Annotated in this window: 209 protein-coding genes, 3 rRNA genes and 4 pseudogenes (2 of these 216 cut by a window edge); 121 read left to right on the forward strand and 95 right to left on the reverse strand. The window is 66.8% G+C overall.

The features are described 5' to 3' along the window. The 20 genes from argS to ACYR7D_RS11090 all read left to right on the forward strand — a co-directional run. Window positions 1–132, forward strand: partial view of an arginine--tRNA ligase gene (argS, locus tag ACYR7D_RS10995; protein WP_459549504.1) — the 3' portion only. 1,527 nt of this gene lie to the left of the window's left edge; 132 of the gene's 1,659 nt are visible here — the last part of the coding sequence; the start codon falls outside the window, past its left edge; its stop codon occupies window positions 130–132. Window positions 133–190: 58 nt separating this feature from the next. Continuing rightward, window positions 191–1,606, forward strand: coding sequence for a diaminopimelate decarboxylase (lysA, locus tag ACYR7D_RS11000; protein ID WP_459549505.1), 1,416 nt, complete (start codon window positions 191–193; stop codon window positions 1,604–1,606). Between the two features lie 23 nt (window positions 1,607–1,629). Continuing rightward, window positions 1,630–2,991, forward strand: a complete 1,362-nt coding sequence (locus tag ACYR7D_RS11005) for a homoserine dehydrogenase (RefSeq protein WP_459550120.1) — start codon at window positions 1,630–1,632, stop codon at window positions 2,989–2,991. 83 nt (window positions 2,992–3,074) lie between these two features. Next, a complete protein-coding gene (gene thrC, locus ACYR7D_RS11010; RefSeq protein WP_459550121.1) occupies window positions 3,075–4,136 on the forward strand; it encodes a threonine synthase in 1,062 nt (353 codons plus the stop codon). Window positions 4,137–4,162: 26 nt separating this feature from the next. Next, window positions 4,163–5,113: a homoserine kinase gene (thrB, locus tag ACYR7D_RS11015; protein ID WP_459549506.1), complete on the forward strand. Its 951-nt coding sequence runs from the start codon at window positions 4,163–4,165 to the stop codon at window positions 5,111–5,113. A gap of 336 nt (window positions 5,114–5,449) precedes the next feature. After that, a complete protein-coding gene (gene rho, locus ACYR7D_RS11020) occupies window positions 5,450–7,462 on the forward strand; it encodes a transcription termination factor Rho (RefSeq protein WP_459549507.1) in 2,013 nt (670 codons plus the stop codon). A gap of 298 nt (window positions 7,463–7,760) precedes the next feature. Then, the gene (gene rpmE, locus ACYR7D_RS11025; RefSeq protein ID WP_077119611.1) at window positions 7,761–7,988 is read left to right on the forward strand and encodes a 50S ribosomal protein L31; all 228 of its coding nucleotides are present in this window, start codon (window positions 7,761–7,763) and stop codon (window positions 7,986–7,988) included. A gap of 97 nt (window positions 7,989–8,085) precedes the next feature. Next, window positions 8,086–9,165 carry a peptide chain release factor 1 gene (gene prfA, locus ACYR7D_RS11030; protein WP_459549508.1) on the forward strand — a complete coding sequence of 360 codons (1,080 nt, stop codon included), beginning with the start codon at window positions 8,086–8,088 and terminating at the stop codon, window positions 9,163–9,165. A 32-nt stretch (window positions 9,166–9,197) separates the two neighbouring features. Further along, window positions 9,198–10,088, forward strand: coding sequence for a peptide chain release factor N(5)-glutamine methyltransferase (gene prmC / locus ACYR7D_RS11035; protein ID WP_459549509.1), 891 nt, complete (start codon window positions 9,198–9,200; stop codon window positions 10,086–10,088). Between the two features lie 93 nt (window positions 10,089–10,181). Continuing rightward, on the forward strand, window positions 10,182–10,847 hold the full coding sequence (locus ACYR7D_RS11040) for an L-threonylcarbamoyladenylate synthase (RefSeq protein WP_459549510.1): 666 nt from the start codon (window positions 10,182–10,184) through the stop codon (window positions 10,845–10,847). 61 nt (window positions 10,848–10,908) lie between these two features. Then, complete coding sequence (locus tag ACYR7D_RS11045) at window positions 10,909–12,075, forward strand: glycosyltransferase family 4 protein (protein ID WP_459549511.1); 1,167 nt, start codon at window positions 10,909–10,911, stop codon at window positions 12,073–12,075. 10 nt (window positions 12,076–12,085) lie between these two features. After that, window positions 12,086–12,553 (forward strand): hypothetical protein, encoded by a 468-nt coding sequence (locus ACYR7D_RS11050; RefSeq protein WP_459549512.1) that lies wholly within the window; start codon window positions 12,086–12,088, stop codon window positions 12,551–12,553. Window positions 12,554–12,949: 396 nt separating this feature from the next. Further along, a complete protein-coding gene (gene atpB, locus ACYR7D_RS11055; RefSeq protein ID WP_459549513.1) occupies window positions 12,950–13,675 on the forward strand; it encodes a F0F1 ATP synthase subunit A in 726 nt (241 codons plus the stop codon). A 77-nt stretch (window positions 13,676–13,752) separates the two neighbouring features. Next, the gene (locus ACYR7D_RS11060) at window positions 13,753–14,001 is read left to right on the forward strand and encodes an ATP synthase F0 subunit C (RefSeq protein ID WP_459549514.1); all 249 of its coding nucleotides are present in this window, start codon (window positions 13,753–13,755) and stop codon (window positions 13,999–14,001) included. Window positions 14,002–14,006: 5 nt separating this feature from the next. Further along, window positions 14,007–14,567, forward strand: coding sequence for a F0F1 ATP synthase subunit B (locus tag ACYR7D_RS11065; RefSeq protein ID WP_459549515.1), 561 nt, complete (start codon window positions 14,007–14,009; stop codon window positions 14,565–14,567). Window positions 14,568–14,586: 19 nt separating this feature from the next. Next, a complete protein-coding gene (locus tag ACYR7D_RS11070) occupies window positions 14,587–15,396 on the forward strand; it encodes a F0F1 ATP synthase subunit delta (RefSeq protein WP_459549516.1) in 810 nt (269 codons plus the stop codon). Window positions 15,397–15,479: 83 nt separating this feature from the next. Continuing rightward, window positions 15,480–17,117, forward strand: coding sequence for a F0F1 ATP synthase subunit alpha (atpA, locus tag ACYR7D_RS11075; protein ID WP_459549517.1), 1,638 nt, complete (start codon window positions 15,480–15,482; stop codon window positions 17,115–17,117). A gap of 61 nt (window positions 17,118–17,178) precedes the next feature. Further along, window positions 17,179–18,150, forward strand: coding sequence for a F0F1 ATP synthase subunit gamma (locus tag ACYR7D_RS11080; protein WP_459549518.1), 972 nt, complete (start codon window positions 17,179–17,181; stop codon window positions 18,148–18,150). A 100-nt stretch (window positions 18,151–18,250) separates the two neighbouring features. Then, complete coding sequence (atpD, locus tag ACYR7D_RS11085; RefSeq protein ID WP_459549519.1) at window positions 18,251–19,699, forward strand: F0F1 ATP synthase subunit beta; 1,449 nt, start codon at window positions 18,251–18,253, stop codon at window positions 19,697–19,699. Window positions 19,700–19,703: 4 nt separating this feature from the next. After that, window positions 19,704–20,081: a F0F1 ATP synthase subunit epsilon gene (locus ACYR7D_RS11090; protein ID WP_459549520.1), complete on the forward strand. Its 378-nt coding sequence runs from the start codon at window positions 19,704–19,706 to the stop codon at window positions 20,079–20,081. A gap of 6 nt (window positions 20,082–20,087) precedes the next feature. Here the strand turns inward: ACYR7D_RS11090 and ACYR7D_RS11095 are convergent, their stop codons facing one another. Next, entirely contained in the window at window positions 20,088–20,303 is a 216-nt protein-coding gene (locus tag ACYR7D_RS11095; RefSeq protein ID WP_459549521.1) for a hypothetical protein, read from the reverse strand. Between the two features lie 39 nt (window positions 20,304–20,342). Between ACYR7D_RS11095 and ACYR7D_RS11100 the strand changes: the two genes are divergently transcribed. The 8 genes and pseudogenes from ACYR7D_RS11100 (at window position 20,343) to ACYR7D_RS11135 (ending at window position 29,797) form a co-directional block, all read left to right on the forward strand. Then, window positions 20,343–20,765, forward strand: a complete 423-nt coding sequence (locus tag ACYR7D_RS11100; protein WP_459549522.1) for a DUF2550 domain-containing protein — start codon at window positions 20,343–20,345, stop codon at window positions 20,763–20,765. A gap of 82 nt (window positions 20,766–20,847) precedes the next feature. After that, window positions 20,848–21,417, forward strand: a pseudogene (locus ACYR7D_RS11105) (cob(I)yrinic acid a,c-diamide adenosyltransferase); the annotation flags it as partial. Between the two features lie 209 nt (window positions 21,418–21,626). Next, on the forward strand, window positions 21,627–22,883 hold the full coding sequence (murA, locus tag ACYR7D_RS11110; protein WP_459549523.1) for a UDP-N-acetylglucosamine 1-carboxyvinyltransferase: 1,257 nt from the start codon (window positions 21,627–21,629) through the stop codon (window positions 22,881–22,883). Window positions 22,884–23,396: 513 nt separating this feature from the next. Then, window positions 23,397–24,915 (forward strand): 16S ribosomal RNA (locus ACYR7D_RS11115). A gap of 337 nt (window positions 24,916–25,252) precedes the next feature. Further along, window positions 25,253–28,381 (forward strand): 23S ribosomal RNA (locus ACYR7D_RS11120). Between the two features lie 118 nt (window positions 28,382–28,499). Further along, a 5S ribosomal RNA gene (gene rrf, locus ACYR7D_RS11125) occupies window positions 28,500–28,616 on the forward strand. The 16S, 23S and 5S rRNA genes sit together here, the layout of an rRNA operon. A gap of 179 nt (window positions 28,617–28,795) precedes the next feature. After that, a complete protein-coding gene (nucS, locus tag ACYR7D_RS11130; RefSeq protein WP_459549524.1) occupies window positions 28,796–29,482 on the forward strand; it encodes an endonuclease NucS in 687 nt (228 codons plus the stop codon). A gap of 9 nt (window positions 29,483–29,491) precedes the next feature. Next, a complete protein-coding gene (locus tag ACYR7D_RS11135; protein WP_459549525.1) occupies window positions 29,492–29,797 on the forward strand; it encodes an ATP/GTP-binding protein in 306 nt (101 codons plus the stop codon). Between the two features lie 99 nt (window positions 29,798–29,896). Here ACYR7D_RS11135 and ACYR7D_RS11140 read toward each other — a convergent pair whose 3' ends face one another. Together ACYR7D_RS11140 and mce are read right to left on the reverse strand one after the other, a co-directional pair. Then, window positions 29,897–30,910 (reverse strand): hypothetical protein, encoded by a 1,014-nt coding sequence (locus ACYR7D_RS11140; protein ID WP_459549526.1) that lies wholly within the window; start codon window positions 30,908–30,910, stop codon window positions 29,897–29,899. Between the two features lie 86 nt (window positions 30,911–30,996). Then, window positions 30,997–31,470, reverse strand: coding sequence for a methylmalonyl-CoA epimerase (gene mce, locus ACYR7D_RS11145; protein ID WP_459549527.1), 474 nt, complete (start codon window positions 31,468–31,470; stop codon window positions 30,997–30,999). A 604-nt stretch (window positions 31,471–32,074) separates the two neighbouring features. On the opposite strand from mce, the gene ACYR7D_RS11150 reads away from it, so the two are divergent. The 3 genes from ACYR7D_RS11150 to ACYR7D_RS11160 all read left to right on the forward strand — a co-directional run bounded on the left by ACYR7D_RS11150 (window position 32,075) and on the right by ACYR7D_RS11160 (window position 34,602). After that, window positions 32,075–33,253, forward strand: coding sequence for an acetyl-CoA C-acetyltransferase (locus ACYR7D_RS11150; RefSeq protein ID WP_459549528.1), 1,179 nt, complete (start codon window positions 32,075–32,077; stop codon window positions 33,251–33,253). 70 nt (window positions 33,254–33,323) lie between these two features. Then, window positions 33,324–33,692 carry a DUF3817 domain-containing protein gene (locus tag ACYR7D_RS11155; protein WP_459549529.1) on the forward strand — a complete coding sequence of 123 codons (369 nt, stop codon included), beginning with the start codon at window positions 33,324–33,326 and terminating at the stop codon, window positions 33,690–33,692. Between the two features lie 61 nt (window positions 33,693–33,753). Then, window positions 33,754–34,602 (forward strand): tetratricopeptide repeat protein, encoded by an 849-nt coding sequence (locus tag ACYR7D_RS11160; RefSeq protein ID WP_459550122.1) that lies wholly within the window; start codon window positions 33,754–33,756, stop codon window positions 34,600–34,602. Between the two features lie 35 nt (window positions 34,603–34,637). Here ACYR7D_RS11160 and glgB read toward each other — a convergent pair whose 3' ends face one another. Next, on the reverse strand, window positions 34,638–36,845 hold the full coding sequence (gene glgB, locus ACYR7D_RS11165) for a 1,4-alpha-glucan branching protein GlgB (RefSeq protein WP_459549530.1): 2,208 nt from the start codon (window positions 36,843–36,845) through the stop codon (window positions 34,638–34,640). After that, window positions 36,802–38,805: an alpha-1,4-glucan--maltose-1-phosphate maltosyltransferase gene (locus ACYR7D_RS11170; RefSeq protein ID WP_459549531.1), complete on the reverse strand. Its 2,004-nt coding sequence runs from the start codon at window positions 38,803–38,805 to the stop codon at window positions 36,802–36,804. Before ACYR7D_RS11170 ends, glgB begins: the two co-directional genes overlap by 44 nt. Before the next feature lie 129 nt (window positions 38,806–38,934). Here ACYR7D_RS11170 and glgP point away from each other — a divergent pair, with 129 nt between their 5' ends. The 3 genes from glgP to ACYR7D_RS11185 all read left to right on the forward strand — a co-directional run bounded on the left by glgP (window position 38,935) and on the right by ACYR7D_RS11185 (window position 43,765). Continuing rightward, window positions 38,935–41,472, forward strand: a complete 2,538-nt coding sequence (gene glgP / locus ACYR7D_RS11175; protein ID WP_459549532.1) for an alpha-glucan family phosphorylase — start codon at window positions 38,935–38,937, stop codon at window positions 41,470–41,472. A gap of 290 nt (window positions 41,473–41,762) precedes the next feature. Next, complete coding sequence (locus tag ACYR7D_RS11180; protein WP_459549533.1) at window positions 41,763–43,124, forward strand: NCS2 family permease; 1,362 nt, start codon at window positions 41,763–41,765, stop codon at window positions 43,122–43,124. Between the two features lie 98 nt (window positions 43,125–43,222). Continuing rightward, entirely contained in the window at window positions 43,223–43,765 is a 543-nt protein-coding gene (locus tag ACYR7D_RS11185; protein WP_459549534.1) for a DoxX family protein, read from the forward strand. Between the two features lie 85 nt (window positions 43,766–43,850). On the opposite strand, the gene ACYR7D_RS11190 is transcribed toward ACYR7D_RS11185, so the two are convergent. Continuing rightward, window positions 43,851–45,899, reverse strand: coding sequence for an ATP-dependent DNA helicase (locus tag ACYR7D_RS11190; protein ID WP_459549535.1), 2,049 nt, complete (start codon window positions 45,897–45,899; stop codon window positions 43,851–43,853). Between the two features lie 135 nt (window positions 45,900–46,034). On the opposite strand from ACYR7D_RS11190, the gene ACYR7D_RS11195 reads away from it, so the two are divergent. The 3 genes from ACYR7D_RS11195 (at window position 46,035) to ACYR7D_RS11205 (ending at window position 47,881) form a co-directional block, all read left to right on the forward strand. Beyond that, window positions 46,035–46,910, forward strand: coding sequence for an oxidoreductase (locus ACYR7D_RS11195; protein ID WP_459549536.1), 876 nt, complete (start codon window positions 46,035–46,037; stop codon window positions 46,908–46,910). A gap of 75 nt (window positions 46,911–46,985) precedes the next feature. Then, window positions 46,986–47,516, forward strand: a complete 531-nt coding sequence (locus ACYR7D_RS11200; protein WP_459549537.1) for a transcriptional regulator — start codon at window positions 46,986–46,988, stop codon at window positions 47,514–47,516. Then, entirely contained in the window at window positions 47,513–47,881 is a 369-nt protein-coding gene (locus tag ACYR7D_RS11205; RefSeq protein WP_459549538.1) for a DUF3817 domain-containing protein, read from the forward strand. The genes ACYR7D_RS11200 and ACYR7D_RS11205 overlap by 4 nt, the downstream gene beginning before the upstream one ends. Before the next feature lie 15 nt (window positions 47,882–47,896). On the opposite strand, the gene rdgB is transcribed toward ACYR7D_RS11205, so the two are convergent. From rdgB to clpS, 10 genes are all read right to left on the reverse strand, one after another. Beyond that, on the reverse strand, window positions 47,897–48,505 hold the full coding sequence (rdgB, locus tag ACYR7D_RS11210) for an RdgB/HAM1 family non-canonical purine NTP pyrophosphatase (RefSeq protein ID WP_459549539.1): 609 nt from the start codon (window positions 48,503–48,505) through the stop codon (window positions 47,897–47,899). Next, window positions 48,505–49,278, reverse strand: a complete 774-nt coding sequence (gene rph, locus ACYR7D_RS11215) for a ribonuclease PH (protein ID WP_459549540.1) — start codon at window positions 49,276–49,278, stop codon at window positions 48,505–48,507. Before rph ends, rdgB begins: the two co-directional genes overlap by 1 nt. 43 nt (window positions 49,279–49,321) lie before the next feature. After that, window positions 49,322–50,086: a cyclic nucleotide-degrading phosphodiesterase gene (locus ACYR7D_RS11220; protein WP_459549541.1), complete on the reverse strand. Its 765-nt coding sequence runs from the start codon at window positions 50,084–50,086 to the stop codon at window positions 49,322–49,324. Between the two features lie 69 nt (window positions 50,087–50,155). Beyond that, a complete protein-coding gene (locus tag ACYR7D_RS11225) occupies window positions 50,156–50,860 on the reverse strand; it encodes a rhomboid family intramembrane serine protease (RefSeq protein ID WP_459549542.1) in 705 nt (234 codons plus the stop codon). Between the two features lie 77 nt (window positions 50,861–50,937). After that, complete coding sequence (locus ACYR7D_RS11230) at window positions 50,938–51,900, reverse strand: PLP-dependent cysteine synthase family protein (protein WP_459549543.1); 963 nt, start codon at window positions 51,898–51,900, stop codon at window positions 50,938–50,940. 7 nt (window positions 51,901–51,907) lie between these two features. Next, window positions 51,908–52,183, reverse strand: a complete 276-nt coding sequence (locus ACYR7D_RS11235; RefSeq protein ID WP_459549544.1) for a MoaD/ThiS family protein — start codon at window positions 52,181–52,183, stop codon at window positions 51,908–51,910. A gap of 49 nt (window positions 52,184–52,232) precedes the next feature. Beyond that, window positions 52,233–52,655, reverse strand: coding sequence for a M67 family metallopeptidase (locus ACYR7D_RS11240; protein WP_459549545.1), 423 nt, complete (start codon window positions 52,653–52,655; stop codon window positions 52,233–52,235). A gap of 408 nt (window positions 52,656–53,063) precedes the next feature. Continuing rightward, the gene (locus tag ACYR7D_RS11245) at window positions 53,064–54,125 is read right to left on the reverse strand and encodes a P1 family peptidase (RefSeq protein WP_459549546.1); all 1,062 of its coding nucleotides are present in this window, start codon (window positions 54,123–54,125) and stop codon (window positions 53,064–53,066) included. After that, on the reverse strand, window positions 54,122–54,691 hold the full coding sequence (aosR, locus tag ACYR7D_RS11250) for an oxidative stress transcriptional regulator AosR (protein ID WP_459549547.1): 570 nt from the start codon (window positions 54,689–54,691) through the stop codon (window positions 54,122–54,124). Before aosR ends, ACYR7D_RS11245 begins: the two co-directional genes overlap by 4 nt. A gap of 21 nt (window positions 54,692–54,712) precedes the next feature. Beyond that, window positions 54,713–55,075, reverse strand: coding sequence for an ATP-dependent Clp protease adapter ClpS (clpS, locus tag ACYR7D_RS11255; RefSeq protein WP_459549548.1), 363 nt, complete (start codon window positions 55,073–55,075; stop codon window positions 54,713–54,715). A gap of 177 nt (window positions 55,076–55,252) precedes the next feature. On the opposite strand from clpS, the gene ACYR7D_RS11260 reads away from it, so the two are divergent. The 5 genes from ACYR7D_RS11260 to ACYR7D_RS11280 all read left to right on the forward strand — a co-directional run bounded on the left by ACYR7D_RS11260 (window position 55,253) and on the right by ACYR7D_RS11280 (window position 59,719). Beyond that, entirely contained in the window at window positions 55,253–56,563 is a 1,311-nt protein-coding gene (locus tag ACYR7D_RS11260; protein WP_459550123.1) for a nicotinate phosphoribosyltransferase, read from the forward strand. A gap of 27 nt (window positions 56,564–56,590) precedes the next feature. Further along, window positions 56,591–57,166 (forward strand): isochorismatase family protein, encoded by a 576-nt coding sequence (locus ACYR7D_RS11265; RefSeq protein WP_459549549.1) that lies wholly within the window; start codon window positions 56,591–56,593, stop codon window positions 57,164–57,166. Window positions 57,167–57,227: 61 nt separating this feature from the next. After that, complete coding sequence (locus tag ACYR7D_RS11270; RefSeq protein WP_459549550.1) at window positions 57,228–57,557, forward strand: MmcQ/YjbR family DNA-binding protein; 330 nt, start codon at window positions 57,228–57,230, stop codon at window positions 57,555–57,557. Between the two features lie 86 nt (window positions 57,558–57,643). Then, window positions 57,644–58,303 carry a PadR family transcriptional regulator gene (locus ACYR7D_RS11275; protein WP_459549551.1) on the forward strand — a complete coding sequence of 220 codons (660 nt, stop codon included), beginning with the start codon at window positions 57,644–57,646 and terminating at the stop codon, window positions 58,301–58,303. A gap of 207 nt (window positions 58,304–58,510) precedes the next feature. Further along, on the forward strand, window positions 58,511–59,719 hold the full coding sequence (locus ACYR7D_RS11280; protein WP_459549552.1) for an FAD-dependent oxidoreductase: 1,209 nt from the start codon (window positions 58,511–58,513) through the stop codon (window positions 59,717–59,719). A gap of 177 nt (window positions 59,720–59,896) precedes the next feature. Here ACYR7D_RS11280 and ACYR7D_RS11285 read toward each other — a convergent pair whose 3' ends face one another. The 3 genes from ACYR7D_RS11285 to ACYR7D_RS11295 form a co-directional block, all read right to left on the reverse strand. Then, entirely contained in the window at window positions 59,897–60,121 is a 225-nt protein-coding gene (locus tag ACYR7D_RS11285; RefSeq protein WP_459549553.1) for a hypothetical protein, read from the reverse strand. A gap of 35 nt (window positions 60,122–60,156) precedes the next feature. Beyond that, window positions 60,157–60,939: an HNH endonuclease family protein gene (locus ACYR7D_RS11290; protein ID WP_459549554.1), complete on the reverse strand. Its 783-nt coding sequence runs from the start codon at window positions 60,937–60,939 to the stop codon at window positions 60,157–60,159. 575 nt (window positions 60,940–61,514) lie between these two features. Then, on the reverse strand, window positions 61,515–62,189 hold the full coding sequence (locus ACYR7D_RS11295) for a phosphate signaling complex PhoU family protein (protein WP_459549555.1): 675 nt from the start codon (window positions 62,187–62,189) through the stop codon (window positions 61,515–61,517). Window positions 62,190–62,294: 105 nt separating this feature from the next. On the opposite strand from ACYR7D_RS11295, the gene ACYR7D_RS11300 reads away from it, so the two are divergent. The 9 genes from ACYR7D_RS11300 to ACYR7D_RS11340 all read left to right on the forward strand — a co-directional run bounded on the left by ACYR7D_RS11300 (window position 62,295) and on the right by ACYR7D_RS11340 (window position 70,870). Next, window positions 62,295–62,690, forward strand: coding sequence for a nitroreductase/quinone reductase family protein (locus ACYR7D_RS11300; protein ID WP_459549556.1), 396 nt, complete (start codon window positions 62,295–62,297; stop codon window positions 62,688–62,690). Between the two features lie 272 nt (window positions 62,691–62,962). Continuing rightward, window positions 62,963–63,832: an MlaE family ABC transporter permease gene (locus ACYR7D_RS11305; protein ID WP_459549557.1), complete on the forward strand. Its 870-nt coding sequence runs from the start codon at window positions 62,963–62,965 to the stop codon at window positions 63,830–63,832. After that, window positions 63,832–64,698 (forward strand): MlaE family ABC transporter permease, encoded by an 867-nt coding sequence (locus ACYR7D_RS11310; RefSeq protein ID WP_459549558.1) that lies wholly within the window; start codon window positions 63,832–63,834, stop codon window positions 64,696–64,698. The genes ACYR7D_RS11305 and ACYR7D_RS11310 overlap by 1 nt, the downstream gene beginning before the upstream one ends. A gap of 6 nt (window positions 64,699–64,704) precedes the next feature. Then, a complete protein-coding gene (locus ACYR7D_RS11315; RefSeq protein WP_459549559.1) occupies window positions 64,705–65,697 on the forward strand; it encodes an MlaD family protein in 993 nt (330 codons plus the stop codon). Then, the gene (locus ACYR7D_RS11320; protein WP_459549560.1) at window positions 65,694–66,698 is read left to right on the forward strand and encodes an MlaD family protein; all 1,005 of its coding nucleotides are present in this window, start codon (window positions 65,694–65,696) and stop codon (window positions 66,696–66,698) included. The genes ACYR7D_RS11315 and ACYR7D_RS11320 overlap by 4 nt, the downstream gene beginning before the upstream one ends. After that, on the forward strand, window positions 66,686–67,750 hold the full coding sequence (locus tag ACYR7D_RS11325; RefSeq protein ID WP_459549561.1) for an MCE family protein: 1,065 nt from the start codon (window positions 66,686–66,688) through the stop codon (window positions 67,748–67,750). The genes ACYR7D_RS11320 and ACYR7D_RS11325 overlap by 13 nt, the downstream gene beginning before the upstream one ends. Continuing rightward, window positions 67,750–68,850: an MlaD family protein gene (locus ACYR7D_RS11330; RefSeq protein WP_459549562.1), complete on the forward strand. Its 1,101-nt coding sequence runs from the start codon at window positions 67,750–67,752 to the stop codon at window positions 68,848–68,850. Before ACYR7D_RS11325 ends, ACYR7D_RS11330 begins: the two co-directional genes overlap by 1 nt. Further along, complete coding sequence (locus ACYR7D_RS11335) at window positions 68,847–69,917, forward strand: MlaD family protein (RefSeq protein ID WP_459549563.1); 1,071 nt, start codon at window positions 68,847–68,849, stop codon at window positions 69,915–69,917. Before ACYR7D_RS11330 ends, ACYR7D_RS11335 begins: the two co-directional genes overlap by 4 nt. After that, window positions 69,914–70,870: an MlaD family protein gene (locus ACYR7D_RS11340; RefSeq protein WP_459549564.1), complete on the forward strand. Its 957-nt coding sequence runs from the start codon at window positions 69,914–69,916 to the stop codon at window positions 70,868–70,870. The genes ACYR7D_RS11335 and ACYR7D_RS11340 overlap by 4 nt, the downstream gene beginning before the upstream one ends. Window positions 70,871–70,890: 20 nt before the next feature. On the opposite strand, the gene ACYR7D_RS11345 is transcribed toward ACYR7D_RS11340, so the two are convergent. Both ACYR7D_RS11345 and ACYR7D_RS11350 read right to left on the reverse strand, forming a co-directional pair. Next, window positions 70,891–71,700, reverse strand: a complete 810-nt coding sequence (locus ACYR7D_RS11345; protein WP_459549565.1) for a hypothetical protein — start codon at window positions 71,698–71,700, stop codon at window positions 70,891–70,893. 172 nt (window positions 71,701–71,872) lie between these two features. After that, a complete protein-coding gene (locus ACYR7D_RS11350; protein WP_459549566.1) occupies window positions 71,873–72,577 on the reverse strand; it encodes a metal-dependent hydrolase in 705 nt (234 codons plus the stop codon). A gap of 228 nt (window positions 72,578–72,805) precedes the next feature. Between ACYR7D_RS11350 and ACYR7D_RS11355 the strand changes: the two genes are divergently transcribed. Beyond that, entirely contained in the window at window positions 72,806–73,510 is a 705-nt protein-coding gene (locus ACYR7D_RS11355) for an Rv3235 family protein (RefSeq protein WP_459549567.1), read from the forward strand. A gap of 170 nt (window positions 73,511–73,680) precedes the next feature. Here the strand turns inward: ACYR7D_RS11355 and ACYR7D_RS11360 are convergent, their stop codons facing one another. Then, complete coding sequence (locus ACYR7D_RS11360) at window positions 73,681–74,655, reverse strand: helix-turn-helix transcriptional regulator (RefSeq protein ID WP_459549568.1); 975 nt, start codon at window positions 74,653–74,655, stop codon at window positions 73,681–73,683. Between the two features lie 130 nt (window positions 74,656–74,785). Here ACYR7D_RS11360 and ACYR7D_RS11365 point away from each other — a divergent pair, with 130 nt between their 5' ends. The 4 genes from ACYR7D_RS11365 to ACYR7D_RS11380 all read left to right on the forward strand — a co-directional run bounded on the left by ACYR7D_RS11365 (window position 74,786) and on the right by ACYR7D_RS11380 (window position 77,579). After that, window positions 74,786–75,181: a RidA family protein gene (locus ACYR7D_RS11365; RefSeq protein ID WP_459550124.1), complete on the forward strand. Its 396-nt coding sequence runs from the start codon at window positions 74,786–74,788 to the stop codon at window positions 75,179–75,181. 134 nt (window positions 75,182–75,315) lie between these two features. Further along, entirely contained in the window at window positions 75,316–76,173 is an 858-nt protein-coding gene (locus ACYR7D_RS11370) for a TetR/AcrR family transcriptional regulator (RefSeq protein WP_459549569.1), read from the forward strand. Between the two features lie 105 nt (window positions 76,174–76,278). Further along, window positions 76,279–76,971 (forward strand): hypothetical protein, encoded by a 693-nt coding sequence (locus ACYR7D_RS11375; protein ID WP_459549570.1) that lies wholly within the window; start codon window positions 76,279–76,281, stop codon window positions 76,969–76,971. Between the two features lie 8 nt (window positions 76,972–76,979). Continuing rightward, a complete protein-coding gene (locus ACYR7D_RS11380; RefSeq protein WP_459549571.1) occupies window positions 76,980–77,579 on the forward strand; it encodes a hypothetical protein in 600 nt (199 codons plus the stop codon). Window positions 77,580–77,625: 46 nt separating this feature from the next. Here the strand turns inward: ACYR7D_RS11380 and ACYR7D_RS11385 are convergent, their stop codons facing one another. The 6 genes from ACYR7D_RS11385 to ACYR7D_RS11410 form a co-directional block, all read right to left on the reverse strand. Next, window positions 77,626–78,423 (reverse strand): ESX secretion-associated protein EspG, encoded by a 798-nt coding sequence (locus ACYR7D_RS11385; RefSeq protein ID WP_459549572.1) that lies wholly within the window; start codon window positions 78,421–78,423, stop codon window positions 77,626–77,628. Then, window positions 78,420–79,721, reverse strand: a complete 1,302-nt coding sequence (locus ACYR7D_RS11390) for a hypothetical protein (protein ID WP_459549573.1) — start codon at window positions 79,719–79,721, stop codon at window positions 78,420–78,422. The genes ACYR7D_RS11385 and ACYR7D_RS11390 overlap by 4 nt, the downstream gene beginning before the upstream one ends. Before the next feature lie 2 nt (window positions 79,722–79,723). Further along, window positions 79,724–80,113 (reverse strand): hypothetical protein, encoded by a 390-nt coding sequence (locus tag ACYR7D_RS11395; protein WP_459549574.1) that lies wholly within the window; start codon window positions 80,111–80,113, stop codon window positions 79,724–79,726. Between the two features lie 61 nt (window positions 80,114–80,174). Next, window positions 80,175–80,756 (reverse strand): DUF3558 domain-containing protein, encoded by a 582-nt coding sequence (locus ACYR7D_RS11400; RefSeq protein ID WP_459549575.1) that lies wholly within the window; start codon window positions 80,754–80,756, stop codon window positions 80,175–80,177. A 97-nt stretch (window positions 80,757–80,853) separates the two neighbouring features. Continuing rightward, entirely contained in the window at window positions 80,854–81,063 is a 210-nt protein-coding gene (locus ACYR7D_RS11405; RefSeq protein WP_459549576.1) for a DUF397 domain-containing protein, read from the reverse strand. Next, entirely contained in the window at window positions 81,060–81,953 is an 894-nt protein-coding gene (locus tag ACYR7D_RS11410) for a helix-turn-helix domain-containing protein (RefSeq protein ID WP_459549577.1), read from the reverse strand. The genes ACYR7D_RS11405 and ACYR7D_RS11410 overlap by 4 nt, the downstream gene beginning before the upstream one ends. Window positions 81,954–82,508: 555 nt before the next feature. Between ACYR7D_RS11410 and ACYR7D_RS11415 the strand changes: the two genes are divergently transcribed. From ACYR7D_RS11415 to ACYR7D_RS11430, 4 genes are all read left to right on the forward strand, one after another. Continuing rightward, a complete protein-coding gene (locus ACYR7D_RS11415; RefSeq protein WP_459549578.1) occupies window positions 82,509–83,081 on the forward strand; it encodes a hypothetical protein in 573 nt (190 codons plus the stop codon). Between the two features lie 111 nt (window positions 83,082–83,192). Beyond that, window positions 83,193–83,996: an SDR family oxidoreductase gene (locus ACYR7D_RS11420; protein ID WP_459549579.1), complete on the forward strand. Its 804-nt coding sequence runs from the start codon at window positions 83,193–83,195 to the stop codon at window positions 83,994–83,996. Next, window positions 83,993–84,826: a DUF72 domain-containing protein gene (locus tag ACYR7D_RS11425; RefSeq protein WP_459549580.1), complete on the forward strand. Its 834-nt coding sequence runs from the start codon at window positions 83,993–83,995 to the stop codon at window positions 84,824–84,826. The genes ACYR7D_RS11420 and ACYR7D_RS11425 overlap by 4 nt, the downstream gene beginning before the upstream one ends. A gap of 333 nt (window positions 84,827–85,159) precedes the next feature. Further along, window positions 85,160–87,115 (forward strand): FAD-dependent oxidoreductase, encoded by a 1,956-nt coding sequence (locus tag ACYR7D_RS11430; RefSeq protein ID WP_459549581.1) that lies wholly within the window; start codon window positions 85,160–85,162, stop codon window positions 87,113–87,115. A gap of 14 nt (window positions 87,116–87,129) precedes the next feature. Here ACYR7D_RS11430 and ACYR7D_RS11435 read toward each other — a convergent pair whose 3' ends face one another. The 7 genes from ACYR7D_RS11435 to ACYR7D_RS11465 form a co-directional block, all read right to left on the reverse strand. Then, entirely contained in the window at window positions 87,130–87,504 is a 375-nt protein-coding gene (locus tag ACYR7D_RS11435) for a DUF742 domain-containing protein (RefSeq protein WP_459549582.1), read from the reverse strand. Further along, a complete protein-coding gene (locus tag ACYR7D_RS11440; protein WP_459549583.1) occupies window positions 87,501–87,917 on the reverse strand; it encodes a roadblock/LC7 domain-containing protein in 417 nt (138 codons plus the stop codon). Before ACYR7D_RS11440 ends, ACYR7D_RS11435 begins: the two co-directional genes overlap by 4 nt. Continuing rightward, window positions 87,895–90,531: a sensor histidine kinase gene (locus ACYR7D_RS11445; protein WP_459549584.1), complete on the reverse strand. Its 2,637-nt coding sequence runs from the start codon at window positions 90,529–90,531 to the stop codon at window positions 87,895–87,897. The genes ACYR7D_RS11440 and ACYR7D_RS11445 overlap by 23 nt, the downstream gene beginning before the upstream one ends. Window positions 90,532–90,836: 305 nt before the next feature. Beyond that, a complete protein-coding gene (locus ACYR7D_RS11450) occupies window positions 90,837–92,369 on the reverse strand; it encodes a hypothetical protein (protein WP_459549585.1) in 1,533 nt (510 codons plus the stop codon). Window positions 92,370–92,503: 134 nt separating this feature from the next. Next, a complete protein-coding gene (locus ACYR7D_RS11455) occupies window positions 92,504–92,875 on the reverse strand; it encodes a hypothetical protein (protein WP_459549586.1) in 372 nt (123 codons plus the stop codon). Between the two features lie 65 nt (window positions 92,876–92,940). After that, complete coding sequence (locus tag ACYR7D_RS11460; RefSeq protein ID WP_459549587.1) at window positions 92,941–94,473, reverse strand: acyl-CoA synthetase; 1,533 nt, start codon at window positions 94,471–94,473, stop codon at window positions 92,941–92,943. A 304-nt stretch (window positions 94,474–94,777) separates the two neighbouring features. After that, complete coding sequence (locus tag ACYR7D_RS11465) at window positions 94,778–95,011, reverse strand: hypothetical protein (RefSeq protein ID WP_459549588.1); 234 nt, start codon at window positions 95,009–95,011, stop codon at window positions 94,778–94,780. A gap of 221 nt (window positions 95,012–95,232) precedes the next feature. On the opposite strand from ACYR7D_RS11465, the gene ACYR7D_RS11470 reads away from it, so the two are divergent. The 4 genes from ACYR7D_RS11470 (at window position 95,233) to ACYR7D_RS11485 (ending at window position 98,450) form a co-directional block, all read left to right on the forward strand. Next, window positions 95,233–95,562, forward strand: coding sequence for a hypothetical protein (locus ACYR7D_RS11470; protein ID WP_459549589.1), 330 nt, complete (start codon window positions 95,233–95,235; stop codon window positions 95,560–95,562). Continuing rightward, window positions 95,543–96,064 carry a DUF6879 family protein gene (locus tag ACYR7D_RS11475; RefSeq protein WP_459549590.1) on the forward strand — a complete coding sequence of 174 codons (522 nt, stop codon included), beginning with the start codon at window positions 95,543–95,545 and terminating at the stop codon, window positions 96,062–96,064. Before ACYR7D_RS11470 ends, ACYR7D_RS11475 begins: the two co-directional genes overlap by 20 nt. Continuing rightward, the gene (locus tag ACYR7D_RS11480) at window positions 96,061–96,909 is read left to right on the forward strand and encodes a helix-turn-helix domain-containing protein (protein WP_459549591.1); all 849 of its coding nucleotides are present in this window, start codon (window positions 96,061–96,063) and stop codon (window positions 96,907–96,909) included. Before ACYR7D_RS11475 ends, ACYR7D_RS11480 begins: the two co-directional genes overlap by 4 nt. A 77-nt stretch (window positions 96,910–96,986) precedes the next feature. After that, on the forward strand, window positions 96,987–98,450 hold the full coding sequence (locus ACYR7D_RS11485; RefSeq protein ID WP_459549592.1) for an AAA family ATPase: 1,464 nt from the start codon (window positions 96,987–96,989) through the stop codon (window positions 98,448–98,450). A 116-nt stretch (window positions 98,451–98,566) separates the two neighbouring features. On the opposite strand, the gene ACYR7D_RS11490 is transcribed toward ACYR7D_RS11485, so the two are convergent. Together ACYR7D_RS11490 and ACYR7D_RS11495 are read right to left on the reverse strand one after the other, a co-directional pair. Then, on the reverse strand, window positions 98,567–100,105 hold the full coding sequence (locus ACYR7D_RS11490) for a UDP-N-acetylmuramoyl-L-alanyl-D-glutamate--2,6-diaminopimelate ligase (RefSeq protein WP_459549593.1): 1,539 nt from the start codon (window positions 100,103–100,105) through the stop codon (window positions 98,567–98,569). Window positions 100,106–100,243: 138 nt separating this feature from the next. Next, a complete protein-coding gene (locus ACYR7D_RS11495) occupies window positions 100,244–101,389 on the reverse strand; it encodes an LLM class flavin-dependent oxidoreductase (protein ID WP_459549594.1) in 1,146 nt (381 codons plus the stop codon). A 221-nt stretch (window positions 101,390–101,610) separates the two neighbouring features. On the opposite strand from ACYR7D_RS11495, the gene ACYR7D_RS11500 reads away from it, so the two are divergent. After that, window positions 101,611–102,831: an acyl-CoA dehydrogenase family protein gene (locus tag ACYR7D_RS11500; protein ID WP_459549595.1), complete on the forward strand. Its 1,221-nt coding sequence runs from the start codon at window positions 101,611–101,613 to the stop codon at window positions 102,829–102,831. After that, window positions 102,831–104,261, forward strand: coding sequence for an LLM class flavin-dependent oxidoreductase (locus ACYR7D_RS11505; protein ID WP_459549596.1), 1,431 nt, complete (start codon window positions 102,831–102,833; stop codon window positions 104,259–104,261). Before ACYR7D_RS11500 ends, ACYR7D_RS11505 begins: the two co-directional genes overlap by 1 nt. A gap of 7 nt (window positions 104,262–104,268) precedes the next feature. Here ACYR7D_RS11505 and ACYR7D_RS11510 read toward each other — a convergent pair whose 3' ends face one another. Further along, window positions 104,269–104,760: a GAF domain-containing protein gene (locus tag ACYR7D_RS11510; RefSeq protein ID WP_459549597.1), complete on the reverse strand. Its 492-nt coding sequence runs from the start codon at window positions 104,758–104,760 to the stop codon at window positions 104,269–104,271. Between the two features lie 147 nt (window positions 104,761–104,907). Here ACYR7D_RS11510 and ACYR7D_RS11515 point away from each other — a divergent pair, with 147 nt between their 5' ends. The 3 genes from ACYR7D_RS11515 to ACYR7D_RS11525 all read left to right on the forward strand — a co-directional run bounded on the left by ACYR7D_RS11515 (window position 104,908) and on the right by ACYR7D_RS11525 (window position 108,890). Next, window positions 104,908–106,284 carry a styrene monooxygenase/indole monooxygenase family protein gene (locus tag ACYR7D_RS11515; protein ID WP_459549598.1) on the forward strand — a complete coding sequence of 459 codons (1,377 nt, stop codon included), beginning with the start codon at window positions 104,908–104,910 and terminating at the stop codon, window positions 106,282–106,284. Window positions 106,285–106,560: 276 nt separating this feature from the next. Next, complete coding sequence (sfnG, locus tag ACYR7D_RS11520) at window positions 106,561–107,679, forward strand: dimethylsulfone monooxygenase SfnG (RefSeq protein WP_459549599.1); 1,119 nt, start codon at window positions 106,561–106,563, stop codon at window positions 107,677–107,679. After that, window positions 107,676–108,890: an SfnB family sulfur acquisition oxidoreductase gene (locus ACYR7D_RS11525; protein ID WP_459549600.1), complete on the forward strand. Its 1,215-nt coding sequence runs from the start codon at window positions 107,676–107,678 to the stop codon at window positions 108,888–108,890. Before sfnG ends, ACYR7D_RS11525 begins: the two co-directional genes overlap by 4 nt. Before the next feature lie 179 nt (window positions 108,891–109,069). Here the strand turns inward: ACYR7D_RS11525 and ACYR7D_RS11530 are convergent, their stop codons facing one another. Then, window positions 109,070–109,660 (reverse strand): type 1 glutamine amidotransferase domain-containing protein, encoded by a 591-nt coding sequence (locus tag ACYR7D_RS11530; protein ID WP_459549601.1) that lies wholly within the window; start codon window positions 109,658–109,660, stop codon window positions 109,070–109,072. A gap of 177 nt (window positions 109,661–109,837) precedes the next feature. Between ACYR7D_RS11530 and ACYR7D_RS11535 the strand changes: the two genes are divergently transcribed. Then, a complete protein-coding gene (locus ACYR7D_RS11535) occupies window positions 109,838–110,317 on the forward strand; it encodes a Dps family protein (RefSeq protein WP_459549602.1) in 480 nt (159 codons plus the stop codon). Window positions 110,318–110,426: 109 nt separating this feature from the next. Further along, a complete protein-coding gene (locus ACYR7D_RS11540; RefSeq protein WP_459549603.1) occupies window positions 110,427–111,254 on the forward strand; it encodes a Vgb family protein in 828 nt (275 codons plus the stop codon). A gap of 11 nt (window positions 111,255–111,265) precedes the next feature. On the opposite strand, the gene ACYR7D_RS11545 is transcribed toward ACYR7D_RS11540, so the two are convergent. The 3 genes from ACYR7D_RS11545 to nhaA form a co-directional block, all read right to left on the reverse strand. Continuing rightward, window positions 111,266–111,853 (reverse strand): TetR/AcrR family transcriptional regulator, encoded by a 588-nt coding sequence (locus ACYR7D_RS11545; protein ID WP_459549604.1) that lies wholly within the window; start codon window positions 111,851–111,853, stop codon window positions 111,266–111,268. A 43-nt stretch (window positions 111,854–111,896) separates the two neighbouring features. Next, window positions 111,897–113,363 (reverse strand): hypothetical protein, encoded by a 1,467-nt coding sequence (locus tag ACYR7D_RS11550; protein ID WP_459549605.1) that lies wholly within the window; start codon window positions 113,361–113,363, stop codon window positions 111,897–111,899. 474 nt (window positions 113,364–113,837) lie between these two features. After that, window positions 113,838–115,142, reverse strand: coding sequence for a Na+/H+ antiporter NhaA (gene nhaA, locus ACYR7D_RS11555; protein ID WP_459549606.1), 1,305 nt, complete (start codon window positions 115,140–115,142; stop codon window positions 113,838–113,840). A gap of 496 nt (window positions 115,143–115,638) precedes the next feature. Here nhaA and ACYR7D_RS11560 point away from each other — a divergent pair, with 496 nt between their 5' ends. After that, a complete protein-coding gene (locus ACYR7D_RS11560) occupies window positions 115,639–117,075 on the forward strand; it encodes a sodium/glutamate symporter (RefSeq protein WP_459549607.1) in 1,437 nt (478 codons plus the stop codon). Between the two features lie 140 nt (window positions 117,076–117,215). Here ACYR7D_RS11560 and ACYR7D_RS11565 read toward each other — a convergent pair whose 3' ends face one another. Next, complete coding sequence (locus ACYR7D_RS11565; RefSeq protein WP_459549608.1) at window positions 117,216–120,113, reverse strand: UPF0182 family protein; 2,898 nt, start codon at window positions 120,111–120,113, stop codon at window positions 117,216–117,218. Window positions 120,114–120,834: 721 nt separating this feature from the next. Here ACYR7D_RS11565 and ACYR7D_RS11570 point away from each other — a divergent pair. The 7 genes from ACYR7D_RS11570 to metG all read left to right on the forward strand — a co-directional run bounded on the left by ACYR7D_RS11570 (window position 120,835) and on the right by metG (window position 131,456). Next, the gene (locus ACYR7D_RS11570) at window positions 120,835–121,020 is read left to right on the forward strand and encodes a hypothetical protein (protein ID WP_459549609.1); all 186 of its coding nucleotides are present in this window, start codon (window positions 120,835–120,837) and stop codon (window positions 121,018–121,020) included. 137 nt (window positions 121,021–121,157) lie between these two features. Further along, window positions 121,158–122,708 (forward strand): nSTAND1 domain-containing NTPase, encoded by a 1,551-nt coding sequence (locus ACYR7D_RS11575; protein WP_459549610.1) that lies wholly within the window; start codon window positions 121,158–121,160, stop codon window positions 122,706–122,708. Window positions 122,709–122,900: 192 nt separating this feature from the next. Continuing rightward, window positions 122,901–123,053 carry a hypothetical protein gene (locus ACYR7D_RS11580; RefSeq protein ID WP_459549611.1) on the forward strand — a complete coding sequence of 51 codons (153 nt, stop codon included), beginning with the start codon at window positions 122,901–122,903 and terminating at the stop codon, window positions 123,051–123,053. A 683-nt stretch (window positions 123,054–123,736) separates the two neighbouring features. Then, entirely contained in the window at window positions 123,737–124,879 is a 1,143-nt protein-coding gene (locus ACYR7D_RS11585) for a hypothetical protein (RefSeq protein WP_459549612.1), read from the forward strand. A gap of 111 nt (window positions 124,880–124,990) precedes the next feature. Next, window positions 124,991–126,052, forward strand: coding sequence for an LLM class flavin-dependent oxidoreductase (locus ACYR7D_RS11590; protein WP_459549613.1), 1,062 nt, complete (start codon window positions 124,991–124,993; stop codon window positions 126,050–126,052). 6 nt (window positions 126,053–126,058) lie between these two features. Continuing rightward, window positions 126,059–129,685 carry an ABC transporter ATP-binding protein gene (locus tag ACYR7D_RS11595; protein ID WP_459549614.1) on the forward strand — a complete coding sequence of 1,209 codons (3,627 nt, stop codon included), beginning with the start codon at window positions 126,059–126,061 and terminating at the stop codon, window positions 129,683–129,685. Then, the gene (metG, locus tag ACYR7D_RS11600; RefSeq protein ID WP_459549615.1) at window positions 129,618–131,456 is read left to right on the forward strand and encodes a methionine--tRNA ligase; all 1,839 of its coding nucleotides are present in this window, start codon (window positions 129,618–129,620) and stop codon (window positions 131,454–131,456) included. The genes ACYR7D_RS11595 and metG overlap by 68 nt, the downstream gene beginning before the upstream one ends. Window positions 131,457–131,535: 79 nt before the next feature. Here the strand turns inward: metG and ACYR7D_RS11605 are convergent. After that, window positions 131,536–131,826 (reverse strand): annotated as a pseudogene (locus tag ACYR7D_RS11605) (transposase); the annotation flags it as partial. Window positions 131,827–131,979: 153 nt separating this feature from the next. On the opposite strand from ACYR7D_RS11605, the gene ACYR7D_RS11610 reads away from it, so the two are divergent. Next, window positions 131,980–132,663: a DUF6537 domain-containing protein gene (locus ACYR7D_RS11610; protein ID WP_459550125.1), complete on the forward strand. Its 684-nt coding sequence runs from the start codon at window positions 131,980–131,982 to the stop codon at window positions 132,661–132,663. A gap of 803 nt (window positions 132,664–133,466) precedes the next feature. Here the strand turns inward: ACYR7D_RS11610 and ACYR7D_RS11615 are convergent. After that, window positions 133,467–133,826, reverse strand: coding sequence for an Rv2640c family ArsR-like transcriptional regulator (locus ACYR7D_RS11615; RefSeq protein ID WP_040793607.1), 360 nt, complete (start codon window positions 133,824–133,826; stop codon window positions 133,467–133,469). 96 nt (window positions 133,827–133,922) lie between these two features. Here ACYR7D_RS11615 and ACYR7D_RS11620 point away from each other — a divergent pair, with 96 nt between their 5' ends. Genes ACYR7D_RS11620 through ACYR7D_RS11635 form a run of 4 tightly spaced genes read left to right on the forward strand, consistent with a single transcriptional unit; the run spans window position 133,923 to window position 137,568 of the window. Next, window positions 133,923–134,441, forward strand: coding sequence for an ArsI/CadI family heavy metal resistance metalloenzyme (locus tag ACYR7D_RS11620; RefSeq protein WP_040793606.1), 519 nt, complete (start codon window positions 133,923–133,925; stop codon window positions 134,439–134,441). A 15-nt stretch (window positions 134,442–134,456) separates the two neighbouring features. Continuing rightward, window positions 134,457–135,686, forward strand: coding sequence for an MFS transporter (locus tag ACYR7D_RS11625; protein ID WP_083874789.1), 1,230 nt, complete (start codon window positions 134,457–134,459; stop codon window positions 135,684–135,686). Continuing rightward, a complete protein-coding gene (locus ACYR7D_RS11630) occupies window positions 135,683–136,765 on the forward strand; it encodes a flavin-containing monooxygenase (protein WP_040793580.1) in 1,083 nt (360 codons plus the stop codon). The genes ACYR7D_RS11625 and ACYR7D_RS11630 overlap by 4 nt, the downstream gene beginning before the upstream one ends. Continuing rightward, window positions 136,762–137,568, forward strand: a complete 807-nt coding sequence (locus ACYR7D_RS11635) for an alpha/beta fold hydrolase (protein WP_245551288.1) — start codon at window positions 136,762–136,764, stop codon at window positions 137,566–137,568. Before ACYR7D_RS11630 ends, ACYR7D_RS11635 begins: the two co-directional genes overlap by 4 nt. Here the strand turns inward: ACYR7D_RS11635 and ACYR7D_RS11640 are convergent. From ACYR7D_RS11640 to ACYR7D_RS11700, 13 genes are all read right to left on the reverse strand, one after another. After that, on the reverse strand, window positions 137,565–138,272 hold the full coding sequence (locus tag ACYR7D_RS11640) for a hypothetical protein (protein WP_040793579.1): 708 nt from the start codon (window positions 138,270–138,272) through the stop codon (window positions 137,565–137,567). The genes ACYR7D_RS11635 and ACYR7D_RS11640 overlap by 4 nt on opposite strands. Window positions 138,273–138,307: 35 nt before the next feature. Beyond that, window positions 138,308–138,718: an arsenate reductase ArsC gene (locus ACYR7D_RS11645; RefSeq protein ID WP_040793578.1), complete on the reverse strand. Its 411-nt coding sequence runs from the start codon at window positions 138,716–138,718 to the stop codon at window positions 138,308–138,310. 12 nt (window positions 138,719–138,730) lie between these two features. Further along, the gene (locus tag ACYR7D_RS11650) at window positions 138,731–139,399 is read right to left on the reverse strand and encodes an arsenate reductase ArsC (protein WP_040793577.1); all 669 of its coding nucleotides are present in this window, start codon (window positions 139,397–139,399) and stop codon (window positions 138,731–138,733) included. Between the two features lie 31 nt (window positions 139,400–139,430). After that, window positions 139,431–139,847, reverse strand: a complete 417-nt coding sequence (locus tag ACYR7D_RS11655; protein ID WP_068043553.1) for an arsenate-mycothiol transferase ArsC — start codon at window positions 139,845–139,847, stop codon at window positions 139,431–139,433. Continuing rightward, window positions 139,844–140,929: an ACR3 family arsenite efflux transporter gene (gene arsB, locus ACYR7D_RS11660; RefSeq protein WP_068043551.1), complete on the reverse strand. Its 1,086-nt coding sequence runs from the start codon at window positions 140,927–140,929 to the stop codon at window positions 139,844–139,846. The genes ACYR7D_RS11655 and arsB overlap by 4 nt, the downstream gene beginning before the upstream one ends. Further along, entirely contained in the window at window positions 140,926–141,303 is a 378-nt protein-coding gene (locus ACYR7D_RS11665; RefSeq protein ID WP_051133682.1) for an ArsR/SmtB family transcription factor, read from the reverse strand. The genes arsB and ACYR7D_RS11665 overlap by 4 nt, the downstream gene beginning before the upstream one ends. 130 nt (window positions 141,304–141,433) lie before the next feature. Then, a complete protein-coding gene (locus tag ACYR7D_RS11670) occupies window positions 141,434–142,471 on the reverse strand; it encodes an alkylmercury lyase family protein (RefSeq protein ID WP_040793574.1) in 1,038 nt (345 codons plus the stop codon). Further along, entirely contained in the window at window positions 142,468–142,869 is a 402-nt protein-coding gene (locus ACYR7D_RS11675) for a MerR family transcriptional regulator (protein ID WP_040793573.1), read from the reverse strand. The genes ACYR7D_RS11670 and ACYR7D_RS11675 overlap by 4 nt, the downstream gene beginning before the upstream one ends. A 333-nt stretch (window positions 142,870–143,202) precedes the next feature. Beyond that, the gene (locus ACYR7D_RS11680; RefSeq protein WP_051133681.1) at window positions 143,203–144,048 is read right to left on the reverse strand and encodes a F510_1955 family glycosylhydrolase; all 846 of its coding nucleotides are present in this window, start codon (window positions 144,046–144,048) and stop codon (window positions 143,203–143,205) included. Window positions 144,049–144,081: 33 nt separating this feature from the next. Next, window positions 144,082–146,199 carry a copper-translocating P-type ATPase gene (locus tag ACYR7D_RS11685; protein ID WP_138448614.1) on the reverse strand — a complete coding sequence of 706 codons (2,118 nt, stop codon included), beginning with the start codon at window positions 146,197–146,199 and terminating at the stop codon, window positions 144,082–144,084. A 112-nt stretch (window positions 146,200–146,311) separates the two neighbouring features. Beyond that, a complete protein-coding gene (locus ACYR7D_RS11690; RefSeq protein WP_040793572.1) occupies window positions 146,312–146,953 on the reverse strand; it encodes a DUF305 domain-containing protein in 642 nt (213 codons plus the stop codon). A gap of 75 nt (window positions 146,954–147,028) precedes the next feature. Continuing rightward, window positions 147,029–148,543 carry a multicopper oxidase family protein gene (locus tag ACYR7D_RS11695; protein ID WP_040793571.1) on the reverse strand — a complete coding sequence of 505 codons (1,515 nt, stop codon included), beginning with the start codon at window positions 148,541–148,543 and terminating at the stop codon, window positions 147,029–147,031. Beyond that, window positions 148,536–148,823, reverse strand: a complete 288-nt coding sequence (locus ACYR7D_RS11700; RefSeq protein WP_085995269.1) for an SHOCT domain-containing protein — start codon at window positions 148,821–148,823, stop codon at window positions 148,536–148,538. The genes ACYR7D_RS11695 and ACYR7D_RS11700 overlap by 8 nt, the downstream gene beginning before the upstream one ends. Before the next feature lie 137 nt (window positions 148,824–148,960). On the opposite strand from ACYR7D_RS11700, the gene ACYR7D_RS11705 reads away from it, so the two are divergent. Together ACYR7D_RS11705 and ACYR7D_RS11710 are read left to right on the forward strand one after the other, a co-directional pair. After that, complete coding sequence (locus ACYR7D_RS11705) at window positions 148,961–149,731, forward strand: response regulator (protein ID WP_171048232.1); 771 nt, start codon at window positions 148,961–148,963, stop codon at window positions 149,729–149,731. Next, window positions 149,728–150,879: a sensor histidine kinase gene (locus tag ACYR7D_RS11710; protein ID WP_040793570.1), complete on the forward strand. Its 1,152-nt coding sequence runs from the start codon at window positions 149,728–149,730 to the stop codon at window positions 150,877–150,879. Before ACYR7D_RS11705 ends, ACYR7D_RS11710 begins: the two co-directional genes overlap by 4 nt. Window positions 150,880–151,122: 243 nt before the next feature. Here the strand turns inward: ACYR7D_RS11710 and ACYR7D_RS11715 are convergent, their stop codons facing one another. Further along, complete coding sequence (locus ACYR7D_RS11715) at window positions 151,123–151,740, reverse strand: methyltransferase family protein (protein ID WP_051133680.1); 618 nt, start codon at window positions 151,738–151,740, stop codon at window positions 151,123–151,125. A 127-nt stretch (window positions 151,741–151,867) separates the two neighbouring features. On the opposite strand from ACYR7D_RS11715, the gene ACYR7D_RS11720 reads away from it, so the two are divergent. The 5 genes from ACYR7D_RS11720 to ACYR7D_RS11740 are packed head-to-tail and all read left to right on the forward strand — an operon-like array spanning window position 151,868 to window position 156,352. After that, the gene (locus tag ACYR7D_RS11720; protein ID WP_040793569.1) at window positions 151,868–152,257 is read left to right on the forward strand and encodes an ArsR/SmtB family transcription factor; all 390 of its coding nucleotides are present in this window, start codon (window positions 151,868–151,870) and stop codon (window positions 152,255–152,257) included. Beyond that, complete coding sequence (locus ACYR7D_RS11725; protein WP_040793568.1) at window positions 152,254–154,221, forward strand: heavy metal translocating P-type ATPase; 1,968 nt, start codon at window positions 152,254–152,256, stop codon at window positions 154,219–154,221. Before ACYR7D_RS11720 ends, ACYR7D_RS11725 begins: the two co-directional genes overlap by 4 nt. Continuing rightward, window positions 154,218–154,997: a helix-turn-helix transcriptional regulator gene (locus ACYR7D_RS11730; RefSeq protein WP_051133679.1), complete on the forward strand. Its 780-nt coding sequence runs from the start codon at window positions 154,218–154,220 to the stop codon at window positions 154,995–154,997. Before ACYR7D_RS11725 ends, ACYR7D_RS11730 begins: the two co-directional genes overlap by 4 nt. Before the next feature lie 42 nt (window positions 154,998–155,039). Next, window positions 155,040–155,960 (forward strand): sterol desaturase family protein, encoded by a 921-nt coding sequence (locus ACYR7D_RS11735; protein WP_040793567.1) that lies wholly within the window; start codon window positions 155,040–155,042, stop codon window positions 155,958–155,960. A 44-nt stretch (window positions 155,961–156,004) separates the two neighbouring features. Continuing rightward, on the forward strand, window positions 156,005–156,352 hold the full coding sequence (locus ACYR7D_RS11740; protein WP_040793566.1) for a DUF3703 domain-containing protein: 348 nt from the start codon (window positions 156,005–156,007) through the stop codon (window positions 156,350–156,352). A gap of 293 nt (window positions 156,353–156,645) precedes the next feature. Here ACYR7D_RS11740 and ACYR7D_RS11745 read toward each other — a convergent pair whose 3' ends face one another. The 3 genes from ACYR7D_RS11745 to ACYR7D_RS11755 form a co-directional block, all read right to left on the reverse strand. After that, window positions 156,646–156,858 (reverse strand): heavy-metal-associated domain-containing protein, encoded by a 213-nt coding sequence (locus tag ACYR7D_RS11745; RefSeq protein WP_040793565.1) that lies wholly within the window; start codon window positions 156,856–156,858, stop codon window positions 156,646–156,648. Between the two features lie 10 nt (window positions 156,859–156,868). Beyond that, the gene (locus ACYR7D_RS11750; RefSeq protein WP_040793564.1) at window positions 156,869–157,900 is read right to left on the reverse strand and encodes an urease accessory protein UreH domain-containing protein; all 1,032 of its coding nucleotides are present in this window, start codon (window positions 157,898–157,900) and stop codon (window positions 156,869–156,871) included. Window positions 157,901–158,007: 107 nt separating this feature from the next. Continuing rightward, window positions 158,008–158,418 carry a hypothetical protein gene (locus ACYR7D_RS11755; RefSeq protein WP_194989650.1) on the reverse strand — a complete coding sequence of 137 codons (411 nt, stop codon included), beginning with the start codon at window positions 158,416–158,418 and terminating at the stop codon, window positions 158,008–158,010. Between the two features lie 395 nt (window positions 158,419–158,813). Here ACYR7D_RS11755 and ACYR7D_RS11760 point away from each other — a divergent pair, with 395 nt between their 5' ends. From ACYR7D_RS11760 to ACYR7D_RS11775, 4 genes are all read left to right on the forward strand, one after another. Beyond that, complete coding sequence (locus ACYR7D_RS11760) at window positions 158,814–160,964, forward strand: MMPL family transporter (RefSeq protein WP_040793562.1); 2,151 nt, start codon at window positions 158,814–158,816, stop codon at window positions 160,962–160,964. A 64-nt stretch (window positions 160,965–161,028) separates the two neighbouring features. Beyond that, window positions 161,029–161,295, forward strand: coding sequence for a metal-sensitive transcriptional regulator (locus tag ACYR7D_RS11765; RefSeq protein ID WP_040793561.1), 267 nt, complete (start codon window positions 161,029–161,031; stop codon window positions 161,293–161,295). 39 nt (window positions 161,296–161,334) lie between these two features. Next, window positions 161,335–161,577 (forward strand): YgaP family membrane protein, encoded by a 243-nt coding sequence (locus ACYR7D_RS11770; RefSeq protein ID WP_040793560.1) that lies wholly within the window; start codon window positions 161,335–161,337, stop codon window positions 161,575–161,577. Between the two features lie 30 nt (window positions 161,578–161,607). Then, window positions 161,608–162,012: a DUF302 domain-containing protein gene (locus ACYR7D_RS11775; protein ID WP_040793559.1), complete on the forward strand. Its 405-nt coding sequence runs from the start codon at window positions 161,608–161,610 to the stop codon at window positions 162,010–162,012. A gap of 98 nt (window positions 162,013–162,110) precedes the next feature. Here ACYR7D_RS11775 and ACYR7D_RS11780 read toward each other — a convergent pair whose 3' ends face one another. After that, window positions 162,111–162,500: a DUF6632 domain-containing protein gene (locus tag ACYR7D_RS11780; protein ID WP_040793558.1), complete on the reverse strand. Its 390-nt coding sequence runs from the start codon at window positions 162,498–162,500 to the stop codon at window positions 162,111–162,113. A 78-nt stretch (window positions 162,501–162,578) separates the two neighbouring features. Beyond that, a complete protein-coding gene (locus tag ACYR7D_RS11785) occupies window positions 162,579–163,487 on the reverse strand; it encodes a hypothetical protein (protein ID WP_171048231.1) in 909 nt (302 codons plus the stop codon). A gap of 143 nt (window positions 163,488–163,630) precedes the next feature. Between ACYR7D_RS11785 and ACYR7D_RS11790 the strand changes: the two genes are divergently transcribed. Next, a complete protein-coding gene (locus tag ACYR7D_RS11790; protein WP_138448544.1) occupies window positions 163,631–163,858 on the forward strand; it encodes a hypothetical protein in 228 nt (75 codons plus the stop codon). A gap of 64 nt (window positions 163,859–163,922) precedes the next feature. On the opposite strand, the gene ACYR7D_RS11795 is transcribed toward ACYR7D_RS11790, so the two are convergent. Then, window positions 163,923–164,480, reverse strand: a complete 558-nt coding sequence (locus ACYR7D_RS11795; RefSeq protein ID WP_040793557.1) for a CGNR zinc finger domain-containing protein — start codon at window positions 164,478–164,480, stop codon at window positions 163,923–163,925. 84 nt (window positions 164,481–164,564) lie between these two features. Here ACYR7D_RS11795 and ACYR7D_RS11800 point away from each other — a divergent pair, with 84 nt between their 5' ends. The 3 genes from ACYR7D_RS11800 (at window position 164,565) to ACYR7D_RS11810 (ending at window position 167,517) form a co-directional block, all read left to right on the forward strand. Beyond that, on the forward strand, window positions 164,565–166,019 hold the full coding sequence (locus ACYR7D_RS11800) for an MFS transporter (RefSeq protein ID WP_083874791.1): 1,455 nt from the start codon (window positions 164,565–164,567) through the stop codon (window positions 166,017–166,019). An 81-nt stretch (window positions 166,020–166,100) separates the two neighbouring features. Next, the gene (locus ACYR7D_RS11805) at window positions 166,101–166,430 is read left to right on the forward strand and encodes a carboxymuconolactone decarboxylase family protein (RefSeq protein WP_040793556.1); all 330 of its coding nucleotides are present in this window, start codon (window positions 166,101–166,103) and stop codon (window positions 166,428–166,430) included. 244 nt (window positions 166,431–166,674) lie between these two features. Further along, entirely contained in the window at window positions 166,675–167,517 is an 843-nt protein-coding gene (locus tag ACYR7D_RS11810) for an alpha/beta fold hydrolase (RefSeq protein ID WP_280498725.1), read from the forward strand. Between the two features lie 504 nt (window positions 167,518–168,021). Here the strand turns inward: ACYR7D_RS11810 and ACYR7D_RS11815 are convergent. From ACYR7D_RS11815 to ACYR7D_RS11830, 4 genes are all read right to left on the reverse strand, one after another. Continuing rightward, window positions 168,022–169,266: an MFS transporter gene (locus tag ACYR7D_RS11815; RefSeq protein ID WP_083874790.1), complete on the reverse strand. Its 1,245-nt coding sequence runs from the start codon at window positions 169,264–169,266 to the stop codon at window positions 168,022–168,024. A 47-nt stretch (window positions 169,267–169,313) separates the two neighbouring features. Continuing rightward, a complete protein-coding gene (locus ACYR7D_RS11820) occupies window positions 169,314–170,441 on the reverse strand; it encodes a PLP-dependent cysteine synthase family protein (RefSeq protein WP_040793555.1) in 1,128 nt (375 codons plus the stop codon). A 106-nt stretch (window positions 170,442–170,547) separates the two neighbouring features. Continuing rightward, on the reverse strand, window positions 170,548–170,964 hold the full coding sequence (gene lpqS / locus ACYR7D_RS11825) for a putative copper homeostasis (lipo)protein LpqS (protein WP_051133675.1): 417 nt from the start codon (window positions 170,962–170,964) through the stop codon (window positions 170,548–170,550). 389 nt (window positions 170,965–171,353) lie between these two features. Beyond that, window positions 171,354–171,560 carry a heavy-metal-associated domain-containing protein gene (locus ACYR7D_RS11830; protein WP_040793554.1) on the reverse strand — a complete coding sequence of 69 codons (207 nt, stop codon included), beginning with the start codon at window positions 171,558–171,560 and terminating at the stop codon, window positions 171,354–171,356. 267 nt (window positions 171,561–171,827) lie between these two features. On the opposite strand from ACYR7D_RS11830, the gene ACYR7D_RS11835 reads away from it, so the two are divergent. The 5 genes and pseudogenes from ACYR7D_RS11835 to ACYR7D_RS11855 form a co-directional block, all read left to right on the forward strand. Continuing rightward, window positions 171,828–172,040, forward strand: coding sequence for a heavy-metal-associated domain-containing protein (locus ACYR7D_RS11835; protein ID WP_040793553.1), 213 nt, complete (start codon window positions 171,828–171,830; stop codon window positions 172,038–172,040). A gap of 42 nt (window positions 172,041–172,082) precedes the next feature. After that, window positions 172,083–173,021: a hypothetical protein gene (locus ACYR7D_RS11840; RefSeq protein WP_040793552.1), complete on the forward strand. Its 939-nt coding sequence runs from the start codon at window positions 172,083–172,085 to the stop codon at window positions 173,019–173,021. Between the two features lie 115 nt (window positions 173,022–173,136). Beyond that, window positions 173,137–175,389 carry a heavy metal translocating P-type ATPase gene (locus ACYR7D_RS11845; RefSeq protein WP_040793551.1) on the forward strand — a complete coding sequence of 751 codons (2,253 nt, stop codon included), beginning with the start codon at window positions 173,137–173,139 and terminating at the stop codon, window positions 175,387–175,389. Window positions 175,390–175,619: 230 nt separating this feature from the next. Next, window positions 175,620–176,261, forward strand: a complete 642-nt coding sequence (locus tag ACYR7D_RS11850; protein WP_040793590.1) for a class I SAM-dependent methyltransferase — start codon at window positions 175,620–175,622, stop codon at window positions 176,259–176,261. Window positions 176,262–176,563: 302 nt separating this feature from the next. Continuing rightward, window positions 176,564–176,752: pseudogene (locus ACYR7D_RS11855) on the forward strand (four-helix bundle copper-binding protein); the annotation flags it as partial. A gap of 43 nt (window positions 176,753–176,795) precedes the next feature. Here the strand turns inward: ACYR7D_RS11855 and ACYR7D_RS11860 are convergent. Next, entirely contained in the window at window positions 176,796–178,241 is a 1,446-nt protein-coding gene (locus ACYR7D_RS11860; RefSeq protein ID WP_040793589.1) for an MFS transporter, read from the reverse strand. A 146-nt stretch (window positions 178,242–178,387) separates the two neighbouring features. Between ACYR7D_RS11860 and ACYR7D_RS11865 the strand changes: the two genes are divergently transcribed. Further along, the gene (locus tag ACYR7D_RS11865) at window positions 178,388–179,164 is read left to right on the forward strand and encodes an AraC family transcriptional regulator (RefSeq protein WP_040793550.1); all 777 of its coding nucleotides are present in this window, start codon (window positions 178,388–178,390) and stop codon (window positions 179,162–179,164) included. A 448-nt stretch (window positions 179,165–179,612) separates the two neighbouring features. Here the strand turns inward: ACYR7D_RS11865 and ACYR7D_RS11870 are convergent, their stop codons facing one another. Beyond that, complete coding sequence (locus ACYR7D_RS11870; protein ID WP_040793547.1) at window positions 179,613–180,986, reverse strand: MFS transporter; 1,374 nt, start codon at window positions 180,984–180,986, stop codon at window positions 179,613–179,615. A 47-nt stretch (window positions 180,987–181,033) separates the two neighbouring features. Between ACYR7D_RS11870 and ACYR7D_RS11875 the strand changes: the two genes are divergently transcribed. Both ACYR7D_RS11875 and ACYR7D_RS11880 read left to right on the forward strand, forming a co-directional pair. Beyond that, entirely contained in the window at window positions 181,034–181,432 is a 399-nt protein-coding gene (locus tag ACYR7D_RS11875; protein WP_083874787.1) for an ArsR/SmtB family transcription factor, read from the forward strand. Between the two features lie 195 nt (window positions 181,433–181,627). Continuing rightward, window positions 181,628–182,133: pseudogene (locus tag ACYR7D_RS11880) on the forward strand (DsbA family protein); the annotation flags it as partial. A gap of 87 nt (window positions 182,134–182,220) precedes the next feature. On the opposite strand, the gene ACYR7D_RS11885 reads toward ACYR7D_RS11880, so the two are convergent. Beyond that, window positions 182,221–183,693, reverse strand: coding sequence for a hypothetical protein (locus tag ACYR7D_RS11885; RefSeq protein ID WP_459549616.1), 1,473 nt, complete (start codon window positions 183,691–183,693; stop codon window positions 182,221–182,223). A gap of 421 nt (window positions 183,694–184,114) precedes the next feature. Here ACYR7D_RS11885 and ACYR7D_RS11890 point away from each other — a divergent pair, with 421 nt between their 5' ends. After that, window positions 184,115–185,395, forward strand: a complete 1,281-nt coding sequence (locus tag ACYR7D_RS11890; protein WP_051133674.1) for a hypothetical protein — start codon at window positions 184,115–184,117, stop codon at window positions 185,393–185,395. Window positions 185,396–185,596: 201 nt separating this feature from the next. Here the strand turns inward: ACYR7D_RS11890 and ACYR7D_RS11895 are convergent, their stop codons facing one another. Further along, window positions 185,597–186,406, reverse strand: coding sequence for a site-specific integrase (locus ACYR7D_RS11895; RefSeq protein WP_459549617.1), 810 nt, complete (start codon window positions 186,404–186,406; stop codon window positions 185,597–185,599). Between the two features lie 1,020 nt (window positions 186,407–187,426). Further along, window positions 187,427–188,032, reverse strand: coding sequence for a GNAT family N-acetyltransferase (locus tag ACYR7D_RS11900; RefSeq protein WP_245551287.1), 606 nt, complete (start codon window positions 188,030–188,032; stop codon window positions 187,427–187,429). A 175-nt stretch (window positions 188,033–188,207) separates the two neighbouring features. On the opposite strand from ACYR7D_RS11900, the gene ACYR7D_RS11905 reads away from it, so the two are divergent. The 3 genes from ACYR7D_RS11905 (at window position 188,208) to ACYR7D_RS11915 (ending at window position 190,919) form a co-directional block, all read left to right on the forward strand. Continuing rightward, window positions 188,208–189,311: a cytochrome P450 family protein gene (locus ACYR7D_RS11905; protein ID WP_157224366.1), complete on the forward strand. Its 1,104-nt coding sequence runs from the start codon at window positions 188,208–188,210 to the stop codon at window positions 189,309–189,311. A 4-nt stretch (window positions 189,312–189,315) separates the two neighbouring features. Continuing rightward, window positions 189,316–190,404, forward strand: a complete 1,089-nt coding sequence (locus tag ACYR7D_RS11910; protein WP_194990123.1) for a GAF domain-containing protein — start codon at window positions 189,316–189,318, stop codon at window positions 190,402–190,404. 149 nt (window positions 190,405–190,553) lie between these two features. Continuing rightward, entirely contained in the window at window positions 190,554–190,919 is a 366-nt protein-coding gene (locus ACYR7D_RS11915) for a hypothetical protein (protein WP_157112829.1), read from the forward strand. A 44-nt stretch (window positions 190,920–190,963) separates the two neighbouring features. Here the strand turns inward: ACYR7D_RS11915 and ACYR7D_RS11920 are convergent, their stop codons facing one another. Then, window positions 190,964–191,599 (reverse strand): hypothetical protein, encoded by a 636-nt coding sequence (locus tag ACYR7D_RS11920; protein WP_068043541.1) that lies wholly within the window; start codon window positions 191,597–191,599, stop codon window positions 190,964–190,966. 963 nt (window positions 191,600–192,562) lie between these two features. Here ACYR7D_RS11920 and ACYR7D_RS11925 point away from each other — a divergent pair. The 7 genes from ACYR7D_RS11925 to ACYR7D_RS11955 all read left to right on the forward strand — a co-directional run bounded on the left by ACYR7D_RS11925 (window position 192,563) and on the right by ACYR7D_RS11955 (window position 201,312). Further along, a complete protein-coding gene (locus ACYR7D_RS11925; RefSeq protein ID WP_459549618.1) occupies window positions 192,563–193,144 on the forward strand; it encodes a hypothetical protein in 582 nt (193 codons plus the stop codon). Between the two features lie 20 nt (window positions 193,145–193,164). After that, complete coding sequence (locus ACYR7D_RS11930; protein ID WP_068043537.1) at window positions 193,165–193,893, forward strand: hypothetical protein; 729 nt, start codon at window positions 193,165–193,167, stop codon at window positions 193,891–193,893. A gap of 78 nt (window positions 193,894–193,971) precedes the next feature. Then, window positions 193,972–195,747, forward strand: coding sequence for an AfsR/SARP family transcriptional regulator (locus ACYR7D_RS11935; RefSeq protein WP_168443468.1), 1,776 nt, complete (start codon window positions 193,972–193,974; stop codon window positions 195,745–195,747). Window positions 195,748–196,753: 1,006 nt separating this feature from the next. Next, window positions 196,754–197,935, forward strand: a complete 1,182-nt coding sequence (locus tag ACYR7D_RS11940) for an AAA family ATPase (RefSeq protein WP_068043533.1) — start codon at window positions 196,754–196,756, stop codon at window positions 197,933–197,935. A 42-nt stretch (window positions 197,936–197,977) separates the two neighbouring features. After that, the gene (locus ACYR7D_RS11945; protein WP_068043531.1) at window positions 197,978–199,678 is read left to right on the forward strand and encodes a VWA domain-containing protein; all 1,701 of its coding nucleotides are present in this window, start codon (window positions 197,978–197,980) and stop codon (window positions 199,676–199,678) included. Window positions 199,679–199,779: 101 nt separating this feature from the next. Next, on the forward strand, window positions 199,780–200,301 hold the full coding sequence (locus ACYR7D_RS11950) for a hypothetical protein (RefSeq protein ID WP_068043529.1): 522 nt from the start codon (window positions 199,780–199,782) through the stop codon (window positions 200,299–200,301). A gap of 93 nt (window positions 200,302–200,394) precedes the next feature. Beyond that, window positions 200,395–201,312: a hypothetical protein gene (locus tag ACYR7D_RS11955; RefSeq protein ID WP_068043527.1), complete on the forward strand. Its 918-nt coding sequence runs from the start codon at window positions 200,395–200,397 to the stop codon at window positions 201,310–201,312. A 132-nt stretch (window positions 201,313–201,444) separates the two neighbouring features. Here the strand turns inward: ACYR7D_RS11955 and ACYR7D_RS11960 are convergent, their stop codons facing one another. The 3 genes from ACYR7D_RS11960 to ACYR7D_RS11970 form a co-directional block, all read right to left on the reverse strand. After that, a complete protein-coding gene (locus ACYR7D_RS11960; protein WP_157112827.1) occupies window positions 201,445–201,597 on the reverse strand; it encodes a hypothetical protein in 153 nt (50 codons plus the stop codon). 403 nt (window positions 201,598–202,000) lie between these two features. Beyond that, on the reverse strand, window positions 202,001–203,446 hold the full coding sequence (locus tag ACYR7D_RS11965) for a cutinase family protein (RefSeq protein WP_068043524.1): 1,446 nt from the start codon (window positions 203,444–203,446) through the stop codon (window positions 202,001–202,003). A 282-nt stretch (window positions 203,447–203,728) separates the two neighbouring features. Further along, complete coding sequence (locus ACYR7D_RS11970; protein ID WP_068043522.1) at window positions 203,729–204,400, reverse strand: hypothetical protein; 672 nt, start codon at window positions 204,398–204,400, stop codon at window positions 203,729–203,731. Between the two features lie 508 nt (window positions 204,401–204,908). Here ACYR7D_RS11970 and ACYR7D_RS11975 point away from each other — a divergent pair. Continuing rightward, window positions 204,909–205,310, forward strand: a complete 402-nt coding sequence (locus tag ACYR7D_RS11975; RefSeq protein WP_459549619.1) for a hypothetical protein — start codon at window positions 204,909–204,911, stop codon at window positions 205,308–205,310. 318 nt (window positions 205,311–205,628) lie between these two features. On the opposite strand, the gene ACYR7D_RS11980 is transcribed toward ACYR7D_RS11975, so the two are convergent. From ACYR7D_RS11980 to ACYR7D_RS12040, 13 genes are all read right to left on the reverse strand, one after another. Next, window positions 205,629–206,264, reverse strand: a complete 636-nt coding sequence (locus ACYR7D_RS11980; RefSeq protein WP_084471187.1) for an HNH endonuclease — start codon at window positions 206,262–206,264, stop codon at window positions 205,629–205,631. Between the two features lie 103 nt (window positions 206,265–206,367). Then, on the reverse strand, window positions 206,368–206,598 hold the full coding sequence (locus tag ACYR7D_RS11985) for a hypothetical protein (protein WP_068043516.1): 231 nt from the start codon (window positions 206,596–206,598) through the stop codon (window positions 206,368–206,370). 127 nt (window positions 206,599–206,725) lie between these two features. After that, entirely contained in the window at window positions 206,726–209,776 is a 3,051-nt protein-coding gene (locus tag ACYR7D_RS11990) for a TniQ family protein (protein WP_459549620.1), read from the reverse strand. Next, window positions 209,773–210,825 (reverse strand): AAA family ATPase, encoded by a 1,053-nt coding sequence (locus ACYR7D_RS11995; protein WP_459549621.1) that lies wholly within the window; start codon window positions 210,823–210,825, stop codon window positions 209,773–209,775. The genes ACYR7D_RS11990 and ACYR7D_RS11995 overlap by 4 nt, the downstream gene beginning before the upstream one ends. Beyond that, window positions 210,822–212,585: a transposase gene (locus ACYR7D_RS12000; RefSeq protein ID WP_280494877.1), complete on the reverse strand. Its 1,764-nt coding sequence runs from the start codon at window positions 212,583–212,585 to the stop codon at window positions 210,822–210,824. The genes ACYR7D_RS11995 and ACYR7D_RS12000 overlap by 4 nt, the downstream gene beginning before the upstream one ends. Window positions 212,586–212,848: 263 nt before the next feature. Further along, complete coding sequence (locus ACYR7D_RS12005; protein ID WP_228794268.1) at window positions 212,849–213,622, reverse strand: TnsA-like heteromeric transposase endonuclease subunit; 774 nt, start codon at window positions 213,620–213,622, stop codon at window positions 212,849–212,851. Window positions 213,623–213,745: 123 nt separating this feature from the next. After that, window positions 213,746–214,717: a C40 family peptidase gene (locus ACYR7D_RS12010; protein ID WP_195007217.1), complete on the reverse strand. Its 972-nt coding sequence runs from the start codon at window positions 214,715–214,717 to the stop codon at window positions 213,746–213,748. Beyond that, complete coding sequence (locus ACYR7D_RS12015) at window positions 214,717–215,715, reverse strand: replication-relaxation family protein (RefSeq protein ID WP_068043512.1); 999 nt, start codon at window positions 215,713–215,715, stop codon at window positions 214,717–214,719. The genes ACYR7D_RS12010 and ACYR7D_RS12015 overlap by 1 nt, the downstream gene beginning before the upstream one ends. A gap of 73 nt (window positions 215,716–215,788) precedes the next feature. After that, window positions 215,789–218,308, reverse strand: coding sequence for a type IV secretory system conjugative DNA transfer family protein (locus ACYR7D_RS12020; protein WP_068043510.1), 2,520 nt, complete (start codon window positions 218,306–218,308; stop codon window positions 215,789–215,791). 3 nt (window positions 218,309–218,311) lie between these two features. After that, window positions 218,312–221,338: a PrgI family protein gene (locus tag ACYR7D_RS12025; RefSeq protein ID WP_068043509.1), complete on the reverse strand. Its 3,027-nt coding sequence runs from the start codon at window positions 221,336–221,338 to the stop codon at window positions 218,312–218,314. Beyond that, the gene (locus ACYR7D_RS12030; RefSeq protein ID WP_138448541.1) at window positions 221,335–223,368 is read right to left on the reverse strand and encodes a hypothetical protein; all 2,034 of its coding nucleotides are present in this window, start codon (window positions 223,366–223,368) and stop codon (window positions 221,335–221,337) included. Before ACYR7D_RS12030 ends, ACYR7D_RS12025 begins: the two co-directional genes overlap by 4 nt. Before the next feature lie 2 nt (window positions 223,369–223,370). Beyond that, a complete protein-coding gene (locus ACYR7D_RS12035; RefSeq protein ID WP_245669408.1) occupies window positions 223,371–223,775 on the reverse strand; it encodes a pilin in 405 nt (134 codons plus the stop codon). After that, window positions 223,766–224,893, reverse strand: a complete 1,128-nt coding sequence (locus tag ACYR7D_RS12040; protein WP_228821625.1) for a replication-relaxation family protein — start codon at window positions 224,891–224,893, stop codon at window positions 223,766–223,768. Before ACYR7D_RS12040 ends, ACYR7D_RS12035 begins: the two co-directional genes overlap by 10 nt. Window positions 224,894–225,498: 605 nt before the next feature. On the opposite strand from ACYR7D_RS12040, the gene ACYR7D_RS12045 reads away from it, so the two are divergent. Together ACYR7D_RS12045 and ACYR7D_RS12050 are read left to right on the forward strand one after the other, a co-directional pair. Further along, window positions 225,499–226,173, forward strand: coding sequence for a hypothetical protein (locus tag ACYR7D_RS12045; RefSeq protein ID WP_138448540.1), 675 nt, complete (start codon window positions 225,499–225,501; stop codon window positions 226,171–226,173). A gap of 92 nt (window positions 226,174–226,265) precedes the next feature. Continuing rightward, window positions 226,266–227,261, forward strand: coding sequence for a TRM11 family SAM-dependent methyltransferase (locus tag ACYR7D_RS12050; RefSeq protein ID WP_068043503.1), 996 nt, complete (start codon window positions 226,266–226,268; stop codon window positions 227,259–227,261). A 312-nt stretch (window positions 227,262–227,573) separates the two neighbouring features. On the opposite strand, the gene ACYR7D_RS12055 is transcribed toward ACYR7D_RS12050, so the two are convergent. The 4 genes from ACYR7D_RS12055 to ACYR7D_RS12070 all read right to left on the reverse strand — a co-directional run. Next, window positions 227,574–228,431 (reverse strand): nucleoside hydrolase, encoded by an 858-nt coding sequence (locus ACYR7D_RS12055; RefSeq protein ID WP_051132900.1) that lies wholly within the window; start codon window positions 228,429–228,431, stop codon window positions 227,574–227,576. A 108-nt stretch (window positions 228,432–228,539) separates the two neighbouring features. Continuing rightward, the gene (locus ACYR7D_RS12060; protein WP_083874090.1) at window positions 228,540–228,992 is read right to left on the reverse strand and encodes a DUF4254 domain-containing protein; all 453 of its coding nucleotides are present in this window, start codon (window positions 228,990–228,992) and stop codon (window positions 228,540–228,542) included. A gap of 4 nt (window positions 228,993–228,996) precedes the next feature. After that, window positions 228,997–229,344 (reverse strand): hypothetical protein, encoded by a 348-nt coding sequence (locus ACYR7D_RS12065; protein ID WP_157112826.1) that lies wholly within the window; start codon window positions 229,342–229,344, stop codon window positions 228,997–228,999. Between the two features lie 289 nt (window positions 229,345–229,633). Further along, window positions 229,634–229,947, reverse strand: partial view of a hypothetical protein gene (locus ACYR7D_RS12070; protein WP_040789264.1) — the 3' portion only. The gene runs 1 nt beyond the window's last position; the window shows 314 of its 315 coding nt (coding positions 2–315); only part of the start codon is in view: it crosses the right edge, with 2 bases visible at window positions 229,946–229,947; the stop codon is at window positions 229,634–229,636.

Consider the following 229,947-nt stretch of genomic DNA (forward strand, 5'->3'; position numbering starts at 1 on the left):
CGGGTGCTCCCGCAGGGCGACGAACCCGTGACGCCGGTCAACGCCGCCCGGCTCGTGCTGGTGAACGCGACCCGCCAGGTACTCGCCAACGGGCTGGGCCTGCTCGGGGTCACCGCACCGGAGCGTATGTGACCGCCACCCGCAATCGCACCGACCGACTGTTCCGGCAGTGGGTGAGGAAGGAAGACCGATGAGTGTCCATCCGGCCGGGCCTCGGCATGCCGAGATCCCGCACGCGCCCGGTCTGCCGGAACGCCCGGCGGACCCGCGGCAGCTGATCGATCTGCCCGCCCAGGTATGGCCGCGCAATGCCGCCCGCGGCGCCGACGACGTGGTGCGGCTGGCGGGGGTGCCGGTCACCGAACTCGCCGCGCAGTTCGGAACGCCGCTGTTCGTGGTGGACGAGGACGATTTCCGTTCCCGCTGCCGGGATATGGTCCGCGCTTTCGGGGCGGATTCGCGAGTCCACTACGCCTCCAAGGCTTTTCTGTGCGGTGAGGTGGCACGCTGGATCCGCGACGAGGGATTGTCACTGGATGTGTGTTCGGGCGGTGAGCTGGCCGTCGCGTTGCACGCGGGCTTTCCCGCCGAGCGCATCGCTCTGCACGGCAACAACAAATCCGTCGCCGAACTCGAGGCCGCGGTCGCCGCGGGGGTGGGCCATGTGGTGCTCGATTCGCTGATCGAGATCGAGCGGCTGGAGGCCGTCGCGGGGGCGGCCGGTGTGGTGCAGGATGTGCTGGTCCGTGTCACGGTGGGCGTCGAAGCGCACACCCACGAATACATTTCCACGGCACACGAGGATCAGAAATTCGGTTTCTCCATCGCCGGTGGGGATGCCATGGAGGCGCTGGCCCGGGTATTCGAGGCCGATAATCTACGGCTGGTCGGGTTGCACAGCCATATCGGTTCGCAGATATTCGAGATCGACGGTTTCGAAATAGCGGCCCACCGTATGCTGGGGCTGCTGCGCGAGGCCGTGGACAAATTCGGTGTCGAACGGACCGCACAGATCGCCCTGCTCGACCTGGGTGGTGGCCTGGGCATCTCGTATCTCCCGTCCGACGATCCGCCGCCGCTCGAGGAATTCGCCCGGAAGCTACGCGAGCTGGTGGCCCAGGAGGCCGAACGGGCCGGGCTGCCGGTGCCGCGGATCGCGGTGGAACCCGGCCGGGCCATCGCCGGCCCCGGCACGGTGACGGTCTACGAGGTGGGCACGATCAAGGATGTCTCCCTCGACGGCGGGTTGCGCCGCCGCTACGTCAGCGTGGACGGTGGGATGAGCGACAACATCCGCCCGGCGCTGTACCAGGCCGACTACCACTGTCAGCTGGTCTCGCGCGGATCCGAGGCCCCCCCGGTGATCGCCCGTGTGGTCGGAAAGCATTGTGAAAGCGGCGATATCATCATTCGTGACACCTGGCTCCCGGCCGATGCGGGCCCCGGCGATCTGATCGCGGTGGCCGGTACCGGGGCCTACTGCTACTCCATGTCGAGCCGGTACAACATGCTGACCCGGCCCGCGGTGGTCGCCGTGCGCGACGGCGCCGCCCGGCTGGTTCTGCGCCGGGAAACGGTCGACGATCTGCTCGGACTGGAGGTCTGATGGATGCGACGGAAGGGACGACCATGCCCGAGACAACCGGAAGGGTGGCGAGCCACTGGGCACCGGATCGGCCGATCGGCGTCGCGGTGCTGGGTATGGGCAATGTCGGCCGCGAGGTCGTGCGGATCCTGCGTGAGCACGCCGACGACCTCCGCGCCCGTGTCGGCGCGCCGCTGACCCTGCGCGGGATCGCCGTGCGCAGCCCGGACCGTGACCGGGGTGTGCCCGCGGAACTGCTGACCACCGACGCCGAAGCGTTGGTCACCCGCTCCGATGTCGATCTCGTGGTGGAGGTCATCGGCGGTATCGACCCGGCCCGTAGTTTGATCCTGGCCGCCCTCAACGCCGGGAAATCCGTGGTCACCGCGAACAAGGCGCTGCTCGCCGATTACACCGGCGAACTCGCCGCGGCGGCCGAGCGCAGCCGCGCCGATCTGTACTTCGAGGCCGCGGTGGCGGGCGCGATCCCGGTGGTGCGGCCGCTGATCCAGTCGCTGTCCGGCGACCGGGTCGATCGGGTGATGGGCATCGTCAACGGCACCACCAATTTCATCCTCTCGGCCATGGACGAGACCGGTGCGGATTACGGGGAAACCCTCGCCGAGGCCACTCGCCTCGGTTATGCGGAAGCCGACCCGACCGCCGATGTCGAGGGCTACGACGCCGCCGCGAAGGCCGCGATCCTGGCATCTCTGGCCTTCCACACCCGGGTGACCGCCGCCGATGTGTTCCGCGAGGGCATCTCCAAGATCACCGCGGAAGACCTGGAGACCGCCTCCGCGGTGAATTGCACCGTCAAATTGCTGGCGATCTGCGAGCGGGTGCCGGCCGGCCCGGACGAGCCGGGCCCCGCCGAAGGCGGTAAAGAGCGGGTCTCGGTGCGGGTCTATCCGGCGCTGATCCCGCGCAAGCATCCGCTGGCGACGGTGACCGGAGCGTTCAATGCCGTGGTCGTGGAGGCTCAGAACGCCGGTCGGCTCATGTTCTACGGGCAGGGCGCCGGAGGTGCCCCCACCGCCTCCGCCGTACTCGGTGATCTGGTGATGGCGGCGCGGAACAAATTCTTCGGCGGCCGGGCACCCGGCGAATCGGTCTATGCTGAGCTTCCGATCGCGCCGATGGGCGATACGCCCACCCGCTATCACGTGAACCTGCAGGTCGAGGACAGGCCCGGTGTACTGGCCGCGGTGGCGGGCGAATTCTCCAACCACGGCGTGAGTATTTCGACGGTCCGGCAGGAGGGCCACGACGATCGGGCTCGTTTGGTGGTCGTCACCCATATCGCCACGGAATCGGCGCTGGCGGAGACGGTCTCCGCCCTGGCGGATATGGAATCTGTCACATCTGTCACCAGCGTTCTGAGATTGGAAGGCACCGAAGAATGACGACAGCATCGCGCAGCGATTCGGTGAGGAGCGGGGACCGGGCGCCGGAAGGGCGTAGCACCGGTGTCGCCCCGCAGACCGGAGTGCACTCCCGCTGGCCCGGGCTGATCGCGGCCTACCGGGACCGGCTCGCGGGTGCGGCCGATTGGGAGCCGGTCACCCTGTTCGAGGGGGGTACCCCGCTGGTACCCGCGCCGTACCTCTCGGAGCTGACCGGTTGCGAGGTCTTCCTGAAGGTCGAAGGTGCCAACCCGACCGGTTCGTTCAAGGACCGCGGTATGACCATGGCGATGACCGATGCCAAGTACCGGGGCCAGCAGGCGGTGCTGTGCGCCTCCACCGGTAACACCTCGGCCTCGGCCGCCGCCTACGCGACCCGGGCGGGGATGACCTGCGCGGTTCTCATCCCGCAGGGCAAGATCGCCATGGGCAAACTCGCCCAGGCCGTGATGCTGGGCGCACGTGTCATCCAGGTCGAGGGCAATTTCGACGACTGCCTGGAACTGGCTCGTAAGGTCACTTCCGATTTCCCGGCCATCGGGCTGGTGAACTCGGTGAATCCCGCCCGGATCGAGGGTCAGAAAACCGCCTCCTTCGAGATCTGCGATGTGCTGGGGAAGGCGCCCGATGTGCACGCGCTCCCGGTGGGCAATGCCGGGAACATCACCGCCTACTGGCGCGGTTACCGCGAATACCACGCCGACGGTGTCACCGCGGGACTTCCGCGCATGCTCGGCGTCCAGGCGGCGGGCGCCGCTCCACTGGTGAACGGTGCCCCGGTCAAGGAACCGGAGACCATCGCCACGGCCATCCGGATCGGCGCTCCCGCCTCGTGGAACGGCGCGGTCGCGGCCAAGGAGGAATCCGGTGGCGCCTTCCGCGCGGCCACCGACGAGGAGATCCTGAACGCCTACCGGCTGGTAGCGGCCAAGGAGGGTGTTTTCGTGGAGCCCGCGTCGGCCGCGAGTGTGGCCGGTGTGCTGGCCGCGCGCGCCGAGGGATGGCTCGAACCCGGGCTCACCGTTGTCTGCACGGTCACCGGTAACGGCCTGAAAGACCCCGATACCGCCCTTCTCGGTATGCCCGAGGTACAGGCCATCCCGGTGGATCCGGTGGCCGTGGCCGCCCGACTCGAACTGGCCTGATCTTGGATACTCGCGAAAGCCGGCTCGTGGCCCCGACACTGCCCGCCGGCCTCTCCGTTTCGGTGCGCGTACCGGCCTCCAGCGCGAACCTCGGCCCCGGTTTCGATTCGCTGGGAATGGCGCTGGCGATCTACGACGAGATCGAGGTGCGCAGTACGGATTCCGGTCTCGATATCCGAGTGGAAGGCGAGGGCGCCGACGAGGTCCCCTGGGGGCCGCAGCATCTGGTGGTCCGGGCCATCGAACGCGGACTGGAATCGGCCGGGGTCTGGGCGGACGGGCTGGACGTGGTGTGCCGGAACGCGATTCCGCACTCGCGCGGCCTGGGTTCCTCCGCCGCGGCCGCGGTGGGGGGACTGGCGGCGGGATGTGCGCTGGCCGCGAAATTCGATCCGTCCCTGGCCGTCGGTACCGACCGGCTGGTGCAGCTCGCTTCCGAATTCGAAGGCCACCCGGACAACGCCGCGGCCAGTGTGCTCGGCGGAATAGTCGTGTCGTGGACCGAAACCGGGCCGGGTCCGGACAGCGGCGATATCACCGTCCCGCAACGTCTCTACCGGGCGGTTCGGCTCGAAGCGCACGACACATTGCATCCGATCGTGCTGATTCCCGAGGAGCGGTCCTCGACCGCGCAGACCCGCGGTCTGCTGCCCGAACTGGTCCCGCACCGCGATGCGGCCTTCAATGTGAGCCGGTCCGCACTCGCGGTCGTGGCGCTCACCCAGCGGCCCGATCTGCTGCTCCCGGCCACCGCGGACCGGCTGCACCAGTCCCAGCGCGCACCCGCGCTACCGCTGACCACCACCTGGATCGAACGGCTGCGCGCTGTCGGGATCGCGGCCACCGTCTCGGGCGCCGGGCCGACCATCCTCGCGCTCGGGACCAGCCCTTTTCCCGAGGAACTGCGGTCCCGGGCCTGCGTCGACGGTCTGCGGGTGCTCGAACCGGGCATCGCCGGAGGCGTCCGGGTCGACTGAGCCGGAGGTGCCCGGAGCGGCCCCCGGGCGCGTCCACCTTGCCGACCTTCGTACTTGCCCGCTATCCTGGGCAAGTCCGTACATCGCGCGCATCAGACGCCGGTGCTTCATCAGGGCAATCGCTCCAGCAGGCTCCAGGCTCGAGCCTCCATGCCATGGGGGTGCCGCGCAGCCACGCAACTGGAATGATCTCTTCCACCATTTTCCAGCGGTGGCGAAGCACCCGTCCCGGAGGGGCAGGCGATACGGCTACAAATCCGAGTCCGGCAGCGAGATCGGGCTACGGAACGAACCCTCGACACAGCACACGGCCATCGAGGGAAGGAAAGGATCTCCGTGACAGATACGGACCTGCTCGCGACACCCGGGGTGGAATCCGACTCCGAACCCTCGGGCAACCGCGAAAGTGACTCCGGACAGATTTCTTCGAAGATGAGCGAACACACCGACATCGGATCGGGGCTGACTGGAATGTTGTTGCCGCAGTTGCGCGCACTGGCGGGAGAACTCGGTATCCGAGGCACCTCCGGTATGCGCAAGGGTGATCTCATCGCCGCCATCAAGGAAAACCAGGCCGGCAGACCCGCCGCCGCGGAGCGCACCACCCGCGCGAAGGCTGCCAAGGAACGCAAATCCGCCGATCAGCCGGCCGAGGCCGCCGCGGCCACGCCGGCCGAAGCGCCCGCCGCCGACTCGACGGAGAAGAAGACCGGGCGCGCGCCCGGCACCGGCGCCGGTAAGGACGGCGCCGCCGACGACAACGCGGGGAAGGGCAACCAGACCGCGACCAACGGCACCGCGCCCGTCAACGGCGCCGCGGAGACCGCCACCGAAGCCGAGGGCAAGACCGAGACCCGGTCCGCCGACACCGACGATTCGGGGCGGGATTCCGGCCAGCGCGGCCGCGGCCGGCAGCGTCGTGGCCGCGACCAGCAGAGCAAGAACAACGAGACGGCCACCGACAACCGCTCCGACGACGCCAAACAAGAAGGCGGGAAACAGGACGGCAAGGACGGCGACCAGGGCGAACGCCGGCGCGACCGGAACCAGTCCGGCCAGGGCCAGGGCGAACAGCGTGGTTCCGGTGGGAACCGGGACGACGAGGAAGGCGGTCGCGGCCGCCGCGGGCGCCGGTTCCGCGAGCGTCGCCGGGGCCGTGACCGCGAGGGCGGCGAATCCCGCGAGCCCGAGATCCGCGAGGACGATGTGCTCCAGCCCGTCGCGGGCATCCTCGATGTGCTGGACAACTACGCGTTCGTGCGCACCTCCGGCTACCTGGCCGGGCCGAACGACGTCTACGTCTCGATGAATCTGGTCCGTAAGAACGGCCTGCGCCGCGGTGATGCGATCACCGGTGCGGTGCGCGCGCCGCGCGACGGCGAGCAGAGTAATCAGCGGCAGAAATTCGATCCGCTGGTACGCCTGGACACCGTCAACGGCGCCGAGGTCGATTCGGCGAAACGCCGGCCCGATTTCAACAAGCTCACCCCGCTGTACCCGAACCAGCGGCTCCGGCTGGAAACCCAGCAGAACAAGCTGACGACCCGCGTGATCGACCTCATCATGCCGATCGGTAAGGGTCAGCGCGCGCTGATCGTGTCGCCGCCGAAGGCCGGTAAGACGACGATCATGCAGGACATCGCCAACGCGATCGCGATCAACAACCCCGAGTGCTATCTCATGGTGGTACTGGTCGACGAACGTCCCGAAGAGGTCACCGATATGCAGCGTTCGGTGAAGGGCGAGGTCATCGCCTCGACCTTCGACCGTCCGCCGTCCGATCACACCTCGGTCGCCGAACTGGCCATCGAGCGGGCCAAGCGCCTGGTCGAAATGGGTAAGGACGTGGTCGTTCTGCTCGACTCGATCACCCGTCTGGGCCGGGCCTACAACAACTCCTCGCCCGCCTCGGGCCGCATCCTGTCCGGTGGTGTCGATTCCACCGCGCTGTATCCGCCCAAGCGGTTCCTCGGCGCGGCGCGCAATATCGAGAACGGCGGATCGCTCACCATCATCGCCACCGCCATGGTGGAGACCGGATCGACCGGTGACACGGTGATCTTCGAGGAGTTCAAGGGCACCGGTAACGCCGAGCTCAAACTGGACCGCAAGATCGCCGAGCGGCGCGTGTTCCCCGCGGTGGACGTGAACCCGTCCGGTACCCGTAAGGACGAGCTGCTGCTCAGCCCGGATGAGGCCGCGGTACTGCACAAACTGCGCCGGGTCCTGTCCGGCCTGGATTCGCACCAGGCGATCGATCTGCTCATCGACCGGTTGAAGAAGAGCAAGAACAATCTGGAATTCCTGATGCAGGTCTCCAAGACCGCACCGGGAGCACTGGACGAATGAGAAGAAGCGGGGCTCGCCACCAGGCGAGCCCCGCTTCTTTTCCGGAGAAAACCGAGCGATGAATCCCGAACGCGGAAAGCGTCCACCCGCCCAGCCCGGGGTTGTCCCCACAACCGGTGTTCCGCATCCGAATGCAGGAACAATCTCCTGGGCGGGGGCGTTTCAGCAGGGGCAGGTGGTTCTGGCATACTGAACCGCCGTGCGTCTGCGAATCGCGCAGACTCCCGCCTGAGTCGGTTCCGGTTCACGGTCGGTGGAATACCCGAGCGACCCGGCGACCAATATCGAGAGGACATCCATGAAGGCAGGAATCCACCCGACCTACGTCGATACCACGGTGGTCTGTGGTTGCGGTAACACCTTCCAGACCCGTTCCACCAAGGAATCCGGGCATATCACCGTCGAGGTCTGCTCGCAGTGCCACCCGTTCTACACCGGCAAGCAGAAGATCCTGGACACCGGTGGCCGCGTGGCCCGCTTCGAGGCCCGCTACGGCAAGCGCGCCAAGAAAGCCGACGCCAAGTAGTTTTCCCATCAGCGCCCGGTCCTGCTTCCGCAGGCCGGGCGTTGGTGTTTTTGTACCGTCCTTCCCGCGTCGCCTTTTCCGAGTAGGAGCCTCGCTCATGGCCGAGAAAACCGCACCGTCCGCGATCGACGATGTGCTGGCCGAATACGCCGGACTGGAAATCCAGCTGGCGGATCCGGCGCTGCACAACGACCCGGACGCCGCCCGGCGGGTGGGGAAGCGGTTCGCCGAACTCGCCCCGGTCATGACCACCTACAAAAAGCTCGCCACCGCCCGTGACGATCTGGAGGCGGCCCGGGAGCTGGCCGCCGACGATCCGGCGTTCGCGGCGGAGGTGCCCGGGCTCCAGGAACAGCTCGAGGAGTTGGAGAAACAGCTCGCGGACCTGCTGGCACCCCGTGACCCGCATGACGGTGACGATGTGGTGCTGGAGGTGAAATCCGGAGAGGGCGGTGAGGAATCGGCGCTTTTCGCCGCTGATCTGGCCCGGATGTACATCCGGTACGCGGAACGTCGCGGCTGGAAGGTCGAAGTGCTGGACGCGGCCGTTTCCGACCTCGGCGGCTACAAAGAGGCGACCCTGTCGATCAAGAGCCGCGACGCCGCCCGCGACGGTGTCTGGTCGCGTTTCAAATTCGAAGGGGGAGTGCACCGGGTCCAGCGGGTTCCGGTGACCGAATCCCAGGGCCGTGTCCACACCTCGGCGGCCGGGGTGCTGATCTATCCCGAGCCCGATGAAATCGAGGAAGTGGCGATCGACGAGAACGATCTGCGCATCGATGTGTACCGGTCCTCGGGTAAGGGCGGACAGGGCGTGAACACCACCGATTCCGCGGTCCGTATCACCCATCTGCCTTCCGGAATCGTGGTGACCTGCCAGAACGAGCGCTCGCAGCTTCAGAACAAGGCCCGCGCCATGCAGGTGCTGGCCGCCCGGTTGCAGGCCCTGGCCGAGGAGCAAGCCGAACAGGAAGCCGCGGAGGGGCGCGCGAGCCAGATCCGGACCGTCGACCGTTCCGAACGGATCCGCACCTACAACTTCCCGGAGAACCGCATCGCCGATCACCGCATCGGCTACAAGGCGCACAATCTGGACTCCGTGCTCAACGGTGATATGGACGCGTTGCTGGATGCCCTGGCCACGGCCGACCGGGCCGCCCGGATGGAAGCGGAGTAGGTGCGCCGGAGACGCGCCGAGAGGATCTGCCGGTGACCCGTGTCCCGCTCCGCCCCGTTCTCGCCGAGGCGATCGATGTTCTGCAGGCCGCCGGGGTGGGCAGTCCCCGGGCCGATGCGGAACACCTCGCCGCGTATGTGCTGGGCGTCGAGCGTTCCCGGCTCCTGCTCACGCCGTTGATCGACCCGGAACAACTCGAGACCTACCGGGCGCTGGTATCCCGCCGCGCCGCGCGGATACCGCTACAGCATCTGACCGGGCAGGCCGCCATGGGGCAGATCGATCTCGAGGTGGGGCCCGGTGTATTCGTGCCCCGTCCGGAGACCGAACTGCTCCTCGCGTGGGCGCTGGCCCGGCTGGAGACGGTCCGGCACGACCACACGCCGATCGTGGTGGATCTGTGCACGGGTTCGGGCGCGCTGGCACTCGCCCTGGCCCATGCGCGGCCCGATGCCGAGGTCCACGCCGTGGAACTGGATCCGGACGCGTTGCGCTGGGCCCGTCGTAATGCCGCGCGCCGGGTCGCCGCCGGCGATACGCCGATCACGCTGTACCACGCCGATGTCACCGCCCCCGCGCTGCTCACCGAACTGGACGGGCGGGTGGATATCGTCGTCGCCAATCCGCCCTATATCCCCGAGGGGACGGAATTGGCGCCCGAGGTCGCCGACCACGATCCGCACCGCGCGCTTTTCGGTGGCCCCGATGGGCTGGCGGTGATCCGTCCGCTGGTTCCGCTCCTCGGCCGTCTGCTGCGGCCGGGCGGCGGCGCTGCCGTCGAACACGACGACAGCAACGGTGGCGAACTCGCCCGTCTGCTCGAGCTGGACGGCCGTTTCACCGAAATCGTGGAGCACCCCGACTTGGCCGGGAAACCACGTTTCGTGGCCGTGTCGACGGCGGTGCCGGAAGCGCGCCGATAAATCGGCACACTGTCTCCGCGGCTTTCCGGGACGGGCCGCCGTAAACACCTCCCGAGATTACGAATGGGGACTTGCGGCCATAACATGGTCGACGTGAGTACCGTTTACGACTGCGCCGATACCGATTCGCGCGCCGCCGGCTTGGCCGCGGCCATCAGTGCTCTGAGAGCGGGTCGGTTGGTTGTCGTGCCCACCGATACGGTTTACGGTCTCGCCGCCGATGCTTTCGATTCCGCGGCTGTCGCCTCGCTGCTGGCGGCGAAGGGCCGTGGCCGGGATATGCCGGTGCCGGTGCTCGTGGGTTCGTGGAACACCATCGACGGCCTGGTGTTCTCGGTACGGCCGCAGGCCCGTGATCTGATCCGGGCATTCTGGCCGGGGGGATTGAGTATCGTTGTCCAGCAGGCTCCTTCGCTGGCCTGGGATCTCGGGGACGCGCGGGGCACGGTGATGTTGCGGATGCCGCTGCATCCGGTGGCGTTGGAGCTGCTGCAGGAGGTGGGTCCGCTGGCGGTCTCGAGCGCGAATATTTCCGGCCGCCCGGCCGCGGAGAACGTGGCGCAGGCCAGGGAGCAGCTCGGCTCTCTCGTGGGCGTGTACCTCGACGGAGGTCCGGCGCAGCACGCGACCGCTTCCACCATTGTCGATCTCACCGCCGATCAGCCGCGCATTCTGCGCGAGGGCGCGGTGACGACCGAGGCCGTGGCCGAAGTGCTGGGCACCACCCCCGATGCCCTGACCGGATCCGTCGCCCGGTGATCGAACTGATTTCGGTGCGGGTTCCAGCGGTATCTGTGGTGAGCGGGCGGTGGTCGGCGCGATGAGCGGTTCCGGTGCGGTCGTTCCCCTGCGCGAGCTCATTCTCGTCCTGCTGGTCTCGACGGTGGTCACCTTCCTGGCCACCGGTGGTATCCGGACGCTGGCCATCGGTTTCGGCGCGGTGGCCATTCCGCGTGACCGCGATGTGCATGTGAAGCCGATCCCCCGGATGGGCGGGGTCGGGATGTACATCGGGGTGGTGGCGGCGGTGCTGTTCGCTCATCAGCTGCCCGCGCTGCGCCGCGGTTTCGATTATCGGCCCGATATCGCCGCGGTGTTGGTGGCGGCCACGATCATCGTGGCGGTGGGTATCGTCGACGACCGGTGGGGGTTGGACGCGCTCACCAAATTCGCCGGTCAGGTCACCGCCGCCGGCGTGATGGCGGTGATGGGTCTCGGTTGGTACCTGATCTATGACCCGTTCAACAACAGCACCGTCGTGCTGGACGGCCTGCAGGGTGGTCTGGTGACCGTTGCCGTCGCGGTGACGCTGATCAATGCCATGAATTTCGTGGACGGTCTGGACGGTCTGGCGGCCGGGCTGGGTTTGATCGCCGCTTTCGCGGTTTTCGCCTTCGCTGTCGGGCTGCTCACCGAGCAGGGCGGATCGGTGGACAGTTATCCGCCGGCGCTGCTGGCCGCGGCCATGGCGGGGGCCTGTCTGGGTTTTCTGCCGCACAATTTCTCGCCCGCGCGAATCTTCATGGGTGATTCCGGGTCCATGCTGATCGGTTTGGTCCTGGCCGCCGTCTCCACCAGTGCGTCCGGCCGGATTCCGCTGCAGGGTTACGGCCCGCGCGATATCGTCGGTCTGCTCTCGCCGGTGCTCCTGGTGGGCGCGGTGATGTTCATTCCGGTGCTGGATCTGCTGCTGGCCATCGTGCGCCGGGTCCGGGCCGGTGTCAGTTTCTCGACCCCGGACAAGATGCATCTGCATCACCGGCTGCTGCAGATCGGGCATTCCCAACGCCGTGTCGTGCTGGTGATCTATTTGTGGGTCGGCATTCTCGCCTTCGGGGCGGTCGGCACCTCGCTGATGGATCGGCGGGTGGTGGTGTTGCTGATGGCGGCCGGGCTGTTGTTCGCCTTGGTCGTGACGGCCGTGCCGGGTTTGTGGCGTAGGCAGGCGCGCCGGGAGGCGGCGGGCTCTGTTTCGGAATCCGGGTAGAGTTCGGGCTGTGTCGACGAGTTCCGCGAGTTCCAGCACCCCCGATCACGCCGACGCCCCGTTGCGTGCGGCACTGCGTTACGGACTGATCGGTCTGGTTGTACTGACGGTTCTGGCGGTGGCGCTGGCGAGTGTGTTCGCGGGCCTGCCGGGGCTGTGGGGGGCGCTGCTCGGGGCGGCCATCGGCGGCGGTTTCATCCTGACCACGGCCGTGGTGGTATTGCTCGGGGCGAAGTTGCCACCCAGCACCGCGGGCCTGGTCATGTTGGTCAGCTGGGTGGGGAAATTGCTGGTGGCGCTGGTTGTCGTCGCGATTCTGCAGCGGTTCGATTTCTATGACCGGGTAGCGCTCTTCCTGACCGTCGTGGGGGCGCTGATCATCGTGCTGGGCGCGGAGACTTACGGTGTATTACGGCAGAAAGTTCCCTATGTAACCGTTCCTGACCAGGGGGAAGATGGGGATTCCGGTCGGGATTGACAAGCTCTACGACAATCTGTCGTAGATAACATCGCCCCCGCTACACGTTGTCGTAGATCTCTTGGTAAAGTCTTGGTAAGCAAGCGACTCGGCAAGGGGTGCCGATCAGGTTTCACGAGCTGTCGCTATGCTACTGCCGTACCGGGTTCGGTAACGAGTTCGGTTCTGCATGTCGACGATGTCGCCGACACACGTACAGATGCCAGCGCGGGTCCCCGCGACAGCTGCTGACGAACTTCGAGCCGACCTCAGTCGACCCACATTGATCGTCAATGTCCGATCGAACCGCGGGAGCGAGAACTTCCCGCGGACCGAACACGGGAGAGAACGCTGAGCGTCACCACCTTGGCCGCGGAGTTCCACGCGCCGTCGCTAACCGACTTCTTCCCTCCGGCGGTGCTGTTCGAGGGAACTCCCATCGAACTCGATCGGCTGATGCTGGTCCGGCTTCTGATGACCGCCGTGCTGGTCGTATTCCTGTTCCTGGCTTTCCGTTCCCCACGACTCGTGCCGAAGAAGCTGCAGAGCATCGGCGAAATGGGGATGCTTTTCGTCAAGGAGCAAATCTGTGACGAGATACTCGGCAAGGAAAACGGTCGCAGGTTCTTCCCGCTCATCGCGACGATCTTCTTCACGGTCCTGTTCCTGAACTTCTCCGGTGTGATCCCCGGTCTGAACATCTCGTCGAACGCGCGGATCGGTATGCCGCTGGTGCTGGCGGTGATCGCGTATATCGCATTCAACTACGTGGGCATCAAGAAGTACGGCTTCTTCACCTACATGCGCAGCAGCATCGTCGTCCCGAATGTGCCGCCGGTCATGCACGTGCTGCTCATTCCGATCGAGTTCATCTCGACCTTCGTGCTGCGCCCGTTCACGCTGACCGTCCGACTCATGGCGAATATGCTCGCCGGTCACATCATGCTCGTGCTGTTCTTCAGCGCGACCCAGTTCTTCCTCTTCGACGCGGACGCCTGGATGAAGGTGTTCTCGCCCTTCTCGCTGCTGGGCGGACTCGCATTCACCCTCTTCGAACTGCTGGTCATTTTCCTGCAGGCCTATGTGTTCGCGTTGCTGACCGCCGTGTACATCAGCCTCGCCCAGCACGCCGCCGACCACTGATCGACCGGAACAACCGATAAGGACCTGCTGCACCACGCCGTCCGGCGGGTGAGCAACAGAAAGGGAATGGAAGACTCATGAGCCTCTCGTACCTGGCCCAGGAAGCTGCCACCAACGAATCCACGCTGCGCGGCCTGGGCGCCGTCGGCTACGGCCTGGCCGCTATCGGCCCGGGCGTCGGCGTCGGTATCGTCGTCGGTAAGGCGATCGAGGGTCTTGCCCGTCAGCCCGAACTCGCCGGCCAGATCCGGACCAACATGTTCCTCGGCATCGCGTTCACCGAAGCCCTGGCGCTGATCGGTCTCGTCGCCGGCTTCATCTTCTGATTCCGATGATGGAGTTCACTCTGTTCGCGGCGGCAGAAGGAGAGGATGTGAACCCTCTTCTTCCCGCGACATACGACATCGTCTGGTCGGCGATCTGCGTAGCGATCATCGCTTTCGTGGTCTACAAGTACGTCGTTCCGCGCCTGACCAAGGTGTTGGACGAGCGCGCCGACAAGATCGAGGGTGGCATCGAACGGGCCGAATCGGCGCAGGCCGAGGCCCAGGAGACGCTGCAGCAGTACCAGAAGCAGCTGGCCGACGCTCGGCTGGAAGCGGCGAAGATCCGCGAAGACGCCCGTACCCAGGGCCAGCAGATCCTCGCCCAGATGAAGGCCGACGCCCAAGCCGAGAGCGACCGTATCGTCGCGGCCGGGCACACCCAGCTGGAAGCCCAGCGTCAGCAGATCCTGACCGAACTGCGTGCCGAGGTCGGCCGCACCGCCGTGGATCTGGCCGAGAAGATCATCGGGCAATCGGTATCGGACGAGGCCAAACAGGCCGCGACGATCGAGCGATTCCTCGACGAGATCGACCGGTCGGATGCCGGCATCGGGGTCGGAAGGTAACGACGGAGGCGTGAGAACCATGTACGCAGCAAGCCGTGAGGCCAGCTCCCGGTCCAAGGAGGCGCTTCGGGCCGCGCTGACCGGAAGCAACGGTGTCGCGGCCACGACGGGGTCCGAACTGTTCGCCGTTGTCGACGTACTGGACGACCAGCGTCCGCTGCGTGTGGCGCTCGCGGACGTGTCGGTACCGGGTTCGGCGCGTGCCGAACTGAGCGAGCGGGTTTTCGGGAGCCGGGTCAGTGCTGCCACCCAGGCGGTGCTGACCACCGCGGTGGCCCAGAACTGGTCCCGTGCCCGCGACCTGGTCGACACCCTGGTACTGCTCGGGCAGCTGGCGCTGCTGGAATCAGCGTCCGAACAGGGCCGGCTCACCGCGGTCGAGGACGAACTGTTCCGTCTGGGCCGGATCATCAACGAGAACCCGCAGTTGGAGCAGGCCCTGTCCGACCGCACCGGATCGGCCGAGGCCAAGCGGGAACTGCTCGAGCGGCTGCTGTCCGGGAAGACCGAGCCGATCACCCAGGCCCTGGCCGAACAAGTGGTGACCAGGCAGCGCGCCGGAATCGGTCCCGCCTTCGACGAACTGTCCGACCTGGCCGCGTCCCGGCGGGAGCAGATCGTCGCCCATGTGCGCGCGGCGATCGCGCTGACCGATTCCCAGCGGGAGCGGCTGGCGGGCTCACTGGCACGTATCTACGGCAAGGCGGTCACCGTGCACGTCGCCGTCGATCCCGGCCTGTTGAGCGGGCTCGTCGTGCGCATCGGTGACGATGTGATCGACGGCAGTGCGATCGGCCGACTGGAACGGCTGCGCCGCTCGCTGACCTAGCGGTACGCCAACCGGGTCCCCCCGGCGCACCGGCCGCATACACCCCCCGACATTCCAGACCAGAGACCGAGAGCAGGAAGAACATGGCGGAGCTGACGATCTCCTCCGACGAGATCCGTAGCGCGATCGAAAGCTACACCCAGAGCTACACCCCGGAAACCTCCATCGAGGAAGTCGGTGTGGTCACCGACACCAGCGACGGCATCGCGCACGTCAGCGGCCTCCCGTCGGCCATGGCCAACGAGCTGCTCGAATTCCCGGGTGGCGTGCTCGGCGTCGCGCTGAACCTCGAGGACCGTGAAATCGGTGCCGTCGTTCTCGGCGAGTTCGCCGAGATCGAAGAGGGCCAGCAGGTGCGCCGCACCGGCGATGTGCTCTCGGTCCCGGTCGGCGACAAGTTCCTCGGCCGCGTCGTGAACCCGCTCGGCCAGCCGATCGACGGTCTGGGCGAAATCGAAGCCGACGACCGCCGCGTCCTGGAACTGCAGGCCGCCACGGTGCTGGAGCGCCAGCCGGTGGAGGAGCCGCTGGCCACCGGTATCACCGCGATCGACGCGCTGACGGCCATCGGCCGCGGCCAGCGTCAGCTGGTCATCGGCGACCGCAAGACCGGTAAGACCGCGGTCTGCATCGACGCGATCCTGAACCAGAAGGCCAACTGGGAGTCGGGCGATCCGACCAAGCAGGTGCGCTGCATCTACGTGGCGATCGGTCAGAAGGGTTCCACCATCGCGGGCGTCAAATCCGCCCTCGAGGAGCACGGAGCGCTGGAGTACACCACCATCGTCGCGGCCCCGGCCTCCGATTCCGCCGGTTTCAAGTGGCTGGCCCCCTACACCGGCTCGGCCATCGGCCAGCACTGGATGTACCAGGGCAAGCATGTGCTGATCGTGTTCGACGATCTGACCAAGCAGGCCGAGGCCTACCGCGCCATCTCGCTGCTGCTGCGCCGCCCGCCGGGCCGCGAGGCCTACCCGGGTGACGTCTTCTACCTGCACTCGCGTCTGCTGGAGCGTTGCGCCAAGCTCTCCGACGAGATGGGCGGCGGTTCGATGACCGGTCTGCCGATCATCGAGACCAAGGCCAACGACATCTCGGCCTTCATCCCGACCAACGTCATCTCCATCACCGACGGTCAGGTCTTCCTGGAGTCCGACCTGTTCAACAAGGGCGTCCGCCCGGCGATCAACGTCGGTACCTCGGTGTCCCGTGTCGGTGGCGCCGCGCAGACCAAGGGCATGAAGAAGGTCGCCGGTTCGCTGCGTCTGGAAATGGCCCAGTACCGCGAGCTGGAGGCGTTCTCCGCCTTCGCCTCCGATCTGGACGCCGCTTCGCTGGCCCAGCTCGAGCGCGGTGCCCGCTGGGTGGAACTGCTCAAGCAGGACCAGTACTCGCCGGTCGCGGTCGAAGATCAGATCGTATCGATCTTCCTGGTCGACAACGGTTACTACGATTCGGTGCCCGTGGCCGATATCCGCCGCTTCAACACCGAGCTGCTCGAAGATCTGCACAGCAACGCCGCCGAGGCCTTCGCGAGCATCGCCGGCGGCAAGGTGCTCGAAGGTGAGGCCGCCGAGCAGATCAAGACGGCCACCGACAACTTCAAGCAGAGCTTCCTGGCCTCCGACGGCAGCCGCGTGGTGAACGAGGCCGAAGCCGGGGAACTGGAGAGCGAAGAGGTCGAGTCGCTGTCGGTCACCCGCAAGCACGTCGAGAAGTAGACCGGGCGAACCATGCGCTGTTTTCCTGTAACGCCGCGAACGAAGGGAGTGTGAACCGCCGATGGCCAACTTGCGCGAGCTGCGCTCCCGTATTCGTGGTATCAACTCGATCAAGAAGATCACCAAGGCCCAGGAGCTGATCGCGACCTCGCGCATCTCCAAGGCCCAGGCTCGGGTAGCGGCCGCGAAGCCGTACTCCGAGGAGATCACCAAGGTGGTCGCGGAGCTGGCGAGTGCGTCGAAGAACCTGTCGCACCCGCTGCTCACCGAACGCCCGGACCCCAAGCGTGCCGCCGTCCTGGTGATCACCAGCGATAGCGGTATGTGCGGTGGTTACAACTCCAATGTGCTCAAACGGGCCGAGGAGCTGATGGTCACCCTGCGCGACGAGGGCAAGGAACCGGTGCTCTACGTCATGGGCAACAAAGGCCTGACGTACTACACCTTCCGTAACCGCCGGCCGGTCGCCGCGTGGACCGGGTTCTCGCAGCAGCCGAAGTACCCCGATGCCTCGGCGGCCTGCAACCACCTGGTCGAGAGCTTCATGGCCGGGTCCGCGGGCGAGGTTCCGGCGCCGGACGGCACCGGTTCCATCGCCGGCGTGGACGAACTCCATATCGTCTACACCCGCTTCGTGAGCATGCTGACGCAGACGCCGGAGGTGCGCCGGATGGCGCCGATCCAGATCTCCTTCGTCGACGAGAACTTCGACCTGGGCAAGGACATGCTGTCCGATTCGCCCACGGCCGAGGTACGAGCACAGTACGAATTCGAGCCCGACGCCGATGTACTGCTGGCGGCGCTGCTGCCCAAGTACATCAATACGCGGATCTATGCGTCATTGCTCGAGGCAGCGGCATCCGAGTCGGCGGCTCGGCGCACCGCAATGAAGGCGGCCACCGATAACGCCAACGAGTTGGCGAGTTCCCTGTCCCGGCAGGCCAACTCGGTGCGTCAGGCCAACATCACGCAGGAAATCAGCGAAATCGTCGGTGGCGTGAACGCCCTGGCGGCCAGCTCGGAACGCGACTGATGGCGGTATGAGCGACGGGCCCGGAGGCGGCAGCGCAGTGTAACCACGAAGGGCCCGCGAATACCGCAAATCGACTTCAGCAGGAAGAGAACCAGACACAATGACCGCAGCTGTTACTCGAGAAGAGTCGAGCCGGACCGGTGCCGCCACGGGCCGCGTGGTCCGCGTCATCGGCCCCGTCGTGGACGTCGAATTCCCACGGGGCTCCATCCCAGACCTGTTCAACGCCCTCAACGCCGATATCACTCTGAAGGCGGTGGCCAAGACCCTGACCCTCGAGGTCGCCCAGCACCTCGGTGACAACATCGTGCGCACCATCTCGATGCAGCCCACCGACGGCCTGGTCCGCGGCGCCGAGGTCCGTGACTCCGGCAAGCCGATCTCGGTGCCCGTCGGTGATGTCGTCAAGGGCCACGTTTTCAATGCCCTCGGCGAATGCCTCGACACGCCCGGTCTCGGCCGGGACGGCGAGCAGTGGGGCATCCACCGCAAGCCGCCGAGCTTCGACCAGCTCGAGGGCAAGACCGAGATCCTCGAGACCGGTATCAAGGTCATCGACCTGCTGACCCCGTACGTCAAGGGCGGCAAGATCGGCCTGTTCGGTGGTGCCGGTGTCGGTAAGACCGTGCTGATCCAGGAGATGATCACCCGTATCGCGCGGGAGTTCTCCGGTACCTCGGTGTTCGCCGGTGTCGGTGAGCGTACCCGTGAGGGCACCGACCTGCGTCTCGAGATGGAGGAGATGGGCGTCCTCCAGGACACCGCCCTCGTCTTCGGCCAGATGGACGAGCCGCCGGGCACCCGTATGCGCGTCGCCCTGTCCGCGCTGACCATGGCGGAGTACTTCCGCGATGTGCAGCACCAGGACGTGCTGCTGTTCATCGACAACATCTTCCGGTTCACCCAGGCCGGTTCCGAGGTGTCGACCCTGCTGGGCCGGATGCCCTCGGCTGTCGGTTACCAGCCGACCCTGGCCGACGAGATGGGTGAACTGCAGGAGCGCATCACCTCGACCCGCGGCCGGTCCATCACCTCGCTGCAGGCCATCTACGTGCCCGCCGACGACTACACCGACCCGGCCCCGGCGACCACCTTCGCCCACCTGGACGCGACCACCGAGCTCTCCCGCCCGATTTCGCAGAAGGGTATCTACCCCGCCGTCGACCCGCTGACCTCGACCTCTCGTATCCTCGAGGCCTCGATCGTCGGCGACCGGCACTTCGCGGTGGCCAACGAGGTGAAGCGGATCCTGCAGAAGTACAAGGAACTGCAGGACATCATCGCCATCCTCGGTATGGATGAGCTCTCCGAAGAGGACAAGGTTCTCGTCGGTCGCGCCCGCCGGTTGGAGAAGTTCCTCGGCCAGAACTTCATCGTGGCCGAGAAGTTCACCGGTCAGCCGGGTTCGGTCGTGCCGCTGGAACAGACCATCGACGATTTCGACCGGGTCTGCAAGGGCGAATTCGACCACTTCCCGGAGCAGGCGTTCAACAGCTGCGGTGGTCTCGACGATGTCGAGGCGGCCGCGAAGAAGATCGCCGGAAAGTAGTCCGATGGCGGATATGTCAGTGGATCTCGTCGCGGTCGAGCGGCGACTGTGGTCGGGCCGGGCGAGTTTCGTCAGCGCCCAGACCACCGAGGGACAGATCGGTATCATGCCCGGTCACGAACCCCTGCTCGGCCAGCTGGTCGAGGGCGGCACGGTGACCATCGTGGACAGCGAGGGCCAGCGGATCGTGGCCGCGGTGCACGGCGGATTCTTCTCCGTCACCGCCGATACGGTGCGCGTGCTGGCCGAGAGCGCCGAGTTCTCCTCGGAGGTCGATATCGAGACGGCACGTAAGGTGCTGTCCGACGGTTCGGCATCGCCGGAAGCGCAGCTGGCCGCTCAGGGCCGGGTGCGTGCGGTGGAACAGTCGACCTCGTCCTGAACGCCCCTACGGGCAACCGAACGGAAACAGGCTCCGGCCGGCGACGAACTCTTCGTCGCCGGCCGGAGTTCGTTCATCCGGCGGGTCCGTGACGTGAATGTGGTCACCGTCCACCGGCAGGATCGATGACATCACGTCGGTCACGCCCTCCCTGTGCTGTTTGTAGACTGGTTCATGGTTGAATGTCGTCGGGTGTACCGGCCGGGCGTAGTCGGCGGTCACCGCGGATGAGCGAAGGGATGTGCGGCATTGCAGACCGGGATGGTGCTTTTGATCATTCTGGTGCTCGTGCTGGTCGCGTTGGCCCTGGTTTCCACCTATCGCCTGGTGATGTTGCGGCGCGGCGGTACGGCCGCCATTCTCCGCGTACTGCCCGCTCGGGGCGGGGAGCGCTGGCGCCACGGTGTCATCCGCTACGACGAGGATCATCTCGTCTTCTTCAAGCTCACCAGTCTCAAACTCGGCGCGGATTCGGTGATCCGTCGCCGCGGTATCGAAATCGGCGACCGCCGCAAGCCGCAGGGTGACGAATACGACATCATGACCGACGAGATCTCGGTTATCGGCGTGTCGGACCGCGGCGGCGACTACGAGCTGGCGCTGGATCGGGACGCCCTGACCGCTTTTCTGTCCTGGGTGGAGTCCCGGCCCTCCGAGCGGGCCCGTAGGTTGCGCGGCCACTGAATCGCCGGAAGCCGGCGGGGCGGTACGAAGACGTGCTCGCCGGGAGCCCGTCGTGGTACGGCCGAGCGTTTATGGTGGGTCTGTGAGCGTGCACCTGACGCGGATATACACCCGGACCGGCGACGACGGGACCACCGGGCTCAGTGATTTCTCCCGCGTGGCCAAAACCGATTCGCGGCTGGTCGCGTACGCGGACTGCGACGAGGCCAATGCCGCGCTGGGTGTGGCCATCGCCCTGGGTGCTCCGGGACCGGCGTTGACGGCAGTGCTGCGCGGGATACAGAACGACCTGTTCGACGCGGGGGCGGATCTGTCCACGCCGGTGGTGGAGAACCCGAAGTATCCACCGTTGCGGATCACCCCGGCCTATATCGAACGTCTGGAAGCCTGGTGCGACGAGTTCAACGCGGAGCTGGCTCCGCTGAACTCGTTCATCCTGCCGGGCGGTAGCCCGCTCGCCGCGCTGCTGCACACCGCCCGCACGGTTGTGCGTCGTGCCGAACGCTCGGCCTGGGCAGCGGTCGCGGCTCATCCCGACGATACGAGTGCGCTACCGGCGAAGTACCTCAACCGGTTGTCGGATCTGCTGTTCATCCTCAGCCGCTACACCAACCCGGAAGGCGATGTGCTCTGGCGGCCCGGGGGCGGCCGGGGCGACGATACGGAGACGCCGCGGCCCGAGCGGAGCGAACAAACCGGAGCGGAGTCCGGTTCGGGTAGCGCGCCCGGCGGCTGAGGCCGGCACCGGCGACGGACCGGACCGGAGGTGGCCGTCCGGTGTTCTTTCGGCCGACAGCGTGCAGCGATCGTCGGCGCTCTATCCTTGCACTCACTGGTGCGCCGAATACTCGGAGAGGCGGCATGGAACGGTTTTTGGTAACTGGCGGCAACCGGCTGGTCGGTGAGGTCTCGGTGGGGGGCGCCAAGAACAGCGTCTTGAAACTGATGGCCGCTGCCCTCCTCACCGAAGGCACCACCACCATTACGAACTGCCCGGATATCCTCGATGTCCCGTTGATGGCGGAGGTGCTGCGCGGTCTCGGCTGCGATGTCACCATCACCGGTGACGTGGTGACCATCGACACCCCGGCCGAGCCCAAATACCACGCCGACTTCCCGGCGGTGACCCAGTTCCGTGCCTCGGTCTGCGTCCTCGGTCCGCTGATGGCCCGTTGTAAACGGGCGGTGGTCGCGCTGCCGGGCGGGGACGCGATCGGTTCCCGGCCGCTGGATATGCACCAGGCAGGTCTGCGGTTGCTCGGTGCCACCAGCGAGATAGAGCACGGTTGCGTGGTGGCCCGGGCCGACGAGCTGCAGGGCGCCCGGATCCGGCTGGACTTCCCGTCGGTCGGTGCCACCGAGAACATCCTCATGGCCGCGGTGCTGGCCCAGGGGGAGACGGTGATCGACAATGCCGCCCGCGAACCCGACATCGTCGACCTGTGCACCATGCTCACCCAGATGGGCGCCCGGATCCGGGGTGCCGGTACCTCGGTGCTGACCATCCACGGCGTGAAGCGGCTCTCACCCACCACTCATCGAGTGATCGGCGACCGTATCGTCGCCGCGACCTGGGGTATAGCCGCCGCCATGACCATGGGTGATGTGCGGGTGACCGGCGTCAATCCCCAGCATCTCGCGCTGGTGCTGGACAAACTGCGCTCCGCCGGTGCGCGTATCTCGTTCGAACCGGACGGCTTCCGGGTGCTCCAGCCGGACCGCCCGCGAGCGGTGAACTTCTCGACGCTGCCCTTCCCCGGGTTCCCCACGGATCTGCAGCCGATGGCCATCGGCCTGGCGGCGATCGCGGACGGTACGTCGATGATCACCGAGAACGTCTTCGAGGCGCGGTTCCGTTTCGTGGAGGAGATGATCCGCCTCGGGGCCGATGCCCGCACCGACGGTCATCATGCGGTGGTCCGCGGAATCCCGCGGCTGTCCAGTGCGCCCGTCTGGTCCTCCGATATCCGGGCCGGCGCCGGTCTGGTGCTTGCCGGATTGGTCGCCGATGGGGTCACCGAGGTGCACGACGTATTCCATATCGACCGCGGTTATCCGAACTTCGTGGAGAAACTCCGGGCGCTCGGTGCGGATGTCGAACGGGTGGGTACCGCGTGATGACTATTCCGCGTCGGCAGGCGTTCTCGAGCGCATCGAAATATGCGCCGAGAACCACTGTTGACCAGGCGATTTGACATTGAATTGGATGCCGCGTAACTTTATCCAAGTCAGAGCGACACGGACACCGACCAGGGGCCCGGAGCGAGGCGGAAACGCCGAGCCGGAGGGACCAGGGAAACGAGGTAGGACGAGGAGCGCCTGACGATCACACTGGCTCGACCGGGACGCCGATTTGCAATCGGAAAAACGGATGAGCTAAGCTTAGGAAGTTGCCTCACTGATCGAGCGGCTCAAATGCCGCGAGACAGAGTGTGCGTGTGTTCTTTGAGAACTCAATAGTGTGTTGATGAATGTCAGTGCCAAATATTTAATTTGGTTTCGGTTCTTCATACCCCCGTGTGGAGGGCCGAACATTTAAGTCAGCTAAATTCCGGCTGGCGATTTGTTTTGCTGGGTTTTCGGACTCTAGTTTGTACTTTTGATTGCGCCTTCGGGTGTGATTGTGAGTCTTCAACGGAGAGTTTGATCCTGGCTCAGGACGAACGCTGGCGGCGTGCTTAACACATGCAAGTCGAGCGGTAAGGCCCTTCGGGGTACACGAGCGGCGAACGGGTGAGTAACACGTGGGTGATCTGCCTCGCACTCTGGGATAAGCCTGGGAAACTGGGTCTAATACCGGATACGACCGTCAACCGCATGGTTGGTGGTGGAAAGATTTATCGGTGCGAGATGAGCCCGCGGCCTATCAGCTTGTTGGTGGGGTAATGGCCCACCAAGGCGACGACGGGTAGCCGGCCTGAGAGGGCGACCGGCCACACTGGGACTGAGACACGGCCCAGACTCCTACGGGAGGCAGCAGTGGGGAATATTGCACAATGGGCGGAAGCCTGATGCAGCGACGCCGCGTGAGGGATGACGGCCTTCGGGTTGTAAACCTCTTTCGACTCCGACGAAGCGAAAGTGACGGTAGGAGTATAAGAAGCACCGGCCAACTACGTGCCAGCAGCCGCGGTAATACGTAGGGTGCGAGCGTTGTCCGGAATTACTGGGCGTAAAGAGCTTGTAGGCGGCTTGTCGCGTCGATCGTGAAAACTCGGGGCTCAACCCCGAGCTTGCGGTCGATACGGGCAGGCTTGAGTACTGCAGGGGAGACTGGAATTCCTGGTGTAGCGGTGAAATGCGCAGATATCAGGAGGAACACCGGTGGCGAAGGCGGGTCTCTGGGCAGTAACTGACGCTGAGAAGCGAAAGCGTGGGTAGCGAACAGGATTAGATACCCTGGTAGTCCACGCCGTAAACGGTGGGTACTAGGTGTGGGTTTCCTTCCACGGGATCCGTGCCGTAGCTAACGCATTAAGTACCCCGCCTGGGGAGTACGGCCGCAAGGCTAAAACTCAAAGGAATTGACGGGGGCCCGCACAAGCGGCGGAGCATGTGGATTAATTCGATGCAACGCGAAGAACCTTACCTGGGTTTGACATACACCGGAAACCTGCAGAGATGTAGGCCCCCTTGTGGTCGGTGTACAGGTGGTGCATGGCTGTCGTCAGCTCGTGTCGTGAGATGTTGGGTTAAGTCCCGCAACGAGCGCAACCCTTATCTTATGTTGCCAGCGCGTAATGGCGGGGACTCGTGAGAGACTGCCGGGGTCAACTCGGAGGAAGGTGGGGACGACGTCAAGTCATCATGCCCCTTATGTCCAGGGCTTCACACATGCTACAATGGCCGGTACAGAGGGCTGCGATACCGTGAGGTGGAGCGAATCCCTTAAAGCCGGTCTCAGTTCGGATCGGGGTCTGCAACTCGACCCCGTGAAGTTGGAGTCGCTAGTAATCGCAGATCAGCAACGCTGCGGTGAATACGTTCCCGGGCCTTGTACACACCGCCCGTCACGTCATGAAAGTCGGTAACACCCGAAGCCGGTGGCCTAACCCCTCGTGGGAGGGAGCCGTCGAAGGTGGGATCGGCGATTGGGACGAAGTCGTAACAAGGTAGCCGTACCGGAAGGTGCGGCTGGATCACCTCCTTTCTAAGGAGCATTCTCCACGCCGGCTCGAACAGTCGAGTCCCGGTCGTGGCAGAGACCATTCCGGAAGCGAATGTCTTCCGATGGTGCTCATGGGTGGAACGCTGACATGCGCCGGCCGTGTGCCCTTCCTCTCGCGAGGCGGGGTGGCCGGATTTCAAGTAGTCAACACACTGTTGGGTCCTGAAAGAACAGACGTTCTTTCCAGGCAAAAGATACGATCCGCTCGGATCTCCGTCATACCGCGAGGGCTTCTGCCGAAGTCGTCGGCTGGTGCGGGTGCAAGGTTCGGGTGGGTGTGTTGTTTGAGAACTGCACAGTGGACGCGAGCATCTTTGTTTTGTAAGTGTTTTAGAGCGTTCGGTGGATGCCTTGGCACCAGGAGCCGATGAAGGACGTAGGAGGCTGCGATAAGCCTCGGGGAGCTGCCAACCGAGCTGTGATCCGAGGGTGTCCGAATGGGGAAACCCAGCACGAGTGATGTCGTGTTACCCGCACCTGAATATATAGGGTGTGTGGAGGGAACGTGGGGAAGTGAAACATCTCAGTACCCACAGGAAGAGAAAACAACATGTGATTCCGTGAGTAGTGGCGAGCGAAAGCGGATGAGGCTAAACCAGGCACGTGTGATACCCGGCAGGGGTTGCGTGTGTGGGGTAGTGGGGTCATTCTTCCCGATTCTGCCGGATCGGGCGGGAGTAAGAAACCGTTGTGTTAGCTGAAGTGGTCTGGGACGGCCTGTCGTAGAGGGTGAGAATCCCGTAGGCGAAAACTCAACGGCTCCCGTGGATGATGCCCGAGTAGCAGCGGGCCCGTGAAATCTGCTGTGAATCTGCCGGGACCACCCGGTAAGCCTGAATACTCCCTGGTGACCGATAGCGGACTAGTACCGTGAGGGAAAGGTGAAAAGTACCCCGGGAGGGGAGTGAAATAGTACCTGAAACCGTGCGCTTACAATCCGTCAAAGCCTGCGCCACTTCGGTGGGTGGGTGATGGCGTGCCTTTTGAAGAATGAGCCTGCGAGTTAGCGGCATGTGGCGAGGTTAACCCGTGTGGGGTAGCCGTAGCGAAAGCGAGTCCGAACAGGGCGTTCCAGTCGCGTGTTCTAGACCCGAAGCGGAGTGATCTACCCATGGCCAGGGTGAAGCGACGGTAAGACGTCGTGGAGGCCCGAACCCACTTAGGTTGAAAACTGAGGGGATGAGCTGTGGGTAGGGGTGAAAGGCCAATCAAACTCCGTGATAGCTGGTTCTCCCCGAAATGCATTTAGGTGCAGCGTCACGTGTTTCACACCGGAGGTAGAGCTACTGGATGGCCTAGGGGGCCCACAAGCTTACCGAAGTCAGCCAAACTCCGAATGCCGGTGTGTGAGAGCGTGGCAGTGAGACTGCGGGGGATAAGCTTCGTAGTCGAGAGGGAAACAGCCCAGATCGCCGGCTAAGGCCCCTAAGCGTGTACTAAGTGGAAAAGGATGTGGGATTGCGCAGACAGCCAGGAGGTTGGCTTAGAAGCAGCCACCCTTGAAAGAGTGCGTAATAGCTCACTGGTCGAGTGATCCTGCGCCGACAATGTAGCGGGGCTCAAGTACACCGCCGAAGCCGCGGCAGTCGCACAAGACATCCACACATCCCTGCGGGGGTGTGTGCAGTGGTGCGGCTGGGTAGGGGAGCGTCGTGTAGCCAGGGAAGCAGCGGGGTGACCCAGTTGTGGAGGCTGCGCGAGTGAGAATGCAGGCATGAGTAGCGAAAGACGAGTGAGAAACTCGTCCGCCGAATGACCAAGGGTTCCTGGGCCAGGTTAATCCGCCCAGGGTGAGTCGGGACCTAAGGCGAGGCCGACAGGCGTAGTCGATGGACAACGGGTTGATATTCCCGTACCCGTGTATCCGCGCCCAATGGCGAATCATCTGTGCTAAGTGCCCAAAACCTGAGCGATCTCCTTCGGGAGACGTGAGGGGGCTGCGCACGACCCCGGGTGTAGTAGTCAAGCGATGGGGTGACGCAGGAAGGTAGCTGGGCCAGTCAGTGGTTGTACTGGTGTAAGCCTGTAGGGCGTTGTGTAGGCAAATCCGCACAACATCAGCCTGAGAGGTGATGCGTAGCCGATTGAGGCGAATTCAGTGATCCTATGCTGCCGAGAAAAGCCTCTAGTGAGTTGGTACACGGCCCGTACCCCAAACCGACACAGGTGGTCAGGTAGAGAATACTAAGGCGATCGAGAGAACTGTGGTCAAGGAACTCGGCAAAATGCCCCCGTAACTTCGGGAGAAGGGGGGCCCGAGCTGGTGACGGAATTCACTTCCCGAGCTGGTTTGGGCCGCAGAGACCAGAGAGAAGCGACTGTTTACTAAAAACACAGGTCCGTGCGAAGTCGTAAGACGATGTATACGGACTGACGCCTGCCCGGTGCCGGAAGGTTAAGAGGACCGGTTAGCGCTTCGGCGCGAAGCTGAGAATTTAAGCCCCGGTAAACGGCGGTGGTAACTATAACCATCCTAAGGTAGCGAAATTCCTTGTCGGGTAAGTTCCGACCTGCACGAATGGCGTAACGACTTCTCTGCTGTCTCGACCACAGACTCGGCGAAATTGCATTACGAGTAAAGATGCTCGTTACGCGCGGCAGGACGAAAAGACCCCGGGACCTTCACTATAGCTTGGTATTGGTGTTCGGTACGGTTTGTGTAGGATAGGTGGGAGACTATGAAACGGGCACGCCAGTGTCCGGTGAGTCGTCGTTGAAATACCACTCTGATCGTATTGGACCTCTAACCTCGGACCATGATCTGGTTCAGGGACAGTGCCTGGTGGGTAGTTTAACTGGGGCGGTTGCCTCCCAAAATGTAACGGAGGCGCCCAAAGGTTCCCTCAGCCTGGTTGGCAATCAGGTGTCGAGTGCAAGTGCACAAGGGAGCTTGACTGTGAGACAGACATGTCGAGCAGGGACGAAAGTCGGGACTAGTGATCCGGCACCGGCAAGTGGAAGCGGTGTCGCTCAACGGATAAAAGGTACCCCGGGGATAACAGGCTGATCTTCCCCAAGAGTCCATATCGACGGGATGGTTTGGCACCTCGATGTCGGCTCGTCGCATCCTGGGGCTGGAGTAGGTCCCAAGGGTTGGGCTGTTCGCCCATTAAAGCGGCACGCGAGCTGGGTTTAGAACGTCGTGAGACAGTTCGGTCTCTATCCGCCGCGCGCGTTGGAAACTTGAGGAAGGCTGTCCCTAGTACGAGAGGACCGGGACGGACGAACCTCTGGTGTGCCAGTTGTCCCGCCAGGGGCACGGCTGGTTGGCTACGTTCGGAAGGGATAACCGCTGAAAGCATCTAAGCGGGAAGCCTGTTCCAAGATGAGGTTTCCCACCACCCCGAGTGGTTAAGGCCCCCTACAGACCATGGGGTTGATAGGCCGGAACTGGAAGCACGGTAACGTGTGGAGGTGACCGGTACTAATAGGCCGAGGACTTACAAACAAAGGTTGCTACGCGTCCACTGTGCAGTATCTGAAACAACACACAGATACAGAAGACACCACACCACCCCCTCACCGGGCCCGTGTGACAATCTCTCTGTGTGACAGTTTCATAGAGTTACGGCGGTTATAGCGGCAGGGAAACGCCCGGTCCCATTCCGAACCCGGAAGCTAAGCCTGCCAGCGCCGATGGTACTGCACTCGACAGGGTGTGGGAGAGTAGGACACCGCCGGAACATATTTCCCTCGAGGGGGCCCGATATCGGGCCCCCTCGAGGCGTTTTCGGGGGTTTTCTCACTATCGGATCGACCGGCGGGGCCGGCGGTAGACCATCCGATGGTCAACAGTTCACGGCCGGTAGGGGTTCGGCGACCTGTGCGGGCGCCGCGATGCTCAGCGCCTAGACTCAGCCGGATGCGACTCGTGATTGCTCGTTGCCAGGTCGACTACGTGGGGCGGTTGACCGCTCATCTGCCGATGGCGCGCCGGCTGCTGGTGCTCAAAGCGGACGGGTCGGTACTGGTGCATTCCGACGGGGGTTCGTACAAGCCCCTGAACTGGATGAGTCCGCCGTGCCGGCTGGCCGAGCGACAGCCCGATCCGGCGGCGGAACAGTTGAAGGCGCTGTGGGTGGTGAGCAACAAGGCGGGGGAGGAGCTGCGGATCGGTATCGAGGAGATCGAGCACGATTCCAGCCACGACCTCGGCGTGGACCCGGGGTTGGTGAAGGACGGGGTGGAAGCGCATCTGCAGGAGCTGCTGGCCGAGCACGTGGAGACGCTCGGTACCGGGTACAGCCTCATCCGCCGCGAGTACATGACGGCGATCGGTCCGGTGGACCTGCTGTGCCGGGACGCGGACGGGCAGACGGTGGCGGTGGAGATCAAGCGGCGCGGTGAGATAGACGGGGTGGAGCAGCTCACCCGCTACCTGGAACTGTTGAACCGGGACCCGCTGTTGAAGCCGGTGGCGGGGGTGTTCGCGGCGCAGCAGATCAAACCACAGGCACGTACCTTGGCGGAGGATCGTGGGATCCGCTGCCTCACCCTGGATTACGACGCCCTACGTGGCACGGAGAGCAACGAATTCCGGCTCTTCTAAGCTGGAGGTATGCCACGGAGGAAACCGCGTAACGAGCGCCACACGGCGCCGTCGCGGCAATTGGGGACCGGGCTGGGGGATGTCTACCGCAGGACGGAGACCGGGCCGGACGGAGACGAGTACGTGGTACGCACCGTGCCCGGCTCGCGGGCGGTGAAGCGGTACCGCTGTCCCGGATGTGATCACGAGATCATGCCGGGGGTGGCGCATGTGGTGGCCTGGCCGATGGACGGTGGGGAAACCGATCGCCGGCACTGGCACCGGGGATGCTGGAGTGGACGACGTACCCGCGGGATCACCCGGCGCTGGTCCTGATCCCGGGTGGTGCGCCGGGGCGCGGATATGGGGAAGGCCGCCCCGGCGGGGCGGCCTTCGGTTGGTTCACGGTGTCGCCGTATGCGTCCGACAGCAGCTCTAGTTGCTGATGTCGGCGCTTTCTCGTTCTTCCTCGACGATATCGTCGGCCTCGTCTTCGGCGCTCAGCTCGGGGATCGCCTTCTGCCGCGATCCGCCGACCGACTTGTTCTGGCCGCCGCCGATGGACTTGCGCGGCTGTTCGGGCACACCGTCGAGCAGTTCGCTCTCCCGGTTGACCGCCGCGAGCATGGCGGGCACCGAATCGAGCTGGCCGCGGATACCGAGCAGCTGGGCAAGCACCCGGCCACGCAGTACGCGCATCTCCTCGGCCAGTTCCTTCGCGTGCGCGATCTTGCGCTCGGAGGTCTGGGTGGCCGAGGTGATGAGACGGTTGGCCTCGTCGGTGGCGTCCTTGATGCGCTGAGCGGCCTCGGCGCGGCTGGTGGCCTCCAGCTCCTCCATGGCGCGGGTCAGCTTGGTACGCCGCTCCGCCATGGTGACCTCGAAGTCCTGCTGGGCCGCCTTGCGCTTGGCCTCGGACTCCTTGGCCAGACGCTCGGATTCGGCCTGGGCGGCCTCGATGATCTTCGCGGATTCGGTACGAGCGTTGGCCAGCGTCTGCTCGTACTCGATCTCGAGAGCTTCGCGCTTCTCCTTGGTCTCGGCGAGCAGCGATTCGTACTTGCCGCGCATTTCCGCGGCCTGCTGCTCGGCGATGGATACCATCTCCGCGGCTTCGGCCTGCGCGAGAGCGCGAACTTCGGACGCCTCGTCGGAGGCCAATCGCAGCATGCGGGAGATGCGATCGCTCATCCCCTCCGCGGTGGTCGGCGGTACGGAGAGCCGGTCGACTTCCTTACGGAGCTCGTCGATTTCGTCTCGGGCGTCTTCCAGCTGACTGGCGAGATTCCGGGCCTGGGCGGCGGCGGCATCACGGTCGGTGGCGGTTACCCGCAACTCGGCATCGAAGCGGTCGAAATAGTTACGCACCTCGTCTTGCGCATAACCCTTGCGCACAACGGTGAAGGGCAGCGCAACGAAGCGATTGCGATCGGACTCGGGTGACGACATGGCCAACAAACTACAGCCTGAGACCCGCGCATGGTGACTCGACCGGAATTGTTATCGGAGGGACTCCTGAAAGCCCGATTTCGATACTAATGCGTAACATTCGGATCCGGCTCGAGTAGCTCGACCAGCACACCGCCAGCATCCTTCGGGTGGACGAAATTGATCCGGGAGTCGGCGGTGCCCCGGCGCGGCGACTCGTAGAGCAGGCGCAGGCCGCGATCACGCAGATATGCGGAAACGGCTTCGATATCGGTGACACGGAAGGCCAGCTGCTGCAGGCCCGGCCCGCTCCGGTCGATGAACTTCGCGATGGTGGAGGTCTCGTCCAGGGGGGCCAGCAACTGCAGAGCAGTCGATTCGTCCTCGGCGGCCGGCGCGGAAAGCATCGCTTCTTGAACGCCCTGTTCCTCGTTGACCTCTCGGTGGGTTTCGACCAGGCCCAGATTCTCGGCGTACCAAGCGACAGCCGCGTCGAGGTCGGGAACGGCGATACCGACGTGGTCCACGGCGACGATGTAGTCGGCGGGAATGAATTCTGATGACGGGGTAGCGGTGCTCACCCTTCGAAAGTAGCGCGTTCCGGTTCGGCCGTGGCGGGTGCGACCCCGATCGGCCGCAAATTGAGGGCGGGCGACCTCGGGTATCCGCGGGCGATCTGCGGATACCTCCGGAAAGGTCGGGAGCCGCCACAAGCTACCGTGGAGTAGACCGCCCGTGCGCGTCCCACCGGACGTGCGCGCCGAAGGCCGGTCCGGACCGGGTGGGGTCGCGGGATCCGTCGCAGACGGCCTCGATACCCCTCCGCCTGTAACAGGCGGGATACGCCCGGCCCCGAGCCGCCGGAGGGATCGCAGCGACCGGCCGACGGAAGTGGAGAACCGGGATCGACAGGGCCGACCGGCACCGCCGGACACGTCCCGGGTAACAAACCCGCCCGGTCCGAAGCGACCAGAGGAAGGGCACGGCGACCTACCGATGGGAGTGACGGCCCGGAGCCCGGCCCGCCACCGAGTGGTGCCACATTCGTGGTGGGGGCCCGCCCCGGGGCTGGAGCGGCCAGAGGATAGGGAGCGCAGCGACCGACCGGCGGGGTGAAGACCCGGGGTCCCGAGGGCCCCGACCGCGCGCCGCCGGAAGCGGCGCCATAGATACAGGAGGCTCGTCGTGACCAACTCCGTGATCGTCGCCGGGGCGCGTACCCCCGTCGGCCGGCTGCTGGGCGGCCTGAAGGATTTCAGCGGTTCGGATCTGGGCGGTTTCGCGATCGCCGCGGCGCTGGAGAAGGCCGGAGTGCGTGGCGACCAGGTCGACTACGTGATCATGGGGCAGGTGCTCACCGCGGGTGCGGGACAGATCCCGGCGCGGCAGGCCGCGGTCGCCGGTGGTATCCCGATGAATGTTCCGGCACTCACCCTCAACAAGGTGTGCCTGTCCGGGATCAATGCGATCGCGCTGGCGGATCAGCTGATCCGGGCCGGTGAGTACGAGATCGTGGTCGCCGGCGGCCAGGAGTCCATGAGCCGCGCGCCGCATATGCTCGAGAAGAGTCGCACGGGATTCAAGTACGGCGATGTGACGCTGCGGGACCATATGGCCTACGACGGTTTGCACGATATCTTCACCGATCAGGCGATGGGCGCGCTCACCGAACAGCGCAACGACAGCGAACCGGTCACGCGCGCCGATCAGGACGCGTTCGCCGCAGCCTCGCACCAGCGGGCGGCCGCCGCGTGGAAGAACGGGGTGTTCGACGACGAGGTCGTACCGGTCGAGGTGCCGCAGCGCAAGGGCGATCCGGTCGTGGTCCGGCAGGACGAGGGGATCCGGGCCGACACCACCGTGGAATCGCTGAGCAAGCTGCGCCCGTCGTTCCGTGCGGACGGCACCATCACGGCCGGGTCGGCCTCGCAGATCTCCGACGGTGCCGCCGCGGTGGTGGTGATGAGTAAGACCAAGGCGCAGGAGCTGGGGTTGAGCTGGATCGCCGAGATCGGCGCGGCCGGTGTGGTGGCCGGACCGGATTCGACCCTGCAGGACCAGCCCGCCGATGCGATCGCCAAGGCCTGCGCCAAGGAGGGGATCGCGCCCGCCGATCTGGACCTGGTGGAGATCAACGAGGCCTTCGCCGCGGTCGGGATCGCCTCGACCCGCAAACTCGGTATTGATCCGGAGAAGGTGAACGTCAACGGTGGTGCCATCGCCATCGGGCATCCGCTCGGTATGTCGGGCGCGCGGATCGTGCTGCATCTGGCGCTGGAATTGCGGCGGCGTGGCGGTGGGATCGGCGCGGCGGCCCTGTGCGGCGGTGGCGGTCAGGGTGATGCGCTGATCATCAAGGTTTAGAACATCCGGTATGCCCGGTGTGACCGATTCGGCTACGACGCTCTGTAGTGGCTAGGGCACAATGGTGCGCATGAACTTCCTTGGTCTGCGCACCACTGCCGGTCGGTTCCGATTCTTCGCGGTGCTCGAGGCGCTGTCCTGGCTGGGACTACTGATCGGGATGGCCTTCAAGTACCTCCCCGAAGAGGGCAACGAGATCGGGGTGAAGATCTTCGGCCCGGTACACGGCGGTGTCTTCGTCCTCTTCCTGCTGGTGGCTCTGCTGGCCTCTCGCGAGCTGGAGTGGAACTGGAAGACCACGGTGCTGGCCCTGCTGTCCAGCATCCCGCCCTTCTTCACCGTCCTCTTCGAGGTCTGGGCCGTGCGCACCGGCAAACTGGTCGAACCCGCCACGGATTCGACCGCCGAGTCCCCGAAGACTCTCGCCGCCTCCTCGTGACAAACTGGACCCTGTGACTCGACCAGCAGCTCGCCGTCCTTCACCCGCCGTAGCCGCCGCCATGTCCGGGGCGGTGGATCTGTCCGCTCTGAAACAGCCCCCCGCGGGCGCGGCCGCCGCGAGCGGTGACCATACGGTCACCGAGGCGGATTTCGAAGCCAAGGTGCTGCGCCGCTCCACACAGGTGCCGGTGGTGGTGGCGCTGTACTCCCAGCGCAGCCCCGGCAGTATCGAACTGGTGCAGTTGCTCGAGCGCCTGGTGACCGAGGCGAACGGCAGCTGGGATCTGGCGGCCGTCGAAGCCGAGAGCAATATGCGGATCGCGCAGGCGTTCGGGGTGCAGGGTATTCCCACGGTGATCGCCGTGGCGGCCGGGCAGCCGCTGGCCGATTTCCAGGGCGCTCAGCCCGAACCGCAGGTCCGGCAGTGGCTGGCCGCCGTGGTTCAGGCGGTGGAGGGCAAGCTCGAAGGTGATCCGGGAGTGGAACCGGAACAGCCCGCCGACCCACGTTTCGCCACGGCGGAGGCCCTGCTGGAACAGGGCGATTTCGCCGGCGCGGCATCGGCCTACGAGTCGATCCTCGCGCAGGAGCCCGGTAACGCCGAGGCCAGAGCGGCGCTGCGGCAGGTGAATTTCCTGGGGCGGGCCCAGGAGCTACCGGAATCGGCGATCGCCGCCGCCGATGCGGATCCGGGCAATGTCGCCGCCGCGCTGGACGCCGCCGATGTGGAATTGTTCCAGCAGCGTCCCGAGGCGGCGTTCGACCGGCTGATCGCGATGGTCGCGCGCACCTCGGGCGACGACCGCACCGCTGTGCGCACCCGGCTGCTCGAGCTCTTCGAACTGTTCGACCAGGCGGAACCGTTCGTGGTGGCGGCCCGCCGGAAACTGGCGACCGCGCTGTACTGAGCCGTATCCGCCGGGCCGGGCACCAGCCCGGCGGATCAGGGACGCGCGACCAGCCAGATGACGCTGAGCGGCCCGAGAGTGATCGCGGCCGAAGCCGGCCGATCGTGCCGGCCGATCGGTTCGGCGTACACCATCCCGAGGTTCCCGCAGCCTGTTCCCCCGTATTCGAGCGCGTCGGTGTTCAGGATCTCGATCCAGTCGCCGTCGGCCGGGAGGCCGATCCGGTAGCCGGTACGGGTGGCGCCGGAGAAGTTGCAGACACAGGCGACCGTGCTGCCGTCGGCCGCGTGCCGGAGGAAGGCCAGCACATTGCTCTCCCGGTCGTCGCAGGTGATCCACGAATGACCGCCGGGGGTGGTGTCCTGGCTCCACAGCGCCGGATGCGCCCGGTACACGCGGTTGAGGTCGCCGACCAGTACCTGGATACCGCGGTGCAGCGGGTTGTCGAGTTCGTGCCAGTCGAGCGGGTGATCGTGCCACCACTCGCGGTAGTGACCGAACTCCTGGCCCATGAACAACAGCTGTTTGCCGGGGTGGGCCCACATATAGGCGAGCAGGGCGCGGACCCCACCGGCCTTGGCGAACTCGTCACCGGGCATCCGGGTCCACAGCGTGCCCTTGCCGTGGACCACCTCGTCGTGGCTGAGCGGGAGCACGTAGTTCTCGCTCCACGCGTACATCACCGAGAAAGTGATCTCGTTGTGGTGCCAGGCCCGGTGCACGGGGTCGCGGCCGAGGTAGCCGAGAGTGTCGTGCATCCAGCCCATATTCCATTTCATGGTGAAACCGAGCCCACCGACCTCGGTGGCGCGGGTGACCCCGGGCCAGGTGGTGGACTCCTCGGCGATGGTGACCACGCCGGGGTAGGAGGTGTGCAGGCTCTCGTTCAGCTCGGTGAGGAAGGCGACGGCTTCCAGATTCTCCCGGCCGCCGTGGGCATTCGGTTCCCAACCATCCGTGGGCCGGGCGTAGTCGAGGTAGAGCATGGCGGCCACCGCGTCGACGCGCAGCCCGTCGATATGGAATTCCTCGATCCAGTACCGGGCGTTCGCCACGAGAAAATTGCGCACCTCGGGACGGCCGTAGTCGAAGACGTAGGTGCCCCATTCGGGCTGTTCGCCGCGCCGCGGGTCGGGGTGTTCGTAGAGGGCGGTGCCGTCGAACCGGGCCAGGGCCCAGGCGTCGCGCGGGAAATGCGCGGGCACCCAGTCCAGGATGACACCGATACCCTCGGCGTGCAGGTGGTTCACGAAGGCGCGGAATTCGTCGGGGGTGCCGAAGCGCGCGGTCGGGGCGTAGTACGAGGTGACCTGATAACCCCAGGATCCGCCGAACGGATGCTCGGCGACGGGCAGGATTTCGATATGGGTGAAGCCGAGGCGGCGTACGTACTCGCTGAGTTGTTCGGCCAGCTCCGGGTAGGTCAGCCCGGGCCGCCAGGACGCGAGGTGGACCTCGAAGATACTCAGCGGCGCTCGAGTGGGGTCGGTGCGGGCCCGGGCGGCGAGCCAGTGCTGATCGGTCCAGCGGTGCCGGGATTCGGTGACCACCGAGGCGGTGGCCGGGGGGATCTCGGTGGCGAAGGCGAGCGGGTCGGCGTGATCGGCCGTGCGGCCGTCGGCGGCGTGCACGCGGTACTTGTAGCGGTCGCCGGGGGTCGCGCCGGGTACGAAGACCTCCCACACACCGGAGTTCCCGAGCACCCGCATCGGCCAGGTACCGCCGTGCCAGTGGTCGAAATCGCCGAAAACCGTGACACCCCGCGCATTGGGTGCCCATACCGCGAACGAGACCCCGGTGACCTCGCCGTCCAGGCCGGGATAGCGGCGCGGATGGGCGCCGAGGACCTGCCACAGGCGCTGATGGCGGCCCTCGTTGACGAGGTGCAGGTCGAGGTCGCCGAGGGTCGGTAGATACCGGTAGCCGTCGGCGGTGACGGTGGTGGGGTGGTGCGGGTGGGTCGTGACGATCCGGTAGTCCAGTAGCTCCGGGTAGGGCAGGACGGCCGCGAAGACGCCGTGCTCCAGGGCCTCCAGCCGGTGTTCGGTGCCGCCGACCAGTACGGACACCGATTCCGCCGTCGGCCGCAGCACCCGGACGACGGTGCCGTCCGGGTGGGGATGGGCACCGAGGACGGTATGGGGGTCGGGGTGGCTACCGGCGGCGAGCAGCAGCAGATCGCGCCGGTTCACGGCGGCCTCATCGGAAGGTCCTGCGGTGGGCCAGCCCGGCTCGGGCCTCATGCGGTACGGACGGCAGGGCGATGATGTGGGCCACCGCGCGGGCGGGGTCCAGGCGGATGTAGTTGGTCTGCCCCCAGTGGTACTGCTCGCCACTGATCTCGTCGTACACCACCGGGTGGTCGTGCCATTCGCGGCCGATGGCGGGCAGATCCAGCGAGAGCATGCCCTGTTCGGCGCCGAAGGGGTTCAGATTCACCACCATCAGTACGGCGTCCCCGGTGGCCGGGTCGACCTTCGAGTACGCCAGCAATTCGTCGTTGTCGATGTGGTGGAAGTGCAGGCAGCGCAGCTGCTGAAGCGCGGGGTGCCGGCGGCGGATTTCGTTCAGGCGGGTGAGCAGGGGTTCCAGCGATTCACCGCGAGCCCGGGCCTCGGCGAACGGCCGGGGCCGTAGTTCGTACTTCTCCGAATCCAGGTATTCCTCACTGCCCGGGCGTACCGCTTGATGTTCGTAGAGTTCGTATCCGGAGTAGACACCCCAGCTCGGACCGAGGGTGGCGGCCAGTACGGCCCGGATCGCGAACATACCCGGGCCCCCGTGTTGCAGGCTCTCGTGCAGGATGTCCGGGGTGTTGACGAACAGGTTGGGTCGTGCCTCGTCGGCCTTGGCCGCGAGCTCCAGCCCGAACTCGGTGAGCTCGTGTTTGCGGGTCCGCCAGGTGAAATAGGTATAGGACTGGCTGAAACCGCGGCGGGCCAGACCGTAGAGACGGGCCGGGTAGGTGAAGGCCTCGGACAGGAAGATCACATCCGGATCGGTCCGGCGGATCGCCGCCAGCAGCCACTCCCAGAAATCGGCCGGTTTGGTGTGCGGATTGTCGACGCGGAAGATCTTCACTCCCAGTCCGATCCAGTACCGCACCACCCGCAGCACCTCGGCGTACAAGCCGTCGGGGTCGTTGTCGAAATCGAGCGGATAGATGTCCTGATACTTCTTGGGCGGATTCTCGGCGTAGGCGATGGTGCCGTCGGGCAGGGTGGTGAACCATTCGGGGTGCGCGCTCACCCACGGGTGGTCCGGGGCGCACTGCAGCGCGAGGTCCAGCGCCACCTCCAGGCCCAGTTCCGCCGCGGCGCGGACGAAGGCGGTGAAATCGGCTTCGGTGCCGAGCTGCGGATGGAAGGCATCGTGGCCGCCGGCGGCCGAGCCGATCGCCCACGGTGAGCCGATATCGTCGGGGCCCGCGACGAGCGCGTTGTTGCGGCCCTTGCGGTTCACCGAGCCGATGGGATGGATCGGCGGAAGGTAGACGACATCGAAACCCATGGCCGCGATCCGGGGCAGTTCGGCGGCCGCGGTCGCGAACGTGCCGTGGATCGGGGTTCCATCGGCGGCGCGGCCTCCGGTGGATCGCGGGAAGAATTCGTACCACGAGCCGGTACGGGCGCGGGGACGTTCCACCAGGACCGAGAACTGCGGGCCGCGGGTGAGCAGATCGCGCAGGGGATTGTCGCGCAGTATCGCGGCGACCTCGTCGGTGAATGCCGGAGCCACCCGGGCGGGCAGCGGTTCGGTACCGCGTAGCGCGGCCGCCACCGCGCGCAGCCGCTCGAATTCTTTTTTGGGCACCGTTCCGGCAGCCCGTTCGAACAGGCGGGCGCCGGTCTCCAGATCATTGGCGAGTTCGGCCGCGCCCTGCCCGACCGCCAGTTTCGCCTCCACCGCCGCGCGCCAGGTGGCCAGGGAATCGGCCCAGCCCTCGACCCGGTAGTGCCACAGCCCCGGCGTATCGGGGGTGAAGATGCCGTTGAAGACATCGGGCTCGTAGTCGGGGGTCATCGCGACCCGGGTGGAACGAGACGAACCCGGAGGCCGTACGGCGAGGGTCGCGCCCACTGTGCCGTGCCCGTCGCGCCACACCACGGCCCGCACCGGGAAAACCTCCCCGACCACGGCCTTCGCCGGATAGCCTCCGGGGAGGTGCGGGGCGGTGTCATCGATGGCGATGCGGCCGGTCATCCACACAACGTTATTGGCGGGTGGCCGTCCCGGCGTCGCGGCCCCCGGGTTCCCGCCGTGTCGGCCGCAGGTGCCGTCTCCGCCGGGGCCGCCGCGACCCCGTGCCGTCGTCGACATAAGCTCGTCCGGATGAAGGCACTGCGTCGGTTCACCGTCCGCGCCCATCTGCCGGAGCGTCTGGCCGCGCTGGGCGAATTGTCGACGAATCTGCGCTGGTCGTGGCATGGCCCCACCCAGGATGTATTCGCCGCGCTGGACCCGGTGCGATGGCAGGAGATCGGGCACGATCCGGTGCGGATGCTGGGGGAGGTACCGCGGGAGCGGCTGGCGGAGCTCGCGGCCGACGCGCGCTACTGCGCGCGGCTGGATGCGGTGGCGGCGGACCTGCGGGCCTACCTGGAGCAGCCGGTCGCCGATACCGGGGTGCGCGGTATCGCGTATTTCTCGATGGAGTTCGGGGTCACGGAGGTACTGCCCATCTATTCGGGCGGTCTCGGCATCCTGGCCGGCGACCATTTGAAAGCCGCGTCGGATCTGGGCCTGCCGCTGATCGGGGTGGGGTTGCTGTACCGGTCCGGATACTTCCGGCAGTCGCTCACCTCCGACGGGTGGCAGGCCGAGCACTATCCCGCGCCGGATCCGCACGGATTACCGCTGCGGCTGCTGACCGCGGATTCCTCGCCGGTGCTCGTGCATGTGGCGATGCCGGACCGGCGGGTGCTTTCGGCGCGGGTGTGGATCGCCCAGGTGGGCCGGGTGCCGCTGCTGCTGCTGGACTCCGATATCGCGGCCAACGATCCGGATCTGCGGGCGGTGACCGACCGTCTCTACGGCGGGGACCAGGATCATCGGATCGCCCAGGAGATCCTCGCCGGTATCGGCGGGGTACGGGCGGTGCGGGCCTTCACCGCGGCGACCGGCCTCCCGGACCCCGAGGTCTTCCATATGAACGAAGGCCACGCGGGTTTCCTCGGCCTGGAACGGATCCGCGAGTACCTGGCCGCCGGGCACGATTTCGACACCGCGCTGGCGGCGGTGCGGGCCGCGACGGTGTTCACCACCCACACGCCGGTACCGGCCGGGATCGACCGGTTCCCGGTCTCGCTGGTGCACCGGTACTTCGGTGGTTCGTCCGGGGAACCGGAATCGCCGCTGCTGCCGGGGGTCGGGGTGGACCGGATCATCGCGCTGGGCCGGGAGGCCGATCCGTCGGTGTTCAATATGGCGCATATGGGGTTGCGGCTGGCGCAGCGCGCGAACGGTGTATCGCGACTGCACGGGGAGGTGAGCCGGAGCATGTTCGATTCGCTGTGGCCCGGGTTCGACACCGCCGAGGTGCCGATCGGTTCGGTGACCAACGGTGTGCACGCCCCGACCTGGGCGGCTCGGGAATGGGGCGAACTCGCCGAGGCCGCCGACTACCCGGAAGCCTGGGAGTGGATGCGCGATACCGCACCGGAGCGGCTCTGGGTGATCCGTAATACGCTGCGTGCCACCCTGGTCCGGGAGGTGCGTCGCCGGTTGCGCGAGTCGTGGCGGCAGCGCGGCGCCGCCGATGCCGAACTGGGCTGGGTGGATTCGGTTTTCGATCCCGAAGTGCTGACGGTGGGCTTCGCGCGCCGGGTGCCGACCTACAAGCGGCTGACGCTCATGCTGCGGGATCCGCACCGGCTGCGGGATCTGCTGACCGACCCCGAACGTCCGGTGCAGCTGGTGGTCGCCGGTAAGAGCCATCCGGCCGACGAGGGCGGGAAGGCGCTGATCCAGCAGGTCGTGCGTTTCGCCGATGATCCGGCGGTCCGGCACCGCATCGTCTTCCTGCCCGACTACGACATGTCCATGGCCCGCTACCTGTACTGGGGTTGTGATGTGTGGTTGAACAACCCGCTGCGCCCCCTGGAGGCGTGCGGTACCTCGGGGATGAAATCGGCGCTCAACGGCGGGTTGAATCTCTCCATCCGGGACGGTTGGTGGGACGAGATGTTCGACGGGGAGAACGGCTGGGCGATCCCGACGGCCGACGGTGTCGCCGCCGACCGGCGCGACGATCTGGAGGCCGCGGCTCTCTACGAGTTGATGGAGCGGACGGTCGCGCCGCGGTTCTACGACCGGGACGCGCACGGGATACCGGTGCGCTGGGTGGAGATGGTGCGCCATACGCTGCTCACGCTCGGTCCGCGGGTGCCCGCGGACCGGATGGTGCGTGAGTACGCCGAACGGTATTACGCTCCGGCCGCCGCCGCGGCCCGGCGGGTCACCGCGGACGATCTGCGCGGCGCGCGGGAGCTGGCGCGATACCGCGGGCGGGTGGAGGAGGCCTGGTCGCGGGTGCGGGTCGGCCGGGTGGATGCCGCCGGGCTCCCGGATATCCCGGTGGTCGGCGCGCCGCTGGCGCTGACGGCGCGCGTGGACCTGGGCGGGCTGCACCCGGGCGACGTGGTGGTTCAGGCGGTGGTGGGCCGGGTTTGTGTCGAGGACGAGCTGTCCGATACCAGCATCGTGGCCATGTCCCATGCCGGCCGTGAGCATCCGGACTCCACGCTGGATCTGTTCACGGTCGAAACTCCGGTGCCGCTGTCGGGGTCCGTCGGTTATACGGTGCGGGTGCTGCCGGCCCATGAGCTCCTCGCGACCGACGCCGAACTGGGGCTGGTCGCGACCGCCTGAGCGGCCGGGTCCATACAGCGCCGTAACCTCGCCTTCGGCACCCTCGCAGTCCCGCACGCAGCACTTTCGGATACCGTTCCACTGGCGCTGCCGGGCGTCGGACCGGCCGCGTTCCGCGCGGAACGGCGACGGAGGTGCACCGGGCGGCAGCGGCCGCCACCCGGCCCGGGTTCGGTGCGCGCAGGTATCGGGCCGGCGGAGGTGCCCGGCGCTGTCGGACTCCGGTACGTCCCGCGTCCGCGTATGGCCTGCGCTCGGACGTAGGTCACGCCTAGCCGACTGGAGGTCCCATGGCCGCATATCCACTGACCCGCAGGCCGGGGCGGGTCGATACGTACTTCGGAATCGGAATCCACGGTTCGACCGTCGGACGGGAGCTGATGGCGGGAACGGTGACGTTCCTGGCGATGTGCTACGTGCTGGCGGTGAATCCGGCCGTGCTGGGAACCGAGGGGGCTCTGGGCGCGCAGGGCATTCCGACCCAGGCGGTGTTCACCGCCACCGCGGTATCGGCGGTGGTCGGTTCCCTGGTGATGGGGGTGTGGGCGCGGTATCCGATCGCGCTGGCTCCGGGAATGGGGTTGAACGCGTTCTTCGCGTTCTCGGTGGTGCTGGGTATGGGTATCCCGTGGCAGGTGGCGCTGTCGGGGACCTTCCTGTCGGGCGTCATCTTCTTCGTTCTGGCGATCACCCGGATCCGGGAGAAGATCCTCAACGCGATTCCTCTGCAGCTGAAACTGGCGGTGGCCGCGGGCGTGGGCATTTTCGTGGCGTTTCTCGGGTTGAAGAACGCGGGAATCGTGGCGGCCAGCGATACCACCCTGGTGACGCTCGGTGATTTCACCTCGGGTACCACCGCGCTGGCCCTGTTCGGTCTGGTGGTCACCGTGATCTTCCTGGTTCGCGGCTGGCACGGCGCTGTGCTGTACGGCATCGTGCTCACCGCCGGGGTCGGCATGATCGCGGGCCTGGTCGATGTGCCGGACGGGATCGCCGCCCTGCCCAGGGGTCTGGACGAAACCTTCGGGCAGGCGCTGATCCATCTGCCCGACGCGTTCACCGGGCAGATGATCGTGGTGGTGCTGACCATGCTGTTCGTCGATTTCTTCGATGCCTCCGGCACGCTGATCGGAGTCGCGAACCAGGCGGGTCTGCTGAACGACAGGGGCGAGTTGCCGCGTGCGTCGAGCGCCCTGTCCGCCGATGCGGTGGGGACGATGGCGGGGGCGGTGATCGGTACGTCGACCACCACCGCCTATGTGGAATCGACGGCGGGTGTCTCGGCGGGGGGCCGGTCCGGGCTGACCGCGGTGGTGACCGCGGCGTGGTTCGCCGTGGCCATGTTCCTGTATCCGGTCTTCGCGGTGGTGGCGGGCTCTGGTGCGGTGACCGCCGCCGCGCTGATCGTCGTCGGAGTGCTCATGGCCCGTTCGCTCGGCGATATCGACTGGTCGCGGCTGGAGTTCGCGGTGCCCGCCTTCATCACCGTCGTCATGATGCCGCTGACGTACTCGATCGCGAACGGACTGGCCCTGGGGATGATCTTCTATCCGGTGGTGATGGCGGCCCGGGGGCGGTTCCGTGAGGTGCATCCGGTGATGTGGGTGCTGACTCTGGTCTTTCTCGGATATTTCTTCTTCCTCGCGGAATAGCGTGTGCCGCGGTCGGGTTGGTTACGAGCGCAACGACAATCGGACCTCGGTCCGTTTGTTTCCGTGGCTAAACATCTGCATACGAACGAGGGGATCCCATGACCGCCTATTCGACGCTCAACCGCACCGGCAGCTCCCTGACCGGAGACCGGGCACCGGCAGCCGATATCGGACTGCTGATCCTGCGGCTGGTCTTCGGGCTGCTGTTCGCCGCGCACGGCACCCAGAAATTGTTCGGCTGGTTCGGCGGGCCGGGGCTCGCGGCCAACAATGCCGGTTTCGAACAGATGGGCTATCACCCCGGCGCCCTCTTCGGTACGCTCGCCGGACTCAGCGAACTCGTCGGCGGTCTGCTGCTGGCCCTCGGCGCGCTGTCCCCGCTGGGCGCGGCGATCGTGCTGGGCACGGCCATCGTGATCATCAACCAGACCTTCAGCGGTGGCCTGCTCACCGGACAGGGTTACGAAATGGGCCTGCTCTTCGGTGCCGCCGCGGCGGGTCTCGCCTTCACCGGCCCCGGCCGGTTCGCGGTGGACCATCAGCGGCCGTGGGCGCGCGGCGGGCTGGTCTGGGGTATCGCCGCCGTAGTGGCCGCCGTACTGGCCGCGGGCGTCACCTTGATTCTCAAGGGTGTGCTCTAGATATCCCGAGAGCGGGTGATGCCGGTGCCGGGCGAGCCGGGTGACTTCTCTACACCCGGCTCGCCGCCCGGTGGACGAGGGGCCGTCAGACCGTCGCCGCCGCGTCCAAGCGGCGCAGCGCCTTCACCACCACGTCGGGATCGGACGTTTCCCAATAGGGCGGCAGGGACGCCCGCAGGAAACCGCCGTAGCGGGCGGTGGCCAACCGCGGATCGAGAATCGCCACCACGCCGCGATCGTCCACACTGCGCAGCAACCGGCCCGTGCCCTGCGCGAGCAGCAGCGCGGCATGGGTGGCGGCCACGGTGAGGAACCCGTTGCCGCCCTGGGCTTCGACCGCCCGCTGCCGGGCCGTGAGCAGCGGATCGTCCGGCCGGGGGAACGGAATACGGTCCAGGATCACCAGACTCAGGGACGGCCCCGGAACGTCCACCCCCTGCCACAGTGACAGGGTGCCGAACAGTGAGGTCTCCGGATCGTCGGCGAATTTGCGCACCAGCGCACCGGTGGAATCCTCGCCTTGGCACAGGATCGGCGTGTCCAACCGGCTCCGCAAGGTCTCGGTGGCGGCCTTCGCGGCACGCATGGACGAGAACAGGCCGAGGGTGCGTCCGCCCGCGGCCTCGATCAGCCGCTGGATCTCGTCGAGGTATGCGGGTGGCAACCCGTCCCGGCCCGGGGTCGGCAGATGCCGGGCCACATAGAGGATCCCGGATTTCGCGTGATCGAACGGTGAGCCGACGTCGAGTGCGGACCAGCGCACCGTGTCGGCATCACCGGGCGCCTCGGCGCCGTGGGCCATGGCGGGGTCGACGCGGGTACCGGATTGCGCCGGTAGACCCCAGGTACGGGCCAGTCCGTCGAACGAGCCGCCGATCTGCAGGGTCGCCGATGTGAGTACGACGGTGGCCGTGTCGAACAACCGGCTGCGCAGCAGTCCTCCGACGGCCAGCGGTGCCATGCGCAGGGTGCGGCGGGTGACACCGCGGATCTCATCCGCCGACAACCACACCACATCGCGGCGCGCCGCGGGATCGGGTTCGTCGAATGCGGTGAGCGCGCGGACCGCGGTGTCGTGGATTTCCTCCACCGCGGCGACGGCCATGTTGCGGCCGGCCGCGGCTTCCGGATCGGCACCGGGACCGCTGGAACCCTGCGGGTTGAGCGCGGTGCGGGCGTTCCAGGCGGCGTCCCGGACAAGGGCGAGTACCTGGCCGATCCCTTCCGGCAGGGCTTCCCAGCGGCCGGGGCCCAGATCGTCGAGGGCCGTGTGCCAGGCCTCGGCGGCGGCCTCGAGCCGATCGACCTCCTGATCGTCGATCAGTTTGGCGCAGCGCCGGGCGGCGGTACCGATGGCCGTGGCGGACAGTTCGGCGGTGGCCACGCCGGTGACGCGGTCCACGAGTTCGTGCGCCTCGTCGATAACCACCACATCGTGTTCCGGTAGCACCTGTACTCCGCTGATGGCGTCGATGGCCAGCAGGGCGTGGTTGGTGACGACGATATCGGCCTGCGCGGATTCGGCGCGGGCGCGTTCGGCGAAACAGTCCTGGCCGAACGGGCAGCGGGTTTTGCCGAGGCATTCGCGGGAGGACACGCTGACCTGCCGCCATGCCTGATCGGTGACCCCGGGCGTGAGCTCGTCGCGGTCACCGGTTTCGGTATCGGAGGCCCATTCGTTGAGGCGTTTTACCTCGCGGCCCAGCCGGGAGACCGCGAACGCGTCGAACAGTTCCGCTTCGGCGGGCTCGTCCGGAATCGCACCGTTGATCTTGTTCAGGCACAGATAGTTGTTGCGGCCCTTGAGAATCGCGAACTCCGGGGTACGGCCGAGCGGTTCCGTCAGGGCTTGGGCCAGCCGGGGCAGATCGCGGTCCACCAGCTGGCGCTGCAACGCGATGGTCGCGGTGGAGACGACCACGGTCCGGCCGGTACGCACCGCGTGCCGCAGGCCGGGCACCAGATAGGCCAGCGATTTCCCCGTGCCGGTCCCGGCCTGCACCGCCAGATGCTCTTTGGTTTCGATGGCATGGTCCACGGCCGCGGCCATCGTCATCTGACCGGTGCGTTCCTTTCCGCCCAAGGCGGAGACCGCGGATGCCAGCAGGGCCGAGACGGGCGGGAGTTCGGGCACTCGGGCAGCCTACTGGGCCGCACCGACACCGGTGTGAAGGAGTCGCGAATCGGCCGGTTTCCCCTGGGGGCGGTATGTTCCAGGAAGGTCCGGTTCTTACTTCCCCGGGATCTTACTCGGAAGTAAGGTCGGGTCATGGCGTGGAAACCTGATCAGATAACCGACCAGCGGGGGCGTACTTTCGTCGTAACGGGGGCCAACGGTGGTCTCGGGGCCGAAACCACCCAGGTGCTCGCCCGCAAGGGTGCCACCGTGGTGCTGGCCTGCCGCAATGTCGAGAAGGCGCAGCGGGTCGCCGACCGTATCGGCGGCGACCTGCGAGTGCGGCGGCTGGACCTGGCGGATCTGGCCTCGATTCGCGAATTCGCGGAAGCCACCGAGGAATTCGACGTGCTCATCAACAACGCGGGACTGATGAACATACCGTTCTCCCGGACGGTGGACGGTTTCGAAACCCAGTTCGGCGTGAACCATCTGGGGCATTTCGCACTGACCGGGCTCCTGCTCGACCGGATCCGCGACCGGGTGGTGACGCTGGCCAGCATCGCGCACAAACAGACCCCGAAGCTGTGGATCGACGACCTGAACTACCAGAACCGCCGCTACCAGCGGAATCTGGCCTACGCCCAGGCCAAACTCGCCAACCTCATGTTCGCGCGGGAACTACAGCGCCGGCTTGCGGCGGCCGGCTCGGCGAAACGGTCCTACGGGGTACATCCCGGCGTATCGGCGACCGAACTGTTCACCCGCACCGAAACCCCCCTCGACCTGGTGAGCAAACCGGTGATCAAACTGGTCGGGCACGCCCCTGCGAAAGCGGCCCACTCCACCCTGTTCGCGGCGACGGAACCCGATGCCGACCCGCAGACCTACTGGGGCCCGACCCGGCTGTTCCAGTCGCAGGGGCCGGTGGCGGCCTCTCCGTCGACGAAACTGTCCCGGAACACCGAACTGTGGCGGCGCCTGTGGGAGGAATCCGAACGTATGACGGGGATCGCCTACAAGTTCTGACCGGCGGGGATACCGGCTGCCGCGAAGCCCACCTCACACTACGGGTCCCTGTAGTAGACGGGTACCGTGGTAGCCGTGTCCGCAACACCCCGCCGCACCGTGCACCGCCCGGCCCTGGTTCTCCTGGTGGTCGTGCTCGCACTGGCCGCGCTGGCGCTGGGCTGGTGGCAATGGGAGCGATTCTCCTCGGCCAGCGGCACCGCGCAGAACCTCGGGTACGCGCTGCAGTGGCCACTGTTCGCCGGGTTCGCGTTGTTCGCCTACTTCCGCTTCGTACGGCTGGAACAGGAAACCGAGAGCACCGATGACGCCGATCCGGTCGCGGACTCCCCGGCCGGGCCGGATACCGCCGACCGTTCCGGGACGCGGACCTCGGCCGCCGCACGTCCCGGCAGCGGGCTGTTCGGCGGCGGCCGCCGCGCCCCGGTAACGGACGGGCCGCGCGAAATTCCGGCGGGCTTCCTGCCCGAACGGCCGCGCGCCGCCCGCGACGACGATCCGGTGCTCGCCGAATACAACAGCTACCTGGCCCGGCTGAACGCCGAAGACGGCGAGCCGGGCAGCACCGCGGGCGCGGCCCGCGATACCGAGAGGAGCGCGGGTTGACCGCCGGCGACGAAACCACCACCGCACCCGAGGCCCGGCCCGGCCCCGTCACCGGCGACCGGCGGATAGCGGGCGCCCTGCTGCGTTACCGGGTGCTGGCCTGGGTCACCGGGTTGTGGCTGCTCTTCCTCACCGCCGAGATGATCGCCAAGTACGGGTTCGGTGTGGACACCCCGAGCTGGATCGCGGTGGTCCACGGCTGGGCGTACTTCATCTACCTGGTCCTCACCGCCGATCTGGCGGTGAAGGTGCGCTGGCCGCTCGCTCGCACCGTCGGCACGCTGCTCGCGGGTACCGTGCCGCTACTGTCGTTCTTCGTCGAGCATCGCAACACTCAGCAGGTCAAACGGGATTTCGGGGTCTGAGCCGTACCAGCCCGGTCAGCCCGCCAGCGCGGCGAGCGCGGGCAGCAGCTGAGCGAGGGCGCGACCACGATGCGAGGCGCCGTCCTTCTGCGCCGGGGTGAGCTGAGCCGCGCTGAGCTCACCACCGTCGGGATGGAACAGCGGGTCGTAGCCGAAGCCGCCGTCGCCCTGCGGGGCACGGCCGATGGTGCCCGGCCATTCCCCACGCACCACGATCTCGGCCCCGGCCGGAACCACCAACGCGCAGGCCGAGACGAAGCGCGCGCCGCGGCGCTCGTCGGGAACATCGGCGAGCTGAGCGAGCAGCAGCTCGTTGTTGGCGGCATCGTCACCGTGGCGGCCGGACCAGCGTGCCGACAACACACCCGGCATACCGTTGAGCGCGTCCACGGCGATCCCGGAATCGTCGGCCACACACGGCAGGCGGGTGGCCCGGGCGCCGTCGCGCGCCTTGGCCAGTGCGTTCTCCTCGAAAGTCGCCCCGGTCTCCGGTGCCTCGGGATATTCGGGCACATCGTCGAGGCCGACGATCTCCACACCCGTCACCTCGGCCTCGGCCAGGATCCGGCGCAACTCGGTCAACTTCTTGGTATTGCGGCTGGCGAGCAGGACCCGGCGGCTCATCACTTCCTCTTCGTGGGTTCGGGCGGCTCCGGCAGCACGCCTGGATAGGGAAGGGCGAGTGCTTCCTTCTGCACGGCGAACAGCCGCTCACAACCGGCCAGTGCCGAATCGAGCAGTTTGTCGAGAGTGGAACGGGGGAAAGTCGCGCCCTCCCCGGTGCCCTGGATCTCCACCAGAGTGCCGGTATCGGTGGCGACCACGTTCATATCGACCTCGGCGCGCGAATCCTCCTCATAAGGCAGGTCGAGCCGGACCCGGCCGTCGACCACACCGACGCTCACCGCGGCGATGGCACACGAGATGGGCTGCGGATCGGCCAGCGCCCCGGCGGCGCCGAGATAGGTGACGGCATCGGCCAGCGCCACGTACGCACCGGTGATGGCGGCGGTGCGGGTGCCGCCGTCGGCCTGCAGCACATCGCAGTCGACGGCGATCGTGTTCTCCCCGATGGCGGCCAGGTCGATACAGGCACGCAACGAACGCCCGACCAACCGGCTGATCTCCTGGGTCCGCCCGCCGACCTTCCCCTTGACCGATTCCCGGCCGCTGCGGGTATGGGTGGCGGCCGGCAGCATGGCGTACTCGGCGGTCAGCCAGCCGAGCCCGGAATCGCGCCGCCACGGCGGCACACCCTCGGTGACGCTCGCCGTGCACATCACCCGGGTCTGTCCGAACTCGACCAGCACGGAGCCGGCCGGATGGGTGGTGAACCCTCGGGTTATCCGTACCTCGCGGAGCTCGTCGTCCGCCCTGCCATCGGCTCGTCTCGACACGGGCCCAGCGTAATGGGGGACCTGTGCCGGGAGAAGGCTGGGGCTACAGGTCGAAGACCTCGCCGGGGGCCACCGCGTGCACCGGGCCGGTGAACGCGGCCTTGGCCTCGGCGATGACATCCTCACGGGAAGTCCACGGCGGGATATGGGTGAGCAGCAGTTCCTTGACACCCGCGGCGGTGGCGATCCGGCCTGCCTCCGTACCCGAAAGGTGGATGCCCTCGGGGCGATTCGCCGGATCGTGGGTCCACGAGGCCTCGGCCATCAGGACATCCGCGCCCTCGGCCAGCTCGCGGACGGCCGAGCACATCGCGGTATCCCCGGTGTAGACGAAGGTGCGGCCCGCCGCGGTGACGATACGCAGGCCGTAGGACTCCGGCGGGTGGAACATCCGCCGGGCGGTGATGGTGTGGCCGGGACCGAAGGACACGGTCTCCCCCTCCGACCAGGGGCGGAAGTCGATCACATCGGACCAGTCGTCGCATTCGCCGCCGATCTCGGCCGACGCGTTACCGATACGTACCGGCGCGTCGGACGGACCGCGGACGATCGCCTGCCCGGACGGTGGGATGGGGTGGTAGCGCCGCCACACCAGCAGGCCGGGCAGATCCAGGCAGTGATCGGCGTGCAGGTGGGTGAGGAAGACCGAAACCTCGCCCGGGTCGGCGTATCGCTGTAGCGCCCCCAGGACGCCGGGCCCGAAATCGATGACGACCGGCGACATATCCGGACCGGTGAGCAGATAACCCGACGCTGGGGAATCCGGGCCGGACACACTGCCCGAACACCCGAGGACGGTGAGGCGCATGTCCCCATGCTGCCACGAGCTTTCCCGATTCAAGACCGCATCCCCCGAAAATACGAGCCGCGTCCGTGGTCACCGGGGTGAGACGACCGGCCCGGTGCGGAGCTGACGGCGTTGTCGACGTTCATCACTGGAGAGTACCCACCCGGCGAAGAGTCCACCCATGGCGCCGAAAAGGTGGCCCTGCCAGGAGATTCCGTCCTGGCCCGGGAGTACGCCCCACAGCACCGAACCGTACAGGGCGAGCAGCACCAGGCCGAGCACGATCTGACCGAGCTGCCGGGCGAACCAACCACGGCAGACGAGATAGGTAAGCCAGCCGAAGATCAGGGAGGACGCGCCGATGTGCACGGTGTAGGCACCGCCGGTGAGCCAGGTGCCCACTCCGGCCACGACCCAGATGATCGCGGTGGCGGCCAGACCGCGGCGGATACCGGTGGCCAGGGTCAGGAAGCCCAGGATCAGTACCGGCAGGGTGTTGCCGAGCAGATGGTCCCAGCCGCCGTGCAGCATCGGGGCGAACAGGATGCCGTCCAGGCCGTCGATATCACGAGGCTGGATTCCGGCGGACCGATCGATATCGAAGGCGATGAGCGCGTCCACGATCTCGATCAGATACAGCAGGATCAGGAACGTGACGGTCAGCACACCGGCCCGGGCCCACGTGCGCCGCGTGGTGCCGAACCGGCCGGGCCCGGCCGGGCCACCGGATTGCGGGCGCAGCGCGGCGATACGGTCGGGATCGAACGAAGCGCCCAGCGGTGTGTCACCGGTCATGGTGATCTCCTCCTCGCACGCCCCACTGCTGTCGGCGTGCTGCCTTCGAGGGTACTGGGCGCACCGACGAACACATCTCAGGCCCAGAGTTGGCCGTCGAGGCGCTCCTCGGCTTCCTCCAAGGTGCCGTCGTAGGCGCCGGTGGACAGGTATTTCCAGCCGCCGTCGGCTACGACGAAGGCGATATCGGCGCGGATATCGGCGGCCACCGCTTTCCGGGCCACTCCGAGCGCCGCGTGCAGGATGGCGCCGGTGGAGATACCGGCGAAGATCCCTTCCTCCAGCACCAGCTCACGGGTCCGGCGCACCGCGTCGTAGGGGCCCACGGAGAAGCGGCTGGTGAGCACCGATTCGTCGTACAGCTCGGGGATGAAACCCTCGTCGATGTTGCGCAGGCCGTAGACCAGCTCGCCGTAGCGGGGTTCGGCCGCGACGATTTCGATTCCCGGCACCTTCTCGCGCAGGAACCGCCCCGTCCCCATCAGGGTGCCGGTGGTGCCGAGACCGGCGACGAAATGAGTGATCTCGGGCAGGTCCGCCAGAAGTTCCGGGCCCGTCGTCTCGTAGTGCGCGAGCGCGTTGGCCGGGTTGCCGTACTGGTACAGCATCACCCAGTCGGGGTTCGCCGCGGCGATCTCCTTGGCCCGGGCGACCGCCTGGTTCGAGCCACCGGCCGCCGGCGAATCGATGATCTCGGCCCCGAACATGGTGAGCAGCTGTCGCCGCTCCACCGAGGTGTTCTCCGGCATTACGCAGACCAGGCGGTAACCCTTGAGTTTCGCCGCCATGGCCAGTGAGATACCGGTGTTGCCGCTGGTGGGCTCCAGAATGGTGCACCCTGGGGTCAGCAGGCCGTCGGCCTCGGCCTGCTCGATCATCCGCAACGCCGGGCGGTCCTTGATGGACCCGGTGGGGTTGCGGTCCTCGAGTTTGGCCCACAGCCGCACCGGCCGCTCACCCTCCCACCGCGGGGAGAGGTGACGCAGGCCGACCAGCGGTGTGTTACCGAGGGTCGCGATCAGCGAATCGTAACGTGCCACGGATCCGTCAGACCCCGCCCGCGACGGCCGGCAGAATCGTCACCGTCGAGCCCTCGTCCACAGTGGTCTCCAGCCCGCCGGAGAACCGTACGTCCTCGTCGTCGACATAGATATTGACGTAGCGGTTCAGTTTGCCGTCCTTGAGCAGCCGCTCCGCCAGACCCGGATGGCTGGCTTCCAGGTCGTCGATGACGGCGGCGAGCGTGGACCCCTTGGCCTCGACGCGCTTCTCGCCCCCGGTGTGGGTGCGCATGATCGTCGGGATGGACACGGTGACCGGCATGGGTGCTCCTCGCTGTGTTGTCGGACCGGTTATCGGAAAAATACGGCGGTCAGGCGGTTTCGTAGGTGGCGACGATCCGCACCGGCTCTTCGGTGACCTCCCCGTCCACGATGCGGTAACTGCGCAGTTCGTGCCGTTCGGGATCGCGGGTGGAGATCAGTACGTAGTGCGCGCCGGGTTCGGAGGCGTAGGAGATATCGGTACGGCTGGGATAGGCCTCGGTCGCGGTATGTGAGTGATAGATCACCACCGGTTCCTCGTCGGCGTCGTCCATGGCCCGCCACACCTTCAGCTGTTCCCCCGAATCGAACCGGTAGAAGGTCGGGGACCGTTCCGCGTTCATCATCGCGACGAAACGTTCGGGACGGTCGGAGCCCTCGGGCCCGGCGATGATGCCGCAGGCTTCGTCGGGATGGTCGGCACGGGCGTGCGCGACCATCGAATCCACGAGGTCGGCCCTGATCACGAGCACAATCGAACCCTTCCACGCAGCGTCTCGGCCATCGCCGACCCATCACAGCCGACAACCGCCGAGGATATTCGCCTATTCCCGGTACCCCTACGCCGGGGCGAGCTGTGTTTGTTTGCGGCGCCTGCGGCGCCGCGGGGTTGAGCCCTTTTGGCGTCGTGCTTCAGCCCGCGAGACTCGCGCCTGCGGCGCATGCGCTTCGCGGGCTGAAGCACGACGCGGGCTCAACCCTTTGTGGGCCTCGCAAGCCTCGGCGCTGGGTGGTTGCGCCGGGATGCGGACCACCTGGTTCCGAGGTCGGAGCTGCCGGAGTCCGGACTGCGGGGTGTTCCCGTGTGGGGAGCGCATACGGGTGGCTTCCCTGGCCGAGATACCAGGGGGCCCCGAACCCGCGCGCCGTAGGCGCGCCGATCAAACAGAGAAGAGGTCGCTGTAGGCGGGGATACCCGCCACCGAGACCGCCGAGAGTACGGCGTCGACGACCGCCCGTTCCACGCAGACCGCCGCCGCCGTGCAGAGCTCGTCGACCAGCGGTAGGTCGGCGGGGAACGCTGTCGGCATCGTCGGGACCGGGGGTGGGGTCGCGGTGCCGGTGGCCAGGGCGAAGAAAGTATCGCCGTCGAGCGGTGAATGTGCCGGTCGCACCGCGCGGGCCAGGCCGTCGTGCGCGACGGTGGCCAGGCGGCGGCAGGCCACCGTGTCCAGTGCGGCGTCGGTGGCCACCACACCGATGGTGGTGTTCAGGACGGTGCTCTTGGCCGGGAGTGCGTTCGCGGTGACCAGCTGTTCGGCGGTGGCGGGGCGCAGACCGGTGGATTCGGGGCCGTCGGTCCCGGTTCCCCACGGCAGTCCGGTGCGCGGGTCGAACACCGAACCGACCGGGTTCGCGACGACCAGCGCGCCCACCGTGACACCGGCGGCGACGCCCTCGGTGAACCGGATGCTCGCACTGCCGATACCGCCCTTGAGCGCGCCGGCGCGGGCGCCCGTCCCGGCCCCCACACAGCCGCGCAGGAAATCGGGGCCGGCGGCTTCCGCGGCGTGGTAACCGAATTCGGCGGTCGGGCGGGTGTACCAGTCTCCGACGGCCAGATCGAAGATCACCGCGGCGGGCACGATGGGCACCACCTGTTCCGGGTCCTCGGGGGACATGGGCAGGCCCTCGCCGTGTTCTTCCAGCCAGCGCATCACCCCGTCCGCGGCGGCGAGACCGTAGGCGCTGCCGCCGGCGAGCAGGATCGCGTGCACCTGCCGCACCGTGTTCGCGGGATCGAGCAGATCGGTTTCCCGGGTACCGGGCCCGCCGCCGCGCACGTCCACCGCGGCGGTCGCGCCGCCCGGTGCCCGGACAACCGTGCAGCCGGTGGCGGCGCCGGAACCTGTCGTCGCGTCCGGATCGAGCACATGGTGGTGACCGACCAGCAGCCCGGCGATATCGGTGAGGGCGTTACGCGGCCCGGGTACGCCGGTCACGGGGCCATCGCCTGGAGGAGGGAGTCCTGCATCCAGGTCAGCCAGTGGTAGACGTCCAGGTGCGGGGCTCGGGGGTCCTCGGGCGGGAACTGTTCGGGGGTGTCGGCGTCGATTTCCAGGACCACACCCAGAGCCAGCCGCACATCGGTGAGGGCGGTGAGCCAGGCGTCGGCCTCCTCCGGGGTGATGGCGATCTTGCCGCCCTCTTCCGGAACGGTTCGCAGGACCACCTCGGCCGCCGCCAGTTTCTCGTCGATGATCTCCGGCTCGTGCAGGCCGCGCAGCGCGCTGTTCAGGCCGGCGCGGTCGGCGTCGGGTGAGCCGGGCTCGGCGCGGTGGAAATCGGGCAGTAACCGGGCCAGCCGCGGATCGTCCGGCGGGAGGGTGTTGCCGCTGCGCAGTCCGGTGAGCGTGGCGAGCTCGTCCTCGGGCGCCGAGGCCGCACGTTCACCCAGTAGACCCGATACGGCCCCTATCAGCGAGCGCAGCACGCTCGCTTCGCGCGCGTCCATTTCCGACCGCAGCTTGAGACCGCTCAGTGAGTTCTTCCGGCTCCATTTACGCACGTCGCTACGGTAACCGTCCGATCAGTCGTCTCGTTGCATGGTCGCCCACAGTCCGGCCGCGTGCAGCCGCCGGACATCCTGTTCCATCTTGTCTCGTGACCCCGACGAGACCACGGCTCTACCCTCGTTGTGCACCTTGAGCATCAGCTCGGTCGCCTTGGCTTTGCTGTAGCCGAAAAGCTTCTGGAAGATGTAGGCGACGTAGTGCATGAGGTTGACCGGATCGTCCCAGACGACGGTGACCCACGGCCGGTCCTCCGCCTCCAAGATCTCGGTGTACTCCACGGCCTCGGGAGTCGCCTGTGCCGCCGACAACGTGGCGCCGGGGACGCCGGCGCGGACCTCTGTCGTCCGGGAGCGGGGTGCTGTGTTGCACAAGGCCATGAAACCAAGGGTACGACTCGCGGAGTAATTCACAACACCCGGAGCAGGAACAATACCTCCCCGGTACACCGCCCGGATACGCCGGTGAAAAGGGAAAACGCTGCTGGGAGACCGTGCGGTGGCCGTGCGCGCCGGTGACGCCCCGGTCCGGTGGCGACCCTGTTTACAGTGGCAACCGTGGACCTGCGCGACGCGGTGGAAAGCACCGCTCTGCTGACCGATCAATACGAGCTCACCATGCTCGCCGCCGCCCTCGCCGATGGTTCGGCGGCGCGGCGCTGCACTTTCGAGGTGTTCGCCCGGCGCTTGCCGCACGGCCGCCGATATGGCGTGGTGGCCGGTACCGGCCGATTCCTCGACGCGCTGGCGCGATTCCGGTTCGGTGCGGCGGAGCTCGGGATCGCCGGCCGGTTTCTGGATGCCGAGACCGTCGCGTGGCTGCGGGATTTCCGGTTCAGCGGGGATATCGACGGCTATCCGGAGGGGGAACTGTATTTCCCCGGTTCGCCGATCCTGTCGATCACCGGCAGTTTCGCCGAATGTGTGGTGCTGGAGACGCTCGTGCTGTCGGTTTTCAACTACGACAGCGCGATCGCGGCCGCGGCCGCGCGGATGGCGAGTGCCGCGGAGGGCCGCCGGTTGATCGAGATGGGTTCGCGGCGCACTCATGAGCAGGCTGCTCCGGCCGCCGCGCGCGCCGCGTATCTGGCGGGTTTCCACGCGACTTCCAACCTGGAGGCGGTGCGCCGCTACGGGGTGCCCGGGGCGGGCACCAGCGCGCACGCTTTCACTCTGGTGCACAGCGGGACCGACGGGGAACACGAGGCCGAGGCCTTCCGCAGCCAGGTCGCCGCGCTCGGCACGGGCACCACCCTGCTGGTCGACACCTTCGACATCACTCGCGGGGTGGCCTCGGCCGTCGAGGTTGCCGGACCGGAGCTGGGTGCCGTGCGCATCGACTCCGGGGATCTGGGCGTTCTCGCCCGGCAGGTGCGCCGGCAACTGGACGAACTGGGCGCGGTGCGTACCCGCATCGTGGTGTCGGGCGATCTGGACGAATACGCCATCGCGGCGTTGCGGGCCGAACCGGTGGACGCGTACGGGGTGGGTACTCAGCTGGTCACCGGTTCCGGCGCGCCGACCGCGGGGATGGTCTACAAGCTGGTCGAGGTGGAGGGGTTACCGGTGGCCAAACGTTCCAGCCACAAGGAGTCGCGGGGTGGGGCGAAACGCGCCGTGCGGCTGGCACGCGGCACCGGGACGATCGTCGAGGAAATCGTCTACTCCGCGTCCGGTGACCGGCCGGATCCCGGCGGTTACGAGATGCGTGAGCTCCAGGTCCCGCTGGTCCGCGGTGGGAAGGTGCTCGACCTTCCCGTTCTCGCCGATTCCCGGGACCTGGTGGCCCGCGGCCTGGTGAGCCTGCCCTGGGAGGGGCTCAAACTGTCCGCCGGTGAACCGGCGGTGCCCACTACGTTCCTGGCCTGAAGCGGTGGCGGCGAGGAGACTGGAGCGATGAGACGCGCGCTGATCGTGGTGGACGTGCAGAACGATTTCTGTGAGGGCGGCTCGTTGGCGGTGGCGGGCGGCGCCCGGGTCGCGGGCCTGATCAGCCGGCATCTGGCCGATACGGGATACGACGCGGTGGTGGCCACCCGCGACCACCATATCGATCCCGGCGCGCATTTCTCCGCGACCCCGGATTTCGTGGACAGCTGGCCGCCGCACTGCCGGGTCGGCACACCGGGGGCGCGGTTCCATCCGGATTTCACCGTCGAGGCGGTTCAAGAGATTTTCTCCAAAGGCGAGTATTCGGCGGCCTATTCGGGGTTCGAGGGCGTATCGGCGGCGGGGGAGTCGCCGGCCGACTGGTTACGTGCCCGCGATATCGCGGCGGTCGATATCGCCGGTATCGCCACCGATCATTGCGTGCGCGCCACCGCGTTGGACGCCGCCGCGGCCGGGTTCCGCACCCGGGTGCTGCTCGGTCTCACCGCGGGGGTCGCACCGGCCACGGTGGCGGCGGCTCTGGACCGGCTCGCCCGGGCCGGTGTGGAACTCTCCGGCACGGTGGTGGGCGTCGAGGGCTGACGGCGGCCGGTTCGCCGGCGCCGGAGGAGTTTTGTCGTACCGCCGGTGCAGAATTCCCGGTATGACCGCCACCGGGGACGACGTTCGCGCCTACGCACTTTCACTACCGGAGACCACCGAACAGTTCGCCTGGGGGATGCCGGTGTTCCGGGTGGCCCGCAGCCTTTTCCTCACTCTCCCGGAAGACGAGACGTCCATGGTGGTCCGGTGTCCCGTGGTCGACCGTGACGAGTTGGTGGTCGCCGAACCCGCCAAATTCTGGATCGCCGGGCACGAGGCCAACAACCCTTGGGTGCGGGTCCGGCTCGCGGCTCTCGACGATCGGGACGAGATGAAAGCGATCATCCAGGATTCCTGGACGCTGGCGGCGCCCCGGCATCTGCTGGATTGAGGGCGGAGCCGAGTCCTCTTCTCCTGGTCCGCTCTTGCCGTCGGGATACTCGTCTACGTATATTCGTATGCGAGTAAGGAGGGCGCGTGGCGAAGAAGCGCAAGGTCGGCAATCTGCTGGCGTTGGCGGTGCTCGCCGTGATGCAGGACGAAGCCATGCACCGGTACCAGATCGCGGCCCGGCTACGGGATTACGGCAAAGACCGCGATATGGATATCAAGTGGGGCTCGCTGTACACGGTGGTGCAGAACCTGGCGAAGGCCGGTTTCCTCGAGGTGGTGGGTAGTGAACGGGAGGGGGCCCGGCCCGAACGGGTGATCTACCGGATCACCCCGGCGGGGCGTGCCGAACTCGTGGACTGGACCCGGGAACTGATCGCCGAACCGGAGGCCGAGCGCAATCGATTCATCGCGGGTTTGTCCGTGCTCGCCGCGCTGCCCCCGGATGAGGTGGCGGAGCTACTGGGCCGGCGGCTGGCCGCGCTGGAGGAGCAGATCAGCGTGGTGAAACAGGAGTTCGCGAATCTCGCGGACACGCTGCCCCGGCTGTTCCTCATCGAATCCGAGTACGGGCTGGCGATTCTGGAGACCGAAGCCGAATGGACCAGAGCGCTACGTGCCGAACTGCTCGCGGGAACCTTCCCCGATCAGGCGCAGTGGCAGGCATGGCATCGCGGGGGCGCCGGGGCGGCGACCGCCGGGGCCCGGGAATCCGGGGAGGAGGCCGCTACGAGAACCGAACGCTGAACCAACCGGGCTCGATGGAGGTGCGGCAACACCGCCACCGAGCTCGGATCACCGTCTCGGACCGTGCCCGCGCGAACGCACACCCGGCCGCGAGTTTGGCAGAACACAGGATAACCGGGTGGGGGGAGCGCGAGGGCGGTTCGGTAGCGATCAGGCGCCGCCGTGGGCGGCGCCGCCGACCAATCGACCCTTTCGAGGAGTACACCCATGTCCAGAATCGAAACCGCCCTGGTGATCGGCGGTGGTATCGCCGGGCCGGTAGCGGCCACCGCGCTGCGTAGAGCGGGTATCGACGCTCAGGTCCACGAGGCCTATCCGGAGCCGGCCTTCACCGTCGGCAGCGGTTTGGCGCTGGCGCCGAACGGCGTCGCGGCGCTCGATGTGATCGGCGCCGGGGACGCCGTGCGCGATATCGCGGTACCGGTACCGCGGATGTGCCTGTCGGTGGGCCGCACATTGCTGTCGATGCCCGTACTGGGGGATCAGCCACCGTTGCAGTTGGTCGACCGCGGGGAACTGCACCGCGTGTTGTACGAGCGGGCGGTGTCCGCCGGCGTTCCGGTGGTATTCGGGAAGCGTCTGGTGGCGGCCGAACGGACCACCGACGGAGTGACCGCCCGCTTCGCCGACGGCAGTACCGCCACCGCCGATGTGCTCATCGGCGCCGACGGTATCCGGTCCACCGTGCGCGGATTGATCGATCCGGCCGCGCCGGGCCCGGAGTTCACCGGGATGCTCGGGTTCGGCGCCACGGTGGACTGCTCGGTCGAGATTCCGGCCGACACCATCGTTTTCGCCTACGGCAAGCGGGCCTACTACCTGTACTGGCCCGTGAGCGAGGGCCGGGTCGCCTGGGGCGCGAACCTGCCGAGCGCGGAGTATCTGTCGCTCACCGAGGCCCAGCGGGTTCCCGCCGAGCACTGGCTGGAAATCCTGCGGGACACCTACGGGGAGGACACTCCCGGTGGGCAGCTCGCCCGGGCGACCACCCCGGATCAGCTCGAGGTCGTCGGGGCGCTGCACATCATGCCGCCGGTCCCGCGGTGGTACCGGGATCGGATGGTCCTGGTGGGTGACGCGGTGCACGCGCCGTCGAACAGTTCCGGTCAGGGCGCGTCGCTGGCGATCGAGAGCGCGATCCAGCTCGCGCGCTGCCTGCGCGATATCCCCGATCCGGCCGTGGCGTTCGCCGCCTACGAGCGGTTGCGCCGCCCCCGGGTGGAGGGTATCGCCGCCCGGGCCGCGAAGATCAATCACAGTAAAACCCCGGGTCCCGTGGCCCGCAGGCTGATGCAGGCGATCATGCCTGTCATGGCGCGTACGGTGATGAACCCGGAGAAGACCCTGGGCGCCGAACAGCGCTACCGGATCGACTGGGACCAGCCGGTGGACAAGGACCGTGCCCCCACCGGATAGCCAACTGTAGAACCGCGACCTCGTATGATCCCGACCATCGGGATGCAGGGTGGTTCCGGCCGGACGAGCCGACAGCCCGGAGGCCGGGAAGGCCGCGCACCCACCTCCGGTGCCGAGTTCGGCGAGACCTCCGAAGGGTCGAGCCCGCGCGCCGATGAACACAGCGCGCCATCCGATTCAGCACTCGAAGGGGATCGTATTTCCCGCCGCGTCCCGGGCGCCCGCCCCGGCGACTATGGCCTCCGCGAGTTCCGCGCACGTTTTCCACGTGCGCGGTTCTTCGTCGTCGAGGTTGCCGATGGTGTACCACTCCTCGGTTTCCCGGTAGCGGACCCGGCCGTGGCCGGCGGAATCGAGGCTGACATCGAGTTCGCCGGAGATGGTCCCGGCTTCGCGGGTCATGACCGATGCTTCGGCGGGCAACTCGATGATTTCGGTTATTTGAACTCACCCCGTTCGACGCAATCCTCCACCGCGGTACGCAGTGCGGTCTGTTCGTCCTGATCCACGCTCAGGCCGTACTTTAGCTTGACCTGGATGTACCGGGAGATATATCCGCACCGGAAACTTCCCGGCGGTAGATAATCGGCGGGGTCCTGGTCGCCTTTGGAACGGTTGGCCGACGGGTCGGAGGCGATGAGGTTCACCGCGTCGTTCGCTATGCGACGCCGGGTATCGGTGTCCAGGTCCTTGGCGCCCGAGCGCCAGGCCTCGGCGAGCGGCACGATATGTTCGGCGTCCACTCCGGAGGACGCGACGATGAATTTGTACGGTTTCAATTTGCCGGTTTTGTTGTCCATGACCCCGTAGGCGTCCTGCCAGCCGCCACCGGTGCCGATGGTCAGTTCGCAGGTTCGCGGGTCCAGGCTCACCTCCCCGGTGGCGTCGCGCAGCAGCATCACTTCGCGGGTGGTGCATTTGCTGTACTGAGCGAATTCCGGGCCGAAACCGTGTTCGGGGTCGTTGTCGTCCCAGTGCGGGAACTTCTCCCGGCTGTAGCCGGCCATACCGATCTCCGCTTTTACCGGTAATTCGTCCAGTGCCGATCGGACTTCACCGGCGGAACCCGCCGATTTCGCGGCGCCGACGGATGGACCGGAATCGTTGCCGCGGTCTTCCAGGAAATAACCGCCGGCCAGGACCACGACGATCAGGATCGGTACGGCGACGGCGGCGAATTTCCGTACGGGCGCGGGCAGCGCCGAGAGCAGCGAGTTCATCGCCCGACCTCCGCGTATCGGTGGGTGTGGGAGGGCGCTCCGCCCCGGAATACTTCATACGTACTGGGGTTCAACGAAATTCCTTGCCGACGTGCCGGGATATGCCGAGCGTCAAGCTACCGGCCGGTCAGTTAACCGGAAGCTACTGGGGGGTGTGAGATTCGGCATACTCGCAGGAGAGTACCCGCCCGACGGCCGGGGTACTCCTGTTTCGACCTGGTGATGCACCACCCCCGAGTCGCCGTGCCGGCGCCGACTCGGGGGTGGGCCTGTCACGAGCGAGGGCGATGGGCCCGGTGCGGGCCGCGGGCCGGTTGTCCGGACCGGTATCCGCGACGCCCCGCGGGGCTTGATGAGGGGGAGCCCCGTGGTTCGTTCCCGCGCCGGATGCGCTCGTCGTGACGTACAGGGACCGGAGCTTGTCCGGTCGGTCTTTCGGTATGAAGATATCGTGCCCGGCCGGGGGTGGCGTCTCCGATATGCCCCCGACGGTTCGTTAGGTGAAAAGCATAGGGAATTCCCATGATTGGGAGCGAGCGGGGCCCGGTTGCGTCGCCCCGGGTTGACACGCGAACTCACTCGGGAGCCCCGGCCGCCTCCTCTTCGGCGGCGAGTTGTGCGGTCGGTGGGATACCGGTGTCCAGGAAGTGGATCAGTCGTTCTATCCGGTCCGTGTGATCGAGGGTGCGCAGGAATTTGTGACCGATCAGGGCGAGGGTGATGGCGGTTTCGGTTTCGCCCTCTGTGGTCGTCAGGGCGGCGTGCAGTTGCCGGTCCAGGGAATGCATGGTGGTCACGGCGCTCTCGTCGGCGGGTGTGTACCGTCCGCTGGTGACCGCGCGCTGAGCGCGTTCGGTGGCTTCGGCGGTGAGCCCGGCCATCTGCCCGAGCAGGGCGAGTACCGGTGCCGGTGCCACCGGTTCGGGATGGCTCTGGTACACCTGATCGGCGACGCGGCTGAACATCCGGCCGATTCGGGAGAGTTCCCCGGCGATCTGGATCGCGGTCACCACATGGCGTAGATCGCGGGCCACCGGTGCCTGTAGCGCCAGCAGGACCACGGTCCGCGCTTCGCAGGCGCTGTGCATGGCCTGCAATTGCTCGTCGAGGGCGAAGACCTCGTAGGTCGCGGTGAGGTCGGCGCCGACGAGAGCGTCGGTCACGCGGTCGGCTGCCTCGTGGGTGATGCGGCACATCTGCGTCAGATCCGCGGTCAGCGCGACGAGCTCGTTGGTGAACTGAGTTCGCACGGAGGAATTGTCGCCCATGGCTCGCCGGTAGGTCGAATGATCCGCCGATCCGGTACCGGGGCGCGGACCCGGGTGTGGTCACGGGCTCGGTGTTACCGTCGCCACATGTCCCAGCAGCGGAGTATCAAACATCGAGTTGTCACCGCTTTTCAGCGCCGCGTGGCCAATCCGCTGAACCGGAAACGCGCCGCACAACAACTGCTCGAAACGATCGGCCGGGTCAGCGGGGAGCCGCGGGTGGTGCCGATCGGCGGCCGTCGCAGCGGCGGCGAGTTCTGGTTCGTCTCCGAATTCGGCGAGCGTTCGAACTATGTGCGCAATATCCGCGCCGACAACCGGGTGCGTGTGCGCTTGGACGGCGAATGGTATTCGGGTACCGCGCATCTACTGCCGGAGGACGACCCGGTGCGCCGGTTGTCTTCGCTACCCCGGGGCAACAGTGCGGCGGTGCGTTTGATGGGTACGGATCTGCTGACGATCAGGGTGGACCTGAACGATTGAGGCGATATCGGGGTGTATATGCGAAGCGCATGAATTACTCCGATAGAACTCGTTCCCATACAAAGCGCGTATCTCCGTGACCGCCGGCACAGTGCCCGTATTCGCATGTCCGGAACGCATTCCGCGTGCGGACTGTCACAGCTGTGCGGATTTGTCCGTCACCTCTCGTAACGATTAGTTTCCTCTCCGTTGGCATCGATGCCGGACCGGAGAGTTGAGCGCATGAATTTCGCAACATCCCGTGCCGCGACCGCGGAATATGGATTTCGGCCATGAGCCCCGAGACCCGTACCGCGGCGATCGATCAGGATTCTTCCCACCACACCGAATCGGCTCGCGAAATCCTGGCGCGGAACTTTTCCGGCACGATCGTGTCCTCGTTGCGTACCTTCGGCCGAGCCGTCGGTATGGCGCAGGAATCCGTCGGTGGCGCTGCCTCGGATATGGTGCGCGGCCGCTTCCAAGGGCAGGAAATGCTGATCCAGGCATGGCGGCTGATCACGGTCACCGCCTTCCCGGCCGTACTGATGGCGGTGCCGTTCGGTGTGATCGTCTCGGTGCAAGTGGGCAATCTGATCCACAATCTGGGGGCGGATTCGCTGCTCGGCGCCACCGGCGGGCTCGGTGTGATCAAACAGGGCGCGCCGATGGCCACCGGTTTCCTGCTCGGCGGTGCCGGGGCGGCGGCCATCGCGGCCGATCTCGGTGCCCGCACGATCCGGGAAGAGATCGACGCCCTGCACACCATGGGTATCAGCCCGGTGCACCGGCTGGTGATTCCCCGCATGGTGGCGATGCTGCTCGTCGCGCCGCTGCTGAACATCCTGGTGATCTTCGTGGGCATCGTCGCCGGATACCTCGTGGCGATCGGCGGCCAAGGGGTCACCCCCGGCTCCTACTGGGCGACCTTCGGCTCCTTCACCACGGCAGCCGATGTCTGGATCTCGCTGATCAAAGCCATCGTCTTCGGTTTCCTGGTGGTGATCATCGCCTGCCAGCGCGGGCTCGAGGCCAAAGGGGGCCCGCGCGGAGTCGCGGACGCGGTGAACGCCGCGGTAGTGCTCTCGGTGGTGTCCATCGTGATCGTCAATCTGGCGATGACCCAGGTGACCGCCATGTTCCTGCCCACCAGGCTGGCGTGATGGCGGCGACCTCGTACGTCCCGAAGGGACTGGGCTTCGCCGCGCGCTACTTCCGGCGCGGCAGCCGCGTGCTGCGCGCGGTGGATTCGCTGGGCTTCGTCGTGGTGTTCTGCTGGCAGGTGCTCTCCTCGATACCCCTGGCCCTGCGCCGGTACCGCGGTGAAACGCTGCGGGTGATCACCGATATGACCTGGGGCCGCGGGTCGGTGATCGTCGGTGGCGGCACCGTGCCCATGATGATCGTGCTGGGCCTGGTGGTCGGTGCCTCCATCGGCGTGGAATCCTTCGCCACCCTCGACATGCTGGGCATGGGACCGGTCACCGGGATCGTGTCCGCCTTCGCGACCACGCGGGAACTGGCGCCCATCGCCGCCGCCGTGGGCTTCGCCGCGCAGGCCGGCTGCCGGATCACCGCGGAGATCGGTTCGATGCGGATCTCCGAGGAGATCGACGCCATCGAGGCGCTGGGGCTGCGATCGGTGCCGTTCGTGGTGACCACCCGGGTCGTCGCGGGGGCGATCGCCATCGTCCCGACCTTCCTGATCGCTCTGATCGGTTCGTACTTCGCCTGCCGGGGCCTGATCACGCTGGTGCACGGCCAGTCCGCCGGGGTCTACGACCACTACTTCTTCCAGTTCATCTCGGGATCCGACATCCTCGCGGCCACCGTGAAGGTCGCCGTGTTCGGCACCGTGGTGATCTGCGTGCACAGCTACTACGGGTTCTTCGCCACCGGCGGACCCGAAGGAGTCGGTATCGCCTCGGGCCGGGCGGTCCGCGCCAGTTTCGTCGCCATCATCGCCATCGACATGGTCCTGACCCTCGTGCTGTGGGGATTCGACGCGGCGATCAGTTTCACGGGATAGGGACAGATGCCGAAGTACGGAATGCCCGGGGTCGCCGCCGATCCGCGCGGTGCGCGCCGCGTCGGTGTGCTGGTACTCGCGGTGCTGGCGGTCGTCGTGCTGGCCGGATACGGCTGGCGCGCGATGACCGCCGACGAAGCACTACGGGTCGCGCTGCGCACCGAGCAGATCGGCGACGGGGTGGTCGCCGGGACGCTGGTGCGCGTGGACGGGGTGCGGGTCGGGTCGGTCACCGGTATCACGGCGGCCGGTCGCGGCACCCAGGAGATCGCCCTGGACCTCGACGGATCCCGCCTGCACGGGATCGACGACAGCCTGCGGGTGGACTACGCGCCCGCCAACTTGTTCGGTATCAGTGAGATCGAACTGCTACCGGGCGCCGGTGGTGCCCCGCTGCGCTCGGGGACCGTGGTCGATCTGACCGGCCGGCGCGCCGCCGAGGTGTACGACGCGACCATGGGCGCGCTGCTGCGCAGTCTGTCGCAGACCGGCGAGACCGTGTTCACCCCGGATATGGCGATGGTGATCTCGCAGGCCGCCGCGGATGTCAAGGCGTTCACCCCGCTGGCGGAGGCGTTGATCACCGCGGGACGGGTGATCGCCGACCATCAGTCGATGCCGTCGAACGAACTGGTCGGGCGGCTGGGTCCGGCGTTCCAGGGCGGTGGCGAGTTCGCCGGCGCGACCATCGAAGTACTCGACCAGATCGTCGGTATCGAGGTGCTGCGCAACGACCGGGCGGATTTCGATGCCGGTGTGGAGGCGTTGACCGGAGATATCCTGCCGGGCCTGGCGTCCACCGTGGACAGCGCCGGTCAGCTGTCCGGCTACACCGATATGCTCGCGTCCACGGTGAACCTGCTGGCCCTGGCCGTTCCGGATCCGCAGCGTTCCGCCACCGAGCTGCGCACCCTGCTCACCCGGCTCGGGGTGGCGTTCCGGGACGGCCCCGACGGCCCGGTGCTGGACCTCGAAGTCGAATTGGACGGTGTGCGATGACCGCGCGGCGCGCCGCGTGGCGGCTGACTCTCTTCGCCGGGGCGATGGCCCTGGTGCTGGCGCTGGTCATCGGCGCGATCGAGCGCCCGGTAGACGGGGGGACCGAAACCCATCACGCCCTGTTCACCGACGCCAACGGGCTGAAGACCGGTGACGATGTGCGTATGTTCGGCGTGCAGGTGGGCAAGGTCGAGGCGGTGACCCTGGAGGGTGACAAGGCGAAGGTCCGGCTCACCGTCACCACCGACACCCCGGTCTACGACAACAGCACACTGGCCATCCGGTACCAGAACCTCACCGGGCAGCGCTATATCGATCTGCAGCAGCAGCCGAACCCCGGTACCCCCCTCGCCGCCGGTGCCGATATCGGGCCGGAGCAGACCGTTCCGTCGTTCGATGTGACCAGCCTGTTCAACGGTTTGCAGCCGGTGCTGGCCACCTTGTCGCCGGAGGCGCTCAACCAGCTCACCGAGAGCATGCTCGCGGTGATCGAGGGGGACGGGGCCGGGATCGGGCCCGCCCTGGATGCCATCGGCACGCTCAGCGAATACGCTGCCGACCGCCAGCATGTGATCGGCACCCTGGTCCGGAACATATCCGATCTGGCCGACCGGGTAGGCGGCCGTCTGTACCATCTGGTGCCGCTGCTGGCCCGGCTCACCGATATCTTCCAGGCCCTTCAGCGCAATGTCGGCGGTCTCGCCGATTTCGCGATCAGCGCGCCGTCGGTACTCGAACCGGTGGACCGGCTGCTGGCCGCGCTGGGGCTGAGCCCGGAGATGGGGCCCGATATCGATGCCATGATCCGCGGGCTCTTCCCCGACCCGCGGCAGGCCGTGGAGGTATTCGGCCGCCTGCCCGGATTGCTGGCCGCGGTGGATACGGCGTTTCCGCGCACGCCGGCGGGGTTCCGGCCCGAATGCAGCAGGGGCGCGGCCGAGGTTCCGGCTCCGGTGCGGGTACTGATCGGTGGGCAGCAGGTGGCGATATGCAACGGCTGAGCAGAGCGAAGGCGATGCTGCTGCGCTGGTCCGATCGTGAGCAGCCGATCACCGACGAGCCCACGAGACTGCGGAAACAGCTGCGGCTCGGGGTCATCGGTGTCTGCGGGGTGCTGGTACTCGCCGTGGCCGTCGCGGCGCTGTACGTGGTACCGCTCGGGAAGACCACTTATACGGCCGAACTCCGGGAGGCGCAGTCGGTGCGAACCGGCGACGATATCCGGGTGGCCGGGGTGCCGGTGGGTGAGGTGGAATCCCTGGAACTGCTCCCCGATCGCGTGGTCATGCGCTTCACCGTCGATGCGGATGTATTCGTCGGTGACCGGAGTTCCCTGGATATCCGGATGCTGACCCTCGTCGGTGGGCACTATGTGGCGCTGTTCCCGGCGGGAAGCGCGCCACTGGGCGACAAGCCGATTCCGGCCGACCGGGTGCGGTTGCCCTACAGCCTGATGGACACCTTCCAGGACGCCGTTACGCCGCTGCGGGAAACCGACGGCGATACGTTGCGCCGCAATCTGGCCGCGTTGGACACCTCCCTCGACGCGGCGCCCGAATCGCTGCGCAGTGTGCTCGATACCGTCGGGAGTTATCTCGACGCCATCGAACGGCAGCGCACCCAGGTCTCGAACGCCATCGCCACCGCCGACGAATACGTCACCATGTACGACGGCGCGAAAACCGATCTGGGCCGGTTGATGGACAACGTGAACCTCATGGAAACCGTGCTGCTGGGCAAACGGGCCGAATTACGTCAGGCGCTGGCACTGCTGGCTTCGGTGGTGCAGCGGGTGACCGCGCTGGCTCCGGCCTGGGAGCAGACCCTGCGGCCGGCGGTGCAGCAGCTGGCCGACGCGCTGCCGCGGCTGCGGGAATACGGCGACCGGCTGGAACCGATGATCGTTTCGGCGCAGAGCCTGAGCGCGAAACTGCGGGAGCTGGTGGGACCGGACGGCGGGGTGCGGATCGACCATTCCGCAACCACCGTGCCCGCACCGGGCCTCGACCCGGGTGCCGTGGTCTGCGTTCCTCTCCCCGGGAAGGTGTGCTGATGCTGAAACGGGTACTGGCCGCACCGGCGGTGATGTCGGTGGCCGGGGCGGTGGTGGTGGCGCTCGCGGTGACCGCCGCGTATGTGATCGCCTTCGAACCGCTGGAGAAGACCCGGTCCTACTGCGCGATCATGCCGGACAGTATCGGCCTCTACCAGGGCAACCAGGTTTCCATGCGGGGTATCACGGTGGGCACGGTGACCCGGATCGCCCCGGAGGGCGCGAAGGTGCGCGTGGACTTCGAGGTGGACGCCGACCATCCGGTGTATGCCGACGCGGGCGCGACCACGGTTTCCGACACCGTGGTGGCCGACCGGGAACTGGCCGTGCTCTCGAGTGGGCAGTCGACCGAGGAATGGGATTCGGGGCAGTGTCTCACCAAAACACTGACCCCCAAGAGTCTCACCCAGACGATCACCGCGCTGGCCGAGCTCTCCGATCAGATCGGCGGTACCGCCGCGCAACCGAACGCGCTGGCCGGCGGGCTGGACGCGCTGGACACGGCGTCGGCGGGTACCGGCCCGCAGATCAACCATCTCATCACCCAACTGGGCCGGGTGCTGCAATCCCCGGATGCCGATATCGCCCATCTGGCCGGGATCTTCGATGCCTACGCCTCGGTATCGAACAAGGTCGCCGCACACTGGGGTGATCTGAAAGCGATGCTGACCCGGCTGGCGCCCACGCTGAACCAGGCCCACAGCGAACTGCTGACTCCCGGGATCGCCCTGTTCGACGGTCTGCGCGAGATACTGCCGATGCTGAACGACCTCACAGTGATCCTCGCCGATCCGCTCATGTCGACTCTCGACAATCTGGTTCCGCTGGTGAAACTGCTGCGCGCGAATGTGGGGTCGCTGAGCGATATCGTGGCCACCACCCCGGTGCTGGCGTCGGCATTCCGCACGGTCGCCGACCCGGCGACCGGTGCGCCCGGGCTGACCTACGCTCCGCCGAAAGTCGCGATACCGCAGGAGAACGCCGAGCAGGTGTGCGCGGCGGTGAACGCGATCGCTCCCGGCCGCTGTGCGGGCGCGGGGAACGGCATGGTGGATCTGCACCTGGTGCAGCTGGTTCTGGGATCGGTGGGTGCGCGATGACGGCGCGGATCGGTATCGACCTCGCCCGGTTGCGGCGTGGGCTGGCGGCCTGCGGGCTGGCCGCCGCGCTGGGTATCTCGGGTTGTGCGTTCGATCCTTCGGATATCCCGGTGCCCGGAGCCTCGGTCGGTGGCGGCAGCTACCCGCTGCGGATCGAATTCGCCAATGTGCTGAATCTGCCCGCGCGGGCGAAGGTGATCGCCAACGGCGCGCAGGTCGGCAATGTGGAGAAGGTGGAGGTGGTCGCGGGCGACGCCGCCGGGCCGGGTTATGTCGTCGTCGATATCGAGGTCGCCGATTCGGTGGAGCTACCCACCACCACCGTCGCCGAGCTGCGGCAGAACACCGTGCTCGGGGATATCCACATCGCGTTGACCACCCCGCCCGACGGGTACGGTTCCCTGCTGCGCCCCGGCGATACGATCACCCGGGACCGCACCGAACCACCGGTGCAGCTCGAGGACACGATGGCCGCGCTGGCGTTCTTCGTCAACAGTGGCTCGGTGGGCCATCTGCAGGACATCGTCAACCGGCTCAATTCGGTACTACCCCGGGATCCGGCGGAAACGCAGCGGATAGCGCGGGTGCTGGCCACCGACGCGGTGGATCTGGCGGCGAATCTGGACCAGGTGGATCTGCTGTTGTACGGGATCGCCGCCAATGCCGAGGTGATGCACGGTATCCAGGACGAGCTGGACACTATCCTGCGGCCGGAATCGGTGCGGCAGATGACCGCGGCCACCGAATCCATTACGGGCGTGACCGAGATCTTCGGCGGTCTCGGCCCGGTCGGCGGGTCGCTGGCCTGGCTGGCGCCCCTGGCGCAGTCGGGGGGTGCGGCCGCGGCGGCCTTCGTACCGCTGCTCACCGGGGGGCCGCTGGACCTTCGCCAACCCTCGAATCTGAACCTGCTGGTCGCTCTGCTGCGGGACGAGATCATCCCGTTCGTGGACAACGGTCCCCGGGTGGACATCAGCGGTGTGCACGTCGGAACGGGCGGCTCGTCCACCGACGACCAGGTGGACCGGATCATCGAAACCCTGCGCATGATCGGAGCAGTGCGATGAAGATCGGCCCGCTGGCCTCGCTGAGCGGTATCGCGGCCATCACCGTGCTCGGCGTGAGCTATCTGACCTTCGGTGTGGTGCGCGCGGATCCTTTTCCGGACTATCTGAACGCCTCCCTGGTACTCGACGATTCCGGTGGGCTCGGGGTCGGCTCGCCGGTCCTGCTCACCGGTATCGAAGTGGGCCGGGTGACCTCCGTGGATCGCGTCGCCGACGGTGTGGAAGTCGGCTTCCGGGTGGATGATTCGCATCGGCTGCCCACCGACAGCGTGGTCACCGTGGAGCATCTGTCGGCCCTCGGCGAACCGTATGTGGTGTTCGCGCCCAAGACCGGTGCCGGGCCCTACCTCCAGGAGGGGCAGCGGCTGCGGTCGGCGGATATCCACAGCCCCCTGTCCATTCCGGAGGCGGCGCGGCTGGTCACCCGGACCATGAACCAACTCGACCCCGCCACCATGGGTTCGCTGGTGCGGACGCTGACCGATGCGCTGCAGGGCACCGACGCGGTGCTGCCGGAACTCACCCGCGCCGCGGATCTGCTCGCGGCCACCATCATGTCCAGGGAACCGCGGATCGCCGAACTGCTGGACAATTTCGAGACGGCCGCGGCCGACAGCGACTGGGCCGGTCCCGCCACGTCGGCGGCTGCCGTCGAATTCACTCGATTCGCCGAAGTTCTCGACGCTTTCATCGAATCGGTGGGCCGGTTCACCGGCGCGGAGGGATCACCGGAAACCTATCTGCGGGGTGATGGGCTGGTTCCCTTCCTGGATCGGCTCCGGGCGCTGCTCGACGAGGCCGGGCCGGAACTGGCCGCGCTGCAGCCGGGCCTCGTGCCGCTGGCCGACGCGCTGCGATCGACCGGCCCGCGAATCGATATCAGCAGTCTGATCACACAGGCTCTGCAAGGTACCGACGAGGATTCGGTGCGGGTGCGGGTCGGCGTGCGTTAGCGCGTGCCGCGTCCGAGCTCTCAGGGTGGTCCGTCCGGGGAGCCGGGGTCCGCGCGGTCGAGGATGGCCTGGGTGCGGGCATCGAGATCGCCCAGGGCGGAGAGCAGGCCGAGCGCGCCGAGTTCGAGCGGAGGTTCCTCGGCCATCGTGCGCAATTCGGCCAGTACCGCGTCGATATCGTCGTCGGCGGCCGGACGGCGTTTCCGGGTGGGTGCCGCTACGGGCTGCCAGGCGATGGCCTGCTGCCACCACGGATCGCCGGTGGCCCAGGCCCACAGCGTTCTGCGTACGAGGGTGGCATCGTCGGTGTAGAGCTGGAAGAACTCGTCCAGGTTCCGGTGTTCGAGTTCGAAGATGCCCTCCGGTAATCGGCAGGCGCGAATATGGCACATGGGTGCCCGGGTCACTTTCAGCGCCGGATCGCGGGGGTCCGGCGGTGTCCGGAGGATCTCGTCGAGGAGGGTCTCGGTGAGGTAGGGCAGGGTGATATCGCCCGTGGTCAACGGGACCCGGGCGGCGCCGCGCGGGTTGTAGAGGTGGCGGGTCGCGACATCCAGGACGGCCAGGTCACGGTCCGCGGTGAGGGCCAGCAGGGCGCGCAGACAGTCGAACCGGTCGTCGACGGTGGCCTCCAGCAGCGCACCGCGCCCGTCGGGGCGGCGATACACACGTAAACCCGTGCCGGACCGGTGGATCAAGGTGCAGACGACCCCCACCGCGGGCAGCGGCGGGGTCGGCTGGGGCGCGCCGGCCAGGGACAGGTACCGCTCGTATGCCCGCTCGGCCGATTCGAGCCCGGCCGCGGGCAGTACGGCGAAAAGAGAACTCACCCGCCAAGTAGAGCAAAATATCCGACCCGTCGCTTGTTCACTTCCGGGAAATGTCGCCGCGGCAAGGTTTTTCGGGGCGAAAAGGATCGGAATGCCGACCGTGGGCCGACCGGATCGGAGGTGACGGTAGGTCGGTGTTCCGGTGTGCGCGGCGCTGCGCTGGGATAGGACCTCAATTCGGCACGGCGTAGAGATAGAGCAGGACGATGGTGACCGCACCCATCAGGGGCGTGAGCACCCAGGTCTCCACTTTGTTTCCTGTGCGGGAGATGATCGGCACGGCCAGACGCGGTTTCAGCGGCCAGAACAGCGGGCAACCGCGCTCGGTGAGGCAATCCCCGACGATATGGATGAGCGCGCCCAGGCCGAGCGCGAAGGGAAGCCAGTAGGGGGAATCGGGCAGCCAGCGGTCCATGAGCACCGTTCCGCCGCCCGCCAGCAGCACACACAGGCCCCAGGCGCGGAACGAATCACCCTTCGGCGTCAGATGCAGGGCCCGGATTCCGAACGCCAGCATGACGAATACGACACCCAGCGTGAAATAACGGCCCAGATAGTGCACTCCGGCCCAGGTGGCCCAGCCGGCCAACAAGACGAACAGCAGGCCGTGGGTACCCTTGCGGTGCCCTCCGGAGATCGCCGCGACCCCTTTCGCCACGGCATTGCTCACCGGGCCCAGCGAATCCCCGATCGTGCCGTTGGGATGGTCGATATCCGGTAGCAGTGCCGCACCCGCGGTGATGAGGGCGCCCAGGATCAACTCCAGCGCGCTGACCTCCACGGGGCCGCGCACGAATTCCATGACCGGGACGGGCACGACGGTCGCGGCGGTCACGAACGCCAGAGCGCCGCTGGTGGCGTGGGAATGGCCGAGCAAAACACACTCTCCCGGTATCGAACGGACGTAGCGATCCAAGGTAGCAATCGATTCCGACACCCCGGACGACGTCCCCGGATGCGAGCGACGCGCCGACGTGCGCGAAGCACGTGACACGCCGCGGTGACGCGGAACCGGCGAGCGAGTCCTGTACCGCGCGAGATATCGATGCGATGCTGTCGCGACCGGACCGCGGGCAGCGGTGCGGTTCATACAGGGGGCGTAGTGATGGCTGATTTCCGGCCGGTGCTGTATCGGGTACCGGTGTTCGAACCGTTCGTGGGGCCGGTCGGCGGGCAGACGCCCGTGCCGGACTCGCCGGTACGGCCTGCCGCGGAGATTCCGGGTGCCGGGGGCTGCCGGGGCGATGCGGGTGCCGGTGGAGTGGGCGAGGGGACGAGGAGCGGGGAACCCGCGCCCCCGCGGCGGCCCCCCGGCTCGGCCGCCGCGAGCGCGAACGCCGTGCCCCGGGCGGCAACGCGCACGGCAACGGCCACGGCGCCGGGATGCGGAAACCGCCCGGACCGTCGGTCACTGCGCCGCAACCGCAGCGCACCGGCCGGGGTCGGCCGCCTCCAACGGGCCGGGCATACGGCCGCCCGCCCCACCGCGCCGGACGGGGCGCGGGAATTCGCCGGGAAAGCCCTGCGCGTCCTGCTGGAGGTACTGGACCGGCGGCGTCCGGTCGCCCAGCTCGGCGCCCTCTGCACGCCCGCTCTGGTCTGTGCCGTGGGCTCCTTGGTCGCCCACGATCATGTGCCCGGCCGGGTTCTCGGCGCCGCCGTCCCCGCGGGTATCCGCTTGTTCCCGGCCGGGGAGCACGCGGCGGAGCTGGTGGCCATGTACCAGCGCGGCCCCCGCCGGCTCGCCGTCGCCGGCCGCCTGGAACACGGCGCCACGGGCTGGAAGCTGACCGCCCTGCGGATCATGTGAACCCGGCCGCGCCGGTATGCGGCACACCGCGCCGCTCGTCTCGAGGTCGCAGCACCACTACCGCTGTTCCGCGGGCGAGCACGGTTGTCGCACTGGGCCCGAACAAGGAACGGAAGGTGTCACTGAAATGGCCGCCGGTGGAAGGCCCGGCCCACCGGAGGCGGCGACTCTCAGGACGGCTCGGCGTAGCGGGTGGCGATCGTGGCGGCGCGGTCGCGCAGGGAAGTGCGCAGCGACGGTGGGGCCAGGGCTTCCGCGTCCGTGGTGAGCTGCCACAGCGCCCATTCGGCGTGTCGCGAATCCTGGAAGGTCACCTCCAGCCGCAGCCAGCCGTCGGTATCGGGCTCTTCGCTGCGGACGGCCAGGGCGGTGCCCACCAGCTCCTCCCGCCGCGCCGGATGCACCCGTACCAGCACGGCGAGCTGGTCGCCGCCGGTCCGGAACCGGATGCTGCGTTCCTGCCAGGCCCGGTCCAGGTCGATCCGGTCCGGTCGCTGTGCCGATTCGGGGAGTTCCTCGGCGGCCAGTACCCGCGACAACCGGTAGGTGCGCTCCGCACCGGATCTCGTGGCCAGCAGATAACCCTGGTCGCGGACGACGACCAGGCCGAGCGGGTCCACCGTGCGCCACTTCGGGTCCCGGCCGGCGGCAGCGTAGTGGATGCGTAGTTTGTTGCCGGCGAACACCGCGCGCCGGATCTCGGCCAGTATGTCGCCGGGCACCTCCTCGGTGACCAGCCGGCGCGACAGCAGATCGGTTTCCGGGTCGATGAGCAACCGCTCGGCCACCTCGGCGGCGGTGTTGCGATAGCTTTCGGGCAGCGCGTCGACCACCTTGAGCATGGCCGATGCCAGCGCCGAGCCGAGACCGAATGCCTGGGCGCCGCGCCGCGAGCCGGCGATCAACAGGGCCAGTGCCTCGTCGTGGTTGAGCCCGGTGAGTTCGGTGCGGAAGCCGGGTAGCAACGCGAAACCGCCGTGCCGGCCGCGTTCGGCGTAGACGGGGACCCCGGCGGTGGACAGCGCCTCGATATCGCGCAGCACGGTGCGGGTGGAGACCTCCAGTTCGTCGGCCAGTTCGGCCGCGGTCAGCCGGCCGCGCTGGCGCAGCAGCAGCACCAGTGACACCAACCGATCGGCGCGCATCGGAAAACCCTATCGAATACACGACACAGGGTGTCGTAATTCCTTGGGAGGCTGCTCCCGCGGCGTCACCAGCGGCTGCCGGGCCGAGGGACGTCCGTATTCCGACGAAGCGAATGGAGCTGATGTGGTAGTGGAACGAACGGCGGTCAACCCGGTGACGTGGTCGGTGGAAATGGGGTTCAACCAGGGGGAGCTCGTTTCCGGGCACACCCGGACCCTGTACTGCTCCGGGCAGACCGCGATGGACGCCGACGGTAAGCCCCAGCACGAGGGCGATATGGCGGCGCAGTTGGCGCTGAGCCTCGACAACGTGGAGGCCGTGCTCGGCGAGGCCGGTATGTCGCCGGCGAACCTCGTGCGGCTGAACGTCTACACCACCGATGTCGATCTGCTGTTCCAGCACTACGGGGTGCTGGCCGCGCGGCTGGCCGCTGCCGGGGTGGCCCCGGCCACCACGATGCTCGGGGTGACCCGGTTGGCGATCCCCGGCCAGATGGTGGAGCTCGAGGCGACCGCCGTCGCGTGATGCCGCCGCGCCGCCTCCGGTAGGTCCGCCGGAGGCGGCGAACGGGGGAGAACGACCGGTGGGTGCCCGCTTTGTCCTGATCCGGTGTGCCTTTACGCTGCTCCTTTCCGGATATGAGGTGGAGCGGAGGACGCATGGTCGGCGAAGGTGTGGCGGTCGGACGGAAGCGGGACGCCTCGGCCACCAGGGCCGCGATCCGGACGGCGGCGCGGGAACTGTTCGCCGAGCGAGGATACGAGCGCGCGACGGTGCGCGATATCGCCGCGCGGGCGGGAGTCAATCAGGCGCTGCTGTTCCGCTATTTCGGGAGCAAGGACGATCTGTTCCGGGCGGCGATGACCGGCCGGGGCCGCTCGGTGCTGGATTCGGGGCCTGCGGAGACGCTGCTGTCGCGATTACTGGAACGCGCGCTGGAGGAGTCGGCCGCGGATTGGTTACAGGCGGCGCTGCGGTCCAGCGGGCACGACGAGGCCGCGTCGGTGATCCGCCGGGAACTGGGGGAGGAGTACATCCGGGCGCTGGCCACACTCACCGATGCCGCGGACGGCGAATTGCGTGCGGATCTGCTGCTGGCCTGGTTGCTGGGGATCGGACTGGTGCGTTCGGTGCTGCGGCGGGAGCCACTGGCCGGTGCGGAATCGGCGGAGGTGGCCGAGTATGTGCTGCGTGCGGCGGGTGTGCTGCTGGAACGTAACGACGCGAATTTCCCTCCGGCGTCACCGCGCCGGGTGTCGGCGCTCGCCGGAGCGTGGTCGGCCCTGGGTCGGCCGAGTGCCGACCGGACGATGGTGATCGCATGCCGAAGGGGGTGGGCCGGGAGCGCCTGTGCATGCCGGTTGTGCACCGGGTGGAATCACCGGCGGTGTGGATACGGATTACGAACGGTCGGGATATGTTCTGGGAGATCCGGATTCGGGATCGGGTGGAGGGTCCGCGGGTCACTTATGGGGCAGATCTTTCCCGGTGATCGCGCGATCTTGCGGACGATATGAAAGTCGGTGGCTGTAGGCGCGTTCGATTCAGGGCACCTGAGTTATCATGCGGAAGTGATGTTTCCTCGACCGTGCCCGTAGCCGATGTCGGGAGCCACAAGGGTCATGGGCGAAATAGCCGGCCGGATCAAAAAAGCCCTCGGGGACAGTTCGAAAGCTTCCCGCGACGAATATCGCGGTAAAACGGGTGACGTGCGCCGCGGGATGAACGCGCACTCGGGTCAGCAGGCGGACTCGGCGAAAAAATTAGATGAACATTCGTCTCGCGAATCCGCCGATCCTCCGGTGCGAGATCCCGAGTTCGGCATCGAGCGGTACCGGAGTTCTCCGCCTTTTGTTACTACGCCGATGCGTGTGAAATATGAAGGAGAGAACAAGCTGGGCAATAAAATATGGAATGGGGAAGCGGTTAAATACTATGACGAACGAGCGCGGCAAAAATTTCTACTGACCGTACGCGAAGGGAAGGTCTACGATGCCACGGGTAGGCTGTTCAACACGACCGGCCTCGGTAGGAGGGGGGACGGTCATATAATATTCGTCATGGACCGGAACGGTCGCATTTTTGCATCCAAGTACGACAATCCTGGTGAGTTCCACCATTCCAGCCTCGTCGCCGGGGAGCCTGTGGCGGCGGCGGGAACCATTCATGTCGAAAATGGAGTGCTTCAAGGTATGCGCGATGCCAGTGGTCACTACAAGCCGCGGAGATCGTTCACCTTGCAGGCGATACATCACTTACGTAGCTCGGGTGTAGATATAACGCCGGAGCAGGTCTACTTCATCGCCGAAAGGTAGTCGTCGTCATGGATTCGGCACCGTGGAACGGTCTCGTCACCGCTATCTTGTACACGGTGGAGTACAGAATGGCGCCGGGCCGTGTTTCAGCGGGAAAAATTGCCACCGACCTCGTGGAGAACCCGCTGTGGAAACTGAGCCCCCGGGACGAGTACGAGATACTGAGCGCGGGCCTTTCGTCCGGGCTGCCCGTACCGAAAGTTGTGGACTCCCAGCGGAGTGATGAGGAGATCCGCGGCTTGCTGGCGGAAGTAATAGAAGGAATGGACAGTCTCCGCCCCTGGCCCCGGCCGCCTTTCGAACGCTTACCCGAAAATCGTTTGAACGATTTTATTTCGGTTACCCCGATCGCATCTACAGAAACTCCGGTGAATGATCTGGAGGCTCATTTGCGGAGCGTGTTCGACTACAGGCAGGATTATGGTGAGTTCCTGTTGATTCGCCTCCGATCCGGCTTGGAGATAGGTTTTCTCCACCCCTTCTCCGCGGCGCCCGGCCACACGATCGTCGCCAGTGCGAACAAGGACTCGGGCTTGTCGGCGCAGGAGGCGGTACGAGAACTCGCGATATCGACCGGCTTGGCGTGGGAATCGTTCGACATGCGCTGAACGTGGGTACGAATCCGTTCCCGGCCCGAAGGAAACGTAGGCGGCCTCAAACCGGCGGTGTGCGGCGCGCGGCGCGGCCGGACGACCGCTGGACCACGGTGACGGCGTGCTGGAGACGGTGGGTGAGCTCCTGCGGGGTGCCCGGAGCGAGGGTGAAATCCTCACGGGAGTGGTTGACCAGCAGGTAGCGGCCGTCGTCGGGGAGATAGTCCATCCAGTGGAAGCCGTTCGGATTACCGGTGGGGCGGGCATCGATGGCGGGGCCGGCGAAGACGCCGATCTCGCCGATACCGGAGCGGGGCCGGCGGATGATCCGGTTGATCTCCTCGGTGCGGGAGACGCGGGTCGGGTGCCGGGTGTATTCGGCCCGCCCGATATCGGCGCGGCTGCCGCGGACGGTGGCGTAGCGGCCGGGGGCGCAACGCGGCAGGGACGAGACTACGTAGGCGGCCAGTTCGTGAACCGGGAGGGAAATCAGGTGGATATCGCCGCCGTACTCTTTGGTCGGTCCGGGCTGCTGGATCGCGACAGTGGCCGATTCTCCGGCGAGCCCGGCGTGCACCCGGACCACCCGTGCGAAACCGCGGTCGTATATTCCGTGCACCTCGATCCGCGCCTGCGGTTCCAGGAGGGTACGCAAAGCGGTGAACAACCGCTCGTCGGCGAGCCGGGACAGCCGCTGTGCCGCCGATACCCGCACCCGCTCGTATTCGTCGGCGGTCGGGGGAGTTTCGGTGGGTCCGAGGGGCAGTACCCGGATCGGGTACGGTAGCCGGTCCCGGCCGAAGGCGTTCACCGCCTGAACGAACATCTCCCCGTCCAGGCGCCACCGCAGCTCGTTCACCCGCCGATCACCCCGCCCGGCGGCAGCGCCGGTGGCTGGGTGCCGAGCAGTTCGCTGCCCCGGTCGTACACCAGGTAGTCGGGGGTGTTGTGCTCGTCCTCGTCGTCCCGGTTGGCGCCGCGGGCGCCCGGCGACATCATGCCGGGAAAACCGGTGCGCCCGGTCCGGCTGTTGGTGGTGGCGGCGGTGGTACCGGCCGGAGCCGCGGTCGTCTTGTTGTTCGGGGCGCCCTGCACCGTCTGCCCCGGCACGAACGGTGCGGTGGTCTGCGGGGTGCCCGACGGTGTTCCGGACGGTGTGCCGGGGGTCGTGGTGCTCGGCGTGCCCGTGGTGGTGAGCGACGGGGTGGTGGGTGTGGTGCTCTGCGGTGTGGTCGCCTGCGGTGTGGTGCTCTGCGGGGTCGTGGCCTGCGGGTCCTGCTGCCCGGACGGCTGTTGCTCGCCTTCCGGATTCGCACCGGTCTCGCTATTCGTACCGTCGTCGGTGGTGGTGCCCTGGGGGCGGGTGCCGAGGTCGGGCGGCTGTGAGTCGCCGCCGGTGGGCCGCCCCGAACCGCCCGGCCCGCCGTCGTTCACGGGTTTCTTCGGCTCCGGCAGGATCGGGGTCTTGCTGTCGACATCCGCGGCGCCGGGCTCGTAGTAGGTGGTCATCACCCAGCGGGCGGTTTCCTGGGCTTCGTCGGCGCGGTACTGCGGGGTTTTCAACACGTCGTCGAGCGGCAGCATATTGATGAGGTTGTCGCCGATGGTCACATCATCGGGTTCACCGACCGACGCCTTGGCCTGGGCGAGGTGGCCCTCCATCAGATCGAGTCCGTGCGCGACCATTTGGAAACTCGCGGCGAGGGAAGTGAACGAAGTGCAGAACTCTCGAACCCCGGCGACGGCGGCCGCCCCGGACTGCCCGTTCCAGCCCGCTTCCAGATCGGCGTTCACGCCGTCGAGAAATTCTTTGTTCGCCGCACGAGCCTCGTTCGTCAGGCTCCGCCATGCGCTTGCCTTATCACTGATCAGCGTGGAGTTGACATCCTTCAGCGCATCCCAGATCTGCTGATGCGTCATGGCCGGGAAACCGTCCTTCTCGAGGATGGCGGGTGGTGCGAAGTCACCACCGAACTCGCTCACGAGACCGGACCATTCCCCGCCTACAGCGGCACGATCCTGGTTCCACGTGTTGTTCTGGTCTTCGGCGAGCCGGGTATCGTCATCCTTGTTCTTCCTGGCTTCGTCGGGCCCATCGAGAACAGGCTCGACGACGAGACGGCCCACCTGCTCGAGCCATGCGGGGAAATCGACCACGGCTAGACCCCCGCGCTTCCGAGTGCCTGCGAGGTGGAGGTGTCGGTCTCCTCGATGGCCTTGGCGGACAGTTCGAACGTCTGCTTCATCAGGGTGACGATATCGATGGCGAGCTTCAACCGATTGGCGGCGGAATCAGCGTCATCCACCGCCTTGCCCACGAACTTGTTGCGGAGGGCAGTAGCCGACTTCAGAGTGCCGAAACCCTCGATGAAACGGAGTTGGTCAGTGCCCAGGAGCATATCGTCGAGTCGATTGATGAAAGCATCGCAGCGGGCCACCAGCTGTTTACCCAGGTCCACGTCCATTCGGAGTTCTCCGCTTTCGGCCTGGGTCTTCAGAGCCTGCCACTGCTGCAGCAAGGCGGCCTGCGACTGAGTCTGTTCGGTCACGGCATCATCCCCCTATTGGTTCACCGTAGTAACCGGAAGAGCTTCATCTTCAGAGCTCGTACTACTCGGGGAGGTAGGGCTCGAGTATCTGCGCATGCTGGACCGCCAACCCGCACGGTGGGGATTCCGGGAGCGAATCACGCTGGCTATAACGCCAGTTGACATAGACGGTGAGCATCCCCTTTTGCATCGGAAGGCTCACGTAACACAAGCGAATCGGATCTTCCCCGCTGTTCTGGTAGAAGGTCGATCCGGAACGACCGTTGATCTGTACCGGCCGGATCCCCGTTACCGATGTGTTCTCGCGCAAGTCTTCCTGCGTGAAAGCCGTTGCGCCGACTCCGATCACATAGGGGTCATCGACCGAGTCCCATGAGCACATGCGCCACGTTGCCCTGTCACCGGGTGCATCGAAGTTCGTGCTCTTACCAGCCGGGTCTGCTCCGGTAGCGCGTAGAGCTTCCTCTGACAGTTCCGAGCACGGATTCCATTCGACGACCTGTTCTTCGTCGGTGGTGGTTTGCCCTGCTGTCGATGTCTCCCCTCCGACAGTGACCCCGCACCCGGTGGCCAGCCATAGTGCTGCTGTGGCGGCTATCGTATGCCCCGCTACCCCCACGTAAGCTCTTCTGGCGGTACGCATGCCCCTCCTGATACGACGTGTGAACCATCCACACGAACCGGTTCTCACCTTACCGGTTCGTCCTGCGAGGCGAGCCTGTCCCCGCAGGACGAAGACCTCATGCCGAAAGCTGAGTGAACCTCCCTTCCTGGATCGCGGCGGTGAATGCCGACCACTCGTAGGGGTCGAAGGTCAAGGTGGGACCAGGGTTTTTCGAATCGCGGACCCCTACCTGGTCAGCGTCGAGCCAGGCGACCTCGACACATTCCCCGGCAGGGGTGCTCCGGGATGATTTGAACCAGAAAGGGCCGGTCGGATCGTTGGTCATCGCTCGTACCTCCTTGCGACCTGTCGGAGCAGGTCTCTCGATGGCTGCTCTTCCAGTGTGGCGGAACGAAGCGACTCATGGATCTTCCGGTAGATCTGCAGGTCGGATTCGCTTTCCAAGAAAATGGTTCCAGTAGTGGTTTCGTTGTAGACGATCGGCGGCTCCTGCCGGTACTCCCCAGAATCCGAGGGGAAGTCGAGAATGATGTATGGATGGACCGGATACCAGGTTCCGGGGAACCCAGCGGTGAATGGCAGAACTCGGACCGTGACGTTGGGCCGAGTGCCCATATCGGCCAAATGTCGAAGTTGGGCAGCCATGATCGAATCCGAGCCCACTCTGGTATGGAGTACGCATTCATGGATAAGGAACTCTGCGGATATCGGTTTATGCTGCCTGGTGAGGAGGGAGGCTCTGCGCATTCGTAGAGACACGCGGCGCTCGGCGTCTTCTTGGGTATCGGTAGCGAAGAAGGGGATTTCAATTCTCCGCGTGTAATCGAGCACCTGCAGCAATCCGGGCACGATCAGCGGTTGATAGATGGACAGATGCGAAGCGCCGGATTCCAAGTCCAAGTATGTGTCGAACCCAGCCTTGACCAAATGCCGTGAGCCCATCCACCATGACTTCGTGGCGGATTGCTGCGCCAGTACTTTCAGGGCATCGATCTGTCCCTCGCTGAGTTCGTACAACCGTCCGAACCCCTCGACGTCCCGGAGCTTGACCTTCTCGTTGTGCCCCTTCTCGATGCGGATGACCGAGGTCTTGCTCATCTCCATCTCCGCCGCCGCCTGTTCGAGGGTGAACCCCGCCCCCTGCCGCGCCTCGCGGAGGGCGCGGCCGAGTTGCCGGCGGGGCAACGTCGAACCGGGCTGATCTTCTCTTGCCATAACTCCCCTTCCCCTGGTCGGTCCGGAACGGCCCAGGGCGCGGTCCGATTCGGACGTTTTCCACGGCCGTACCGGACCGGACTCTGGATGATTTACCGACTTGAATTCGACTGTCTTGCTTAGTTTTACGAACCCGGCATGCGGTGAGCAACATAACCATATGCCCGAGCGACACGGAAGCCCGCCGACAGATGATTCGCAAATGCGCCGCGAACGGCCGGTGCGTACGAGGAGTAGGAAGAATGGCGTCGTTCTGCCGTTGACGGCGGCCGGTATACGACGACGCCCGCGTGAGAATTCCACGGCGGATATTCCATTCGGGGCACTCCGGCGTACCGAAGTGAACGGATGGTGTGCGTACTGGCAGTCGGGACGAGAAGGTATACGAATTCTGGAGATTCACGATAGGAGTGGGCAGCGAGTCGATCTGCCCGCTGTGGGCTCCGGTGGTGCCCCCGACCTCGCGGATACGCGGGAACGATTTCCCGACCGCGCCGAGCTCTGGGATGCGATCCGGCACGAATACTGGACCCACGCGGCCACCGGTGCCACCGGATGAGCGAGATCCGCTACCCCGATTCCGAGACCATCGCCGAGATCACCGCCCACTACCTGCTCTCGATGCCCACCGGTTTGATGCCGATGCTGTACGGATTCCGTTGTGACGACACGGGTATCGACGCCGACTGCGCCGCCGTCGATCTCGCCGGTGAGCGGCACGACCACGAACCCAACCCGCTCCACCTGCGCGCCGCGCATCTGCGGGCGGCACTGGGACCCGGCATGTTCGGATTCGGCCTGGTGTTCGTCGTATGCGCCGACCAGCTCGACGACCGTGCCGAGAACCGGCACATCCCGGCCCCGGTCCGGACGGCGGCCGACCGGCTGCCGGGAGCCGGGGATCTCATCGCCGCCGTCGTAGTCGACGCCATGGGGCGGCAATGGTGGGCGGTGGTGAACCGGCACCTCACCGAACTGGACCCGGTGCGCATCCATATCCCCGCCGTCCCGCCCGAGCGGTGGCGTATCCCGCGAACCCTGGAAGCCTCGGTGTGGACCGCCGCCGTAGCGCTCGACGAGAAGAACCATCCGCATCTGCTGCGGTTGAGCGGTACCTCGCGGAGCTGAGCGAACGGTGGGGTGCGGCCGGCTCCGCGAGTGCCGATCCGCGCGGACCTCGCCGTATCGCGAATCCGTAGGATCGGGCGTGGACGCCGGACTGCCGAGGATAGGGGCCGTATGACGAAGACCGCAGTGGTGACCGGGGCATCGTCGGGGATCGGCCGGGCGACGGCCGCGCTGCTGGTCGAGCGGGGATACCGGGTCATCGGAACCAGTCGCGACCCGGAGACCATCGCCGGATCCGCGCGGATCGCCGGGGTGGAGTACCGGGCGCTGGACCTGACCGATCCGGCCGGTATCGAGGAGTTCGGCGCCGGGCTCGGCCCGGTGGACGTGCTGGTCAACAATGCGGGGGAGAGCCAGTCCGGGCCGATCGAGGAACTGCCGGGCGATGCGATCACCCGGATCTTCCAGCTGAACGTCTTCGGCCCGGTGCGGCTGACGCAACTGGTATTACCGGGTATGCGCGAACGCGGGTACGGGCGGATCGTCATGGTCGGCTCGATGCTGGCGAGCTTCCCGCTGGCCTACCGGTCGTCCTACGTCGCCACGAAGGCGGCGCTCAAGGGTTTCGCGGACGCGGCGCGGCTGGAGACCGCCCCGTTCGGGGTGTGGATCACCACCGTGGAACCCGGCTCCATCGCGACCGGTATCGGGGAGCGGCGCACCAAATACATTGCCGAGGATTCGGTTTACGCCGACGACTTCCGGACCATGCTCACCTACCTGGACCGCAACGAGCGGGCCGGAACCGCGCCCGAGCAGGTGGCGGCCACCGTCCTGCGGGCGATCGAGGCGAGGAAACCGAAACCCCTGTACGCCAGGGGCAGCCGGGCGCCGCTGGTGTTCCTGCTGCGGCGGCTGGCACCCGGGTCGGTGATCGAGCGGGTGGTGGCCCGCACCCACGGGCTGCGACGTTGACCCTGCGGCTGCACGTGGGCTGTGCCATGTGGACCCATACCGCGTGGCCGGTCGTCGGCGACACCCTGCGCGGTTACGCGCGCTGGTGCAACGCCGTGGAGGGGAATACGACGTTCTACGCGGTCCCGGCCCGCAAAACCGTCGAAACCTGGGCGCAGCGAACCGGCCCCGATTTCCGGTTCGTCGTCAAACTCCCCCGGACCATCACCCATGAGCGCCGGTTGTCGGGGGTGACGGCCGAACTGCGCGACTTCCTGGACACCATGGCGCCCCTGGGGCCGCGGCTGCACGCGCTGTGGATCCAGCTGCCGTCCTCGTTCGGTCCCGGTGATCTCGGGGCGCTGGCCCTGTTCTGCCGCGGGCTGCCTGCCGGGCTACCGCTCGCCGTGGAGGTGCGCCACCCCGATTTCTTCGTCGACCCGGCCGTATCCGCGCAGCTCGAGCGGCTCCTCGGGCGGGTGGGCGCCGAATGGGTGCCGTTCGACACCACCGTCCTGTTCGCCGCCCCCGCCGCCAGCGCCGCCGAATACGAGGCCAGATCCAAGAAGCCCCGGTTACCGCGCCGGATGAAGGCGCTGACCGCAGCGCCCATCGTGCGCTACCACGGCCGCGACGATATCGAGGCCACCGTCGCGGGCTGGCGGCCGTGGGCCGATCAGGTGGTGCGGTGGTTGCGGGAGGGTCGCTCGCCCACGGTGTTCCTGCACACCCCCGACAATGCCTCCTCCCGCGAGCTCGCCCGCCGCTTCCACGACGAGATCCGCGGCCGGGTGCCCGAGCTCGCACCGCTGCCCGACCCCCGGGACGCGGAGCCGCTGACGCTGTTCTGAGCCGCGAGGAGCGGCCGGACCGCGAGGCGGGACCGCCGCCCGATTCGAAGCGGCGGCGCCGGCCGATCCGCCGTAACGGCCCGGATCTCGGCGCGTCCGGAAGCCGACGTCACGGACACCCGACCGGCTCGACCGCCCTGCGCTGTCGGCCGGTGGCTCGATGCCCGTGCTCACCGGCTGCGGCGCCCGGAGTCGTCGGCGCGAACATCCGGCTACCGAAGTAAATTGATATTTCATAGCCAAATCCGGCCAATCGCCTGCTTTTACGCCTGATTGTGAGCAGGGATTCACCCGGCGTGGTAGAACTTCGAACAGTTCGAAAGGCCGGTGAGCATGAAGACGACTGCCAGGCAACGCGCAGCGCTGGAAATGATCTGCGATACGTTCGTCCCCGGTGACGGGCACACCCTGCCGTCGGCGAGCGAGCAGGGCGCCGTGGACACGGTGCTGCGACTGCTGGCGCGCAACCCGCGAGAAGCCGAGACGAAACAGCTCGCGACGCTGCTCGACATCTGGAACTCCCCGCTGACCGGGCTGCTGGCGGGCTGGGGTCCGCGGCGTTTCGCCACGCTCACCCCGGACGAACGCGAGCGCGCGCTACTGCGCCTCGGCGACTCCCGGATCGGCGCGGTACGGGCGGTGTTCCAGGCGTTGAAACAGGCGTCGATGCTGGCCTACAACATCACGCCCGGTCCCACCGGTGTCCACCCGCTGTGGCGGGAGATCGGCTATCCCGGACCGCCGGGTCCGCTGGAAAACGCCCCGCGACCGGCGCTGAACCCACAGCGGCTCACCGCACCCGAAACCCTGTCCTGCGATGTCGTGATCGTCGGCTCGGGTGCCGGTGGCGGCACGGCCGCGGCGGTCCTCGCGGCGGCGGGACTCGACGTGATCGTTCTCGAACGCGGCGGCTACTACGACGACCGGGATTTCGGCGCCGGTGAACTCGCCGGACTGCAGCAGCTGTACTCGCCCGGTCCGCAGGGCTCCGCCGAGGGGCAGATAACCCTGGTGGCGGGCACCTGCCTGGGCGGGGGCACGGTCGTCAACTGGAGTACCTCGCTGGCCACACCGGATACGGTGCGGGCGGAATGGGCGGGGCTCGGCGCCACCCAGTTCGCCGAAACCGAGTTCACCGAGGCGCTCGACGCCGTACAGCGCCGGCTCGGGGTGAACGACCGCCGCTCCACCCTCTCGGCGCGGGACAGTGTGCTGGAACGCGGGGCGAACGCACTCGGCTGGGACGTGGAACCGCTCCCGCGCAATGTCTCCGATGCCTGCGACGCCGGAATCGAATGCGGCCGGTGCGGCAACGGCTGCCGCGTCGGCGCCAAACAGTCGGTCACCAAAACCTGGCTGTCCGACGCCGCGGAGCACGGTGCGCGCCTGATCGTGGACGCCGATGTACGCCACATCGTGGTGCGGGGCGGCCGGGCCGAAGCGGTAACGGTACGCACCTCCGACGGTGTCGAATTCGACGTGCGGGCCCGCGCCGTGGTGGTGGCGGCCGGCGCGATCCAGACCCCGGCGCTGCTGCGGCGTTCCGGCCTGAGCAACAACAACATCGGCCGTTATCTGCGATTGCATCCGGCCGCGGCGGTCTTCGGGGTGTTCGACGAGGAGATCCGGCCCTGGGAGGGAGGGCTGCAGACCCGTATCTGCCGCCGGCACGCCGATCTGGACGGACACGGGCACGGCGTCATCTACGAGACGGGCCCGCTGCACCCCGGGCTGTCCACCGGGTTCATGAGCTGGCGCGGAGCCGCCGACCATCGCGACACCATGCTGAACTTCGCCCGCACCAACGCCATCGGCATCATCACCCGCGACCGTGACCCCGGGACCGTGACCGTCGACCGCGCCGGTGAGCCGGTGGTGAAGTACCGCCTCTCCGACTTCGACGCCGGACACCTGCACACCGGAATCGAAGGCGCCGCCCGGATTCTCGAAGCGGCCGGCGCGCGGCGCATCTTCTCCGGGCACCAGGCCGGTATCTCCTACCAGCCGGGTGTCCGGGGTTCGCACGACGAGTTCGCCGCGGCGGCGCGGGCAGCGGGATACGGGCCGGGACACTGCTCGCTCGGCGCGCTGCACATCATGGGCTCCGCCCGGATGGGCGGCTCACCGGAGCTGTCCGCCACCGATCCGGACGGCGCCACCTGGGACGTTCCGAATATCGTCGTCGCCGACGCCTCCTGCTTCCCCACCTCTTCCGGGGTCAACCCCATGGTGACGATCGAGGCGATCGCCCATATGAACGCCGGCCGTCTCGCCGCCCGGCTGACATGAACGAGGCGCGGCGCTCAGCCGCCGCGCAGACTGTTCGCGATCGTGCGCAACAGCCCCAGGCTCGCCGTATCGTCGGTGGTATCGGCCGGGGCGCGCACCACCAACCGGCCGTCGTCGACCAGATCACCGATGAGGACCTTGGTGAGCGTGAGCGGAAGACCCAGCTGCGCCGACACCTCCGCCACCGATTGCGGAGTACGGCACAACCGCACGATATCGACGTATTCGGGTTCGGTGCGCTGTAGCGCGAAACCGGTCCGGGCGTCGACCACCATGACATCGAGGGTGAGGTCCGTGCGCGCGGTACGACCCCGGCCGCGGGTCACCGCGTACAGACGTACCACGGGGCCGGCGTCCTCCTCGTCCCACGGATCGTGTGGGCCGCTCACGGCTGTATCGCGCCGTTCGGGTCGGGCCGGGCGTCGACGCCCAGATGGGCACCGACCCGCTGCACCGTTCGATTCATCTCATAGGCCACCATGCCCATATTCGCGGACTCGGCGGCCAGCAGCGCGAGACAGGCGTTACCACCGGCGGCGGTGATGAACAGCACCGCACGGTCCAGTTCCACCACCGTCTGGCAGACACCGCCTGCCTTGAAATGGCTCCCAGCGCTGCGCGCCAGGCTGTGAAAAGACGAGGCCATCGCGGCGAATCGCTCGGCATCGGTGCGATCCAGCCCGTCCGATTGCCCCATCAGCAGGCCGTCGGTGGACAGCAGCACCGCTGATTGGGCATCCGGCAACCCGCTGACCAGTTCTTTCAGCAACCAGCTGAGGTCAGTGCGCGGGGGAGTGGTCATCGTCGCCTTTCTGTTGGATACGCGAGGGTGGGGCCTGATCGGGCCGCGGGTGGCGGCCCGACCGGGTGCCGCCTTCGATGGCGGCCATCAAATTGCGTGCTTGTTCGGGGGTGCGCGCCCGTGGCTCCTCGACGACGGGCGTTTCCACGGCTTCCGGCTCGGCCGATTTCCGGCGCCGCCGCGGTAGCGCCGGGCGGGTATCACCGTCGGGTCGCGGTGGCGCCGGGCGGGCTTGCGGCTCTGTTGCGCCGGACGCGGGGCGCGGGCTCCCGGCGCCGCCGGCCCGCGCGGTGCCGGGCGCCGCGGTATGGCCGGGCTGCTGGGGGAGGTGAACGGTGGGAACCGTGCCCGGTGCGGTGCCGTTGGCCGCGTCGCGCTCACGTTGCCGAGGGAGGCCGGTGGCGGGGGTCGTGCCGGGTGTGGTGCTGGGTGCCGTGGCGCGCTCGGGCTGCTGGGAAGTGCGAGTGGCGGAGGTCGTGCCCGGTGTGGTGCCGTTGGCCGCGTCGCGCTCGCGTTGCCGAGGGAGGCCGGTGGCGGGGGTCGTGCCGGGTGTGGTGCCGGGTGTGGTGCTGGGTGCCGTGGCGCGCTCGGGCTGCTGGGGAGTGCGAGTGGCGGAGGTCGTGTCCGGTGTGGTGGCGGGGGCCGCGGCGAGCTCGGACTGCCGTGGGCGGCCGGGAGCGGACGGCTCGGTGGAGGCGCACGGTTCGATGAGCGTCGCGGGTATCAGCACGACCGCCCGGATACCGCCGTACACCGACTCCGACAACCGCACCGAGACACCGTGCCGCGCGGCCAAAGTGGCCACCACGAACAGACCCAGGCGGGTATCACCGGTGAGGGCCGCCACCCCGAAATCCGGTGGTTCGGCCAGCAGCCGGTTGTGGGCGGCGATCTCCTCCGCGGACATACCCAGGCCCTGATCGGCGACCTCGACCGCGATACCCCGGCCGACCAGCGCCGCCGAAACCTCCACCCGGGATTCCGGCGGCGAGAACGCCGTGGCGTTCTCCATCAGTTCCGCGAGCAGATGGATCAGGTCGGCCGCGGCCTGGCCGGTGATATGCACCTCGGGCACATCACCGGTGTGGATCCGGGTGTAATCCAGGCTTTCCGCCGCCGCGCCGCGGACCAGATCCCACAGCGGAACGGGTTTACGCCAGCGCCGGCCCGGCTGTTCACCACCGAGCACGATGAGGTTCTCGGCGTGGCGCCGGGCGCGGGTGGCCAAATGGTCCAGCTGGAAGAGGAGTTCGAGCTGATCGGCGTTCTCCTCCCGGCGTTCGGCCCGGTCCAGCAACGCCAGCTGCCGGTGCACGGCGAGCTGGTTGCGGTGGGCGATATTGAGGAAGACGGTGCGGAACCCGGCCCGTGTGCGGGCTTCCGCGACAGCCGCCGAAACCGCCGCCACCTGCGCCCGGTTGAATGCGTCGGCCACCTCGCCGAGTTCGTCGGTGCCGAAATCCAGCCGCGCGACCTCCGCGGCCGTATCGATCTCCGCGCCGTCGTCGAGGCGGCGCATGAGATCGGGCAGGCGTTCGTCCGCGAGCTCCAAGGTGGCGTGACGCAACCGCTGCATCCGGGCGATGAACCGGTTGGCCCCGACCAGCGCGGCGATGAACGCCACCACCGTGACGATCAGCACCACGATGCCGGCGATCAGGGACGCCATCGCGGTATCGGTGCCCTCCGCGTGCGCGATGGCGTGCGCGTCCCGGCTCTGGTCCTCCCACAGCTTCAACAGCGCCGAATTGACCTGAGCGGATGTTTCCTGCCACGCGGTCACACTCAGCGGCAGGGCGGCGCTCCCGGACTCCGCGGGCTGCTCTTCGTCGTAATCGCTTTCGGTGGACTCGGCATCGGTATCGCCACTCGGTACCGGACCCCGCAGGATGAGGGCATCGTGCATGAGGGTCAGCTGCCGCCAGGCCGGCGAGTCGGTGATGGCGTGCAACTGTGCCAGCCGCCGCCCCTCCAGGACACGGGCGGCATAGCTCATCTCGCCCCGGAACTCACCCACATGCCGGGTGAACTCGAGCAACTGCCCCGGCGGCAGCTGACCGAGGCGTACGGCCACCACCCCGAGGGTATCGGCCTTGGACAGGGCCTCGGCGGCACGCAGCGGTTCGACACCGTAGCCGAGATCGATGGCTATCCCGGCCTCGGGCGCCACCCGCGCCGCGATCATGGACGCGTCGAAAATGGTCTCGATCACCGAGCTGAAGAACCCGAAGGCCTCCTCCTGCGGTACCGCGCGGGTGTCGATGGCGGTCCGCACCCCGGGAACCCGGTTGTAGAGCGGGCGGAAGGTTTCGATCTCGGCCGCCGAACCGTCGACATCGAGACGCTGGGCGGCCTCACCCTTGGCGATCACCGCCGCCAGCGCGGTATCGGAGCGTTTCCGCGCGTCCACCAGGCTTTCGGCCGCGCTCGGGTCACCCGCCAGATACAACAGCGACAGTCGGCGTTCCTCTTCGAACGCCTGCACCATCGAGATGACCGGTGTGGTGGTGCTACTGACCAGATTCGCCCAGACGGTGGATTTGAGGCTGCTGGTCACCAGATACGCGGCGGCGCCGAGACCGAGGGCCAGGGAGGTGATACTGGTGATCAGCACTATCGAAAGCAACCTGGCCCGGATACTCATCCGGCCGCGCGTGCCGTCCTTGCCGGCACGCAGTGCCCGAAGAAATGATTCGGGGAGATGCCGCCGAATAGCCACAGAAGATCAACTCGCTCCCGGGGATGCGCACGTGCGACACCATCGTGAACGGCCCATCACCCTATGTTCTCGGCATTGCGGTCACCCGGCAATGCGTCCGCCTTCGTTCCAGACACTAACGAAAGCGGCGCGTGAAGTCTCGGAAACCGCTATGGACAAGGGCTTTTCACATTCCCGGGACCGCTTCGTCGTATCCGGCCTCACGCGATTCCGCGGGGCGCACCCATCCGTTTCTCCGCCGCCGCGCGGAAACACAACACCTGCTCCCCGTACCCGGCCAGCGGGCGGGCTTCGGCGGCCTGGCGGATACCGCTGGCCGGTAATTCGGTGAGCTTCGCGAACATGGTGGCGTTACCGAAAGCGGACCGGATCTGGGTCTCCGAGGCGTAATCCGCGCCGTAGTCGGCGAGTTTGCCGAAATCGAGAGGCGCCAGCGGCGTATCCAGGGCGACCGGTTCGGCCGGCCGGCCGAGCGCCGCGTACTGGCCGGCCGCACCGTGCTCGTACCAGCACAATTCGTAGGCCAGATTCTCGGTGCTGGTCACGCTCACCACCGGCCAGTGCTGCGAAAGCGCCAGGGCCAGCGGATTCTTCGCGACGGGTGTCAACTCCCACTTCAGGCTCTTGACCGCCACCCAGCTCCCCGACAACCGCTCGACCAGCACGATGTCCTCGCCGAGTTCGGTCGCCGCGTTGAGCTGCGGATCCCGGGTGCCCCAGTGTGCCTTGTCCACCCCGTAGGCGGTGCGGATATCCACCGGTTCCGCCCCGGCCGCGGTGAAGGCGGCGATGATCGCCGCACGCACCTGCGCGGGCGCGTCGGGTGCCGAGCACAGCACCCCCAGCGCGCCGAAGGAGGAACCGATCTCCACCGGTTTGGCCGGCTGATCCGGCATCGCGCCCGCCGCCAGTGGTTTCAACCCCACCAGCGCCAGATTCCAGTTGATCTCCTCGATCGTGGCCAGATCCCCGGCGCTCTGGTACAGGATCTGCTGCTGGGTGAGATAACCGGCCCGCTCGAGGGTGCGGCATTCGAGTTTGCGCAGAGCGGCCTGGGTTTTCCCGGTGAAACCGATCTCCTCGATCTTCAGCGCCCGTAGCTGCGCCGCCATGGCCGGTGTGGTGAGGGCGGTGTAGCGCTCGCGATACATCGCCACGGCCTGTTTGCGCTGCCGCCCCACCATCAGGGTGCGCAGCAGGGTGTTCAACGTGGCAAGGTATTTCCGGGACTGCTCCGGATCGGCCTCGAACAGTGTGGCGCGGATCCGCACCGCCTCGTCCGTCGCGACCACCGCCGCGCCCGGATCCAACCGGCACAACCACACACCGCATTTCGACAGGCCGTCCGCGCACACCCCCGCCGCGTGCGGGTGATCGTGGGCCACCCGGGTGTAGGCGTTGCAGGCGTCGCGGATGGTGGCGGTGGCGAGTTCGCGATGCCCGATGGCGCGGGCCGCCTGCTCCAGCAGGCGCAACGTGTCCTGGACCTCGCCTGCGAACTGTGCCGAGACCCGGCCGGCGGTGAACCAGCGCAGCCGGATCATCACCGCTTCCTGCGCGGGCTCCAAGGCACCGGCCACCCGGTTGCGTACCGAACCGTCGGTCTGGGTGGCCAGATAGGCCGTGGCGAGTTCACACAGCGTGGCGGCCAGCCGGAGTTCGGTTTCCGCCCTCCGGTCCCGGGCGGCGATCCGCTCCGCGGCCACCCGGCCCTCGATGGCGATCAGATCCATCGCGATCTCAATTCCCGCATCACCTTCCGCGCACGGTCGTCGAGCGGCCGTAGTCCGAGCATTCCCCGGAGAGTTTGCCACAGATGCGGGCGATTCAGCAGGGCTACCGGGGCGTTTGCCCCCGGCGGACGCGCTCAGTCCGCCGGTACGGTGGTGGCGCCCATACCGAGATAGAAGAGCATGACGAGGAACAGGAACCAGCCCGCCCCCTGCCAGATTGGCCAGGCCCCGCTCCGCCGCCAGACCCGGACCGTCTCCACGAAGGCACCCACCCCACCGAGGAACAGCACGGCGCCCGGGCCGAACAGAATCGCGACCTGGGACGGCGCATCACACAGCAGCGATCCGGCGTCCCGGCAGCGTGAAGCGGCCGACCAGACCGCGGTCACCGCGCACACCAGCGCCGCCACGGCGACCACCCCCAGCGTGTAGCGCGCGGCCCGGCGGAAATTCCCGTCGTCGGACCAGCGCTTCTCCACGTCGTTCGTGCCCAGATCTCGCGTCATCACCACCTCCTGACGGCGGTATTACACGGTCCCGGCGTGGCAAACATCGCCGGCTGGTCACGAGTTCACAGGTACCGTTCGCGCAGCTTGCCCTTGACCAGCTTGCCCGTGGGGGTGCGTGGCAGCTCGTCGGCGAAATCGAAGCCGCGGGGCACCTTGTAATGGGCGATACGGTCCCGCAGGTACTCGCGGAGCTCGGCCGCCAGCTCCGCACCGGGTGCCACGCCGGGCGCGGCCTGGACCACAGCCTTGACCGATTCCCCCATTTCCTCGTCGGGCACCCCGATCACCGCCACATCGAGCACCTTCGGATGCAGGGCGAGCGCGTCCTCGATCTCCTGCGGATAGATGTTCACCCCGCCGGAGATGATCATGAAGGCCTTGCGGTCGGTCAGGAACAGGAAACCGTCCTCGTCCACATAACCGATATCCCCGGTGGTGGTCCAGGTGGGATGCCGGGGGTGGGTCGCCTGCTCGGTTTTCACCGGGTCGTTGTGGTAGGCGAAGGGCATCTCGTCGCGTTCGAAGTAGATCGTGCCGATCTCACCGGTCGGCAGCTCCGCGCCGTCGTCTCCGCAGATCTTGATCGTGCCCATACCGGCCACACCCACCGACCCCGGTTTCCGCAACCATTGCTCGCTGTCGATGAAGGTCGCCCCATTGGCCTCGGTGGAGGCGTAGTACTCGTGCAGGATCGGCCCCCACCAGTCGATCATCGCCCGCTTGACCTCGACGGGACAGGGCGCGGCGGCATGGACCGCGACTTTCAGGCCGGAAACGTCGTAGCGGGCGCGGACGGCCTCGTCGAGTTTCAGCATCCGCACGAACATGGTGGGCACCCACTGGCTGTGTGTGACCCGGTAGCGTTCGATAGCGGCCAGGGCGTTCTCGGGATCGAACCGTTGCATCACCACCAGGGTCCCGCCGAGCGCGTGCACCACACCGCCGAAACGCAGCGGTGCGGCGTGATAGAGCGGAGCGGGGGACAGATACACCGAATCGGTGTCGAAACCGTAGAGCGGACCGAAGACCGCGGTGTAGGTGTCGCCGGGGGGATCGCCGACCTGGCGGCCGGACAACGGCTGCTCGATTCCCTTCGGCCGCCCGGTGGTACCGGAGGAATAGAGCATATCGGCGCCGCGCGGCTGGTCGGGCAGCGGTTCCGGCGAAGCGGCCGCGAGGGCCTGCTCGTAGGAGGCGTAGCCGTCGGCCGCGCCGTTGTAGGCGAGCCGCGACTCCACCGCGGGAGTCTGCGCGACGATCTCCTCGGCGGCGGCCCGGAGCCCCGCCGAGACGATCAGCGCCCGCGCCCCGCAGTCGTTGACGATATAGCTGACCTCCGCCGGGGCCAGATGCCGGTTCACCGCCGTGATGTAAAGCCCGGATCGCAGTGCCGCCCAGTAGACCTCGTAGACCTTCGGATCGTTTTCGGACAGCAGCGCGAGATGATCGCCCGGGCGTAAGCCGGCGTCGTGCAGATGCCGGGCCAGCCGGATCGAATTGTCCTCGAGCTCCCGGTACGTCAGCGTTTCCCCACTCTCGGCGAGGATGACCGCTGGCTTATCGGGAAAACGATCGACATGCGCGCCGGGGTACATGGTGGCTCCTCTGCGGAACGAAGCGGTCGTCGCCGACCGCCGAGCCGGTAGAACCCGCACGACGGGTCCTGCCGGGCATTCGCCCGGCCAGCGCGACGATAGCCGAAAGTGAACGACGGTTCGGGTGATATGGGGCAATCTTTCCCGGAGCGCCGGAGTCGGCCGGGTGCCTCGGCATAGCTCGGGCCGTGGCTGTACTGCCGGTCGAGTCGGCACCGGGCACGGGGAGTGGGCACCGAACACGGGCGGAAAGGCCGCCCGGCCTCCGATCAGCCACCCGCCGCGCACACCGGACAGGTGTTCCTCAGGGAACTTCGTGTAGTCCCACCGGAGGGCCCGGCCGATGATCGTCGTCGGCTACCGCGTTCCGCACCAGTTCGATCTCGAATCCGGCGGGGGCCGCGCCGCACTGGGAGATCATCCGGTAGGCCTCGTCCCGAAGCGCCGCCTCCTCCGACACGATATTCGCGACGCCGAACGCAGGTGCGGATATGAGCCACCGATCCCCGTAGCGGCTCACTTTCACCTCGAATCGCATGCTCAACCCCTTGCCGTATAAGTTCGCTCGCAGACCGCCTCCAGGCACGGGCATCCGGCGCGACGGTTGCCTCCGACGTTAAGTAGTCGGAACCGATCATGGCGAGAAGTGAGCACAAGTTTGCACAAATCGGCCCTGTAGTTGCCGGGTCGTCATCCGGAACATGCATCATGTACGCAGTACGGGAAAACTCGTGCTCACCATCAGACAGGGGTCGAAGAATGCGTCTGCGGTTTCTCGGTAAGGGGGGCTCGGATCTCGGTGGTTGCCCCAGCCTGTACACCACGGACCAGGGCAGCTACCTGGTCCAGGGATGGGGGACAGATACCCCGGAGACCGTCGAAATCCCCCATCTACTGCTCGGTTACGCCGAACCGGGCACCTTCCTGGGCTCCCCCCTGAGAGATACCGGCCGGGGTACCTTCACCCTCGCCGGCCGCCCCATCGCCGAGCGTGAGATCTTGGACCAACTCGATCTCGCGCCCCACGAGGCCGCGATCGAAGTCCCGAAAACCGTAAGGACGTTCTACGGTGCGCTATCTTCCGCATGAACCGCCGGATTGGGCCGCGCTGTTCCATGAGTGCGATCGCGAGGCGTTCCACCTCGAGGTCCGGGACGCCTATGCCGTGCCGACCGAATCGGCCCGGCTGGGGCGGTTCCTGAACGGCCGGCCCGCCCTACCGGACGAACACAAGAACCAATGGAATTCCCTGATCCGCGGGACGATCGGCCGTGGGGTCACCGTGCGCCGGGTACGGGTGGTCACGGAGCCGCACACCGACTATCACCGCTGGCTGCTCTCGGTCACCGACACCAACACCGCCGCCGGCGAGGACATCCGCTACATCCCACGCCATCTCGCCGGTGACGTACCCCCCGACGACTGGTGGTTGCTCGACGACCGGCGCGTCGTCTACAACCTGGTCGACGGATACGGCCGGCCCGCCGGCCTGGCGGTCACCACCGACCCCGGAATCGTCGAATACGCCCGCGGCGTACGCGACCGGTTGTGGGAAATGGCCACGCCCTACCGGGAATACGTCGACCGATGACCGAAGTCCACGATTCACGCGAAGCCCTCGGAGCGCGGCTCCGCGAGCTGCGCCGCAGCGCCGGGCTCACCAACCGCCGGCTCGCTCAGCTCTCGGGCTGGCACGAGTCGAAGGTGAGCAAAATCGAATTCGCCCGGATACGCCCCTCCGACGACGATATCCGCGCCTACTGCCACCACTGCGGCGCCGAAGACCAGCTACCGGACCTGCTGGCCACCGCGCACAGCATCGAAGTCGCCCACCTCGAATGGCGCAAGATACTCGGCACCGGCCTGGGCCGCCGGCAACAGAAATCCCTGAAACTCGAGGCGAGTGCGACCCATATCCGGGATTTCCAGCCGCAGATCGTTCCCGGCCTGCTGCAGACGGCGGAGTACGCCGCGGCCAAACTGCGCCGCGGTATCGAATTCCATCGGATACCCGACGATATCGACGCGGCGGTGGCCAAACGGATGGAACGACAACGCGTTCTCTACCAGCGCGACCACCTGTTCCACTTCCTGATCGCCGAACAGGCGCTCTACACCACCGTCGGTGACGACACCGTCATGATCGGCCAGCTCGACCGGCTCGCGTCCCTTCTGGGAATGCCCCGCGTCACCATCGGTATCGTGCCGGCCACCGCCGAAGCGCTGGTGGTGTCCACCAATTTCGCCATGTTCGACAACCGGCTGGTGATGGTGGAGGGGACAGCGGCCGAACTCACCATCACCCAGCCCCGGGAGATCGATGTGTACGGCCGGGCATTCGACACCCTCGCCCGGCAGTCGGTGACAGGGGAGGAGGCCCGGAAACTGATCCGATCCGCGCTCCTCGGACGCACCGCGAACACGGGCAACAACTGATCGAACCGCTTCTACCTGGGAAAACTTTTAGGGGTACAGTTATATAAACTGTAGTCCTATAAATCGCGGAGGGTGAAGTGCGCAAACCCGCGGATATGTTCGACCGTGACCACGAATGGTCCGCGCTGACCGGTTTCGTCACCGACGAACGGCCCGGCGCGACGCTCGGCGTCGTCTCCGGCCGACGCCGGCAGGGTAAGACCTTCCTGCTCGAGGCTGTCTGCGAGGCTGCCGGCGGGTTCTACTTCGGCGCGACCGAGGCGACCGACGCCGAATCGCTGCGACGGATCAGCGCCGCCCTCACCGCTCACCTGCGTCCGGCGAGCCCGTTCCATTTCCACGGCTGGGCCGAGGTCGTCGACACCCTCCTCGCCCTCGGCGCCGAGCGCCCGGTTCCGGTGGTACTCGACGAGTTTCCCTACCTGGCGAAAGCGAATCCCGAGCTTCCCTCGATCATTCAAGAGGCACTGCGTCCCCGGCGTGCCGAACGGGTGAACTCTCGGACTCGGCTCCTACTGTGCGGTTCGGCGCTGTCGTTCATGGGGCGGATATTGTCCGGCAACGCCCCCCTGCGCGGTCGTGCCGGATTGGAACTGGTGGTCCGCCCCTTGGACTTCCGGCTGGCCGCACAGTTCTGGGATCTCACCGACCCGCGCTTGGCGCTCCAGGTCAACTCGATCGTCGGTGGTACACCCGCCTACCGCCGTGAGTTCGCCCGCGGCGACGCCCCCACCGGACCCGACGACTTCGACGCCTGGGTGGTGCGAACCGTCATGAATCCGGAAACTCCGCTCTTCCGGGAACCGCGCTATCTCCTGGCCGAGGAACCGGAACTCCGGGACCCCGCGCTGTATCTCTCCGTACTCGGCGCGGTCGCGGACGGCAACGCGACCCGTGGTGGGATCGCGAGCTACCTGGAACGCAAAGCGCCCGATATCGCCCACCCGATCAATGTGCTCGAGGACGTCGGGTTGCTGTACCGCGACGCGGACGTATTCCGGGACAACAGGTCCACCTACCGGATCTCCGAACCGCTCATCCGCTTCTATCACGCCATCATGCGCCCGGTGTGGGGCCAGCTCGAACGACCCGGAGCCGCCCACCGCGTATGGCGAGCCAGCGGCCGCAGATTCATCAGCAATGTGCTCGGCCCCCATTTCGAGCAGGTCTGCCGTGACTGGACGTTGCACCACGCCGATCCTCTCCTCTTCGACGGGCTCCCGGCCCGAGTGGGGCACGGTGTAGTGCACGACGGCGCCACCCGGACCAACTACGAGGTCGATGTCGCCGTAATCGGGATCGCCGAAGGAGGAGGCAAACAACCTCTGCTGGCCATCGGAGAAGCGAAGTGGAACGACACCATGGGGGCGGGTCACCTGGCGCGGTTACGCACCATCAGAGACGTCATCGCACGTAGCGGCAAGTACGACACGAGCCGGACCCGGTTGTTGTGCTTCAGCGGGGCGGGGTTCGGCGAGCGGGCGTTGGCAGAAGAATCGGAAGAGGTGATCCTTGTCGACCTGCCGACCCTGTATCGATGAGAGCGCTCGGATGTGCCCATGGCCTACTGACCCGGGCGACTGCGCGCCGCGCCGGGCCCTGAGTTCGGCCGGTCGACCTTCGGTGCCCCTCGACGAAGTCCACGTCGCGCGGCTGGTCATCGTGCGCCGACGTCCGCGCGTGGCGGCATACCGCCGGCTAGCGAGTGCTCCAGAGCGCGGCGTAATTCGGTTCGATCGTCGAAGGCACGAGTGCTGGTGTCGTAGGTTTGCACGGGATCGTGGCCGCGACCGGCGACGACGAGGACGTCGCCGGGTCGTGCCCGGGCCACGGCCACCGCGATCGCGTCCGCGCGGTCGGGTTCGAGAAGGACTTCGGCGTGGTCGGCCGCATGGGCGCCTGCGGCGATATCGTGCCGCAGTTCGGCGGGGCTGTCGGAGAACGGGCTTTCGTCGGTGACGATGACGGTATCGGCGAATGTCGCCGCCGTCAGGCCCAACGGGCCGCGTTTGCTCGGGTCGCGTTCTCCCGTGGCCCCGACGACGGCGATCACCTTGCCGTCGGTCAAAGACCGCAGATAGGGGAATTGCCGCTGCTGGCCCGCCGTGTTGTGCATGTAGTCGACGAATGCCAGGAACGGCTGTCCGGCGTCGACGCGCTGCATCCGGCCGGGCACGCAGTCCAGGTTTTCCATCCCCGCGATCGCCGCGTCGAGATCGACTCCCGCGGTGGCGAGCGCGGCGAGCGCGCCCAGCGCGTTGTCGACCTGGTGCGGACCCAGTAATCGCAGCTCGACCGCGGCGGTGCGGTCGGCGGTGTGTAGTACGAACGAGGTGCCGTGCTCGTCGGCCGCGATAGTGTCGGCGTAGAAATCGGCCGCGGTGGATGCGGTCGAGAAGGTGTGCTGGGGGATCTCCACCGCCGCGGCGAGGCGCCTCCCGTATTCGTCGTCGATATTGATTACCGCGGCTTCGCTGCGCTCCGGGGAGAACAGTTTCGCCTTCGCCGAGTAATAGCCTTCGAGGTCGCTGTGGAAATCCAGGTGATCCGAGCCCAGATTGGTGAAGACGCCGACACGGAAGTGGATCCCGTCCACCCTGTGCAGTGCCAGCGCGTGACTCGACACCTCCAGCGCGACCGCGGAGACGCCTCGGGCGCGGAACGCCGCCAGCGTGCGTTGCAGTTCGCTGGCCTCAGGGGTCGTCCGCGCGGCCGGATGCGCGCCCCACGGTCCGCGAATGGTGACGCCGCTGATCAGCCCGTTTTCCGCGCCCGCGCCGCTCAGCCCCGCGCTCAACAGATAGCTGGTGCTGGTCTTACCGTTGGTTCCGGTTACGCCGAAAACATCGAGCTCACGGGAGGGGTGGTCGTATATCCAGGAGGCGAGCGGGCCCAGTACGCGCCGGGGATCGTCGACCACGAAGGTCGGGAGCGCGGGGCACGGCCGGTCGCTGATCGCCGCTACCGCGCCGCGTGCGGCGGCCTCGGCGGCGAAGGTGGCGCCGTGGTGGTTCGAACCCGGTAAGGCCGCGTACACCTCCCCGGCGGTGACCAATCGCGAATCCTGACTGATCCCGGTGATGGGCGCTCTCGTCTCGCGACCGGCGGGGGTCCACGGTAGGCCCAGGTGCACGGCCAGATCGTTCAAGACCCGCTGCGGTCGCGGACGATCGACACTCCCGGCGCGTGAGGTCATGGACACAGTGAATCATCGGACCGGCGTGCACCAGGGCATTTGCGGTGGCCGCGTCCGCCGCGGACCGTTGTCTGCCGAGCCACGTCCGCGCGTGCCCGGGCGCTACCGACCCGTGCGTATCTCCGGTGGAGCGGGGGCTCAGCTGGTGGAGGCGGTCGCGAACGGGGTGCTCACGGGGGCGGTCGCGCGGTCGGTCGAGCGCCGCCACAAGCCGCGCCGTTCGAGGATCGGCAGTACGCCCTCCCCGAACCAGTAGGCCTCCTCGACATGCGGGTAACCGGAGAGGATGAAATGGGTGATGCCCAGGCGCGAGTACTCGATGAGCCGTTCGGCCACCTCCTCGTGCGAACCGACCAGCGCGGTACCGGCGCCGCCGCGTACCAGGCCGACACCCGCCCACAGGTTGGGTGCGATCTCCAGCCGGTCGGTGCGGCCACCGTGCAGTTCGAGCATGCGGCGCTGCCCCTCGGATTCGCTACGGGCCAGATTGGCCTGCACCCGTTCGATATCGGCCGGGTCGATGCCCTGCAGCAGGCGGTCGGCCTCCGCCCAGGCCGCCTCGGCGGTATCGCGGGTGATCACGTGCAACCGGATGCCGTAGTCCAGAGTGCGGTCCCGGTCCGCGGCCAGGCCGCGGATCCATTCCAGTTTCTTCCCGACCGCGAAGAGCGGTTCGCCCCAGGTCAGGTAGGTGTCGGCGTACTGTGCGGCGACCGGTCCGGCGGCGGCCGAGGAGCCGCCGAAGAAGATGGGCGGTACCGGGTCGGGGTGGTTGTTCAGCAGCGCGTTCTGTACCTGTAGGTGCTCGCCTTCGAAGGTGAAGGGTTCCCGGGAGTCCCATAGTTCCCGCACGATGTGCAGGAATTCGCCGGTGCGCGCGTAGCGCTGCTCCTTGTCCAGGAAATCGCCGAAGGCGCGCTGTTCGTGCGCTTCCCCGCCGGTGACCACATTGAGCAGGAGCCGGCCGCGGGAATGCCGCTGGAATGTACCGGCCATCTGCGCCGCCAGCGTGGGAGCTACCAGACCCGGGCGGAACGCCACCAGGAATTTCAGCGTTTCCGTCGTCTCCACCAGCATGGCCGTGGACAGCCAGGCGTCTTCGCACCAGGCGCCCGTCGGGGTGAGTACCGCCTCGAACCCGTTCTCCTCCGCGGCGCCCGCGATCTGGTTCAGGTAGCGCAGCGAGGCGGGACGGTCACCGGACATGGCCGTACCGTGACCCCCGGCCATCAGGCCGCGCGAATCGCCGTAGGTGGGCAGGAACCAGTGGAAGGACAGGCTCATGCGGTGACTCCTCCGAGGGGCTCGAGAGCGGACGGATCGGTATTTCCGTCGACAGGTCGGTGTCGAACGGGGCCGAGCTCCTCGCTGGGCCGACCTCTGATTTTCGCGAACGGCCGCCCCTGGGGCACCGGTTGGAATCGGCGGGATTTTTAGCGGCCGGTGTTCGAATCGCGGTGCGCGTAACCGGTGAGCGAACGCTGGGCGTCGGTGATCGTGGGGCCATGACGTCCACTTCAGCCCCACCTGTCTCCGATGCCGATCTGGACGCGGTTTTCGCGCCGATCTACGCCGATATCGCGGCCGGCGCGGTCGACCGGGAGATCGACCGCCGGCTCGCCCACGACGAAGTGACCCGGTTGCGTGAAGCGCGTTTCGGCGCGCTACGGGTGCCTGTGGAGTACGGCGGGTACGGGGCGAGCGTGCGGCAGCTCTTCCGGCAGCTCATCGAACTGGCCGCGGCCGAATCGAACCTGCCGCAGGCCCTGCGCGTGCATTTCGTTTTCGTGGAGGATCAGCTGCTCGCCGCGGCCGGGCCGGTCCGGGAGCAGTGGTTGCGCAAGATCTCGGCGGGGACGCTGGTCGGTAATGCGATCACCGAACCGGGCGCCGGGGCCGTGGACCGGTACCAGACCCGGCTGACCCCGGCCGGGGAGGGCTGGGTGCTCAACGGGACGAAGTACTACAGCACCGGATCGCTCTACGCCGATCACATCCTCGTCGCCGCCGACCGGGACGGGGAACGGGTCGGTGTGCTGGTGGACGCCGACGCCGACGGGGTGCGTCAGCACGACGACTGGGACGGTTTCGGGCAGCGGCTCACCGCCAGCGGCACCACCGAGTTCACCGATGTCGCGGTCCCGCCGGACCGGGTTCTCGGCCCGGGATACGGATCCGCCGGCGCCACCTACTCCACCTCCTACCTCCAGCTGTTCCAGCTCGCGGTGCTGGCCGGGATCGCGCAACGGGCCGAACGGGACACCCGGGAGTGGGTGGCGGCCCGCCGCCGCGGCTACACCCATTCCGCGGTCGATCTGCCTCGGCACGATCCGCTGGTGCAGCAGGTGATCGGGCGGTTGTCGGCCGCCTCGTTCTCCGCTCGCGCCAGTGTCCTGGCCGTCGCCGATGTGCTCGACGAGGTGCTCGCCGCGGGAGCCACCGAGGAGCAGGGCCTGATCGACGCCGAACTGGCCGCCGCTCAGGCGCAGCTCGGTGTGATCGACACCGTGCTGGCGGCCACGACGCAACTGTTCGAGGTGGGTGGCGCGTCCCTCGCCTCCGAGCGGCTGCGCCTGGACCGGCACTGGCGCAACGCGCGCACCGTCTCGGTGCACAATCCGGCGATCCAGAAGGCCCGGGCCATCGGTGATCACCTGCTGAACGGCACCCCGCTGCCGTTCGCCTGGAGCGCGGGTGAGCGCCGGCCGAGCGAAGGAGCGCGGTGATGACCCGGCGGATCCGGTTCAACGCCTTCGATATGAACTGTGTCGCGCACCAGTCACCCGGGCTGTGGCGCCACCCCGCCGACCAGTCGCATCGGTACAAGGAGCTGAGCTACTGGACCGAGCTGGCCGCGCTGCTGGAGCGGGGTCGTTTCGACGGGCTGTTCATCGCCGATGTGCTCGGCACCTACGACGTGTACGGGGGTGACGACCGTGCCGCGCTGCGCCAGGGCGCGCAGATCCCGGTGGCGGATCCGTTGCTGCTGGTTTCGGCCATGGCCGCGGTGACCGAGAATCTCGGTTTCGGGATCACGACCGGTACCGGCTTCGAACATCCGTATCCGTTCGCGCGCCGGCTGTCCACCCTGGACCACCTGACCAAGGGCCGGGTCGGCTGGAATGTGGTCACCGGTTATCTACCCTCGGCCGCCCGGAATTTCGGTGCCGCCGACCAGCTCGACCACGACGAACGCTACGACCAGGCCGACGAATACCTGGAGGTTCTCTACAAGTTGTGGGAGGGCTCCTGGGAGGACGGCGCGGTGGTCCGCGACCCGGTGCGCAATATCTACGTCGACCCGGCGAAAGTGCACCATATCGGGCACAAGGGCGAACATTTCACCGTTCCGGGAATACATCTGTCCGAACCGTCACCCCAGCGGACCCCGGTGATCTATCAGGCGGGCGCTTCACCGCGCGGGGTGCGCTTCGCCGCGGAGAACGCGGAGGCGATCTTCGTGGCCGCACCCTCGAAACGGGTGCTGACGCAGACGGTGACGAATATCCGCGACGCCCTCGAGGCGGCCGGCCGGGACCGGTACGCGGCGCGCGTCTACGCGCTCGCGACCATCGTCACCGACGCCACCGACGACGCCGCGCGGCGTAAACACGAGGAGTACCTTTCCTACGCCAGTGTGGAAGGGGGTCTCGTCTTCATGTCCGGCTGGATGGGCATCGATCTGTCCCGCTACGACCTCGACGACCCGATCGGTGAGGTGGAGAGCAACGCGATCCGTTCGGCGGTGGCCGCGTTCCAGGAATTCGACGACGACGGCCGGGAATGGACCGTTCGCGATATCGGCCGGTGGGCGGGGATCGGCGGAATCGGCCCGGTGTTCGTGGGTTCCGGTGAAACGGTGGCGGGTCGGCTGCAGGAGTGGGCCGGGGAAACGGATGTGGACGGGTTCAACCTCGCCTACGCCGTAACTCCCGGAACCTTCGAGGACATCGTTCGTCACGTGATCCCGGTGCTCACCGCGCGCGGTGCCTATCCCGCCGAATACGTGCCGGGCACCCTGCGCAACGCGCTGTTCGGGCAGGGGGACCGGCTGCCGCCGGAGCACCGGGGCGCGCGCTACCGGCTCGGCGGGCCGGGTTCCACGGCATTGCCGGACGAGGTGGCGCGGCGCGGCTCCGGGCAGCTGGTCACCTAACGGGAGGTCACGGCAAGGTCAGCGAGTTCACGAATACCTCCGCCACGGATTCGAGTCCGTGGCGGTCGGTTTCGCCGAACCGGCCGGGCCGGGGGCTGTCGAGGTCCAGGACCCCGATCAGGGCGCCGGCGCGGACCAGCGGCACCACGATCTCCGAACGGCTGTCGGCGTCGCAGGCGATATGCCCGGGAAAAGCATGGACATCGGGGACAACCTGGGTGCGGCGGGTGTCCGCGGCGGTGCCGCAGACACCCGTACCGAGTGCGATCCGCACGCAGGCGGGTTTGCCCTGGAACGGTCCGACGACGAGTTCGTGACCGTCGTAGAAGTAGAAACCGGCCCAGTTCACCTCGGGCAGGGTGTGGTAGATCAGGGCACTCAGGTTGGCGGCGTTGGCGATCCGGTCGGGTTCCCCGGCTGTCAGGGCCGCGGCCTGCTCGGTGAGTTGCCGATAGCGCTCGGCAGGGTCGCCGGTCGGTGGGGCGAGGTCGAACGTCATGGCCGGATGGTAGGGCAGGTGCGGCGTCCGCTCGCGCGCCGACCGTTGATCGTGTCATGAAAATTTCTGTGGTGCGGCGCTTTTCGGTATCGACTCGCGATGAGTGTAATACTGCAGCCCGGCTGCCGGGATCGTGACCATAGCGCTATGACAACGCAGAACACTTCCCACCGTAAGGCCGCCGTCATCGGGGCGGGGCAGACGGGTATCACCGCGGCGCTCGGTCTGCTCGACGCCGGATTCGTGGTGACCGTCTACAGCGACAAGAATCAGCGCGACCTCCGCGACACAGTGCCCGCCACCGGGACCGCACTCGTCTTCGGTGAGGCCCAGGCCGCCGAAGAAGCGCTGGGCCTGCCCACCTATCGTGATCGCGCGCCCCTGCACAGCGGTCTCACCGTCCGGCTCGCCGGCGGCGGCGAGGAGTTGATCGCCTTCGACGGTGCCTTCGACGGTTACGTCGGTCTGGCCGTCGATACCCGGCTCAAAGCCGACGAACGGCTCACCGCTTTCCTGGAGCGCGGCGGGCGGTTCGTCGTGGATTCGGTGACACCGGAGCGGCTCGACCCGATCGCCGCCGATAACGATCTCACCCTGGTGGCCACCGGTCGCGGCGGGTTGTCGGGCCTGTTCGAGGTGGACACCACGCGCACCGTCTACGACGCGCCGCAGCGCAGCCTGCTGACCGTCACCGTCACCGGGCTCCCGCACGACGAATCCGTATTCGCCCACCGCAGCCCGGCCGGCGGCGGGCGCAGTGGATTTTCCATCGTCGCCGAACAGGGCGAGGCGTGGTGGGGGCCGTACCTGCACAAGGACGCGGGGCCGACGTGGGCGTTCCTCGGCTGGGCCCGTCCGGGCAGCGAGTGGGAGAAGCGTTTCGCCGCCGCCGATTCGGCGGAATCGGCGCATCGGATCGTGACCGACCTCTACCGCGACTACCTCGACTGGGACCTGCCGGAAGTGCTGGCCACGAAGGTGATCGCCGATGATCGGCATTCTTGGCTCAAAGGCGCGGTGCGGCCGCTGTTCCGGCGCGGAGTGGGCCACACCGCGGGCGGTCACCCCGTAGCGGCGCTGGGCGATACCGCCGTGGCCTACGACCCGATCGCCGGGCAGGGCGCGCAGAGTGGTCTCATCCAGGCGCAGCGTCTGGTCGCCGCCGCCGCGGCGCACGAGGGACCGTTCGACGACGCCTGGATCACCGCACAGTACGAGGCGTTCCTGGCAGCCCGCGCGGAGGACGCGGCCAAGGTCACCCGGCTGTTTCTCAGTGATCCCGAATTCGCCGAGATCGGCGGCCAGTTCTTCAGCGCGGCGGCGGTCGATCCGCGGTTCGCGTCGGCGCTCGTGGGCACACTGCACCGCCCGCAGGCGGCACGGCCGGTGAATTCGGTGGCGGATGCGCACGAACTGATCGCCGCGGTCACCGGGGAGGACGCGGCGAGTGTGCTGGGACGGTTCCAGCCTGCCGGGCGTTTCGACAGGTCGCAGTACGGCACTGCCGCCACGGCCACAGCCTGAGGTATCGGGGCCCGGTGCCGGCCGACCGTGCCCGGCGAGTAGCGATCGCCGGGCCCCGAGCCCGGATGCCGGGGGTCGGGGGCAGGTTCCGGTTCCGGGCGGTCGGGGGTACCGCAGCGGGGCCCAGGGTGTGGCCGGTCCCCGCTGGGATGCGATCCCGCAGATTCAAACCCTCGTACCCCTGAAATCTCGCTGGTGAACTGGATCCGCGCCGGATACGGGGTCCCGTATCCGGCGTCCAGACGACAATGCCCACGGCCAGCATCGGGAGCAGTGATGACCACCGAGAAGATCACCGACGAGATCCGGTTCGCGTACTGGGTGCCCAATGTGAGCGGCGGTCTGGTGACCAGCGAGATCGAACAACGCACCTCATGGGATTTCGAGTACAACAAGAAGCTGGCGCAGACGGCCGAACGCAACGGTTTCGACTACGCGCTCTCCCAGGTGCGTTACACCGCGTCCTACGGGGCCGAATACCAGCACGAATCCACCTCGTTCAGCTTGGCATTGCTCGGCGCCACCGAGCGGCTGAAGGTGATCGCCGCCGTTCACCCCGGCCTGTGGCATCCCGCGGTCCTCGCCAAATTCGGCGCCACCGCCGATCATCTGTCCGGGGGCCGGTTCGCCATCAACGTGGTGTCGGGCTGGTTCGCGGGGGAGTTCACCGCCTTGGGTGAGCCCTGGCTCGAGCACGACGAACGGTACCGGCGCAGCGCCGAATTCCTCGAGGTGATCCGCAAGATCTGGACCGAGGACAATGTGAACTACGGCGGCGACTTCTACCGCATCCGCGATTTCACCCTCAAACCCAAACCGCTGAACACCCCGGAGCGGCCGAATCCGGAATTGTTCCAGGGCGGCAACTCCTCCGCGGCCCGCCGCAACGGCGGCCGCTATGCCGACTGGTACTTCTCCAACGGTAAGGATTTCGCCGGGGTCACCGAACAACTCGACGATCTGCGCACCGTCGCCCGCGCCCACGACCGGGAAGTGCGCTTCGGGCTGAACGGATTCATCATCGCCCGCGATACCGAGCGCGAAGCCCGCGACACCCTGCGGGAGATCATCGCCAAAGCGAACAAACCCGCCGTGGAAGGTTTCCGGGACGCGGTCCAGCAGGCCGGGGCGTCCACCCGGGACGGCAAGGGGATGTGGGCGGATTCGAGTTTCGAGGATCTGGTCCAGTACAACGACGGTTTCCGGACCCAGCTCATCGGGACGCCGGAACAGATCGCGGAGCGTATCGTCGCCTACCGGGAGCTGGGCGTCGACCTGATCCTCGGCGGCTTCCTGCATTTCCAGGAGGAAATCGAGTACTTCGGTACCAAGGTGCTGCCGCTGGTCCGTGAATTGGAGGCCGCGCGGCGTCCCGCCGCGGCGGCGAGCCGATGACCACCGTCGGGGCCGCGCGTATCACCTCGGCGCGGCAGGCCCGCGAAGTGGCCGGGCAGCTCGCCGCCGAGTTCGCGCCCGGCGCCGCGCACCGGGACCGGGAACGGGAGCTGCCGTTCGACGAGGTCGCCGAGCTGGCGGCCCGCGGCCTGCTGGCGGTGACCGTGCCGGCCGCGCTCGGGGGTGCGGACCTGCCGCCCAGCGAGGTCGCCGAGGTCATCCGGCTGCTCGCGGTCGCCGACCCCAATATCGCGCAGATCCCGCACAGCCACTTCGTCTACGTGAACCTGTTGAAACTGGCCGGTTCCGCCGATCAGCAGCGCCGCTACCTGACCGCCGTCCTGAACGGGGCGCGGATCGCCAACGCGCAATCGGAGCGCGGTGGCGCGACGGTCGCCGATATCGCCACCACGGTGCGGCCCCTCGACGGCGGACAACGCTTCCGGATCGACGGGGTCAAGTACTACTGCACCGGATCGCTGTTCGCGGATGTCCTGGCCGTGCTCACCGTGCTGGACGATCCCGGCGCCGCGTCGGGTCTGCCGCCCGGCCAGTACGTCGCCTTCCTGCCCGCCGATACCGCTGGGGTCCGGATCGTCGACGATTGGAACGGATTCGGTCAGCGCACCACCGGTAGCGGTACGGTCTCCTTCGAGAACGTGGTGGTGGAACGCGATCAGCTGGTGGCCCGCACCGCGGCCGTCGACGAGCCGACGGCCTACGGCGCCTCCGCGCAGCTGTTGCACGCCGCCATCGACACCGGTATCGCGCGCGGGGCGCTGACCGCGGCCGCGGCGTTCGCCCGGGAGAAGAGCCGGCCCTGGTTCGAGGCGCAGGTGGCCCGCGCGATCGACGATCCGCTGCTCGTCCAGCGGTTCGGTGAACTGGCGGTCACCGTTTCCGCCGCCGAATCCGCCCTGATCACCGCGGGTGCCGCCGTGGACGCCGCCCTCCCCGCGCCGGAGCGGGTGGCGGCGGCTTCGCTAGCGGTGGCGACGGCCAAGATCTTGGCCGACCGAGCGGCCACCGAGGTGTCCAGCGCGCTGTTCGAGGTGAGTGGTACCCGCAGCGCGGCCGCCGAGCTCAACCTGCACCATTTCTGGCGTAATGCCCGCACCCACACCCTGCACGACCCGGTGCGCTGGAAATACCAGCACATCGGCCGCACGCTGTTGCACGGTACGCCGCCGCCGCTGCACGGTGTGCTCTGATCGGTATTCGGCGTGGTCGCCGCGGTTGCCGCGGGTGCGGAAGGTGGCGGGCGCCGTAGCGGCCGGCGGCTGCCCCGGCCGGCGCCGTTACGGTCCGGAGCGGCGGCACAGGGGAGCAGCGCCGGCCCGCGACGGTAGACGAACGCGCCTCCGCCGGCGGTCGCTCGGCGCCGGGCGGATCACCGGGATGCCGTCGCACCCTCCGGATGCACCGGGTGTTCGCCCTCGGCGAACTCCTCGACGATCTTGGCGCAGAACGCGGGCAGATCGCCGGGGTTACGGCTCGATACCAGCCCGTGATCGGTGACGACCTCCTCGTCGACCACCGTGCCGCCCGCATTCCGGATATCGGTGCGCAGACTGGGGTAGGAGGTCAGTGTGCGGCCCCGGACCACATCCGCTTCCACCAGGGTCCAGGGCCCGTGGCAGATCACGCCGACCGGTTTGCCGGTGGCGAAGAAATCACGGACGAACTTCACCGCCGCCTCGTCCTGGCGGAGTTTATCGGGATTGGTGGTGCCGCCGGGGAGCAGCAGCGCGTCGAATTCGTCGGGGCTGCATTCGCCGACCACCCGGTCCACGGGGAACGTGTCGCCCTTCTCCACATCGTGGTTCATGGCCTGGATCTGCCCGGATTTCAGGGACAGCAGGGTGGTGCTCGCCCCGGCGTCCTCGACCGCGGCCCGCGGTTGGACCAGTTCGACCTGCTCCACCCCGTCCGCCGCGAGAACGGCGACCCGTCGTCCTGTCAGATTGTGCTGTTGGCCCATGCCCAGCTCCTTTTCGGATCGTGTGGTGTTACCGGTCTGCCGGCGGCCTACCCGGGCCCACACCGGCGAAACGTGGCCTGGACGGCATCGCGTAGACCACAGCCGGGGCCTGATTGGAATCGTCCTGTCCGGGTAGTCGACCTCTGTCCGGCGGAACGACAAGAAAGGCATCCGACGATGAACGTCCCGATAAAGAGCACGCTCGACCAGGAAGCGCAGCGCATCACCGGTGACGCTCTGCGCGCTACCGTCGTCGACCTCATCGATCTGTCGCTGATCGCCAAGCAGGCTCATTGGAACGTCCTCGGCACCAACTTCCGCTCCGTGCACCTGGCGCTGGACGAACTGGTGAGCGCGGCCCGTGAGTTCACCGACGCCGCCGCCGAACGTGCCACCGCCATCGGTGTGAGCCCGGACGGGCGGGCCGCCACGGTGGCCAAGGAAGCGGCGGGTCTGGAATTCCCCGACGGCTGGCAGCAGGACACCGATGTCATCAGCGCCATCGTCCAGAACCTGGACACCGTGATCGGCCGGCTCCGTGAACGTATCGAGCTCACCGAGAAGCCCGACGCGGTGACCCAGGATCTGTTCATCGAGATCGCCGGCCGGCTCGAACAATTGCATTGGATGTGGCAGGCTCAGCTCTCCACGGCCTGATCCGTGGGCCGCGCCCGCGCGCGGCCCGGTGGGCGGCCGACTGTCGAATCGGGCGCCCGCCCGGGCCGGATCGTGTGCCGGGCGGGCCGCCGGGAACAGGAGTGCGAGAGTGGTTCGGGTCTCCGGGTCGCCGTACGGGTTGAGCCGGGGGCCCGACGGCGCGCTGTGGTTCACCTCGCCCGGCACGGGCACGGTGGGCAGGTATCTCGAGGGCGAAGTACACACCTTCGCCCTGGAACCGGCCGACGGGCAGCCGACGGTGATCGTGCCCGGCCCCGACGAGGCCATGTGGTTCACCGAGTTCCGTGGAAACCGGATAGGTCGCGTCACCGGGGAAGGCGACCTGTCGTGGTTCCCGGCGCAATCTCCCTATGGCATCACCACGGGCCCCGACGGCGCCCTGTGGTTCACCGAGTTGCAGGCCGACCGCATCGGTCGGCTCACCCTCGCGGGTGAGCTGACACATTTCCCGGTCGCCGGGATGCCCTCGATGATCACCGCGGGGGCCGACGGGGCCCTGTGGTTCACCTTGAACCAGGGCAATGCGGTCGGCCGTATCGACCCGGCCGGGACGGTCGCTGTGTACCCGCTGCCCGAAGCGGGGAGTATGCCCGTCGGTATCACCGCCGGCCCGGACGGTGCCCTGTGGTTCACCGAGATCGGCGGTGGCCGGATCGGCCGGATCACCGGGCAGGGTGATATCCGTGAATACCCGCTGCCCGACCGCGCGGCGCGCCCCCACGCCATCATCTGCGCCCCGGACGGGGCCCTGTGGTTCACCGAATGGGCTTCCGCCCGGATCGGCCGTATCACCGTCGATGGTGCGATCACCGAAGAGGAGCTGCCCGGCGCCGAGCCGCACGGGCTGGCGGTGGGCCCGGACGACGCGGTCTGGGTGGCGATGGAGTCCGGCAGCCTGGAACGTATTCCGCTGTGACCGTCCGGCGGTTACCCGCGGAGACCGATCGCGGGCAGAATCGCCTGATCGACGATATCGGCGACGGTCCGGTCGTCGGGTAGCGCGCCGGAGTCCAGGGAGAACTTCAGTATCAGGGCCTCGCCGATATCGAGAACGACAGGTGTCAGCAGCGCGGGATCGATACGGCCCGCGTCCGCGTAGTGCCGGAGGACGGTGCTGGTGAAGCGCCCGCCCTTGGGATCGAACACCTCGGTGTAGACGGCCTCGGCCAGCTCCGGATAGCGCTCGCGTTCGGCGAGGACGGCACCGGTGGCCCGCGCGGTCGGCGTCGCCAGCCAGCGCACCATGAGCCGTAGCGCCTCGATCAGATCGCCGCGTAGATCGTCGGTCGGCGCGAGGGCGGGAGTTTCCTGCGGGAACTCCGCCCGTAGGGCGTCCAGCAGGATCGCCTGCGGGTTGTCCCAGCGCCGGTACAGCGAGGTTTTCGCGATACCGGCGCGTTGCGCGATCCCGTCCATCGTGAGCTTGCCCAGCCCCACCTGGATCAGCTCCTCCACCGCCGCCGTACGTACGGCCGCCACCACTTCGGCGTCGCTACGACGGCCTCGTGTCGACATGGGACCTGACTTTCGGGATCACGCGGGACGTTTCCCGTGCAGACTAGTCGCCGCCCGCCCGGACGACGGCAACCGCCGTGGCGAACGGGCCGAGTTCGGCCATCCCGTTCTCGACCGGCCGGGTGACGGCCGGTCCGGCGCCGGTGGAGGTATCGATCGCGATGATCGTGTCCACCGGATCGGTGAATTGCACGGGAACCGGCTGCGGATACTTGTTGACCAGCAGGATCTTGTGTTCTCCGGCGGCTGTCCGGAAAGCCTGGCTGTGGATCCGGGATTGGGGCGCGTCCAGGGCGGGTGTGTTCCCGGACCGGAAGATCGTGTCACCGGGACCGAAATGATCCAGCAGCAGTTTCAATGCCCGGTAGCGCGCGTTGGGCTCGCCGGTTTCCCAGTCCAGCAGCGAGGCCCCGGGGATCATCCCGGGGTAGTCGATGAACTCCGCCACGCCGACGAGGTCGATGCCCAGTTCGGTGAGTTTCGACCACAGATACGAGGTCAGGGCACCGCTCAGCGCCCAATAGTCCGCGGGGATATCGGGTTGTGGATTCATGATGTCCGGGGTGAACGTGCCGATCTCGTTGATGAAGGTCTTGGTTTCCGGGGCGAGCCGGCGCCGGATGGATTCGATCAGCCGTACCTGGCCCAGGAATCCGTCGGCTTGGGCGAAGAAGGTGGCGTGCCACTCCTCGAACGGCGGGTTCCCGGCCGTACTCATGGGGTTCGTGATCTCGGCGGTGGCGTAGAAATGGTAGGAGATGGCGTCCACGGGGATGCCGTCCTTGTGGTTGGCCGGGTCCAGGAAGTACCAGAAGTACTCCGGATCGAAATTGATCGGGCTGAGCGACAGGCCGACGAACCTCATCTCCGGGTCGAGGCCGCGCAGCCGTTCGACCACGGCGTCGTAGAGCCTGGTGTAGACCTGCGGGGACAGTTCGTGGCCCATATCGGGTTCGCACAACACCTCCCAGTAGGCGAACCGGTTGCGGCGGCCGGATTCGTGCCGGACGCCGAACTGATCGGTGAAACCGCCCTCGATGTACCACCGTCCGATGCGCTCGAAGTGCTCGGCGACCTCGGTGAGGGTCGGGTCGCGGAATTCCCGGCCCTGTTCGTAATCCCAATGGATCGCGGCCGGATCGTCCTGGACGGCATACGGCTGCGGCGTATCGAACATCCACGTGGGGATGGTCGCGAAATCGGCGACCACCGGCCTGCCTTCGGCGGCCGCCAGGAAATCGTCCACGAATTCGTCGAGCCGCCGGAAGTCCCAGGAGGTGCGGCCGTCGGTGGGCGGTTCGAGTTCGGGTACGGACAGTTTGGGTGAGGACCACCAGGGCAGGAACCGCGCGTAGTCGGCCCGGAGGTCGCGTAGCGCGGCGAACGCCTTGTCGTGGATCGGTGAATCGCGCCGCAGCGGCGGGGCGGTCCAGAGGTGGGTGGTCAGGGTGGTTCGTGAGGTGATCGCCGGTGTCGTCCAGTCGACGACGACGGGCAGGGCGGGGGTCATGGGAGTCCTATCGCCGGGCTACTACTCGAAAATGACTACTACAACGTAGCTACTGCAATGTAGCTACGCAAGCGTATCTATCTGTCGGCGTGCGTGGACCACTGACCATGAGCACTTCGTCATCGGGATGCCGGTGTGCCGGCCAGGCCGGTGACATCCACCCCTGAAGGGGTCGGCGAGGGCTTCGCGGCGTGGCCCGGCGGCATCGGCGATCGTCCGTTTTCACGGGCCGTGACCGCGCCCTTCTCCATGGGAGACTCCGTACGGCATCTCCCGCCCGGGGCCGAACTGTAACCGGGTGCTGGGCGGTCTTCCCGGCCGGTCCCGTGCCGGGCGCCGCGAGTCGTACCGGACATCGGCCCCGGCGAGCCCGGAGCCGCCGGGTCCACCGGAGGGGTATCGATTCGGCGAACGGCTCCGCTCACCCGCGGAGATCGTTACCGGGGCGGTCGGCCCACCGTGGTATGCCGGTTGTCAGGGTTGCTGGTAGATATCGGGGATACCGTCGTGATCGCGGTCGCGGGTTTCCTCTTCGGCGATCAGCCGGTAGGCGCGATTGCGCAGGCGCAGCACGATCGCGGCCAGTGCGGTGGCGGCGAGGGTGCCGGTGAGGATGCCGATGCGGGCGTGGTCGCCGAGTGTGGGATCGGTGAAGGCGAGTTCGTCGATCAGCAGTGACACGGTGAATCCGATACCGCCGAGCAGCGACAGGCCGATGACATCGACCCAGCTGAGGTCGCTGTCGAGTTCGGCGCGAGTGAGCTTCGCCGCGGCGAACGTGGTCACGCTGATCCCGATCGCCTTTCCGGCGACGAGCCCGACGATGATTCCGAGGGTGATCCGGTCGGTCACCGAATCGACGAACCCCGACAGCCCGCCGATGGTGACGCCCGCGGCGAAGAACGCGAAGATCGGCACCGCGACACCGGCCGACACCGGGCGCAGCAGATGCTCGAACCGGCTCGCCAGGCCGCCGTCACCGCCCTCCGCCGACGGCGTGGTGCCGGGGCGGGCGAGTACGGGGACGGTGAAGCCGAGCAGGACCCCGGCGACGGTGGCGTGCACACCGGACAGGTGCACCATCCACCAGGTCACCACCGCGAGCGGCACCAGCAGCCATACCGAGGTGATGCCACGTTGTACGGCGATCGCGAAGGCCGCGAGCGGTAGCAGCGCGAGTGCGAGCCAGAGCAGGTCGAGGTCGTCGGTGTAGAAGACGGCGATCACGGCTACCGCGAGCAGATCGTCGACCACCGCCAGGGTGAGCAGGAAGGTGCGTAGCGCGGTCGGCAGGTGGGTGCCCAGTACGGCCAGGACGGCGAGAGCGAACGCGATATCGGTGGCGGTCGGGATCGCCCACCCCGGTAAAGCCTCCGAATGGCCCAGGTTGAACGCCACGAAAATGATGGCGGGAGCGACCATCCCGCCCACGGCGGCCACGACGGGCAGTGCCGCCCGGCGGGGATCGCGCAGGTCTCCGGCGACGAATTCGCGTTTGAGTTCGACCCCGACGACGAAGAAGAAGACGGCCAGGAGCCCGTCGGTGGCCCAGGCGTGCAGGGAGAGGTCCAGGTGTAGCGATTCGGGCCCGATACGGAAATCGCGGAGTGTTTCGTAGGCGTCCGCCCAGGGGGTGTTGGCCCAGATCAAGGCGACCGCGGCGGCGATGATCAGGAGGACGCCACCGGTGGTCTCGGTGCGCAGGAGCGCGGTGATCCGCTGGGCTTCCGGCCAGGAACCGGGCGTGAACAGGCGGGGCCGGGGCTGCGGGCCGTTCATCGGAGTGTCCTGTCGTTCGCCGTCGGCTCCGATGGGCGCGAGAAGTAGCGATAACCGGCGCTGCATACGGCGATGAGCCGACGGCACCGGAACGGCGATGTGGCGAAGGCGGGAGGGAAGGTGTGGTTCTGCAGGAGGTTCACCCATCGTCGGACCTACCCGATCCGGTCTCGGATCGGGCCGCCGACCAGACTTCCCGGCACACCACCTGTAAAGATGCCGTAAAGCCCCCTCGCCCGCAACCCGATGGCCGGACCGGACTCGGCGAATCCAGGGGAGGAGCGAAGGCATCCGCGCTGGTGGGAGGCTTCGTGGTCTCGCTCGGTTCGGTGATTCGCGGGGCGCCGCAACGTATTTCCGTCAGCGGGGAGGGTTTACAAATCAGCGGACCGTTGCTTATCGTACCGTCAAACAGCGGCATGATTTGCCGGTCATCACACTCTTTCACACTCGCTATCGGATGTGATCGGTGTCGCTATGAAGGAAGTGGGTGGGTATGTCTCCCGAAGCAATCGGTTTCGCGCTGCTGTTGCTCGGCGTGATGATGCTGATCGCCAAGATCGTCCGGGTCAAATGGCGATTGGCGCAGAAGTTGTTCATCCCCAGCTCGATCATCGGTGGTGCGCTGGCGCTGCTGATCGGGCCGGATGTGTTCGGGCGGATAGCTTCGCTGCTGGGCACCGACCGGTTCGCGGAGTCGGGGCTGCTCACTCCGGAGATCGTCGAGGTGTGGAAGACCCTGCCGGGTCTGCTGATCTCGCTGGTGTTCGCCGGCCTGCTGATGGGGCACAAACTTCCCTCGCCCCGGCAGGCGTTCCGCGTAGCCGGTCCGCAGATCACCTTCGGTATGACGGTCGCCAGCGGGCAGTACGTGTTCGGCCTGCTGCTGGCGATCCTGGTACTCGGACCGGTGTTCGGCCTGCCGGCGATGGCGGGCACACTGATCGAGATCGGGTTCGAAGGTGGACACGGGACGGCCGCGGGGATGGCGGGCACCTTCGAGGAATTCGACTTCCCCGAGGGGCAGGACCTGGCACTCGGCCTGGCCACTGTCGGCATCCTGTCCGGCATCGTCTGCGGTATCGCACTGATCAACTGGGGTGTGCGCACCGGTAAGACCACCGAATTGCGGACCGACGCGACGCCCTCCGTCTCCGAACAGGCAGGCCTGGTGGAGAAGGAGAACCGCCGTTCCGCGGGTACCTTGACGGTCAACCCGTCCTCGATCGAGCCGCTGACCCTGCACTTCGGGCTGCTGGCCGTCGCGGTGCTGATCGGCTGGCTGATGCTGACCGGTCTGCAGTGGGTGGAGTCCAAACTGTGGGCCGACAGCCTGGAGCTGTTCGCGCATGTGCCGCTGTTCCCGATCGCGATGATCGGCGGCATCATCGTGCAGGCGTTGATCCAGGTGTTCGATCGCGAAGAGATCGTCGATGTGCAGATGATCGAACGTCTGCAGGGCTTCAGCCTCGACGTGCTCGTCATCGCCGCTCTGGGAACCCTGTCGCTCACGGCGATCGCCGCGAACATGGGCCCGTTCATCCTGCTGGCGATCACCGGACTGGTCTGGACAGCCGGTGCGTTCATCTTCCTCGCCCGGCGGATGCTGCCGGACTTCTGGTTCGAACGCGGTATCGCCGATGTCGGCCAGGCCATGGGTGTGACCTCCACCGGCCTGATCCTGCTGCGCGTGGTCGACCCCGATCTGAAGACCCCCGCCTATCAGGCATTCGGGTACAAGCAGCTGATCATGGAACCCTTCTTCGGCGGCGGCCTCGTCACCGCCGGCGCCATCCCCGTCATCGCCAACTTCGGCGCCGGATGGTTGCTCGCCGGTATGCTCGCGCTCTTCATCGGAGCCCTCGCCGCCGGATTGCTGTACTTCGGTCGCCGTCCCGTCACGGCCGCGGACCCGGAGCCGGCAGCGGTCTGAGGACGAGAAACCGGAACGCGGGACGCCCGGCACGGTCACACCGTGCCGGGCGTCCCGCGTTCCGGGGTGCTCCGGGAGCGGCGACATCCCGCCGGACCGGTGCAGCAGAGCGGCGCCCGGGCAGCTCGCGGCATGAGCGCTCACCCACCAGGGCCCTCCGCGCCGTTCAATTGCTGCTGCATGCGGTCGAGCGCTGCGCGGATGGCGGCGATCTGGGCGTTGAGCTCGGCGATAGTCGCCTCGTCCAATGGTGGCGGAGCCTGTTCGGGTGGTGGCGGTCCCGGTAGGGGCCGGCCCGGCGGTGGAGGTGCGGCCGGGCTGCCGCCGGGTGCGGTGGCGAGATTCCCGGTGTCGGCGCCGAATACTTGATCCAATGCCTCGGCGAGGGTCGGGGCGTAGCCGACGCGGACACCAGCGGTGGCGGGGTCGCGGTAACTGACGAGTACCCGTGCCAGTTGCGGAAAAGTCGACCCGTTCGGGGTGGTCGAGATCCGTTCGGTGAACAGTGGTTCGACGTAGAGCACACCGCCCTCGGCGATCGGCAGGGTGAGGAGATTGCCGTACTGGATGCGGTTGGACCGTTCGAGCAGGGTGCGTTCGGAAGCCACCCGGGTATCGGAGATCATCGAGTTCTGGATCTGCTGCGGCCCTTGGGTGAGGGTATCGGTGGGTAGCTGCAGGATGGTGAACCGGCCGTAATCCTCGGGGTCGGAGCCGACCGAGATATAGGCGGACAGGAACTCGCGGTTGAAACCGACCATCGCGCTCGCCAGCCGGAACGACGGCCGCGCGCTCTCCGGATCCCCCATCAGGACGTAGAACGGGGGCTGGTGGGGGTTGGTATCGACGGTGGGGTCGGTGGGTACCGACCAGAAAGCGTTGGTGGTGAAGAATTCGCGTGGTTCGTTCACATGATATTTGGCCAGCATCTCCCGCTGGATACCGAACAGATCCTCCGGATACCGGAAGTGGGCCCGGAGCTCGTCGCTTATCGATTCCTCGGGTTCGACCGTTCCGGGAAAGGCATCCATCCAGGCCTTCAGTACGGGATCCTGCTGATCGATCTGGTAAAGGGTCACGGTGCCGTCGTAGGCGTCGACGGTGGCCTTGATCGAATTCCGGGCATAGGAGATCTCCTCGAACGGCCCCGCGGTGGGATCGCCGAGATGGGCGAGGGCTTCCAGGGAACTGGTCTTGGCATACGGGTAGCCGTCGATCGTGGTGTACGCGTCGACGATCCACACGATCCGGCCGTCCACCACCGCCGGATAGGGATTGTTGTCGGTGGTCAACCAAGGGGCGACGAGTTCGACGCGGTGCCGGGGGTCCCGGTTGAAGATGATCTTCGAATCGGGTCCGATCGCGCCGGAGAAGATGATGTTGCGTTCGGCGTAGGTGAAGGCGAAGGCCAGCCGGTTGAACCAGTTCCCGATCGGGACACCGCCGGCCCCGGTGTACGTGTACTTGGTGGTGTCGGTGTCGTACTCGCGGGGTTGGGTTCCGCCACCGACGATGGCGTAGTCGGGGTCGGTCGCGGCGATCACCTCGCCGAAGTAGACCCGGGGTTGCTCCACCGGGATCACCTGATTCCCGGACGCCCCGGTGGCGATATCGCTGACGGTGTAGATCGGATACCCGCTGTTACTGCTCTCGGTATCACCGGCGGTATCGCGTACCGCGGCGTTGACGCGGTTGGCCGGTGCGGCGACGAACCCGTTGCCGTGGGTGTAGACGGTGTGCCGGTTGACCCAGTGCCGCTGGTTGGCGCTCAACGCGCCGGGGGTCAGTTCCCGGGCCGCGACCACATAGTCGCGCAGCTGTCCGTCGATGAGATAGCGGTCCAGGTCCAGGTTCTCCGGGAAGCTGTAGAAATTCTTCAGTTGTTGCTGCTGGGTGAAGGTCCGGGAGAGCACATTCGGATCGAGCAGGCGCACGTTCGCCAGGGTGGTGGCATCTGCCGCGACCTCCGGCGGTGGGCGGGTACCTATCCCCGGATAGGGCTGGTATTCGACCCGGTCGCCACCTATCCCGTAGGCCTGGCGGGTCGCGGCGATATTGCGCTCGATGTAGACGCGTTCCTTGTCGGCGGCATTGGGCCGGACCGAGAACTGCTCCACGGCCAACGGCCAGGCCCCGCCCACCAGGATCGACGACAGCAACAGCATCGCGGCAGCCAGCGCGGGAATGCGCAGATCCCGCAGTACGACGCCGGCGAAGACGGCCGCGGCGCAGATCAAGGCGATCGCGAACAGGATGAGGCGGGCCGGTAGCACCGCGTTGATATCTGTGTATCCCGCACCGGTGAACGTGGGTTCCTGGCTGTCACCGGCGAGCAGGGAATACCTGTCGAGCCAGTACGCGACGGCTTTCACCAGAATGAACAGTCCGGCGAATACCAGGAGCTGTACTCGGGCGGGGTAGCTCGGGCCGGGACGCTTACCGGAGAGCCGCAGACCGCCGAACAGGTAGTGTGCCGCCAGGCCGGCGAGAAAGCCCAGGATGAGAGCGGTGAACAGCCAGCTCACCACGAGTCTGTAGAACGGCAGGTCGAAGACGAAGAAACCGATGTCGTACCCGAATTCGGGGTCCCGGCTGCCGAACGACCCGCCGTGCAGGAACAGTTGGACCGTCATCCAGCGCGATTGCCCGACGAGCCCACAGATCGATCCGATCACACCGGCGATACCCAGCCCGAACCACAGCGGCCGGCGCAGCACGGTGGTGCGGTAGGGCAGCAGATGATCCACCTGCCCGGGATCGGTGACCATGAGCGGACGCCAGCGGAACGCGAGCCACATCGCTGTGAACAGGACCGTGCCGACGAGCAGCGAGAGCGCGACGAACAGGGTGAGGCGGGTGACCAACACGGTGCGCCAGACGCCACGGAAGCCGACTTCGCCGAACCACAACCAGCTGGTGTAGACCCCGATGAGCCGCGAGATCACCACCAGAGCCGCGATGAGCACGGCCGAGGCGATCACCAGCAGTCGCGCGCTGCGGGGCAACCGCGGCAGGTTCGGACCATCGCGTGCGCTCATCTCCCACACTCCCGGGCTGCGCGGCCTTACGGGTGAAGGGTCGATACCGACCGTATCGCTCCGATCCTACCGGCGTGATCGGGCGGTCGCCGCTACGACAGGGCCGCAGTGCGGTCGGGCCCGCGTGGCGGCCGGGTCGTATCGCTTCGTATACGACGGCTCGACGGCCGTGTGGTCGGACGTACTCCTCTCGCGAAGGAAACGAATACGTGCTCCGGGGGTGCGCGAGGGGAATCTGTCCACCAAAACAAGACACGCTTGCCCCAGAAAGGGATCGAGTGATAACGAATCCATATCCCTTGGCCGTTTCCGGTCGAGCCATTTGGCATCGCTATCGAAAATTCATCGTGGCGGTAGCCCCGATGCGTTGTCAATGGGTGTGGTGTGGTCCGGATGGTGACCCTGCCGTGCGTTGACGAGGGCCGGGACTCGGCCCGGCCGACCTGTTGGATAGGAAGCAGAATGCTGCGGCCATCCGGCAAGCAGTCGGCCGAGACCAGAACAGGCGATAGATGCGGCCGATCTGGATGTCGCTGTTTCAGGTAACGATGGGCGTGTTGGCCGGTGGCGGCCCGGGCCGGCGCCGATGTCGGGGAATGCGACGAGCAGGTCGATATCTTCGGAGAATCGTTCGATGAGGCCGTAGAGGTAGTCGTTCGAGGTTGTTGCGTCGGGAGATCTTCACACTGGAACGGAGGTGGGTGCCGGGCCGGTGACGGCCATGGCAGGTTCAGCGGGGACTTTGAGTGGTCAAGCCGAGAGCGCAGGCGGCGGAGAACCTGGGCAGGCCGACGCCGGTGGTGCCGAGTACTTCGGTGGCGGCGATGGCTTCGGCGCGGTGGTGACCACGAAGTCGGCCCGTGCCGACGAGACCGTGGCGGTCTATGGCGACCCGAGAGTGCTCTGACCTCCTGCGTCGAAAAATACTTCCTCTCAACGGAACCGGATAGCCCCGAGCAGCGTCCAAGTCTATGTAGGGCGGTGTTGGAGCTGAGCATGTCGCTCGGTGGGATTGAACCGGACAGGTTCCGGTGGGGGTGTTTCATGATAAGTGCCGATTTGGCCCATTCGTCGAACGCGGGCGCGATATCACCACGGGAGGCGTTCGCACAACAGTTGAACGTGCTGTATGCGGCGGCGGGCTCTCCGTCACTGCGGGCGCTGGCGATGAAGGCGCAGTACAGGACACAGACAGGCAGAGCACCAAGAAGCTCGGTGTCGGTGACAGCTCAGCGAATCAGTGACTGGAAATCCGGCCGAAACGTGCCGGCCCGATTCGACGCCTTGCATCCGGTACTGCTGACGCTCATCGACGGTGCACGTAGACGTGGCGATGCAACGGGTGTCGTACTGAACATGCGAGAGTGGAAGCAACTGTGGGACCGCGTACAGGCGGCTCGGATCAACGCGTCGCATGGCAGGCGGAGACAGCGGGCCTCTGCGGCTGCGTGCCGTCCCCAGGAGAGCCTCGTCGCGATGTCTGCCGGCCGGGAAACTGCGCTCAGATCCCTGACCGAGATGGTGGGCGATGCGCTCGGAGGAGGACGAGACGGCCGCGTGATCACGCTGACCGGTGCAAGCGGGGTCGGAAAGACCTCCTTGCTTGCAGCCGGCCTGACCCCCGCGCTGAAGAATGATGACGCACAATTGATTTCGGTCCGATCCACCGATATCAGTCGCGATTCGGTGTCGATGCTTACCTCGATCCTCTCTGAGTTACGCTGTCCAGGCAGTGGCCAGCGGGGACAGAAGACCCCTGCGGGCATCTCCGAATTGGTCATCGTCGACCAATTCGAGGCGATCCTCACCGCTTCGTTTCCGTCGGCTGCCAGAGAAGAGATAGTTGCGCTGCTGGCAGAACTCGCCGAGGTTTCGGTCGTGCTGATCTGCTTGTGCAGCAGCTTTATCCCTAACTGCCACAGCTACCCACTGCTGGCCGACGCACTGGAAAATCGCCGGCTCCAGCTCGAGCCGATGACAACAGCTGAGCTCCGCGCAGTCGTTCAGGCGGGCATAGGCAAAGGGGGCAGCGGAGACGCCCCGGGCGTCGAGGAGGCGTTGATCGCGACGATTTGTGGAATACGAGGCGATGCCGACAGGTTCGGACGCGAACCGGGCGAATTGCCGATCCTCACGCGAACACTGAGTTCGATGGCTTCGAACCTGCACGGAGCGCGAAGTGACATGGACAGCTACCGCAGGCTGGGCGGAGTCGAAGGTGTGGTTCACGCAATGGCCGAGGCTGCCTGGTCAGCTATGTCTGGCCGAGAACGTACCGAGGGGAAGCGAATCCTGTTGCGCTTGGTGGATGTCCACACAGATGTCGGATACATCCGCCGTCGCATGCCGCTTCAGGATGGCCTGGACCTGCTCGACGACGCGGAAAGAGCGCTCGCTACCTTGGTCGGAGCGCGACTGATCACCATAGATCACCACCGGATACAGCTGAGCCACGATCTTGTGCTGACCTGGCCTACGCTCAGAACCTGGCTGGACGAGCTGTTTGCCACGCGGTGGACCGATCAAGAAGGCGATGGAACCGACCGGAACCGTGCATGGGAGTACGTCACACTGAACCCGAGGCTGCTTCGCTGAGCGATGCTCCTGCGACCTCGGATACGAGCTGATCGAATCCGGGAGACCTCGAACATGTCGCGGAGGGAGTCGCCGATGTGCTGACGGCTCCGCAGTAGACCCTCACACAGGCAGCCGCCGCCCTCCGCGGTGTGTATCGAGGCATTGTTCCAGGGATCGATGAACAGTTCGTCCCGGTGGATCCGGAGATCGGTGCGGGTCCAGTTGGTCACGGCCTGGAGTGCGGCGGCAGGTTCTTCTCCCGAACTGGGTCGAGCACCCAACAGCACAGTGGCGCACGGCCTCGAGAAATTCTCGCGCGACCACAAGCCGGCATTGCCGATCGTTTTTGCCGCCATCAACTGATGGCGGCCACGGGTCACATTGTGGGAATGGCACGCACGGTGTCCTGCAGGACGCGTAGGCCGCCGCATCACGGTATGCCGATTCATCGTCCGTCGGCACCGGATCGGCGCGGTCCCCGCTCAATATGCTGAGGTGCATGTCCATGAACCGCCCGGAAGCCGTGCCAGTTGAGTGATGCGCTGTTCAGAAATATCTGATCACACTCCGGTTCACGACTATGCCAGGAGGCTCTGCTGCGGCATCTCGGGAATATCCTCTGTCCGGTCCGGACATTTTTTCCGCTGCGTTACGCTGCAGGTTCGTCGGCAGCCGGGATTTCATCGTTGCCGCTGTCGGTCTGGTTTCCATAGTGTGAGGAATTGCGCCAGTCCGTTACAGAAATCCCCTACCGCTGGCGCAGGAGGAATTCCATGGATGCGAACGCGAAAGAAACGAACCGAGCGTCTGTCAAGGGTGGCAATGTCGCCGATATGTGTAGTTTCGGTGTAGAAGACGCTGTCAGTGGCCTTCTCGGACCGGAGCACGATCGGTTCACGAACTCCTGGTCCAACTGAATAGGGCCAATCGATGACATGTTCCCTGAGGAACGGTCGATGAAGTAGCCCATCGGGTGTTCCTGACACCCGATGGGCCTTCTCATCGGGGGCTACACCCACGCTCAGCCTGCGCCACTCAATCGAAAGTTGCTCACTGTGAAAACATTCATTGACCCGATCGATGGCCTGATCGGTGAGGTTCTCGACCACTACAATGCCGGCGCCGCACGCGTGTGCTCCATATATGGCAGTGGAATTGATCCAAAGCCGAAGGCGCCACAGTGGTCCCGCAACGACGCTCTCCAGGCCATATATGCGCATTCGGGCTCGTATCGGGCGCGCCAGCGGCAAGCATACGTATTCGATACCCTGGCTCTGGATATCCCCCCGGCTAACAGTGTCGAGGTGAGAAGGGAATCTCGGAACAAGCTAGCCCGGGAACTCGATGGGGATAACTTCTTCGACGCATCATGTGCCATCAGGGCGATAGACCCGGCGAAGATCGAGCAACTTGCCCGCGACCTTCTGGACGAGACCGAAGAATCCTACCTCCGATCCATGAGATTCTTATTCGACGGGCCGGTCGAAGAGTCGTTCTTCGCGCAGGCCTACGCGGATGTTCTGAAATCACACAGCGATCGATACTCCGTCGACAGAATAATGCGGGATATAGAAGACGGCGTATCTGCTCTAGGTGTCGACGACATGATCGAGATTGCCCGCCATGACCGGGGAAATATCTCCACGAACATTACAGTAATCACCCCACGCAAGGCGACGGTCTTCTTGGCCCAATACGGTGGCCTGGAATCGTATAGGGCCGCATTCCATGCCCTGGGACATGCGCTGTATGCTGTTCAGGCGGAGGTGCTGGAAGAAGACCTGATCGGGGTGAATATCGCTGCGACAGAAGTCAGCGCCTTTCTTGCCCAGGAACTCGCTCTGATATCGGCCTCTCCGGAGCAGCGGAAATTCCTGGAAGTGATGCCTACCTATTACGCTCGGCTGTATGCTCTGCGCGTCATCGACGAAAGTCTATTCTACCGGGAAGGCCCCCGGGCGATCGCGGAACGGTCATGTTACGCGGCCCGGCTCGGTGTGAACCCCGCGAAAGAATTCTCTCCCGGAAATCGTCTCGTAGCGGTTGATTTCGTCATCGGATTCTACGAGTATCTCCAGCGCGAACGAATTTCCTCCCTGGTCGAGGTCGCCGAATCGACCACGACCAATTGGCGTCTATTGAAGAGGCTTGGATGTGTGACCCCCGGAGTGCGCGACGCCGAACGCTGAGCGGATTGGCACACGGATATGGAAGTTGAACACCACTAATCAGTGACACATAGGCGCTTGTGATGCTGTTCGGGCATGGAGCGGACACCACATATCTAGAGGGCATGCGGAATGGTTGAATTTATCGGTCTGGGTTTGACTAACGATTTTTCGGAGGTTCGGACGAAGGGTGTAGAAGTACTGGATCTCGCCTTTGTCGAGAAACTACTCGATGTGCACGAGGAAAATAACTGGGATGGAGTCATATTCCATTATAGCGCCTCGGGTGTCGATCCGGCGATGATGGCGGCATTCGCCAGCAGGGTCTCCCATAGGCTGAAACTAGTTGTCGCCGTGCGACCGAACACCTGTCACCCTACATTTTTGGCGAAGCAGCTCGCCACCCTCGACCGTATTTCCGAGGGAGGTCGAATTCGCCTGCATGTGATCGCTGGCGGCTACTCCTTGGGGCAGGTTGCGGAGGGTGACCACTTGGACAAGGACAGAAGATACGCTCGGGCAGGGGAATTCATTGACATCTGCAGAAATGTCTGGACCTCCAGCTCCCCGTTCAGTTATTCCGGTGAGTACTACTCGGTTGACAGGTTCACTTCAAAGGTGACCTGCCAGAGAAGCGAGGGTCTCTTCATCTCGACCGCAGGAACTTCGGATGCGGCGTTGCGGATGGCCGCACGCTGTTCCGATCGGCACGCGGTATTCGGACTTCCTCTAGCCGAGGCCAAAACGGTAATCGCGACATTGGAGAAGTACTGCGAGGAAGAGGGGAGGGCGCATATGCCCGAAATTCAGATGCAGTTCAGATCGATTATCGGTGACACGCGTGAGGACGCGCGGAAGAAGGCGGGTGAGATCCTCGAAAGGATCCGTGAGAACTTCAACGGAATAGGCAGGGATCGGGCGCCGCAGACGACCAGTGCGCAGAAGTCCCTTGCCGTACTCGAGCGCGGGGAGTGGCACGACACGTCCTTCTGGGCCGGCGCGGTCGCGGAAACCAGCGGCGCGGGAAACAGCTCCGCACTGGTAGGAACGCCTGTAGAAATCGCAGAAGCGCTGTGCCGTTACCACGATATCGGAGTGGAATGCTTCGGCCTGAACGGTTACGAAACCATCGAAGACGTCACGGTTTTCGGACGTGAAGTCATACCGCTTGTCCGGGCGGATCTGGGGAGCTGATCCTTGGTGGTTACTGGTGTCGGACGTGACCGGGGTGGCTGGTTGCACCGCCTCTGGGAGGTGGCGCGCGAAGGGCGACGCCTGATAGCGGGAATCGGCGTGGTAGTGGTGACAGGAGCGCTCGCCGACATCGCCATACCCTTGGCGGCGAAGCACGCCTTGGACGCTGCTCGGATCGGTGCGGTGGACGATGTCGTGGCGGCTGGCACCGTGATGGCGGCGTTGGCGCTGCTGAAGATGGGTTCCTGGTGCGGTCGGCGATGTCTGTCCGGCTACCTCGCCGTTGATGTGCAGGATCGCTTGCGCGTTCGAGCACTCACTGCGATCCAGCTCTACGACGGTCGTGGACAGGACCGGATGAACTCAGGGCAGGTGATCTCCCGGCTGGTGAGTGACCTGTCTGCGATCCAGACCTTCATGGTGACTGTACCTTTGGCGGGGGTCGGGCTTCTGGTCGGTGTTTTCGGCACCGTGGTCATGTTTGCACTCTCGCCACCGCTGTGCCTGGCGATATTGCTGACAACTCCGCTGATCGCGTGGGCGGTGGTCCGGGAACGTCCACGGCTGCAGGCGGCCACTTTGTCCGTGCAGCACTGTTCCGGCGAGCTGACCGACCATGTGCAGGAGGTGGTCGCTGGGGTACGTGTCGTCAAAGCGTTCGGTCGCCAGGAGCACATGACCCGCCAGTTGAACACGCATGCTCGGCGCCTTTACACGAAACGGATCCGGCTGGCGAGAATTAACACCCGGTTCGTCTCGACGATTTCGGTGATTCCGAAATCAGGGCAGGTTCTCGTGGTGTGCCTCGGCGGTTGGCTGGCGTCGACAGGCGCTGTGGGCCTGGGAACCTTCCTGGCTTTCTGCACCTACGTGATCCTGCTCAATACCGGTGTCCGGGCTGTGTCCAATGTAGTGGCCGCGGCGGAGTTGACCCGCACCGCGGTGGAACGGGTTTTCCAGGTGATCGACGGTGCTCCCGGCGATATGGGGACCGAGGAAGTCCAGGGCGTTCCTGACGGTCCGCTCGGCGTGGATTGCCGTTCTGTGACCTTCGGTTTCGAACCTCGTAGGCCAGTCCTACGCGACCTCGATCTCTCGGTGCGGCCCGGAGAAACCGTGGCTGTCGTCGGCCCCAGCGGAGCCGGCAAGACACTGCTGGCGGAGTTGCTGTTGCGGTTCTACACACCCGATTCCGGAGAGATCGCCATCGTTGGGCCGGCCGAACGGGTTTGTCTCTCCGATGTGGGAAGGCCAGAACTGCGGGCGGCGATCGGTTCGGTTTTTGGCGATCCCTTTCTGCTCTCGGATACTCTCGCGGCGAATATCGCACTGGGTCGACCGGATGCGTCCCAGGCGGATATTCGCCGTGCCGCCAGGCTGGCCTGCGCCGACGAGTTCATCGCGGCCATGCCCGCCGGCTACGACACGGTGATCGGGGAGCGTGGTCTCACACTGTCCGGTGGACAACGCCAGCGGGTGGCATTGGCACGAGCGTTGCTGATCAACCCGAGGATCCTCCTCCTCGATGACGCCACATCTGCGGTGGACCCGATCACCGAGCGGGAGATCTTCCGAGCTCTTAATGCGACTTCGCCAGAGACCGTGGGAACACGCGATCGCACTACCATCATCTTCACTCAGCGGGAGTCCATTGCTGCCTACGTGGATCGGATAATACGGTTGCCTCCTCCCCGCCGCTCCGTTCTGCTGCGGGCCGGCGGGATCTCTGGAGCCATCACAGCGAATGGCCTCCCGAATTCGCAAATGCAGCAAGAGGATCGACACGAAAAGTCGGCATCTCCGATTGAATTCGAGAACTCCGGCATGGACCTTCAAAAGTTGGTGAGGCCCGACCCCGGTTTCCGATTCGTGCGCGCGCTGCGTCCCGTTGCCTGGGGGATCGCGACGGTGACGCTCTTGTTGGCGGTGAGTGTCGTCATCGGCACCGCGTTCCCTGCTCTGACCCGCCATGCCATCGACGCCGGAGTTATTTCGCGCCAGCCGGATGTGATCGCGTACGTGGCTATAGCCGGCATCCTTCTGGCTGCCGCCGCTTGGGTTTTCGAAAACCTCGCAGGAATGGCAGCGGCACGTGCTGGAGAACGCGTTCTCCTCAATTTACGGATACGTAGCTTTGCCCACTTGCAGCGGTTGGGCTTGGACTACTACGAGCGAGAAATGCCTGGTCATATTGTCACGAGGATGACCACGGATATAAACTCGTTGTCGACTTTTGTGCAATCAGGATTGGGTGCAACGCTTGTCGGATCGGCCACGACGTCAGGCGTGCTCGCGCTCCTTTTCCTGGTCGACCGCCCTCTCGCGGTCATCGTCTCGGCGACACTGTTTCCGCTGGTTGTGATGACCTTGTGGTTCCACCGGACCCTATCGGCTGAATACTCCTCGGCCCGGAAGCGCCTTTCGATAGTCAATGCTTGCTTGGCCGAGAACATCTGGGGTTTGCGCACCATACAAGCTGCTGGGGTCGAGGGTGCTGCTGCGTCCCGGTTCGCCCGCCTGTCGGCCGAACACCGCGTAGTCGCTCGAAAGGCGCACCGTGCGCTCGCGCTGTACTTCTCGCTTATCATCGGCTGGGCCGAACTCGCTCAGGTGGTGGTATTGACAATCGCGGCCCAGCGCGTCGCAGAAGGAGTGATCACCGTCGGTGTCTTGGTCTCCTTCATGTTGTATCTCAAAATTCTGTTCGATTCAGTCCAGCAACTCTCGCAGGTATTCGATGGGTTCGAACAAGCCCGAGTGGGTGCGAAACGAATCGTCGAATTCTTGCAGACCCATTCCTCGACTGCAGGTGACGCCGGCGAATCGGTCGAGATTGCGGAAAATTGGCCACCGGAAGTAGTTTTCGACCGGGTCCGATTTCGTTATGGAAATTCCGGAAAGTGGGTACTCGATGGGGTGACACTGCGTATACCCGCCGGTACGAGTCTGGCCCTTGTCGGAGAGACCGGCAGTGGTAAATCGACAATGATGAAGTTGCTGGCACGCTTCTACGAACTCCCCTCGGAAAACGGGGGCGGTCCGCCCGATACGGGGCATCCGGGTTCCATTCGGGTGGCCGGCGTCGATATCAGAGACTATCGGCTCTCGGACTACCGTACTCGGCTCGGCATAGTATCCCAGGAGACGCACCTGTTCCGGGGGACCGTCGCGAGCAATATCGCCTTCGGGCGCCCTGACGCCACCCTGGTCGAGATCGAGGAGGCTGTGCGGGCAGTCGGTGCCTCCGAGATGCTTTCCGAACTTCCTCACGGGCTCCACCAACCGGTGGGTGAGCGTGGCCGCGGACTATCGGCGGGGCAATGCCAGTTGATCGCGCTTGCGCGTGCCGAACTCATACGGCCCGAGGTCGTTCTGCTGGACGAGGCGACATCGGTTCTCGACGAAGACTGCGCGGACGCGGTGCTGACGGCAGGGGAATCATTGCTCCGGGGCCGAGCAGGAAGGGCCCGCACAGCGTTGATCATCGCGCACAGACTCGCCACGGCCGCGCGCGCGGATAGGATCGCCGTCGTGGCCGAGGGCCGGATCGCCGAGCTCGGTACCCATGCCGAACTGGTGGCTGCTGGCGGCCACTACTCTCGGATGTGGGGGGGTTACCGGCAGCGGTTATGATCCGCCCATCCTGGCGACGACCAGATCAGCAGGGGTTCACGAGAGTTTCCGGACAGGAGTTCAGGCGACAATGACGAGGCATCTCATCACCAGTGCTCTGCCGTACATCAACGGCATCAAGCATCTCGGCAACCTCGTCGGCTCCATGCTCCCCGCGGATGTCTATGCCCGATACATGCGTGCCCGCGGACACGAGGTGCTGTTCGTGTGCGCGACCGACGAGCACGGCACCCCTGCCGAACTGGCCTCGTACGCCGCAGGCCTTCCGGTCGAGGAATTCTGCCGCCAACAGCACGAAGCCCAGGCTGCCATCTACCGGGCATACGGGCTGTCGTTCGATGTCTTCGGTCGTAGCTCCTCACCGCAAAACCACGAGCTCACAAAGCATTTCGGCCGTATGATCGCCACGAACGGCTTCATCGAGGAACGAACCGTCAAACAAATCTATTCCCTCACCGACGGCCGCTTCCTGCCCGACCGCTATGTCGAAGGCACGTGCCCGCACTGTGGATTCGAAGCCGCCCGCGGTGATCAGTGCGAAAGTTGCACCCGCCTGCTCGACCCGACCGACCTGATCAATCCGCGGTCGGCGATCAGCGGCAGCACCGCCATCGAAGTCCGCTCCTCCAGGCACCTTTTCCTACTGCAGTCCAAATTCTCCGAATGGCTGCGCGAATGGGTGACCACGCGGGAAGGATGGCCCCACCTGGTCACTTCCATCGCACTGAAATGGCTCGACGAAGGACTCGGAGACCGCAGCATCACCCGCGACCTGCAGTGGGGCGTCCCGGTCAACCGGGACGGTTTCGAGGGCAAGGTGTACTACGTATGGTTCGACGCCCCGATCGCCTACATCGGTGCCACCAAGGAATGGGCGGACGCAGATCCGGCTCAGCGAGACTGGCGCTCTTGGTGGCAAGCCCCCGACGAGGTCACTTACGTCGAGTTCATGGCCAAGGACAATATCCCGTTCCATTCCATCATGTTCCCGGGAATGATCCACGCCACCGGTGAGCCCTGGAAGTTGGTCGACTACATCAAGGGCTTCAACTGGCTCAACTACTACGGTGGCAAGTTCTCCACCAGCCGCCGACACGGCATCTTCACCGATACCGCCTTGGAACTGCTGCCCGCGGACTACTGGCGTTACTATCTGATGGCGAACGCGCCCGAGTCCGATGATGTCAGCTTCACGTGGGAACTCTTCGCCGCCACCGTGAACAAGGACCTCGCCGACGTCCTCGGCAACTTTGTCAACCGCGTCCTGACCTTCACCCGGAAGCGGTTCGGCGACCAACTCCCTGCCGGCGCCGAACCTGGACCGGTCGAGGCGGCGCTCGCTGCCCGGTTGGCCCAACTGCAGAGCGACTACGAACTGCATCTCGACGCGATGCAGTTCCGAAAGGCCGCAGCAACCCTCCGCAGTATCTGGAGTGCTGGAAACGAATACATCAACGATAAGGCCCCTTGGACCCAGATCAAGACCGACCCCGATGCCGCCGCGCTCACTCTCCGTACCGCCGGCAACTTGATCTACCTGTACGGCATGCTCTGTGAACCGTTCATCCCCTTCACTGCCGAAATACTACGAGAGCTGTGGGACATCGACGGCCCAGCCGAGCAGGCATGGCCGTCTCCCACCGAGACCCAATCCTTGAACTGGCTGCCCCCGGGCACCCGATTCACCGTGCCGCCAGTTCTTTTCCGGAAGATCGCTGACGACGATATTGTGGCTTGGCGCGAACGATTCGGTGCCGAATCGGCCGCCTGAGGTGTACTGACCTGAGAGGTTGGGAACGCGGACTGCCGGCGGGTGTCTGCCGAGTGCGGTGTGGCCGCGGTGGACGCTCCTATGTCTGTCGAGCCGGGCTCGATGTGCCGCTGGCGGCGTTGAGGTGGCGGTAGATCTGTCGGGCGAGGTAACGCTCGAGACAGCGGCGGATCTCTTCGGTGGTTCGGCCTTCGGCGCGTCTGCGTTCGACGTACTCGCGTGTGGTGGGGTCGTGGATCATGCGGGTGATCGTGGCCATGTGCAGGGCGCGGGTTCAGCCGCCGGTCTCCACCGCGGTCGAGGCGATGGCGAACGGTGTTTCCGATGAGGCGGGGCTCGGGTTGACCCCGGCCAGACAGGCGAACGCGCCATCATCCTCAACGGAGTCGCAGTCGCCACCGATATCCAAGCGTTCCGCCGAGGCCGGCAATCTGTCGCCGACCCCGAAACACTCGCCCGCACAGTCGAGGCCCAGCGCCGGACCCGGAGCGCATCACCGGCTCCGCACCCGCTGGCCGGCCATATCGCGGGGACCGTACTCGCCGACCCCGCGTCCGAACTCGGCCGGCTTGTCGCGGTCCGCGCCGACGACCTGATCGGGTACCAGAGTCCTGCCTACGCCTCCCGCTACGCCGATTTCGTAGAGCGAGTCCGGGCCGCGGAGTCCGACGCCACGGGAACGACCACCCTGGTCGAATCCGTCGCCCGCAACCTGTACAAGCTGATGGCTTACAAGGACGAATACGAGGTCGCCCGCCTGGCCTTGGACCCGGCCTTCGACGCCCGCCTCGCTCAGGAATTCGGTGCCGGCGCGAAACGCTCGATCCGGCTCCATCCGCCGCTGCTGCGGGCCATGGGGCTGAAGAACAAACTCTCGCTCGGTGCCTGGGTTGATCCGGGCTTCCGCGCTTTGCGCAGCATGCGCCGAATCCGCGGCACCCGACTGGACATTTTCGGCTACCACCACATCCGGCGGATGGAGCGGGAACTGGTCGCCGAATATCGGGAAGTGATGGAAACGCTGTTACCGGAACTGAATCCGGACAACCACGCCATCGCAGTCGAGATCGCCGAGTTACCGGATATGATCCCCCGACACCGGCATCGAGGTCACCGAAGTTCGCCCGACCGGGCGGGATCGGGCACGTACAGGAAAGTCCGACTCGATCGACGCCGAGGCCGCTACGCGTGCTGTCCTCGGAGTTGAGTACCAGCAGCTGGCCGAGCCGCGCCAGTCCGGCAGGCGAGAAGCACCGAGAGTGGCACACAATGTCGGCGCGGTAGCACCACCATAGAGAAATGCCACGCCGGCCGAGTACTACGCTCAAACCTGTCACGCCGATCGGTGCTGCTCTGAAACCGAAGCCGGTCCCTTACTCGGGACGGTTCAGTATCGACTGCTGATTGCCGCTGTTGGCTGCACGGCTCCCCGAAGGCGGCAGCCCGTCAAGGGGCCGGCCGGGTCGCTGGTGCGGGTCTGTGCCGCGACATGGCCGCTGACACTCGCGACGTTGGACCGGAACATGGCCGGTCCAGCAGGGCAAGTTGGGCGGCCAGGACCCTGCCCGTTATGGATGGCGGACGGATCAGGAGTTGATCGCGACTGCGGCGTCCGGCCGGCAGGACACGCTGGCCGATCGTGCCCCGCGCACGGCCCGGCAGGGTGGGGACGGTCGATCCTGGCAGAGCTGCCAAGAGTTCTTGCAGGTGGGTGCGCATTTCTCAGGTCACCTCCGTGTGTTCGAGTGCGCTCGGACACACGGTACGCAAATGCGTCGAATCTGAGGTGAATCTGTGCGCGAGGGGGGACTTGAACCCCTCTAACCAGCAACTTTGCTGGTTTCGTGTGTTCGATCGCATCGAACGATAGGTTGATGGCGTCGAGGGGATCAAGCGACATGGGTATACGCAGGGTTTACTCGTAGGGCGCGCCCGTGGTCGTGCGGAAGACGCCTGAGTGGGTATCGGGTGATGGCGTTGCAGGCGAGATGTTTGAAGTTAAGCCGGTGGTCACCGGCAGCAGTCGGGGTCGAGGACCACACAGAGCGCGGCCAGAGCGTCGCGGTGGACGCGGTGGACGACGTTCATGCCTTGGCGTTCGGAGTTCACGAGCCCCGCTTTGCGGAGTTGGGAAAGGTGATGGCTGACCGTGGATTCAGCCAGCCCTACCGCGTCGGCGAGTTCGCCGCCATTGCGTCCGTTCTCGGGGCTGGCCAGTAGTAGCGACATCAGTTTGACGCGCACCGGATCGGCGAGAGCTTTCAACCGCAGGGCCACGTGTAGGGCGGCCTCGTCGTCGATCGGGCCCGCGGCCACAGGAGGGCAGCACAAGGGGGTCGTCATGTCGATGACGGGCAGCGCTTTGGGCATGAAATCCATCCTACCGACAATATTGACTTATGTCGAAAAGGTGGCACACTGGGCGCTGTCAACTCTTCGATATATGTCACACAGGTGGTGGTCATCATGTCACGTGTTCAGCTCGCACTCAACGTCGACGATCTGGAGCAGGCCGTCGAGTTCTACTCGACCCTGTTCGGAGTCCAGCCGGCCAAACGCAAGCCCGGCTATGCGAACTTCGCGGTCACCGAGCCGCCGCTGAAGCTGGTCCTCATCGAGAATCCCGGTCAGGGTGGCAGTGTGAACCATCTCGGGGTCGAGGTGGAGTCCTCGGAGAAGGTGCACGCCGAGATCGCGCGCCTGTCGGAAGCCGGTCTGTTCACCGAGGAGCAGATCGCGACCACGTGTTGCTTCGCCACCCAGGACAAGGTGTGGGTGACCGGCCCGAATGCCGAGCGGTGGGAGGTCTACACCGTGCTGGCCGATACCGAGCACTTCGGCACCGAACCTCGGTTCGCGGGGAAGGACGACGGCGAGGCGGTGCAGGCGTGCTGTGGCACCGACGGCCGCGGCGACGTTTCCACCTCTGAGGCGGAGGTCGAGTCGGGCGTGGCGTGCTGCGCCCCGGCCGCTGCCGCTCGGTAGAGCCCGGGTTTCGGCGTGACCGATGTGGAGACCGCGCCCGCGGCGGCGGAGGACGGGTTGTCGCGGGCGGGGCGTCGCCGGGTGTTGGCGGTGCTGTGCCTGACCCAGATATCGAGCTGGGGGATCCTGTACTACGCGTTTCCGGTGTTGTCGACCTCGATCACCGCCGAGACGGGGTGGTCGGCGCCGGTGATCACCGCGGCGTTCTCGCTCGGCCAGCTCGCGACCGCGCTCACCGGGATTCCGGTGGGCGCGTTGATCGATCGGACCGGTCCGCGGCGGGTGATGACCGCTGGATCGGTTCTCGGGGTAGCCGCCTTGGTCGCGATCGCGTCCGCGCCGAACCTTGCCGTGTTCTATCTTGGCTGGCTGGCGGCCGGGGTGGCGATGGGGGCGGTGTTGTATCCGCCGGCGTTCGCGGCGCTGACCCGCTGGTGGGGTGCCGAGCGCGTGACCGCGCTGATGATCCTCACTCTGGCCGGTGGTTTGGCGTCCACGGTGTTCGCGCCGCTCACCGCCGCTCTGGACACCAGCATCGAGTGGCGTGCCACCTATCTCGTCCTCGCCGCGGCTCTGGCAGTACTAACGATCCCGGCGCATTGGTTCGGACTGCGGGCGCTGTGGCCGGATCCACCAGTCCCGACCGTGGCTGCGCATGCCGACCACTCGCAGATCGCGCGCAGCCCACGCTTCGCCGCGCTGGTCGTGACCATGTGCCTGGCGGCGTTCGCCAGCTTCGCCGGCATCTTCAACCTCGTCGCTCTGCTCCAGGAACAGGGCTTCGGCCCCGGTCTGGCTGCGACCGCGCTCGGGCTCGGCGGCGCCGGACAGGTTTTGGGCCGGATCGGATATCTGCCGCTGGCCCGCCACACCGGTGTCACCGCCCGCACCGTCGTGGTACTGGCTGCTCTCGCCGCTTCGACTGCCCTGCTCGGGGTGGTGTCGGCGGTGATCGTGTTGATCGCGGTCGCGATCGGTGCGGGGTTGGTGCGCGGGATCTTCACGCTGATCCAGGCCACCGCGATCACCGACCGGTGGGGCGCCACTCACTACGGCCGGTTGAACGGCCTACTGTCCGCGCCCGTGGTGGTCGTGTCCGCGCTGGCCCCGTGGGCGGGCACCGTGCTGTCGGCGTGGACCGGCAGCTACGCCCACACCTACCTCATCCTCGGCGCCGTCGCCGCCCTCGCCGCGATGATCGCGCCACTTACCGGTATCCGTGTTTCGAAGAAAGAAATGTTGTGACAAGCGAATACGACTATGACGCGGTGGTCATCGGCGGCGGCCAATCCGGCCTCGCCGCCGCCCACCACCTCACCGCCGCAGGTCTGAGCACCGCGGTCCTGGAGGCCTCGCCGGAGGCGACCGGGTCGTGGCCGCGGTACTACGACAGCTTGACGCTGTTCTCCCCTGCCCGCTACAGCTCGCTACCCGGGCGACGGTTCCCCGGGGGTCCGGACCGGTACCCGCACCGCGACGAAGTGATCGACTACCTGCGCTCCTACGCCGCAGCCCTGGACGCCGAGATCCACACCAGCACTGTCGTCGATTCCGTCGCCTCCAGCGACGGTGAGGGTTTCGCGGTCACCACCGGATCGGGTGCGGTGTTCACCGCGCCGCGGGTGATCGCGGCAACCGGGTCGTTCGGTTCCCCGTTCCTGCCCGCCGTGCCCGGCCGCGACGAGTTCGGAGGCCGGGTCCTGCACGCTAGCGAATACCGTCATCCGGGCGAGTTCGCCGACCAGCGGGTGGTTGTGGTGGGCGCGGGGAACTCCGCGGTGCAGATCGCCGCCGAACTGGCCGGACATGCGAAGGTGGTGCTGGCCAGCCGGGCGCCGGTGAAGTTCGTGCCGCAGCGTCCGCTGGGCCGGGATGTGCATTTCTGGTTCACTCTCACCGGATTCGACGCCGCCCCGCTGGGCTGGATCGTGAAACAGGCGCCGACGCAGCCGGTGCTCGACGCCGGCCGTTACCGGGCCGCGCTCGACGCCGGGAAGCCGGAGCGACGAGAAGTGTTCACCGCCTTCAACTCCGAGGGAGTGGTGTGGCCGGACGATACTCGCACGCCGGTGGATGCGGTCGTCTTCGCCACCGGTTACCGCCCGCACCTGCCCTATCTCGCCGGTGTCGGGGCGGTGACCGAGTCCGGGGTGCCGCGACAGCGCCGAGGCCTGTCGCTCACTCATCCGGGGCTGGGTTTTCTCGGGTTGGAGTGGCAGCGCACTCCGTCGTCGAACTCGCTGCGTGGGGTGGGCCGGGACGCGGCCTATCTGGTGCGGCGGCTGCGGCCGGCGACGGCACCGCAGCGGGAGCACGCCGAGTGACCACCGCACCGCTGGGCACGGGTTCGGAGGTGCTGGTCCGGGGTGGGCGCGTGCTGTCCGCCGATGGCACCCCGATCACCTACCTGGTCCAGGGTTCCGGGCCGGTGCTGCTGGTGGTGCACGGTGGCTTGGGCAGCGCGGTGAGCATGCTGTCGCTGGCCGGCTATCTCGCCGAGCACTACACGGTGGTGGCGATGAACTGCCGCGGTCACGGCACCTCCGGAACCCCGCAGTCGGCGCCGGATATCGCGCACGAGGTCGCCGATATCGTCGCGGTGATCGATGCGGTCGGGCCGGTCGAGGTGGTGTTCGGTTACTCCTTCGGTGCGGTCCTGGCCCTGGAAACCGCACTGCGCGCATCGGATCGGGTGTCGCGGCTGGCCGTCTACGAACCACCCTTACCGGTCATGTACCCGATTCCTGATCTGTCGGCAGTGGATGCGGGGATCGAGGGCGGGGATTACGAGCGTCTGATCCTGGATGCCTCCGCGGTATCCGGCGGGTTCTCTGCTGCTGAGCTGGCCGTGCTGCGTAGTGATCCGTTGTGGTGGCACAAGGTCGCCCAGGCCCCGACCCTGGCCGCGACGTTGCGGGTGCTGGCCGGCCTGGATCCCGACGTGGGCCGCTACGCCGCGATCACCGCCCAGACTACGGTGATCACCGGCACCACCAGCGCCGACTACATCCTCGACGCCGCCGACCGGCTCACCACAGCACTCCGGAACCCGATCCGCAAAACGCTGTCGGGACAAGGCCATCACGTCGCCCTTGGCGGCCTGGCCCAGGCCCTGCTCTCGGGTTAGGTGGTGAGGGTGTCGAGGCGGCGGCCGATATCCGGCCACCAGGCGGTGGCGGCCCCGTAGCCGATGAGGCAACCACCCAGCTGACAGACAACGATCACCAACGCCAGCGCCGGATCCAGTCCGAGCACGACCGCGCCGGCGACCACGGCGGGGTTGCCGAGAAACCCTGCCCCTGTCACCAGGAACACCGCGGCAGCCAGTGCGCTGGCACCGGCCGTGGACATTCTCAGCGTCGGTGTGCAGGTGGCGGCGAAGAACGAGATGACCGCCGCTGCGGCGGCGGTCATCTCGCTCAATGCGTGCACACCACCCGGGGCGGGCACCGCCGGAGGGGTGATCCCGGCCAGGAAGCACCCCGCGGCCACCCCACCGGCCACGGCAGTCGCTGCCGCTACCTGGGTGAGGAGGTGGCCGGCGAGCAGAGGGCCGGACAGGCTTTTTCGGCGTTCGAGTAGCGCATCGGCCACAATCAGTAGCGGGTTCCACCGCGGCTCCCGGCTCCGGAACAAGCCGGTGCCAAGGGCCAGGAACGTGACCGTCACGGCCGCAGTGAGCCCCGCCCGGGCTGGCCCGGGGCCGACCAGATGCGCTGCCCACCAGCCCGTCACAGGCGCCGCCATCACCACCCCAGTGCCGAGCAGGTCCGCGCGATATCGCGCGGATGCCCGAGCACCGAGGCCCGGTGCGGGCGTGGCGCCGGTCATCGCTGCTACCTCGACGGTGGTCGGCTGAGCGGGGTTCAGGCGTGGGCGGGCAGTAGCTCGGCGATGAGCGCCTCCACCCGTGCACGGATCGCGTCGCGGATCGGGCGGACCGCTTCCACGCCTTTGCCGGCGGGGTCTTCCAGGTCCCAGTCTCGGTAGCTGATTCCAGGGAAGACCGGGCAGGTGTCGCCGCAGCCCATGGTGATCACCACATCCGAGGACTGCACCGCGGCGGGGGTGAGGATTTTCGGGGCCTGGGCGGTGATATCGATCCCGACCTCGGCCATCGCCTGCACTGCCGCGGGGTTGAGGTGTTCGGCGGGGGCGCTGCCGGCGGAGCGGACCTCGATCGCCCCGTCGGCGAGGTGGGTGAGGAATCCGGCGGCCATCTGGGAGCGCCCGGCATTGTGGACGCAGACGAACAACACACTCGGCTTATCGGTCACAGCAAAAGCCTTTCAGGCGGTGGGGACGTCGAGTTCGGCGAGCAGGGCACGCACACGGGTTTCGATCTCGGCGCGGATCGGCCGGATCGCGGCGACATCGAGACCGGCCGGATCGGGCAGGTCCCAATCCTCATACCGGCGACCGGGATACACCGGGCAGGCATCGCCGCAGCCCATGGTGACGATCACGTCGGCGGCTTTCAGGATCTCCTCGGTCCACGGCTTCGGGTACTCGCCGGTGATGTCGATCCCGATCTCGGCCATCGCCTCGACCGCAGCCGGATTGATCTCGTCTCCCGGTTCGCTGCCCCCGGACCAGGCGATGGCGTGCTCGCCGGCGAGGTGAGTGAACAACCCGAGCGCCATCTGGGAACGCCCGGCGTTGTGGGTGCACAGGAACAGCACGGTCGGGGTCCCGGTGTGGTGGAGGCCTTCGACCTTGGCCAGGGCCTGGAGGCGTTGGCGGGCGAACCGTTCGGCCAGCAGGGGAAGGAAGTTGACGATGGTGGCGCGGCCGGCGAACTGTTCGTAGGAGGAGTGCAGGAACCGTTCGATGGTTTCCACACCGAAGGTGCCGTCGAACTCCCGCTGTAACCGGGTCGCCGCGGTTTTCAACGCCACATGCTGGTCAATGGACAGATCCGCGCGCAACGCGGTAGCGGGAAGGGGTGATTCGGTCATATCCGTTGTCCGATACTCGAGAAGGAAGGGTTCAGGATTGGACAGGTGAGCTCAGTTCGGCCACGAGGGCCCGGACGCGGGCGGCGATATCGTCACGGACCAGCCGCATCCGCTCCATACCCTCGATCCCGCGCTCCGAGGGTTCATCGGTCTCCCACCACAGCGCCCGCACACCGTCCGGGACGTTGAGCTGGGCTTCGCGACCGAGGATCACCACCAGATCAGCGCGAGCGAGCAGCCCGGCGTCGACCGGTTTCGGGACTCCGCCGCTGATATCGATCCCGACCTCGGCGAGCGCTGCGACCGACAATGCGTTGAGCTTTTCGCCCGGATCGGTGCCCGCCGACAGCGCGACGACCTCACCGGCGGCGGCCTGGCGCATCAGCCCGGCCGCCATCTGCGATTTGCCGCTGTTACGCACGCAGACGAACAGCACCAACACAGTCACCGGACCGTCACCTCGGCTTCAGCGCGGAATCGGTTGCGCAGGGCCAGCGATACATACACCAGGGCGACCAGGACGGGGACCTCGATCAGCGGGCCCACGACCCCGGCGAGGGCTTGCCCGGAGGTGGCGCCGTAGGTGGCGATCGCGACCGCGATGGCGAGTTCGAAGTTGTTGCCCGCCGCGGTGAACGCCAGTGTGGTCGTTCGCTCGTATCCGAGGCCCATGACGGCACCGAGCAGGTAACCCCCGCCCCACATGATCGCGAAATACGCCAGCAGCGGGATCGCGATGCGGACCACGTCGAGGGGCTGGGAGGTGATGCGGTCGCCTTGCAGCGCGAACAGCAGCACGATGGTGAACAGCAGGCCGTAGAGAGCCCAGGGCCCGATTCGCGGAATCAGCGTGGATTCGTACCAGTCGCGGCCTTTGGTACGCTCGCCGAACCTGCGGGTGAGGTATCCGGCCAGCAGCGGGATGCCGAGGAAGATCAGTACCGATTTCGCGATCTGCCAGGGCGAGGCCTCGATCGTGGTCTGTTCCAGGCCCAGCCATCCGGGCAGTACCGAGAGGTAGAACCAGCCCAGCACGGCGAACATGATGACCTGGAAGATCGAGTTCAACGCCACCAGCACGGCGGCGGCTTCGCGGTCTCCGCAGGCCAGATCGTTCCAGATGATCACCATGGCGATACACCGCGCGAGCCCGACGATGATCAGTCCGGTCCGGTACTCCGGAAGATCGGGCAGCAGCAGCCAGGCCAGCGCGAACATCAACGCCGGACCGAGTACCCAGTTCAGCACCAGCGACCCGATCAGGAGGCGGCGATCGCCGGTGACCGTGTCGAGGCGGTCGTAGCGGACCTTGGCCAGCACCGGGTACATCATGATCAGCAGCCCGATCGCGATCGGCAGCGAGATCCCGTCGATTTCCACCGCGGCCAGGCCGTCGCCGAGGCCCGGTATCAGACGGCCGAGCAGTAGACCGGCGGCCATGGCCACGCCGATCCAGACGGGCAGGAACCGGTCCAATGTGGAGAGCTTGCCGACCACACCCGGCGCGGTGGTGGTGTCGGTGGCGCTCATGCGGTGACCTCGGCAGCCTCGCCGCTTTCCAGCAGCAGCGCGTCCGAGACTCGCGCCAAAGCCTGCGGGACAACCCGGTAGTACACCCAGGACGCGCGGCGTTCGCTGGTCAACAGTCCCGCAGAGCGCAGTACCTTCAAGTGGTGCGAGATCGTCGGCTGGCTCAATTCGATGCCCTCGGACAGATCACATACGCAAGCTTCCATCCCCGACCGCGACGCGATCGAGCTCAACAACCGCAGCCGCACCGGGTCCGACAGTGCCTTGAACACCGCTGCCAACTCCACCGCAGCCTGCGCCGTCAGTGGCTCGCGTACGTGCGGGGCGGGGTGGCAGGCCTCGACCGATATCACCGGCAACTGCGATTTAGACATACGTCGATATTGACGACTATCTATTCTGGAGGCAAGTGAACTCCGGGTGAACGTCATCCGTGGTCGAGACCGTCTGGCGTTCCGCTGCGCGGCGATATCGCAAAATGCCGGTGTCTGCCCACTGCCGCCTTCAGATCGGTGTGGCGGGTGTGCGGCAACCTCGGACTGCTCGAGGCTCGAGGAGGTCACCGAAGATCACGCTGCCGAGGTGGTGGGCGTCAGGCAGTTCGACGATGTCGCCGTTGATGCCCGAGTGACCGTCCGCCCACTTCTGGGCGGTGCGGCGTTCGGTGAAGAAGTTGAGGTGACTGCAGCAGGTTTCGGCAGAGGGGCCCAGGCCGGCTTGTGCGCCGACGAACACCACCGTGGTGGCCGGTTGTGCGGTGACGAGTTGGCTGCCGGCGGTGATGGTAATCGGGTCGTTGGTCTCCGGGTCAGTGGTGGTGATCGTGACCTGTGTGCCGAGCATCGCGCTGATACCGAGTGCGTCCACGGCGCACATCGCGTAGACAGTCGGGCCGCCGGCGATTCGTACCCGATGAGGGGTGGGTGTGCCCGAGAACGGATACGCGGCCACGATGATCCCATCGGTGTCGGTCCGGATGACATCGGCGTCGTGGAGGTGCTGCAGAATCTGCTCGATCGGCACCGCGTGTCCAGAAAAGGTTTCGGCTAATTGGGCGGCGGTCGGTGCGCAGCCGCTGGTTGCGAAGAATCGCAGGATGGCCTGATGCACGGCCGTTTCCGTCGGGTCTGCCGGTTGTGCGGCCGCCCGCCAGGTGCTCAGTGCGGCGGCGGGGTCCGCGGTGGACGGAGTGCAGCACCTGGTTTCTGCGTCGCTTCTGAGTTGCTCACCGTCAGCCGAGGTCGATCTCAACGCAGTGCGGAGCGCCGTGACCGAGGGGGCTCCGCCGAGCGTTCCGTCCTCCTGCGGGTAAAGGCGGCAGGACAAGCTGGGGGCATTGCCCGGTGTGGCGAAAGGGTCGCGGCCGTCGATCAGCAGGGTGGGGGAGCCGGTCATGCCGGTCGAGGCGGCTTGCTCGGGGTCATCGATGATGTGGTGGGTGATCTCCGGCGTGATCGGCCGACCGGCGGTGGCCTCATGGAGGCGTTGTTCGAGTACCGCCACATTGGGACAGTCGGGGACCTGGAGGATATCCAGCTTCATGAGCGTGGTCCTTCCTGTAGTGAAGTGAGAATGGGGCAGGATCGGTGAGCGCGGGGCAACTCGCATGTCGCGATGAGCTCGGTCAGTGCGCGCTGCATGTTGTGCAGGTCGGCGATCCGTCGTCGGATCTCGGCGACCCTTGATTCGGCGAGTACGCGGACGGCGTCGCAGTCGTCGGGACCGCCGTCGGCCAGCCGTAGGAGGTCGGCGATCTCATCGAGCGTGAAGCCCAGCTCCTGGGCCCGTTTGACGAACCTGACCACGTCCACGGCGTCCTCGGGGTAGCGGCGGTAACCCGCTGGTGACCGTTCCGGCCGCGCCAGGAGGCCGCGCCGTTCGTAGTAGCGCAGGGTCTGGACATTGACACCGGCCCGAGAGGCCAGCTCACCAGTTCGCATGCCCCTCATTCTCAACCCTGTACCTACGTACCGAGTCAAGGATCGTCCTGTTGAGCCGATTCAGATCCCACGGCTTTCCGAGTTCCCGAGCACCGGCCGGAATTCGCGGGCAGAGACCACCCGAACCCTACGAATCAGATGGCAGCCTGGCCTGGTGTCGATGATGAGCTCGTTTGCCGCGCTGACTATCGGCATGAGTCTCTACGTCGGTTAGCTGTGGGTGGGTGCTGTGTTCATCACGCCGTCACGCGACGGTGCCGCTGCGCCGACCATTGTTTCGCCTACCTACCTACCTACCTACCTCAAAAGGCGTGGTATCCGACCCAACTGGCCCTACTTCAATGGGTAGAGAGTCTGCTCTGTCGCGGCGAAGGCGGTGTCGAAATCGGCGGCCAGCACTGCGCTGACAGGGCCTACGACCGAGCGCTGTTCCCATGTGCGGCCGGTGCGGCTGCGCCAGGCCGCGCCCGCGACATCTACGCCCCACAGAGAACCGTCGTCTGCGGCCGAAAGCAATACCAGACGCGGCGCGCCGGGAACGTTCGTGAGGGTACGTCCTGTGTCGGTGCTGTGCTGCAGGCCGTCGGCGGTGGCGGCCCATAGCCCGGTATCAGTGACGGCGAGTGCATTCGCACCGACGGCGGCTCCCGTAGTCCAGGTAGCGCCGGCGTCGGTGGAAGCGAGTAGGCCGGTGACTCCGTCGAATCCGACCAGCAGCCGGCCGTCGATGGCCAAGGCGTGGAAGTCGACCTCGCCGGTCAAGGATTTCGATGTCCAGGTGTGGCCTCCGTCGGTGCTCTCGATCAGTCCTAAGGGGTTCGGTGCTGAACTCGAGGGGCCCGGGTGCCCGGACGCGAACAGGTGGTCGGTGCCCGGGACGCCGGTCAGTCCCATGAAGTCGTCGTCGGAGGCGCCGACCGGGGTTGTGCGCCCGTCCGCGCCGAGGGCGACGAGGCCGCTGTGGGTGCCGGCCAGAACGGTTGCGTCCGGGGAGAGGTGCAGGCCGTGCAGGTGATCGAGCGCGGGTCTCAACGCGATACCGGTTGCGGACAATGCCGGGATCGGCGTCGTCGGGGTGGGTGTTGTGAGCGGTTGCCCGGTGGTGCAACCGGTGAGCACGGTCAGGGCGGCGAAGGGGAGAAGGATACGCGCGCAGGGACGCAGGGACGATCTCGGCATCAGGACAGGGAGCTCGCTTCGGTTCGTGGGTGGTCAGGTATGGGCCAGGCGGGCCGGGTCGAGGTCGAGGCGGCGCAGTAGTTGGGCGTTGAGCGCGACGACAATGGTGGACACCGACATGAGCACCGCGGCGACGGCGGGAGAGATCGCGATACCCGCGAACGCCAGCACACCCGCGGCCAGCGGGACGGCGATGATGTTGTAGCCGGTGGCCCAGAGTAGGTTCTGCCACATTTTGCGGTAACTGGCGTGGGACAGTTCGATGATCGACAGCACCGCGCGGGGGTCGTTGGCGGCGAGGACGACCCCGGCGGATTCGATGGCGACATCGGTGCCGGCGCCGATCGCCACGCCGACGTCGGCGCGGGCCAGGGCGGGAGCATCGTTGACGCCGTCGCCCACCATCGCGACCTTGTGCCCGCGGTTGTGCAGTTCGGTGACCTTCGCGTCTTTGTTTTCGGGCAGTACTTCGGCGAACACCTCGTCGATTCCGAGGTCGGCGGCGACGGCGTCGGCGACCTGACGGGCGTCACCGGTGATCATCGCGACCTGCACGCCGCGGCCGTGTAGCGCGTCGACGGCGCGGCGGGACTCGTCGCGAACGGCGTCTTCGAGTGCGACGGCGCCGAGGACGCGGTCACCGTAGACGATGTGCAGCACCGAGGCGCCGCGTTGTACCCAGCCGCGGGTGACCGTGGCGATGTCATCCGGTACCGGCAACCCTGAATCGGCGAGCATGGCCGGGCCACCGACGGTGACCTCGGCGCCGTCGATATCGGCGCGCACCCCGCGTCCGGGCAGTGAGCGGAAATCGGTGGCGGTGAGTTGTTCCGATACCAGAACCCGGGTTTCGGCTGCGGCCACGATGGCCCGTGCGAGGGGGTGTTCGCTATCGGCTTCGACGGCCGCGGCGAGCGCGAGCAAGTGCTCTTCGCTCGTACCGGCGGTGGCAGTGAGCCCGGTGAGCTGGTGACGACCCTGGGTCAAGGTGCCGGTTTTGTCGAACAGCACCACATCGACGGTGCGCATGTGCTCGAGCGCGAGACGATCTTTGACGAGTACTCCGGCTTTTGCGGCGCGTTCGGTCGATATCGCGATGACCAGCGGGATCGCCAGACCCAGGGCGTGGGGACAGGCGATGACGAGGACGGTCACCGTGCGCACCACCGCCTCGTCGAGATTGCCGAGCAGCGCCCAGATCACGAAAGTCAGTGCACCGGTGCCGGCAGCGAAATAGAACAGGAACGCGGCGGCTTTGTCCGCCAGCGCCTGAGCGCGAGAGGAGGACGCTTGGGCGTCGGCGACCATGCGCTGGATACCGGCCAGCGCGGTGTCCTCGCCGACCGCGGTGACCCGCACCCGCAAGGCGCTGTCGGTAGCGACGGTGCCGGCGACCACGGTGTCACCGATATCGCGGGTGACGGTCTTGGACTCACCGGTGATCATCGATTCGTCGACCTCGGCCCGGCCGTCGGTGACCGTGCCGTCCGCCGGTACCCGGGCACCGGCACGCACCAGCACCAGATCATCGCGGGACAACTCTGCCAGCGGGACCTCGGCGACACCGTCGCCCGTGACTTTCTCCGCGGTATCGGGCAGCATCGCGGCCAGGGCGTCGAGCGCACTGGACGCCGAGCCCAGCGCCCGCATCTCCAGCCAGTGCCCGAGCAGCATGATGACGATGAGCAGGGCCAGTTCCCACCAGAAGTCCAGCTCGAACCCGCCCAGCCCGAGGGTGGTAACCCACGACGCGACGAACGCGACCGTTATCGCCATGGCGATCAACAGCATCATCCCGGGCCGGCGGGAACGCAGTTCGCTCCAGCCGCCGGTGAGGAACGGCGTCCCACCGTAGACAAAGATCACCGTGCCGAGGACCGGCGGGATCCACGAGGCACCGGGGAATTCCGGCAGATGGTAGCCCAGCAGCTCGGCGACCATATGGCTGAATCCGACTACCGGCAAGGCCAGGATCAGGCTGATCCAGAACCGGCGCCGGAACATCTCCCCGTGTGCCCCGTGCCCGGCATGCCGATCATGACCACCGTTATCGCCGTGGTCGGGGTGGGCGTCATGACCGACGTGGGCGAGGTGTTCGCCCTGGCCGGCGGGCCGGTCCCGAGCATCCGGTGGTGGGCTTTGTGTGGACATGCCGTGGTCGTGCCCGGTGGGCGCCGGGTCCGGGTTGGGGTGCCGGTGCTCGGGATGCGACATCGAGAGGCCTCCTGCCTGGTCGGGGCGCTGCGGTATCGAGCCGGAGCGGCTACAGGGTGGTCAGCAGTTGGCGCATGGTGTCGATTTCTTGCTGCTGGGTATCGACAATGGTGCGGGCCATCTGCACCGCGTCGGGGAACTGGCCGTCCTCGATCTCGGTTTGTGCCATGTCGATGGCGCCTTCGTGGTGGGCGATCATCTGGTTGAGGAACAGTCGGGCGGCCTCGGTGCCTTGCGCATCGGACAGGGCCTGCATGTCCTCCTCGCTCATCATCCCTTCCATTCCTTCCGTCTCGGGCATGTCGTGACCTGGCATAGCGCTGGAGCTGGGCATCTGAGTAGGTTCGCCCCACTGGCCGAGCCAGGTAGTGAGCTGGTCGATTTCCGGGCCCTGGGCGGCCTTGATCTGGTTTGCCAGTGCGGTCACCGGTTCGGGAATGCCCTGTTTGGCCAGGATCATGTCGCTCATCTCGATGGCCTGGGTGTGATGCGGGATCATCATTTGCGCGAACATCACATCGGCATCGTTGTGGGCCGCAGTGTCCTCGGCGGCAGGAGTTGTCGCCGATATCGCCGCGCTCGGGGTTGTGGCGGTGGTGGTGTCGGTGTCGGAGTCGCCGCAGGCGGCCGCGGTGAATGTCACCGCCAGCGCGGTAGCGCCGACAGCGAGGGTCTTTTTGGTTTTGTTCATGTGCAGATCCTTTCCTCGAAGAGTCACAGAACAGGTGAACCAGCGGTCGGGCTCGGCCCGTCGCGTGTGCCGGGTCTAGGTTCGGTAGGAAACGGTGGTCATCATTCCGGCCTCTTGGTGGTACGCGTTGTGGCAGTGCATGGCCCATTGGCCGGGGTTGTCGGCGTCGAATTCGATCTCGACGGTGCGCATCGGACGGATCGTGACGGTGTCTTTGCGAACCCCGCCGTCGACGAGGGCGAACGTGTGCCCGTGCAGGTGCATCGGATGGAACATGTCCGACATGTTGCGCAGCCGCATCCGCACCCGTTGACCCTCCCGCACATCCAGCGGTGCGCTATCGGGATGAGCCCGGCCGTTGAGAGTCCACCGATACGGTGACATGGTTCCGCCCATATCGGCGCTGAGGTAGCGGTCGTTGTCCTTGGGCGGCAGGCGCACCTGCTCCCGTGGTGACAGGTCTGTGCCCAGCAGCACCTCCCGATCGAGTTCGCCGGGGCGGGACTGCGGCGGCAGCGCGCCGGCGGCGGTGCGCACGACGGCCTGCCCGTGCCCGGTTTTCCCTTCTGCCTGCGCGAACAGCGGGAACACGCCGTCGCCGAGGGTGACCAGCACGTCGAACCGCTCACCCATGCCGATCAGCAGGGCGTCAGTGTCCCGGGGCACGACGGGGAAGCCGTCGGTGTGGGTGACCGTCATGCGGTGACCGCCGAGGGCGACGCGGAAAGCGGTGTCCGCGCCGGCATTGACGAACCGGATCCGCGCCCGCTGCCGCGGTGCGGCGGTCCACACCATCGGATCCTGCGGGACCCGGCCAGCGACCAGGAAATGCGGATAGGTGACGTCACCGGCGCCGCCGAGCACCGGTGAGCGCATCGTCTCCTCGCCCATATCCATGCCGTCCATGGATCCGTGGTCCATCCCGCTCATCCCGGGGCGGCTCGTGTCGCCTGCGGTGCTGCTGCCGATGCCGAGTTGGCGGGCGACATCGTCGGGAGTCCGGCCCGTACCGTCGAGCCAATCGTCGAGTACCACGACCCAGTCGTGGTCGTAACCGCCGGGCTCGTGCGGATCGTCGACGATCAGGGCGCCATAGAGGCCACGGTCGAGCTGAAGCCCGGAATGGGAATGGTAGAAGTAGGTGCCCGCGTCCGGCACGGTGAACTCGTAGGTGAACCCCGCGCCGGGCGCGATCGGGTCCTGGGTCAACCCGGGCACGCCGTCCATGTCATTGCTCAGTGCGATGCCGTGCCAGTGCACACTGGTCGGCACCTCCAGGCGGTTGTGGACCTGCACCCGCAACAGATCCCCGGCCCGCGCCCGTATCAGCGGCCCGGGCAGGTTCTGGTCGTAGCCCCAGGTCGAGACGATGCGACCCCCCAGATCCACGTCCACCGGGCGCGGTGTCAGCCGTGCCGACACCACCGGCTGGCCGGGAGTACGGCGCTGCTGCTCGAGACGTCGCACAATCGGCGACGACGCCGTGACCGGCGAACCTCCCAGTGAACCCGACCCGGCGCAGGCCGCCAAAACCCCGGCGCCGGCGAGCACCGACCCGACCAGGAAGGACCGGCGGTTCACCTCACTCACGAACGTGCCCCTTCCGGACGTCGCCGTCGGCGGTCTCGAAGGTCTGCGCCAGTAGCTGACGGCGCGCGACGAACTCGTCGGCGTCGATGTCCCCGCGAGCGAAACGCGACTCCAGCATCCGCAGTGGATCGGAATCGGTAGGGCGCGCCGAGTCGCCGGCCCGGTCGGTGCGGAACAGTGCTGCCATCAGGTAGATCACCGCGGCCCAGAACACGAGCATGCAGACGGCCATGACGGTCCATCCCGCCCAGCCGGTCTGACTCACCCAGCCGGTCATCATCCTCGCCTCTTTTCCTCGAGTTCGGGTGCCCAGCCTGGTGCGGCTGTCCCGCTACTCCGGTAGAGGTCGTATGAAGATTTGCTCAAGAAGCCGCACCGCGGCGTCGGCGCCGCTGTGGTCCGGTGAAGATGAACACCATGGCCTCCGCTACGCGCACCCCCGCACCGGCCCCCGACTCCGTCCCGGCGCAGCGCCCGCCCACCGGCCTGCGCGCCATGGTCGTCGAGGACGAAGCGGCGCTGGCGAGTCTGCTCGGCAGCTATCTGGAACGCGACGGATTCGATGCCACGATCACCGGCGACGGCCACGATGCTGTCTCGCTCGCCCGGGAGGTCGATCCAGACGTTGTGGTCCTCGACCTGGGGCTGCCGAGTCTGGACGGGGTCGAGGTGTGCCGGCAACTGCGCACCTTCTCCGATGCCTACGTCGTGATGCTCACTGCTCGTGCCGAGGAGGTCGACACCCTGATCGGGTTGTCGGTCGGTGCCGACGACTACCTCACCAAACCGTTCAGTCCCCGCGAGTTGATGGCCCGCGTCCAGGCCATGATGCGCCGCCCACGTACCGCCACCACCCGGTCGGCAGGCTCGACCAACGCACCCCGAACCCGCGTCTTCGGCGACCTGGCCATCGATGCCGACGGACGCGAGGTCACCGTCGACGGCGTGCCGGTGGCGCTCACCCGAACCGAGTTCGACGTCCTGGCCGCCCTGGCGCGCGATCCCGGTGTCGTGCTCACCCGAGCCCAGCTGATCGGCGCGGTGTGGGGCCCGAGCTGGATCGGGGACGAGCACCTGGTCGACGTACACATCGGCCATCTGCGCCGCAAACTCGGCGACGACGCCGCCCGCGGCCGCTACGTACGCACCATCCGCGGCGTCGGCTACCGGATGGGTAGCGGAGAATGAACCCCCCGCTCCCCGAACCCGACGCCGCACCAGCAGCGGTCGAACGACCCGGGACCGGTTCGAGTTTCGGCACCCGCCTGTTCGTCGCCCTGACTCTCGTGGTGATCGGATGCGCCGTCACCGCTTGGCTGGTCGCTTCGGCGTTGGCGCCCGGTATCTTTCACGATCATCTCGGTCAGGCCGGTATTCACGACTCGAGCCAGACCGCTCACGTCGAGGAAGCCTTCACTCAGGCGATCGTGCTCGCCTGGGGGCTGGCGGTCGCGGTCGCGGTACTGCTGGCCTTGGCGGTGAGCTGGTACATCACCCGCCGCGTCCAGCGATCGCTGGTCGCCGTGACCACATCCACCGCCCGGATCGCGGGCGGCCACTACGACACCCGCGTCCACAGCCCCGGGCTCGGCCGCGAATTCGACGAACTCGCCGTCACCGTCAACGAACTCGCCCGCCGACTCGACGCCACCGAAACCACCCGCCGCAGAATGCTGGCCGACCTCGGCCACGAAATGCGCACGCCCATCGCCACTCTCGACTCCTACCTCGAAGCGCTCGACGACGGTGTCCGCACCTTCGACAACGACACCCGACAGGTCCTGCGCTCAGCCATCCACCGGCTCGAACGCCTGGTCGAAGACATCACCGCGGTCTCGCGCGCCGAGGAACACCTCACCCGGATCCGGCCCGTGCCCACGACCACCGCCATGCTGGTCACCCACGCCGCCCAGGCCGTACGCGAACGATACGACAACAATGGCGTCGCGCTCCACGCCCATATCCAGGACTCCGCCGCCGTATCCGTCGATCCCGATCGCCTTGGGCAGGTACTGGCCAACCTGCTCGACAACGCCCTGCGCCACACCCCGCAGGGAGGCGAGGTCACCCTCAGCACCCGGCGAGTAGGGCACCGGCACGTCGAAATCACCGTCACCGACACCGGAGAAGGTATCGCCCCCGACCATCTCGACCACCTCTTCGATCGCTTCTACCGGGCCGATACCGCCCGCGACCGCCGCCACGGCGGCAGCGGCATAGGCCTGACGATCACCCGCGCCCTAGTCGAAGCCCACCACGGCCGGATCCGGGCACACAGCGACGGTCTCGGGCAGGGAGCACAATTCACCATCGAACTGCCCACCAGTGACCGCTGACCACCAGTGACCCTTGTCGGCGGACGTCGACCCGGCTCCCGTCCGGCCACCGCAGAGATTGCCTCGGCCGGACTCACCCCTGGCCGGTCGCCGGGACATCCGCCGAAATCGCGCGGATAGGCATCGAGGTCGGCGTCGCCCCCGAGTTGGCCCGGGTCAATCGGGTATCGGTCGCTGCCGGTGCGCGCCAGTTGTTCTGGCAGGTTCCGGACGTGGCGTGCTCGTCGGAGAGACGGTGGCCGGTCAGCGCTGTAACTGTCGGCTGCGTCCTATGCCGGGCAGGAATCGGCCCACCCGGGTGGTGTAGTCGGTGTAGGCGGAGCCGTGGACCTGCTGCAGATAGGGCTCTTCGACTGCGCGGACCTGTGCCTGCACACCGGCCAGGAGCAGCACGCACCCGGCGACCGCCACCGGGTTGGGCACCATCAGGGCCAGTCCTGCGAAGGTGACGAGCATGGTGGTGAAAATCGGGTTGCGCACGCAGCCGAACACACCGGTGGTGACCAATCGGGTGCGTTCGGTGTCCTCGACGCCGATACGCCAGGAGGCGCCCATCGCCAGTTGCGCGCCGAACGTCGCCGCCACGCCCGCCACCGCCACGACCACACCGGCGACAGCGACAGCGGGCTGGTCGGCGAACGGGATCGGTGCCAGCCCGGCCAGGTCGGCCAGCGGTGCGGCCAGGCCGGTGATCAGGCCACCGGTGACGAATCCCCAGTGCGCCCACCACTGCACCGATCCCGGTGCCGGGCGGAACTGCCGGATACCGGTGTCGCCAGTGCGGCGGCGCTGGATCAGCACCCGCGCACCTCCGGCTACCAGCGCGAACATCGCGAACACGACGAGTGCGGCGATAGCCATCACCGTTCACCCCGCCCGTTCGTGCCGGTCTGCGGGGTTACTGCTCGTCCGTCCCTCATTGGTACCGCTTTCCCTCGATGTGATCGCCGAAGCACGATTGATCGAGATTTAAAGCTATCATCGCCTTATGGCGATTAGTGGTGATGGATGCCTGGCCGGTGTGGAAGGTCTGGATCCGGCCGTGGCGTTGTTCCACAGCCTCTCCGACGGCACGCGGTTGGCGATCGTGCATCGGCTGGCCGCGGGTGAGGCGCGGGTGGCGGATCTGATGGCGGGGTTGGGGTTGGCGCAGTCGACGGTGTCGGCGCATGTGGCGTGCCTGCGCGACTGCGGTCTCGTTGTAGGGCGTCCGCAGGGCCGGCAGGTGTTCTACAGCCTGGCCCGCCCCGAGCTGATGGATCTGCTGGCCTCGGCGGAGACGCTGTTGGCGGCGACCGGGAATGCGGTGGCGTTGTGCCCGAATTACGGCACCGACTCCACCGGTTCTGCCGAGGCGAGCGCGGCGGTGCGGGGATGAGCGACGCGTGCGGCTGCGGCCACGACGAACCCACCGGCGAGAACGGTGAGGCCGAGGAGCGGGAGCCGGAGAAACTCTGGGAGGTCAGCGAACTGCGGGCCGCCGCGGTGGCGGGAGTGCTACTGGTCGCGGCGCTGATCGTCGGCTGGACCGGCGGCCCGCACCCGGTCGAACTGGGCTTGGAGATCGCCGCCCTGGCTGTCGGCGCTTACACCTTCATTCCCCCAACCCTGAAACGCCTGGCGAAGGGCAAGATCGGGGTCGGGACGCTGATGACGATCGCCGCGATCGGAGCGGTGATCCTCGGCGAAGTCGGCGAGGCCGCGATGCTGGCGTTCCTGTTCTCCATCAGTGAGGGCCTGGAGGAGTACGCGGTCGCACGCACTCGCCGCGGCCTGCGCGCCCTGCTGAACTTAGTGCCCGATCGGGCCACCGTGCTGCGCGGCGGCACCGAGACCGTGATCGCGCCAGCGGAGTTGCGGGTCGGGGACCGGATGCTTGTGCGCTCGGGCGAGCGGCTGGCCACCGACGGGGTAATCACCGACGGCCGTAGCGCGCTGGATGTTTCGGCGATCACCGGCGAATCGGTGCCAGTGGAGGCTGGGCCGGGCGCGGAGGTGTTCGCCGGGGCGATCAACGGTACCGGCGTCCTGGAAGTCGAGGTCACCACGACCGCCGAGGACAACTCCCTGGCGCGGATCGTGCGGATCGTGGAAGCTGAGCAGGCCCGCAAGGGCGAAGCCCAGCGCCTCGCGGACAAGATCGCCAAACCACTGGTTCCCGGGATCATGGTCGCCGCGGCCGCGATCGCGGTGATCGGTGCGGTGTTCGGTGATCCGGTGGTGTGGATCGAGCGGGCGCTGGTGGTGCTGGTCGCGGCGTCGCCGTGTGCGCTGGCGATCTCGGTGCCGGTCACTGTGGTCGCGGCGATCGGTGCGGCGAGCAAGCTGGGTGTGCTGGTCAAGGGCGGCGCCGCCCTGGAAGCGATGGGCAAGGTCCGCCAGGTCGCGCTCGACAAGACCGGCACACTGACCGCGAACAACCCCGCCGTCGTCGAGATCGCCACCGCCGACGGCGTCGACCGGGACCGGGTATTGGCGGTCGCGGCCGCGCTGGAATCCCGCAGTGAACACCCCCTCGCGCGTGCCATCCTCGCCGCCGCTGACACTGTTACCCCCGCCGGTGATGTCGAAGCCGTCACGGGCGCCGGGTTGACCGGCCTCATCGATGGGCGCCCGGTGCGATTGGGTCGTCCGGGCTGGATCGAGGCCGGGCCGTTGGCCGGTGTCGTGGAACGCATGCAGCACGCGGGCGCGACTGCGGTTCTAATCGAAGACGAGTCCAGGGTGATCGGGGCGATCGCGGTCCGCGACGAACTTCGCCCAGAAGCCCGCGAGGTCATCGCGCGCCTGCACGCCGGCGGAGCGCGGGTGTCGATGCTGACCGGCGACAACACCCGCACCGCCGAAGCCCTGGCCGCCGAGGCGGGCATCGATACCGTGCACGCGGATCTGCGTCCGGAGGACAAGGCCCGCATCGTCACCGAACTGCGGCAGGGCCGGTTCACCGCGATGGTGGGCGACGGCGTCAACGACGCACCCGCCCTGGCCACCGCCGATCTCGGGATCGCGATGGGCGCCATGGGCACCGACGTCGCCATCGAAACCGCCGACGTCGCACTTATGGGCGAAGATCTGCGCCACCTGCCCCGCGCACTGGACCATGCGCGACGGGCCCGCTCGATCATGCTGCAGAACGTCGGCCTGTCGCTGGCGTTGATCACGATCCTGATCCCGCTGGCGTTGTTCGGGGTGCTGGGATTGGCGGCGGTGGTGCTGGTGCATGAGCTCGCTGAGATCGTGGTCATCGCCAACGGTGTCCGCGCCGGCCGTACCAAACCCCTGTCCCCGGCCCCGACCCTGGCGGTGAAAGCCTCGCCCGCACTGGCCGGTTCACCGTCATGACCGCCGCCACCGCGCCACCGGCCACCCCTGCTTCGGGTTCGGTGGCGCGGTGGCGCGGTGGGGTGGTGTTCACGCCGGGGTTGATGGCGTTCACCGGCCGCATCGGAGACACGGCCGCACACGCACATGCGGCGGTGCAAGTGTTGTTCGTCGCCGACGGTGCGCTCACTCTCACTGACAGAGCGGGGCGCACCGCGGCCGCCGGTGTGGCGATCATCCCGCCCGGTGTCGCTCACCAGGTGAGCGCCGAACCAGGGACCACGGGGTTCGTGGCGTTCCTCGATCCCGACAGTGCCGCCGCGCGCGCGGCGGTGTCACGGATGGAGGGTCTGCCTGCTGATCAGGCCGACAGCTGGGTGGCCGCCGGCTGCCCGCGCCCGCCGGCACTTGCGCTCACCCCCGCCCCGGCCAGGCCGCAGCGAGCGCATCCGGTCGTTGCCGACGCGCTGCGTGCCGCGGCTGAGTGGCCGGGTGGCCCGCCCGCGCTGGGTGAACTCGCTGCCCGGGTGGGGATTTCGGGCAGCCGCCTATCGCATGTGTTCACCCAGGAGGTCGGGTTGCCCTATGCGGCGTGGCGGCGCTGGACCCGCCTGCATCAGGCTTTCGCTGTCGTGCGCGCAGGTGGTTCGCTGACCGCAGCCGCGCACAGCGTCGGGTTCGCCGACAGCGCCCACCTCACCCGCACCTGCCGTGAGCTGATCGGCATCACTCCCACCGCGGCACTGATCGCCACCGGCTGGCGACCAGAGCCGGGCACCGCCGGCCAAGTCGGCTGATTTCTTCAAGCCTCCAACCGGTCCGGACGTGAGGCTGGATCCATGTTTACGCTCGTCCGTCCGCTCATCCGCTACGGCTACGCCCCGTTCATGCTGCTCGCCGTCAACGGCGCCGGCATCGCCCTGGCCGCTACCGGCGCCAACAAGCTCTTGTTGATCGTCTTGCTCGCTGTCGCGGTCGCTGTGTCGTTCACCGCCGAACACCTACTGCCTTACCAAAGGTCTTGGAACACCTCCCGCGGCGATGCCGGCCGCGACACCGCCCACAGCTTCGTCAACGAAACCCTCATCCTCGCCAGCGTCGCCGCGATCCCCGCCCTGGCCGCGCTCATCCCCGGGGACGGGATCTGGCCGGGCAGTTGGCCGTTCGTAGTGCAGGTGTTACTCGCGGTCTTGGTCGCCGACCTCGGGATCACCCTGGCCCACTACGCCAGCCACAAAATCGGGATCCTGTGGCGGTTCCACGCCGTGCACCACAGCGTCACCCGCTTCTACGGGCTCAACGGCCTGATGAAACACCCTCTGCATCAAACCCTCGAAATGACCGCCGGCGTCACCCCGCTACTGCTCGCCGGGGTCCCGGTCCCGGTCGCCGCCGCACTGTCGCTGGCTGTGGCGGTGCAACTGCTGCTGCAACACTCCAACGCCGACTACCGCATCGGACCGTTCAAACACATCCTCGCCCTGAACGAAGGCCACCGCTTCCACCACCTCAAATGGGCCGGCATCGGCGACGTCAACTTCGGACTGTTCACCCTCATCTGGGACCACCTACTCCGTACCTACAGTTACGACCCCCACCAGCGCTTCACCAGCGCAGACCTCGGCATGGCCGCCAAGCCCGACTACCCCACCCGCTACCTCGCCCAGCTCGCCGAACCCTTCACCCGCCACGGCGCCTGCCACTTCGCTCCCGACACCAGCAGTACGCCGGGGACCGGCGAACAGGTCAGGACAGCCTGACCACCGATTCCACAGGACACATCAACCCTTCGAAAGGACTGGCCATGCCGACCATTCCGCCCGCCGCACGCGCCCGCTACCACGAGGAAATGCTCGCGGCGAAGACCACACCCGACCCCGAACAACGCTGGACCCACCTGGAATGCGCACACATCCTGTCCCAACCCGACCCCTGGCTGCACACCCGCAACCACATCGCCATGTTCACCCTCGCCGTGCGCCAGCGCGACCGTCGCGAAGCCCTCGGCCAAGTGGTACGGATTATCGTCGCCGCACCCGGATCACTGGCCGGCCTCGCCCCCGAAGGCAACACCGGCCGTGCCCACGTCGGCCTCCGCCAAACCATGCCAACGCCGCCGGACCTCGACGCGCTCCTACAAACGGCGGCATAACTTCACCGCCTCCTGCGCTCGCGTCGAATAGCGGCCCATTATCTGTGGCGAGTCGGACCGGTGAGGTTGCCCGTCCCGTCCGGAACCGATCACCGCCGGCGAGGCCGCGAACGCCTGACTACCGGGCTGGTGACGGGTGGAACCTGTACGACCTCCGGCACTAGGCGACCGCCGACGTCGGCCATCTCAGCCGCACCTGGTACTTCGGTCGGCTCCCGGCCGCGGAAAGGTTCGCTCTTGCCCTGGCGGGCTGAAGCCGGTGCCGCGGCCGGGCAGCCGATCGGGGGGTTGGCCTATACCAGCGATGCTGTGTAGCCGAGTTCGGCGATTGCGGTGACCACCTGTTCGGGGCTGGTGTGGGTGAGGTCGAGGTCTACGGTCGATTGCTGTTTCTTCACCGAGGTCTGGCTGCTGAGGACACCGGGGAGGTCTTCGAGGGTGTCGTCGACCAGCAGTGAGCAGCTGCCGCAATGCATGCCCTCGACGCGGAATGTGAATATGGGCAACGGATGATCCTTATCGGTCGATGGTGAGCAGGCCGGTGTACATGCCCATGCCGCAGGCGTAATCGAGGCGCCCGGGTTCCAGGACACCGAGATCGATTCGGGTTTCTCCGGTCACGGGCAGAATTTCCTGGATGCCCAGGCGGGGTATGACCAAGGAGCGAATACAGCCCTGAGTGCCGTCGGTCTCGACGACGAGCGTGGTCGGCAATCCTGCTTTGACCGCGACGTGGTCGGGCGCGTAGGCGTTTGTACGTGCGGTGATGGTCACCGTCTGCACTCCGTCGGCGACAATCGCTGCCGAGGCGTCCGCCGGAGCCGGCCCAGTTGTGAACGTATCGGCGAGTCGCCCCGCCGCCAGCGGCGATCCAGCCAGTTCGAGACCACCGTTGAGGGTGTAGAGACCCATACCCAGAACCAGCACTCCAGTCGCGACCGCCAGGCGGCCACGCCACGCCCCGGCCGCAACTCTGACCACATACCCGAGGACAACGAACAGCGGACCGGTGCCGAGCACGAACACGGCCATGATCGCCGCGCCCTGCCACGGCGATCCAGAAGCCAGGGCCAACGCCTCGACCGACAGAGTGACCCCGCACGGCAACAGGATCGTCAGGACACCGAGCAGCGCCGGCGCGACCGCGGTCTGCAAACGGGCGCCTTTGCGCACGACCCGCATCCAGGAGGCCGGTGGTTCGATGACGATCTTGCGGAAACCGGGCACTCCGAGCTGAGCGAGAGCGAAAACGATGATCAGCAGCCCGGCCCCGATCTGCAGCCAGGTGCGCGCGGCGACCGACAGCTGAACAGCACTGCCCAGCCCGCCGAGCGCGGCGCCGAGCAGAGTGTGTGAGACCAGTTTCCCGATCAGGAAACCGGCGACCGGAGTGAGGTCTTCACCGACCCGCGCCCATATTCGGCGCGGCGGGGCGGGCGTAGTGGTGCGCTGGCGGGCGATCATCCCGGTCAGCAGTCCGCCTTGAACGGCGGCACATGAGACGCCTCCGGCGAATAGGCCGGTAGCGAGCACAGCAACAAGATTCACGAAAGGTACTCCTGCGTGAGGAAGAGCATGGACAGGCGAAAGTGCCCCTCGACGCCAGGGGCGTCGGGGCCGGCGGTTCGTCGAGTGACGACCCGCTGTCCGCCCGTTTACGTCCGCATCACGCAGAGTTCGGTGAGGTTGGGCGGGCGCGGGAGTGCACCCGTGAACCGCCGACCGGACCGTGGAAACGCGCAACGCACGAGGGAGACCTCGCTGCCGCGCGCCAAATGCACGGTTGCTGCCAGCAGCGCCAAGAACATCGCCAGGCAGGCCATCGTTATCCCGGCCGGTGGCATGGGCCCGAGATCCACCACTCCCACAGCAAGCGCCCCGGTCACCGGTATCACCGCCGCGCCGCGGTCATGATGGAGTGTTTCCTGCGAGGCGTCGGGCTGCGGTGTCGACACCACCTGGGAAACACTGTGATCGGCCGGGCCCGCCATCGACATGCCCATCGTGTCGCCCGCACGGCAATGCCCGCTCTGGACGAGCGCGATCCCTATCAGCGCCGCCAGCATCACACCGAGCCGAAGTAATCCGGCTCGCCGTGCAGGAGAGGCGACGCTGACCACGGCGGCGATCCTACTGAGCATCTCTCACCGGCCTGCGTCGGCCCCTGCAGTGACGTCGGAGCTCGGCGCCGTGCGGTGACAACACACGAGTGACCGCCTTCGGCCGGGGCGAAGCCAACATTTTCCCCTGCCGACTTGCCGGCCGCTAATCGCCTGGTGGTCGCTCATGCTCGGATTCCGATTCGACCTCGGCTCACCGTCGGCGCGGCCTGCTTGTCGCTCGCTGTGGTGAGAGTCGCACCAGTGAATACCCCAGGGGGTATATATTCGAGCAGTGAAGATAATACCCCGGGGGGTATAAGTGAGGCTTTTGCCGAGCTCGACCGGAGAGGCGGAGGAACATGACGGAGACGACGACGGCTCGGCCGCCGGATATGGCTGAACTGGGGCGAGTGGGGGTGTTGGCGCGGTGGGGGTCTGTGATGGCCGGTCATGCCCGGGTGGTTTTCGGTGTGTGGCTGGTAGTGCTGGTCGCGCTCGGTGCTGCGGCGCCGAGTGTGTTCAGTTCGTTGGCCGGCGCGGGGTGGCAGGCCAACGGTTCGGAATCCGTGCAGGTTCGCGAGCTGGCTCAGCGGAACTTCGGCGGCAATTCTTCGGCGGCGGTGCAGGTGGTGGTGCATTCCGATACCGCGCAGCTCTCCGATCCGCAGATGCAGACCGTCCTGGATGAGGTGTCAGCGGTGTTCGCCGGTGACTCCCGGTTCGGGGCAGTGATCGCCCCGCAACCGGGAATGACGATCAGCCCGGACGGCCGCACCGGCATTCTGATCGCGGGGGCGAACGCGTCGGCCGATGATATGGTGCGCGCTGTCGATGAACACAAAGCCGAGTTGACGGCACTCTCGGGTGAGGGTGTCGAGGTGTATCCGACGGGGGCCTCGGCGTTGTGGAGTGATTTCAACAAGGCCAATCACGACGCGATGATCCAGGCGGAGCTGTTTTCGTGGCCGGTCACGCTGCTGATCATGGTGCTGGCGTTCGGTTCGCTGGTCGCAGCGGGATTACCGCTGCTGTTGACAGTGGCCGGGTTGGTGGCTTCGGCCGGTGGCCTGGTGTTGCTGAATCAGGTGACTCCGATTTCGGTGTGGGCGATGAACTTCGCGATGATGTTCGCCCTCGCGCTGGGGATCGATTACGCGCTGTTCATGGTCGCCCGGTTCCGTGATGCGCTGAGCAAATCCGCCGATGCGCGACGTGCGGTCGCCGAGACGATGGCCACCGCGGGCAAGGCCGTGGTGTTGTCGGGTCTGACTGTGCTGGTGAGCCTGTCGGCGGTTCTGCTGGTGCCGGCGCCGGCGGTGCGCACGATGGCGGTGGGGATCATGCTCGCGGTCGTGTTCGTGCTGGCTGCGACACTGACGCTGCTGCCGGCCGCGCTCGGCGCCCTCGGTAAGCGGATCAACGCGGCGGCGTTGCCATACGCAACCCGCCAGCAGCATCGCTCGTCGTGGTTTGCCCGGTGGGGGCGGCTGTTGCACGAACGGCCGTGGCCGTTCGCGATTGCCGGAGCGGGAGTGTTGATCGTGCTGGCGCTACCGGTTCTCGGGTTGAAAGTTGCGATGCCCTCGATCCAGGTGGTGCCCGCCGACGCGCCGGTGCGGCAAGGCTACGAGCTGGTCCAGCGCCAGCTCGGTGACGGTGCACCCGGCACGTTGCAGATCATCGCCCCCGCCGATCAGGCCGACAGCACCGCCCAGGCAGCGGCAGGGGAGGGGATCGCGATGGTGACGCCCGCGCAGCCGGCCGCCGATGATTCCGGGTGGGTCATGATGCAGGCCCTGCCCGCCATGGACCCCTCCGACAAGCGTATGAGCACGGTGCTGGACGAGTTGCGGGATCGGTTGCCCGACCGAGCCTTGGTCGGCGGCGCGCCCGCGGAGAACCTGGATCTGCAGCAGGCTCTGAACGATTACCTGCCGATCGTCGTCTCGGTGATCCTGGTCCTGGGCTTCGTGCTGCTGCTGGTCGCACTGCAGGCCCCGCTGATCGCCGTGTTGGGGACGCTGGTCAGCCTCGGCTCCACCGCCGCGGCGTTCGGGGTGGCGAAGCTGATCTTCCAGGACGGCCACGGCGCCGGGCTGCTCGGCTTCACTCCGCAGGGGTTCCTCGACGGGTGGGGTCCGGTGTTCTTCTTCGCCATGATCTTCGCGATCGCGATGGACTACACCGTGTTCCTGCTGGCCAGCGCGAAAGAACAGTTCGAACGCAGCGGCGATGCCCGGACCGCGGCAGTGGAGGGGCTGGCCCATTCCGGGCGGGTGATTTTCGCCGCGGCGGCGGTCATGGTCGCGGTGTTCTTCACCTTCGCCCTCGCCGAACCGCTGCCGCCGAAGGAAATGGGCATCATCCTGGGTGTCGCGGTCTTGCTGGACGCTCTGATCGTGCGGCTGGTCCTGCTGCCGGTCATCCTGCGGCTCACCGGCCGGGCGGCCTGGTGGTCACCGGCCTGGATGCGCCGCGTTCTGCCACGGATCAGTTTCGCCCATCACTAACAGGGCGGCCGTTATACCCCAGGGGGTATTGTTGGTTGTTCGGATTGATAAGAAGGAGGACGTCGTGGTCGGCGACGAAGACAGCATTGCCCAGGTTCTCAACCGGCTGCGCCGGGCGCACGGGCAGCTCGCCGGGGTGATCACCATGATCGAGCAGGGCCGTGACTGCAAAGACGTGGTCACCCAGCTCGCGGCCGTCTCGCGGGCCCTGGACCGGGCCGGGTTCAAAATCCTGGCCACTGGGCTACGCGAATGCCTCGACGAGTCGAAGGAATCCGGGGAACCGTTGACCGTGGCCGAACTCGAAAAACTGTTCCTCGCCCTCGCCTGAACCACGGGTACCGATGAAGGCGGACCCAGAAAGGACGACATGCCGAGCTCACCGTTGACCGATAGGGGCTGGACCATCGCCCGGTTGGTACCGCTGCTGGCCGGGACGCTGGTCCTGGCCGGTACCGTGGCGGCCGCGACGATATCGGCATGGTGGCTGATCGTTCCGGCGCTGGTGGGAGCCAACCTACTTCTCTACAGCGCGGTCGGCTGGTGCCCGGCCACTCTGCTCATGCGCCGCGCGGGCGTCACCTCCGGGGTCTGCCCACCCGGCCACGCCTGACAACTCAGCCGAGGAAAGGTGCTTTACGTCATGGAAATCGCCCTGTCGACCACACTGCACACCGGCTTCGACGAGGCCGTGGACGCGGTCCGGGAAGCCTTGGCCGGGCAAGGTTTCGGGATCCTCACCGACATCGATATGGCCGCCACGTTGAAGGCCAAACTCGGCCACGACATGGAGAACTACCGCATCCTCGGTGCCTGCAATCCGCCGCTGGCGCAGCAGGCGGTAGGGATCGATCGCCAGATCGGGTTACTGCTGCCCTGCAACGTCGTCGTACGCAGCGACCCTCACGACACCGGACTGATACGCGTCGAAGCCATGAATCCGGAACTCATGGTCGAAGTCACCAGCGACCCACGACTCCGCCCGGTCGCCGCGGACGCTGGGGCCCGCTTGGCCGCCGCACTCGAAACCCTCGACTCAGCTGCCTGACTCGACCATGATGGCGGGCTCGGTCCCGCTGTTGTCGTCGTCCGCGCTACCACCGGTCGGCCGCGGCGCGCCTGCCCTCCGGCGCCAGGCGGATCAGGCTACTCACGGTTCTCCGCAGGCACCGTATTGCCGTGCGGCGTCAGCATCGCCAGGGTGATCGCTATAAGTATCAGCACGGGGACATCACCCGCCAGGTGCTGCCATTCGGTTGGGGCGCGCGCGGCATGCCAGGTCATGACAGCGGCGTGGGCCAGGCTCGACCACACCGTGAACCAGATGAGGGACAGGTGACCCAGTGGGTGGCGGGAGGCCCGGATCAAGAAGACTCCGAGTACTGCGTAGATTACCGCGATCATCTGCTCGTACTCGGGCTGTGCAGGCTGCCAGCGGAAACCTGCGGGCCACAGATGGATCAATGGATATACCCCGGCGATGAACGCGATGCCGGTCAGCAGGAGCGCTATCCGCAGCCGTCCCAGATGCTGCATGTCCGCCTCTTCTCGTCGATGTCGGTGCGGCCTATCTGTGCGGTCGGCGGCGACAACGTCTGTAGCTGGCTTCTGTTGTCAGTGGTGGCGGTGGGGTGTAGTGGTGGGCAGTGTGAAGGCTGCGGTGCGTACGGTTCCGCGATGTTTGAAGTCGAGGAACAGGCGGTAGACGCCCGGTCCGGGGACCAGGGTGTGGAAGGTGATGTCGGGGCCGGGGGCGGTGGCACCGTCTCCGGGTTCCCCGTTGGGGTGGACGTGGACGTAGGCCAGGTCTCCGGCCCGCAGGACGACCAGGTGGCCGAACGCTGCGAGGTAGGGCTGTAGATCGGTGACCGGGGCTCCGTCCTTGCGGACGGTGAGGGTCAGTTGCCGGCCTTCGCCGGCGACCAGGTCGCCGCCCAGTTCGACTTCGTACCCGTCGACGACTGTGGTGCGAGCCGGTTCCGGAATCGGTAGCGGTGCATAGTGTCCTGCGACGGCGAGGTCCGCGCCGAGGGTGATGGTGCGGCCGAGTTCGCGCGGGGCGATATCGGTGAATACCCGGTATGCGCCTGCTTCGGGCAGGTCCAGCTGTACCGACCAGGTGCCGTCGGCGGCGCGCTGGGGATGTACGTGCCAGAAGCCGGTCAGTTCGCGGCGGGCGACGATCAGATGCAGTTCTTTGTCGTGGATCGGGGTGTAGTCGGTGACCGGCTGCCCGTCGGGACCCAGGATTCGGAACCGGAACTCGATCTCACCGGGTTGCACGAGGGTGTCCGCCAAATCCAGTGAGTATCCGTCCTGTGTGATCAGCAGACCGCCCGGGAACGCGCCGGCGTCATGACCGGCGTGGGAGTGGTGGCCGGCGTGGGCGGGTTTCGGGTCGATGTGACCGTTGTGGCCGCTGTGAGTAGCGGTGGTCGCATGTGCGATAGACCCGCCGCGGGCCTCCCCATGGTTCGCGTGGTGGCCGTGGCCTGCGTGGTGAGCGTGGTTCGAGGGGTTCATTGCAATTTCCTGTTCTCGTCGTCAGTGGGACGAGAGGAAACATATACCCCCCAGGGGTATACTGCAAGAGGGGCTTCCTTCCGGAAGGAAAGGGGCCGATCAGGTATTGGGGCGAGCTGCCTGGGGTGCGACCGGGTGGCGTGGTGTCGGCCCCGTCAGGTGCTGCCGCCGGAAATCGCACCGTCTACATCGATCGCGCGTTGACCGAACTACGCGGCCACGGCCATCCGGTGCTGGATGTGGACGCTGCCGGACTCTCACCGTTCATCCGGACGGATATCGGCATCGATGGCCACTACGGCTTCCACCTGCCTGAACTCGGCGGAACACACCGGCAGTTGCGCGATCCCGATACTCCCGACGAGGACTGAGAGTGTCGACAGGTGAGGTCCTCGGTGTCGCTCATGCTCTGGACCGCCACATGCCGCGTGGTGGCTACTGTTCGGCTTTGTGGCGCCGGTAGTGCCGGGCCACGCGCATACGGTTGCCACACAGAGCGGGTGAGCACCAGCGCCGGCGCGAGTTGGTGGGCAGGAACCAGATCACGCAGTCGTGGGCGTCACATTGCCGGATCGTGGTGACCGCGGGATCGGCCAGCAGGTGAGCGGCAGATTCGGCGAGTTCGGCGGCCAGACGTTGTCCGGGCGTGCCCGCACGCCGGCGGGCGGCGGTCAATCCGGCGTCTTCCCACCTCAGGTGCGTGACCGCGGGGGCTGCGAGTTGGGCGCGTTCGAGCGCGAGTAGGTCGAGCCGGTGTGGGCATTGCCCGCGACGGGTGCGCTCCAGGGCGGCCGCGATGTGGCCGCGGATCTCGCGGACTGCGGCGACATCGGCCGCGCTGATGTCGCCGTCGAGTTCGGGTAGCCGGTGGGCTTGGGCCGTGTACCAGGCGCGCAGATCGTCGGGGGTTTGCAGCAGGTCGCCGAGGGAGGGGGTGGTGTTGATCAGATCCAGCGGCAATGGCTCGCCGAGCAAGGGGAAACGGCCGGTCACAAAAGCTAATGCTACACACCGTATTGACACATTAGCCAGGGCTCGATACCTTACGGGGGTATCCCATGATGAGGAGATGTGAACATGACCGAGGTAGTCGGCACCGCGGCGGACAAGGGCGGCAAGACGTCACCCGCGGCGGTGGCTTCCTTGTTCACCATCGCGACGGCTCAGTTGATGCTGGTGCTCGACGACTCGGTGGTGAACGTGGCGCTGCCCAGCATCCAGCGGGAACTGGACGTACGCGCGGTGCATCTGTCGTGGGTGGTGAATGCCTACATCCTGGCGTTCGGTGCGTTGCTGATGCTCGGTGGCCGCATCGGGGACCTGTGGGGACGGCGCCGCACCGTGCAGGTCGGTTTGATCATCTTCGTGGTCGCCTCGCTCGCCGGTGGTCTGGGGCAGACCGCGGGCATGCTGATCGGGGCGCGCGGGCTGCAAGGGCTGGGTGCGGCGCTCATCGCCCCCAACGTGCTCGCCCTGATCACCACGACCTTCGCCGAGCGCAAGCTGCGCGACACCGCGTTATCGCTCTATGGCGCGATGTCGGGTCTGGGCATCGTGATCGGCCTGCTGGCCGGCGGCGTGCTGACCGGCACCCTCGGGTGGCGCTGGGTCTTCTTCATCAATATCCCCATCGGGCTGCTCGTGCTGCTGGGGACCCGCACCCTGGTCGCCCCGCAGCCGCACCGCGGACAACTCGGCACCCTCGGCGCCGTGCTCGGTACGGCAGGCACGTTCGCCCTCGTCTACGCGATCACCCGCTTCGGCGAAGACGGCTTCACCGACCCGATCGCACTGATCGCCGCGGGCGTGGCCGTCGCTGTCCTGACAGGTTTCGTGCTCACCCAGGCACGCAGCCGCAACCCTCTCGTCCCGCTGAGCCTGTTCCGCGACCGCAACCGCACCGGCGCCTACCTCACCATGCTGCTGCTGGCGGTGGGACCGATGGGGTCGCTGTATGTGCTGACGCTCTACCTGCAGCGGGTACGTGACTATTCGCCGATCATGACCGGTCTGGCGTGGCTACCGTTCGCGGTCGGCATCATCCTCGGTGCGGGCCTGGCTCCGAAACTGCTGCTGAGCCTCACCCCGCGCCTCGTCGCCGGCGCGGGCGCCATTCTCAGTGCGCTCGCGGCGCTGTGGTTCTCCACGATCACCACGACCAGCGGCTACTGGTTGCATCTGGCACCGGCGATGCTGATGTCGGCACTCGGGTTCGGTCTCGGGGTGATGGCGCTGACCCAGGCGGCGGTCTACCACGTCGACAGCGACAAAGCCGGAATCGCCTCAGCGCTGCTCAATTCCGCGCAGCAGATCGGTGTCGCGCTCGGTATCGCGGTCCTCGCCGGTGTCGCCGCCACCGTCACCAGCGGTTCCGCCGAGCCCGAACCCGCCGCCCTCACCGACGGCTACAGCGGTGCATTGTTGGTGGCGTTCGCGATGCTGCTGACCGCCGCCGTGGTCGCTGTGTTGTTCCTCCGTGGCAACACAAAAGAGCCGATGCCCACGGGCAGGTCTGCCGACACCATGCACTGAACACCCCTCGCCTGCCCGGGCCCTCTCATCATGAGCTTCCACACCTGAGCTCGACCAACGAAAACAAGCAAAGGACCAACGATGCACTCGCACAACGACGAAGCGAAGTTCATGGCCGACATCAAGGAAGCAGCACCGGAGATGGTCTCGGCCTTCTTCGGATTCGACAAGGCCGTGTTCAGCAAGAACACCGGGAATCTGGATCTGGCCACCCGGGAGCTGATCGCGGTCGGCGTCGCGGTGACCACGCAGTGCCCGTTCTGCATCGAGGACCACGCCAAGCGCGCCGTCAGGGCCGGCGCTTCCAAGGCCGATGTCGCCGAAGCGGTCATGGTCGCCGCCGCCCTGCGCGCCGGCGGCGGCGTCACCCACGGATGGAAGGCGATGAAGAGCATCGCCGAAGACGAGTAATCCGCCTCCTTCTCGTCAAGGGAAGTGAGGCTCAGAACATACGGGGCAGCGATTCGACTGGGGTGTCTCGGCCGAAGCCACTCTCGCGGATGCGCATGCACAGCCCGGGCCACGCCCACCACCCTCACACCGACCGCCATGATCATGAGCAGCACCATCGCGCCGTCTCACCGATCCAGGATCTGCGGTAACTCCTCAGCGTGACGCTTCTCGTCAATGTTCCCGAACCCCATCATCCGCTCGCGTGGTGCTATACCCTTACCCCGTAACCCTAAACTTGAGGATGTCGCCGATGCCGCTGCAAGACAGTTACTTCGAACGTGACGGAGGGCGGATCGCCTACCGGATCACTGGAGCCGGGCGGCCCCTCGGGTATGCGCACGGAGTGCTGCTCAGCCGTGCGGGCGTGCGCGGGCTGAAGTTGTTCGATATCGAGGCGGTGGCCGATGGTCGTCGGCTGCTTACCTACGATCAGCGCGGCCACGGACGGTCGAGCGGGCGCCCGCGAGCCGAGGATTATCTGTTCGAAAATTTCAGCCGTGACCTGCTCGGATTACTGGATGCAGTCGGCATCGACGAACCGATGGACTTCGTGGGTTCGTCGTTGGGCGCCGATGTAGCACTGCGTTCTGCGATCGCCGCGCCGCAGCGGTTTCGCCGCCTTGTGCTGATGATCCCGCCGGTTGCCTGGGAAACTGGCCCTCAGCAGGCGCGTAATTGGTATACCGACGCGGCCGAGGCCATCGATTCCGATGGGCCGGCGGCGTGGCTGGACCGGTGGGCCGAGGGCGAACCGCTCCCGATCTTCGCCGACTACCCCGAGTTCGGGTTCACTCCCGACGTCCCCGACGAGTTGCTCGCGCCGATACTGCGAGGCGTAGGGCGCTCAGATCTACCGGATCCGGCCGAGATCGCCACACTCACCCACCCGACATTGATCTTGGCGTGGGACACCGACCCGTTGCACCCGGTATCGACCGCTGAAAAGTTGCGTGAGTTGCTCCCGAACGCGACCCTGCATATCTCGACCTCGGTCGCCGATATCAAGACCTGGACTGACCGTACGTCGGCATTCCTGGTCGACTGACCGCTGGTCTGTGATCGGTTGAGGCGGTGCAGCGCGCCGGCCGCGACTGCTCCGAATGATCAGCGCCGCCAACATCACACCGAGCTGAAGACACCGGCTCGCCGTACAGGAGTGAGGCCGCTGACCACGGCAGCGATCCTTGCTGACCATTATCCGGCCCGGGGTGGTGCCTGCACGGTGGCCGGCGCCACCCCGGCCGGGCGTCACATCATCGGGCAGTTGCCCATAGCGCGGCACATCCAATCGCAGATCATTTGCAGCGGATTCATCGGTATACCTCCTTTCGGGGTCGGTTCGGTCGGGTGGTATGGGTTGGGTCGGTGCGAGAGCCGCTGCCTCGGTGGGGTTTCCGCGGCGGACGTGATAGTCGCAGCGCGGTGTGCGGCCGAGGCGGCGTCATGGGCATCGAGCTGTTGCGGGCGGCTCGGTCTAAGGGGTTCAGGGCGAGCGGCCCGTCATGAAATTGCGGTGCCACTTCCATCACCTTGGAGTGGGTGACCGGGTTCAGCGTGAAGAACCCTGCGCTGGTTCGCGGTCCTGACGGTCGGAGAGCTCCTGTGAAGGATGGGTGGCCGTCTGTTCCGTGTGCGATCGATCGAGCCGATGGAGCGCGAATGCCGACAGTGCTCCGATGAGGGCGAGCCCGGCCCACACCGCCCAGTCCGCGCCGGCATCTCGGGCGGCGCCGACCACCGCGCCGGTGGCGAGGTTGCCGGCCAGGATGCCGACACCGACGATTGTGTTGTAGAAGCCGTAGTGAGTCGCCACCAGTCTTCCGTCCGCAAGCGAGACAACGGTGTCCATTTCGAAGGGGAACACTGCGGCGGTCCCGACAGCCAGGACAGCTGTGGACAGGAGTAACGCGACGACCGCGGCGCCGGTACCGAATCGTCCGGGCCCGGGTATCACGAGCAGCGGCAGGAACGCCGCGGCCAGTATCGCCATACCCACCGCGAGGCTGCGTCCGGTTCCCCAGCGCGCCTTGAACCACCCGGTGATGCGCAGCTGCCCGGCCACGGCGACCACACCGGAGACCACGAACAGCGCCGAGACGAGCACTTGTGATTGCGCGCCGGCGAGGTATTCGGCCTGCAGCGGTAAGGCCAGATACACCTGGAACGACAGCACATACGAGCCGATCATCGTCAGCGAGAACAGCAGGAACCGGCGGTTGGCCGCCACCGCCCGCCAGTCCTGCAGGATCGAGGTCTGTTCGGCGGGCTTCTGCTCGCGCCGAGCCGGCAGGGCGGCCAGCTGTGCCACGGTCAGGGCTGCGAATACGACGGCCGCGGCCGCAGCGGTCACGCGGAAGTCGAGGAACATCAATGCCAGACCGACCAGGGGCCCGGCCAGGATCCCGGCTTGGTAGAAGATGTTGAATACCGCGAAGGCTTCGACGCGGCGTTCGCCGGTGTCGGCGGCCAGATAGGCGCGTACCGCGGGGTTGAACAGTGCGCCGGCGAAGCCGGTTGCGGCGGAAGCGATGAGTAGCCCGGGCAGTGACGTGGTGAATACGAGCATGGCGAAGCCGCCGGTGCGCAGCAGACAGCCCGCGACGATCAAGGGTTTGTAGCCGAGCCGGTCGGCAAGGGTCCCGCCGATGAGGAACATGCCCTGCTGGGAAAAGTTTCGTACCCCGAGTACGAGACCGACCGCCCAGGCCGCCAAGCCCAGCGGTCCGGCAAGGTAGCCGGCGAGGTAGGGCATCAGCATGTAGAAGCCGAGGTTGATGCCGAACTGGTTGATCATCAACAGCCGTGCGGCGAGGTCGAAGCTGCGGAAGCTCCTCAGTGCGGTCACGATGCGCCCTCTCCTGTCCGCTCTCCGGTGTGCGGGTCGACGATGGTGGTGCAGCGGGTCCACGAGTCCACTGCGCGTTCGCCTGGATGGCTGATAACGGCTGGTTCGATCGGCGGCGCGGTGTCGAGCAGGCCGTGTTCGCGGCAGTAGTCGTCGTTGTAGATGGTGTCGAAGTAGCGCTGGGGGCCGTCGGGGAACACCGCGGCGATTCGTGTGTCTTCCGGCAGTGTGCGTGCGGCCCACCCGGTGACCAGCGCCACGGCTCCGACGCTCCAGCCGCCGGTCGCATAGTGTGTCCCGGCCAGCGCGCGGCACGCCCACACTGCTTCGGCGGGTGCTACCCAGTGCACTTCGTGGAACGCCGGGTAGTCGACGTTGCGGGGGAAGATGCTGGATCCCAGTCCGCGCATCAGCCGCGGGCCGGCGGGCTGGCCGAAGATCGTGGAGGCGACCGTGTCGACGCCGATCAGCTGCAGTTCTGGGTTGAATCGGCGCAGCACTCGCGCCACACCGGCGGAGTGGCCGCCGGTGCCGACCGCGCACACCAGCACGTCGATATCTCCGAGCTGGTGCTGCAGCTCCAGGCCGAGGGATTCGTATCCGTCGACGTTGTCGGGGTTGGTGTACTGGTCGGGGCACCAGGCTCCGGGCTCTGCCGCCATGAGTTCGGTGACGCGGTCGCGGCGTGCTTGTTGCCAGCCGCCGCTGGGATGGGGTTCGGTCACCATGTCGACGCGGGCGCCGTAGGAGACGAGCATGCGTGCCACGATCGGTTCGAGGCCGGGATCGGTGACGACGGTGACGGGATGGTGGTACACCGCGCCGGCCAGCGCCAAACCGAGGCCGAGGGTGCCGCTGGTGGATTCGATGATGCGGGCCCCGGGTGCGAGGTCTCCGCGTTGTTTTGCGCGTTCGACCATGTGCAGCGCGGGCCGGTCCTTCATCCCGCCGGGATTGAAGCCTTCCAGTTTCGCCCAGAATCCGCGGTCGGCCGGCGCCAAGGGCGCGCTCACCCACAGGACCGGGGTGTTGCCGACCAGTGAACTGGATTCCCGTACCGGGGCCGGTGGGGTGAGCACTCCAGCGGCTGCTTCGGCGGGTTTGCCGAATACGACGTTATTCATGATTGTCGCTTTCTGTATCCGAACCGCCGCGCCGGGCGGTGTAGACGGTGAGCAGGCAGCGAACACCGGCCGACGACATAACGGGTCGCGGCCTGGCGCTGACCGATCAGCGTCGGGAGATACAGAAATTCGTGAGTATGTCTCGTCCGTTCGACACGGGTAGTGCGGTGATGGGAGGGCCGCGGATTTCACGTGTGCCGGTGAAAATCAGGGCGATGGCGCCTACTGCGGTCGCGGCGAGAAACGCCAGCCACAGCAACGGCGAAATCGTCGCTCCGCTGGAGGGCAGCAGCGACTTCTCGACGCATTGGATCATGTGCTGATCACAGTGGTCGATGAGTCCCCCGCTCATTGCGTGCGGGGAATGGGTGTGCGAGGGGAAAACGGCCTCGACGGCTGCCACGACGGGGGGATGGGTGTGCTCGTCTTGCCCGTGCAGGGTGCAGTCGATCAGTGGGGCAACCAGCAGCACCGCCATCAGCAGTCCCAGCGATGTGCGTCGCAGGCGAGCGGAAATGTTCACCGCGGACCACTCGGATCCAGGGAACGGCTGCCATGTGGCAACGCCTCGGTTGCCGGAGATGGTGCACCGGCCTCGAAGTATCGACCCTCGTCTATGCGTTTACGCTGCATATCGGTGTATTCGGACATCCTGGCCACCTGCACCACCTCCTCTCGTCACCCATTGTTCTCTCGGCGAGGGCCACATCGGCGAAGCAACACTGCAACGGTCGCGAAACAACCTACCCGTCACATCCATCCTGCCTCGCCTTCCTGTGACCAGAGCCACCGATGGCACCGACCGTGGGAAGGGTGCCCATCTCCGGCCGGGCTCGGCGCGCCGGCCGGAGACGAATCGGTCGGCGCGCCGATGAACCGGGTGTGCGCCACGTTCCGATGTGGTCCGCGAAGTCAGGTGACTACTCGGTAGCCGGCGGTTTCCACAGCGTTCTTGACGGCGTCGGGGTCGACTTCCTGGCTTGATTCGACGGTGACTCGGCCGGTAGCAGGGTCCGCGTCGACCCGGGAGACGCCGTCCAGGGCGCCGAGCTCGGTCCGGACTTTTGAAGCGCAACCGCCGCAGGTCATTCCCGCGACGGTGATGATCGAGGTGCTCATTTCGTTTCCTGTCGATCTGGTGAGGACCCGCGTGCCCATCCGGAATCGTCGTTGCCGGGCTGCGGGAGGAACACTTCAACCCTTACCGTACCCCTGTGGGGTATGCAACCGGTGGAGTCGACACGGCCGCGGGCCCCGAACTCGCCGGTGGCCCTGTGTGGTGGTTTCAGCGACCGGGTTGCCGCAACCTCTTGACTTGATACCCCCGGGGGGTATTGTAGGTTTCGTTCCGCGGCGCGAAGTCGCCACAACACCAAGGAGAACCAGATGAGCAGCGCAACCACCACCGTCACGGTCACCGGCATGACCTGCGGTCATTGCGTCTCCTCGGTCCGCGAGGAAGTCGGCCGGATCGACGGCGTCACCTCCGTCGATGTCGAGCTCGCCAGTGGGCTGGTCACGATCGGAAGTTCTGCTCCCGTGGAGCGTGATGCGATCGCAGCCGCCGTCGACGAGGCCGGCTACCGGCTGGCCGACTGACCCATCCACTCGAACTACGACACGACAGCAAGGAGCATCCCGATGAACACGCCCAGCAAGTTCGCCGGCTTCGCGCTCGGGCTCGCGGCGATCTTCGGGATCGCTGTCGTCCTCGGTGCGGCCATCGGCCCCACTCCCGATGCACCCGCCGACCACGACACGCACCCGGCTGGGCCCGCCGCCTCCAGCGGGCCCAGCCCCGACCAGCTACCTGGTGGTCTGCTCGTCAGTGAGCGCGGCTACACACTGCAACTGGATACCCCGCGAGTCCGCCCCGGGGCCGAGGTTGCGGTCGGTTTCCGCATTCTCGACGCTGCTGGGCTGCCGGTCACCCGGTATGAGCGCAGCCATGACAAGGACCTGCACCTGATCGTGGTCCGCCGCGACATGGCTGCTTTCCAGCACGTGCATCCACGCAGGGATGCCAGCGGAACCTGGCGCGTGCCGCTGGATCTGTCGCGTGCCGGTGACTATCGACTCTTCGCCGACTTCACACCGGAAGGCGGGGAGAACCTGACCTTGGGCGCGGATCTGCGGGTGCCGGGCAACTACGACGCCAAAGTGCTGCCGGCGCCGGAGACCGCTGTGGCGGTCGACGGCTACACCGTGACCCTCGACGGCGCTGTCATCCCCGGCCAGGCGTCGAAGGTGACGCTGTCGGTCAGCCGTAACGGCCGCCCGGTCACCGACCTGCAGCCCTACCTCGGCGCCTACGGGCACCTGGTCGCTCTGCGGGCGGCGGACCTCGCCTACCTGCACGTGCACCCCGAGGGGGAACCCGGTGACGGCAGCACACCGGCGGGACCCGGAATCACCTTCTCCCTCACCGCCCCCACCAGTGGCGACTACCGGCTGTTCCTCGATTTCCAGCACAAGGGCACGGTCCGCACCGCGGAATTCACAGTCCGGGTCACACAGAGCAACCCGGGTGCCGAGACGCCTCCGGCGCAAGTCGGCGAACAACCCGGCCACGGCCACTGACCACCCGCAACCATCCCGAGCTTGCCGTTACCCACCGACTCCATCCCTGGGGGACGCCTGCACGACAGGCACCCCTTGAACCTCTGAGTTCGAGCACCACAGAACGGAGCACCCCATGACCACCGCGACGAAACCATCGCCCACCGGGCAGGTCGAACTGGTGATCGGTGGCATGACCTGCGCCTCCTGCGCCAACCGCATCGAGAAGAAACTCAACAAACTCGACGGCGTCACCGCCACCGTCAACTACGCGACCGAGAAGGCGCGTGTGGACTACACCGGCGATATCGCGCCCGAGGAACTGATCAGCGTCGTCGAGGAGGCCGGCTACACCGCTGCCCTACCACGCCCCCCGGCTTCCGCCGAAACTGCGGAGTCCGCCGAACCGGATCCGACGGCCGCGCTGCGGACCAGGCTGCTGGTCTCGCTGGTACTGACCGTGCCGGTGATCGCCATGGCGATGGTCCCGGCCTTGCAGTTCACCAACTGGCAATGGCTGTCACTCACCCTGGCCGCGCCGGTGGTGATCTGGGGCGCGCTGCCGTTCCACCGGGCGGCTTGGACCAACCTGCGCCACGGCGCGGCCACGATGGACACCCTGGTGTCCATCGGCACGCTGGCCGCGTTCGGCTGGTCTCTGTATGCCCTGTTCTGGGGTACGGCGGGCACTCCGGGGATGACGCACCCGTTCGAGTTCACCATCGCCCGGATGGACGGCACCGGCAGCATCTACCTCGAAGCGGCGGCCGGGGTCACCACATTCATCCTGGCCGGGCGCTTCTTCGAGGCCCGGTCCAAACGGCGGGCCGGCGCGGCGCTGCGCGCGCTGCTCGAACTCGGGGCCAAAGAGGTGTCGGTGCTGCGCGACGGCCGCGAGGAACGCATCCCGGTCGACGCACTCACCGTCGGTGACCGATTCGTGGTGCGCCCGGGGGAGAAGATCGCCACCGACGGCGTGGTGGTCGAGGGCTCCTCGGCGGTCGACGCGTCCATGCTCACCGGGGAATCTGTGCCGGTCGAGGTCGGCGTCGACGACGCGGTGGTCGGCGCCACTGTCAATGTGGGTGGCCGGATCGTCGTGCGGGCCAGCCGGATCGGGTCCGATACCCAGCTGGCGCAGATGGCGAAACTCGTCGAGGATGCCCAAACCGGCAAGGCGCAGGCGCAGCGGCTGGCCGACCGGATCTCCGGGATCTTCGTGCCGATCGTCATCGCGCTCGCGGTCGCGACACTCGGATTCTGGCTCGGCACCGGCGGCTCGATCGCCGCGGCGTTCACCGCTGCGGTAGCCGTGCTGATCATCGCCTGCCCGTGCGCCCTGGGCTTGGCCACCCCGACCGCATTGATGGTCGGTACCGGTCGCGGCGCCCAGCTCGGTGTGCTGATCAAGGGCCCGGAGGTGCTGGAATCGACCCGGCGGGTGGATACCGTGGTCCTGGACAAGACCGGCACCGTCACCACCGGGAAGATGACGCTGCTCGATGTCGTCGTCGCCGACGGCGAGTCCGCCGATCAGGTGCTGGCGCTGGCCGGGGCCCTGGAGGACTCCTCGGAACACCCGATCGCCCAGGCCATCGCCAAGGGCGCCCGCGACCGGGTGGGTGAGCCGGCATCGGTCGAAGGCTTCGCCAATATGGCCGGGCTCGGCGTGCAAGGAGTTGTGGACGGGCGCGCGGTGGTGGTCGGCCGGACCCGGTTACTGGAGGACTGGTCACTGCACTTGGACGCCGAACTCGAGCGGGCGATGCGTGCCGCGGAAGCGGAGGGAAAGACTGCGGTCGCGGTCGGCTGGGACGGCGCAGCCCGCGGAGTGCTGGTCGTCGCCGACGCGGTGAAACCTACTTCCGCCGAGGCGGTATCGCAGCTGCGGGCGCTCGGTCTGACTCCGATCATGCTGACCGGCGACAACGAAGCCGCCGCCCGCACGATCGCCGCTCAGGTCGGGATCGATGAGGTGATCGCGGAGGTCCTGCCGCAGGACAAGGTCGCTGTCGTGGAGCGGTTGCAGGCCGAAGGCAAGGTCGTGGCGATGGTCGGTGACGGCGTCAACGACGCTGCCGCACTCGCTCAGGCCGATCTCGGTCTGGCCATGGGCACCGGTACCGACGTCGCTATCGAGGCCAGCGACCTGACACTGGTGCGCGGGGACTTACGGGCCGCCGTCGACGCCATCCGTCTGGCCCGCCGTACGCTGGGCACGATCAAGGGCAACTTGTTCTGGGCGTTCGCCTACAACGTGGCCGCGATCCCACTGGCCATGGCGGGCCTGCTCAACCCGATGCTGGCCGGGGCCGCGATGGCGTTCTCCTCGGTGTTCGTGGTCAGTAACAGCCTGCGGTTGCGCCGCTTCCGGTCCACCGCACAGTAATCCCGCCGCTCGCCCGGCCCACTTCGGTTGCCCCGAGACCCGCGCTCGGGGCAACGGAGGACCGGCATCGACTCAACCCAGCAGAAGAAGACGGAAGCGGGGGTGGCAGAACCGGGAATGGAGTTCCCGCCGGGCTGCTGAAATAAAACTCGAACCGACGCTCTGCCCGGGCCGCGCGCATTGTTCGATCGGCCCTCTCCGCCCGACTAGTGAGGTGACGTGTTGTGAAAATGCCGGTACCAGAACGTCTGTGGGATCTGATAGGTACCCAGCTCGGACGCCCCGACGGTCTGATCGGGCGCCTGGTCGGCCGGATCCTCAACCGCGGTAACCGTGCGACCGTGGGCGCTGCCGTCGCGGCAGCCGACCCGGCCCCGGGAGCCACCGCTGTCGATATCGGCTTCGGTGGCGGAGTCGGGCTCGGGCTACTGCTGGACCGAGTCGGGGACACCGGCACAGTGCACGGCGTAGAAGTTGCACCGACGATGATCGAGCAGGCTCGGCGCCGCTACCGTGACGACCTGGGCACCGGCCGGCTGACCCTGCACACTGCCGCCATGCACGATCTCCCGCTCTCCACTGCCACGGTGGACGCAGTGGTCAGCACCAACACCGTGTACTTCATCGAGGACCTCACGACAGCATTCACCGAGGTCGCCCGTGTCCTGCGCCCCACGGGGCGCTTGGCGCTCGGTGTCGGCGACCCGACGGCGATGGCGCGGATGCCCTTCACCGAAAACCGGTTCCGGCTTCGCCCGATCGACGAAATCACCGGCCACCTCGAAACGGCAGGTTTGACCGTCGTCCGTGAGGAGCGGCTCACCGACGAGGGCGCAGTCGAATTCCACCTCTTGATCTGCGAAAAGAAGTAGACCCCATGCGACTTCCGCGGCCTTCCGACAAGCCGCGGGGACCAGCTGTTGCCGGTCGTATGTACGGACACATTCCGCCATGCGATCCACCGGCAACCGCGAGGAGTATCGATGACACAAGCAGCAAACCGCATCATCGGCCATCCGGCGACCCGGGCAGTCTTGCGATGCGTCGCCGGATGCGTCCTCTCCGCTGCCCGACAGGCGATACGGAACAACCGCGAACACGCCGACCGCGCCGGTCGCAGACGGTGAGGGACCCACCGTTTCGCTCTACTCACGGAAAGTACGGCGACGGCGGCCTGTCGCGGCACACCGGTTACGACGCCAACCTCACCCGTATGGTCCTCGAAAGCTGGGCCACCGCCTGTCGGAGCTGTGCTGAAGAATGCGGGCACCACAGCGACGCACACGCCCACTGCCGTATCTGCGCGGCGGTATCCCGCCGGTGTGAATCCGCGTGCCGGGATCTGGTGTCCGCACTCGCCTGAATCCCACTGCCCAGCCGCTGGACTCGCCGTTTCCCATCGATGGTCAGGTCTGTTCGGCTGCCGGTATCCGGTCGTCGGTAGAGGCGGATACTGCGGTGGAGCGCGGAGTTCGCAGTAGGGCGGCGATGAGGACAGCACCGAGGGTGAGGATGACGGCAGCGATCGTGAGTGCGAAGGAAAAACCTTGTGACCGAGTGGAACCGGCAGCGGCGCCACTGTGACGTTCGGCCACGGCGACCAGTACCGCCACGCCGATAGCGCCACCGATCTGCTGAACGGAGCTGAACAGAGCCGAGCCGAGGCCGGCGTTCTCCGTGGTGGTGCCGGTGACCGCCGCAGCCGTCAGGACCGGCAGGCTCAACCCACATCCCAGACTGGTGACGAGCATGCCCGGCAGCACGCCCGTAGCGTATGCATCGCCGGCCGCCACACTGGACAAGATCAGCAGCCCGGCTGAACTGATCAGGAACGACAGGACCAGCGCCCACCGCATCCCGAGCCTCGTGATGAGGTAGGTGGAAAGGCGCATTCCCACGAGAATTCCAGCGCCATAGGGCAGATAGGCCAGCCCGGCCTGCAACGGACCGTATCCGAGGACGGTCTGCAAGTGGATCATCAACAGGAAGGCCATGGCGAAAAAGGCCACTGAAAACAGCAACGTCGCCGCGTTGGCGACCGAACGCGTCCGGTCGGCGAGAAACGCCATCGGCACCAATGGCTCGGCCGCCCTGGATTCGACCGTGAGGAATGCGACGGCCAAGAGTACTGCCAGCAGTAGTGCTGCGATGACGGCGAGGTCTGTCCAGTTCGTTTCCCCGGCTCGGAGCAGGCCGTAGACCAGGGATACCACGGCGCCGGTGCCCAGGACGGTGCCGGGTATGTCCAGCCGTGCCCGGGAGCGTGCCCGGCTTTCCGGTATCAGGCGGGGCATCAGTACGAGGGCGGCCGCCGCCACCGGCAGGTTGATGAGAAAGATCCAGCGCCAGGATGTGAGGTCGGTCAGCACGCCGGATATCACCAGGCCGGTAGTGCCGCCCAGAGCTGCGATTCCTCCCCAGATGGCCAGTGCCCTGGTGCGCTCTGCTGGGCCCGGGAACAACAGGGTGATCAACGACAGTGCGGCGGGACTTGCCATGGCCGCGCCGGCGCCCTGAACGAACCGTCCGAGCACGAGTTGCCACGGTTCCTGGGCGAGTCCGCATGCCAGGCTTGCCACGCCGAACAGCGCCACCCCCAGGAGGAAGACGCGGCGGCGGCCCAGCAGGTCGGCTGCTCGCCCGGCCAGCAACAACAGTCCGCCGAATGTGAGGAAGTAGGCGTTGACCACCCAGGCCAGCCCTGCGCCGCTGAAGCCCAGCTCGTCGCGGAGGCTGGGGAGGGCAACGCTGACCACATTGTCGTCGAGGACCAGCATGAACTGCACGAAGCACAGAACCACCAGCGCGCCCCGGCGCCGGCCAGGGGCTACGGAAGCGACCGCCGGTGTCACGGCATGCGTTCCGGCGTCGAGGGCGTACGCCAACCATGGTGAGTCGCAAAATTTTTCAGCACTCGACGACGCTATGCGCCAATTGAACCTGGCCACAATACGCGATGAGGCCGGATGATATCGCATTGAGGACATAGGCTGGTGCCATGCTCAACTCCGCCGACTCGTTCATCCCGTCCGGCGCGGGAGTGATCATCGTCGGCCAGTTCCCGCTGACGTCGGGGGAGTGGATCCCCGCTCACAGCCACACACACCACCAGCTGGCATGGACGCGTCGCGGGGTCCTCAGCGTCGCTGTTGCCGATGCCCATTGGGTACTGCCGCCCACCCGGGCCTTGTGGATACCGGCCGGGGTGATGCACCGGACCGGCGCCACCCGCGAGGCGGTGTTGTGCAGCCTCTACCTCGATCCAGCACGCTGCTCCCTGGACTGGACCGAGCCCACCGCGGTCGGCGTCGACGCGCTGCTGGCCCAGCTGATCACCTATCTCGCCCGCCGCGACCTCGCCGATGACCCACGGTTGCGCGCCGAAGCGGTCGTGTTAGATCTGCTGCACCCCGTTCCGGCCCTGCCGATAGACGTACCGCATCCCGTGGACGAACGGGTCCGCGCCGTGGCCGACGCCTTGCTCGCCGACCCTGCCGACCCGCGCAGCCTCGAAGCGCACGCGCACGCCATCGGAGTGAGTCGACGAACTCTCACCAGGATTTTCGTCCGCGACACCGGTATGAGTTTCGACCGGTGGCGCACCCATATGCGGCTGCGGGCTGCGCTGCCGCTGCTCGCCGAAGGTCGCACGGTGCCCCAGGCCGCGCATGCCGTGGGATACACGACTGCGAGCGCCTTCCTCGCGGCATTCCGGCGGACCGTGGGCACCTCACCCGGACGCTACCTCCACGCAGACGCCGGGCTCGACCCGTGACGCCATTCCGTCGGCCTGCAGCGACCGTGAGGCCCGAAAATGTGTGAGCGCATGTGCATGGACGTGCCGGATGCGGGTACATCCAAGGCCCCACTCGTAGGTGCTGATAGGAGGTGGGCCCGATGATGGAAATGTGCATGCAGATGATGAACATGGCGCGGAACTGGTGGAACGGAATGTTCCCTGGCATGCCCATGTCCATGATGTAGGCACAGGTCCGGTGATCGCCGAGCTGAACTATTCTCCGTCAGCTGAATCGCCGGCACGAAAGGAATCGACGCGCCGCTGTCCGCTTCGGCGTCGATGACAGCGGCGTGCGACAGGCTCCCCTGAACTCCGGTGAATACGCGCCTCCGCGCGACTGGGAACTCGGCTGTCCTACCGGGGGCTGGCCATGGTGGCTGTGCCCACTATTCCGAGGGGCCGCCACCAGTGGCGAAGAGGCACCTCAAGCAGCCAGTGCGGTCGGCCGCTCCGTTCGGGGCCATCGCGGGTGCTCGGCGTCGATGACGAACACATGTGTGTGCAGCCAGTGGCGGTCGTCCACGCGGACTGCGTCACCCAGCCGCACCGGATCGATGGTGCCGACCTCATGCAGGTGCGTCAGCTCCGCCGGGTCCTTACGTGGCCACATCCGCAGCGCCACCGCGATCCCGGCGACAGCGAGCACGGCCAGCACCGCCCAGGTAATGGTGAAACCGGCGGTCGTGCTCAACCAGCCGGTGAGCGGGTAGGTGAGCAGCCACGCCAGGTGCGACAGCGAGAACTGCGCGGCGAAGAGCGCCGGCCGATCCGCGGCCTGTGACGAGCGACGTAGCACCTGACCGGTCGGGGTCAGCACCGCCGCCGTGCCCACGCCGATGACCGCCCATACTGCGACTGCGGCGACCCAGCGCCACTCGCCTCCGCTCGCGGTCGACAATGCGATCGCCGACCCGAGTCCGGTGATCAGGGTGGCCGCACCGGCCATCATCACCGGCCGTGCATCGAGGCGTTCGAGGATCCGGGGTAACGCCGGCGCGACGAGCAGGGTGCCGAACCCGTTCGCGGCCAGGAGCATCGCCACGCCGGACTGGGTTCCCCCGAGAGTGTCGCGAACGTAGTTGACGGTGTTGACCATGATCATCGAACCTGCGGCCGCGACCACCAGGTTCAACCCGAGCAGACCCCGTAGCCGCGGCGTCGCGGCGAAAATCCGCATGCCCACCGTGATCCGCGCCATGAAACTGCTCTGGGCAGAGCCGGCGCCGGTATTCGGGATGCGGGTGGTGACCACCAGTGCCGCTGAGACCACGAACCCGATCGCGGTGCCCACGAACAGCCAGTGGAAACTGATCACCGCCAGCGCCGCCGCGGCCAGCATCGGACTCAGTAAGGTCTCCATCGTCGCGGCAAGCTGAGCGGCCGACAGCGCCTTGGTGTAATCCCGCTCATTCGGCAAGATATCCGGGATAACAGCCTGGTAGGTCGGGGTGAACGCGGCCGACGCCGTCTGCAGGACGGCGATGAGGAGATAGATCTGCCAGACCTGGTCGATGAAGGGCAATAGCAGTACAACCGCGGCCCGGACCACGTTCAGCGTGACCAGAAACAACCTGCGCGGGAACCGGTCGGCATAGGCGGCCACGATCGGCGCGACCGTCACATACACCAGCATTTTGATCGTCAACGCGGTACCGAGCACCGCGGCCGCGTCCGCGCCGGCGAGTTCATAAGCCAGCAGACCCAAGGCGACAGTGGTCAGACCCGTACCGAACAGGGCCGACACCTGGGCGATGAACAGCCGGAGGTAGTCGCGGTGGGAGAACAAGGAGGTAAACATCGAGTCGGCCCTTCTGTCCAGCTTCCTGCATGACTTAATATCTACGTATGCATGCAGATAACGGGAAGGTTCGATCGCCTATTCCCGACCACGAACTGAATTCGACGGTCGACGTCTTCCGGATGCTCGCCGACGCCACCCGCGTCCAAGTGCTGTGGGCACTGGCCGATGCCGAGCTGTCGGTCAACGAACTCGCCGACTACGTCGGCAAACCCGCCGCCTCGGTCTCCCAGCATCTGGCCAAACTGCGTCTGGCTCACCTCGTGCGTACCCGCCGTGCCGGAACCACCGTCTACTACAGCCTGGAAAACGACCATGTCCGGCAGCTGATCACCGACGCCGTCCACAATGCCGAACATGCCGGCCCGGATGCGCCCGCTCATCATCGCCGGGGCGCCGAAGTCCCTTCGATCAGCCATCGCAACGAGGGCGAGAACGCCGGTTGAAGATTGCGATGGCCGCTGGCAATGGTTGTTCGGCATGGACGCGCAATGGCGAATGGGCCGGCGCCATTGTCGTCGGCCTGAGTCTGGGGCGAGGACCACGCAGAGCGGTCGAACCGCTGTACAGCCTCGCGAGATGGGTCGGCTCAACTGACGGTAGCGTGTCCGTGTGCTCACGTTTTTCTGATTTGTCCTTGTCACCGGCTCTCCACTGCCCCGGATGGGCGAGTGACACTGGTGGAGTTCCTGGACTTCGAATGCGAAGCATGCCGGGCTGCGTTTCCAGCTGTGGAGCAACTGCGCGAGGAATACCGCGGACGGGTGACTTTCGTAGTGCGGTACTTCCCGATTCCCTTACACTTCAACGCCGAACGCGCCGCCCGCGCCGTGGAAGCGGCCGCCGCCCAGGGCCGCTTCGAGCAGATGTGCCAGTGCACGTACGAAACCCAACCCACCTGGGGGCGGAACAGCGCATCCCTCTCGACGATGTCTTCCGGGGCTTCGCCGCCGACCTCGGCTTGGACCTGGCTGCCTACGACGCTGCTTACAACGACCCCGGCACCGCCGCCCGCGTACGTGCCGATTTCGATGACGGTCTGGCCCTCGGAGTCGACGGGACCCCGACTTTTTTCGTCAACGATCTGAGGATCGCCGTCAACAGCTACGAGGACCTGACCGCGGCACTCGACGATGCACTCGAATGACCCGGCGCGCTCGGCCAGGTAGGGAGTATCAGAAAGTAGATCACTGAACCAGCCCAGGGGTAGGGTGCGAGTCGCTCAGGTTCAGTGTCAGAAGCCGAGCATGATGCGCTTGCTTCTCGCTGCCGAGTCGAGCGGGAACAACCCCTTGTCGTCGAGTATTCGTTTGAAGCAGTCGATCGCATACCGGACCGCATCATTGGCATGTTCTGGCACGTCAGCCATCTTGAATTTGCTGCTCTCGCGGTCATGGCCCACGGCGCCATGTACCAGTTTGCTTCGATGGCTATACAGGTCTGAAAGCCTCTTGTGCAGTGCTTTCCGGGCTTCAATATTCTCGGGCTCAAGGAGTAGGGCCATCGATCCGGTGACCCGGAACGATGTTTCTGTTTCCGTTCCGAACATGGACTCCCACACGATCACGGCGTCGATGAACTTGTCCAACGGGTCGGGCCGGTCGGTAGTTGCTTTCAATAACCTGCGGCGCCCAACCTTGAGCGCGTCCGGGAGTCCGGCCATCTTCTTTGCCCATTCCGCGATCTCCACGGCCGTACCAGCGTCGATCTGGGGAGGTAGCTGGGTCTTGACTACTCCAGGTGATGGATTCGGTTGATGCGAATTCGACCCGCTTGATGTGAGCGGATGGTTCTGCCGAGTGAACCGCCATACTGGGCGAAACACCTCTTCATTTGGGGAAGCTAGCACTATCGCGAACCGAACGCGGCGGATCGTCTCCTGGAGATCCTCAGAAGCCTGAATTAACTCAGGCAGGAACTTCTTGCGTCGTTCGCTACTCGCGACGAACCGGGTGAGCTGCTCATGCCCATTGTGCACTGGAGGCGGCGACAGCCGGGCTTCGATAAATCGAACTGGTTGGTCAACCTCGAGGATGAGGTCGGGTTCCGCGGCAAACGAGTTCAGCCGGCGATCCAAGACGGTTGGGCGGCGGATCCGGCCACCGGCAATCTCGATTGGCCCAGCACCCCGAGGTAACGTCAGATCGCCCAGTGCGATCAACGTCTTCACGGGCACGGTCTCACCGGCAGCCAATCGGCGTGCGCAGCCGAGCCCATCGCGTACAGCCTCCGCTACTCGAATAAGGACCCGGGCATCGAGGTCTTCGTCGATGAGCAGGCTTGAAATGATGTGGGTGCCAATATCGCGCAGACTTAGACTGCCGCCGCCTCCAGTCGACCAGTCGACCTCTATTTGCTCGTTGTAGGTGACGCGGTCACGCCCTCGAAGGTCGGCCTCATCGGTCGCAGCGAAAGCATCTCGGAGAAGCTGAGTAAGAGGCTCCGACTCGTTGCGCAACCAGCGGCGCACCGTCGGCATTAGCGGGTGCTTATCAACCAGGCTCGGCGAGTGGTGGGTCTGTTCGGACCCGATGAGCCGCGCCGCAAAGCAGTCCATCGCAATTAGCTGGAGGCAGTCGTCCAACGAAGAATTGCCGCCGATAGCGGGCCGGATACCTCCGGAACGAAGATGAAAATCGGTCGCTGCAGATGTTCCCCGCGACTCGTCGTATCTGCAGAATGCGTCGATGCGCGAGGCTTCCCGCATGGTCTTCCATGGGTGCCTAGATCCCTTAATCGGCCTGGTGTGCCCCATCGCTGCCGTCCAGATATCCTCTGCCACAGCAGTCCTGGGTCCAGCGAGAACGGAGTCGTTCCACACGTCAGCCGGGTTGAGCGCGAGCATGAAAGCCACCAGGTCCACCCCGACTACATCGACCAGAACGCGCAGTTCAGGCCGCTGGGACTCGGACGCGTCTCTCTCGTCGTTCTGCGAATCTTCAGTCGTCACATCGCCCTATCGGTTCAGAGGTGGTCTCGTTACCAGGGATTTGAGGTACCAGCTGTACTGCCAGCTTGGGCCGAGGTGACACTGTCTTGCCGCAACAGTGGCTTCAGCTCCCCATCGGAACCAGGTGCCTGGGTGGAGGCCGGTGGTCGCATCGCGAATCTTCGATACTGTCTGTGTTGTGTTCGATATTGCCCATCGGGGCCCCGACTACCTCTTGCGGTGGCCGCGTGAACTGTTTGTATTGGAGGCGCAAGCAACCCTGGCTGCTATGCCTGCCCACGGGGGTAACAGTAAGAGGGCGGGGTGGACCGGTGAGGTGGGCCTGCTGCTGACCGAAGCCTTTGTCGCGGACACACCTCGGCACGACTTCGATAATCTCGTTGCCGGCGTTGCCTGGGCACGATCAGCGACTGATGACAACGATCCGTGGGGACCGTCGGCATCAAGCCGTCCGTCGGTGCCAGCGGACCCGGAGCGCGCCTTCCTTGAAGAGTTGATTGCGGCGGCGCCGAAGCTCGCTGAGCAGCACGCTCCGAAGCCCTATTACTCCCAGCGAACGGCCGCGGCCGCTACCGGGTACCAGGCCATTGAGCGAGACCTCTCTGCCGCACAGCAAGCCTGGCGAACTGCGCTAGTAGAGCTTCAGCAGCGTGGTTATCTGAGTTCAGTCGCGCCGGCACCATGCGTAGACGATGATTTCACTGGTGCGAGTCCCGACGAAGCTCTCGATGTCCTGATCGAGGACCGACTCGGTAGGAAGGCGATATGGAGTTCATCCCCGACGGTATTCGATGAACACACTTTCTTCGATCTCGTTGAGGTCTTCCATGATCTTGTCTCCAGGCCCCGCAGGCGTAGCTACCACCAATTCGACAACTGTGGCTGGCATTACTCAGCATTCACACCCCGACCTGCGCAGATACTCTACCGGTGGACAGTCAATCGACTGCTGGAACGCAACGGCATCAACTTGCGTCTCGCGAAGAGCGGCGAGGACACCGGCCGATTGGTGCACGCGGTCAACGACACTCGTGCAGATCTGATTGATGCCGCTCTGTCGACCCCTGATCCTGCCCGGAATGCCTCCGTTGCTCACGCAGTCGCACTGTTTCGGAGCCGCAGCTCCGGTACAGAAGAGAAGCGGAGTGCATGTATCGTCCTGGCGAGTCTGCTCGAAGAGCGGCGTGATCTGCTCAAGAAGGAGCTCTTCAGCGGTGACGAGGGGGCCCTTTTCCAGATCGCCAACAAGTTCGCGATCCGCCACCGGCGAGCCGATCAACACGGCGATTACGATCCCGCATATCTCGACTGGATCTTCTGGTGGTATCTCGCGACCGTCGAACTGACGGACAAACTGATCGCAGCTCAGTCGGCAGGGTTGGCTGACCCCAAGTTCACAGCTGGGCCATCTCCAGCGACACGCCAGCGTTTGCCCGGCGGAATCTTGGACAATGGGTAGCCAGGCTCGAATAGCAGCCAGCTCCCACTCAAGGGTTCGGTGCCACGCATATTCGGCATCGCAGTATTTGCAGAAGCCGGGTGTGCCGTCTTCTCGGGTCCGTTGTCGGAACCGGCTCAGGCGCCGTGACCAACGCAGAGTCCTATGGCCGGGGCCGGCTGGTGAACCCGCCCACCGTGAGACCGGACGGACACGGAATATTCACGCGGCTTCGGAATTTTCGACTCCGAGCTTGGCGGCGAGCGGGTGGGGTTCGCCTGTCATGGCGGAAAGGGCTTCGGCGACTTCGTGGAGGGATGCCCGGACGTAGGTCATGGTGGCGCCGACGTTGCCGTTCATGTCGGTATGGCCGGCGAAGGCACGGGCTATGGCGTAGCCGCGGTGGCGTTCGACCCAGGTGAGGGTGGTGTGGCGCAGCCAGTGGGCGGTGACCTGCTGGGTGGCGGCCCAGGGGAGGTGCTTGCCGATCCGGTTCCAGAGGTAGTCGTATCTGCGGCCGGTAATCGGTTGGCCGTTCTTGTACCGAAGGAGTCGTTCGGTTTTGCCGAGATCGCCGGCCCCGCGATCGCAGTGCCGGAGTAGGGCATTCATCAGGGTAGGGGAGACGGGCTGCCAGCGGTCCTGGCCTCCTTTCTCGTGGAGGTGGACCAGGCATTGTTCTGGGTCGAGGTCCATAGGCCTGAGTGCCAGGGCGCCGGCGCGGCGGCAGGCGGTTTCGATGTGGAGCCGCAGGATCAGTGTGTCGAGGTCCGGGTCGTTGCCGGTGGTGGCGGCGATCCGATTGATGTCCTTCAGAAGGTTGTCGGGGAGGGCGCGGCGGTTGCTGGGAAGACGTCGTGGTTTGGCGATCGGGGCGACCGGATCGGTGTCTGTGGTGATGAACCCGTCGGCGCGTGCTTGGCGGTAGAGGGCTCGGAGGGCGCCGACCATGTGTTCGGCGGCGGATCGACCTCCTCGGCTGTTCCGACGGACGACCGCTTGGCGCTGAGTCTGTTCGATGAGCTCGCGCACTTCCAGGGGTGACGGTGTGTTGATGCGACGGTCGCCCCACGCCTGGACGATCCGCCGCCAGTAAGGACCGTAGGCGCGCAGCGTGCCCGCTGGCACCGCGGCCTGTAGCTGCCGAATGTAGTCGTCGAAGGTTGGCGCCGGCTGGCCGCGACCGGGCGTCGAAGAGAGGAGATCCTCCGGCCGGAGACCGAGTCGCTGGAGTAGGAGCCGTGCGGCGTCGAGGTCTTCGGTAGTCACCGGGGCCTCCGAGGAGTGTCGGTCGCGGCTTCCCACAACGTTCGAGAGGCCAAGGTGGGCGGGTAGACGAGGATTACCCGCGGTTGTTCGGAGGCTGCGAGGACGAGCTGATCGTGGAGTTCGATCCGAGCGCCATGACGGAGCTCTGCTGGAAGGCGTAGATATCCGCGGCGATCGACTTGGTAGTTGCTGCCGGATGGGGAGTCTCTGACGATAATCAGGCCGTTCCGGCCGGTATCGAAGACGACGGGGTGCCCGGGTGGCCAGGAAAGGTGCCGGAGTGTCGAGCGGTCGGCTATACGTCCCCACTGATCCAGGGTGGATACCGACAGATGGATGTGCGGCCAGTCGCTGGGGTCTCTCGTTGTAATGACCGGGACGGGCAGCGGCTGGGCAGTTGACATGACGCCAGAGTGATCGGCGGTTCGGGGTGCGGTTCCAGCAACAGGTGTTCGACTGAGCATATTGGTTCCCTGGCGAAATCGGCGACAGTTCCACGTGGGTCACCTATTACTCCGCGCTGTCCGCCCCCGATTGGACATTCGCCTGCCGTAGATCCTGGCTCCGGCCTTCCGGCGATCGTGCGCGTGTTGGCTTGCCATGCGCTACTTCAGCCCACTCCATGGTGTGTTGCCCTGGCCCGGTAATACCTCGGGCCCCTCCGCGCGACTGTTAAACAGCGCGAACTGCCGGTGACGTAGCGGCGGAGGTTCCGCATCGCCCTATTCAGACTTGTGAGGCTCCGTATTTGGCCCCTGGCTGAGCCGCCGAGCCCGCCCGACGTCACATGTTGATGGCCATTGGCCACATGCTCGGTCGCCGACCGGTTGGTAGCGAAAAAGGCTCGGCGCGCTGGAAGCCGAACTGCTTGTAGTAAGTGATATTGGATTCGAGAGTGCAGACGAGGTACGCGTGGATGCCGGGGTTGGATGTCAGCTCGTCGGTGATCAATCGGGCGGCATAGCCCTGCCCGCGGAAATTCTGTGTGGTTCCGATGTTGGCCAGGTACCAGTGCTCGGGCTCGTGGGGGTGGTGCAGGTCGAGGGTGTGGCGGACTTTTGCCGCGGCCAGGGCGCGGGTCTGGAGGGCGGGTAGCAGGTCGGGCAAGGCGCGGACGGTGGTTAGCGTGCTGTGGTCCCAGCGTCCTGGCGGATCCCAGACGGCGACCGCCGCGATTTCCCCGTCGGTGTTGAGAGCGACACGAACACCTCCATTAGGAACGTGGAAGTGCCGGAGGGACGCGGCGAAGTATCGGGGTAGCGCACGGTGGCGTCGCTGTCGGTTCGGCCAGATGGCGGCCATGAGCGGGTCGTCGGCGAATGCTTCGGCGAGGACGGCGGCGGCCTCGGGGATGTCGACGTTCGTGGCGACACGGGTGGTGATCGGCACGTCGGGTCCTTCCGGTTGGCACACTGGGGTTATGGACTTGGGGCGGTGCCCGTTCACGGCGGGGATTCATGGGGTCGATGCTCTTCATGAGGATCTCAGGGCGCGTGAGCCGGGGGTGCATCAGGCGGAGCTACCGGAGGGTTCGCCGGTATGGGTGGTGACCGGGTGGCAGGCGGTGACCAGCTTATTGGCCGATCCGCGGATGTCGGCGTCGAAGTCCGACTCGACTACGGGCTTCCGGGGGCAGAACCTTCCGGCGGCGTTGGATCAGAATCTCCTCAATATCGATGGAGAGCAGCATCGGCGGGTGCGGAAACTGGCGGCGGAAGCCTTCGCGCCCGCCCATCACGCCTGGCATGAGCAAGTAGTGGCGGCCGCGGTCGCGGAGCTGGTCGATGCATTGCCGGCGACGGGGGAGATCGATGCGATGGGTGGATTGTGTGAGCCGCTGCCCCCGCGGGTGATCGGCACATTGCTGGGTCTGCCCAACGAACAGCTAGGCGAGTTCCGGTCTGCGGCGCGGCCGATGTTTCTGATCGACACCTCCAGCGAGGGCGAGGCAGTGCAGGGTGCGATGGTGTCGATGCTGACGTTGGTGGCGGGGGTGATCGAGGACAAGCGGCGGGAGCCGGGGAATGACCTGATCTCGGGTTGGCTCAGGGCGCGGGATGGGCAGGATCGGCTCAGTGAGGAGGAGCTGATCAGTCTTGCGTTCGCGGTGATCATCGGAGGATTCGAGAACGTCACTTCGCTGACCTCGGCGGTTCTGGACGAGATGGTCCGCAGTCACGGTGAGTCGGCTCGTCGGCTACTAGGTACGCCGCAGGAGTTCGCGGGCTTGGTGCGCGAAGTCATGGGTGCTGTGGCGCCGGTGAATTATGCGTTGCGGCGGTTCCCGCTGGCCGATATCGAGGTCAATGGGGTGACCATTCCGCGAGGACACACGGTCTTTCTCTCCTTGCGGTCGGCACACCTGGACCCTGCTCGCCGCCAGGGCCGCGACCTTGTGTTCGGGCATGGCCGGCATTTCTGTATCGGCGCGGCATTGGCCGAGATGCAGGCGGTGCAGGTTGCTCGCGCTGTGCTCGAGAAGTATCCGAGGCTCGAGGCGGTCAAGCCACGCGAGGAGTACCGGTTGCGGCCGTCGTGGCTCACCTACGCGTTTGCGGAACTTCCGCTGCGGGCGGTGTGGCCAGTGGACGCTGGACACCATTCCAGCAGGGTGTTTTATGATCGTTTAGAGGCTCGACCGCAGGTTGGCTACTACCTCGGGGACTGACGCGATGCCGAAACATGGATGGACGCTGGTCGAAACCCTGGAGCCGGACCGGCTCAGTGTGGTCGCGCGTGACCACCATGCCCGGGACCGGACCTCGTTCGAGCGAGCCGTGCAGGACCATATCGGTGCCGGGAAAGCCCCGGCACGCGAAGCGGCCGGCTGGCTGCAAGAGCTGATCGACGATCTTCGCCGACGCCGCGAGACCGCCGTCGCGCAGCGTGTTCTGCGTAACGGGACCGTAGTAAAGGCTCGGGTCGTGCCGGTCCTTGCGCCTGACGACACGCTGCACGGCGTGCATCTGTGGCTCGCGTCCGACGATGCGACGCCTGCGCATCCGCCGGTGCCCGCGTTTGCCTTCACCTGGGATTCGGATCAACGACTCGCGGAGATCCCTGCCTCGCTGACGGTTGGCACTTCGAGGTCGCGCCTGACTGCCCCGGAGATCTTCCGGTTCATCGATCCGGTGGACGGGCTCTCGCTGATCCAGGCCCTGTTGTCCTCGCAGCCGGGCGACAGCTGGAGTGGCGCGGTGACCGTGACACTCGGGGAACAAGCGAGACCGGGACACCTTGTCATGGTCGCCAGCGGGCCACCTCGTGCAACGCAGACCTGGCGGGGATTGCTCTTTCAAACCTCGGCGGCGCCGGCCGGGATGAGCCTAGAGGCTGCGGCACTTGCCGCGATTCCCCGTGTGTCGCAAGTGCATATGGTGCTGGTCGATATCGCCAAGATGCGGCTGCTCCGGTGGATCACCGATCCTCTGCCCGAGGTGCAGTGGAAAGGCCAGGTCGACCAACGCGATACCCCGCACCCCGACGATGTGAAACGTGTGTTCACCGCGGCCGCCGATGTCTTCACCGGCAAATCCGATTCGGCAGCCGTGCAGGGTGTTCGATTGCGGCGCCGAGGCGGCGGGTGGGTGGTGGTCGATGGAACCGGCGCGATCGTTACGACCCCGGCAGGTGGCCCGGCCCTGGCTGTGCTTCAAATGCGGGTGGTCGGATATTCCGACGAACCAGACCCGGTTGAGCAGACTGACAACGGTCATCCGGGACTGGATGACCCCGAATACCCGGATCCGCTGCCGACTTGATGGCCGCGACGAGCGCCTTCCCGCGACGAGGGCGTGTTGCTAGAATGGCGATATTCTGATTCCCGGTACCAGTCTCTGACGGACGCCGGATGACCGCTCGAGGTCGAATACCCGAGCGTGTTCTCATCCAGGCGATCGGGGAGGTACCGATGAACGACACGCCAACTGCAGTGCGTGAACAATGCGCATCCTGCGTACCCGCCAATGTGAAGGTCGACCAGTTGTTCGCCGCCTTTCACTTGCGTGACTGTGACGAAGAAACCGACGCCGCCGCTGCGACCGCTGTGGGACGCAAACTCGGCCGCACGGTTACAGATCGCGAGATCACGCAACTGCGCACCGGCAGGACCGGACAGAAGTCAGACCCGGAACTACTTGCTGCACTCTTCGAGCATTTCTGCCTGCCCGGCACCCATCTGACCAGCATGGCTGACGTCGAGGGGCGGGCCATCGATCGGACGCTGCGACTGCTGGTTTCGATCCGGGATGTCAGCCCTGCCGCATTTCGCCTATGAAGGCAGCGTATGCCCGGGCTGAAAAGCAGTGCGGGCATCGGTGTTCAGCGATTCGCCGTCTGGTTTCTTGTTCGATAGCGCCGTTCGAATGCTTGCTGTGTGGCGTTGTCGAGACCGTCGGCGCGGCCTATGAGCCAGCGTCGGTACTGCTTCTCAGTGGCGTCGGGATCGTCGGGGGACACCGGCGCGGCCAAGGCTTCACCGAACGCGATCTCGATGAGGGGATGGACCTGTGTGCCGCGGTTGGCTTCGAGGATGCTGGTGACGAACGGCCCGACGATGCCGCTGATCGCTTCGTCGAGCTGTTCGATTGCTTTCGGTAGCTCGGAGATCGGTGCTGTGTGCAGGGACCGTTGCGCCTCCAGCAGCGGGAGCAACTGTTCGAGGCTCAGGTCGATGCTCTGCGCCCCGGGTTCTAAAGGGTTGCCGGTGTCGGCCGGTACCGGCGGGCGCCGCTGGTAGTAGGCGGCGCGCGCCGAGCCGGGGACCCAGCCGAGCCCGGTGTCGAACTTCTGGAAAGTGCTGGGGCGCACGTTGGCCGATAACTCACCGCGTTCGGCGCGTGCCTGGGCTGGGACCGCGGGGCCACCGCGGTCGTGGACTTCGGACATCGTGAGGTTGCCCAGTTGCTGACGCCGCTCGCGCACAGCCTGGGCAAAGAAGTCGTCGTGCGCTCCCATGCGCAGAACTGTACCCGGATAGTGCATAAAAGTCGTCATTTTGGGCGCTATCTTCCTGAGCGGGAGGATTTCTTACAGTTTTCTTCTTGAAAATTGTTCTGAATCTTCTTACCGTGAGTGGTGTGTCTCACGCGACTGGGTCGGGAGCAGGTGGCCGCCTCGGTCGCATCCAAAAAGCCGGAGTCGAAGGAGAGTGCCGTGACGAGTTCTGTGAACAAGCGATCGGATGCGGGGATGATCGGCGCCGCAGTAGGGGCTGCAGCGCGGGCGGCTGGGGGCGGGCGGTGCGCAGCAGTCGGGATCTGGGTGGTCTGGATGCGCGGCAAGCGGGTGCTGAGTTGTGAGTCGGTCTCACGGCTCGACTACGCGGTGCCGGTGAATCGTCCAGATGGAGTGGGTACGACGGTGGTGGTTGCGGTGGCGCCGTCACGGTTGTCCGGGCCGGTGATCGGCCGGGCTCAGGTGATCGTCGACTATCTGGAGGGGCAGGGACTCGCCGCTCGTGCCGCACATGCGCGGGCTCTGCACCCAGGCGCACTGTGGACCGTGCTGCATGGCGCGGCGGTGGGCGGTGTCGTCGGCCCCGTACCACCGGTGATCGTGTCTTCGCGGCGGCATCGGTGGTTGCCAGGCTTCGGGACCTGCCACCATCCGAGGCTGCTCAGTGCCGCGCTCACCCCACTGGCAGCAGCCGTCGTGCTCGCCGTCCCGGTCGCGCACGCCGCCCCGGCCGGCCAACCCGGGGTGATCTCCGAACCAGGGCCTGGACAGGTGGGCGTCACCGCTCCCACGGCGCCGCACACACCAGACTTGTACGACCCTGCCGATCCTGGACCGGCCGGACCCGTTGAGCAAGAGGTTGTTCCGGCACCGGAACGCAATCCGGAACCGTTATCGCCTGCGCCGCAGGAGATAACCGAGACTCCAGTAGCGCCTGAACCGGCAGTGGTACCGGAACTTCCGGTGGTATCCGACACCTCCGAGGAGCCCCAGCCTCCAGTCGTGGTGCCCGATGCTGTGGTGTTCGAGTCGGAACCGCCCCCGCGCGACATGGTGAGCGAGCCTCAGCTGGTCTTCGAACCGGAACGCGACCCGGTTCAAGCGCCCTCAGCGGGCACGGCAGATCCCGAGCCGCAGCCTGTGCTCGATGGCAGTGATACCGGGGTCGTCGACGGATTGCCAGAAGGCGGTGAGGAACGGCTGTATTTCGGTGGGATCAGTGTGCCGCAGCCGGAATGGATGACGCCGCAGGCCGCCGAGTGGGAACAGGGCTGGAACGAGGTTGTAGTCGCCGAAGCCGTAGACGCCTTGGCACAGGGCGGGATTACCGACCCGGCCGTGGAGACGGTGCTCGGTGTCGATACCGAACCGGTGCCCATACCGGAAGCGGCAGCCCCAATAGTGGAAGCGATCCCCGAGCCTGTCGTGAACGACGTCGAGGCAGCGGTCGGTCAGCCCGTGGCAGATCTGGCCGCAGTTGTCGAGCCGTCGCTCGCGCAGGTGGTCAACGACGTGCTGCCGCACTGGCCGCCGACCCTCGGCTGACCGGTGGAGGTGCAGCGATCATGGCAACCTACGAACACCGTCGATCCGGCGATGACCGCCAGATTGTGCTCGACGCACCGGCCGCCACTGCGCTGGCTCAGTGGCTGGCCGAATCCTCCGAATCACCGAACCCGGAGGCCGAGGAGCGGTGGCCGAGGCCCCAGCGCCGTGCCCACGCGCCCGTCACGATCCGGGCGGTCTCGGGTGGCGCGCTGGTGGCGGCGCTGACCGCCACGGCGATGGCATTGACCACGGCCCTTGCCGGAACCGACCATGCCGACTCTGCGGTGGACCCGCCGATGAGCATCACCGCGGCACCTCCGCCCTGGCCGGGAGATGGTCGCGACCGGTCACCCACAGTCACCGGGAGCAGCGCTGCCGCGTGCGGTCCGGGCACGCTCGAAGCCGCGACCGTCGTCTCAGGTCCGCGTCCGCGGCGGGCGGCGACCGGCGCACAGGCTATCGCGGTGTTCGAGGCCGCCTACTATCACGCCCGCGATGGGCTCATGGCCCGAGACGTCGTCGCGACCGAGGCCGCGGTCTCCGATGCCGCCACCATCCAGGCCGGGATCGACTCGGCGCCACCGGTGACGGCCTATTGCACCCGTATCGAACCGTTGACCCCGGGCCTATACGCGGTGCAGATCACCGAAACTCGACCGGATACCCCGCCGCGGGTGTGGCGGCAACGGATCTCCACTGCCCACCACGACGGGCATTCGGTGATCACCGCCATCGCGTCCGAATAGCCCGCACTCTTCGTTCCACTACCCATAGGGCAACTGTTGCTCGGGATGGTTCCCGACCCATTTCACAGTAAGGAGGCGGTGACGGTGCTGATCGCTCTCACCGGACTCACATCGCGTACGGGGGTGACCACCACTGCGGTTGCCCTCGCAGATGCCTGGCCCGGACCGCAAACCGCGGTAGTGGTGGAGGCCGATCCCGCCGGCGGCAGTCTCGCCCACCTCGCCGGCGGCGACCCGCATCGTGGCTTGGTAAGCCTCGCCGAGGCCGCCACTGCATCGCGGGGCTCCCGGATCACCGGGCGACTGTGGGACCACGTTCAACTTCTGGGGCGGGTACCGTTCCTCGCCGCACCCGACGACCCTGTCGCGGCGGCGGCCATACTGGCAGCCCCGGCCCCTGCGATACCCCCGCCGACGGGGCGTGGGCTTGCCGATCTTGTGGTGATCGCCGACTGCGGCGCCCTCGATCCGACCTCACCCTCGGCACCGATTATCGCCGGCGCGGACGCGGTCCTCGCGGTTGTCCGAGGTGACCTCGCCGACCCAGCGTCCGCCGGCCAGCGGATCCGCGGCACCAGATGCCGGCGGGGTGCGGTCCTGCTGATCGGTTCACCGGACACCGACGGGTTCACCGACGCCCTCGGCATTCCGGTGCTCGGCCAGCTCCCGCTGGACCGCCGAGGTGCTTCGTCGGTCCTCGCCGGTGACCCGCCGGGCTGGCAGGAGCGCAACAGTCTTACCGCAGCCGCTACAGGAGTCGCTGCCGCGCTCGACACGCGACTGCGCCCGATACCGTCGACCTCCACAGCTACCTCAGCGTTGAGGCGGTGGCGGGGGTTCCCGGCACGATTCGGACGTCGCGTGCCGGGGCCCAGATCGGGTGGTCCGCGGGTATATCCGCTGCACCTGCCACTCAACGACTATCACCGGGCCGAAGAATCACCCCGGTCGGCGTCGCGTCCCGAACACGACTACGGGTTGGAGGTCGCCGCTACCCGACCGCCGCCGGCCGAGCCCGCGACCCTGTCAGCTCAGAGCAAGATCAGCGAGGCCATGGTCGAGGCCCCATCGACCAACGAACCCGGCATGGCGGCACCGCCGGTGACGGTCGAGGTATTCGGGCCTCTACGGGTGCGCTGGCACACCGAGACCGGCGCGGTCGATATCACCGCACGCCTGACACCCCGCGGACGCGAACTGCTGGCCCTACTGGCACTGCACCCCGAAGGTCTGACCCGGGAGGCCCTGGTCGCCGACCTGTGGGGCGAGCAGTCCCCCCGCCGACCGGCCAACGTCGTCAACACCGCCCTCGCCAGGCTCACAGCCGCGCTCGGCGCCGCCACCGAGGGCTCAGTGTCGCGGGCCGTGATCGGCGACCCGCTGCGCTACCAGCTCGACCCGACGGTCATCGCCACCGACTACTGGCGCTTCGCCGATGCTGTGCGACAGCGCCGCCACGCAGGCACCGACACCGACCGCCACACCGCCTGCCGCCACATTGTTGACACCGCATCCCGCGGAGTCCTTGCGACCGATCTGACCGCGGCGTGGGTGGCCCCTGTTCGGGAGGCGGCCCGCCGCGACACCATCACCGCTGTCGGGTTCCTGGCCGCCGCTGCCGTCGACCACGATCCACGCCACGCGCTGCACCTGCTCGAAACCGCACTGGAACACGACCCGCTCAACGAGCTGCTGTGGCGCGACATCCTGCGCCTGCACGCCCGCCTCGGCGAACACAGCGCCATCGAAGGCACCATGAATCTATTAGCGCAGAAACTCTCTGAAATCGGAGAACAACCAACACAGCAAACCCGGCAGCTCGCCGAAAACCTCCGGCGCAAAGCTCCACACTGAACCGATGAACATCTTCATACGCACGCCAATGCTTTCCGTATCCAGAACAGTGCGCCATCCCTCCGCGGCGAGTCTTTCCTCTCATCGTCCGAGCTCGAACGCAACCCTGGAGGAGTTACTGGAGTCGAGAGCTCATCGCGCCGGAGACGAGTGGTGAGATCCAATATTAATCATTCGACGCAGACTGGTCCCGTTGGAAATTTTCGAGGGATTGAAAACGTGGCGATGCAAATCTACCATTTCCTGTAGCGCTTTATATTTCTCCTGTCTTAATCGTGTGCGGACCGCTCCGATTGGGTAAGAATGTGAATATGATGAATTGCATTCCCGGGAATCTGACGTTGAATTATCGCGCCGAGTTTTTCCTCGAACGGTAAGCGTTTCGGCGCGCTCACTGCGGCAAAGGATAGTGTGGCGGCGGTCGGAACGCGTGTCTGACGGCGGCTGCGCCAGTGGGGTCGTTTGGTGGGTCAATCGGGGGCTCAGTCAGGGGGTCAATCGGGGGCTCAGTCAAACTGACCCCCTCGCGCGCGGTAAACCTGCAGGTAGAGGTCGATGTTTGTGGCTGTTGCCTCACCCGGATTACCCCCGTAGGGGCAGTAAGAACACGTGATAGGCGGGGGCTCGCGGCTAACCCGCCGGCGGTCTCGGTGGATGTCCCGGGATCTCTTGCTTCTTTCTTGCATTTATCGATCGGGACTTTTTCCGTACCGGAATTCGGGTGAATAGAAGCACACGCTGGCCGGCCGGCGTCGGTCGAAGAAATTCACTTTAGTGCGGTTCGGGATCATCCTGTTCTTGCCTTGCCCGATTATTGTTGCCCTGACCTGCCGAAATTCATCAAAAAACTGGTGGAACCGTATTGAATTCCCGAGACGAGTCGAGATAGCGTCGACCCGCACCCCGGGGAATTGCACACCATCGAACCGAAAAACCCGCCCCGCCACCCGTATGCAACGATGCACGGCTGCGGCGCATTACCGGAATTTCGCAAAAAGGAGACACCATGGCATCACCCGCCCCCTCCACGCCCGCCACGAGTACCCGTCTCGGTAACGGTGAACTGCGCCGCATGGTCGCCAAAGTTCTCGCCGACAACCCCACCGCCGAATACACACCCCGGGAGGTTGCGAAACGCACCGGCCATTCCTCCGGTGCCATCGGAAATGCGATGAAAACGCTGGCCGCCGCCGGACACGCCGACCGGACCAGCAGCAAACCCCTGCGCTACCAGGCCAACACCACCACCGCGCAGGCAGCGGCCGGAGCGCCCCCGGTCGCCCCGAAACCGGCCACCTCCACCCCGGCCACCCCGGCGGCAGAACCGGCCGCCAGCCGGGCGCGTAAAGCCCCGGCCGCACCGACCGGCACACCGGCGGCACCGGCGCGGTCGGGGTCGGTGGTGACGCGCCCGAACGGGCAGCGGTATCACGTGCGGCAGTTGGCCGGGCGCGCCGATGTGGATGTGTTACGCACGATGCGCCATTACGAGGTCCCGGTCCTGCTGTACGGCCCACCCGGAACGGGCAAAACCTCGTTGATCGAGGCCGCCTACGGTGACCTGCTGACCGTGCAGGGCGACGGGGACACCACGGCCGCCGATTTCGTGGGCGAGTACACCCAAAACCCCGACGGCACCTTCGTGTTCGTGCACGGCCCGCTGATCCGGGCGATGCGCGCGGGGAGGGTGCTGTTCATCGACGACGCGACCCTGATCCCGCCGACGGTGCTCTCGGTGGTGTACCCGGCCATGGACGGCCGCCGTGAAATCGCGATCAAAGCCCACGGCGGCGAGGTCGTAAAAGCCGAGCCCGGGTTCTTCGTGGTGGCCGGACACAACCCCGGGGTGCACGGCGCCATCCTCTCCGACGCCCTCGCCTCGCGGTTCGCGTTCCAGGTGCAGGTCGGTTCGGACTACGACCTCGCCGGACAGCTCGGGGTCGACAAACGGGCGGTGAAAGTGGCGCGCAACCTGGCCGCCCGCCACGGCAAGGGCGAGGTCGGGTGGGCACCGCAACTACGCGAACTGCTGGCGTTCCAGAAAATCGCCACCGCCACCGACACGAACACCGCCGCCGCGAACCTCATCGGCTCCGCCCCCGAGGACGACCGCCCCTTCGTCGCCGGTGTGGTCCGCGCGGTGTTCGGCACCCCGCTGGAACCCCTGGCCCTCGGCCCCCGCATCTAACACCCCGCCGCCCGACTACACCCCGGAAGGAACCCGCCTGCGATGACCGGCCACCTGATCACCGACCCCACCACCACACCCACCCCGGCCCCAACCCTGGACGGTTGGGATGCCCTGTCCGCCGCACTGACCGAGGAGGCCCCGCCGATCGCCGACCGTGACGACCTCGTCGTCACCATCGCCCCCGGCGCGGCGCACGGGCACCCGGCGGTGTTCATGCCGCACCGGGCCGCGATCGAACTCGACGGCACCCTCCTCGGCATCGACCCGGCCACCGTGCGGCCGGACCGCACCAGCGACCGCGCCCGCTACGCCGCCACGTGGGGTGCGTTCGTGCACGAATGCGCCCACGCCCAACACTCACGGTGGGAACCCCCTACCGTGGCGAACCCCGCCGTGGTCGAGGCCGCCATGCTGCTGGAGGAGTCCCGGATCGAGGCCGCCCAAATTCGGCGCCGCCCCGATGATCGGCACTGGTTGCGCGCCAGCGCGACCGAGATCGTGATCGGTGACAACGGAGGCACCGATGCCGCTACAGCGATTCCCCCGACCCCGTACTCGGCTGCCCACAATGCCGCCCTGATCCTCGGACGGGTGGACGGCGGCATCCTCGAACCGGCCGAAACCGCGCCGGTTGCGCAGGTGATCGAGTCCATTCTCGGCACCGACACCCTCGACCAACTGCGCGCTATTTGGCGGCAGGCCCACACCGTCGCCGACGACGACACGGCGACGATGATGGAACTCGGGCATCGGTGGCTCGACATTGTGGGGCCGGACCCGCACGCCGACCCGGCCCCGAACTCGGTGTTGTCGGCCGCTGTCGGCGCTACGGTCGCCAACGTGGCGGCTGCGGTGGCCGCACAGCCGGTTCCGGTCGATCCGGCCGACGCCGCCGCCACCGCCGAGCGGGAGGCCGAACGCGTTGCACGTCACGCGGCGGCCCAGGCGCGGGCCGTTTTCGGTGACGGTAGCGGGTTGGGCCGCACGGCCAGTTCCCGCAAAAGCCGCGCCCCGCAGGCCGACGAACACGCCGCCGCCCGCGTGTTGGCACGCGCGTTGAACACGGCGGCCCGCCGGGAGCGCGCCATCGTGAAAACCACCTCGGCGCTGCCACCGGGCCGGTTGCGGATGCGCGGCGCGCTGGCCCGGGAAGCTCAACGTGCGGCCGGGGCCATCCCGACGGCCGAACCGTTCACCCGCACGACCCGCAAATCGGTGCCGGTGCCGCCGCTGCGGGTCGGGATTGCCTGCGACGTATCCGGGTCCATGGATGACTTCGCCGGGCCGGTGGCCTCGGCCGCGTGGATCATCGCCCGCGCCGCCGAACTGGCCACCATGCCCGCCGCGACCGCCACTGTCACCTTCGGGGCCTCGGTGAAACCGATCACCTACCCCGGCACCGCCCCCGCGCGGGTCACCCAGTTCTCCTGTCCCGACTACCTGCACGCCATCGACCAGGCAATCGAGACCCTCGACGGCGCCCTCGAACTGTCACGGCCGCAGAACACGCGCCTGCTGGTGATCATCTCCGACGGCTACTACACCGGCACCAACCGCGACCACGCCCAGAAACACCTCAACCGATTGCACGCCGCCGGATGCGCGGTCCTGTGGCTGGCACCCGACACCGGCCGCGCACCCAACCCCCTGGACGGGGCGACCGTGCACCTGATCAGCAACCCCGCCACCACCGCCCAGGCCATCGGACGCGCCGCCACCGCCGCCGTCAGGACCGCCTGACCCCACACCGCCCCGGGGGCGCGGCACCCCGCGCCCCCGGGGCAGCAACTACCCGCCAGACCGAACCCCGCAGCCAACGAACGGCACCCAGGAGCAACAGCATGACCAGCAACACCCGCGAAAACCTGGACACCGACCACACCACCGAACTGCTGCACCGGCAGCAATACGAGACCGCCGACCGCGCCGCCGATCTCGCCCGCCGGTTGGGGGCCATGGCCGCCGCCCTGCGCGACGGCGACCTACCCGACACCAGCGAACCGATGGAGTTCGGCGCCCGTGACGTGGACTCCGCATTCACCGAGCTCACCGACCTACGCGCCGATGCCACTGCCGCCGGTCACATCCCCGCCATCGACGCCCGACTCCTGCCGGTCACCCCGGCGGCGGTGGACCCGGACCAGGCACTCGCCCGGTTCCGCGACCTCCAGTACCGCATCCACGAAGAGCGCAACACCTACACCACCCGCCCGGACGGGACCGAGGACCCCAGTGCGTGCGCCGACCACCACGACCAGCTCGAAGCGCTGAGCGCCGAGGCCGCCGACACCATGGCCGCCCTCGACGCCCACCTGTCCACCGGCGGGCGGCTGCCCGCCCTGTGGGGCGACGCCCACCCCTGACACCACCAGCGCCCGGCCCCGGTATCGGACACCGGCCCTGCCCGATACCGAGCCCCTGGTGGTCACCACCACATCCGAAGGAGAGACAGAACAATGAACCACCCCGACCCCACGCCAGCCACCATCACCACAGCCCAGTCCGTATGTCGCGCCGCCGACGCGGCGCGGGTCCGGCTGACCACCGCGTTCGCGCTGCCGTTCGGACCGGTACGCGAACAGCGCATCACCGAGAGCGTCCTGGAACTGATCGCCGCCGAGGTCGGCGCCCGCAACCCTGCCATCGCTACTGTGCTTCTGGACTGGGAGCCCTACGGCGGACTCAGCGTCTCGGGGCTCCGCGACCGTCACGGCAACCCGATCGACGATCACGACCTCACTCTTGATATCACCTTCTACGCCAGCGATATCCGCGCCACCGCCGACACCGCCCTCACTGGTTCGCGACCGCACGAACCCGGTCTCTTCCGCCTCGACCTCACAGCAGCCATGACATCGGCAACCCAGCCACCGGGCATCGTTGCGGCACACACGCTGCGCGCGGGGCAGCGACTCGATCATGGCAAACGGGTACACGCGGTGACCGGGCGTGAAGACCACCTCGATATCGCCTTCGACGACGGCACCTGGTGGTGCGATGTCCCCGCCCAGCATCCGATCACCCTCTGGGATGGGAACCCGAGCACCCGCCGCTACCCGTTCACGTTCCTGGCCACCGACGAATACAGGATCCACCGGCGCGAAACAGGCCACGACCCGACACACCGGCCCGGGGCGCCCGAGTACGAGAATCCACCGACGCGCACCCCCCGTGTCGGAGATCGGGTCCGCATCACCGGTCTGCTACCCGGCGACCCGGCCCCTCTCGACCTCGGCGCTACCGGAACCGTTACCGGGTTCGGCGCGCGGTATGCCGGGCAGATCTTTGTCGACTGGGACAACGGGCGCGCACTGATCCTGCTCGACAGCGACCCGTTCGAAATACTCTCGGCCGAGTCCGCCGCAACACCGTAGGCCTCCACCCTGCGGCGCCCGAGTTCGCCGACGGCGGGCCGTGGCCACTGCGGCCGGTCGCCGCAACACCTGCCCACGACAGTGTTGGGGCCGCCCCATCAGGGCGGCCCCAACACTTCGGCCATCGGAGGTTCAGTCGTCCTCGTTATCGTCCTGGTTGCGATGGGCGGCGGCATCGGCGCGGTCGGCGAAACCCGACGTTGCCGTCGGCGAGGACGGGTCCCGTTCGGCCGCGGCGCCGATCCGGTCGGCCGATTCACGATCCATCCATTCCCTACTACCCATGGCCCAACCTCCTTACGAGTGTGAACACCGCCCCGATACGGGTCTCGGGACGAGGTATGGCTTCGGTCCGCTGCGTGGACTATTCCGGCCGGTAGCGGACTCGTGGTAGTCGGAGGGAAACATCGGCACGGAGGCCAGTGCAACGAACTTCCGGCTACCCTGTTCAAGGAACGTCCCCCCGAATACACCGCTGCGCCCTGCGCGAGGAGCCGGTGGCGACTGCCCGTCCCGACTCTCCGGGTGATCTGCCCTCTACGCAGTCTCCAGTATCTCGCTGGTGGGTAACCTCCGGCAAGGCTGTTGTGGTGAGTTTTGTGACTGCCCGGCATCCTTCTGAGCAGCGAAAAGGGCTCGGCGACACGATGTCGCCGAGCCCCAGTTCGCCGGTCGGGTTGTCGAGGTTTCAGGTGTTATCGATCCGGCTGGCGAGCCAGTCGAGGACATCGCGGACGCCCTGGTCGTAGCCGGTCTGGTGCACACCCGAGGTGAAGAACTCCGCGGCGTCGCCGCCTTGGCGGGCGAGGTCGGCCATATCCGACAGCGCGGCGCTGGTGGCGGGGTCGGTGCGGGCGGTGAGATCGGCGGCGAGTCCGGTGAGCTGGCCGGCTCCGTCACCGACGAGCGCTGATGCGGCGGTTGCCGCGAGATCGGTCGCTACCGGGGCGAGTCCGGTCAGCTCGAGGCCGGCGCCGACGGGATCGCCGGCGGCGAGTCGGTCCACGGCCCGCCAGGCAACCTCTTGGGCGAGGCCGATATTCGTGGCGATTCGGCCGATATCGACCCGGGCGACGATATCGACGACTTGCGCGGCCACGGCGGTCCAACCACTGGGGTCGGCAGCAGCGGCCAGCGACAGCGCCCGCGCCACCAGGCGCAGGTCGACCTCGTCGGCAACCTGGACCAGCGGGTTGAACAGGTTGTTGAGCTCGCCGCTGATCCAATGCGCGCCGGGAATGTCACCGGCGAGCACGGCGTGGGGGAGCCGGGCGACGTTGTCACCGATCGAGGGAAGGTTCGCGGTGAACTCGGCCAGCCCGCCGAGCACGAGGATCACCTGCCGTGCTACCGACGCCGGATCCAGCACGCCAGATGAACTCGCGGCGGCGGGATCGTCGAGCAGTGCGGTGTTGCCGGTGAACGCACGCCCGACCGCCGCGAGGGCGGGCGAGGTTTCCGGGGAGGTGGCGCAGTAGAGGTCGCCGGCCGCACATACGGTACGGATACGGTCGGCGAGGCTGCCGAAGTCCTCGCGCGGACCGGCGATTCCCTGCCCGTACACCGGTTGGCTGAGCTGTGGTGTGCGCGGGTCGCGGTTCGGGTCCGACAACAGCCCGGCGGCAAGGACCCGTGAGTCGGGGATCGGGCCGCGGCCGTGCCCGATCCCTGCGAGCACATCGCCGACGATGTCCGCGCCTTGGGAGTACCCGGCCAACACCACCTGCGTGGTCGGGCACAGCCCGGCCAGTGCCCCGGATAATGCCTGCACGCCACCGGATTCCGACTGCTGATACGGCGCGGGTGCGGCGGCGTACGGCAGGGACCGCACGTCGATATCGGCGCCGTAGCGGGTGCGTAGGCCGTCACCGATCGGCGCCAGCATCCCCACCGCCGCGCCCGGGTCCGCGCCGGGGGTGGTTTCCCCAGTGCCGGGCACCAGGACCGCGGTCCAGCGGGGACAGGTGCTGGTATCGGTGGGTTCAGCGCTGGCCACCCCGGTGGTGGTTGTGAGGGTGGCGGCGCCGATCGCGACGGTGGCGGCTGCCGCTACCAGCCGCGCGATCCGCGGATTTGTTGCCGTGCCATGACGGCGTATGGGGGCACGTCGGGGTGTGTGTCGGTGGTTGAACATGAAGGGCTCCCAGCGGGTGTCGTGTCCGGTCGTGCGGGCAGGTGGTGTCGCCGTACCGGGGACTCCGGGTTTTGCGACGCCTTTTGGACACGAGTGGTCGGCAAACCCCGCCGACCACGCCACACGAGTTGCCGGACACCGCGCTGGGCGGCTCGGGAGCCCCGCTGGAGCGAGGCGAGTACGGAAAGAGGGGCATGGATTCTCTTGGCCTGGAGCCGAAGACGGGAGCCGCACACCCTCGGCAAGGGGGTGCGCGGCTCCCGGGTGAAGAGGCTGTGTGGGTCAGGGCTGTGCGGGCTGGGCGAGCATGAACTTCTTGGGTCGTTCGGTGGTCATCTGTGCGACCCCGGTACCGACCAGCCGGAGCAGGGCGTTGTAGACGGCGCCGGACGAACGTCCGCCGAGGGCCTTGCCGATCTGATGCGGCGAGAACTCCTGCCCGGGGTGATCACGCAGGTGATCCTCTACCAGCCCCCGCAGCGCCCCAGGAGCGAGTTTGCTCACCTCCGGTGCCTGCTCGCCGTCGGCCTGTCCCGGCGGTTGCTGCCCCACACCGGTTTCGGCGCAAGCGCCGGTGTCGGAGTCGGTATCGGTTTCGGCGATTGGTTCGGACGGGGCGGTCTCGGTCGCAGGTTCGGTGTCGGCGTCGCCTGTATCCGAGGTGCTGTCGTGTTCGGGCGGCTGTCCCGAGCCGGAGGGTTCGGGTTCGGGTTCGGTGCTGTCGTGGGTTTCGGTGGGCAGTGCCCAGCGGGCGGCGGAGCGGGGGTTGGTGTCGTTGGTGTGGCGGGTGACGGTGCCGTCGGTGGCCCACTGGTTGAGCAGTTTCCGAGTTTTCGACTGGCTGATACCGGCGGCGATGGCCAGCTCGGTGGCGGGTGTGGGTTCGGTGCCGATGACCGCCCAGAGGGCGTCTTCGACAGCGGTGCGGGCATATTCCGTCGTGGAATTGGACATGACTGGTCCTCCAAGGAAAGTGGTGGCTGGTGGTGATGTTTCGTCATGTCCCGGCCGGGACGGCACCCCGGAAAATATTGGATTCGTTGGGCGCCGGTATCCATGGACGCTCGATACGGGGTGAATTGTCAAGCGGAATCGGAGATAAGCAGCCATGGCGGTGTGGCCGATGTGTGGAATCGGTGAATATTCGCGCGGGGAACTGTTTTCTCGTGTCTCGGATGCGGGGTTGACAAACGGGCGGCCATCGAGCGTTCATTGGTGCGGAAACCCCTGCGTTTCGGTATTCACGCCGAACGTGGAGGCGACCTGCCCCGGCCGGGACATCGCACACGGTTCACTCACCACTGATATCCGGAGACGAGTCATGTCCACTGACAATGCGCTTTTCGATATGTCCGGCCGCACGACAGCGGCCCGAAACATGGTGTGCCTGCGGTTCGAAGGTTTCCTGACCAATCAGTGAGGGTGGCCCCGACCTCGCCCTAATACGGCCCGAATTCTTGGAGTGTTTCTGATGGATACCACTGTTCTCATCGCGCGTCTGGACGAGTCGTACACTGTTTTCGGCACCGGCGAATTCGTTCACCGGGTCAGAGAAGTTGTATTCCAGGTGACTTCAGCCGATGAGTGCAACCACCGTGACGGCTCGATCTGTACTGGGTGCGCTCCGTCGTGGCAGCTGGACTACGAATTCGACGAGCCGTTCCCCTTCGAGCGTGTCCGGCGGGTCACTGTGGCGGAGCTGATCGGGGCGGGACGGGTGAAGGTGGGCGATCGAGTCGCCAGTCCCGAGTTCGACGTCACGGCGGTAATCACCGCCTGCGGTGGATTGATGCTGCCCGACGGCCGCATCTTCACCAACCCTTCCGCCGCCGCCCACGCCGCCCGAGCTGCCTCCGCTGAATAACACCACGGTCCACCTCCTGACCCGCGGTCTCCCCCTTTTTTCGGGAGACCGCGGGTCGCTCATACGGAGTGCATCATCCGAGCCATGGCGGCTACCTCTGCCCTGTAGATCTGATTCACCCGTATTGGTAATCCTCGGACGGCCGGTGATACGACCAGGGATGCTCGTTGCGATTGGTGTGGCGATTCTGTTGTCAGCAGCCAGTCAACTCCCGGTTGGTGGCCCTACAACGGGGAGTTGACTGGCCGTGAAAGCAATCCTGTCGCAACAGGAGTGGCGTTCAACAAGCCGCACGCATGGGGCTTTTCAGTTCATCCGCTAATCCAGTGGTTGTGCGGCCATCCAGTGAAGAATAAATTCGCACCCCTTCTCGGTTAGCTCGACCTGCTTGGAGTTCAACCGTGACTCCTGTTCAGAAAGTACCTTGCTGCGAAAGGTATCCCGGAATTCTATGAGTCCATCGTCGAGAAGGTTCGTAAATGCCCACGTCATCGGTTCATAGATACGGATCCTACCGCCCTGGATCATACTTTCCTGGTCCTGAAGTGTTATCCGCTCCGGACTCCAGCCGTCTTCTAACCACTCCTGGGGAAGCCAGGGGTCGTTATCGTCAATGAGGCTTTGTACCCACTTCTTTGTGTCATTCCACCTACGTATAAATGCCCTGAGGAGCTGTCGTTCGAGGTCCGTGTACCGATAGTTTAGAATGTCGAGATTCGCCTTATACTGGAGCATCGCTTTGCGGTCGATGTCACCATGGTCGAATCGCGTGTGACAGGTGGGGCATAGCGCGATGAGATTGATGAAAGTGTGCTGCTTGACCTTTGCCCATGGCGTTATATGGGCCAGTTCGACTGGTGTCTGGCGGCATGTCGGGATGGCGCATCGGTGGCCGGCCTCGACGAGAACAGAGCGCCTGAGTTCGGCGGATATTTCCGGTCTTCCTTCGGGCATCAAATGATCTTATGTTGCAAGCTGGGTGAGTCGGGCTCGGATATTTGTGCTCGCGTCGGTCATCGCGTCGCTGGTATCGCGATGTCTGCTGGGTACCGTGTGGTCACGGATCGGTGGTGTTGCGATATTGCTTGCCCCAGGGCAGGGATTCGGTGAACAGGTGCTGGGAGGTCCAGGTGTGGGCGCAGTGGGCACAGAGAGTGTCGTGGTGGGTGCATTGGCGGGGGTCGGCGAGGGGGATGTCGACTTCTTCGATGTGATGGACGAGTTCGGTGCTGTCGGGTGGGATGTTGGCGAAGTCGACCAGGGCTCTGACGGTTTCCGGTGGCTTCATTCGCGATCTCCCTTCGAAACGTGACGCTCCGCGCACGGCAGCGGGTCTACAGTTGCGGGTCGGGTGCTGGGGCCAGGTGTAGGTTCCCGTTCTTGTTTGCGGTGCGGGCGGCGCTGAGCTGGGTGGATCATGGTTTGTCCCGTTGGTTTTGCGGTGGTTGTGTCTCATTGGTTTTGCGTTTTCCTCGGGGGTGGTCGAGTTCGTGGGCGGCGGCGCGGAGTCCGTCGGGGGTGAGTTGGTAGTAGGTGCGGCGCCTGCCGGGTCCGCAGCCTGCGGGAGCGCCTGCGAGCCATTCGTCTTCGGGTTCGGGGTGGCTGGTGAGCCAGCCGCCGGTGTGCATTTGTTTGAGCAGTGGGTAGAGGGTTCCGAGGCCGATGCCGGTGCGTTGGTGGAGTTCGAGTCCGTAGAACCGTTCGAATCGTTGAGCGCGCAGTTCCGTGATCACGGTCCGGAAGGTGCGGGTCATCCTCTGGCGGGTGACGGCGATGTCGTCGAACGGTCGCAGCGGACTGTGTTTGCGTGGTGTGGCGGCCTTGCGCCGAGCCTGGGCGATAACGGCGCGGTCGGGCATTGGCCGGGGCGGGCGCGGTTTGGGTGTGTTGACCTGGTGGTGGGCGGCGGTCAGGGTGGCGTCGTCAGGCAGTGCGGGTGCGTGGTGTTCAAGCGCTTCGGCTGCGAGTTCGGCGACCACGGGGTGTTGGAGATCGCGTAGAAGTTGGTGGCCGAGGGTCGTGGGTTGTTGGGGTTTGCGACCTGCCGAGCGGTGGAAAAGTGGTGCGCCGATCGCTTTTTCGAGTTGGTCGATTTGGTGGACCAGTGCTCCGGAGGGCATGGCGAGGTATTCGGATGCCGTTTTCAGGGTCGGGAAGGCCATCGCGATCCGGTAGCGGTGCAGGCGTTGCCAGCCGTGGAGGGTGCCCTCGACTGCTGATCGGATCGTGGCGGGGACCTGCGGGGCGAGGCGGGTGATCATTTCGGGTCGGCTGTGGACGCCGGGTGGCCGGACCGGGATGCCGTGGCGGGGCAGGGCCTTGTTGATCGTCATCTGCGTGACGCCGAGTTCGGCGGCGATGTCGGCCGTCGAACGTATCCGGTCGAGGTATTGGGTGCGTAGCCAGTCCGCGTCGATCGGGCGTGCGGCTTTGCCGGTGCGCAGGGTGATGCCTGCTTGCTTGGCGTAGCGGGCTAGGACGTGGCGGCCGAATCCGGTGTCGGCGGCGAGTTCGTTGAGGCTGCGTCGTTTGTCGAGGTATTCGCGTTGGAAGTAGTCGCGGGTGAACAGGGCTGCGGCCTGTTGTTCGCGGCGCCAGTAGGCGGGTGTGGCGCGGTGCGACCATTGCCGGGCGGGCCGGTCGAGACGTTCGAGGGCCAGGCGAATGTGTTCGGCGTGGACGCCGAGCAGTTCGGCGGCCTCGGTGACGGGGCGTTGCTCGTCGACGACGATGCGGCTGATGGTGTCGATGTCGAGGGTGTCGATCTCGATGCCGGGCAATGTCAATCCGTCGGCGAGTTCGGACGGTGGCGACCAGAGCAGCGGTTCGTCCAGCCCGGCTTCCTGGATGAGGGTGTGAGCGTGCTCGGACAGCGCTCGTCGCAGTGGCGGCGTCATCGAGGTGGCGAAGGCGATGAACTGGTTGCGGTCTGCTGGGTTGTGGAAGGACATGGGGTGGTCGGGGTTGTCCAGATCGGCGCCGGTGATCAGCTGGTGCAGGTGGCGGCGGGCCAGCAGCAGGCGGGAGCGGCGGCCGGGCCGGTTGTCGCCGGGGTGGGCATCGACCGAGCAGGCCAGGTCTCGCCAGGTCGGCCAGTCGATGATCTCGCTGGTGAACAGTTCGCGGCGGCGCTGGTAGTCGATCGGGGTCCCGTCGCGGTCGAGGTGTTCGGCGATGCGGCAGAGCAGGATCAGGATCTGTTCCAGTGCCGCGGGGTCTGCGAGCCGGTCGAATCCCTGCAGGGTGGTGGTCATGTTGGCGCGTTTGACTCGCGAGTTGATCACCGCGGCGACCGAACCCATGTCGCGTTGGCGTGCTCCCGGGACCAGCAGCAGCGCGGCCAGCGTGGCGCGCAACCACCCGGAGTGGAAGCCGGACGCGGGCAGTAGTCGCGCTGTCCAGTCCGGCCAGAGCTGCTGTGGGACCATCCGCGCGCGGGTGGCGGGATCGGCGTCGGGGCGAGCGGCGAAGGGGGTGAGGGTTCGCATCCGGAGTCGATCGGAGGTGATCAGCTTCAAGTCGAGGACCCGCAGGTAGCGGCCGGTGAACCGGGACGAGGTCCGGGACCATTGCCCACCGGGGCCTTTCGGTGGTGGAATCCGTTGCCGGCCGTCGTAGTTGGATAACACGGCGCGCAGGTGGGCGGTCGCGGCGGCTTCGTCGTCACCGAGGACCCGGTGTGCTCCGATCAGCGCGACCGCCATCAGCGCCGCATCCGGTGCCGCCGCGATGTCGGCGTCGGGAGCGCTGTCGCGGCGGTGAGGATTGAACCGTGCGGCAGTGCGAAGCGCCTGCGTGGGGTCCATGCGCAGCAGCCAGGTGATGATGTAGTCCAGATCGGTCGCCGTCGGCCGCTGCCCGGCTGGGGCCGCCGAACCGGCCGGGTCGATGAGCTCGTCGACCCAGCGTTGCGCGGCGAGGATTTCGGTTGTCGTGGGCCCGGTCTCGACGGTGGTGAGATCAGCGCCGCAACGGTGTGCGTGGCTGCGGGTCAGTGGGCGGGTGCAGGTGCTCGCGCTCACTGCCAGAGGGCCGCCGGCCAGGTGCTGGCGGGGCCGTGTGCCGCATGCGGGGCAGTAGTCGCCGAGCAGGATCCGGTGTTCGGGGCAGGCGATGCTCCAGCGGCGCCGCCACGACAGCTGCCATCGTCCGTTTCCGGTGGCCAGGCATCGCGGGCAGAACCGCGAGCCGGTCGCCGCCGAGGATTCCAGCCCGTGGACTATCACTGCGACCGTGGTGTCGAGCCGGTCGGCGGGTAGCCGGGTGAGGTGTTCGAGGTGGCGCAGCAGGTTTGTGTCGGCGGGGTCGAGGAGGCGGCGGATGCGGCGGTTGCCCCGGATGCCCAGCGCGGTCAGCAGTTGCCCGGGTGAGGTGTGGTGGCGGCGGGCCAGGGCCTCGAGCCAGGAATCCAGCGACTCCCCGGCCACGGGCTCGACCCGCAACGGCAGCGTGGTGATCAACGTCATCGCTGCCCCCGCCCGGTGGTGGTGAGCGTCGGTTTCGGCTGGAGTCTGGCCTTCTCCGAGGCTTCGTCGATGCGCAGGGTGTCGAGCAGCCCGATGGTGAGGGCTTCGCTGCCGGTGGTGATCGCGCGGTAGCAGCCGCGGGTGATCAGGGTCATCAGCGACCCGATGTGCCCGCCGGTGCGGGCGAACAGGTAGTCACCGATCTCGTCGAGCCGCCCGGGTGCGTGGTCGGCCAGGACCAGCCGGCCGTCGATGGTGTGGACCATCGAGCGCCAATGCCGATCCCGGTCGAAGGATCCGACCTCGAATCGTGTCCAGCGGCGCGCGGTTTGGGCCAGCGCCGCCGACGCCCCGGACGGTCCTTCGTCGAAGAACCGGCGCTCTCCCAGCCCGACTCCGGCGTAGATGAACGTCACCGGGAGCTCGTTGGCCAGCCACTTCAGGTGGTTGCTCACCGCGAGCCCGTCGCGGCTGTTCTGGTTGATGAAGTGGATATCGTCGATGATCCCGACACGGGTGCCGCAGGACAGCACGCAGTCGAGGGCGTTGGCGGCGAGCGCGGCGGCGCTGCCGCGGTCGGAGCCGGGATGACCGTAGAACTGGCAGATCATCTTGTTCAACGTGCGCAGCGTCGTATTCGAGCTGAGCCCGACGCGGAACACCGGAATGTGTTCGTGGCCTTCGTCGGTCAGCTCGCCGTGGCGGCGGATCGCGCTGCGATGATATTCGCGACCGAACAGGTTCACGATCGTGGTCTTGCCCAGCCCCGGCAGCCCATCGATGACCGCCGCGCCGCGAACCCGGTCGGGGTCCTGACGGTTGGAGGCGACGATCAGGCCCAGCTCGTCACGGATCGTGCGCAGCTGGGGGGTGGCCAGGGTGCCGAAGTTGGCGTGCCAGTCGTGGCGGGTGTCGTCGAAATCGGCGCGAGCGTCCTCGCTCAGCGCCGCCAGCATCGCCCGCGTCGGGGTGTCCGGGCGAACACGCGGCACGGTATCGACGAACCGAAACCATCCTTGTTTGCGAGACAGACTGTAGGCGCTGATCATTCCAGCACCTCCCAGACATCGACCTCGTCGAGGTCGTCGAACAACTCGCCGTCCTCGTCGTCGTCACCGACAACACTCACGACCGCATCAGCGGCCCCAGCGGCTGCCGGGAGAGCTGGCATGGCCTCGGATTCGGTGAGAGCCTGCAAGTCGCTGCGTTCGCTCGACAACCGCACCGCCATGCGGCGCTCACGCCGGTCGAGAACCTCACCACTGCTCCAGCGGGCCAGCACCTGGGCCAACGCCTCGTTCGGGTCGGTGAAACGGTCCGCGTGGGCGGCCAAGCGGCGCGCGTAAGCCGCGGCTTCGGCTGAGAACGCGGTGTTCAGCGTCGCGGAGTGTTCCCAGACCAGCTCATGCCAACCACCGTCGGCGGGGTCGTGGAAGTAAACCGCGCGCACGTCGTCGTCGTTGACCCGGATCGGCCACTTCCCCGCGGCGACACCCCCGTAGGAACTCGTGGCGTTGCGGTAGCCGTCGAGAGCAGGCCCGTTGTAGCGGCGCCCATCGATCTCGACGCCATAATGCTGGATCGTGCGCCATGCCACGCGCAGGAACTCGAATACCAGCTCCGGGGCGGCCGGGATCCGCAGCAACCCGGACTTGGCCACCCCGACGGCGAACATGTCGTTGGGGGAAAGCCCGAGATCAGGCCACTGCGCCACCGCCAGACCGTGGTGGACGTCGCGGTGATAGACCGAGACGATCCAGTCCCGGATCACGTCCTCGAGTTCGTTCACGAACAAGAACGCCCGCTCCTCGAGATCAGCACCGCGGCTGTGAATATCAGGTCCCTTGTAGGCGGGCAGATGCTGGATCAGCCCCTCACGCATCGTCCGGAAAAACCGCTCGACCGTGGGTTTGTCGGTCGGCTTGTGAGGCTGTGCCGGTTGGATCGAGATCCCCAGCCGAGCGCAGACCCCGATCACGTGTGCCGACAGGAACGCCTTGCCGCGGTCGATGACCAACGTCTCCGGCGGGCACCACACCTCGGCGGGTGCGTCATCCTCGGTGAACACCAGATGGTCGGGCAGCCCGTGCGCCGGCCCGAGCGCCGGCCGCCCCGATCCACGACCGGTGACCGCTTCGAACAGCACCCCGGCGACGTCGAACGCTTTCGTCGACACCGGAGTCACCTTCAACCCGACGATCTGCCGGTCGAACAGGTCCTGGGCGACGGTGAGCTGGGTCCTCACCCACCGACACGTCACCGGTTCCATCGCGAACACATCCAGGTCCTGGGTGTCCAGGATCAGATACTCACCCGGGCGAGTCGCCCGCAACCGGCCATAAACCCCTGCCGGACGTTGCGCGATCGAGCGCCTGGCCTTCGCCGACCCCGAGACCGCGTTCGTGCCTTTGGCCAGTGCATCGAGGCGACGGTAGGCACTCGTGCGCGGCGGCAGCGCCACCACCCCAGGCCCATACTCGCGTTCGAGCCGGGCAGCGACCCGCATCAACAACGCCGAGCGGGTCGGGGTCGACGCCGACACCGTCTCGGCGATCTCCGCGCGCACCGCCGCGTCCCATCGCGGGTCGATGCTGGATCGGCGGCCGGTCCGGTTGCGGTCGTCGACCAACCCGGCCTCACCGCGCTCACGGTAGGCCGCCACCCAATACTCGAGCGTCCGCACCGACACCGACAACTCCGCAGACTTCGCCGAATAACGTTGCTGCAAAGACACTCCCGGCGCATACTCCGGTCTCGGCTCACCCTCACCCGCAGCACCGGCATGTCCGGACCGGTAACCGGTCAGCACCTCCCGGACGTGTCCTGCGCGTTCGGCGACCCGCTCGAGCTCTGCCGCCGACAACCCCGCCAGCACCAACCCCGGATCGGGTGCGCCGACCTCGACCGGATCCAGACCGCGTGCCCGAGCGACGAACTCGCCCAGCGCGAAACTGACATACCGGCCGTCACCTGCCTGCGCGAGAACACGACGGTGGTCGAACTCGACGATCCGGACCGTCTCGCCATCGACCAGCGCGTTCGCTCCGACCACAACGGTCACCGTTCGAGTACTCATGCCGGCACCTCCGCCGAGGTCACGACCGTGTCTCCACTCAGCGGGCGTGTCAGATCCGCGGTCAACCGCGACTGCCACAACAACCGCAGAATCACCGGCCGCACCACCGTCACCGGCGCGAGCGCTGCCATCGACCGCTCGAGCTCGGCGACGGTGATCGGTGCGAGGGCAGCGTGCAGGACCGGCAAGATCAGTTCCGCCTGAACTGTTCCCGGACGCCGATATCCGGCAAGGAACCGCAGATTTTCCAACTCGATCGGGTTCGTCCCCGACCACACCTCAAACCCGAGACCATGCTCAGCACACAGCCGCCGCGTCCACGCGAACTGCGCGACAACGGCCGGATCACTCAGCCGCGCAGCGGCCTTCACATCCACTACCGTCAGCGACCCGTCCCTGTGGCCGAGCAGCAGATCCGGCACGTGACGACGCACCCGGCAACCATCGGCGCCTTCGAGCAGCATCGGCTGCGCAGCGATGGCGACGACATCGCCATCGCGGTCGGCCAGCAGAATCCTGGCCAGCTCCAAACGGCTCTCGTAGACCACGTGCGCGCCGGTCGTCGACGACCAGTACCAGCCCGAATAGTGGCGGCAGCCTCGCCACGCCCGGAACTCGCGGACCGGCATCCCCGCCAGAACCTCGGACCACGGCACGCGCCCCATGGTGGTGTCAGCGAACATGCCATCGTCGCGTCGATAGCGCACAGACACAGGCGATCCGGACAAGTTGCCCGTCAAAATCGTTCTTGCATAGACAGTTTCATTCATGGCCGACACAATCCAGCCAGCAGACGCCGCCTGGGCGTAGACTCGCCGCACGAGTCCCACCGATCTTGCGGAAACGCAAGACCTCCGCAAAATGACTGGGAAACCGCAATCAGTCATGGGCACCTACACCAGGGCGGCGGGCCGGGTTGCCGCGTAGTAGTCGTCGCCGGGCCAGCGGTAGTCCGAAATCTGCACGGGCTGACCGAAGGTCGGTGCGTGCAGCATTTTCCCTGCGCCTAGGTAGAGGCTGACGTGGTGGACGTCGGAGGCAGTGCCGTAGAACAAGAGATCACCAGGCTGGAGCTGGTCTTCCGGGATGCGGGGACCGGTGTGGACTTGGTCATAGGTGGTGCGCGGGATCGTGATGCCGGCTTTGGCGTAGGCGGCTTGGGTGAGGCCGGAACAGTCCCATCCGCCGGATTGTTCGGGTCCGTTGCCGCCCCAGACATAGGGTTGGCCAAGTTGCTGGCAGGCGAACGAGATCACCGTCGCGGTGGTGGGGTTCGCGGCCCGGATGTCGGTGCAGTCGCCGCTGCCGGGCGGTGGTGTGGTGGCGTGGGTGGAGTAGCGGTCGGCTTGAGCGAGGACGTCACGGACGTACCAGTCGGCGTGGTTGTAGGCGAAGATCGCCGCATACAGGTCGGCGGGTGCCCCGGAGTCGCACAGGTAGTGGGCGGCGGCATGGATGGCATCGTGGGGGTCGTACCGCGAGGGCGGCGTCGCTCCGCCCGGTGGTAGTGGATGGCGGGCGACGACGGAGTCGAAGGTCGGGGCGAGGAACTGCATCGGCCCGCCTGCTCCGGCGAAGTTCTCCCCGGAAGCCACACCTGGTAGTGGTGAACGGCCGTGGTCGGTTTCGACCTTGCCGATCGCGGCGAGGATCGACCAGTCCAGGCCGGGACACGAGCCGGCGCCTTGCTGGTAGAGCACCAACATCTCCGGTGGGATATCGGTGAGCGCTTCGGTACTCGGCGCAGTACCCGGTCCCGGGGTGGGAGTGTGGTCGAAGACAGCGACGGTGGCCACGACTGCGGCGATGACGACCGAGCAGAACACGACCGCCGCCGCGCCCGCCCCGAGTGCCTTGGCGAACATCACCGTTCTCCCTCGACGCTGGGCGGATGGGGCGCAGGTGCAGGCAGCACTGTGGGGCCGTCGTCGGCGGGCGCGCCCGGCGTGCCGGTGGATGCCGGTGCCGAGAGGAGATATGGCCACGCGGCCGGGAGCCGGTGCAGCGCAACACGTCCGCCGCTGGTGTCGTCGAGTGCCAGCCATACCCGGTCGGCGGGGCTGGGATGTGGGGCGGTGGGGTCGAGGAGGTCGGCGGCGGCAGTTGCCACCGGCACTGCTGCGGGGTCGGGTAGCGTGCGCCAGGTGTCGAGCAGTGCGGGCCGGGCGGTGGTCTCGCGGCGGGTGGTGGGCACCCACAGCAGGACGGGGGTGATGATGCCGGTGGAGCGGGCGAGTTCGGCGTAGCCGGCTAGTTTGTTCGCCACTGTGGACAGGGTGATGGTGCCGAGGTCGTATTCGAGGAAGAAATCCAGCACCGTGTCGGGGTGGGTGTAGCGGCCGTAGGCGTCCGGGCGTACAAGGTCGCCCCAGAGGCGGCGGCAGCGGGTTTCCGACCACCACGCCAGCACCCGCCCGCCGCCTGGTGCGGTGGTGAGGGCGGTGAACCATTCGTTGACGCCGACGGTGTGGGCCAGGTGCAGGCTGTGGGCGATGCCCATGGCCTGTTCGTGGCGGTAGTGCAGGTCACGGACCTCGACACCGGCTTCGGCGGCCAGCACAGCGGCCCCGGCCGGGGCGAGGACCCAGTGCACGGGGGCGCTGCCGCGGGTACGCAAGGGCCGGAACCGGTCGAGGACCCTGTAGCGGTACAGCGTCAGGAGGCGGCTGCGTGCCTTGGCGTAGGTGGGGAATCCCAGCGCCGCGAGTTGGAGGGTGGTCAGGACCCGGTGCTCGTGCAGCATCCGCAGGATCCACCGATCTCGGGTGGTGAGTCGCACGACCAGCCGGGCATGGTCGGTAGCCGGTGCCCGGCCGGGCCGGGGGGCTCGCAGGTCGGACTGGCGCAGCGGGCGATTGATCATGTGAACCGACCTCCGAAATGTCGAGCAACGGTGCTGGCCAAAGCGATTACTGCCGTTTGCGTGGCGGCGAGCGTTAGGAACGGCGGGGATCGCTGGCGCTCGCCGACCGAGTGCGGGGTGTGGCGAGACCCGGTCCTGGTTCGGCAGCCGGCGCCGACGGTGGTGGTGTGGCGAGGCGTGCCCGCGCGGCGGCACGGATCTCGCGGGCACGGCCCGGCACCGCTGGGGGCAGAGGTTTCGTGGTGAGCGTGAACGGTGGTGCCTGCTGGCCGCGGACCAGAACCCGGGCCGCGGCGTGGTAGGCGTCGAGGTGGGTCAGGTCGTGCTCGGACAACCAGGGGCTGGTGTGGCGGGCCAGGTCACGAGCGTCTTCTGGGGAGGCGGTGAAGATGACCTTGTTGCGGGCGTTCGCCGAGACCGCGGCCCGCATATCCGAGGGCAGCTGGCCGAGGTTCTGGTGCGCGAGGACCAGCGACAGGCGCAGGCCGCGGGCTTCGGCGAGCATGTCCTCCAACGGAGTGGCCAGGTTCAAGAAATTGTGGGCTTCGTCGAGAGCGAGGGTGGCATCCGCGCGCTGGTCGGGGTGGGTGCCGACGCGGGCGGTGGTGGCCTGCCAGGTGCGGGCCACCAGCAGCGATCCCATGAGTCGGCTGGTGTCTTCGCCGAGGGAGCCTTTCGGTATCCGAGCCAGGCAGATTCCACCCTGATCGAGCACTTCGCCCAAATCGACCGTCGAGGGGCCGGCGGCGAGAGCGTTGCGGACGAATTGCCGGAACAGGAAGTGCCGCAGCTTGTTCAGTAGCGGTCCGATGACCTGGTTGCGGGCGGAATCGGTCAATTCCTCATATGAGGACCAGAACCCGCGCAGCACCGGGTCGGCGGTGGCGCGGGTGACCCGGGCCCGGAACGCCGGTTCGGTCAACAGCCGGGGGAGGTCGGTGAGGGTCGCGACCCCGGGTTGGCGGCACAGGGTGAGCAGGCTGGCCCGCAGTACGTCGTCGGTGCGCGGGCCCCACCATTGGGCGAAGGTGCGGTGAAAGATCGTGGCCAGGTTGTCGACCACCAGGTCGGTGCCCGCACGATCCGCGGGGGTGTCGAGGGGATTCAAACACGGTGGCTGACTGCGGGAATCGGCATCGAACAACACCACCCGATCCGCGCAGCGCTGAGGCAAGCGGGCGAGGATATCGGTGATGAGGTCGCCTTTGGGGTCGACGACGACCACGCCGCGGTCTTGGTCGGCCTCGTCGAGGATCAACTGGGCGAGCAAGGTGGATTTCCCGACGCCGGTCGGGCCCAGTACGTGCAGATGGTGGCGGGCATCGGCGACCCGCACCGCAACCGACCGCCCACCCGGAGCATCCGAGAGCCCAAGAGATTTCGCGTAGGTGCCCGCGACCGGGATCTCCGGTGTCGGAGCAATAGCGCGGGCACCTGCCCGCTGAACACCCGGGATCGCCGGATCGTGCGGAAGGTGCGCAACCGCGGCGAGTTCCGGGACCGAGAGCAGATCCCCACGGCCCAGTCGCCTGCGCGCAAGCGCCGAGCCGAGTCTGCGGTGTCTGCGGTGCCGATAGTAGTTGTGGTCGGTACAGGACCCGAATACCACTGCCAGCGCATCCGCCCGCCCCCGCGCAAAAGCCCGCGCCGCGCCCCGGTCACCGGTCTCGGGCACAGGGACGGTGACGGCGTAGCGGATGACGCTTTCCCAGTGCGCGCCCCGGGCTTTGTCAGCGGCAGCACGGTGCTCGGTGTTGTCCTGCATGGCCGCCTGAGGGTCTTTGACCTGTGTCGCAGCGGCGGCGCGGGTTCGCCCAGAGCGGCGGACCGGGCCCGGGGTGAGGAGATCCAGAATCTCGCGCAGCAGTGGCACCGGCCACGCCGCCGTTCCGCTGCGGGTGCGGGTGCCGCGGCGCACGCGTCGGCCGGTGACCGGCCGCGCTAGCACTTGTACGCAGGCGGCCTGGCCCGGGGTGAGGTCGTCGGCGGCGGAAATGAGATCGCGGACGAGATCGCCATTTCCATAGTCGGTACGGATCGGCAGCACTTCCCGGCGCCCCAACCGGAGTTCACCGCCCGAGAGCATTCTCCGGACCTTGGGGCCGGGGAGGGGGAGAGGGTCGGTGGTGGCGTGACTGGTGCGGGTGTGCGCGCCCGGCCATGCCGAGGCCACCGCCCGCTCCACCAGTCCCGGCGGAACCTGTCCGGGTACCCAGATCCGGATGGCGACACCGGCTTCCGGGGTCACCGTGTATTCGAACCCGAGGTGCGGTTGCCCGAACACCATGCGCCGCCAGGCTGGGCGCAGTTGCCCGGTCAGATGCGCCCACAACGCTGCCGCGCCCTTGGGATCGACCTCGGGTGGGGTGAGGACGGTGACCTGGCGGGCGCCGGCACCCAGCCGGCGCCGGCGCACACCGGTGAGCACCCGTGCCAGCGCGAGCACCACCGCGGCCAGAAGGACGCCGGTGACCGCGGCCGGACCGGTCACCACCGATATAGCGGTGCCGAGGAGATCGCGCAGCGTCGCGGCAGGGTCGAGCAGGAACCTGCCCAGTTCGTCCTGGGACGCCGAGAACAGCAGGCTCGACATGGCCTATGCCGCCTGTACATCGACGTAGACGTCGCCGTCGTCCTCGCCGTAGCTGTCCTCCTCGCCGGTGCGGGGACCGTCTGTGTCACCGTCGGCGGGCAGGGGGGCGGCGAGGTCGAACTCGGTCTTACTGCTGTCGGTGGTGTCGGCGAGTTCGCTGGGGTCGGTGGTGATCAGCGCATGTTCCGCAGGCGAGGCCATAGCCGCGAATACGGCGCGGTCGGTGCCGAGGGCGAGAAGTCCTTGGCCGCGGGCAGCCGAGAGCAGGAATTGGCGTTCGCCGTCGGAGAGTTTGAACGCGCCCGCGACCTCGTCGATCGCCTGCGGCGCCTGATGCAGCAAGATCTGGGTGGCCGCGTTGGACACAATCGCTTTGCCCAGATCTGTGCCCAACACGTCGGCGCAGTCCTGAGTTGCGACAGTGAGACCGGCCCAGTACTTGCGGAACGATTTCGCGGCCCGGAACAGGAACTGCGCCCCGGCCGGCTGGCGCATGATCAGCCACGCCTCGTCCACGGTCACCATCCGCGGCCGACGGACGGCCGGGTCAGCGACTCGCCGCCAGGTCGCGTCCAACACGAGCAGCGTGCCGACGGGTTTCAGTTCATCGGGCAGCTCTCGCAAGGAGTAGGTGACCATTGCCGCGTCCGGGCTGACGGTGGTCGGCCCGTCCAACAGTCCAGCGAACGCCCCCTGGCCGACGAACGGAGACAAACCGGCGGCGAGATCGTCGGAGACCGCCGACCCGAGTGCCGTCAACTGCTCACGCAACATGCCCAGCGTCGGTGCAGGCTGCGTCCATGTGGCGGGGTCGTCGGTGATGCCTGCGCTGGTGTAGGTGGCGGTGACCGCGGTGTCCAGGGTGGCACGCTGCGCGGCCGTCTGCTCGCCGAGCAGGACGGCGATGATGGTGTGGCAGAAGAGCTTTCGCCGGTTCAGTGCATCGGAGGGTGCGGTGCGGCGGCCGTCAGGTCGGGTGTGGACCTCCAGATCGAAGGGGTTGAGGCGGATTCCGGGGGCACCGAGGTGGATGTAAGCGCCGCCGACCGCCTCGGTCAAGGTGCGGTATTCGTCTTCGGGGTCGATGATCACCTGCTCGATCCCGCGGAACAGCGACCGCAGGATCTCGGTCTTCACGAAGTAGCTCTTGCCTGCGCCGGAACGGCCGAGCACCACTGCGTTGTGGTTGTCGGCCTCGGCGCCGAACCGGTCGACGAACACGAAACCGGCTGCCGCGTCGCGGCCGTATAGCACGCCCTCCGGGGAGGCCGCGTGTGCCGGATCGCCGACGGGAAGTTGAGGGCTGGAGAACGGGAACGCCGCGGCGAGGGCGTTGGTGTCGAAGGTGCGCCGCAACCGCACTAGGTCCAGGCCCAGGGGCAGCGTGGACACCCAGCCCTGGGTAGTGCGGTAGGACAGGGTGCAGGTGTCGACGAGCAGGCTCGCCGCCAGGGCCCGTACCGCGGCGATTTCGTCGGCGAGCTCGGCTTCCGAGCTGGCGTGTACGGTCAGGTACACCCCGACTCGGAACAGGCGGGCTTCGGCGCGTGCGACACGGGCGGAGAGTTCGGCGGCGTCCTCGGCCGCGACCTCGACCAGCGGGTCGCTGCGCCGTCCGTAACCGGCGTCGTGCAGTCGCGAGGATTCCAGTCGCGCGAGCTGGCGCCGCAACCGCGACGCCGCGGTCACCGGATCCACAGGATCGACATGCACCGCGACATCGAGACGACCGGGGTGCGACAGCAGCGGCGCCAGCCATCCGGCGGTGACTTCCCGCGGGTAGCCGGTGACGGCGAGGGTGGCTACCCACCCGGAGCCGACCTCGAGGTGACGAGCCTCGATCGCCAGCGAATCCGGACCGAATTCTCCTGCGGTAACGGGGGCTCGGCGACCGGCTCCGGGGAAAAGTCCATGCTGTGGAGTGGTGGCCCCGGTGGTGTCGTCAGTCGGTGCGATTTCGCGGTTCGTGTGCTCGCCGCCGCCGGTGGTGGTGATGACGGTGTGCGGGCCGGCGATATCGGCCGAGGATGGTATGAGGCTGCCTGGGTTGCAGGCTCCGGTTACCACTGCGGTGGCCTGGAGATCATCGAGCGGTGTCACGGTGACACCCATGGGCGCGAGCAGGTCGGTGGCCTCGTACACGCGGCGCAGCAACCGTGACTCCGCGGCACGGCGCGCCGCCTCCGACAATTCCCGGCGGGCGCGGCGCCGCCCCGAGGCCAGCCAGCCCAGCATCGCCGCCGGCGATGGCCCACTCAAACTGTCACCGGTGGTGGGAAGGTCGAGGGGTTCACGCCAGACAAGCAGCACTTGCCGGTGCATCAGATCTTCGCTCGCGGCGAGGCCTTCCAGATGGTCGGCGTGTCCGTGTGCGGCAGCGGCCAGCTCCGGCGACATCTGGCCGACCGACTCCCGCAGCCGCGCCAGTTGGCCGGTCAGATCCAGGCGGGTCGAGCGCAGCAGAATCTGCACCGGCTGCCGCAGCGTGTGCAGCCAGCCCCCGAGCTGAGCCATCAGGCTGTCTTGTTCCTCGGGGGTGCGCAAGGCGAGGTTGACCGTCCCGGCCGCGGCGATCACCGCGAGCCCGTCCGAGCCGAGATCGACCACTCCGATGCCGCTGTTACTGGTGATCGACTCGGGCAGCTGTAATTCTCTGGCTGACAGCTGTTGCGGGGCCGGGGGTTTCGGTTGTCGTCCGGCAGCGTGGGTGACCCAGTGCGGCGGGGACGCGATGCCTTCGGGTGCCGACACCAGGCGGCGGGGTCGTAGCCGGTGCCGCAGGGCGGCCAGCAGCAGCCGGTCGGCCGACAAACCGTCGCGGGTGGCCAACACCAGCGCCGCGACCACCGCGCCGACCGGGACCGCGGCGGCGACGAACACCGCGGGCGGAATCACCTCACGTGTCGCGGTCCATACGAGGTAGAGCAGGAGCGCGGTGACGGCGAGTACGGAGAGTTGGCGGGCGGTGAACGGGCCGATCAACCGGTCCGGCCGGTCGACGTCGGCGGGAATACGAACGGGTGTACTCATCGAGTGTTTCCTCCTCGGGGCGAGCGGCGGGCACGGCGGCGCACCGGCAGATCAGGGAGCGGGAGATGCAGCTGGCGGCCCGTTGGTGGTGAGGGCGGAGACGCCACTGGCGGTGGTGGTGGGCTGGTTCGTTCGGTGGGCTGGACCCGGGGGACCGGGAACGGGAGCCGGTACTGGCCGCTGCGCAAGGACCGGTTGCCCTCGTAGGGGTCGGGTGGGTCGAACTCGAACGCCAGCTGCGTGCCCCGGCGAGGCCTCGGCGGGGACGTAGCCGGCGATTGAGGTGGTGGTGTAGACCGTGTGACCGGGGCGGGTCCCGGTGTTGGACGTTGGGCTGGGGAGCGCGTGGCGCCGGGCCGGGCTCGGGTGACCGGGATCGGCAGCGGGTATTGGCCGCGGTGGTTGGCGCGGATCCCTTTGTAGGGGTCCGGTGGGGTGAAATCGAAGGCCAGCTGACGCCCGCGCCGTGTCTTTTGCCCGGTCGCCGCTGGAGGCACGCCGGGCGGTGCGGTGCGTGCCGAAGCAGTGGTGCCCGCGTGCTGTGGTGGTGCCGAGGCCGCCGGAGTCGGCCGGACACGGCGCACTCCTTCCAACGGCAGTATCAGCTGCCCGTCTCTGGTCGCCCGTGTTCGCGCATACGGGTCGCTATCCGCGGCAGTGGGGACAGCGGCCGGACGGGGTCTTTGGAGCCGTGCTGTGGAAGGCCGGGCGGTATGGCCGGGCGTGGCGGCGGCTGGTGTGGGCCGGCGGACCGCGGAGGCGACGGCCTTCTCCCCGCCCTTGAGCAGGCCGAAGGTCTTGTAGGTGACGTAGCCGCGGGCCAGGGACCCGATCATGCTCCGGCCACCACCGGTGCCGATTCTCATGCTCGACAGCAGCCAGAACGGGACCTTGATCAACACCGCCATCAGGGCGAGTCCGATGATCAAGCTCACCAGCCCGTCGGCGTTGGGGCCGAAGAACTCCCAACCGCCGGGAGTGAGGAACACCCGCAGCGCGGTCACCAACACCAGCGACTGCACCACCTGGATCGCCAGGCACGCGGCGAAGGAGCGCCACCACCACCGTGCCAGCGCATCCAGTCCCGGTAGTACGTGGCACATCAACGCCAGCGGGGCGGCGACGACGAGGATGATGGTGATCGCCACCCGGATGACGTAGGTGATGAGCAGGATCACCAGCAGCACCACGAGCGCGACCTCGAGCAGGATGACGAAGATCCCGGGTCCCGCGGCCGGGCTCACCAAACCTCGCACTGCGGTGATGGTGGCGAGCTCGCGTAGGGCGGCGCCGGCGGAATCGGGGTCGAGGCCGTCGCCGGCAACAGCAGTAGCGAGAGCGTTGGCGAAGCGGATCGCCTGCGAGGCGACCAACAGACTCATGGCACCGGCGAGGAACCCGACCACGATCCGCGGCGCCAAATCCTGGACCGAGTACCGGGTTTGCAGGGTTTCGCGGACCATCAACAGCACCCCGGCCGCCATCACCAGCAACCCGTAGATCGCCAGCATCAACTGCCACGACGAATCCCACAATTCACCGACCCGCGGCAAATCACCCGGTTCTGGAGTCGTCAGCAAGGTTTGCGACAGGAGATCCAGCAGCGGGTTGAGCGCGGATTCGACCAGGCGCTGGAAGAACCCGTCGATCGCCTCGGCGACACACGCGGAGATATTGCGGACCCCGCACTCGGAGTCCTCCCCGCCCGACGGCTCGACCGGCGGTGCCGTCGAATCCGGGCTCGTGGGCGACGGTGCCTGCGATGGCCGGGGGACCGGAGTTTCCGGCGCGGCCGGACTGGTGGGCATCGGAGTCGTGGGTGCGGACTGCTCAGGAGAATTCGACGGGGGCGGCGGCCAGTGCGGTGTCGTCGAATCTGGCGGGGGCGGCGGTGTTGTGGGCTGCGCCGCGACGGTTCCGCCGAGTCCGAGCCCGGTCACGAGCAGCAGGACGGTGACGACCAGAACCCGGCGAGTCCAGGTCGACCTGTGGCCTGGTGGTGAGGTGCCGATGGGGTGCAGGGCCGTCATGGTCAGGCACCCACGATCGACTTGAGGACGGCGACGATCACCGGGGCGAGCATCGCCAGCCCGTACCCGATACACGCCGCCCGCAGCGCGGTCTTGGACTTCTCGACCTCTCCCGGATCACCGGAGGCCAGTACGTAGCGGGCGCCACCCACGGTCACGCATACGGTTGCCAGGCCGGCGAGAATGCCGACCAACCAGTTGCGGATGTTGTCGAGCACCTGATCGAACGACTCGGCGATGGCGAGCACCACGACCGGGTCGGCGGCAGCAGCACCTGCGGTCACAACGAGCGCCGCCATCGCCACCGCAAGTGCGATCGCCCAGGCAAATGCCCGCCGGACCGGACCGGGCCGGGTCTGGGTTGAGGGGTTCGCGGACAGAACGTTGGGGATACCGATCATGCGCATCGGCGATTCACCTCCATAGGAGTTGGCGAGTGCACGGGGGCAGCCGATGTCCGCCCGCACTGGCTACTCCCTGATTGCGGGCCTGTTTTGGACTCCGCAGTGTTCGGCAATTCGCGCGATGCACTGATCCGTGCCGCTGTTTGCGGTGCGGCGGCTGAGGTCGTTCGTGACCGATCCTGCGATCGTTCGGGCGTCCGGTGCTCGGTGGCGGCGATCTCGGATCCGAGCGGGGACAGGGTGTAGCGCCATGGCGGCACGCCCCGCAGACCCGGGCTTGAGTGGGTCCTGACTCGGGTCAGCACGCCACGGCGGGCCAGGGCGGTCAACCGTTTGCGGGCGGTGTCGACGCTGGGGAACAACCGCTCACCGACTTGGGCGGCGGTCAACCCGCCCACGGTGTCGAGAAGGAGAAGCAACTGCAGATCGCGGTCGGTGAGCTGAAGCTGGGCCAAAAGTCCCGTCGACCGGTGGTCTTCTGTGCAAGCCAGGTCGTGCAGGGCGCGGTGCTCGACGATGCTGGTGCGGGCTGGATCGCTTCCGGCGGTTCGGGCGGTCAGCCACGCCCGGAGGTCGTGTTCGCCGCGTCGGCGTGCCTTATGCAACGCCCAATGCGACGAACCTTCAACTTCTTCGGCGAGTGAGGTCACCGAGCGGCCCTCCAACCGGGTGACGGCGATCAGTTCCGCCACCTGGGGGGTGATCACGTTCTCCGCGACCGCCTCGGCGAGAAGGTCCTCGGGATGCCCTGGCGGTGTGCACATCGCCGGCACGGTTTTGCCCCAGCCGGCATTGAGGTCGGTGCCGATGTCGGGGCCTGGAGCCGGTGCAGCCGCTTCCTGCCGTACCCAGGCCCGGCCGCCACGGAACACTGCCCACCGCAGCCGGAACCACAGAAACGGTCGCTCCACATCGATACGCCTCAGTTCGGTGAAGAACGCGGTCAGTAGGTCGGCTTCAACGTCGGCGCGGTCCTCTCGCCTGCGGGGGCCGAACGTGCTCGCCATCCCGGCCAGCATCGGCACAGCCATCCCCGCGCACACCAGCGCCGCGTCCGAACCCTCGACCCGAGACCGCTTGATCAGCCACACCCAGACCGCATCCACCACCTGGATCGGCAACCCAGGATCCGACAACACCCGCCGTAACTGCCCCCACGTCGTAACTGCCCTACCCAGCCCCGCTACCCGTGCGGCCTCGCGCGGTACAGGGTCGTCGGCGATCCGATCGAACGCCGACCGCACCACCGAAAGCGGCGAACTGTCCCCAGAGGCGCTCTTCTTCGCTGAAATACCGGTATCCGTATTCATGGCTACTCGTTTCCTTTCGTGCGGAGAATCCGACATCGCAAGGACACCGAACGAGCGCCACCAAAACGCGTCGGAAAAGACTCAAAAAAACCTCGGGATGACCTCCGCGCTCTCACTCGAGCCGGATATCGGACACCGGATCCTGGTTAAGTGAACGACCAGTGAAAGCCCCGACTACCAGGGGCTGTGTACGTTCTGTGGCGATCCGGTGGCGCACTACACAACGCGCGAAACACGGAGGAGAACTAGAAACCGAAAAATCTCCCAGCGACGTACCGGCCGATAACTCTCGATATCAGATGCTGCCGCCGCCGTCCTATCTGAATTTCGCGATGGGCCATGTCCAAAAACGGTGAATTCGCAAGGAGTCCACCAGTGCAACCTCCCACGCACTGGATAGGAAAAGGGCACTGCCCATGACCGAACACACTCCCACCCGCCGCCGTCGCACCGGGACCTCGGGCACCCGCCCATCAAGGGCCGAGGTGCCGTCCACCATCTGGGCCACCGGACCCGACCCACTCAACCACCGCGACCCCTGGCCGACAGTGATAGTGACCCGAGCCGTCATAGAATTCTCCCGACCCGGCGACCAGGTACTCGTGCTGACCCCACCAACTTCCACAGCCGGCCGGCGCCGGATCTCGGGCGCTCGGGACGCGCTCACCCCCATCGAGGGACTCGCACGTTCCGGCGCGATCGAACATCTCGGCGACCGCCGCGGCCCGTCCCGCACTTGCACCCAGCGCGAAGCCGACGAGGCCGGTCTCGTGCTGGCCAGCCTGCTGCCACCCGAGGACGTCGCAGTGTCGGTCGTGGACCGGATCGTCACGCGGGCAGCAGCCCGCCTGGCCGCGGGCGGTGTGCTGGCCGTGTTCACTCGCGCCAGCCGCAGCCGGGACGGTGTTCTGTTGGATCCGACCGGCGTCATAGTGGCTGCTGGTCAAGCTGCCGATCTGCTATTCCTTCAGCACATCGCCGCCGTTCCCATCGCCGACGGCGCCATCGTCGCCCCGAGAGTCGACGCTTCCCAGCGCGCGCCCTTGCACGGGATCGCCCACACCGACGTGACCGTTCTCCTGCGCCCCTGAATTTGCTGGCGGCGACCCACCACCTTGTGCAACCACCCCTCTGACTCCGGGTGGAGCTCTGCGCGCCCGAATCCCGAAATGAGGCACGTTCGATGACCGCAATCCGCGAACCCAGAACCGCAGTCCGCACCACCATCAGCGCAAACGGGGCGTCGGTGTGGGCGACTGCGCAAGCCGCGCCCGCTACCCAACGGACGGGCCGCTACCACCCCGACAGCACCAAACACCCCGCGAAAATGCTGCCCGCTATTGCCGCCCACGCCATCGAGGCATACAGCCGGCCCGGGGACCTGATCCTGGACCCGATGTGCGGGATCGGCACCACCCTCGTCGAAGCCCTCCACACCGGCCGCCGCGCCGTCGGCGTCGAATACGAAACCCGCTGGGCCGACCTCGCCCGCACCAACATCGACCTCGCCCGCACCACCGGCAACGATCTGGACGCCGCCGTCTACCAGGGCGACGCCCGCAAGCTCCCCGACCTGCTCCCCGAGGCACTGCGGGGACAAGTGGACCTCGTGATCACCTCACCCCCATACGGCGACTCCACCCACGGCCACGTCCGGGCCAAACCCGGCGAAGGCGTCCACAAATACGACCACCGCTACGGTGCCGTCCTCGACCGCGGCAACCTTGCCAACGTCGGCATCGGCCGACTGCTGTCCGGGTTCACCAAAATCCTCACCGGCGTCGCCGACTACCTCAAACCCGGCGGCCACGTCGTCATCACCGCCCGCCCCTGGCGCCAGCACGCCGAGCTCGTCGACCTACCTACCCACATCACCACCTGTGGCACGCTCGCCGGGCTCACCCCCGTCGAACGCTGCGTCGCACTTCTGGGCCGGCTCGCCGAGGACGGGATCGTGGCCCGCAGCAGCTTCTTCCAGCGCGACTTCATCGTCAAAAACCGCCGCGAAGGACTCCCCGTCCACCTGATCGCTCACGAGGACGTGCTCGTGTTCCAGCGTCGGCAAGCCGTGAGTTCATCGGAACTTCAACGTTTTCCGCGAAACCCCGTCTGGGGACCGGCTGCATTCTGGGAGACGGACGCTTGGATCGGCAAGGAGGCCGGGGATCTGGCGGCGTAAGCATTCTCGAGGGAAGCACGGCAAAGATCGGCCGAACTGGAAGCCGATCCGGGACCGGCCGGGAAGTAGTGGCGGCACCGCCACGCATCAGGGGTTATGCAACTCGGCGGTGCCGCCGCTCGTCGCAGCCATGAGCTGCGGAGCGGACCAGCCAAAGGGGGGGGGCGACCGGCCCGGGGTCAGGCTAGCACCGGGTATCGGCGCAGCGCCGCATGGTAGGTAGCTAATCGGCTGCTGCAGACGGGACTTCGATTGGGTGTCCTGGCGGTCACGCGTTTCCCCTTCGTTTCGCGACGGGATGCCGACGCGGCGTCATATGCGCAGTGCGTCGCGCATCCAGGTCAGGAAGGCGGGGTAGTCGACCGTGTTGGACACCTGCATCGGCCGTCCGTGGGGTGTGCGGGACAGACGTGCATCAGGGTGTATTTCGATTCGTTCGGTGCGAAACGTAACGAATGGCAGCCCGAGCGTGGCGCTGAGAGCCAAGGGATGCCCCAACCAGGTCCGGGGTTCACGGACAAGCCATGCGCGCAGGTGGATCGCCAGCAGTTGCGCCCACCCCGGCGCGGTTGGCTGTTCGAACGTCGGAAGGAGTGGGAAACCCGGAGTGATCTGGGTGGCGTCGGAGTCGGTGTGCTCGCCTCGCACCAGACGCGGCGTGTGGAGTGCGCGCAACGCCAGCCCGGCGGAGACGGGATCGACACGGAAGTTGTGCGATACGGGCGTCTTGCCGTGGTGATGGTTGAGTGCCCCACCCAGCTGGGTGACCATCACGCGGTCGGCGATCTCCGGCAGGCGAGAGACAACAGCCGTGATATTGGACATCGGGCCGAGTCCGACCCACCGGATTCGGCGAGTGGTCTCGCAGAGTTCGACGATGGCGGCGATCATGCGATCGAGACCGCGGATACGTTCGAGGAAGTCCTCACTGAATGCTGGGGACCGGTGGTGGTTGTCGAGGAGAAATCGGTCCTCACCTCCTAGATCGAACCCGGCAATGACCCGGACGTCGGTACGGTCGAGCAGGTTCAGGGCGTGGCGGGCCAGCTGGGCGCGGCGGCCATGAGTTTCATCGGCGGTGACCACGACCAGATTCGGCACCACACGCGCCGCGATCGCTAATGCTATGAGGCCTCCTGGGCGCCACCCGATATCGGCATCGAGAATCACCAGGTCGTCGGCTGTCCCGAGGAATGGGGAGGTCCGGTGGCCAGATGCAGGTAGGCCGGGAATGGAAATTTCGAGGCTCCTTGCTTTGTGGGTTGTCGACCCCGGTGGTCATGGGATTGGTGTGCAAGGCAGGCGGAGTGCCCGGTGTGTGACTGCGGTCGTCAGGTCGGTGTAGTTGTCGCGCAGTTCGGCGAGCTGGTACCACGCCTTGTGCACGCTGGGATGAGAAGGCTCGATCGTCATGAGCAGGTGAAACGCGAGCACCTGTGTTTCAGCGAGGCGGTCGATCACCGTTCCCATCGACTCGGGATGCAGCGTCGATGCCGGATGCGGGGGAGGGAGATGGTTCGCGACCCACTCGTCTACCCTGCGGATCAAAGCGTTTCGGTGGCGGCGGTCCGCAGGTTCGTCCAGGTGAAGTTGGCGCCGGTGCATCCGGCCGAATTCACGGGCCAGCCCAGTCAGGGGATGGGCGGAGATACGGTGGCCCCGTACGGCGGATAGCAGTTCCTCGCAGGATGGGAACGGGGTCGTCGCACTCATCGCGGTGACGGTGTACATGGGTTCACCGCCGTACGGACGAATGCGACTGCAGGTGCAGCAGATGACGCGTGGTTGTGAGTACCGCGGTCCGCGACGGCAATGCCCTGGCGTGACTGGGCGGCGATACCCAATACCATTGGGTGAAGCTGTCACTCATCGGGAGCCATACCCGCTGTCCGGACATCATGATCCGTACTCCGGCAGTGTCGAACATATCTCGGGTTGCGCGGCCGAGACTGCGACCTATACCGGGGCCGACCAGGTAGACCCACTCTCGGTCGGGGCGGTGGAAGCTGATGATCGGCGCATGGATCGCGCGCGGTCCGTCGGTGAGTGCGCGGCGTACGTCGGCGCCCAGGGCGGCTGGCATCGCTACCGCTCCGAGTGAGTTGGATGCGATCAACGCGACTCGGTGGAAGATCAGTGACGCGTCGAATCCCATCGCACGATATACATGGGCAACCTCATGCGCGCTGTGGCACTGCTCGAACATTACGCCTCCAGCCGGTGACGGCCGCCGGTATCGACAGAGCGCAACATGTGAGATCGCGACGCCCGCCGCGCCTGCTTCGCTACTCTCCGTCCCCTGGCTGCTCCTGCGCTGAACATGATGACGAGAGCAATCGAAGCCTGCCGATCAGTCAGCGCCCGATGGTTTCTCATGCAGACCACCGCCCTGCCCCGTCACCGAACCGACGAAATGTGCGTCGTGTGGCGACTGCGGTTACTTCGCCGGGTGGGGGCTCTTGGGCCGCCAGGCCGCAGGCTTCGAGAACGGTCAAGCCCAGGTACCTGGCCAGCACGAGGTTGTCGGCGACGGATTCCGCGATCTGCATGGCCGCGGTGGCTTGTTCGGTCGAGAGCGTGCGGCCCGGCAGGAAACTGACTACCCACTGCTGGTCTCCGACGCTTCTTGCTTGATGCCCGCACCGGTCGCTGACCATCAGTGTCCGGTCGATGACTTGTATCGGCA

This window comes from Nocardia sp. X0981, from assembly GCF_977089955.1.

Excerpts from the sequence above, each read along its gene's own strand:
- lysA (WP_459549505.1), top strand. The coding sequence starts at position 191 with ATGAGTGTCCATCCGGCCGGGCCTCGGCATGCCGAGATCCCGCACGCG.
- ACYR7D_RS11005 (WP_459550120.1), top strand. The coding sequence starts at position 1,630 with ATGCCCGAGACAACCGGAAGGGTGGCGAGCCACTGGGCACCGGATCGG.
- rpmE (WP_077119611.1), top strand. The coding sequence starts at position 7,761 with ATGAAGGCAGGAATCCACCCGACCTACGTCGATACCACGGTGGTCTGT.
- prfA (WP_459549508.1), top strand. The coding sequence starts at position 8,086 with ATGGCCGAGAAAACCGCACCGTCCGCGATCGACGATGTGCTGGCCGAA.
- ACYR7D_RS11045 (WP_459549511.1), top strand. The coding sequence starts at position 10,909 with ATGAGCGGTTCCGGTGCGGTCGTTCCCCTGCGCGAGCTCATTCTCGTC.
- ACYR7D_RS11060 (WP_459549514.1), top strand. The coding sequence starts at position 13,753 with ATGAGCCTCTCGTACCTGGCCCAGGAAGCTGCCACCAACGAATCCACG.
- ACYR7D_RS11065 (WP_459549515.1), top strand. The coding sequence starts at position 14,007 with ATGATGGAGTTCACTCTGTTCGCGGCGGCAGAAGGAGAGGATGTGAAC.
- ACYR7D_RS11070 (WP_459549516.1), top strand. The coding sequence starts at position 14,587 with ATGTACGCAGCAAGCCGTGAGGCCAGCTCCCGGTCCAAGGAGGCGCTT.
- atpA (WP_459549517.1), top strand. The coding sequence starts at position 15,480 with ATGGCGGAGCTGACGATCTCCTCCGACGAGATCCGTAGCGCGATCGAA.
- ACYR7D_RS11080 (WP_459549518.1), top strand. The coding sequence starts at position 17,179 with ATGGCCAACTTGCGCGAGCTGCGCTCCCGTATTCGTGGTATCAACTCG.
- atpD (WP_459549519.1), top strand. The coding sequence starts at position 18,251 with ATGACCGCAGCTGTTACTCGAGAAGAGTCGAGCCGGACCGGTGCCGCC.
- ACYR7D_RS11090 (WP_459549520.1), top strand. The coding sequence starts at position 19,704 with ATGGCGGATATGTCAGTGGATCTCGTCGCGGTCGAGCGGCGACTGTGG.
- ACYR7D_RS11100 (WP_459549522.1), top strand. The coding sequence starts at position 20,343 with ATGGTGCTTTTGATCATTCTGGTGCTCGTGCTGGTCGCGTTGGCCCTG.
- murA (WP_459549523.1), top strand. The coding sequence starts at position 21,627 with ATGGAACGGTTTTTGGTAACTGGCGGCAACCGGCTGGTCGGTGAGGTC.
- nucS (WP_459549524.1), top strand. The coding sequence starts at position 28,796 with ATGCGACTCGTGATTGCTCGTTGCCAGGTCGACTACGTGGGGCGGTTG.
- ACYR7D_RS11135 (WP_459549525.1), top strand. The coding sequence starts at position 29,492 with ATGCCACGGAGGAAACCGCGTAACGAGCGCCACACGGCGCCGTCGCGG.
- ACYR7D_RS11140 (WP_459549526.1), bottom strand. The coding sequence starts at position 30,910 with ATGTCGTCACCCGAGTCCGATCGCAATCGCTTCGTTGCGCTGCCCTTC.
- ACYR7D_RS11155 (WP_459549529.1), top strand. The coding sequence starts at position 33,324 with ATGAACTTCCTTGGTCTGCGCACCACTGCCGGTCGGTTCCGATTCTTC.
- ACYR7D_RS11160 (WP_459550122.1), top strand. The coding sequence starts at position 33,754 with ATGTCCGGGGCGGTGGATCTGTCCGCTCTGAAACAGCCCCCCGCGGGC.
- glgB (WP_459549530.1), bottom strand. The coding sequence starts at position 36,845 with ATGAGGCCCGAGCCGGGCTGGCCCACCGCAGGACCTTCCGATGAGGCC.
- ACYR7D_RS11170 (WP_459549531.1), bottom strand. The coding sequence starts at position 38,805 with ATGACCGGCCGCATCGCCATCGATGACACCGCCCCGCACCTCCCCGGA.
- glgP (WP_459549532.1), top strand. The coding sequence starts at position 38,935 with ATGAAGGCACTGCGTCGGTTCACCGTCCGCGCCCATCTGCCGGAGCGT.
- ACYR7D_RS11180 (WP_459549533.1), top strand. The coding sequence starts at position 41,763 with ATGGCCGCATATCCACTGACCCGCAGGCCGGGGCGGGTCGATACGTAC.
- ACYR7D_RS11185 (WP_459549534.1), top strand. The coding sequence starts at position 43,223 with ATGACCGCCTATTCGACGCTCAACCGCACCGGCAGCTCCCTGACCGGA.
- ACYR7D_RS11195 (WP_459549536.1), top strand. The coding sequence starts at position 46,035 with ATGGCGTGGAAACCTGATCAGATAACCGACCAGCGGGGGCGTACTTTC.
- rdgB (WP_459549539.1), bottom strand. The coding sequence starts at position 48,505 with ATGAGCCGCCGGGTCCTGCTCGCCAGCCGCAATACCAAGAAGTTGACC.
- ACYR7D_RS11220 (WP_459549541.1), bottom strand. The coding sequence starts at position 50,086 with ATGCGCCTCACCGTCCTCGGGTGTTCGGGCAGTGTGTCCGGCCCGGAT.
- ACYR7D_RS11225 (WP_459549542.1), bottom strand. The coding sequence starts at position 50,860 with ATGACCGGTGACACACCGCTGGGCGCTTCGTTCGATCCCGACCGTATC.
- ACYR7D_RS11235 (WP_459549544.1), bottom strand. The coding sequence starts at position 52,183 with ATGCCGGTCACCGTGTCCATCCCGACGATCATGCGCACCCACACCGGG.
- clpS (WP_459549548.1), bottom strand. The coding sequence starts at position 55,075 with ATGGCCTTGTGCAACACAGCACCCCGCTCCCGGACGACAGAGGTCCGC.
- ACYR7D_RS11265 (WP_459549549.1), top strand. The coding sequence starts at position 56,591 with ATGAGACGCGCGCTGATCGTGGTGGACGTGCAGAACGATTTCTGTGAG.
- ACYR7D_RS11270 (WP_459549550.1), top strand. The coding sequence starts at position 57,228 with ATGACCGCCACCGGGGACGACGTTCGCGCCTACGCACTTTCACTACCG.
- ACYR7D_RS11280 (WP_459549552.1), top strand. The coding sequence starts at position 58,511 with ATGTCCAGAATCGAAACCGCCCTGGTGATCGGCGGTGGTATCGCCGGG.
- ACYR7D_RS11285 (WP_459549553.1), bottom strand. The coding sequence starts at position 60,121 with ATGACCCGCGAAGCCGGGACCATCTCCGGCGAACTCGATGTCAGCCTC.
- ACYR7D_RS11290 (WP_459549554.1), bottom strand. The coding sequence starts at position 60,939 with ATGAACTCGCTGCTCTCGGCGCTGCCCGCGCCCGTACGGAAATTCGCC.
- ACYR7D_RS11300 (WP_459549556.1), top strand. The coding sequence starts at position 62,295 with ATGTCCCAGCAGCGGAGTATCAAACATCGAGTTGTCACCGCTTTTCAG.
- ACYR7D_RS11305 (WP_459549557.1), top strand. The coding sequence starts at position 62,963 with ATGAGCCCCGAGACCCGTACCGCGGCGATCGATCAGGATTCTTCCCAC.
- ACYR7D_RS11310 (WP_459549558.1), top strand. The coding sequence starts at position 63,832 with ATGGCGGCGACCTCGTACGTCCCGAAGGGACTGGGCTTCGCCGCGCGC.
- ACYR7D_RS11315 (WP_459549559.1), top strand. The coding sequence starts at position 64,705 with ATGCCGAAGTACGGAATGCCCGGGGTCGCCGCCGATCCGCGCGGTGCG.
- ACYR7D_RS11320 (WP_459549560.1), top strand. The coding sequence starts at position 65,694 with ATGACCGCGCGGCGCGCCGCGTGGCGGCTGACTCTCTTCGCCGGGGCG.
- ACYR7D_RS11325 (WP_459549561.1), top strand. The coding sequence starts at position 66,686 with ATGCAACGGCTGAGCAGAGCGAAGGCGATGCTGCTGCGCTGGTCCGAT.
- ACYR7D_RS11330 (WP_459549562.1), top strand. The coding sequence starts at position 67,750 with ATGCTGAAACGGGTACTGGCCGCACCGGCGGTGATGTCGGTGGCCGGG.
- ACYR7D_RS11335 (WP_459549563.1), top strand. The coding sequence starts at position 68,847 with ATGACGGCGCGGATCGGTATCGACCTCGCCCGGTTGCGGCGTGGGCTG.
- ACYR7D_RS11340 (WP_459549564.1), top strand. The coding sequence starts at position 69,914 with ATGAAGATCGGCCCGCTGGCCTCGCTGAGCGGTATCGCGGCCATCACC.
- ACYR7D_RS11355 (WP_459549567.1), top strand. The coding sequence starts at position 72,806 with ATGGCTGATTTCCGGCCGGTGCTGTATCGGGTACCGGTGTTCGAACCG.
- ACYR7D_RS11360 (WP_459549568.1), bottom strand. The coding sequence starts at position 74,655 with ATGCGCGCCGATCGGTTGGTGTCACTGGTGCTGCTGCTGCGCCAGCGC.
- ACYR7D_RS11370 (WP_459549569.1), top strand. The coding sequence starts at position 75,316 with ATGGTCGGCGAAGGTGTGGCGGTCGGACGGAAGCGGGACGCCTCGGCC.
- ACYR7D_RS11375 (WP_459549570.1), top strand. The coding sequence starts at position 76,279 with ATGGGCGAAATAGCCGGCCGGATCAAAAAAGCCCTCGGGGACAGTTCG.
- ACYR7D_RS11380 (WP_459549571.1), top strand. The coding sequence starts at position 76,980 with ATGGATTCGGCACCGTGGAACGGTCTCGTCACCGCTATCTTGTACACG.
- ACYR7D_RS11400 (WP_459549575.1), bottom strand. The coding sequence starts at position 80,756 with ATGCGTACCGCCAGAAGAGCTTACGTGGGGGTAGCGGGGCATACGATA.
- ACYR7D_RS11405 (WP_459549576.1), bottom strand. The coding sequence starts at position 81,063 with ATGACCAACGATCCGACCGGCCCTTTCTGGTTCAAATCATCCCGGAGC.
- ACYR7D_RS11410 (WP_459549577.1), bottom strand. The coding sequence starts at position 81,953 with ATGGCAAGAGAAGATCAGCCCGGTTCGACGTTGCCCCGCCGGCAACTC.
- ACYR7D_RS11415 (WP_459549578.1), top strand. The coding sequence starts at position 82,509 with ATGAGCGAGATCCGCTACCCCGATTCCGAGACCATCGCCGAGATCACC.
- ACYR7D_RS11420 (WP_459549579.1), top strand. The coding sequence starts at position 83,193 with ATGACGAAGACCGCAGTGGTGACCGGGGCATCGTCGGGGATCGGCCGG.
- ACYR7D_RS11430 (WP_459549581.1), top strand. The coding sequence starts at position 85,160 with ATGAAGACGACTGCCAGGCAACGCGCAGCGCTGGAAATGATCTGCGAT.
- ACYR7D_RS11440 (WP_459549583.1), bottom strand. The coding sequence starts at position 87,917 with ATGACCACTCCCCCGCGCACTGACCTCAGCTGGTTGCTGAAAGAACTG.
- ACYR7D_RS11450 (WP_459549585.1), bottom strand. The coding sequence starts at position 92,369 with ATGGATCTGATCGCCATCGAGGGCCGGGTGGCCGCGGAGCGGATCGCC.
- ACYR7D_RS11455 (WP_459549586.1), bottom strand. The coding sequence starts at position 92,875 with ATGACGCGAGATCTGGGCACGAACGACGTGGAGAAGCGCTGGTCCGAC.
- ACYR7D_RS11460 (WP_459549587.1), bottom strand. The coding sequence starts at position 94,473 with ATGTACCCCGGCGCGCATGTCGATCGTTTTCCCGATAAGCCAGCGGTC.
- ACYR7D_RS11465 (WP_459549588.1), bottom strand. The coding sequence starts at position 95,011 with ATGCGATTCGAGGTGAAAGTGAGCCGCTACGGGGATCGGTGGCTCATA.
- ACYR7D_RS11470 (WP_459549589.1), top strand. The coding sequence starts at position 95,233 with ATGCGTCTGCGGTTTCTCGGTAAGGGGGGCTCGGATCTCGGTGGTTGC.
- ACYR7D_RS11480 (WP_459549591.1), top strand. The coding sequence starts at position 96,061 with ATGACCGAAGTCCACGATTCACGCGAAGCCCTCGGAGCGCGGCTCCGC.
- ACYR7D_RS11490 (WP_459549593.1), bottom strand. The coding sequence starts at position 100,105 with ATGACCTCACGCGCCGGGAGTGTCGATCGTCCGCGACCGCAGCGGGTC.
- ACYR7D_RS11495 (WP_459549594.1), bottom strand. The coding sequence starts at position 101,389 with ATGAGCCTGTCCTTCCACTGGTTCCTGCCCACCTACGGCGATTCGCGC.
- ACYR7D_RS11500 (WP_459549595.1), top strand. The coding sequence starts at position 101,611 with ATGACGTCCACTTCAGCCCCACCTGTCTCCGATGCCGATCTGGACGCG.
- ACYR7D_RS11505 (WP_459549596.1), top strand. The coding sequence starts at position 102,831 with ATGACCCGGCGGATCCGGTTCAACGCCTTCGATATGAACTGTGTCGCG.
- ACYR7D_RS11510 (WP_459549597.1), bottom strand. The coding sequence starts at position 104,760 with ATGACGTTCGACCTCGCCCCACCGACCGGCGACCCTGCCGAGCGCTAT.
- ACYR7D_RS11515 (WP_459549598.1), top strand. The coding sequence starts at position 104,908 with ATGACAACGCAGAACACTTCCCACCGTAAGGCCGCCGTCATCGGGGCG.
- sfnG (WP_459549599.1), top strand. The coding sequence starts at position 106,561 with ATGACCACCGAGAAGATCACCGACGAGATCCGGTTCGCGTACTGGGTG.
- ACYR7D_RS11525 (WP_459549600.1), top strand. The coding sequence starts at position 107,676 with ATGACCACCGTCGGGGCCGCGCGTATCACCTCGGCGCGGCAGGCCCGC.
- ACYR7D_RS11530 (WP_459549601.1), bottom strand. The coding sequence starts at position 109,660 with ATGGGCCAACAGCACAATCTGACAGGACGACGGGTCGCCGTTCTCGCG.
- ACYR7D_RS11535 (WP_459549602.1), top strand. The coding sequence starts at position 109,838 with ATGAACGTCCCGATAAAGAGCACGCTCGACCAGGAAGCGCAGCGCATC.
- ACYR7D_RS11545 (WP_459549604.1), bottom strand. The coding sequence starts at position 111,853 with ATGTCGACACGAGGCCGTCGTAGCGACGCCGAAGTGGTGGCGGCCGTA.
- ACYR7D_RS11550 (WP_459549605.1), bottom strand. The coding sequence starts at position 113,363 with ATGACCCCCGCCCTGCCCGTCGTCGTCGACTGGACGACACCGGCGATC.
- nhaA (WP_459549606.1), bottom strand. The coding sequence starts at position 115,142 with ATGAACGGCCCGCAGCCCCGGCCCCGCCTGTTCACGCCCGGTTCCTGG.
- ACYR7D_RS11560 (WP_459549607.1), top strand. The coding sequence starts at position 115,639 with ATGTCTCCCGAAGCAATCGGTTTCGCGCTGCTGTTGCTCGGCGTGATG.
- ACYR7D_RS11565 (WP_459549608.1), bottom strand. The coding sequence starts at position 120,113 with ATGAGCGCACGCGATGGTCCGAACCTGCCGCGGTTGCCCCGCAGCGCG.
- ACYR7D_RS11570 (WP_459549609.1), top strand. The coding sequence starts at position 120,835 with ATGGCAGGTTCAGCGGGGACTTTGAGTGGTCAAGCCGAGAGCGCAGGC.
- ACYR7D_RS11575 (WP_459549610.1), top strand. The coding sequence starts at position 121,158 with ATGATAAGTGCCGATTTGGCCCATTCGTCGAACGCGGGCGCGATATCA.
- ACYR7D_RS11590 (WP_459549613.1), top strand. The coding sequence starts at position 124,991 with ATGGTTGAATTTATCGGTCTGGGTTTGACTAACGATTTTTCGGAGGTT.
- metG (WP_459549615.1), top strand. The coding sequence starts at position 129,618 with ATGCCGAACTGGTGGCTGCTGGCGGCCACTACTCTCGGATGTGGGGGG.
- ACYR7D_RS11615 (WP_040793607.1), bottom strand. The coding sequence starts at position 133,826 with ATGCCCAAAGCGCTGCCCGTCATCGACATGACGACCCCCTTGTGCTGC.
- ACYR7D_RS11620 (WP_040793606.1), top strand. The coding sequence starts at position 133,923 with ATGTCACGTGTTCAGCTCGCACTCAACGTCGACGATCTGGAGCAGGCC.
- ACYR7D_RS11640 (WP_040793579.1), bottom strand. The coding sequence starts at position 138,272 with ATGACCGGCGCCACGCCCGCACCGGGCCTCGGTGCTCGGGCATCCGCG.
- ACYR7D_RS11650 (WP_040793577.1), bottom strand. The coding sequence starts at position 139,399 with ATGACCGAATCACCCCTTCCCGCTACCGCGTTGCGCGCGGATCTGTCC.
- arsB (WP_068043551.1), bottom strand. The coding sequence starts at position 140,929 with ATGAGCGCCACCGACACCACCACCGCGCCGGGTGTGGTCGGCAAGCTC.
- ACYR7D_RS11665 (WP_051133682.1), bottom strand. The coding sequence starts at position 141,303 with ATGTCTAAATCGCAGTTGCCGGTGATATCGGTCGAGGCCTGCCACCCC.
- ACYR7D_RS11670 (WP_040793574.1), bottom strand. The coding sequence starts at position 142,471 with ATGAAGCTGGATATCCTCCAGGTCCCCGACTGTCCCAATGTGGCGGTA.
- ACYR7D_RS11675 (WP_040793573.1), bottom strand. The coding sequence starts at position 142,869 with ATGCGAACTGGTGAGCTGGCCTCTCGGGCCGGTGTCAATGTCCAGACC.
- ACYR7D_RS11680 (WP_051133681.1), bottom strand. The coding sequence starts at position 144,048 with ATGCCGAGATCGTCCCTGCGTCCCTGCGCGCGTATCCTTCTCCCCTTC.
- ACYR7D_RS11685 (WP_138448614.1), bottom strand. The coding sequence starts at position 146,199 with ATGTCCACACAAAGCCCACCACCGGATGCTCGGGACCGGCCCGCCGGC.
- ACYR7D_RS11690 (WP_040793572.1), bottom strand. The coding sequence starts at position 146,953 with ATGAACAAAACCAAAAAGACCCTCGCTGTCGGCGCTACCGCGCTGGCG.
- ACYR7D_RS11700 (WP_085995269.1), bottom strand. The coding sequence starts at position 148,823 with ATGATGACCGGCTGGGTGAGTCAGACCGGCTGGGCGGGATGGACCGTC.
- ACYR7D_RS11705 (WP_171048232.1), top strand. The coding sequence starts at position 148,961 with ATGGCCTCCGCTACGCGCACCCCCGCACCGGCCCCCGACTCCGTCCCG.
- ACYR7D_RS11710 (WP_040793570.1), top strand. The coding sequence starts at position 149,728 with ATGAACCCCCCGCTCCCCGAACCCGACGCCGCACCAGCAGCGGTCGAA.
- ACYR7D_RS11715 (WP_051133680.1), bottom strand. The coding sequence starts at position 151,740 with ATGGCTATCGCCGCACTCGTCGTGTTCGCGATGTTCGCGCTGGTAGCC.
- ACYR7D_RS11720 (WP_040793569.1), top strand. The coding sequence starts at position 151,868 with ATGGCGATTAGTGGTGATGGATGCCTGGCCGGTGTGGAAGGTCTGGAT.
- ACYR7D_RS11725 (WP_040793568.1), top strand. The coding sequence starts at position 152,254 with ATGAGCGACGCGTGCGGCTGCGGCCACGACGAACCCACCGGCGAGAAC.
- ACYR7D_RS11730 (WP_051133679.1), top strand. The coding sequence starts at position 154,218 with ATGACCGCCGCCACCGCGCCACCGGCCACCCCTGCTTCGGGTTCGGTG.
- ACYR7D_RS11735 (WP_040793567.1), top strand. The coding sequence starts at position 155,040 with ATGTTTACGCTCGTCCGTCCGCTCATCCGCTACGGCTACGCCCCGTTC.
- ACYR7D_RS11740 (WP_040793566.1), top strand. The coding sequence starts at position 156,005 with ATGCCGACCATTCCGCCCGCCGCACGCGCCCGCTACCACGAGGAAATG.
- ACYR7D_RS11755 (WP_194989650.1), bottom strand. The coding sequence starts at position 158,418 with ATGCTGGCGGCGCTGATAGGGATCGCGCTCGTCCAGAGCGGGCATTGC.
- ACYR7D_RS11760 (WP_040793562.1), top strand. The coding sequence starts at position 158,814 with ATGACGGAGACGACGACGGCTCGGCCGCCGGATATGGCTGAACTGGGG.
- ACYR7D_RS11770 (WP_040793560.1), top strand. The coding sequence starts at position 161,335 with ATGCCGAGCTCACCGTTGACCGATAGGGGCTGGACCATCGCCCGGTTG.
- ACYR7D_RS11775 (WP_040793559.1), top strand. The coding sequence starts at position 161,608 with ATGGAAATCGCCCTGTCGACCACACTGCACACCGGCTTCGACGAGGCC.
- ACYR7D_RS11780 (WP_040793558.1), bottom strand. The coding sequence starts at position 162,500 with ATGCAGCATCTGGGACGGCTGCGGATAGCGCTCCTGCTGACCGGCATC.
- ACYR7D_RS11785 (WP_171048231.1), bottom strand. The coding sequence starts at position 163,487 with ATGAACCCCTCGAACCACGCTCACCACGCAGGCCACGGCCACCACGCG.
- ACYR7D_RS11800 (WP_083874791.1), top strand. The coding sequence starts at position 164,565 with ATGACCGAGGTAGTCGGCACCGCGGCGGACAAGGGCGGCAAGACGTCA.
- ACYR7D_RS11805 (WP_040793556.1), top strand. The coding sequence starts at position 166,101 with ATGCACTCGCACAACGACGAAGCGAAGTTCATGGCCGACATCAAGGAA.
- ACYR7D_RS11815 (WP_083874790.1), bottom strand. The coding sequence starts at position 169,266 with ATGATCAACCAGTTCGGCATCAACCTCGGCTTCTACATGCTGATGCCC.
- ACYR7D_RS11820 (WP_040793555.1), bottom strand. The coding sequence starts at position 170,441 with ATGAATAACGTCGTATTCGGCAAACCCGCCGAAGCAGCCGCTGGAGTG.
- ACYR7D_RS11830 (WP_040793554.1), bottom strand. The coding sequence starts at position 171,560 with ATGAGCACCTCGATCATCACCGTCGCGGGAATGACCTGCGGCGGTTGC.
- ACYR7D_RS11835 (WP_040793553.1), top strand. The coding sequence starts at position 171,828 with ATGAGCAGCGCAACCACCACCGTCACGGTCACCGGCATGACCTGCGGT.
- ACYR7D_RS11840 (WP_040793552.1), top strand. The coding sequence starts at position 172,083 with ATGAACACGCCCAGCAAGTTCGCCGGCTTCGCGCTCGGGCTCGCGGCG.
- ACYR7D_RS11845 (WP_040793551.1), top strand. The coding sequence starts at position 173,137 with ATGACCACCGCGACGAAACCATCGCCCACCGGGCAGGTCGAACTGGTG.
- ACYR7D_RS11850 (WP_040793590.1), top strand. The coding sequence starts at position 175,620 with ATGCCGGTACCAGAACGTCTGTGGGATCTGATAGGTACCCAGCTCGGA.
- ACYR7D_RS11865 (WP_040793550.1), top strand. The coding sequence starts at position 178,388 with ATGCTCAACTCCGCCGACTCGTTCATCCCGTCCGGCGCGGGAGTGATC.
- ACYR7D_RS11870 (WP_040793547.1), bottom strand. The coding sequence starts at position 180,986 with ATGTTTACCTCCTTGTTCTCCCACCGCGACTACCTCCGGCTGTTCATC.
- ACYR7D_RS11875 (WP_083874787.1), top strand. The coding sequence starts at position 181,034 with ATGCATGCAGATAACGGGAAGGTTCGATCGCCTATTCCCGACCACGAA.
- ACYR7D_RS11885 (WP_459549616.1), bottom strand. The coding sequence starts at position 183,693 with ATGCGGGAAGCCTCGCGCATCGACGCATTCTGCAGATACGACGAGTCG.
- ACYR7D_RS11910 (WP_194990123.1), top strand. The coding sequence starts at position 189,316 with ATGCCGAAACATGGATGGACGCTGGTCGAAACCCTGGAGCCGGACCGG.
- ACYR7D_RS11915 (WP_157112829.1), top strand. The coding sequence starts at position 190,554 with ATGAACGACACGCCAACTGCAGTGCGTGAACAATGCGCATCCTGCGTA.
- ACYR7D_RS11920 (WP_068043541.1), bottom strand. The coding sequence starts at position 191,599 with ATGGGAGCGCACGACGACTTCTTTGCCCAGGCTGTGCGCGAGCGGCGT.
- ACYR7D_RS11930 (WP_068043537.1), top strand. The coding sequence starts at position 193,165 with ATGGCAACCTACGAACACCGTCGATCCGGCGATGACCGCCAGATTGTG.
- ACYR7D_RS11940 (WP_068043533.1), top strand. The coding sequence starts at position 196,754 with ATGGCATCACCCGCCCCCTCCACGCCCGCCACGAGTACCCGTCTCGGT.
- ACYR7D_RS11945 (WP_068043531.1), top strand. The coding sequence starts at position 197,978 with ATGACCGGCCACCTGATCACCGACCCCACCACCACACCCACCCCGGCC.
- ACYR7D_RS11950 (WP_068043529.1), top strand. The coding sequence starts at position 199,780 with ATGACCAGCAACACCCGCGAAAACCTGGACACCGACCACACCACCGAA.
- ACYR7D_RS11955 (WP_068043527.1), top strand. The coding sequence starts at position 200,395 with ATGAACCACCCCGACCCCACGCCAGCCACCATCACCACAGCCCAGTCC.
- ACYR7D_RS11960 (WP_157112827.1), bottom strand. The coding sequence starts at position 201,597 with ATGGGTAGTAGGGAATGGATGGATCGTGAATCGGCCGACCGGATCGGC.
- ACYR7D_RS11965 (WP_068043524.1), bottom strand. The coding sequence starts at position 203,446 with ATGTTCAACCACCGACACACACCCCGACGTGCCCCCATACGCCGTCAT.
- ACYR7D_RS11970 (WP_068043522.1), bottom strand. The coding sequence starts at position 204,400 with ATGTCCAATTCCACGACGGAATATGCCCGCACCGCTGTCGAAGACGCC.
- ACYR7D_RS11980 (WP_084471187.1), bottom strand. The coding sequence starts at position 206,264 with ATGCCCGAAGGAAGACCGGAAATATCCGCCGAACTCAGGCGCTCTGTT.
- ACYR7D_RS11985 (WP_068043516.1), bottom strand. The coding sequence starts at position 206,598 with ATGAAGCCACCGGAAACCGTCAGAGCCCTGGTCGACTTCGCCAACATC.
- ACYR7D_RS11990 (WP_459549620.1), bottom strand. The coding sequence starts at position 209,776 with ATGACGTTGATCACCACGCTGCCGTTGCGGGTCGAGCCCGTGGCCGGG.
- ACYR7D_RS11995 (WP_459549621.1), bottom strand. The coding sequence starts at position 210,825 with ATGATCAGCGCCTACAGTCTGTCTCGCAAACAAGGATGGTTTCGGTTC.
- ACYR7D_RS12005 (WP_228794268.1), bottom strand. The coding sequence starts at position 213,622 with ATGAATGAAACTGTCTATGCAAGAACGATTTTGACGGGCAACTTGTCC.
- ACYR7D_RS12010 (WP_195007217.1), bottom strand. The coding sequence starts at position 214,717 with ATGTTCGCCAAGGCACTCGGGGCGGGCGCGGCGGCGGTCGTGTTCTGC.
- ACYR7D_RS12015 (WP_068043512.1), bottom strand. The coding sequence starts at position 215,715 with ATGATCAATCGCCCGCTGCGCCAGTCCGACCTGCGAGCCCCCCGGCCC.
- ACYR7D_RS12020 (WP_068043510.1), bottom strand. The coding sequence starts at position 218,308 with ATGTCGAGCCTGCTGTTCTCGGCGTCCCAGGACGAACTGGGCAGGTTC.
- ACYR7D_RS12025 (WP_068043509.1), bottom strand. The coding sequence starts at position 221,338 with ATGAGTACACCCGTTCGTATTCCCGCCGACGTCGACCGGCCGGACCGG.
- ACYR7D_RS12030 (WP_138448541.1), bottom strand. The coding sequence starts at position 223,368 with ATGACGGCCCTGCACCCCATCGGCACCTCACCACCAGGCCACAGGTCG.
- ACYR7D_RS12035 (WP_245669408.1), bottom strand. The coding sequence starts at position 223,775 with ATGCGCATGATCGGTATCCCCAACGTTCTGTCCGCGAACCCCTCAACC.
- ACYR7D_RS12045 (WP_138448540.1), top strand. The coding sequence starts at position 225,499 with ATGACCGAACACACTCCCACCCGCCGCCGTCGCACCGGGACCTCGGGC.
- ACYR7D_RS12050 (WP_068043503.1), top strand. The coding sequence starts at position 226,266 with ATGACCGCAATCCGCGAACCCAGAACCGCAGTCCGCACCACCATCAGC.
- ACYR7D_RS12060 (WP_083874090.1), bottom strand. The coding sequence starts at position 228,992 with ATGTACACCGTCACCGCGATGAGTGCGACGACCCCGTTCCCATCCTGC.
- ACYR7D_RS12065 (WP_157112826.1), bottom strand. The coding sequence starts at position 229,344 with ATGCCAGCCGCCCTGGGCGCCGACGTACGCCGCGCACTCACCGACGGA.